186 protein-coding genes, 39 pseudogenes and 1 riboswitch (1 of these 226 running past the window's edge) are annotated in these 230,686 nt (G+C 59.6%); of the genes and pseudogenes, 115 read left to right on the forward strand and 110 right to left on the reverse strand.

Going from position 1 to position 230,686, the window contains the following annotated elements; translation table 11 throughout:
- Positions 1–2,006 carry the 5' portion of a Ti-type conjugative transfer relaxase TraA gene (gene traA, locus MAFF_RS23440; protein ID WP_010913459.1) on the reverse strand. It extends 1,042 nt beyond the left edge of the window, so the window shows 2,006 of its 3,048 coding nt (coding positions 1–2,006); it begins with the start codon at positions 2,004–2,006; the stop codon falls past the left edge of the window.
- 172 nt (positions 2,007–2,178) lie between these two features.
- Here traA and MAFF_RS23445 point away from each other — a divergent pair, with 172 nt between their 5' ends.
- The 5 genes from MAFF_RS23445 (at position 2,179) to MAFF_RS23465 (ending at position 5,353) form a co-directional block, all read left to right on the forward strand.
- Positions 2,179–2,505, forward strand: coding sequence for a conjugal transfer protein TraD (locus tag MAFF_RS23445; protein ID WP_044551190.1), 327 nt, complete (start codon positions 2,179–2,181; stop codon positions 2,503–2,505).
- Position 2,506: 1 nt separating this feature from the next.
- Complete coding sequence (locus MAFF_RS23450; protein ID WP_044548930.1) at positions 2,507–2,755, forward strand: conjugal transfer protein TraD; 249 nt, start codon at positions 2,507–2,509, stop codon at positions 2,753–2,755.
- A gap of 416 nt (positions 2,756–3,171) precedes the next feature.
- Positions 3,172–3,627, forward strand: coding sequence for a YidB family protein (locus MAFF_RS23455; protein WP_044548931.1), 456 nt, complete (start codon positions 3,172–3,174; stop codon positions 3,625–3,627).
- A 321-nt stretch (positions 3,628–3,948) separates the two neighbouring features.
- The gene (locus tag MAFF_RS23460; protein WP_010913462.1) at positions 3,949–4,161 is read left to right on the forward strand and encodes a DUF768 domain-containing protein; all 213 of its coding nucleotides are present in this window, start codon (positions 3,949–3,951) and stop codon (positions 4,159–4,161) included.
- Positions 4,162–4,735: 574 nt separating this feature from the next.
- On the forward strand, positions 4,736–5,353 hold the full coding sequence (locus MAFF_RS23465; protein ID WP_044551192.1) for a DUF2062 domain-containing protein: 618 nt from the start codon (positions 4,736–4,738) through the stop codon (positions 5,351–5,353).
- 902 nt (positions 5,354–6,255) lie between these two features.
- On the opposite strand, the pseudogene MAFF_RS23470 reads toward MAFF_RS23465, so the two are convergent.
- A pseudogene (locus MAFF_RS23470) lies at positions 6,256–7,055 on the reverse strand (class I SAM-dependent methyltransferase).
- 116 nt (positions 7,056–7,171) lie between these two features.
- Between MAFF_RS23470 and MAFF_RS23475 the strand changes: the two are divergent.
- From MAFF_RS23475 to MAFF_RS23495, 5 genes are all read left to right on the forward strand, one after another.
- The gene (locus MAFF_RS23475) at positions 7,172–8,677 is read left to right on the forward strand and encodes a sensor histidine kinase (protein WP_244420593.1); all 1,506 of its coding nucleotides are present in this window, start codon (positions 7,172–7,174) and stop codon (positions 8,675–8,677) included.
- On the forward strand, positions 8,674–9,120 hold the full coding sequence (locus MAFF_RS23480; RefSeq protein ID WP_010913467.1) for a response regulator: 447 nt from the start codon (positions 8,674–8,676) through the stop codon (positions 9,118–9,120). Before MAFF_RS23475 ends, MAFF_RS23480 begins: the two co-directional genes overlap by 4 nt.
- A gap of 6 nt (positions 9,121–9,126) precedes the next feature.
- Entirely contained in the window at positions 9,127–10,158 is a 1,032-nt protein-coding gene (locus MAFF_RS23485; RefSeq protein WP_010913468.1) for a histidine kinase dimerization/phosphoacceptor domain -containing protein, read from the forward strand.
- 83 nt (positions 10,159–10,241) lie between these two features.
- Complete coding sequence (locus MAFF_RS23490) at positions 10,242–11,384, forward strand: sugar ABC transporter substrate-binding protein (RefSeq protein ID WP_010913469.1); 1,143 nt, start codon at positions 10,242–10,244, stop codon at positions 11,382–11,384.
- A 142-nt stretch (positions 11,385–11,526) separates the two neighbouring features.
- Positions 11,527–11,706 (forward strand): hypothetical protein, encoded by a 180-nt coding sequence (locus MAFF_RS23495; protein WP_019863601.1) that lies wholly within the window; start codon positions 11,527–11,529, stop codon positions 11,704–11,706.
- 72 nt (positions 11,707–11,778) lie between these two features.
- On the opposite strand, the pseudogene MAFF_RS23500 reads toward MAFF_RS23495, so the two are convergent.
- Positions 11,779–12,311, reverse strand: a pseudogene (locus MAFF_RS23500) (PRC-barrel domain-containing protein); the annotation flags it as partial.
- 461 nt (positions 12,312–12,772) lie between these two features.
- On the opposite strand from MAFF_RS23500, the gene MAFF_RS40085 reads away from it, so the two are divergent.
- A complete protein-coding gene (locus MAFF_RS40085; protein ID WP_010913471.1) occupies positions 12,773–12,937 on the forward strand; it encodes a hypothetical protein in 165 nt (54 codons plus the stop codon).
- Between the two features lie 844 nt (positions 12,938–13,781).
- Here MAFF_RS40085 and MAFF_RS37025 read toward each other — a convergent pair.
- From MAFF_RS37025 to MAFF_RS23515, 3 genes and pseudogenes are all read right to left on the reverse strand, one after another.
- Complete coding sequence (locus MAFF_RS37025) at positions 13,782–15,431, reverse strand: alpha/beta hydrolase (RefSeq protein ID WP_063825844.1); 1,650 nt, start codon at positions 15,429–15,431, stop codon at positions 13,782–13,784.
- Positions 15,432–16,165: 734 nt separating this feature from the next.
- A pseudogene (locus tag MAFF_RS37905) lies at positions 16,166–16,386 on the reverse strand (IS110 family transposase); the annotation flags it as partial.
- Positions 16,332–16,652 (reverse strand): DUF982 domain-containing protein, encoded by a 321-nt coding sequence (locus tag MAFF_RS23515; protein WP_044548933.1) that lies wholly within the window; start codon positions 16,650–16,652, stop codon positions 16,332–16,334. The pseudogene MAFF_RS37905 and the gene MAFF_RS23515, both read right to left, overlap by 55 nt.
- Positions 16,653–16,947: 295 nt before the next feature.
- On the opposite strand from MAFF_RS23515, the gene MAFF_RS40695 reads away from it, so the two are divergent.
- The 4 genes and pseudogenes from MAFF_RS40695 (at position 16,948) to mscL (ending at position 19,011) form a co-directional block, all read left to right on the forward strand.
- A complete protein-coding gene (locus MAFF_RS40695; protein WP_244420830.1) occupies positions 16,948–17,076 on the forward strand; it encodes a 4Fe-4S binding protein in 129 nt (42 codons plus the stop codon).
- A gap of 265 nt (positions 17,077–17,341) precedes the next feature.
- Complete coding sequence (locus tag MAFF_RS40700; RefSeq protein ID WP_244420831.1) at positions 17,342–17,842, forward strand: (Fe-S)-binding protein; 501 nt, start codon at positions 17,342–17,344, stop codon at positions 17,840–17,842.
- Positions 17,843–17,863: 21 nt separating this feature from the next.
- Complete coding sequence (locus MAFF_RS40705) at positions 17,864–18,253, forward strand: hypothetical protein (protein ID WP_010913474.1); 390 nt, start codon at positions 17,864–17,866, stop codon at positions 18,251–18,253.
- Positions 18,254–18,589: 336 nt separating this feature from the next.
- Positions 18,590–19,011, forward strand: a pseudogene (mscL, locus tag MAFF_RS23525) (large conductance mechanosensitive channel protein MscL).
- 140 nt (positions 19,012–19,151) lie between these two features.
- On the opposite strand, the gene MAFF_RS23530 reads toward mscL, so the two are convergent.
- Positions 19,152–19,409 carry a GlsB/YeaQ/YmgE family stress response membrane protein gene (locus MAFF_RS23530; RefSeq protein ID WP_010913475.1) on the reverse strand — a complete coding sequence of 86 codons (258 nt, stop codon included), beginning with the start codon at positions 19,407–19,409 and terminating at the stop codon, positions 19,152–19,154.
- A 121-nt stretch (positions 19,410–19,530) separates the two neighbouring features.
- Here MAFF_RS23530 and MAFF_RS23535 point away from each other — a divergent pair, with 121 nt between their 5' ends.
- A complete protein-coding gene (locus MAFF_RS23535) occupies positions 19,531–19,980 on the forward strand; it encodes a YidB family protein (RefSeq protein ID WP_010913476.1) in 450 nt (149 codons plus the stop codon).
- A 502-nt stretch (positions 19,981–20,482) separates the two neighbouring features.
- Positions 20,483–20,998 (forward strand): lipocalin family protein, encoded by a 516-nt coding sequence (locus tag MAFF_RS23540; RefSeq protein ID WP_044551194.1) that lies wholly within the window; start codon positions 20,483–20,485, stop codon positions 20,996–20,998.
- 570 nt (positions 20,999–21,568) lie between these two features.
- Here MAFF_RS23540 and MAFF_RS39200 read toward each other — a convergent pair.
- Positions 21,569–21,724, reverse strand: coding sequence for a hypothetical protein (locus MAFF_RS39200; RefSeq protein WP_157866048.1), 156 nt, complete (start codon positions 21,722–21,724; stop codon positions 21,569–21,571).
- Positions 21,725–21,973: 249 nt separating this feature from the next.
- Between MAFF_RS39200 and MAFF_RS40090 the strand changes: the two genes are divergently transcribed.
- The gene (locus MAFF_RS40090; protein WP_167316197.1) at positions 21,974–22,138 is read left to right on the forward strand and encodes a hypothetical protein; all 165 of its coding nucleotides are present in this window, start codon (positions 21,974–21,976) and stop codon (positions 22,136–22,138) included.
- 528 nt (positions 22,139–22,666) lie between these two features.
- Here MAFF_RS40090 and MAFF_RS23545 read toward each other — a convergent pair.
- Positions 22,667–22,972 (reverse strand): hypothetical protein, encoded by a 306-nt coding sequence (locus MAFF_RS23545; RefSeq protein WP_010913479.1) that lies wholly within the window; start codon positions 22,970–22,972, stop codon positions 22,667–22,669.
- 893 nt (positions 22,973–23,865) lie between these two features.
- Here MAFF_RS23545 and MAFF_RS23550 point away from each other — a divergent pair.
- The 3 genes and pseudogenes from MAFF_RS23550 to MAFF_RS23560 all read left to right on the forward strand — a co-directional run bounded on the left by MAFF_RS23550 (position 23,866) and on the right by MAFF_RS23560 (position 25,593).
- Positions 23,866–24,624 (forward strand): class I SAM-dependent methyltransferase, encoded by a 759-nt coding sequence (locus MAFF_RS23550; protein WP_048894797.1) that lies wholly within the window; start codon positions 23,866–23,868, stop codon positions 24,622–24,624.
- 190 nt (positions 24,625–24,814) lie between these two features.
- A pseudogene (locus MAFF_RS37915) lies at positions 24,815–24,955 on the forward strand (transposase); the annotation flags it as partial.
- 416 nt (positions 24,956–25,371) lie between these two features.
- The gene (locus MAFF_RS23560; protein ID WP_044551197.1) at positions 25,372–25,593 is read left to right on the forward strand and encodes a hypothetical protein; all 222 of its coding nucleotides are present in this window, start codon (positions 25,372–25,374) and stop codon (positions 25,591–25,593) included.
- A 722-nt stretch (positions 25,594–26,315) separates the two neighbouring features.
- Here the strand turns inward: MAFF_RS23560 and MAFF_RS40710 are convergent.
- Entirely contained in the window at positions 26,316–26,483 is a 168-nt protein-coding gene (locus MAFF_RS40710; protein ID WP_244420594.1) for a hypothetical protein, read from the reverse strand.
- Positions 26,484–26,754: 271 nt separating this feature from the next.
- Between MAFF_RS40710 and MAFF_RS23570 the strand changes: the two are divergent.
- Positions 26,755–27,713 (forward strand): annotated as a pseudogene (locus MAFF_RS23570) (IS481 family transposase).
- A gap of 461 nt (positions 27,714–28,174) precedes the next feature.
- On the opposite strand, the gene MAFF_RS23575 reads toward MAFF_RS23570, so the two are convergent.
- The 14 genes from MAFF_RS23575 to MAFF_RS23640 form a co-directional block, all read right to left on the reverse strand.
- On the reverse strand, positions 28,175–28,525 hold the full coding sequence (locus tag MAFF_RS23575) for a ribbon-helix-helix protein, CopG family (protein ID WP_341872701.1): 351 nt from the start codon (positions 28,523–28,525) through the stop codon (positions 28,175–28,177).
- Between the two features lie 64 nt (positions 28,526–28,589).
- Complete coding sequence (locus MAFF_RS23580; protein ID WP_010913485.1) at positions 28,590–29,006, reverse strand: CorA family divalent cation transporter; 417 nt, start codon at positions 29,004–29,006, stop codon at positions 28,590–28,592.
- Positions 29,007–29,163: 157 nt separating this feature from the next.
- Positions 29,164–29,439 (reverse strand): hypothetical protein, encoded by a 276-nt coding sequence (locus MAFF_RS23585; RefSeq protein ID WP_044548937.1) that lies wholly within the window; start codon positions 29,437–29,439, stop codon positions 29,164–29,166.
- Positions 29,440–29,781: 342 nt separating this feature from the next.
- Complete coding sequence (locus MAFF_RS23590; protein WP_157866050.1) at positions 29,782–29,994, reverse strand: hypothetical protein; 213 nt, start codon at positions 29,992–29,994, stop codon at positions 29,782–29,784.
- Between the two features lie 152 nt (positions 29,995–30,146).
- The gene (locus MAFF_RS39205) at positions 30,147–30,533 is read right to left on the reverse strand and encodes a hypothetical protein (RefSeq protein ID WP_044548941.1); all 387 of its coding nucleotides are present in this window, start codon (positions 30,531–30,533) and stop codon (positions 30,147–30,149) included.
- Between the two features lie 584 nt (positions 30,534–31,117).
- Positions 31,118–31,336 carry a helix-turn-helix domain-containing protein gene (locus MAFF_RS23600; protein WP_044548943.1) on the reverse strand — a complete coding sequence of 73 codons (219 nt, stop codon included), beginning with the start codon at positions 31,334–31,336 and terminating at the stop codon, positions 31,118–31,120.
- A 734-nt stretch (positions 31,337–32,070) separates the two neighbouring features.
- The gene (locus MAFF_RS23605) at positions 32,071–33,258 is read right to left on the reverse strand and encodes a tyrosine-type recombinase/integrase (RefSeq protein WP_010913487.1); all 1,188 of its coding nucleotides are present in this window, start codon (positions 33,256–33,258) and stop codon (positions 32,071–32,073) included.
- A 474-nt stretch (positions 33,259–33,732) separates the two neighbouring features.
- On the reverse strand, positions 33,733–34,755 hold the full coding sequence (locus MAFF_RS23610) for a transketolase family protein (protein WP_010913488.1): 1,023 nt from the start codon (positions 34,753–34,755) through the stop codon (positions 33,733–33,735).
- Positions 34,752–35,591: a transketolase gene (locus MAFF_RS23615; RefSeq protein WP_010913489.1), complete on the reverse strand. Its 840-nt coding sequence runs from the start codon at positions 35,589–35,591 to the stop codon at positions 34,752–34,754. Before MAFF_RS23615 ends, MAFF_RS23610 begins: the two co-directional genes overlap by 4 nt.
- A 19-nt stretch (positions 35,592–35,610) precedes the next feature.
- Positions 35,611–36,363, reverse strand: coding sequence for an SDR family NAD(P)-dependent oxidoreductase (locus MAFF_RS23620; protein ID WP_010913490.1), 753 nt, complete (start codon positions 36,361–36,363; stop codon positions 35,611–35,613).
- Positions 36,364–36,403: 40 nt separating this feature from the next.
- A complete protein-coding gene (locus MAFF_RS23625) occupies positions 36,404–37,297 on the reverse strand; it encodes an amidohydrolase family protein (RefSeq protein WP_010913491.1) in 894 nt (297 codons plus the stop codon).
- A gap of 65 nt (positions 37,298–37,362) precedes the next feature.
- The gene (locus MAFF_RS23630) at positions 37,363–38,325 is read right to left on the reverse strand and encodes a substrate-binding domain-containing protein (RefSeq protein WP_010913492.1); all 963 of its coding nucleotides are present in this window, start codon (positions 38,323–38,325) and stop codon (positions 37,363–37,365) included.
- Positions 38,326–38,347: 22 nt separating this feature from the next.
- Positions 38,348–39,352, reverse strand: coding sequence for an ABC transporter permease (locus MAFF_RS23635; protein WP_010913493.1), 1,005 nt, complete (start codon positions 39,350–39,352; stop codon positions 38,348–38,350).
- Positions 39,349–40,746 carry an ATP-binding cassette domain-containing protein gene (locus MAFF_RS23640; RefSeq protein WP_244420595.1) on the reverse strand — a complete coding sequence of 466 codons (1,398 nt, stop codon included), beginning with the start codon at positions 40,744–40,746 and terminating at the stop codon, positions 39,349–39,351. The genes MAFF_RS23635 and MAFF_RS23640 overlap by 4 nt, the downstream gene beginning before the upstream one ends.
- 242 nt (positions 40,747–40,988) lie before the next feature.
- Here MAFF_RS23640 and MAFF_RS23645 point away from each other — a divergent pair, with 242 nt between their 5' ends.
- The 3 genes and pseudogenes from MAFF_RS23645 to MAFF_RS41455 form a co-directional block, all read left to right on the forward strand.
- Entirely contained in the window at positions 40,989–41,984 is a 996-nt protein-coding gene (locus MAFF_RS23645; protein ID WP_010913495.1) for a LysR substrate-binding domain-containing protein, read from the forward strand.
- 700 nt (positions 41,985–42,684) lie between these two features.
- Positions 42,685–42,975, forward strand: coding sequence for a DUF5996 family protein (locus tag MAFF_RS23650; RefSeq protein ID WP_010913496.1), 291 nt, complete (start codon positions 42,685–42,687; stop codon positions 42,973–42,975).
- A gap of 147 nt (positions 42,976–43,122) precedes the next feature.
- Positions 43,123–43,594 (forward strand): annotated as a pseudogene (locus tag MAFF_RS41455) (transposase); the annotation flags it as partial.
- Between the two features lie 215 nt (positions 43,595–43,809).
- Here MAFF_RS41455 and MAFF_RS23660 read toward each other — a convergent pair.
- Positions 43,810–44,016: pseudogene (locus MAFF_RS23660) on the reverse strand (transposase); the annotation flags it as partial.
- Positions 44,017–44,412: 396 nt separating this feature from the next.
- On the opposite strand from MAFF_RS23660, the gene trxA reads away from it, so the two are divergent.
- The gene (gene trxA, locus MAFF_RS23665; protein WP_010913498.1) at positions 44,413–44,733 is read left to right on the forward strand and encodes a thioredoxin; all 321 of its coding nucleotides are present in this window, start codon (positions 44,413–44,415) and stop codon (positions 44,731–44,733) included.
- Between the two features lie 300 nt (positions 44,734–45,033).
- Positions 45,034–45,489: a hypothetical protein gene (locus MAFF_RS23670; RefSeq protein ID WP_157866052.1), complete on the forward strand. Its 456-nt coding sequence runs from the start codon at positions 45,034–45,036 to the stop codon at positions 45,487–45,489.
- 39 nt (positions 45,490–45,528) lie between these two features.
- On the opposite strand, the gene MAFF_RS23675 is transcribed toward MAFF_RS23670, so the two are convergent.
- From MAFF_RS23675 to MAFF_RS37930, 5 genes and pseudogenes are all read right to left on the reverse strand, one after another.
- On the reverse strand, positions 45,529–46,911 hold the full coding sequence (locus MAFF_RS23675; RefSeq protein ID WP_010913500.1) for a sensor histidine kinase: 1,383 nt from the start codon (positions 46,909–46,911) through the stop codon (positions 45,529–45,531).
- Positions 46,898–47,575: a response regulator transcription factor gene (locus tag MAFF_RS23680; protein WP_010913501.1), complete on the reverse strand. Its 678-nt coding sequence runs from the start codon at positions 47,573–47,575 to the stop codon at positions 46,898–46,900. Before MAFF_RS23680 ends, MAFF_RS23675 begins: the two co-directional genes overlap by 14 nt.
- A gap of 81 nt (positions 47,576–47,656) precedes the next feature.
- Positions 47,657–50,773, reverse strand: a complete 3,117-nt coding sequence (locus MAFF_RS23685) for an efflux RND transporter permease subunit (protein WP_010913502.1) — start codon at positions 50,771–50,773, stop codon at positions 47,657–47,659.
- Complete coding sequence (locus MAFF_RS23690; RefSeq protein WP_010913503.1) at positions 50,770–52,023, reverse strand: efflux RND transporter periplasmic adaptor subunit; 1,254 nt, start codon at positions 52,021–52,023, stop codon at positions 50,770–50,772. The genes MAFF_RS23685 and MAFF_RS23690 overlap by 4 nt, the downstream gene beginning before the upstream one ends.
- Positions 52,024–52,603: 580 nt before the next feature.
- Positions 52,604–53,008 (reverse strand): annotated as a pseudogene (locus tag MAFF_RS37930) (transposase); the annotation flags it as partial.
- 203 nt (positions 53,009–53,211) lie between these two features.
- Here MAFF_RS37930 and MAFF_RS23700 point away from each other — a divergent pair.
- The 4 genes and pseudogenes from MAFF_RS23700 to MAFF_RS23715 all read left to right on the forward strand — a co-directional run bounded on the left by MAFF_RS23700 (position 53,212) and on the right by MAFF_RS23715 (position 57,047).
- Positions 53,212–53,610: a hypothetical protein gene (locus MAFF_RS23700; RefSeq protein WP_193363995.1), complete on the forward strand. Its 399-nt coding sequence runs from the start codon at positions 53,212–53,214 to the stop codon at positions 53,608–53,610.
- Positions 53,611–53,945: 335 nt separating this feature from the next.
- Positions 53,946–54,188 (forward strand): annotated as a pseudogene (locus MAFF_RS37935) (GAF domain-containing protein); the annotation flags it as partial.
- Positions 54,189–54,788: 600 nt separating this feature from the next.
- Positions 54,789–55,898, forward strand: coding sequence for a histidinol-phosphate transaminase (gene hisC, locus MAFF_RS23710; protein ID WP_010913508.1), 1,110 nt, complete (start codon positions 54,789–54,791; stop codon positions 55,896–55,898).
- A 126-nt stretch (positions 55,899–56,024) separates the two neighbouring features.
- The gene (locus MAFF_RS23715) at positions 56,025–57,047 is read left to right on the forward strand and encodes an LLM class flavin-dependent oxidoreductase (RefSeq protein WP_010913509.1); all 1,023 of its coding nucleotides are present in this window, start codon (positions 56,025–56,027) and stop codon (positions 57,045–57,047) included.
- 261 nt (positions 57,048–57,308) lie between these two features.
- Here the strand turns inward: MAFF_RS23715 and MAFF_RS23720 are convergent, their stop codons facing one another.
- The 11 genes from MAFF_RS23720 to MAFF_RS41460 all read right to left on the reverse strand — a co-directional run bounded on the left by MAFF_RS23720 (position 57,309) and on the right by MAFF_RS41460 (position 65,646).
- Positions 57,309–58,079: a hydroxymethylpyrimidine/phosphomethylpyrimidine kinase gene (locus tag MAFF_RS23720; RefSeq protein WP_010913510.1), complete on the reverse strand. Its 771-nt coding sequence runs from the start codon at positions 58,077–58,079 to the stop codon at positions 57,309–57,311.
- The gene (locus tag MAFF_RS23725) at positions 58,070–58,675 is read right to left on the reverse strand and encodes a thiamine phosphate synthase (RefSeq protein ID WP_010913511.1); all 606 of its coding nucleotides are present in this window, start codon (positions 58,673–58,675) and stop codon (positions 58,070–58,072) included. The genes MAFF_RS23720 and MAFF_RS23725 overlap by 10 nt, the downstream gene beginning before the upstream one ends.
- The gene (locus tag MAFF_RS23730) at positions 58,672–59,445 is read right to left on the reverse strand and encodes a thiazole synthase (protein WP_010913512.1); all 774 of its coding nucleotides are present in this window, start codon (positions 59,443–59,445) and stop codon (positions 58,672–58,674) included. The genes MAFF_RS23725 and MAFF_RS23730 overlap by 4 nt, the downstream gene beginning before the upstream one ends.
- Before the next feature lies 1 nt (position 59,446).
- On the reverse strand, positions 59,447–59,644 hold the full coding sequence (gene thiS, locus MAFF_RS23735; protein WP_010913513.1) for a sulfur carrier protein ThiS: 198 nt from the start codon (positions 59,642–59,644) through the stop codon (positions 59,447–59,449).
- Positions 59,613–60,614 carry a glycine oxidase ThiO gene (gene thiO, locus MAFF_RS23740; RefSeq protein ID WP_010913514.1) on the reverse strand — a complete coding sequence of 334 codons (1,002 nt, stop codon included), beginning with the start codon at positions 60,612–60,614 and terminating at the stop codon, positions 59,613–59,615. Before thiO ends, thiS begins: the two co-directional genes overlap by 32 nt.
- Positions 60,611–62,446: a phosphomethylpyrimidine synthase ThiC gene (gene thiC / locus MAFF_RS23745; RefSeq protein ID WP_044548955.1), complete on the reverse strand. Its 1,836-nt coding sequence runs from the start codon at positions 62,444–62,446 to the stop codon at positions 60,611–60,613. Before thiC ends, thiO begins: the two co-directional genes overlap by 4 nt.
- A 103-nt stretch (positions 62,447–62,549) precedes the next feature.
- Positions 62,550–62,666, reverse strand: a riboswitch (TPP riboswitch).
- A gap of 281 nt (positions 62,667–62,947) precedes the next feature.
- Positions 62,948–63,685, reverse strand: coding sequence for a 7-carboxy-7-deazaguanine synthase QueE (gene queE, locus MAFF_RS23750; RefSeq protein ID WP_010913516.1), 738 nt, complete (start codon positions 63,683–63,685; stop codon positions 62,948–62,950).
- Positions 63,682–64,038, reverse strand: coding sequence for a 6-carboxytetrahydropterin synthase QueD (gene queD, locus MAFF_RS23755; protein WP_044548957.1), 357 nt, complete (start codon positions 64,036–64,038; stop codon positions 63,682–63,684). Before queD (MAFF_RS23755) ends, queE (MAFF_RS23750) begins: the two co-directional genes overlap by 4 nt.
- Positions 64,038–64,736 (reverse strand): 7-cyano-7-deazaguanine synthase QueC, encoded by a 699-nt coding sequence (gene queC, locus MAFF_RS23760; RefSeq protein WP_010913518.1) that lies wholly within the window; start codon positions 64,734–64,736, stop codon positions 64,038–64,040. The genes queD (MAFF_RS23755) and queC (MAFF_RS23760) overlap by 1 nt, the downstream gene beginning before the upstream one ends.
- A gap of 413 nt (positions 64,737–65,149) precedes the next feature.
- Entirely contained in the window at positions 65,150–65,482 is a 333-nt protein-coding gene (locus MAFF_RS41315) for a hypothetical protein (protein WP_341872702.1), read from the reverse strand.
- On the reverse strand, positions 65,404–65,646 hold the full coding sequence (locus MAFF_RS41460; RefSeq protein ID WP_244673241.1) for a Fic family protein: 243 nt from the start codon (positions 65,644–65,646) through the stop codon (positions 65,404–65,406). The genes MAFF_RS41315 and MAFF_RS41460 overlap by 79 nt, the downstream gene beginning before the upstream one ends.
- On the opposite strand from MAFF_RS41460, the gene MAFF_RS41320 reads away from it, so the two are divergent.
- From MAFF_RS41320 to MAFF_RS23775, 3 genes are all read left to right on the forward strand, one after another.
- A complete protein-coding gene (locus MAFF_RS41320; RefSeq protein WP_052292096.1) occupies positions 65,554–65,769 on the forward strand; it encodes a hypothetical protein in 216 nt (71 codons plus the stop codon). The genes MAFF_RS41460 and MAFF_RS41320 overlap by 93 nt on opposite strands.
- Before the next feature lie 470 nt (positions 65,770–66,239).
- Positions 66,240–67,673 (forward strand): phosphomannomutase, encoded by a 1,434-nt coding sequence (locus MAFF_RS23770; RefSeq protein ID WP_010913521.1) that lies wholly within the window; start codon positions 66,240–66,242, stop codon positions 67,671–67,673.
- Complete coding sequence (locus tag MAFF_RS23775) at positions 67,673–69,088, forward strand: mannose-1-phosphate guanylyltransferase/mannose-6-phosphate isomerase (RefSeq protein ID WP_010913522.1); 1,416 nt, start codon at positions 67,673–67,675, stop codon at positions 69,086–69,088. The genes MAFF_RS23770 and MAFF_RS23775 overlap by 1 nt, the downstream gene beginning before the upstream one ends.
- A gap of 1,023 nt (positions 69,089–70,111) precedes the next feature.
- Here the strand turns inward: MAFF_RS23775 and MAFF_RS23785 are convergent.
- Positions 70,112–70,372, reverse strand: a complete 261-nt coding sequence (locus MAFF_RS23785) for a transcriptional regulator (RefSeq protein ID WP_006333988.1) — start codon at positions 70,370–70,372, stop codon at positions 70,112–70,114.
- Between the two features lie 788 nt (positions 70,373–71,160).
- On the opposite strand from MAFF_RS23785, the gene MAFF_RS23790 reads away from it, so the two are divergent.
- Positions 71,161–72,246, forward strand: a complete 1,086-nt coding sequence (locus tag MAFF_RS23790) for a cytochrome-c peroxidase (protein WP_010913525.1) — start codon at positions 71,161–71,163, stop codon at positions 72,244–72,246.
- 626 nt (positions 72,247–72,872) lie between these two features.
- Positions 72,873–73,556 carry a transposase gene (locus MAFF_RS23800; RefSeq protein ID WP_080511922.1) on the forward strand — a complete coding sequence of 228 codons (684 nt, stop codon included), beginning with the start codon at positions 72,873–72,875 and terminating at the stop codon, positions 73,554–73,556.
- A 303-nt stretch (positions 73,557–73,859) separates the two neighbouring features.
- Here the strand turns inward: MAFF_RS23800 and MAFF_RS23805 are convergent, their stop codons facing one another.
- From MAFF_RS23805 to hemN, 6 genes and pseudogenes are all read right to left on the reverse strand, one after another.
- Positions 73,860–75,353: an NAD-dependent succinate-semialdehyde dehydrogenase gene (locus MAFF_RS23805; RefSeq protein ID WP_010913527.1), complete on the reverse strand. Its 1,494-nt coding sequence runs from the start codon at positions 75,351–75,353 to the stop codon at positions 73,860–73,862.
- Positions 75,354–75,904: 551 nt separating this feature from the next.
- Complete coding sequence (groL, locus tag MAFF_RS23810) at positions 75,905–77,563, reverse strand: chaperonin GroEL (RefSeq protein WP_010913528.1); 1,659 nt, start codon at positions 77,561–77,563, stop codon at positions 75,905–75,907.
- Between the two features lie 65 nt (positions 77,564–77,628).
- Positions 77,629–77,925 carry a co-chaperone GroES gene (gene groES / locus MAFF_RS23815; RefSeq protein ID WP_010913529.1) on the reverse strand — a complete coding sequence of 99 codons (297 nt, stop codon included), beginning with the start codon at positions 77,923–77,925 and terminating at the stop codon, positions 77,629–77,631.
- Between the two features lie 364 nt (positions 77,926–78,289).
- A pseudogene (locus MAFF_RS23820) lies at positions 78,290–78,781 on the reverse strand (Tn3 family transposase); the annotation flags it as partial.
- A 268-nt stretch (positions 78,782–79,049) separates the two neighbouring features.
- The gene (locus MAFF_RS23825; RefSeq protein ID WP_010913531.1) at positions 79,050–79,862 is read right to left on the reverse strand and encodes an arylamine N-acetyltransferase family protein; all 813 of its coding nucleotides are present in this window, start codon (positions 79,860–79,862) and stop codon (positions 79,050–79,052) included.
- 325 nt (positions 79,863–80,187) lie between these two features.
- On the reverse strand, positions 80,188–81,507 hold the full coding sequence (hemN, locus tag MAFF_RS23830; protein ID WP_010913532.1) for an oxygen-independent coproporphyrinogen III oxidase: 1,320 nt from the start codon (positions 81,505–81,507) through the stop codon (positions 80,188–80,190).
- A gap of 122 nt (positions 81,508–81,629) precedes the next feature.
- Here hemN and MAFF_RS40715 point away from each other — a divergent pair, with 122 nt between their 5' ends.
- A complete protein-coding gene (locus MAFF_RS40715; RefSeq protein WP_244420596.1) occupies positions 81,630–81,785 on the forward strand; it encodes a hypothetical protein in 156 nt (51 codons plus the stop codon).
- Here MAFF_RS40715 and MAFF_RS40720 read toward each other — a convergent pair.
- On the reverse strand, positions 81,782–82,300 hold the full coding sequence (locus MAFF_RS40720) for a hypothetical protein (protein WP_341872726.1): 519 nt from the start codon (positions 82,298–82,300) through the stop codon (positions 81,782–81,784). The genes MAFF_RS40715 and MAFF_RS40720 overlap by 4 nt on opposite strands.
- Between MAFF_RS40720 and MAFF_RS40725 the strand changes: the two genes are divergently transcribed.
- Positions 82,212–82,397, forward strand: a complete 186-nt coding sequence (locus MAFF_RS40725) for a hypothetical protein (protein WP_193364021.1) — start codon at positions 82,212–82,214, stop codon at positions 82,395–82,397. The genes MAFF_RS40720 and MAFF_RS40725 overlap by 89 nt on opposite strands.
- Positions 82,398–82,516: 119 nt before the next feature.
- On the opposite strand, the pseudogene MAFF_RS37950 reads toward MAFF_RS40725, so the two are convergent.
- A pseudogene (locus MAFF_RS37950) lies at positions 82,517–82,722 on the reverse strand (MFS transporter); the annotation flags it as partial.
- A gap of 104 nt (positions 82,723–82,826) precedes the next feature.
- Here MAFF_RS37950 and MAFF_RS37955 point away from each other — a divergent pair.
- The 4 genes and pseudogenes from MAFF_RS37955 to MAFF_RS23850 all read left to right on the forward strand — a co-directional run bounded on the left by MAFF_RS37955 (position 82,827) and on the right by MAFF_RS23850 (position 86,569).
- Positions 82,827–83,216, forward strand: a complete 390-nt coding sequence (locus tag MAFF_RS37955) for a hypothetical protein (RefSeq protein WP_080511923.1) — start codon at positions 82,827–82,829, stop codon at positions 83,214–83,216.
- 41 nt (positions 83,217–83,257) lie between these two features.
- Positions 83,258–84,775, forward strand: a complete 1,518-nt coding sequence (locus MAFF_RS23840; RefSeq protein WP_010913536.1) for a radical SAM family RiPP maturation amino acid epimerase — start codon at positions 83,258–83,260, stop codon at positions 84,773–84,775.
- Positions 84,776–85,065: 290 nt separating this feature from the next.
- Positions 85,066–85,361: pseudogene (locus tag MAFF_RS23845) on the forward strand (acyl carrier protein).
- Positions 85,362–86,569: pseudogene (locus MAFF_RS23850) on the forward strand (beta-ketoacyl-[acyl-carrier-protein] synthase family protein).
- Here the strand turns inward: MAFF_RS23850 and MAFF_RS41465 are convergent.
- Positions 86,556–86,699 (reverse strand): annotated as a pseudogene (locus MAFF_RS41465) (LysR family transcriptional regulator); the annotation flags it as partial. The pseudogenes MAFF_RS23850 and MAFF_RS41465 overlap by 14 nt on opposite strands.
- A gap of 162 nt (positions 86,700–86,861) precedes the next feature.
- On the opposite strand from MAFF_RS41465, the pseudogene MAFF_RS39210 reads away from it, so the two are divergent.
- Together MAFF_RS39210 and MAFF_RS37965 are read left to right on the forward strand one after the other, a co-directional pair.
- A pseudogene (locus MAFF_RS39210) lies at positions 86,862–87,026 on the forward strand (SDR family NAD(P)-dependent oxidoreductase); the annotation flags it as partial.
- A 303-nt stretch (positions 87,027–87,329) separates the two neighbouring features.
- Positions 87,330–87,521: a hypothetical protein gene (locus tag MAFF_RS37965; protein ID WP_010913541.1), complete on the forward strand. Its 192-nt coding sequence runs from the start codon at positions 87,330–87,332 to the stop codon at positions 87,519–87,521.
- A 445-nt stretch (positions 87,522–87,966) separates the two neighbouring features.
- On the opposite strand, the gene panD is transcribed toward MAFF_RS37965, so the two are convergent.
- The 13 genes from panD to MAFF_RS23920 all read right to left on the reverse strand — a co-directional run bounded on the left by panD (position 87,967) and on the right by MAFF_RS23920 (position 104,139).
- The gene (gene panD, locus MAFF_RS23855; RefSeq protein WP_010913542.1) at positions 87,967–88,419 is read right to left on the reverse strand and encodes an aspartate 1-decarboxylase; all 453 of its coding nucleotides are present in this window, start codon (positions 88,417–88,419) and stop codon (positions 87,967–87,969) included.
- Between the two features lie 58 nt (positions 88,420–88,477).
- Positions 88,478–89,461: a beta-ketoacyl-ACP synthase III gene (locus tag MAFF_RS23860; RefSeq protein WP_010913543.1), complete on the reverse strand. Its 984-nt coding sequence runs from the start codon at positions 89,459–89,461 to the stop codon at positions 88,478–88,480.
- The gene (locus tag MAFF_RS23865) at positions 89,458–90,723 is read right to left on the reverse strand and encodes an adenosylmethionine--8-amino-7-oxononanoate transaminase (RefSeq protein WP_044551210.1); all 1,266 of its coding nucleotides are present in this window, start codon (positions 90,721–90,723) and stop codon (positions 89,458–89,460) included. The genes MAFF_RS23860 and MAFF_RS23865 overlap by 4 nt, the downstream gene beginning before the upstream one ends.
- Positions 90,723–91,358, reverse strand: a complete 636-nt coding sequence (gene bioD, locus MAFF_RS23870; RefSeq protein WP_010913545.1) for a dethiobiotin synthase — start codon at positions 91,356–91,358, stop codon at positions 90,723–90,725. Before bioD ends, MAFF_RS23865 begins: the two co-directional genes overlap by 1 nt.
- Entirely contained in the window at positions 91,355–92,494 is a 1,140-nt protein-coding gene (locus tag MAFF_RS23875) for an 8-amino-7-oxononanoate synthase (protein WP_010913546.1), read from the reverse strand. The genes bioD and MAFF_RS23875 overlap by 4 nt, the downstream gene beginning before the upstream one ends.
- Entirely contained in the window at positions 92,491–93,486 is a 996-nt protein-coding gene (gene bioB, locus MAFF_RS23880) for a biotin synthase BioB (protein WP_010913547.1), read from the reverse strand. The genes MAFF_RS23875 and bioB overlap by 4 nt, the downstream gene beginning before the upstream one ends.
- Positions 93,487–93,989: 503 nt before the next feature.
- The gene (gene nadC, locus MAFF_RS23890) at positions 93,990–94,871 is read right to left on the reverse strand and encodes a carboxylating nicotinate-nucleotide diphosphorylase (RefSeq protein ID WP_010913548.1); all 882 of its coding nucleotides are present in this window, start codon (positions 94,869–94,871) and stop codon (positions 93,990–93,992) included.
- A gap of 1 nt (position 94,872) precedes the next feature.
- Positions 94,873–96,414 (reverse strand): L-aspartate oxidase, encoded by a 1,542-nt coding sequence (locus MAFF_RS23895; RefSeq protein ID WP_010913549.1) that lies wholly within the window; start codon positions 96,412–96,414, stop codon positions 94,873–94,875.
- Positions 96,411–97,385, reverse strand: a complete 975-nt coding sequence (nadA, locus tag MAFF_RS23900; RefSeq protein ID WP_006333927.1) for a quinolinate synthase NadA — start codon at positions 97,383–97,385, stop codon at positions 96,411–96,413. Before nadA ends, MAFF_RS23895 begins: the two co-directional genes overlap by 4 nt.
- A 64-nt stretch (positions 97,386–97,449) precedes the next feature.
- Complete coding sequence (locus MAFF_RS23905) at positions 97,450–98,409, reverse strand: NUDIX hydrolase (protein WP_010913550.1); 960 nt, start codon at positions 98,407–98,409, stop codon at positions 97,450–97,452.
- A gap of 576 nt (positions 98,410–98,985) precedes the next feature.
- Positions 98,986–100,701 (reverse strand): nif-specific transcriptional activator NifA, encoded by a 1,716-nt coding sequence (gene nifA, locus MAFF_RS23910; RefSeq protein ID WP_157866184.1) that lies wholly within the window; start codon positions 100,699–100,701, stop codon positions 98,986–98,988.
- Between the two features lie 654 nt (positions 100,702–101,355).
- Positions 101,356–102,387, reverse strand: a complete 1,032-nt coding sequence (locus tag MAFF_RS23915) for a LacI family DNA-binding transcriptional regulator (RefSeq protein WP_010913552.1) — start codon at positions 102,385–102,387, stop codon at positions 101,356–101,358.
- 318 nt (positions 102,388–102,705) lie between these two features.
- Entirely contained in the window at positions 102,706–104,139 is a 1,434-nt protein-coding gene (locus tag MAFF_RS23920; RefSeq protein WP_010913554.1) for a dicarboxylate/amino acid:cation symporter, read from the reverse strand.
- A gap of 274 nt (positions 104,140–104,413) precedes the next feature.
- Between MAFF_RS23920 and MAFF_RS23925 the strand changes: the two genes are divergently transcribed.
- The 3 genes and pseudogenes from MAFF_RS23925 to MAFF_RS40325 all read left to right on the forward strand — a co-directional run bounded on the left by MAFF_RS23925 (position 104,414) and on the right by MAFF_RS40325 (position 108,230).
- Entirely contained in the window at positions 104,414–106,267 is a 1,854-nt protein-coding gene (locus MAFF_RS23925) for a sensor histidine kinase (protein WP_044551212.1), read from the forward strand.
- The gene (locus MAFF_RS23930; protein ID WP_010913556.1) at positions 106,264–107,631 is read left to right on the forward strand and encodes a sigma-54-dependent transcriptional regulator; all 1,368 of its coding nucleotides are present in this window, start codon (positions 106,264–106,266) and stop codon (positions 107,629–107,631) included. Before MAFF_RS23925 ends, MAFF_RS23930 begins: the two co-directional genes overlap by 4 nt.
- Positions 107,632–107,690: 59 nt before the next feature.
- Positions 107,691–108,230 (forward strand): annotated as a pseudogene (locus MAFF_RS40325) (IS3 family transposase).
- 223 nt (positions 108,231–108,453) lie between these two features.
- Here MAFF_RS40325 and MAFF_RS40735 read toward each other — a convergent pair.
- On the reverse strand, positions 108,454–108,723 hold the full coding sequence (locus MAFF_RS40735; protein WP_167316198.1) for a hypothetical protein: 270 nt from the start codon (positions 108,721–108,723) through the stop codon (positions 108,454–108,456).
- 67 nt (positions 108,724–108,790) lie between these two features.
- Between MAFF_RS40735 and MAFF_RS40740 the strand changes: the two genes are divergently transcribed.
- Together MAFF_RS40740 and MAFF_RS23940 are read left to right on the forward strand one after the other, a co-directional pair.
- Complete coding sequence (locus MAFF_RS40740) at positions 108,791–108,928, forward strand: methionine adenosyltransferase domain-containing protein (protein ID WP_425280318.1); 138 nt, start codon at positions 108,791–108,793, stop codon at positions 108,926–108,928.
- 127 nt (positions 108,929–109,055) lie between these two features.
- A complete protein-coding gene (locus tag MAFF_RS23940; protein WP_044551214.1) occupies positions 109,056–110,222 on the forward strand; it encodes an NAD(P)/FAD-dependent oxidoreductase in 1,167 nt (388 codons plus the stop codon).
- 73 nt (positions 110,223–110,295) lie between these two features.
- On the opposite strand, the pseudogene MAFF_RS40745 reads toward MAFF_RS23940, so the two are convergent.
- Positions 110,296–110,719, reverse strand: a pseudogene (locus MAFF_RS40745) (IS481 family transposase); the annotation flags it as partial.
- A gap of 405 nt (positions 110,720–111,124) precedes the next feature.
- Here MAFF_RS40745 and MAFF_RS23945 point away from each other — a divergent pair.
- The 4 genes from MAFF_RS23945 (at position 111,125) to MAFF_RS23960 (ending at position 115,176) form a co-directional block, all read left to right on the forward strand.
- Positions 111,125–112,114 (forward strand): nodulation protein NodZ, encoded by a 990-nt coding sequence (locus MAFF_RS23945; protein WP_010913560.1) that lies wholly within the window; start codon positions 111,125–111,127, stop codon positions 112,112–112,114.
- Between the two features lie 142 nt (positions 112,115–112,256).
- A complete protein-coding gene (gene gmd, locus MAFF_RS23950; protein WP_010913561.1) occupies positions 112,257–113,357 on the forward strand; it encodes a GDP-mannose 4,6-dehydratase in 1,101 nt (366 codons plus the stop codon).
- A gap of 71 nt (positions 113,358–113,428) precedes the next feature.
- On the forward strand, positions 113,429–114,397 hold the full coding sequence (locus MAFF_RS23955) for a GDP-L-fucose synthase family protein (protein WP_010913562.1): 969 nt from the start codon (positions 113,429–113,431) through the stop codon (positions 114,395–114,397).
- Positions 114,398–114,792: 395 nt separating this feature from the next.
- A complete protein-coding gene (locus MAFF_RS23960; RefSeq protein ID WP_044548977.1) occupies positions 114,793–115,176 on the forward strand; it encodes a hypothetical protein in 384 nt (127 codons plus the stop codon).
- Positions 115,177–115,478: 302 nt separating this feature from the next.
- On the opposite strand, the gene MAFF_RS23965 is transcribed toward MAFF_RS23960, so the two are convergent.
- The 12 genes from MAFF_RS23965 to nifS form a co-directional block, all read right to left on the reverse strand.
- Complete coding sequence (locus MAFF_RS23965; protein ID WP_044548978.1) at positions 115,479–116,390, reverse strand: SIR2 family NAD-dependent protein deacylase; 912 nt, start codon at positions 116,388–116,390, stop codon at positions 115,479–115,481.
- A 41-nt stretch (positions 116,391–116,431) separates the two neighbouring features.
- Positions 116,432–116,644 (reverse strand): putative nitrogen fixation protein NifT, encoded by a 213-nt coding sequence (gene nifT, locus MAFF_RS23970; protein WP_010913564.1) that lies wholly within the window; start codon positions 116,642–116,644, stop codon positions 116,432–116,434.
- Positions 116,641–116,967, reverse strand: a complete 327-nt coding sequence (locus tag MAFF_RS23975; RefSeq protein WP_010913565.1) for a nitrogen fixation protein NifZ — start codon at positions 116,965–116,967, stop codon at positions 116,641–116,643. Before MAFF_RS23975 ends, nifT begins: the two co-directional genes overlap by 4 nt.
- A gap of 90 nt (positions 116,968–117,057) precedes the next feature.
- Positions 117,058–117,252, reverse strand: a complete 195-nt coding sequence (locus MAFF_RS23980) for a 4Fe-4S binding protein (protein WP_010913566.1) — start codon at positions 117,250–117,252, stop codon at positions 117,058–117,060.
- Between the two features lie 32 nt (positions 117,253–117,284).
- Positions 117,285–118,766 carry a nitrogenase cofactor biosynthesis protein NifB gene (gene nifB / locus MAFF_RS23985; protein ID WP_010913567.1) on the reverse strand — a complete coding sequence of 494 codons (1,482 nt, stop codon included), beginning with the start codon at positions 118,764–118,766 and terminating at the stop codon, positions 117,285–117,287.
- A 250-nt stretch (positions 118,767–119,016) separates the two neighbouring features.
- Positions 119,017–120,777, reverse strand: a complete 1,761-nt coding sequence (gene nifA / locus MAFF_RS23990) for a nif-specific transcriptional activator NifA (RefSeq protein WP_044548983.1) — start codon at positions 120,775–120,777, stop codon at positions 119,017–119,019.
- A gap of 156 nt (positions 120,778–120,933) precedes the next feature.
- The gene (locus MAFF_RS23995) at positions 120,934–121,233 is read right to left on the reverse strand and encodes a ferredoxin family protein (RefSeq protein WP_006333856.1); all 300 of its coding nucleotides are present in this window, start codon (positions 121,231–121,233) and stop codon (positions 120,934–120,936) included.
- 12 nt (positions 121,234–121,245) lie between these two features.
- A complete protein-coding gene (locus MAFF_RS24000; RefSeq protein ID WP_010913569.1) occupies positions 121,246–122,553 on the reverse strand; it encodes an FAD-binding protein in 1,308 nt (435 codons plus the stop codon).
- 11 nt (positions 122,554–122,564) lie between these two features.
- Positions 122,565–123,671, reverse strand: a complete 1,107-nt coding sequence (locus MAFF_RS24005; RefSeq protein ID WP_010913570.1) for an electron transfer flavoprotein subunit alpha/FixB family protein — start codon at positions 123,669–123,671, stop codon at positions 122,565–122,567.
- A 20-nt stretch (positions 123,672–123,691) separates the two neighbouring features.
- Positions 123,692–124,543: an electron transfer flavoprotein subunit beta/FixA family protein gene (locus tag MAFF_RS24010; RefSeq protein ID WP_010913571.1), complete on the reverse strand. Its 852-nt coding sequence runs from the start codon at positions 124,541–124,543 to the stop codon at positions 123,692–123,694.
- A gap of 186 nt (positions 124,544–124,729) precedes the next feature.
- Complete coding sequence (gene nifW, locus MAFF_RS24015; RefSeq protein ID WP_010913572.1) at positions 124,730–125,113, reverse strand: nitrogenase stabilizing/protective protein NifW; 384 nt, start codon at positions 125,111–125,113, stop codon at positions 124,730–124,732.
- The gene (gene nifS, locus MAFF_RS24020; protein WP_010913573.1) at positions 125,094–126,350 is read right to left on the reverse strand and encodes a cysteine desulfurase NifS; all 1,257 of its coding nucleotides are present in this window, start codon (positions 126,348–126,350) and stop codon (positions 125,094–125,096) included. The genes nifW and nifS overlap by 20 nt, the downstream gene beginning before the upstream one ends.
- A 682-nt stretch (positions 126,351–127,032) precedes the next feature.
- Between nifS and MAFF_RS24030 the strand changes: the two genes are divergently transcribed.
- The 4 genes from MAFF_RS24030 (at position 127,033) to MAFF_RS24045 (ending at position 130,702) form a co-directional block, all read left to right on the forward strand.
- The gene (locus MAFF_RS24030; RefSeq protein WP_010913575.1) at positions 127,033–128,928 is read left to right on the forward strand and encodes an ABC transporter ATP-binding protein; all 1,896 of its coding nucleotides are present in this window, start codon (positions 127,033–127,035) and stop codon (positions 128,926–128,928) included.
- A gap of 612 nt (positions 128,929–129,540) precedes the next feature.
- On the forward strand, positions 129,541–129,744 hold the full coding sequence (locus tag MAFF_RS24035) for a CCE_0567 family metalloprotein (RefSeq protein WP_027033180.1): 204 nt from the start codon (positions 129,541–129,543) through the stop codon (positions 129,742–129,744).
- On the forward strand, positions 129,741–130,058 hold the full coding sequence (gene fdxB, locus MAFF_RS24040; RefSeq protein WP_010913577.1) for a ferredoxin III, nif-specific: 318 nt from the start codon (positions 129,741–129,743) through the stop codon (positions 130,056–130,058). The genes MAFF_RS24035 and fdxB (MAFF_RS24040) overlap by 4 nt, the downstream gene beginning before the upstream one ends.
- Positions 130,055–130,702, forward strand: a complete 648-nt coding sequence (locus MAFF_RS24045; RefSeq protein ID WP_010913578.1) for a nitrogen fixation protein NifQ — start codon at positions 130,055–130,057, stop codon at positions 130,700–130,702. The genes fdxB (MAFF_RS24040) and MAFF_RS24045 overlap by 4 nt, the downstream gene beginning before the upstream one ends.
- Here MAFF_RS24045 and rpoN read toward each other — a convergent pair.
- Positions 130,699–132,153, reverse strand: coding sequence for an RNA polymerase factor sigma-54 (gene rpoN / locus MAFF_RS24050; protein WP_010913579.1), 1,455 nt, complete (start codon positions 132,151–132,153; stop codon positions 130,699–130,701). The genes MAFF_RS24045 and rpoN overlap by 4 nt on opposite strands.
- 74 nt (positions 132,154–132,227) lie before the next feature.
- Positions 132,228–132,776 carry a peroxiredoxin gene (locus MAFF_RS24055; RefSeq protein ID WP_010913580.1) on the reverse strand — a complete coding sequence of 183 codons (549 nt, stop codon included), beginning with the start codon at positions 132,774–132,776 and terminating at the stop codon, positions 132,228–132,230.
- 1,003 nt (positions 132,777–133,779) lie between these two features.
- On the opposite strand from MAFF_RS24055, the gene MAFF_RS39220 reads away from it, so the two are divergent.
- The 12 genes and pseudogenes from MAFF_RS39220 (at position 133,780) to asnB (ending at position 146,563) form a co-directional block, all read left to right on the forward strand.
- Complete coding sequence (locus MAFF_RS39220) at positions 133,780–134,211, forward strand: hypothetical protein (RefSeq protein ID WP_010913581.1); 432 nt, start codon at positions 133,780–133,782, stop codon at positions 134,209–134,211.
- A gap of 17 nt (positions 134,212–134,228) precedes the next feature.
- A complete protein-coding gene (locus MAFF_RS24070; protein WP_010913582.1) occupies positions 134,229–135,446 on the forward strand; it encodes a cytochrome P450 in 1,218 nt (405 codons plus the stop codon).
- A gap of 38 nt (positions 135,447–135,484) precedes the next feature.
- Positions 135,485–135,730, forward strand: a complete 246-nt coding sequence (locus MAFF_RS24075; protein ID WP_027056547.1) for a ferredoxin — start codon at positions 135,485–135,487, stop codon at positions 135,728–135,730.
- Between the two features lie 211 nt (positions 135,731–135,941).
- A complete protein-coding gene (locus MAFF_RS24080) occupies positions 135,942–136,481 on the forward strand; it encodes a nuclear transport factor 2 family protein (RefSeq protein ID WP_010913584.1) in 540 nt (179 codons plus the stop codon).
- A gap of 183 nt (positions 136,482–136,664) precedes the next feature.
- A pseudogene (locus MAFF_RS24085) lies at positions 136,665–138,303 on the forward strand (SDR family oxidoreductase).
- A 250-nt stretch (positions 138,304–138,553) separates the two neighbouring features.
- On the forward strand, positions 138,554–139,597 hold the full coding sequence (locus MAFF_RS24090; protein ID WP_010913587.1) for an LLM class flavin-dependent oxidoreductase: 1,044 nt from the start codon (positions 138,554–138,556) through the stop codon (positions 139,595–139,597).
- 507 nt (positions 139,598–140,104) lie between these two features.
- Positions 140,105–141,013, forward strand: a complete 909-nt coding sequence (gene aepX / locus MAFF_RS24095) for a phosphoenolpyruvate mutase (protein WP_010913588.1) — start codon at positions 140,105–140,107, stop codon at positions 141,011–141,013.
- A 44-nt stretch (positions 141,014–141,057) separates the two neighbouring features.
- Complete coding sequence (locus MAFF_RS24100; protein WP_010913589.1) at positions 141,058–142,248, forward strand: aminotransferase class I/II-fold pyridoxal phosphate-dependent enzyme; 1,191 nt, start codon at positions 141,058–141,060, stop codon at positions 142,246–142,248.
- A gap of 30 nt (positions 142,249–142,278) precedes the next feature.
- Positions 142,279–143,097 (forward strand): phosphocholine cytidylyltransferase family protein, encoded by an 819-nt coding sequence (locus MAFF_RS24105; protein WP_010913590.1) that lies wholly within the window; start codon positions 142,279–142,281, stop codon positions 143,095–143,097.
- The gene (locus MAFF_RS24110; protein WP_010913591.1) at positions 143,094–143,693 is read left to right on the forward strand and encodes a phosphatidylcholine/phosphatidylserine synthase; all 600 of its coding nucleotides are present in this window, start codon (positions 143,094–143,096) and stop codon (positions 143,691–143,693) included. The genes MAFF_RS24105 and MAFF_RS24110 overlap by 4 nt, the downstream gene beginning before the upstream one ends.
- A gap of 30 nt (positions 143,694–143,723) precedes the next feature.
- Positions 143,724–144,638 (forward strand): class I SAM-dependent methyltransferase, encoded by a 915-nt coding sequence (locus tag MAFF_RS24115; protein ID WP_010913592.1) that lies wholly within the window; start codon positions 143,724–143,726, stop codon positions 144,636–144,638.
- Between the two features lie 32 nt (positions 144,639–144,670).
- Positions 144,671–146,563: an asparagine synthase (glutamine-hydrolyzing) gene (asnB, locus tag MAFF_RS24120; RefSeq protein ID WP_010913593.1), complete on the forward strand. Its 1,893-nt coding sequence runs from the start codon at positions 144,671–144,673 to the stop codon at positions 146,561–146,563.
- A 38-nt stretch (positions 146,564–146,601) separates the two neighbouring features.
- On the opposite strand, the gene MAFF_RS24125 is transcribed toward asnB, so the two are convergent.
- Positions 146,602–147,909, reverse strand: a complete 1,308-nt coding sequence (locus MAFF_RS24125; RefSeq protein ID WP_010913594.1) for an alkaline phosphatase family protein — start codon at positions 147,907–147,909, stop codon at positions 146,602–146,604.
- 166 nt (positions 147,910–148,075) lie between these two features.
- On the opposite strand from MAFF_RS24125, the gene MAFF_RS24130 reads away from it, so the two are divergent.
- The 7 genes from MAFF_RS24130 (at position 148,076) to MAFF_RS24160 (ending at position 156,172) form a co-directional block, all read left to right on the forward strand.
- Entirely contained in the window at positions 148,076–149,782 is a 1,707-nt protein-coding gene (locus MAFF_RS24130; RefSeq protein ID WP_044548997.1) for a pyridoxal phosphate-dependent aminotransferase, read from the forward strand.
- A 54-nt stretch (positions 149,783–149,836) separates the two neighbouring features.
- A complete protein-coding gene (locus MAFF_RS24135; protein WP_010913596.1) occupies positions 149,837–150,628 on the forward strand; it encodes a DeoR/GlpR family DNA-binding transcription regulator in 792 nt (263 codons plus the stop codon).
- A gap of 190 nt (positions 150,629–150,818) precedes the next feature.
- Entirely contained in the window at positions 150,819–152,381 is a 1,563-nt protein-coding gene (locus MAFF_RS24140) for an ABC transporter substrate-binding protein (RefSeq protein WP_010913597.1), read from the forward strand.
- Between the two features lie 5 nt (positions 152,382–152,386).
- Positions 152,387–153,418, forward strand: a complete 1,032-nt coding sequence (locus tag MAFF_RS24145) for an ABC transporter ATP-binding protein (RefSeq protein ID WP_010913598.1) — start codon at positions 152,387–152,389, stop codon at positions 153,416–153,418.
- A complete protein-coding gene (locus tag MAFF_RS24150) occupies positions 153,415–154,374 on the forward strand; it encodes an ABC transporter ATP-binding protein (protein WP_010913599.1) in 960 nt (319 codons plus the stop codon). The genes MAFF_RS24145 and MAFF_RS24150 overlap by 4 nt, the downstream gene beginning before the upstream one ends.
- On the forward strand, positions 154,374–155,315 hold the full coding sequence (locus tag MAFF_RS24155) for an ABC transporter permease (protein WP_010913600.1): 942 nt from the start codon (positions 154,374–154,376) through the stop codon (positions 155,313–155,315). Before MAFF_RS24150 ends, MAFF_RS24155 begins: the two co-directional genes overlap by 1 nt.
- Positions 155,312–156,172, forward strand: a complete 861-nt coding sequence (locus MAFF_RS24160; protein ID WP_010913601.1) for an ABC transporter permease — start codon at positions 155,312–155,314, stop codon at positions 156,170–156,172. Before MAFF_RS24155 ends, MAFF_RS24160 begins: the two co-directional genes overlap by 4 nt.
- A 44-nt stretch (positions 156,173–156,216) precedes the next feature.
- Here MAFF_RS24160 and MAFF_RS24165 read toward each other — a convergent pair whose 3' ends face one another.
- The 3 genes and pseudogenes from MAFF_RS24165 to MAFF_RS24175 all read right to left on the reverse strand — a co-directional run bounded on the left by MAFF_RS24165 (position 156,217) and on the right by MAFF_RS24175 (position 158,284).
- A complete protein-coding gene (locus MAFF_RS24165) occupies positions 156,217–156,603 on the reverse strand; it encodes a 3'-5' exonuclease (protein ID WP_044549000.1) in 387 nt (128 codons plus the stop codon).
- Between the two features lie 80 nt (positions 156,604–156,683).
- A pseudogene (locus MAFF_RS24170) lies at positions 156,684–157,698 on the reverse strand (nucleotidyl transferase AbiEii/AbiGii toxin family protein).
- The gene (locus MAFF_RS24175; protein ID WP_044551219.1) at positions 157,691–158,284 is read right to left on the reverse strand and encodes a DUF6088 family protein; all 594 of its coding nucleotides are present in this window, start codon (positions 158,282–158,284) and stop codon (positions 157,691–157,693) included. The pseudogene MAFF_RS24170 and the gene MAFF_RS24175 overlap by 8 nt, the downstream one beginning before the upstream one ends.
- A 464-nt stretch (positions 158,285–158,748) precedes the next feature.
- On the opposite strand from MAFF_RS24175, the gene MAFF_RS24180 reads away from it, so the two are divergent.
- Together MAFF_RS24180 and MAFF_RS24185 are read left to right on the forward strand one after the other, a co-directional pair.
- Entirely contained in the window at positions 158,749–159,048 is a 300-nt protein-coding gene (locus MAFF_RS24180; RefSeq protein ID WP_010913605.1) for a hypothetical protein, read from the forward strand.
- Positions 159,045–159,434 (forward strand): PIN domain-containing protein, encoded by a 390-nt coding sequence (locus MAFF_RS24185; protein ID WP_010913606.1) that lies wholly within the window; start codon positions 159,045–159,047, stop codon positions 159,432–159,434. The genes MAFF_RS24180 and MAFF_RS24185 overlap by 4 nt, the downstream gene beginning before the upstream one ends.
- A gap of 19 nt (positions 159,435–159,453) precedes the next feature.
- Here the strand turns inward: MAFF_RS24185 and MAFF_RS40750 are convergent.
- A pseudogene (locus MAFF_RS40750) lies at positions 159,454–160,012 on the reverse strand (IS110 family transposase); the annotation flags it as partial.
- Positions 160,013–160,380: 368 nt separating this feature from the next.
- On the opposite strand from MAFF_RS40750, the gene nifH reads away from it, so the two are divergent.
- The 10 genes and pseudogenes from nifH to MAFF_RS24240 all read left to right on the forward strand — a co-directional run.
- On the forward strand, positions 160,381–161,274 hold the full coding sequence (nifH, locus tag MAFF_RS24195; RefSeq protein ID WP_010913608.1) for a nitrogenase iron protein: 894 nt from the start codon (positions 160,381–160,383) through the stop codon (positions 161,272–161,274).
- A gap of 105 nt (positions 161,275–161,379) precedes the next feature.
- A complete protein-coding gene (gene nifD, locus MAFF_RS24200) occupies positions 161,380–162,885 on the forward strand; it encodes a nitrogenase molybdenum-iron protein alpha chain (RefSeq protein WP_010913609.1) in 1,506 nt (501 codons plus the stop codon).
- Positions 162,886–163,016: 131 nt separating this feature from the next.
- Positions 163,017–164,558 carry a nitrogenase molybdenum-iron protein subunit beta gene (gene nifK / locus MAFF_RS24205; RefSeq protein WP_010913610.1) on the forward strand — a complete coding sequence of 514 codons (1,542 nt, stop codon included), beginning with the start codon at positions 163,017–163,019 and terminating at the stop codon, positions 164,556–164,558.
- A 59-nt stretch (positions 164,559–164,617) separates the two neighbouring features.
- The gene (gene nifE / locus MAFF_RS24210) at positions 164,618–166,108 is read left to right on the forward strand and encodes a nitrogenase iron-molybdenum cofactor biosynthesis protein NifE (RefSeq protein ID WP_010913611.1); all 1,491 of its coding nucleotides are present in this window, start codon (positions 164,618–164,620) and stop codon (positions 166,106–166,108) included.
- Between the two features lie 9 nt (positions 166,109–166,117).
- Entirely contained in the window at positions 166,118–167,500 is a 1,383-nt protein-coding gene (nifN, locus tag MAFF_RS24215) for a nitrogenase iron-molybdenum cofactor biosynthesis protein NifN (RefSeq protein WP_010913612.1), read from the forward strand.
- Positions 167,466–167,963 (forward strand): nitrogen fixation protein NifX, encoded by a 498-nt coding sequence (gene nifX / locus MAFF_RS24220; protein ID WP_010913613.1) that lies wholly within the window; start codon positions 167,466–167,468, stop codon positions 167,961–167,963. Before nifN ends, nifX begins: the two co-directional genes overlap by 35 nt.
- A 16-nt stretch (positions 167,964–167,979) precedes the next feature.
- The gene (locus MAFF_RS24225) at positions 167,980–168,459 is read left to right on the forward strand and encodes a NifX-associated nitrogen fixation protein (RefSeq protein ID WP_010913614.1); all 480 of its coding nucleotides are present in this window, start codon (positions 167,980–167,982) and stop codon (positions 168,457–168,459) included.
- A gap of 24 nt (positions 168,460–168,483) precedes the next feature.
- Positions 168,484–169,269, forward strand: a complete 786-nt coding sequence (locus tag MAFF_RS24230; RefSeq protein WP_027056524.1) for a response regulator transcription factor — start codon at positions 168,484–168,486, stop codon at positions 169,267–169,269.
- A gap of 98 nt (positions 169,270–169,367) precedes the next feature.
- Positions 169,368–170,255 (forward strand): universal stress protein, encoded by an 888-nt coding sequence (locus MAFF_RS24235; protein ID WP_010913616.1) that lies wholly within the window; start codon positions 169,368–169,370, stop codon positions 170,253–170,255.
- A gap of 177 nt (positions 170,256–170,432) precedes the next feature.
- A pseudogene (locus tag MAFF_RS24240) lies at positions 170,433–171,056 on the forward strand (NAD(P)/FAD-dependent oxidoreductase); the annotation flags it as partial.
- 1,040 nt (positions 171,057–172,096) lie between these two features.
- Here the strand turns inward: MAFF_RS24240 and pyrE are convergent.
- Positions 172,097–172,693 carry an orotate phosphoribosyltransferase gene (pyrE, locus tag MAFF_RS24255; protein WP_010913618.1) on the reverse strand — a complete coding sequence of 199 codons (597 nt, stop codon included), beginning with the start codon at positions 172,691–172,693 and terminating at the stop codon, positions 172,097–172,099.
- A gap of 1,069 nt (positions 172,694–173,762) precedes the next feature.
- Positions 173,763–174,506, reverse strand: a complete 744-nt coding sequence (locus MAFF_RS24265) for an acetoacetate decarboxylase (RefSeq protein WP_010913619.1) — start codon at positions 174,504–174,506, stop codon at positions 173,763–173,765.
- A gap of 1,209 nt (positions 174,507–175,715) precedes the next feature.
- On the opposite strand from MAFF_RS24265, the gene MAFF_RS39225 reads away from it, so the two are divergent.
- Positions 175,716–176,558, forward strand: a complete 843-nt coding sequence (locus MAFF_RS39225; RefSeq protein ID WP_244420599.1) for a radical SAM/SPASM domain-containing protein — start codon at positions 175,716–175,718, stop codon at positions 176,556–176,558.
- A gap of 89 nt (positions 176,559–176,647) precedes the next feature.
- Here MAFF_RS39225 and MAFF_RS24275 read toward each other — a convergent pair.
- Positions 176,648–177,375, reverse strand: a pseudogene (locus tag MAFF_RS24275) (GDP-mannose 4,6-dehydratase); the annotation flags it as partial.
- 655 nt (positions 177,376–178,030) lie between these two features.
- Here MAFF_RS24275 and MAFF_RS24280 point away from each other — a divergent pair.
- The 7 genes from MAFF_RS24280 (at position 178,031) to MAFF_RS24310 (ending at position 187,961) form a co-directional block, all read left to right on the forward strand.
- Positions 178,031–179,335: a lysine N(6)-hydroxylase/L-ornithine N(5)-oxygenase family protein gene (locus MAFF_RS24280; RefSeq protein WP_044551223.1), complete on the forward strand. Its 1,305-nt coding sequence runs from the start codon at positions 178,031–178,033 to the stop codon at positions 179,333–179,335.
- Between the two features lie 765 nt (positions 179,336–180,100).
- Complete coding sequence (locus MAFF_RS24285) at positions 180,101–180,880, forward strand: phytanoyl-CoA dioxygenase family protein (RefSeq protein ID WP_010913624.1); 780 nt, start codon at positions 180,101–180,103, stop codon at positions 180,878–180,880.
- Positions 180,881–181,200: 320 nt separating this feature from the next.
- Positions 181,201–183,201, forward strand: coding sequence for a class I tRNA ligase family protein (locus MAFF_RS24290; RefSeq protein WP_044551225.1), 2,001 nt, complete (start codon positions 181,201–181,203; stop codon positions 183,199–183,201).
- 1,561 nt (positions 183,202–184,762) lie between these two features.
- A complete protein-coding gene (locus MAFF_RS24295; RefSeq protein ID WP_010913626.1) occupies positions 184,763–184,966 on the forward strand; it encodes a CCE_0567 family metalloprotein in 204 nt (67 codons plus the stop codon).
- Positions 184,963–185,280 carry a ferredoxin III, nif-specific gene (gene fdxB / locus MAFF_RS24300; protein WP_010913627.1) on the forward strand — a complete coding sequence of 106 codons (318 nt, stop codon included), beginning with the start codon at positions 184,963–184,965 and terminating at the stop codon, positions 185,278–185,280. Before MAFF_RS24295 ends, fdxB (MAFF_RS24300) begins: the two co-directional genes overlap by 4 nt.
- 37 nt (positions 185,281–185,317) lie before the next feature.
- Positions 185,318–185,638 (forward strand): exopolysaccharide production repressor protein, encoded by a 321-nt coding sequence (locus MAFF_RS24305; protein ID WP_044549016.1) that lies wholly within the window; start codon positions 185,318–185,320, stop codon positions 185,636–185,638.
- 1,309 nt (positions 185,639–186,947) lie between these two features.
- Positions 186,948–187,961, forward strand: a complete 1,014-nt coding sequence (locus MAFF_RS24310) for a 1-aminocyclopropane-1-carboxylate deaminase (RefSeq protein ID WP_010913628.1) — start codon at positions 186,948–186,950, stop codon at positions 187,959–187,961.
- Positions 187,962–190,017: 2,056 nt separating this feature from the next.
- Here MAFF_RS24310 and MAFF_RS24320 read toward each other — a convergent pair.
- Positions 190,018–191,045, reverse strand: a pseudogene (locus tag MAFF_RS24320) (LacI family DNA-binding transcriptional regulator).
- A gap of 110 nt (positions 191,046–191,155) precedes the next feature.
- Between MAFF_RS24320 and MAFF_RS39240 the strand changes: the two are divergent.
- The gene (locus tag MAFF_RS39240) at positions 191,156–191,611 is read left to right on the forward strand and encodes a hypothetical protein (protein ID WP_157866060.1); all 456 of its coding nucleotides are present in this window, start codon (positions 191,156–191,158) and stop codon (positions 191,609–191,611) included.
- Between the two features lie 454 nt (positions 191,612–192,065).
- Here the strand turns inward: MAFF_RS39240 and queC (MAFF_RS24330) are convergent, their stop codons facing one another.
- The 5 genes from queC (MAFF_RS24330) to MAFF_RS24355 all read right to left on the reverse strand — a co-directional run bounded on the left by queC (MAFF_RS24330) (position 192,066) and on the right by MAFF_RS24355 (position 194,838).
- Positions 192,066–192,803 (reverse strand): 7-cyano-7-deazaguanine synthase QueC, encoded by a 738-nt coding sequence (gene queC / locus MAFF_RS24330; protein WP_010913630.1) that lies wholly within the window; start codon positions 192,801–192,803, stop codon positions 192,066–192,068.
- 4 nt (positions 192,804–192,807) lie between these two features.
- Positions 192,808–193,161 (reverse strand): 6-carboxytetrahydropterin synthase QueD, encoded by a 354-nt coding sequence (queD, locus tag MAFF_RS24335; protein WP_010913631.1) that lies wholly within the window; start codon positions 193,159–193,161, stop codon positions 192,808–192,810.
- A complete protein-coding gene (gene queE, locus MAFF_RS24340) occupies positions 193,158–193,793 on the reverse strand; it encodes a 7-carboxy-7-deazaguanine synthase (protein ID WP_010913632.1) in 636 nt (211 codons plus the stop codon). Before queE (MAFF_RS24340) ends, queD (MAFF_RS24335) begins: the two co-directional genes overlap by 4 nt.
- A 236-nt stretch (positions 193,794–194,029) precedes the next feature.
- Positions 194,030–194,491 (reverse strand): iron-sulfur cluster assembly scaffold protein, encoded by a 462-nt coding sequence (locus tag MAFF_RS24350; protein ID WP_010913633.1) that lies wholly within the window; start codon positions 194,489–194,491, stop codon positions 194,030–194,032.
- 26 nt (positions 194,492–194,517) lie between these two features.
- Positions 194,518–194,838, reverse strand: coding sequence for a HesB/IscA family protein (locus tag MAFF_RS24355; protein ID WP_010913634.1), 321 nt, complete (start codon positions 194,836–194,838; stop codon positions 194,518–194,520).
- A gap of 1,005 nt (positions 194,839–195,843) precedes the next feature.
- On the opposite strand from MAFF_RS24355, the gene ectB reads away from it, so the two are divergent.
- From ectB to MAFF_RS38025, 4 genes and pseudogenes are all read left to right on the forward strand, one after another.
- Positions 195,844–197,103, forward strand: coding sequence for a diaminobutyrate--2-oxoglutarate transaminase (ectB, locus tag MAFF_RS24360; RefSeq protein ID WP_010913635.1), 1,260 nt, complete (start codon positions 195,844–195,846; stop codon positions 197,101–197,103).
- Positions 197,093–197,935 (forward strand): hypothetical protein, encoded by an 843-nt coding sequence (locus MAFF_RS24365; protein ID WP_044549029.1) that lies wholly within the window; start codon positions 197,093–197,095, stop codon positions 197,933–197,935. The genes ectB and MAFF_RS24365 overlap by 11 nt, the downstream gene beginning before the upstream one ends.
- A gap of 115 nt (positions 197,936–198,050) precedes the next feature.
- On the forward strand, positions 198,051–198,554 hold the full coding sequence (locus MAFF_RS24370; protein WP_044551228.1) for a GNAT family N-acetyltransferase: 504 nt from the start codon (positions 198,051–198,053) through the stop codon (positions 198,552–198,554).
- Between the two features lie 246 nt (positions 198,555–198,800).
- Positions 198,801–199,342, forward strand: a pseudogene (locus MAFF_RS38025) (transposase); the annotation flags it as partial.
- On the opposite strand, the gene MAFF_RS38030 reads toward MAFF_RS38025, so the two are convergent.
- Positions 199,328–200,094 (reverse strand): IS5 family transposase gene (locus MAFF_RS38030; protein ID WP_157866062.1). Its coding sequence is split into 2 segments (ribosomal slippage): positions 199,328–199,782 and positions 199,782–200,094, totalling 768 coding nucleotides; the frame shifts between segments, so codons are not numbered across the junction. The pseudogene MAFF_RS38025 and the gene MAFF_RS38030 overlap by 15 nt on opposite strands.
- A gap of 62 nt (positions 200,095–200,156) precedes the next feature.
- Positions 200,157–200,495, reverse strand: a complete 339-nt coding sequence (locus MAFF_RS24390; protein ID WP_010913642.1) for a hypothetical protein — start codon at positions 200,493–200,495, stop codon at positions 200,157–200,159.
- A gap of 19 nt (positions 200,496–200,514) precedes the next feature.
- Here MAFF_RS24390 and MAFF_RS24395 point away from each other — a divergent pair.
- Positions 200,515–201,093, forward strand: a pseudogene (locus MAFF_RS24395) (integrase core domain-containing protein); the annotation flags it as partial.
- A 157-nt stretch (positions 201,094–201,250) separates the two neighbouring features.
- Here MAFF_RS24395 and MAFF_RS24400 read toward each other — a convergent pair.
- The gene (locus MAFF_RS24400) at positions 201,251–201,997 is read right to left on the reverse strand and encodes a helix-turn-helix transcriptional regulator (protein WP_010913644.1); all 747 of its coding nucleotides are present in this window, start codon (positions 201,995–201,997) and stop codon (positions 201,251–201,253) included.
- A 1,049-nt stretch (positions 201,998–203,046) separates the two neighbouring features.
- Here MAFF_RS24400 and MAFF_RS38035 point away from each other — a divergent pair.
- Positions 203,047–203,478 (forward strand): annotated as a pseudogene (locus tag MAFF_RS38035) (tyrosine-type recombinase/integrase); the annotation flags it as partial.
- Positions 203,479–203,616: 138 nt separating this feature from the next.
- On the opposite strand, the gene MAFF_RS24405 reads toward MAFF_RS38035, so the two are convergent.
- The 9 genes and pseudogenes from MAFF_RS24405 to MAFF_RS24440 all read right to left on the reverse strand — a co-directional run bounded on the left by MAFF_RS24405 (position 203,617) and on the right by MAFF_RS24440 (position 214,092).
- Positions 203,617–204,615 carry a tyrosine-type recombinase/integrase gene (locus MAFF_RS24405; RefSeq protein WP_010913646.1) on the reverse strand — a complete coding sequence of 333 codons (999 nt, stop codon included), beginning with the start codon at positions 204,613–204,615 and terminating at the stop codon, positions 203,617–203,619.
- Positions 204,612–205,550, reverse strand: a complete 939-nt coding sequence (locus MAFF_RS24410) for a tyrosine-type recombinase/integrase (protein WP_010913647.1) — start codon at positions 205,548–205,550, stop codon at positions 204,612–204,614. The genes MAFF_RS24405 and MAFF_RS24410 overlap by 4 nt, the downstream gene beginning before the upstream one ends.
- Positions 205,547–206,770, reverse strand: coding sequence for a site-specific integrase (locus MAFF_RS24415; RefSeq protein ID WP_010913648.1), 1,224 nt, complete (start codon positions 206,768–206,770; stop codon positions 205,547–205,549). Before MAFF_RS24415 ends, MAFF_RS24410 begins: the two co-directional genes overlap by 4 nt.
- A gap of 534 nt (positions 206,771–207,304) precedes the next feature.
- Positions 207,305–207,781, reverse strand: coding sequence for a transposase (locus MAFF_RS40375; RefSeq protein WP_010913649.1), 477 nt, complete (start codon positions 207,779–207,781; stop codon positions 207,305–207,307).
- Between the two features lie 33 nt (positions 207,782–207,814).
- The gene (locus MAFF_RS41325) at positions 207,815–208,048 is read right to left on the reverse strand and encodes a helix-turn-helix domain-containing protein (RefSeq protein WP_341872703.1); all 234 of its coding nucleotides are present in this window, start codon (positions 208,046–208,048) and stop codon (positions 207,815–207,817) included.
- A gap of 262 nt (positions 208,049–208,310) precedes the next feature.
- Positions 208,311–209,876: an ISL3 family transposase gene (locus tag MAFF_RS24425; RefSeq protein WP_010913650.1), complete on the reverse strand. Its 1,566-nt coding sequence runs from the start codon at positions 209,874–209,876 to the stop codon at positions 208,311–208,313.
- Between the two features lie 325 nt (positions 209,877–210,201).
- Positions 210,202–210,631 (reverse strand): annotated as a pseudogene (locus MAFF_RS38045) (helix-turn-helix domain-containing protein); the annotation flags it as partial.
- 323 nt (positions 210,632–210,954) lie between these two features.
- Entirely contained in the window at positions 210,955–212,181 is a 1,227-nt protein-coding gene (locus MAFF_RS24435; RefSeq protein ID WP_010913652.1) for an ATP-grasp domain-containing protein, read from the reverse strand.
- Between the two features lie 744 nt (positions 212,182–212,925).
- A complete protein-coding gene (locus tag MAFF_RS24440) occupies positions 212,926–214,092 on the reverse strand; it encodes an IS110 family transposase (RefSeq protein WP_010913653.1) in 1,167 nt (388 codons plus the stop codon).
- A 319-nt stretch (positions 214,093–214,411) separates the two neighbouring features.
- Between MAFF_RS24440 and MAFF_RS24445 the strand changes: the two genes are divergently transcribed.
- Positions 214,412–215,452, forward strand: a complete 1,041-nt coding sequence (locus MAFF_RS24445; RefSeq protein ID WP_044551230.1) for an IS110-like element ISMlo2 family transposase — start codon at positions 214,412–214,414, stop codon at positions 215,450–215,452.
- Positions 215,453–215,908: 456 nt separating this feature from the next.
- Here MAFF_RS24445 and MAFF_RS24450 read toward each other — a convergent pair.
- Positions 215,909–216,953, reverse strand: a pseudogene (locus MAFF_RS24450) (IS110 family transposase).
- 200 nt (positions 216,954–217,153) lie between these two features.
- On the opposite strand from MAFF_RS24450, the pseudogene MAFF_RS24455 reads away from it, so the two are divergent.
- Positions 217,154–217,986, forward strand: a pseudogene (locus MAFF_RS24455) (IS5 family transposase).
- 35 nt (positions 217,987–218,021) lie between these two features.
- Positions 218,022–218,322, forward strand: a pseudogene (locus tag MAFF_RS38050) (transposase); the annotation flags it as partial.
- Between the two features lie 12 nt (positions 218,323–218,334).
- On the opposite strand, the gene MAFF_RS24460 reads toward MAFF_RS38050, so the two are convergent.
- Both MAFF_RS24460 and MAFF_RS40765 read right to left on the reverse strand, forming a co-directional pair.
- Entirely contained in the window at positions 218,335–219,504 is a 1,170-nt protein-coding gene (locus tag MAFF_RS24460; RefSeq protein WP_010913660.1) for a M24 family metallopeptidase, read from the reverse strand.
- A gap of 227 nt (positions 219,505–219,731) precedes the next feature.
- A pseudogene (locus MAFF_RS40765) lies at positions 219,732–219,991 on the reverse strand (IS5/IS1182 family transposase); the annotation flags it as partial.
- Positions 219,992–220,453: 462 nt separating this feature from the next.
- Here MAFF_RS40765 and MAFF_RS38060 point away from each other — a divergent pair.
- The 8 genes and pseudogenes from MAFF_RS38060 to MAFF_RS24510 form a co-directional block, all read left to right on the forward strand.
- Positions 220,454–220,648 (forward strand): annotated as a pseudogene (locus MAFF_RS38060) (ISL3 family transposase); the annotation flags it as partial.
- Between the two features lie 436 nt (positions 220,649–221,084).
- Positions 221,085–222,368 carry a KamA family radical SAM protein gene (locus tag MAFF_RS24470; protein ID WP_010913662.1) on the forward strand — a complete coding sequence of 428 codons (1,284 nt, stop codon included), beginning with the start codon at positions 221,085–221,087 and terminating at the stop codon, positions 222,366–222,368.
- Between the two features lie 279 nt (positions 222,369–222,647).
- Positions 222,648–223,297, forward strand: a pseudogene (locus tag MAFF_RS40770) (IS3 family transposase); the annotation flags it as partial.
- Positions 223,286–223,992 (forward strand): annotated as a pseudogene (locus MAFF_RS24485) (tyrosine-type recombinase/integrase); the annotation flags it as partial. The pseudogenes MAFF_RS40770 and MAFF_RS24485, both read left to right, overlap by 12 nt.
- A 12-nt stretch (positions 223,993–224,004) precedes the next feature.
- Positions 224,005–224,220: pseudogene (locus tag MAFF_RS24490) on the forward strand (transposase zinc-binding domain-containing protein); the annotation flags it as partial.
- A 76-nt stretch (positions 224,221–224,296) separates the two neighbouring features.
- Positions 224,297–225,474 (forward strand): annotated as a pseudogene (locus tag MAFF_RS24495) (IS110 family transposase).
- A 313-nt stretch (positions 225,475–225,787) separates the two neighbouring features.
- A pseudogene (locus MAFF_RS24505) lies at positions 225,788–225,937 on the forward strand (transposase zinc-binding domain-containing protein); the annotation flags it as partial.
- A gap of 232 nt (positions 225,938–226,169) precedes the next feature.
- Positions 226,170–227,517 (forward strand): annotated as a pseudogene (locus MAFF_RS24510) (IS701 family transposase).
- A gap of 427 nt (positions 227,518–227,944) precedes the next feature.
- Here MAFF_RS24510 and MAFF_RS24515 read toward each other — a convergent pair.
- Complete coding sequence (locus tag MAFF_RS24515) at positions 227,945–228,985, reverse strand: IS110 family transposase (RefSeq protein WP_010913671.1); 1,041 nt, start codon at positions 228,983–228,985, stop codon at positions 227,945–227,947.
- A gap of 217 nt (positions 228,986–229,202) precedes the next feature.
- On the opposite strand from MAFF_RS24515, the gene MAFF_RS24520 reads away from it, so the two are divergent.
- Positions 229,203–230,231: an IS110-like element ISMlo3 family transposase gene (locus tag MAFF_RS24520; protein WP_010913673.1), complete on the forward strand. Its 1,029-nt coding sequence runs from the start codon at positions 229,203–229,205 to the stop codon at positions 230,229–230,231.
- The last annotated feature ends 455 nt before the right edge of the window (positions 230,232–230,686 follow it).

Consider the following 230,686-nt stretch of genomic DNA (forward strand, 5'->3'; position numbering starts at 1 on the left):
TTGTGGATGGTGGCCGCATAGCCGTGGTCGATGTGGGCGTAATCTTTCAGATCGAACCGTACGGACCTGCCGTCGTCGGTGCGCGCCGTCATGCTTTGTGTACTGACCTCTTCGATAACGCCGAGCGTGCCGTTCTTGACGCCGAGACCGCGCTCGTTGCGCAGGAACATGATACGGTCGCCGCCTGCGAAGGTCCGTGCACCGCGCTCGACATGCACGTGAACGTCGTCGCCGAGATCGCCGGCAGCGCGCATGCGCTCACGCGCTGCCTGGTTGAGCGCGCGCACTTCGTCGTTTGTGTGGGTGAGAATGATCCGGCTTGCCTGTGGTTGTGCCTGCCTGTCGCGATCCCAGCGCTCGACGAGATCACTGCGCGCCTCGTCGCGCGTCACAGCCTGATGCACCATGCCTTGGACGTCGTAGGTGCTGATAGCGGCGCCGATCCTGCCGGTTGCAAGATCGCGCGTGGCGTCACGCTGCCAATCCTCGCGCTGCCGGCGCACCTGGCCGATTTCGACACCGCCATGTCGCTGATGGATGGAACGGAATGCAGCGCCGGCTTCGATTGCCTGCAACTGCTGCGGATCGCCGACCAGCACGACCTTCGCGCCAACGTCAGCCGCATGGGAAAGCACGCGCTCCAACTGGCGCGTGCCGACCATGCCGGCCTCATCGATCACCAGGACATCGCGCGCGGTGAGCAGATCCCTACCCTGTTCCCACCCATGCTCCATACTGGCTATGGTGCGTGACGAGATGCCTGAACCGCCTTCCAGATTCTCGGCGGCGATGCCGGAGAGTGCCGCACCTCGAACCTCATAGCCCGCTGCTGCCCATGCCTGGCGCGCAACGCCCAGCATGGCGCTCTTACCCGTTCCGGCAAAGCCGACGACGACACCAAGACCGCGGCCGTCGGTGATATGCGCAAGCGCATCGGTCTGCTCGCCCGAAAGGATAAGACCGCGTTGCGCAGCCCGGGCCAGTACTGCCTCGCGATATGCGTCACTCACCGCGTGACGCTCGTCCAAATCCATACGCTCCGCAGCGCGGTGAAGGCGCTGTTCGGTGTCGATCATCTGCCTGGTGGTGAAACGGTCTTCGCCGCGTCCGTCCTTGCCGAGTTCGACCAGATGGGGTGCGTTGCCGATGGCTGCCACGACCGCGTTGAACTGCTCCATTCCATCGCTGTGGCGATGCGAGAACTTCGCGATGTCTTTTCGGGTGAAGGTCGATTGCTGATGCGTGATGGCATCGAGTGCCACGGATGGATCGGCAATGATGCGCGCACCATTGTTGCGCGCGATCTCGCGATGCAGTTCGGCGCGATCTGCTTCACTATCGCCAGCAGCAAGGCCACTGCCCTCGATGCGTTGAGCCGGTGCACCAATCTGGGTTTGCGGCTCCAGCGCAATGCCCTGCGCTTCCAGACTGCGATGGTCTATGCGTGCGTCGATATCGAGATCGGCCAGGCGCTCATTGGCCAGCTCCGCCCACCGCTCGCGCCAGCGCTCGACCAGCTGGGTAGCATTCCAGCCTCGAACCTTCGCCCCAAAGCCATTCTCGTCGACGGCCCGCATGGTCAGCATGACATGAGCGTGCGGCTTGGGACTGCCATCCTCTGCCCTGTCCCAATGCACATTGAGATCGGCGGCCATGCCCTTGCTGACAAACTCGACTTGTACAAAGTCGCGCGCCAGTTCGATGCCTTGCGCCTGGCCGAGTTCGCGCGGCAGGGCAAACTCGACCTCGCGGGCAAGCTGCGCGTCCTTGCGTGCCTCGAACGCCTCGACATCGTTCCACAGCCTCTCGCGGTCGCGCCAGGCCTCCGGTGCATCCTCCGGCAGCATCACCTCGGAATGGACGACACCGCGCTTGGCGGAGAAGTCGTGGCTGCGTTCGATGCGCTCGTCGCGCAGCCGCGACGCTGAACGGTAGGCGGCCGACGCGACAGCGCTTGAGCCGGCCTTGCGGCCAATGACCTTGACGTGAAGATGATAGATCGCCATCGCGACCAGATCATTTGCACGGCAAAGCGGACGTCGGCACGACGTATAAGCGCGCCCTCCCTCGAAAAAATCTCGGGATGGACCAGCCCATCCCGGGTTGTCTCGGCAACGCTGAAGCCTTCCGGCACACGCTCGCCTATCATTGCCACATCGACAATCAATGGAGAAAGCCATGCGGAAACCACGGGACTTCGACGCGGAACTGAAGGCGCTGGAAGAAAAAGCGCGCGAGCTGAAAACGCGAAAGGTGCAGCAACTTGGCGAACTGGTGATCGCCACCGGCGCCGATCAGCTCAGCACCGACGAACTGGCCGGCGCACTGGTCGCAATCGCTGAGACGAAAGACGCCTCAAAGCGTGAGGCATGGGCCAAGCGTGGAGTGATGTTTTTCGAAAGCAGGTCCCGGCGAACTGCTCCGGCATCTCACCACAACAATCGCAGCGCTCCAGCACAACCGGGCAGCCCACAATCGCCGGCAGGCGGCACAGGCTCGCAATGACATGCGCACGTGGCAGGTCGAGCGCCGAAAACGCACCCGACATCTGATCGAACTCGGCGGTCTCGTCGCCAAAGCCGGCATCGTCGAGCTGACCAATGACGATCGCGCCACCATCTATGGCGCCCTGCTTTGGATCGCCGCCAAGCTCAAAAGCGAAGGTGGAGAACACGCGCGGGCGCTGTGGGTCGAAAAGGCGAAAGCGGCCCTCGCAACGGCGCGGATTGAAGAGCCAAATGGTTTACGAACATAGCGGTGTCTGCGCCCGCTGTCGCGCCTGCGGTCGATGCTAGGTTCTTAAATCTTGAAGTCTCGCAGGGAGCCGTGTCCGGGCGGTCCGGGCGCGCAGGATCGAAGAGCTTCCAAGAATCAAGTCGAGAAAGAAAAGGATCCGCTCTCGCCGTAGTCGTAAAGCTCGGCACTGTTGCCGGTCACTGTTAGCTCGAAATGGGAACTGCTCCCATAGTCGTAGCCGTCATATCGCCCGCCTTGTTGCGGCCATCATCGGCCGCGTGAAGCACTTGTGCGGCGAAGAGGATCTGCGACACGCTTCCTTGCAGGATTTCCGGCTGGAGACGGACTGAACGCATTGGGAGCTCTAGTCGACCCGAACGGGTGGAACCTTTGCCAGCACGAAACCTTCTCCTTGTGACCCTAGGAGGAAAACGAATGGCAAATCTTGGAAGAATGGCTGTCGCCATACTCGGCATTCTGGCCTATCAAAATCGCGACAAGATCGGAGACTTGATCCGCGGTGGGGGAAATACCGATCCGAACAATCCTCAAGGCGGGCTCTTGGATCAGGTATCCAAGAGTGTCTCGGGGACGGCGTTGGGGGACATCCTCGACCGCTTCAGGAATGCGGGAGCAGGGTCGAAAGTGGATTCGTGGGTCAGTCGCGGCCCGAACCAGCCGATCGACCCGAAAGATGTCGAAACAGCGATAGACGAGGACACTCTCACATCGCTTTCCATGCAAACTGGCCTGTCGCGCGACGAACTGATTGCCAGGATCACGAAAGACCTGCCGGAGGCGGTCGACAAGCTGACTCCAAATGGCGAACTGCCAGCACCCACTGATGAGATTACACTCCTCGATCAGGTGCCGCCACGCACAGGAACCTAACCTGATCGTGCGACAGAACATTGTTTGCGGGGCAACATTCAAAGGTCGGTCAGCCAACGGAGGCTTTCCATGACCCGAAGACGAGTGGACAAGGAACGATTCGAGCGCGCCGATCGTGAGGCTAAAATTGCGATTGAGGCGTAGCGTCAAAGCCGAATTGTCAAGACAGCGCTGCTCCGGGAAGAGCGGCTGTCTGTTGAGCAAGCGGTTGAGAAGCCTGCGCGGGCTAACCGTCGGCCAGCGGCCGCAAAGAAGCCAGCACGAAAGGTTATCGCGGTCGAGTGAGGCGGAACTTAAGACCGCGAGTGAGCTTTAGACTCAATGAGCACGCGCGGAATCAACTTCCTGCATCAGTGGATAGCCAACAACGTGCCCGAGACCACGAAACCGGATGCTGTCTCTATTTCCGAGATCACCCACAAGCTATTTTCCGACGCCAAAGCCCTCGGGATCAAGCGTGAGGACATCGATGAAGAGGTCGAGAGCCTTACCGCACACTGTTCGATTGGATTGTGCATTTCGACCCTGGCTTGACGGAATAGCCTTGCCACCAATCTCTTGAGCCCGCCGCCGGGGTTCGACGGCGGGCAAGCAAACGGCTGTAAATCCCTTGCGAGGATCTCGGCCGCCCACCTATATTACAACTCGCTGATGTATGCGGTTGCGTCAAGAGCCTTTCCTCATGCTTTCTGAGGACAGGGGACTCCAGTCGTAGTTGAGCGCACGCTAATATGCCTATAACGTAGGCATTGCGGGCCTATAACCCCGAGACCATACCCACTCGCAATGGACCCGACGTGCGCTTAGGTCCGCCGACCTTCATGGCGCGGGTCTATTGGAGCCAAAAATAGTAGAATAAGACAGGTACCACGCAAAAAGCAGGGGCGGATTGGCGGAATGCCGATAACCAGACGCTCTACCCATTCAACTCGGTCCAAAACTATGCCGGGTTCTCAGCCTTGGTTTTTCCAACTGTTGCCCGACTATCCGCACTTGCGCTTTCGGACAACCGGTTGATCAGCATATTCGGAACAAAGCAGCACAGGCTGCGTTTTTTCAGAGACGAGGTCCATCCGTTCAACCGACCGCGTTTGAAGTGGGCAAGAGAGTGCTCTTTAGACGCCGAAATCCTGATGGTCTCTTCGAACGATTGCGCATTTATATGTGGCCGCGCCGCTCCTTCTCGCGATCGTTTCAGTATGTTTCAAAGCGTATCCTCCGGCTGAACGCCACTCCAACGGCCGTCGCGGCGGGGGTGGCGGCTGGGGTTTTCGCGTCTTTCTTTCCACTAGGGTCCCATTTCGCCATTGCCGCCATCGTGTGCTGGCTGATTTCAGGAAACATGGTGGCGGCAGGGCTAGGAACATTTGTCTTTGGCAATCCGCTGACCCTCCCGTTTGTTGTGGGAGCGACTTGGGAGACCGGCAAGATTATGTTGCATGGCCACATGCAAAGTGACGAACGGCCGGCCCATCTGAGTGAGATGTTGCAGACCCTTTCAATTTCGCAACTGTGGGCACCGGTCTTAAAGCCCATGCTGTGCGGTGCGGTGCCACTCGGGCTGGTTTTTGGCCTGTTGTTCTATGGCATCACCCGCTGTGGCATGACAGCCTTCCGCGAAAAGAGGCGCAAGCGACTGGCCGAAAAGGGGAGCCTGCTCCAGCAGCAGGAAGACATCGTGTTATCACCCCCTCTGCCCACTCGACATCGCCGTGCTGGAGGGTGAATCGCGGCAGGGCCGCTGTAGAAATGCGTCCGCTCGTCGGAAATATCGCCGCTATAAGCGCTTCCCTACAATTGGCGGCCCGGATATCTGGAGCCTCCGTCATGGGTTCCTCGCCGCACTTTATTGATGAACGCCCCGTCTGCCGAATGGCAGCTATACGCCGTGCTCGCCCCGATAGCGGACTGGCCGTTTCCCCCCATTCGGACAAAGCAGCAAAGAAAAACCCGCCGACCGAAGCCGACGGGCTTTTTTCCTCGTACTACGCGGCTTCCCGGGATGGCCCCCGCCAACAATCCAGAAAACTCAAGCGCTGCGGTCACTCGTATCTCAGACCCTCGATCGGCGCTGTAAACCGGTGGCAACAGGCGGCCTGATTTCGCAACGTGAGGCGTGTTGGCGCCTCCTTTGTGTCGCCTTGAGTGTGTTGGTTCTAAATTGGACGCCAGAATCTTTTGATTCCGATCAAGGCGATGATTTCGCAACTACACTATTTCATCCCAAGCTCAGCACCATTTTTCTTGGTGACTTAGTGGTGAAGAAATCCCGGACCCCCTTATCAGTAAAACGGATAATCCCAATTCTCGCTTCTTTTGCCAGAAAGAGGCCAACCTGCAGTGGACCGTATGGGACCGCGTCGCCGACAGACCTGCCAGCCTCGGCGGACGTGAACTGGTCGGATGCACGTCCTATCGCGCAAGTGCGGCCGCTTCCCGGTGACGCAGATTTATTCGCATGGGCTGGAGGCAGGTGCGCACCCGCAGCGGCCCGAGCCAGAAACGCCAAAGGGCTCGGAAGTACGCGCCTCGCGGGACGAGGAAAACTCGCGCCAGTCTTCCTAGCGCCTTCCTCGGCCAGGGACTGTCACCCCCTCCCAGCCGGATGCGACAGGCTTCTTGGTGCTCTCAGGGCGCGATCCCCCGGCAAGCCCAGGCGACATTGGCAAAGGAACGCGGTCCGTCCGGCTGGCCGGCCTGATATGCTTCGCGCACCGCCGCCTCGGCTCTCGCGCGATCCGGCGCATCGAGGGACGACAAGAACTTGCCGAACGGGCCCTCGCCTGCGACCATCGGCGACCAATAGTCGTCAAAATTGCTGTAATCCATCCGGATCATCAGCTGCGTCTCGCTAACCTGCAGAAGCCCTTGCTCAATGAAGGTCGCCTTCATCTCTCCCGGCCTCATCATGGGTTGGAAGCAATAGCGCTCACGAAACTGGCGGCCGGCTTCGCTGAGCGCCGCAACCGTATCGACCATCATGCGCATGCCCGGCATGCCTCCCAGATGATCCCAGACAGAAGCGGCGACGACGCCGCCAGGCCGAACGACGCGGCGCATTTCGGCCACAGCCTTGCCGGCGTCGGTGACGAAATGCAGCACCAGAAGCGCCAGCGCGCGATCGAAGGCTCCATCGTCAAAGGCCAGCGCGCAGGCGTCGCCCTGCTCAACCTTTATTCTTGGATCAGTGCTGCGCCTGATCGTTTCAGCGACGAAAACCGGCGAATCGTCGATGGCGGTGATCTCCTTGAGGTCAGCCGCCTTCAGCAGGGCAAATGTCAGACTGCCAGTGCCGCAGCCGACGTCGAGGATCTTCTCGCCAGCCGAGATGCCCGCGAAATCTATGAAAAGCGGCGAAGCTTCTGGCTCCATCGGCCCATGAGCTTCTCATAGCCGCTGGCATCATGGACGGTAAAAGTCGAAGTCACTTGTCCCCTCCCTCAATGCAACGCGAACACAGCCTTGTTTGGGCGGCGCGTCGGTTGTGGGAAAGTATAACGCTCGCTAGAGATAACGCCACCAATGCGCACCCAGTGAGACGAATTTGTCTGAAAATCCAACCGACAAGGTCATGCTGCGTGGCTCCAGCGCTCTGCTGGCGATGGGCCTGCTGGTTCTGATGGGCATCGTCACCGCCACATACCTGCTCGCCGAGAAGTCGCGCATCAGCTTCGACGATGTGATCGCGGCGCGCGACACGCGCACCGCCGCCGTCGATGTCCGCAATTCGCTGCTCTCGGCGGAATCCAGTCAGCGGGGTTTCCTCTTAAACGGCAACGAGATCTATCTCTCGCCTTACGATACGGCAAAGTCTTCGGCTCTTCGCCGGTTCGAAAAGTTGCAGCTCCTCGTTGCCGGCGAACCCGAGACTGCGGCATCGATCGACCAGCTCAAGGCAATCATCGGCGAAAAACTTGCCGAAATGGACAAGACCGTCGCCCTGAAGCGACAGCGCAAGGACGATGCCGTGGCGGCGATCGTCGCTTCCAACCGTGGCAAGACGCTGATGGATCAGGCCAACGTCTACTTCAACGGCATCATCCTTGCGGCCGACGACCGGCTGACCGCGCGGGTGGCGGAACAACGGTCCTACTTCGCCTGGCTGCGCATGATTACCATAGCCGGCGGCATAGCGATCGTTATCGTGGTCGGCTTTGCCTGGGCGTCGCTCTTGCGCCACACGCGCGAACTCAGCGCCGCGCGGCGAAACCTCGAGGCTCTCAACAGCGGGCTGGAAACCAGGGTGCGCGAGCGCACCGCCGACCTGGTGCGGGCCAATGAAGAGGTTCAGCGCTTCGCATACATCGTCACCCATGACCTGCGCGCGCCTCTCGTCAACATCATGGGTTTCACCAGCGAGCTGGAAGCAGGCGTCGCCAGCCTGCAGACGCTCATCGAAAAGTCCGGCATCGGCGCCAACGCGTCCGACCCCCTCGTTGCCAACGCACGAGTGGCGGCGGCGGAGGACCTGCCGGAAGCCATCGGTTTCATCCGCTCGTCGACGCGCAAAATGGATGGGCTCATCAACGCCATCCTCCAGCTTTCGCGCGAGGGACGCAGGCCGTTGCGGCCCGAAACCATTCAACTTGCGTCTTTGATCGAAAGCACCGTCTCCAGCTTCCAGCATCAGGTCAAGGAAGCGGGCGGGAAGATCGACGTCGATCTCGCAGGCGTTGAGATCGAGGCCGATCGCCTGTCGCTCGAGCAGGTCTTTGCCAACCTTTTCGACAATGCGACCAAATACCGCTCGCCCGCGCGGCCACTTCGCATCAGGGTCGGAGCAAGGATTATCCCCGGTGGCCGCATCGCCATCGATTTCGAGGACAATGGCCGCGGCGTCGCCGAGCAGGACGTGGAACGCATTTTCGAGCTGTTTCGGCGATCGGGTCTACAGGACCTGCCTGGCGACGGTATCGGACTTGCGCATGTACGAGCCATCCTGCGCAGGCTAGGCGGCGATATCACGGTCAAATCAAAGCTCGACGTTGGGACAACTTTCAGGATAGAGCTGCCGCTGATCGCGGCATCAAACGAAAGAGCGTTTGCATGAGCCAAGCCGGCAAACCTGTAACGATCGTCATGATCGAGGACGATGAGGGCCATGCGCGTCTCATCGAGAAGAACATTCGCCGCGCCGGCGTCAACAACGATGTCGTGGCTTTCACCAACGGTTCCAGCGCGCTCGCCTATCTGCTCGGGCCGGATGGCTCTGGCGATGCGAGCGTCGGCCGTCATCTTCTTGTCCTTCTCGATCTCAATCTGCCTGACATGACCGGCCTCGATATTCTGCAACAAATCAAGGCCAATCAGCATCTCAAGCGGATTCCTGTCGTGGTGCTGACAACGACCGACGACAGTCGCGAGATCCAGCGCTGCTACGATCTCGGCGCCAACGTCTACATCACCAAGCCCGTGAACTACGAAGGCTTCGCCAACGCCATCAGGCAGCTCGGCCTCCTGTTCACCGTCATTCAGGTCCCGGAAACGGCCTGAAAAGCGATGCCTGAAACCAGGGTCCTCTACATCGATGACGACGACGCGCTCGCGCGCCTCGTACAGAAAAAGCTCGGCCGCCTCGGTTTCGTCGTCGAGCATGCTTCCAGCCCGGAACAGGCTCTGACCAGACTTGAGGAAGGCGGCTTCGACGTCCTGGCGCTCGACCACTATCTGGGAGCCGGGACCGGGCTTGAATTCCTGGCAAGGCTTGCAACGCGCGGCGCTGCTCCCCCCGCCGTCTATGTAACAGGCTCTTCCGAAATGAGCGTCGCGGTGGCCGCCCTGAAGGCCGGGGCTAGCGACTTCGTGCCGAAGACGATCGGTGACGACTTCATAGCCCTTCTGGCCTCCGCTCTCGATCAGGCTGTCGCCAAGGCACGCCTCGTCGCCGAGAAGGAAGCCGCCGAGGCGCAGGTGCGTGCGGCGCGCGACCGCGCCGAACTCCTGCTGGCCGAGGTCAACCACCGGGTCGCCAACAGCCTTGCAATGGTCTCATCGCTGGTCAACCTGCAGGCCAATGTGTTGACGGACAAGGGTGCCAAGGATGCGCTTGCCGAAACCCAAGCGCGCATCTTCGCCATAGCCTCGGTGCACAAGCGCCTCTACACCTCCGGCTCGGTCGGCATCGTCGAACTCGACGGCTATCTCGGCGGCCTCCTGGAAAACCTTGGCGGCTCGATGCGTGGCCAGGGGCACGGCGCCAACCTGATCAGCGATCTGGCGCCGCTGACACTCGGCATCGACGCCACGATCAATCTCGGGGTGATCGTGACCGAATTGGTCACCAATGCCTTCAAATATGCCTATCCCGACAAATCCGGCGATGTACGCGTATTGCTGCGCGAGGACGGGCCGGGTCGCGCTTTGCTGACCGTCGAGGACGACGGCGTCGGCAACGCCGGCAACGTCATCAAGGGCACCGGCTTGGGAACGCGCATCATCAAGGCAATGGCAAGAAGCATCGACGCCGATGTTGCCTATCAGGCACGCGATCCCGGGACAGCGGTGGTTCTGAGCTTTGCCCTGCCGCAGTGACGGGCTATGCGCGCTGGCAGGCTTTGCCTCCGCCATGGGTCATGCAAGGATGCGCCCGGCGTTTTCTTCAGGTGGAGAGTTCGATGTTTTGGCAGACCGGTAGATTCGCCATGCGGCAGTTGCTGCCGATCGCTGCTCTGCTGCTCGCAACCAATGTCGCCTCGATGGCCGAGGGGTCACCCGGCATTACCGTTCCGACGGTTCTACAGCCATTCGTTCCAACGGCGCCGAGCTGCTCGAAGCCAACCGACCTCAAGCCGATCCTGGCATTCGCCAAGGACAACAAGCGTGAGTTCATCGAGGGTGTCGATCATGGCCTGGCTCAGGCGGCCGAAGACAACCATCTGGAATATCGTGTCGCCCTCGCCGCCAATGACAGCGCCAAGATGATCTCGGACGTCGAGGCGCTGCGCGCCGAGCGGGTGGGCGGGATCGTTGTGTCTCCCGTAGACCCGGCGGCGCTGGCCCCCAGCCTGCAAAAGGCCATGTGGTCTGGAACCTATGTCAGCACGGTCGTCGCACCGCCGGCAACGTCGCTGCTCAACGCGCCGCAATATCTCACCGGGAAGGAACTGGGAGACGCGGCGGTCGCGTATATCAAGGACAAGTTCCACGGCCGAGCCGACGTGGTGCTGCTGACCCAGGACAGCCTGCAATTTCTCACGCCGCGTTTCGTCGCCATCCGCGATGCGCTCGACACGCTGCCAGACGTGCGCATCGTAGCCGATATCTCCCCCAATCCCGTCAGCAAGGAAGGAGGATTGGCCACGATGCGGATGGTCATCCAGGCGCATCCGCATGTGGACGTGGTGCTGGGCGCCGATGGTGTCGTCCTTGGCGCCCTGCAGGCGCTGCGGGAGGCTGGCAAGGACAGGCCGGATCAGTTCATCGGAGGGATCGACGGCGAGCCCGAGGCAATAGCCGAAATCACAAAGGGAGGTCCCTACAAGATGACGGTCAGCCTGAATTCGCCTGTCTTCGGATATGCGATGGGCCAGCATGCGGCCGACTGGCTCGAGGGAAAGCCGATCCCGCAAGCGATGGATATCCTGCCGCACGTCATCACGGCGCAAAACCTTGGCGACTATCAAAAGGATCTTGCCAATCCAGGCGCGGTCTATGCCGATCCGGCGCGAAGAGATGGCTATCTACGGATGTATGGCAACATCTGCTACGACAGCCGCGATCAATATCTCAATTTCCCCTGGTCGTCTGAATCTCGATAGTAGACGCACCATCCGGAGGCTGGCCAACAGGCCATTTGACCGGACCAACGCCATTACGACACCGACGTGTCGAATTGTTTGCATTCAAACGACTTTTGCGACGCTATCTCCGTGCCCTCACTTGGTGATCGTGGGAGGACACATGGGATCGCCCGAGCACGCAGTCGAAATCATTCGCGACAAGAAATGGACCGTCCGCGTGACAGCCTACGGCAACACGCTGACCTTCCCTTTCGAGGCCGAAAGTTACGCGCGCTCCTACGCGGACGGCCAGGCGTTCCGGCTTGGTGTCGAGGTAGCTGAACGCAAGAAGTGCGCGTGAAGGCTCGTGCGTTCGCCTAACACGTGATCGCGGTCTCGACCGCTAGGGAACGAGCTGGCTTGGCTCGATCTTTCACTTGGAGTCGGTATTGGCTTGTGGGACCGACGGGGTTCCAGAGCGAACCGGGTCCGGGATCAACTTCTGGAAGATCGCATCGTTCTTCGCTCGCCACGCTTCATCCGCAAGCCACAGATATTTCTGGTCGGGCATCAACGGCACGGCTTTGACATCGGCGCTGGAGATGCGGAGGTAGAAGCTTGTCCGCTCCTCGTTCACTTGAAGATAACGTAGCGGGACGACGATGCTGTCCTTCCCGGCGATAAAGAACCCACCTGAGGCAACGACTGCGTAGTCCCATCGGTCCTTCGTGCCAATCACGACATTTCGAACTTCGCCAACGATCTTGTCATCCGAGCTGCGGACCTCGGAGCCAACGATCTCGTCGACGCGAAGGCCAGGTCCAAGGTCGTCGAGATTGATGAGCGGGCGGGCGTCTGGGGCGTCACGATTGCCCTGGATATCCCACCTTCATGCTGCTTAGGTTCGCCTGCTGCCAATTGCTCATCGGCAAGATCCTCATCATTACCCGCGAGACGGCCCCTGCTGTACGTTCATTTGACGCTTCATTTAGCCGTCATTATTGGGATAATTGTATCCTTTTTTGAGTTATATATTAAAGAGTGACGAACGATATCACCGGCGACGATGCGCCGTTCATCCGATGGAATGGACAGGACCGGCGCTGCCGCCTACGGCGTAGGCCAACAGGCTTAATTGCGAGACTCGCTTGTGTAGGAATAAATCAATTATGCGGGGGAGGCTCCCGGGCCCCACCGCAACGGTGCGCGGGTGTCGAAGCGCCCCAATGCCCCACCCGCACCTTCCCCATTTGCAATGGCTCGGCCGCCGGCCTTTTTCAATATCAAATCGCCCAGGAACATTAGACGTCGCTAAAAGTTGATCAGCGCGGCAGGGCGGGTCCTCTGCCGAAGATCGGGGCGACGCCCTGATCGGCCCGCGCTCTCTCCGCCAAAGGAGTGCGGGCTTTCGCGTTACAGGGGCAGCGATGGTCGACAAGCCTGCAACAACTTACGTGGTCAGCGTATTCGAGAAGCCGCACTGGCGCACCGTGCTGACTACCAAGGACAAGCAGAAAGCGCTCGATACGGCCAAGGAGATCGGCGACAAGGTGCGGGTCCAGGAGATCACGTCGAAGCCGCAGAAGCGCTAATGGAAGCTGGCCGACGCCTCGTTGGGCGGGGGGCGTTGGGGTAAAAGGCGCCGGCCAGGCGGTAATAGGTCCGCCGCGCTGCACAGATGGCCGATTTATCGGGGGAACGTTATGGTGTGATCGCGGAAGGAGACGCACCCGAACTAGGCTTTCTCATGCTTTTCACCCCCAATGTCGCCAGGGAGATTGCGACGCAAACCAGCGAAACTTCGCAGATTCCGCAACCAAGCGGCTGAAGTGGCACGGTGGCTCGCCGTTCTCGGTAACCGCAATCGTTTCTTGGCCGTCGTCCATTTGATAGACGGTGAAAAAACGGTTGGGGAGTTGGCCGCGCTGATCGGTCTCTCCCTTCGGCCTCATCACAGCTCCTCGCGATTCTAGCAGAGGAGGGGATCGCGGAGTCGCGCGCGGTCTAGCCAAGGATTCGAGGCATCCCAAAGCACCGCGAAAATGAAGAAGACCTCCTAGAGCCTTCGCTGAACAAGACCAGATTTCTGCTGTTATGTCAGGTCCCACCGCATCAATCATCTGGCCGCGTCTGGGGCTGGTGCTAACGAGGAGTTCGCCGCCTTTGAGACCCACTGCCGCGCATCCGATTGTGCCAAGACGGCCGCGACTTGGATTGGCATGGCCCACGATGCTGGCTTCAGAACTGCAGACGAACTATGACGGTGCCGAACAGACTGGCACGCGTCTACCGGTTCTGTCACTAGGGCCGTGAACTCATAAGTGCGGAATGAACTGAGACGAGTGAGACAATGGCCTGTCTGTTTCTTGCGACGGAAAAAAGGCGTCTAGATCGCCGATTCCTACAAGCAGGAAAAAGACAAGCCAGCCTTGCAGCCTAGCTGGCCTTCGTCGGAAACTTCACGGCGAGATAGTGTTGAATTGTGTCGACTAGACGGTCCGAATCGGCGCCCCAGATCAGGTGGTCATCTCCCGGAAGCTCGATAAGCGTGGCGCCAGCAATGCGCTCGGACAGGTAAAGCGCTTCTTCGACCTTGACCCATCGATCGCCTTTCCTATGGAGTATCAGAGTAGGTACGTGAATCGCGTGGAGGATGTTACGGACATCGACTTCGGCGCCCCATCGCCATAATGCGATCGCGTCGGAAGGAGACGCCGAACTCCTCAGATAGGCTGCGAACCATTGTTGCTCGCGCGTATCGTTCGCCAAGCTCGGCGCTCCTCTTCCCAAATCCCAAGGCTCTCCCCACTTGCGTTCGATTTCGGCCAGTTCTTCTTCCATGTCCTCCCTAGTCTTTGCCCAAGGATAGTCGGGTGACCACAGTCCCTGGGCATAAGCACCGTGAAGAATGAGTGCCTGGGTTCGCTCGGGATAGGTCGCCGCAAAAAGCATGCAAAGGACGCCGCCTTCGGAACTGCCGAACAAGACCGCCCGTCGCGATCCGATTGCATCGAGTACCGCCCGTACATCGTCCGCCCGCTCTTGCAGCGTTGGAAAGCCCACGTTGCGATCAGAAAGCCCAGTGCCTCGCTTGTCGATGCGGACCAGCCGACAAAATGACCCCAGCCGGCGCAGCACGTGCGCCAGCCGCGGGGATTCCCAAGCATAGTCGAGGTTGGAAACCCAGCCCTGTACGTAGACGAGGTCGAACGGCCCCCCACCGGTTACCTGATAGGCAACGCTGACCCCGCCCGACTTTACATAGTGCGTTTCTGGGCGCAGCGAGGCTGGCACCGGACTATCGACAAGGCCTGCCGCGGGTTCCAACAACGTTGTTGAATTCGCTTTGGACGTTACCGAACGGCTAGCACGGAGCCTGTCGTTCAGCTCACGCGTCTCCTTCTCCGGTTCCACCTGGAGGTGCTTGCGAAGGACCTCGCGACATTGGGCATACTGCTTCAGTGCCATGTTCAGTCGGCCTTGGCGGGCATAGATTTGCATGAGGCCTCGGTGAATGTCTTCCCTGAGTGGATCCGACCCGATTAGGCGCCTCGCTGCCTCGACATAAGCGGCCAGATTGTTCTCAACCGAGTAGTGATGCAGAAGTTTTTCCAGAACGCCGATCCAAATCGTCCTCAATCTCTCTCGTTCCACCCTGAGCCAGTCGTTGAACGGGTCTTCCTTCAGGGCGAAGCCATCGAGCAAGTCACCGCGATAGACAACAACGGCTTGTTCAAGCTGCTCGTGGTCTGCACCTGACGCTAGGCGCTCGAACCGTGCCACATCGATCTCAAGATCGTCGAGCTTGAGGGTGACATTGTCGCCGTGTGCCAAAAGGCGTCGGTCGTCGACCGATGGCAACGCCTTCCTGATCGCTGACAGAGCCTGTCTAAGGTTCATCCGCGCCTGCGGCTCCCCAGTATCGCCCCATAGAAGCGCGGCGAGTTTCTCGCGCGAATGGGACTGTCCGGGATTGAGTGCGAGATAAGTCACCAAACCACGCGCTTTGCGGCTCAGCGCTGCATTGGCAAGGCTGCCTCCAGCAAGAGTGAAGCCGCCGAATAACAGAAGTTGTGTTTGCGCCACCGTTCGCAAGCCATGTTGGACACTCGATTGTTCCCCGGACCTGGTGCGACTTCAACTGCAATCAGGCTGGAAAGACGCTTTTCACGAACCAATCACGGTTCTTCGTACGCATCCCTCACGGCCATAGGAGAGGCTCTCAAATCAACACTTCTCAAGGGAAACGCTATGCTGGGCCCCAGCCTTTCCGATTGGCCCATTCAATCCGGGAGAACGTCAATCGTACGACCGCCGCCCGGCGACATTCGGGCGTCACGTTATGACCTTGCACTGGCATGCTACCTGGAACAACAAGAAGCTCATCGCGCAGCGATCATGGCATCTCGACAACAGGCGCAGACGGGTTTGGGCACCCTGGCGTTCCTGCGTCTATCGAGGCTTGGCCGGTTCTTGAAACGGAAAGTCATCACGGCGCAATCAGCCTATGACCCTTCGGACCGTCGGGTGTGAGTTGAACGACCGCTTTGTGCTGCGTCCGTCGCAAAGCAGACATTCCGCTTGTGATGCGGTTGTCTAATCGCGGCTTGGGCGTCAAGCATCTATCGCGTTGATACGGCGCTGCCGGGTGCATGGTTGTCGCGGTCGACATCGGTCGCCGCATGATGGAGCTTCGAGGACGAGCCTTCAATGTGGACAACGCACTTGCTAAGACAGCAGTGCAACCGCATCAGAGGAATGGCTCGGCTCACGTCCCGGCAGGGACGCATCAGGCGCTCAGATCCTGAACGCTATCTGGATTACGTTGAGGCTCCCGCACTCGAATTGAAGAGCTCGCCAGTCTTGAGCATCGTGTGCATGATCACCGCCAGTTTGCGTGCCACGGCCACGGCAGCTCGTTTGAAGCCAATCCTCTCCCGAACTTGAGGCCCCATGTTCGCAGGCTGCTTTCGGTGGAACAGCGTGTCAGGATGACCGCAGCAGCCTCATAGAGAAGCCCCCGCAGATGTCCTTGCTCACGTCATCCAGCAAGCTAAGCGCGGCACTCTTGCCTGTGGATTTCACCAGGCCTTGGTCGATCGCGGCGGATTTAAACGCAGCAAACGCAATGGCTGGATTGCATGCGCCGTCCTTTGCTGAAGCGATCAGCCGACACGCATCCTTGTAAGATGCCGCTTCTTTGTTCCGCCATTGACCTTTGAGAGCTATCTCCGCTTCGCAGATCGACGAAACCGTGACGATCTTGCCGTCCACCAACTTGATGGAGAGCGGTAAGAAGTTGCCCATTGCACGACCCTCCTGATCGTTGAGAGCGCGACAACGTATTGAGCGAATTTTGGTTTCCTAAAGCGGTGCATTATTTAGCGGATGCCCTCGTCATCCGCGCTGATCACGGCGATCTTGCCATTCAATGCGGCCGAAGCCCACTTGGGCGGACCTCGTCCTTCAAGATTACCGATTCTTATGTTAATTTCCGAGCTGCCAATGCGCGCACAAGGCCCATTCCTCAGACTTGGAGCCCGCGATGCCCCCAGTGAATGAGACATCCTTCGAGACGGCTCTGGGCGAACGTGTCCAGGATATGGTTGAGGCTTGCACACGATGTGGCAAGTGCGCTGAGGTTTGTCCAAGCAATAGCGCCCGCCGGCATCTCGGATGCGACGCCCGAAGACCTCATTGGCGGTGTTCTCGATCTTGTGCGAAACGGTAGCGGTCCGGAAGCGTCCCGCAAATGGGCAGCCGCTTGCATGCTCAGCGGAGAATGTATCAAGGCGTGCGATTACGGCGTCAATCCTCGCTTTCTCCTTACCATGGCGCGCCTTAGCGCTGCGAAGTCCGACAAGGAGCTTGCTGAACGACGCAGGGCAGGCGTGGAGAGATACCGGGAGGTCAGCCGCGGTGTAACGATGCTGTCGCGCTTGCAACTCGATACGGAGGTCCTGGAAAGGCTGGGTCAAAAATCAGCGTCAGTATCCATGCCCACCGAGCCGGCGGACTTTGTGTTTTACACCGGCTGCAATGTGCTGAAGACGCCGCACATTGCCTTGCTTGCGCTCGATATCATGGATGTGCTCGGTGTCAGTTACCAGGTCATGGGCGGTCCGAGCCATTGTTGCGGTATCGTGCAACTCAAGTCCGGTGACGCCGAGATGAGCGGCCGCATGGGTTCGAGCTCGATGGAGAAACTGTCGCACTCCAAGTCGGGACAGGTGATCACCTGGTGTCCGACCTGCTACGTCCAGTTCACGGAAAACATCCTGCCAACGGTGGAACGACAGCGCGGCTCCCGCCCGTTCGAGATGAACCCATTCCTAAGATTTATCGGCCAGCGGCTGGCGCAGTTAAAGCCGCATCTGCAGCGCAGGGTCGAGATGCGCGTCGCGCTGCACAAGCATCCTGGCGTCGCGGGCATCGTGGAGGCCGCCACCGAAAGCCTTAAGATGATCCCTGGCATCTCGCTTGTCGATCTGAACTAGCCCGCTGTAGGTCTGCAAAGCGTGCATGTCGGTGCGCTTCCGAAGTTCAAGCGTGAGTTGCAGTTGAGGGAACTCGAAGCGGCTAGTGCCGCGGGTGTGGACGCCTTGGTTGCGGTTTACCATTCCGATCATCGCGAACTGTGTGCACACGAGCGCGATTGGCCATTCCGCATCATCAATATCCTTGAGGTGGTTGGTGAAAGCATGGGGCTGTATCGGCACGATCGCTACAAGGAGCTCAAGGTCATGCAGGACGTCGACCAGATCGTCAACGAGTGTAGGGACCTGATAGCAAAGCACTCGCTCGATCCCCAAGATGCTCGTGACGTCGTTGTCAGAGTGCTACTGGGCGAGCAGCCGCTTCCTCTAAAGGTCAGCAAGCAAGTCGAGAATGTCGTGGTACCAGGTTGAATGTTGGCGTCCTGGCCATCGTATCATTTCGGGGCGGCGTAGCAATTTGGTCGCTTCCGGAGCGAGGCGGTGTTGTCAACATCGGAAGGGCGAGAGCGAGCGGCGCGTAAATGCCGCCGAATTTCAAACTGAGACACTACCCACGGTTGGGATATGACACCAACCCGTGGATTATAACAACTGGCCTTTAGGGCCGGTTTAAAGTTTCGGGTGATCGAGGTCACGAATCTCTGGCTGCCGTCCAGTCACATAAGGCTTCCACGTCGCGAAACCCGTAGACGTTGGGGCAATCTCAGTTCAATCTCTCGAACAGGCTGTAACCCGGAGGATACGATGATGCTCAAGGAGTTTCAGGAATTCATTTCCAAGGGCAATGTGATGGACTTGGCTGTCGGCGTCATCATCGGCGCAGCTTTCGGCAAAATCGTTGATTCACTGGTCAACGATATCATCATGCCGATTGTCGGTGCGATCTTTGGCGGGTTGGACTTCAATAACTATTTTCTCGGCCTTCCTCAGCGGTCAATGCCACTTCGCTGGCCGACGCCAAGAAGCAAGGCGCCGTCTTTTCCTACGGGAGCTTCATCACCGTGGCGTTGAATTTTGTCATTCTCGCCTTCATCATCTTCCTTATAGTCAAGGCTGTGAACAATCTGCGCAGAAGGCTCGAGCGCGAAAAACCGGCAACACCAGCGGCTCCACCGCCCGCCGACGTCGCGCTACTCACGGAAATTCGCGACCTCCTCGCCAGGAGATAGTCAAAACCTGGCTTTCTGGAGGAGTCAGGTTATTCGCAGCCGCGCAGTTGGAAATAGACGGCACCCGCCCAACGCCGGTTAGGCGTCGACCGAATCCGTGTTGCTCGGAAAACCGGCGTCTCAGCTTGAAGGATTCTGATCTAAGGTGCTCGGTTGGCAGTCATCTGGTGATACGCCCACAGCACAATAACGGCTCCAATGACCGCAACCACCAAGCTGTATATATTGAGGCCGGTAACGCCCGAAGCGCCAAACGCGCTGAAAATGAGTCCGCCGACAATGGCACCGACGACACCGAGCACGATGTCGAGGAGAATACCTTGACCGGTCTTGTTGACTATCTTGCTGCCCAGGAAGCCAGCGATAACCCCAAGGATGATCCAACTGATGATTGACATTCTTCCATCCTCCGCAGGCTCATCATTTTCATAGGATCATCAAAAGCACAAGCCAGCTTGAATATGCGCCGGGATGCGCCATGTTTGAGAAGGGCTTGCTTGGTTGAATGGAGAATTTGGTATGGGACTTTTTGACAACGCCGTTCCCGGCGGAAACATCACCAAACCACTGATGGTCGCGCTCGGTGCGCTTTTGGTCGGAAAAATGCTGACGGGTCGAAACGCGGGCCAGTCGGATCAACAGCAAAGTCCCGCTCCTTCCGGGACGACCCCTGCCGATGGAGGATTGTTGGGAGGACTCGGCGGCCTGCTCGACAGGCTGAGAGATGCCGGCCATGGCAGTGTTGCTGATTCATGGGTCGGAACCGGGCAAAACCAGCCGATCAATGCGAATGATCTAGGCAGCGCCATAGGGCCCCAAGTTATTCGCGAGATCGCTCAAAGGACAGGGATGGACGAGCAGGAACTGCTCAAGCAGCTTTCTGCCGCCTTGCCCGGCATTGTGGACAAGCTGACGCCTAACGGACAGCTACCGCAGCCACACCAGATCGAGTCGGCCTTCAACAGCTGATTGGATGTAGCCAAGCTATAATCTTGTGATTGGTTGACACCGGAGGGATTCGGACCAAGCTACGATCAACCGATTAGGCGGTTTCTAACTTCTATCTTCTGTCAAAACTTGCCCCGCTTGCTCTTAGCTAGCGGGTTTTTTGAGAAAATTGCATTCACTCGGCCTAGTTATTGATTGCCATGGCTATGCAGCGGGTCTCGGATGCCGCCGCCGTTCTCCTCGATGAAGACGGCACCAAGTTGTTCAAGGGGCAGCCCGCTGTGCCTCGATCGTCGCATCGTCCGGCTTGTCGATCTTGCGCACGAAGTCGTGGATTTCGGCTCTGCCTTTGGTTTATGCCACAGGGGTTGTCCAAGCCAAAATGCACTGACGGCAAGCGACCGCTCGGACAACTCTTAGGATCTGTCGACTTGAACGAAGAAAGGAGATTGACATCGCAAGATTTGGCCTCTGGGAACCCTAACGCGTGTTCAGGGGTTGGATCGATGGCAAGGAGAACTTCATGACAGACACGGCGGCCGTCACGGCCATTACCTCACTCAACCTCAGCCAATATCTTGGTAAATGGTATGAACTGTGCCGGCTCCCGATTAAATATGAAGACGAAACGGCGACGGACATCACGGCGAACTATTCACTGAACGACAGTGTCACGGTTCGCGTCGACAACCGCTGTTTCGACAAGCACGGCAAACCATCTCGGGCAATCGGCGAGGCCACTCCGGCCGATGACGCCCGATCCAGGTTGAAAGTAACCTTCTTGCCGAAATACATTCGGTGGATACCGTTCACCAGCGGTGACTACTGGGTCCTGAAGCTCGATCCCGAATACAAGGTGTCTCTCGTTGGTTCGCCCGACAGGCAATATCTCTGGCTGCTCGCCCGCAGCCCAGACCTGGCGCAGGATACCCGCGAACGATATCTTGCCGAAGCGAAGCGCCAGGGATTCGACCTCACGAACCTGATCGTCCCTCGCCATACTGGCCGCGAAGTCACCGATGATATGCTGGCGGGCTAAGATTGTCGTCGCCGGAAAGTTCCGCCGTTGGTCTGATCGATTTCTTGAGACAGCCGGTTAGATGATCAGCCCACGATATGATGGCAATTCTCGCCTATTTCGCCTTAGACGAAACTGCGCTTACGGTGGTACTTCCTTCACTTTCTTAGCCACTGTCGTGCAGGAAACATGATGTAGAGCAGCCTTGTCCGCGGGCGGTCGCGACTCCAGTGTGTCTGTTAGCGGTCCCAGCAATAGTCTTGACGTTCGAACTGGAACCCTACGCCTTGGCCTATGCGGAAGGCCAGCCGATGCGTCTAGGGCTGGATAAACTCATGCGCCTTGTAGCGCATGTGGACGAGAACGTAAGGTGAAAACCAGCATGGACTTTGCGGCGGGCAGCTACCCGGCGATTGCGGATAATTGCAAGGACCAGAACAAAACGGGGCCGGCGCAGTTGTTTAACCCCAACCCGTGCAACTGCACCGGCCAAAAGCGGGCCATGAGAACTCGCTCCGAGCGTATTCTACCGTATATTAGCATTGTCGCAAGTGAGACTGAGTGCCCAAGCACCCACCAAGCTGCAAACGCTCAGCCGGCCAAAGCCATTCCAATACCAACGCCAAGGCCTATAGCAAGGCCCATGAGCTTCCCGGCAAAGTCTACTGCAACGGCGCGGAGAGTCGTCCAGGCGTCCACACGGGGCGCTCTGAGCGCAGCGTTGAGATCATCGAAGATCGTATCCATGGGCGGATTCTAGATCGAAACCCGGAATCTGTGAATCCCCTGTCTCGGCGGCATTGGAACCGAATCAGGGGCTTGCGGCTTGTTAGCTTTCAACGAAGCTTGCATGAGGCGCGCCTAATAGGATTGGAGCTGAGGCCCCGGCGCTGGGGTGACATACGCCGGGGCCTTTGTGGGCATGTACGTACTACCCATCATGTCGAGTATTATCGTGGGCTAATATGGTCAACAAACCATGAAGGACCACAGCCGATGACCGACGAGATGGAAACGACCTACGTCGTGAGCGTCTACGAGGCGCCGAATTGGCGCACAGTGCTAACGACCAACGATAAGGCCAAAGCTCTCGCCTGGGCGAGAGAGATCGGCGACAACGTGCGCGTCGAGGAGATCACTCCGAAGCCGATTAAGCGCTAAAGCGCTCGGCGAAGTCGGCGACATATCCTGTGATAGATCGGCGAGCTTTGCAGGTCTCGGGCTGCGTGCGTAAACAGCAACACGACAAAGAGAACTACCACTGCTGACGCGAAGCCGGTAACGAGAGCCATCCGTGAAAACGGCCCTGATGTCGGGAGGTTCCCTTGAAAAATGACCGACACCTTGTTGGGCGGGGCGTCGGGGTAAAGGCGCCGGCCAGACGGAAATTTGTCCGCCGCGCAGCATATTTGCCCGATTTGTCAGCCTTGGGTTATGGCGTGATCGCGGAACGAGCTCACCCGAACTAGCCTTCCTCCTCCTCTTCACCCCAATGTCGCCAGTGAGTAGGCACCACATCTACTAAATGGCCGGTTATCGCGTCTTTCCATCCGTCGACAGCGCGTCTGCAAGGGAGCACTCGGTACGATAACGACGTCCACAGACGGCAACCGGGCCTTCCGGGAATGGAGATACCCGGCCCGTCAAATATGCACAAAGGCTAATGGAAGGGCAATCTGCACGTTCCGTTCAGGTCGGCTTGTCGACGAGTGACTTCATCCTCCTCGGCGGCACATAGCTTGTCACCAGCTTCACGGCTGCAATGTCGACCGTCACCGGCGGGGACAGATTCACAGTAACTGTATGCTCGTCGACCCGGAGGACATTGCCGGTGAGTTCTATCGGCTGGCCTTTCTTCAGCGTCGATGTCCGGTCCACGATCGAGTGTGGAAACCCATAGTGCGGGATTGAGACGCTGACCCGATCTTCGGTCACGCGCTTCCGCACGATCGCTGTGATCGCAACCTCGTCGCCGACCTTGATGCCCTTCGCCATGCCATGATTCTGGTGCCATGAGCGGCTTAGTCAAGCGGTCTCTAATATACGAATGGAAACTTGCTTGCAGGGTCGGCCCGCAATCGCCGTTCCAAGGCCCACGCCCAGGCCTATAGCAAGGCCCATGAGCAGCTTGCCGGCAAAGGTCTGGGGCGATGGCGCGGACAGGACCCCACGCGTCGGTACGGGGCGCTCTTAGGGCTTGGGATAGGTCATCGAAGATCGTGTCCATGGGCGGATTGCGTCCGCCGCTCAATCGAGGACGAAATTGAACGGCTAATTTCCCTGCTGGACCTGGTAGAACCTGACCCGGATCTTGAGCCGTGGTGGCCGGCGCCGTGGAAGTTGTTGGCACCGATGACAGGGAAGGGGATAACACCGACGATGAATGGTCGCTTGGTTGGACTACTAACGAAGCGCTCAGCTTGGGCGAAGACGTGGACCTGGACACTTGCGATTCGGAATATAGCCTGGGCTGGCACGAAGCATGCAGCCAAGGCTGGGACGAATGGGCGCGCAACGGTCATAGGTACGTTTAAGGCATCGACGGCGAGGCATGACCGGCTACAGTATTTTCCTAAGCCCACCGCCTCATTGTGGCGGGCTTTTTCGTGGTGAGTATGCTGTGAGAGCGTCATATGGGCGTCATGGGACGACCGGAAACGTGCGCTTTCAGCGGCTTCCCAACAATACGAATCCGTAAGTCGCGGTGGAGATGTGTCTGGCCTAAGCTTCCACTAAGCCAGGATCTTGGATCGAGTGAATGAAAAAAGGCCACGTTGGCGCAATTCCTCACGAGACCCGCCAAACGAAATACCCGCAAGCTGTGGCTTCGATTATTGAAGGCCAGTGACAGATTTTGCCGGTTGCTAACCAGAAGCAGCAAAAACCGAATGTACGATGAAATTGCCCAGGAGGCGCCCTTAACGCCAGTAGTGCCTGACTTACTCCTAGCCCCTCGCATGTCGCTCCTGCAGCCTGAGCTAATCGAGAAAACAATTGAAGGCATGGGCGCCCTAGGCCTGCATGACTTCATCTCCCAACAGTTTTCCATGCCGGAAGGCACGTTCGGACGTTTGACCGGGGCGGTAATGGGCCTGATAAATCTCTTGCCCAACAAACGAGCCATCGAACTGTTGGACATCGCGGAACACGATGACGTGCTCGAAATAGGATTTGGGCCTGGCTTAGCGCTCAGGAAAATGTCGCAGCTCGCGCGGAGCGGCAGGATTACCGGGGTAGACCGGTCGCCTACAATGTTCCGTCAGGCCCAGACGCGAAACCGAGCGGCAATTCAACGAGGAAGACTGAAGCTAATCCAGGGCACCTTCGAGTGCCTGTCACTGGAAAGCGCATCCGTTGACAAAGTTCTAGCCGTCAACGTGATCTATTTCTGTTCCCCAGACGGAACAGCACTAGCGGAAGCCCGCAGGGTCCTACGCCCCGGCGGAGCAATGTCGATCTATGCGACGGATTGCTCTTCCATGAGATGGTTGCAGTTCATTGGCCCTGAAACCCAGCAGACATTTGATCGGAAGGGACTAGAGGATTTCCTGCAACGGAGCGCATTTGGGTCAGATCATATTGATATCCAAACGGTTCGGCTGCCGTTCGGATTTCGCGGCCTCTTAGCGCGACTGCGCAAGCGATGAAGGAGGCGAAGAGCTCGGCGTTCACAGGCCACACTTTGCGCTCGATCGGCCTCAAGTTTCCGCCTGCTACCCAGTCCTAGCGCAGCACCATTTCAGCGCGCAAGGCAGTGCCGACCTCATCCAGCATAACTGGAGACATGCGCAGACGAGCCGGTCCGACGGCTCGGAAGGCCGCACCACACGATATCGGCACGCCGGCAAGCACACCAACATGGTGGAAAGCTATTTCAGTCGCCTTCGCTGCATGGTTGCCGGCCAGCACCACCAGGTCTGGCGCCGCTACCTCTACCAGTACGCCAATCATGCCGCATGGCTTGAAGATCACCGTCAAGGCTCCGGCTAAACGCGGGCATCGTGTCTGCCGATTTCACGGGGCCGGCGGCGGGGCGCCAAGAGGGGCAGCGCACGGCTTATACCGGCACGGTCACTTCACTTGCGAGGGCGTGGCTATGCGTCGAGCCGTTGCCGGTCTCGTAGCGACTGCGACCAAAACAATCGCGACTACCTTCGATGCCGAAGCGTGACGATCAGGACTAAACAAAAATCCAGCTGCCTGCCAATGTTGCGCAAGAGATGGGGGTGCTCGTTCGCCTGCATTGGTCAGGAGCCTGCCGGGCGCTCTTATCCGCCACGGCAGGCTCTGCGGCCCAGTTCCATACGGTTTTGTAAACTTATCGCCACGATGACGTCAAAGTCGTTCAGGAACTTGGGACTGGAGGGACAAGTTCGCTTAATGGAGGAATGAGGATGTTTCGCAAAGTAGCCGTTGCCGCTGCAATCGTAACCGTTTGCAGTCTGCCCGCTTTCGCTGCCACGGAATACTGGGTGGCAAAGGATGCCGCCACGAAGAAGTGTGAAGTCGTTACGAAAAAGCCGGACGGCACGAAGTTGATGGATGCCGGCAAAAAAACCTACGCGACTAAGGGCGACGCCGACAAAGCGTTGAAGCTCCTGGCTGATTGCAAATAATTCGATAGCGCTCTCTGGCGCACTTTCATACCCGTCCCGGGTCGACCTGGGACGGGCTTTTTGAAGCAGCCGGACTGAAGTGCTGGAGGTTGATTGCTCGGCGTTGATGGTCGCCCAATATCGGGAGCATAAACGATGGACCCGGCAACTGCGGCAGTGATGATTTTGCTTTCGTGCAGCTCAAGCGAGCCCTTTGTCTGCAAACCAATCGATACCCCTGTGGTTTTTTCATCGCTTGAGCAATGCCGGAGTTCTCTCAAGAACAAGCTGGCAAGCGCTCCGACGGGTCAACTTGTCGGCCGTTGCCGCAGGATCGATGCGACATTGGCACCGTCACCCGACCGGGTTTACCGGTTCCGATAGGATGGTTCTTGACTCACCGATGGCGCATCTGGTCTGCCAAGCGTTATGCGTCCGCGTCGGGAGGGTTACGCCAAACTGAGTCACAGCCGAAATCAGCGAAAACATCGCGCGCAAGCTTCGGCCCCGCAACGGCGCGCCTGACGATTCGACCCGAGGAAAAAGGCCGACGCCCTCTCTGGAGGTTGCCTGAACGGCGCCGGCCGGACGGTCCTTTTCAGGTCCGCTGCGCCGTAGGCATAGCTGAGTCGTTACGTGGCGTCATGTTTCGGCTCAGCAGGTTCCGTTGATGGCGTCTTTTGCGGTTGTTCAAAAGAAGTCAACAGGGCTTCCGGCCAGTGTCCGGCCGTCGTCTGATATGGCTATTGTAGCTTCTGATTGCCGCGGTAGCTCTGCCAAGTCTCGATCGGCGATTCGGGATCGATATATCGGCCAAGCGTTTTCAAGTGGGCAACGATTTCGGGCAGCAAGAAATCGCGATCGCCAAACTCCTCGCCTATGCGCGCGAGATCATCCGCTGCCGCGGCCATCTCCTCTACGTCACCGAGCACGTACCCTCTATTGCCGATGGCACAGATATCGCAGCCAGCCTTAATCACCCTGTCTACGCGGGGATCTCGCTTGCCTTCATGAGCCTTTTCGTTCGGGCCATTTGCAAATCATCTCCTCTGGCAAGTCTTCACAAAATGCCAGAGCACCCTGCGCATAGTCACCTAGCTGTGAGCCTTCAGGAGGTTGTCCATTCGGCCCCGACCGAGAAAGCTGAGGTAGTCGAAGCTTCAGTGATTCTCGGAGGACCGAATGAACATCCACAAGAATGCCCGTCTGACGCCGCTGCGTCGAGAGGAGATGGCCCGCGACGTTGTTGAAGGGCGTCTTTCCAAAGCCGATGCGGCGCGGACATACGGGGTGACGGCGAAGGTGGTGGCGCGCTGGGTGGAGCGCTCCGGATCGAGGGAAGCGTCGGCATGCTCGACCGTTCCTCGCGGCCCAAGACAAGCCCGAAGCGAACCGAAGCCGCGGTGGCGGATGCGATCCTGGCGCTGCGCCGGCAGCGCCTGACCGGCAAGCACATCGCTATGCAAACCGGCGTGTCCGAGGCGACGGGGAACCGAGTGCTGGCACGCGCCGGCCTGGCACGGCTGAAAGACCTGGAACCGGCCGAGCCGGTGCGCCGCTATGAGCGCGAGCATCCCGGCGAGCTCATCCATCTCGATATCAAGAAGCTCGGTCGGATCGGCTCTGTGGGACACCGCATCACCGGGCGATATCCTGGCGCGGTCAACCGCCATCTCGGCATCGGCTGGGAGTTCGTCCACGTCTGCATCGACGATGCCTCGCGCGTCGCTTTCGTCCAAGTCATGCCCGACCAGCGCAAGGAGAGCGCTGTCGCCTTCCTCGAAGCTGCCATCGCTTATTACGCCAGCCTCGGCATCAAAGTGCAGGGCGTGATGACCGACAACGGCTCCTGCTACCGGTCAAAAGCTTTCCGGGCAGCCTGCAGGCGTCTGGGTCTGCGTCAGATCTTCACCAGGCCGTACACGCCTAAGACCAATGGAAAGGCCGAGCGCTTCATTCAGACGAGCCTGCGCGAATGGGCTTACGCCCGAGCCTACAACACTTCTCATGAACGCAACGCCGAACTGCCACGGTGGCTTCATCGCTACAATTGGCATAGGCCACATGGCAGCTTACAATCAAAACCACCCATCAGCCGCCTCGGCTTCGATCGGGACAACCTGCTGAGGCACCACAGCTAGTCGCAGGGCCTGCTAGCGCCTCGCAAATGCTGAAGATGGCGCAAAGGCTAGGATCGAGACGATCACGCCGAGGGCGAAGAGAAGCGGTACCACCCGGCATGGTAGTGCGAACCTCTCAGCCGCCGCCGTCCTGCTAATCGCGGATCGGGATGTCCGATTTGCTTCGAAAGGCCGACAGGCGCTGTGGGCGTCTTCATTAGAACGGAGGGCGACGCTAGCAAGCATCGGTGGGACCATAAGTCAGAGTAGGTGCGTTTCACGGAGAGAACGCTTATGGCAGCAGTGGGCCTTTACAGATGCCCGGGAAATCCGCCGTGGGCCTGTGTGCTGGAAGGGGCGAAAGGCACCTACGTCGCTGAGCATCATTATCGCGAAGGTGGCTACCAGCCAAACTTTGACACCTTGCCATGGGAGAGCGACTATAAGGACGCTAAGGAAAAAGCGCGGGCTGCGGCTAGATCCTATCCGTTTCCAACGGTTGTAGAGCCTTCATCGATTGTAAAGACGGGCAAATAAGCGTTAGCGATCAGCCATTCGGTTACGACTGTTCGGATCAATTCCGCCTTCGAAACGCCCATCTCTGCGGCCAACCCATCCAGGATTTCCTCGATTTTCGGCTCGAGGTCCACGCCGTCGCCGGCATTCCGGAGCATCAGCGCCGCCCGGCGCAGTAGGATCTTAAGATTCGATGGCGACATCTCCGCGTTGCGATCGGCGGCACCTTCAAGCTCTTGGACAAATGATTGGCGGCTCATTGCGATCTGTTTACCACTCCCTGCAGTCACCATCGCGCGGTGCGTGGTGGAACGCAAGGCGGTTGGCAACGGATCGCTTCGCTCGATTAGCCACTCCCTCCGCATGAATGGACGACGACTCCTAGAACCAACCCCGCCATTTGAACCACGCTAGCGGAATAATTGCGCTGAGAGCGATCATCCCCAAACCATAGGGATAGCCGAAGGCCCAGTCGTATTCGGGCATGTGCTTGAAATTCATACCGTATATGCTTGCCGCCAGGGTAGGAGGAATGCCGACGATCGAGACGATGGTGAGGATTTTGAAGATGTCGTTTTGCGCAATGCCAATCAATCCAACCATGGCATCGAGGAGGAACTGCACCTTGTCGGAGAGATGAACCTCGTAATTGTCGAGCGACGCTACGTCGAGCTTAAGGCCGTTCATTCGCGACGCGAGTTCTCCATCGCCCCAGCCTGCGGTCATCCCGCATGCGAAATCGATGGCGCGTCCAAGGGCAAGCAACGCATCGCGCTTTTCCGAGAGGGCGTCACCCAACCTGCCGACATGGTGGAGCTGGGCTCGAATGACGTTGTTTGAGCGGATGGCCTTGCGGCCTTGACTATCCGGGACGTGAAAGGCGGTTGCAGAGAGGGTGCGCAGGTCAGTCGCTGCCTGCTGACAAAGGCCGGCAAAGCCGAGAAGCGAACGGTGATCAAGCGGCCGCGCGACAGCACGAAGCCGACGGGAGCAACCAGCGGCGGCCGCCTTCGACTTGAGTGACTATCGGAACGCTCATGGTAAGAACGCCATCGCGGGCTTTTAGTCGGCTGGAACTTTCGATCTCGCTGAGATTTTCCCGGCTTGGCAGCGCAACGCCGGCCAGCCCCTCGACCTCTTTAACCTCGGCCGTGTCGGGGTCGATAAAATCCAGCCAGAGCGCCCTTTTTGTCGCTTCCGGGGAGTCGGGCTGAGGATAGATGATCAACATTTTAGGGAGTGCCCTAAAAGGGCGGCTCGCGTGGACTGGTCCTTGGGCGAGTAAGCCAAATCGAACTGGAGGCCCGTGCTCTTCTAGCCATTTGCAAGCCCCTTTGCGTGCCGGCCGATTACCAATTCCGCTGGCCCCTGCCACTATTTGAACGAGCGGTTGCGGGTAATGTTCCAGATCCTCTCAGCTCGGAAGTTGTAAGTGCGGCGCAAATCGTCATTGGAACGCGTCACTTTGAGAGAAGGTCGCGTAAGATGCGGCGATCACTACGTCAACATACGCCTTTGATCGCCGCCGAAGGCGAAGAGAAGCGGTACCACCCGGCATGGCAATGCGAACCTCTCAGCCGCCGCCGTCTTGCCCACCTCGGCTGGCACCCGCTTGGCTAAAGACAACTGCCCCGTCCGGTTTGCGAACTTCAACCGCCACGACGCCGTCATTGTGCTGTCGAGTAGCAAACGACGCCTGAGCATGATCCCTGGCATCTCTCTCGGCATCGAAGGGCGTCTTTTCAACTACGCCCTGCTTACCGTACCAAATCACTGTGTAGACCATCGTTACAACGCTCCCAGTCCCTCAAGAGCGAAACAATGCGCCCTGGCGCTGGGCCGGTCTATAGCGGGCCGCTGTCGGTTGGATCTCTTTTGCTCTGCTTACTAGCGCTTCGATCTGCCCTCAAGGGAGACTTTCTATCGGCTTTTCTCGATTTAACTCGTGCCCTTGGGCACGAAGAAACACCGCCATGCGTATCTCTGGTAGGCCTCGAACTTCATGTGGGGAATGATCGTGCGATAGAACGTCATTAGATGCTCACAGAGATGGTAGCGGTCATCGGCAGAGGCCAGGGCACGCTCTCTAGGGATAAACCACTCCGGCTCCTGTGGCTCATTCATGTATGCGGGGCGAGGCAGCTTGACGTAATAGCCGTCTTTCGTCTCCCTGACATCGCGACGGTCTATCGCATGGCAATCCTTGCTGCCGCAGCAATCAGCTTGCGTAACCGGGTCCTTTTTGCCGGTGTACCAGTCGTGGGCATCCGCGTCGCCAGATAGGACTAGCCACGCCAGCGCGATCCATCTTCGTGGTTCTCCCATGACCACCCCTCGGCTTTTCGGGACAATAGTATATTAGATGAAGCTAATTGTCAGCCAAGCGCCTTATGCCATCGGGCCGACGCTGCCACCGGGTCTGTCAATATAAATCGCCGGCTATGCACAAAGAGGTCGTTGGCCGTCTTACGAGCCGGCCGAAGAAGACCGGATATGATGATGCTCCGGGGAGGACAATCCCTGCGGCGACGATCAACCATCAGCCGGGAAAGTTAGGAATGGAGTTAGGAACAGAATAAGGCGATGAATAATTTCATAGCTTAATCAACATCATAGGAAAACTTCTGGCGGAGTGAGTGGGATTCGAACCCAGTCGCCGAAAATACTCAGCTGCGCTCGGACATTTCCCAGGCAAGGTCTGCTTTTGGAGGTCGGTCAGCGTAGTTCTAACGACCTACATGAGGCGCGAAGAGTGCACCAAGCCGGTTTTCCGGATCGCACATCTCCAGTGCGACCAACCAAGATGAGTCGGAAGCGACGCATGCTGTGCCGTTCGCCACGGCGCTGCTTGGGCGCGCGCTCGCGAGCGGCCAGTCGCGGGAGATTCATAGCCGACACGCTAGACAGCGCTAGCTGTCTTCATCCGGCTTTACTAATTCGACGTGGCTGACACCCAACGCCTGGGAGAGTTCGAAAAGGGTGATGACAGTAGGATTGCGTCGACCACGTTCCAGACTGCTTAGGTATTGCTGGCTGTAGCCCGACCGGGCTTCCACCTGCTCCTGCGTCAGGCCTTTCTCCCTCCGAAGTCGGGCAAAGTTCGTTCCGACCAGTTGACGCATATCCATGCGCCACATTCGCCGTTTACATACTTTAAGTTTATCAACTATAGTATGTATTTTCGGACCAGTCGAATGACCGTGCCGGAATTGGTTAGGAGGTGTTCGATGCTACCAAAGACCACACCCACGTTCTCTGATCCCATCGCTCGGGCGGCTGCCATCCAGAAGGCAAATGATCCCGCTTTGAGCCTGTGGACCGACTGGCACCGCGCTCGGCACGTGTCGCTGGTCCTGTGTCGGGTGCAGCAGCGGTTGGAGACGCGAATGATGGTCAATCCCGGAATTCCGGTATTGACCGATGGAGAAAAGAAAACGCGTCGAACTTCGGTGGCCGCGTCGGAGGAGGGAATATGCGGTGGTTCGCGAGGCCGAGGTGTTTGCGATGACCGAGGCACTCCGACTTCAGGATGCGATTCCCAACGTCGCGGCTCAGTCTCTCGTGGGTATCGTGGCAAAACTGGAAATGATTGTTGGCGCCGACCGGGACATTGGCGACCCGACGGATTTTCCATGGCCGCACATCGCGTCCGTTCTGCGCGATCTGAAGGCGATTGCTGGCGATCTGCCGGCCTACCGGTTAAACCGGGCTGCTACCCGCGCGGATGTGGCGCGGCATCGGAAAGAAGCAACCGAGGTCGTCGCGGCCTTGGAGGCGCACGGGTTAACGGCTCAAGTACCTATATCGGCAGCGTCAACTCCAACACGGAAAACAGCGATCCGATCGTGGAATGTGTGTAAGACTAATGGTTCGCCTTTAACGCGTCTAACAGATCTCCCCACTCCTGCATTAGCGTCACCCGCTGGTTCCAATAGGTCGCGCGGTTGTAGGTCCGCCGGATGGCGTTCTTGTCCTGGTGCGCCAGCACAGCTTCAATGACGTCTGGATCGTAGTCGCGGGCGTTGAGGATGGTGCTGGCGGTCACCCGGAAACCATGTGCGGTCACTTCGTCCTTTCCGTAGCCCATACGTCGTAGCGCAGCGTTCATGGCGTTCTCGGAAAGCGGCCGTTTTGTGGAGCGGATCGAAGGAAAGACCAGGCCGCCGTCCTCTGAGAGCTGCCAGACCTCTTCCAAGACCGAAAGCGCCTGTTTGGACAGTGGCACGTCGTGCGGAGCACGCATCTTCATGCGCTCGGCCGGAATATGCCAGACGGCCTTCTTTCGGTCGAACTCGTCGCGCGTGGCGCCCCGTACTTCGCCGGGACGGACACAGGTGAGGGCAAGAAACTGAAGGGCGGCCTTGATGGTTGGCCAGCCGTCGTATTCGTCAACCGTCATCAGGAGCTTGCCGAACTTATTTTCATCGGTGATAGCGGCGCGACCGTTGACTTTCGGCGGCTGGAGAGCGCCCCGGAGGTGAAGGGTTGGGTCGGCCTCTGCCCGTAAGGTGACAATGGCCAAGCGGAAGACGCTGCCTATCACGCTGCGTAAACGCCGCGCTGTCTCTCTTCGACCACTCTTTTCGATCTTCTGGAGGAGTTGGAAAATTTCTGCTGGAGTGATCTCGTTAATGGGGCGCTTGGCGAGTGGGCCGGCCAGATCTTCCAGGAGCCATTTTGTTTTGCTGATGGTAGCCGCCGCAGCGTCCCGTTCCTCCATCCGCGTGACATACTCCTCCGCGACCAAGGCGAAGGTGGTGCGTGCTTCCGTGATGGCGGCGGTCTTCTCCTCTTTGCGTTTAGTGGAGGGGCTGATGCCGGCGATCAACAGCCTCTTAGCGTCGTCGCGCTTTCCTCTCGCGTCGAGAAGTGACACCAGCGGGTATTTTCCAAAGGAGAGGATATTTTCCTTCTCCAGGTAGCGGTACCGCAGTTGCCAGAGTTTGGAGCCGTTGTTCCGGACGAGGAGATAAAGCCCGTCGCCATCAGCAAGACGATACGGCTTGTCCTTGGGCTTAGCGTTCTTGCACGTGAAGTCGGAGAGAGACATGGGTACGGACCTCCCGGGTTGTGGGTAAGGCCTAAATCGTTACCCACAAACCGACGCGTTGCAACGGCACGCGGTAGGTCACCATGAACCGCCAAACTAGGCTAAGCCATTGATTTGTATTAATTGGTGAGACGTCGTGAGAAGCGATGGGAAAGTGAAATGGTGCCCAGAGGCGGAATCCAAGTAGAGGAAATTTGAATTCGTTTTCAATCGCCTCGGCATGGAGCAATAGCAGCGCGGACCAACAAAAATACCAACAAAAAATTTCTGTGGATTGATTCGGTTCCCGAAAATTCTTATCGCTCCGACGCCACCGTATCTAATCTTTGACGCAGTAGAGCATCGAAGCGACTTATCACCCGCTCGTCAACACGGCAGCTTTGCGCAGCATGTCGGTGATCAACACCAATTCTGGCCCGTTGCCGAAAGCGGACATGCGACCGCGAAGAATTAGCTCGAGCTCCTGCTTTGCTTTTACTCTGTCCATTTGCGGACACGACGCACGAGCTCGGACGATGAGATCCCGTAGCGATCATGAAGCGTCAGCAGTGCGCCAGCATCGAGGAACTCGTCGGGCAGGGCAATCTGGCGAAAGACTGGGGCCACGCCCTCCCGCATCAGCAACGCGGCAACGCCTTCGCCTAGGCCACCAATGATGGTGTGATTCTCCGCCACCACCACCAGCCGTCCCGGACGGCGCGCGCCATCAAGTATCGCCTGCGTGTCCAGAGGTTTGATCGTCGGCACGTGCAGCACCGCGCAGTCGATGCGGTCTGCTTCAAGCGCCTTCGCGGCCTCCAGCACTCGCATGGTCATCAGGCCGCTGGAAATGAACAGCACGTCCGCCCCATCGCGCAACAGCCGCGCCTTGCCGATCTCGAACGTGTAGTCGTATTCGTCGAGCACGACAGGAACTTTGCCGCGCAAAAGCCGCATGTAGACCGGGCCCTTGTAGTCCGCGATTGCCTCCGTGGCCTGTTCGATGTCGAGCGCGTCGCAAGGGTCGATGATCGTCAGGTTCGGCATGCCGCGGAAGATCGCGATGTCTTCTGTCGCCTGGTGGCTGGGGCCGTAGCCGGTGGTCAGCCCCGGCAGGGCGCAGACGATCTTGACGTCGAGCTTCTCCTCGGCAATCGCCATGCAGATGAAATCGTAGGCCCGTCGGGAGGCAAAGACAGCGTAGGTCGTGGCGAAGGGCGTGAAACCCTCCCGCGCCAGGCCGGCGGCGGCACTCATCAGCACCTGCTCGGCCATGCCCATTTGATAGAAGCGATCCGGATGTTCCTGTGCGAACACATGAAGGTCGGTGTATTTCGCAAGATCAGCCGTCAAACCCACGATCCCGGGCCGCTGATGGGCTAGCCTTGCAAGCGTGTGTCCGAACGGAGCACTGCGCGTCGGAACGCCATTGGGCGCGATCGAGGCGATCATCGCCGAGGTGGTCTTGCGCTCACCCGCGTTGACGGCGTGGCGCGGCGCGAATTTTGACTGCCTCACTGCGGACGTCCCTTTTCCAGAGCCTCGAGCGCCAGAGCCCACTCATAGGGCTCGACGCGGATGAAATGCGTGATGTCGCGAGCCTCCAGGAACGGCACACCCTTCGCCATGCGGGTGTCGCAGACGATGATCCGCGGGCGCGGATCCTTGAGGCCCCGGGCGTTGTCGAACGCAGCGCGGAGGGCCTCGATGTCGTTACCGTCAACGCGCTGCGCGTGCCAGCCGAAGGCCTCGAACTTGTCGGTCACCGGCTCCGAAGACAGCATGGCTGTGGAGGGGCCGTCGGCCTGCAGGTTGTTGAAGTCGACGATGGCGATGAGGTTGTCGAGCTTGTGATGGGCGGCAGACATCGCTGCTTCCCAGGTCGAACCCTCGCCAAGCTCACCGTCGGACAAGAGGTTGTAGACGAAACAATCGCTCTGCTTGCGTTTCAGTCCCAGGCACATGCCGACGGCAATACCAAGACCGTGACCAAGCGAGCCGCCGGTGATCTCCATGCCAGGTGTGTACGCCGCCATGCCGGACATCGGCATGCGGCTGTCGTCGGTACCGTAGGTCTCGAGCTCTTCCTCCGGCAGCACGCCTGCTTCGATCAATGCCGCGTAGAGTGCGATCGCATAGTGTCCGATGGATAGGAGGAAGCGATCGCGTCCCTCCCACAGCGTGTCGTCCGGCCGGTAGCGAAGTGCATGGAAATAGGCGACCGCAAGCACATCGGCGACGCCGAGCGCCTGCCCGACATAGCCCTGGCCCTGGACTTCGCCCATGCGCACGGCATGTCGACGGATGCGATAGGCGCGTTCGGCAAGGCTGACATTGCTGCCCGCGCGTGGCATCTCGAATTCCGTTGTCCCGTCAGCCATGGATCAGCATCCCCCCATTGACGTCGATCACGGCACCGGTGATGTAGCTGGCCAGATCGGAGGCGAGGAAGAGGTAGGCGCCCGCCACGTCACGCGCATCGCCCAGGCGACTGAGCGGGATACCCTTGATGATGTCAGCGCGCATGGCATCGGTCAGTTTGCCGCCGGTTATGTCGGTCTGGATCAGGCCAGGCGTGACGCAGTTGATGCGAATGCCGTCAGGCCCGAATTCGCGTGCCATGGCCTTGGCGAGGCCGAGCACACCCGCCTTGGCGGCTGAGTAATGCGGGCCACCGAAGATGCCGCCGCCGCGTTGCGCTGAAACCGACGACATGCAGATGATCGAGCCGCCGCCATTTTCACGCATATGCGGGATGAAGGCCTGGCTGAGATAGAGCACGCCGCGCAGATTGACATCGAGGATGCGGTCCCAGTCGGCCGGACCGATGTCCAGTGTCTTTACGGGCTGCGTGATCCCGGCAATGTTGCATAACACCTCGACCCTTCCGAACGCTTCGGTCACTTCTGCCGCAGCCCTCTTGCAGGAATCGAGGTCGGCGACATTGCAGGCGAGGCCGATGTGCTCGGGTCCAAGCGACGCGGCGGCGTCACGGGCTTGTTCCTCATCAAGGTCAAGAATAGCTATGCGCGCGCCTTGCTCCGCCATCAGCGTTGCCGTGGAGCGGCCAATTCCCCGGGGGCTCGCGGCACCCGAAATCACCACGGCCTTGCCCTTCAGCAACATGTCAAAGTCTCCTGCTGTTTCAATTGTTTCGGCGGATGATCTAGAGCCGGTAGTGCCGGGCTGCGTTGTCATGGAACAACGCAAGCCGCTCCTCGTGCGGGTAGTATCGTGTGATCTCCTTGAAGGCGTTCACGACCGCGTCGAAGCTCGAGAAAAGCTTGTCGACCGGGAAGTTAGTCGCGAACATGCTGCGGCCGACACCAAAGGCCGCGATCGCCTCCTCTACATAGGGGCGGATCGACGCCGTGGTCCAGGACCAGTCGCCCATGCCGAGACCGGAGATCTTGCAGGCGACGTTCGGCGCTTGGGCCAATCGGTGCATGCCCTTTTTCCAGGCGTTGAAATGCTTAGGGCCGTCGACCTGCATGCCGGTGTGGTTGAGAATGATCTGGACGTCGGGAAAGTCATGCGCGAGCTGGAGAAACTCTTCCATCTGCGGATAATAGAGCTGCAAGTCGAAGCTTAGCCGGCGCTTTGCCAGTTCCCGGAAGCCGCGCCGCCATTCTGGCGTCCGGCTGACCTCTGGCCGCGCCTGATAGGTCTTGGCGGGGTCTGCATGATAGTTCATCGACTGCCTGATACCCCGGAAGTTCGGATACTCCATGTGCCGGTCGAGGAGTTCGCCGACATCGGGTTTGGACAGGTCGGCATAGCCGACGATGCCATGCGGAAAGCCTCGCTTGTTGGCGATCTCCTGCAGCCAGCGCGTCTCCCCGACCGGATCGCTGGGATCGAACCCAACGTCCAGATGCACCGATTTAACGAGGTTCTGGTTCCTGGCGTCCTCAAGATAGTCGTCGAGACGATAGTTCGTGCGGATCGCTTCGTAGTCGCCGAAGGCCGATGGCTTAACCCCGTCGGTCAGCCACGGATAGTAATTAACTTCCAGGTCCCAGAGATGATGGTGCGGATCGATGAACGGCAGCTCGGCCACGGTCAGGATTCCTCGCTCGGGATCTGGACCCGCCGGCCTCTGCCGGCGGGTCCATTGGGTGGCGGTCAGTTGCTCGGGGGAAAGACGCGGGCGATGACCTTCTTGGCCTCGGGACTGTCGACCTTGTCGGCGGTAACGAGCGGCATGACCAGGGCCAGGTCCTGGGTCACCGGCGCGCCCGTCAAGGCGTTGTAGACCTGTTGGGTGCCGTCGATGCCTTGGCCGACCGCCTCCTGAAAGAAGATGCCCTGGATCGCTCCCTTCTTGAGCAGCGCGATCGTCGTGGGCGAGCCGTCTGCAACGGTAATGCCGATCTTGCCGGTCAGGCCGCGGGTCTCGGCAACCTTGGCGGCGCCGGTGCCGGCTTCGTCATACATACCGTAAATGGCCTTGACGTCGGGATTGGCGGTTAAGAGGTCGTTTGCCTGGGTAACGGCTTCGTTGATGGTGAGGCCGCGTGTTTCCAGTATCTGGACGAGGTCGCACCCGTTGGCGGCGAAGGCTTCCTTGGCGCCCTTGAGATATTTCTGCGCATTCTCCCGATCCTGCGGCAGCGACAGCATGCCAACCTTGTTGCCGCCACGCTCCTTGGCGAGCTCGCAGGTGAATTTGCCTTGCGCCTTGCCGGTCTCATAGTTGTTGGCGGTGACCGAGCATGTGTAGTTGGTGAGGCCTGGCTGCGGCCCGATGCCGGCGAATGCGATCGGCACTTTCTGCTTCGCCAGATAGTCGAGCAGCGGCGGTGTCGATGTCGAGCTGACGGGGCCGATCACGATGGCCGAGACGCCTTTGGTCACCGCGGTCCTGGCATTGTCCATCTGCTTGGCGGGTGAGTTTTCCGACGTGTACTCGACATAGTCCATGCCGAGTTCCTTGGCCTTCTCCTTCACGCCGTAGCCGACCCATTGCCAATAGGAAATGTCGAGCGATGGGGCGATGTAGGCGACGGTCTTCTTGTCTTCGGCGTACGACGCGCTTGACAAGGCGGCCGTCGCCAAAGCTGCAATCAGGATGCTCTTCAACTTCATCTTGGTTCCTCCCGTTGATGATCTAGATGCGGTTCTTGTTGCTGAAGCGGTCGATCAAAACCGCGAGCAGGATTGCGGCGCCTGTGACGGAGCCTTGCCAGAAGCTGTTCACGCCAATGAGGTTCACACCGTTCTGGATGCAGGTGATCATCAGCGCGCCCAGCACGGCGCCGATCGCGCTGCCGGTTCCGCCAAAAAGGCTGGCCCCGCCAATGACCACAGCGGCAATCGCCTGCAGCATCAGGCTCGCCCCTGCCGTGGCTTCGGCGTTGAGGATGTAGCTGACCGTCAGCAGCCCCGCCAAAGAGGCAAGCAGGCCCGAAGCGACATAGGCCGCGAACTTGATGCGCAGAACCGGGATGCCAAGCAGCCGGGCCGCAATTGCCGACGAGCCGACGGCATAGAACCAGCGTCCGACCACGACCTTGCGCAGCACATATTCCAGCGCGACCATCAGTACGATGCAGACCACGAGATGGTTGGGCATGCCGGGGACGATCTCGCCGGAATTCAGGAGCCAGAAATCCGGTGCGCCGATCGGCATCGAACGGCCGTTGGTGACGATGAAGGCCAGGCTGCCCGCCACCGCGTAGGTGATGAGCGTGACGACGAAAGGCGCGAGCCCGACGACTGTGACCAGAAGACCATTGATCGCGCCGAACCCCAAGCCGACCGCCAGGCCGGCGGCGCTGGCGGTCAGTCCGTCAGCGCCATTGGCCATCGCCAGCGCGGTCACCATCCCGGTCAGGGAAAAGACTGAACCGACCGAAAGATCGATGCCGCCGGTGACCACGACCAGCAAAACACCGAGCGACATGATGATGAGAGGCGCGGCGGCCTGGACGATGTTTTGCAAATTACCCATGCTGAGTGCGGCGGGCACGAACATGCCAACGGCCAGCAGCAGGACCACGATTGCCGCTGCAATCGCGGCTTCCGTGCGGTAGGACAAAAGAACTGCTGGGACGCGTGACGTGGCGCTCCGGAGTTTGCTGGTGGTCGTGTTGCCGTTGGTCGCGTCGGTCATGCCGCCATCCCCGTCAGTTCGGCGAGCCCGTCTTCGGTGTAGTGCTCCTCGGGCAGGAATCCCTTTGGCTGCCCATTGGTGTCGAAGGCGAAAATGGCATCGCAAAGCTCGAGCAGTTCGACATTCTCGGTCGACCACCAGATGATGATCGCGCCGGCGTCGGCCATCTCCCGGATCAAGCCGTAAATGTCATGCTTGGTGCCGATGTCGACGCCCCGCGTCGGCTCTTCCAGCACCACCATCCTGAGCGGCAACCCAAGCCAGCGTGCGACGAGAAGCTTTTGCTGGTTGCCGCCGGACAGCGAAGCCGGCAGGTCCCAGATCGAGGCGGCTTTCAACTTCAGCGCCGAAACGAGATCGCGACATTCCTGCCTCTCGGCCGCGGCAACGATCCGCCGCCTCTCGCGAACCCTGCGTGCTGCAAGCACGTTGTCGACGATGGGAAGCTGAGAAAGGATGCCCTTGGTTGCCCGGTCGCCCGAGACGAAGCCAATGCCTGCGCGCGCCGCTGCCGCTGGAGACGAGAACCGGTCGGCAAAACCCTCTCCGGAAAGGCGCCAGCCAGCTCCAAGCCCGGCGCCCACAAGGGGAGCTATGAGACCGGTCGGACCCGCGGGTGCGCCGGCCAGTCCCAGGATGGTGCCAGACGAAATCGCGATCCTGACGTCTCCAGGGCCAAGGAGTTCGACGGGGGCGCCCTGTCGGCGGCGTTTTTGCGGGTTGCGGTGCATTGCCGGACCCTGTGCGGGTTGTCCCATCTGCTGGACGATCTCGGCGTCGCTAAGCAGGGCAAGTGAAGTGGCATTGGCGATCGTGACGCCATCGCGCAAAATCGTGCAGACATCGCAGAGCGCGCGGATTTCCCGCATGCGGTGAGAAACAAAGACGATGCCAATGCCCTCCTCGTGCACCAACCGCTTGAGCACCCAGAAAAGTTTGGCTGTCTCGCCGGCGGTGAGGTTGGCCGTGGGCTCGTCGAGAAGCAGGACTTCTGCTCCAGTGGAAAGGGCACGAGCGATCTCGACGATCTGGCCTTCATGAAGCGACAATTTGCGTGCTGGCAGATCGATGATCTCTTCGCCGATCGCCGGGTCGATCAGCTGGAGCGCTCTAAGGGCAATTTCACGCATGCGGCGACGGCTGATCTGCGACCAGCCCGACCTTGCATGTACGATGCCGATGTTCTCCGCGACCGACAGCTCGGGCAACAGCGCCAGCTCCTGATGCACCACCGCGATGATCGGGCTGGTGCGGCCGGCCTTCGACGAGGCGACGTTAATTTCGCCGGCATCGCGTGATGTCAGCCCCGTAATGATGCGGATGAGAGTGCTTTTGCCGGCGCCGTTACCTCCCAGGAGCGCGTGGATTTCGCCAGCCCGGACCTGAAAGCTCACACCTCGTAGGACACGGGTTGCGCCATAACTTTTTTCGACATTGGCAGCTTCGATCAGGGGCTTCCTGGTCGATACCTGTCCAACTCCCGGCACGTTGCCGGCGCTACCCAAGCTTTGGGTTGAACCCGGTTCCATCCTGTATCTCCTCCCGAGACGACAGGATCATGCGACTGATTGACATTCGGCTCAATTCTCGTTTCTTAACATTCTGTGTAGCTGAACTTAACTAACTGACCAGAAAGATGTCGGATATCAAGTTCAATTCGATGACCCATTTCGAGGCCGTCGCCCGGCTCGGCGGCGTGGCAAAGGCTGCGCAGGAGTTGCAGGTGACACCTTCAGCGGTCAGCCAGCAACTGCGGTTGCTCGAACACCAACTCGGCGTGCGGCTTTTCCAGCGAGAAAAGCGCCATCTCTCGCTGACCATCGACGGCGAACGACTTTTCCAGACCACGACCCAGGCCTTCGAATCCATTCGTGAGGTGCGAAATGCCATTGTTCGCCAGCGCGAAAGCTTCCAGCTCAGCCTTCGCGTCAGTCCTTCTTTCGGCGAGAAGTGGTTGGCGCCCCGGTTGGCTGAGTTCAGCAAGGACTATCCGAGCTGGAACCTGCGGGTGGACGCCACGCCCAATTTCTCGGACTTCGAAACCGAGGTCATCGATCTCGATCTACGCTATGGCGACGGTGGCTGGGCTGGCCTTTACTCCGATTGCGTCGTCAACGACCTCATCCTTCCGATGTGCTCGCCATCCTATCTGGCGGAGCTGCGCGGACTGTCAGTCGATCCGCGCGAGCAGCTTGGCCATGCGAGACTGATCGACAGCGTGAAGGCCTATTTCCGGTGGGACTATTGGCTGCCGCGCAACGGTATCCAGGGCGCCCGCATGACGTATCCCTACCGTTTCGACCGTTCGTCAATGTCGGTTCAATTGGCCAAGGACGGAGCAGGCGTGGTCCTGGAAAGCACGACAATCGCGTTCGAGGATCTCGTGTCGGGTTCCCTGGTGCCGGTATCGACCGAGTTCGACGTCATTGAGTTTCCCGGCTATTGGCTGGTCTGTCCTTCCAGGCACATGAACCGGCGCGCGGTCCGCCTGTTTTCCGATTGGGTATCTCGGGTTGGCCAGCGCGACACCGATCGCGCACGTCAGTTTTTGTCGGAGAGCGGGCTGCATATATCGTTCGAACGACGCCCTCATTTTGGCACGCCGGATGACAGAGCGGCAACGATGTTGTGATCAGGATTTCAGAAGAGAACTGGTGGTCTTTCGCTTGCATCGTTCGGAATAATCGAGGCAGCTCTCGGCCCCCCCGCGAAATTTCAGATCAGGCGTACTGGCACAGCCTTGCGCTTGTGGCCTCCGGTCGCACGTTGCAGTTCGCAGCGAAGGTCGACCGGATTTTCGCAGCCTCATCGACACCGTGGCAGGGTCTAGGCCACAGCGAAGCAATCTTTTGAAATGCGACGCTTGAACTCGGTCAATATGCGCATTGGGCTCACCCGCCCAGGCGGAATCCAAGCGGGGGAAATCTGGACTTAGTTCTAAGCGGTTAGCGCTGGCCGACGGCCGCTCAAGCCAACAGAAATACCAACAAAATTCTTCAGTGGATTGGTTCTGTTCCCGAATATTGCCGTTCCCCCAGCCCCATCGCTCCTGAACCTTATCTCTGGGGCCGATCCGACTATTTCTGAGTTTGGCTCGGATTGTCTCCTCGATTGCTTTCACAAATCGGGAGAGCCTCGAACGATCGCCGTCACCGAAGTGTTTGCCGGTCCGACTGCGCAGGAGCTCGCGGCCTCGTTCATCGTCAGTCCGATCATGTACCATTTGGGCGTATCCAGGTGCCTAAGAACGCAGGCTGCGGTCAGGTCGGGACCTGTCAATCGGGCGCAAAATGGATCGATTCTCTATTCACGGCGGAGACATGGAGTGAGACATGGATGAGAGGTGGCCGGATATCCCATATCTGCCGTGGCGCGATACAGCCGCTGCGCTGCAGCTCTACGCACAGATCGTTGGCAAATATCGGCTCGCGCGAACACCGTGGGTGAACCACTCATGGCATGCGATGTTCTACCCGAACGCCCGTGGGTTCACCACCGGCCTGGTGCCGGATAGCGTGGGTGAGATCGAGTTGAGCTTCGACCTTGTCGATCACCAGCTTGTCGGTACATCCACCGATGGACGGACAGCACGCGTCGCATGCGCTGATCGAGCGGCCCTATGACAGCGAGGCTGTCGCGCGGTCTTTAGGGCGTTCATATCAGTGTCGGTAGTGGTCCAAAGGTTCCGGGCCTCATATTTGGGCAAAGTCAGCCCCGTTCATCTCTTCTGGGGTAGCTTCGGGTATGCGTCGCATTCTTGCATCTACACGTTCGACGAGCTGCGGCAGATGGAGCTGCGGATTGCTGAAGTCAACCGCGAGGCGATTGCCTTTCAAAGCGATACCGCACGTCGATTAATGACTATCCCGGGCATTGGTCCACTCGCGGCGAGGGCGCTTTTGGCAGCAGCTGGATCTGCCCGACAGTTCAAAGAGGCCCGCGATATGGCAGCTTGGGTCTTGTTCCCAGAGAATACTCTACGGGAGAGAAACGAAGCTGTTGGGAATAAGCAAGCGCGGCAACCGATATCTGCGCCGGATGATCATCCATGGCGCCCGCTCCTGCGTGACACACCTTGATCGCTCGCGATATCACCTTGGCGCCTGGCTCGATGGACTTCAGGCACGCATGCACACTAACAAGGTCACCGTCGCCTTGGCGGCCAAGATTGGGCGGATCGCATGGGTAGTGATGACTAAGCCCGGCGCAAGCTACGAACGGCGGGATCCGGCCTCTAGCTGATCCCATTTGTTCCAGACTGCGAGGCTCGTGAAAGTGAGGACGAGACAGTCGATCGGCGCGCCATAAGCCCTGTGCAAAAAAGCGGGTTGTGAGCCCGACCACCATTTATTTGGGAACCGCACGGGCGGATCTCATCATGGCCTGGCCGCGACAGCGGCCCACTTGCAAGAGGCCGGATACATTTGTGCAGACTGCATCGTCCTGATCGAAACGACCCTTACACGGGGCGGGTCAACATTTTTTGAAAGCAGCTCGCGAAGGGCGGCCGCGTCGAGCATCTGCTCAGCCAGAAGCTTCTTCAGCTTCGCGTTCTCCTTTTCCAAGGCCCTCAGCCGCTTCGCCTCGGAAACGTCCATGCCGCCGAATTTGGCCTTCCAATTGTAGATCGTCGCTTCGGAGATCCCATGCTTGCGAGCCAAGTCCAGCATGTCCGATCTATCCATATTACGAGTGTAACCCGTTTCGACGTTGACGCTTCAGAATTTTGGATCTTCATTAAAGGACACGCTCAAATCGGCGCATTCGATATTGAACGGAGGTCCACTTGCCGCTCGGAAAACTTACATCATCTCACCCGAGGCTCAGTCAAAGTGGAAACAGCGTTCGGCTATCACGTGGATTGAGTACGCTTCTTGATAATGGCGGGTATTTTGCCGCTTGTGAAGCAGATACTTCCCCCCGGATCCCATTGCTCTCGGTCACGGCGAGAAATATCTCGATCTTGCCGATCAGGATCAGTGTCGGGTCCAACATGAAGCCGGAACTTCAGCTCCGGTAGAGGAAGCGCAAACTGGAGCGGCCGATGAGAAGGAGCAGCCATGGCTACCGTGAAAGTCGATATAAATAACTTCCAGTCGGAAGTTCTGGAATCCGCAGCACCCGTCGTCGTCGATTTCTGGGCCGAATGGTGCGATCCCTGCAAGATGATTGCTCCGAGCCTCGAGGAAATCTCCGTCGAGATGGAAAGCAAGATCAAGGTCGCCAAGCTCAACATCGATGAAAACCCGGAACTCGCCGCCCAATTGGGCGTGCGCTCCATTCCGGCGCTCGCGATCTTCAAGGGCGGCGAAGTGGCCGATTTCTCGGTCGGCGCCAAACCGAAGACTGCTCTTTTGAACTGGATTTCGAACGCTGCCTGATCGATATCGCTCAATCTGTACCGCAATGAAAAAACCGTAGATTCTCCCCGCAAAGCGGTACGGTTCACAGTGATTTAGGGGCCTTTGTATAGGGCTCAGCCCTTTGAGCTTCAGCCTGATGTCGAAGCGATCGAGTGGCGAAGAAGCTTTTCATTGCGGCGTTGTCGAGGCAGTTGCCGCTGCGTGAATGCTGCGGCTTTTAAGCATGCCGTTGCAGTCTCGCGTGACCGCCCTCAAACCAATGATGCCCTGTTGTTCACAGGCTTTAGGCGATGCGTTTTGCTGGATCGGAGAGGGAATATGGGCAGCACCGGAGAGTTGGTCGGACAAGCAGGGCGTCCTGATAGCGAAGGAGGCCCGCATCGCATCTCCGACGCAATGTCGGACCAGCAGAAGGCGCGCGAAGAGACGCTTGCCATCGCCGGCGCGGTGGTTGCCCGCGACGGCAATCTCGACGGATTTTCGGATTCAGAGTTGGCCGATTTGGTGAACGGCTTCAGCAGATGGCCGGACGAGCAGAAGACGCGTGAAGCGCGTTTGATCCCCTCAGACAACAGAGCGATTCCCTACGGCTGGGGAGCGCCGTCGTTGGCGGAGGGCGCGATTGTCGCATGCGCATTGGTGGTGCGAGAGCCCAATGAAGCGGATGGTAAACGCACCCTTCGTGCCGACCGAAATTCACGTCAACACGGTCCCAGGAGACGCCGGGATGTCCATGGCCGCACTACGCCGACTCTGCCGAAAGTGAGGCTCTAAAAGCCCGGACTTGACGTCGCCATCACATCGCCCTTTTTATCAAAGCCTATTACTCACTCGGGCCGCCGGACAGGATAGTTCAGCACTCAGTCCGCCGCCCTCGTGATCGCGAAGGCTTAATGAAAATTGATGCAGCCGCGCTATGGCTGCGACAAGGCTCAATCCGAGCCCATATCCCGGATCATGGCGGCTGCGGTCGAGGCGATAGAAGCGCCGGAGCACGTTGCCCCGCTCCTCGAAGGGAATGCCGGGTCCCGTATCCCAAACCCGCACGACCGCTGCTGTCGGCGTGCCAACAAGCTCTAGCCCGACCCGCCCGCCCGGCGGGGTGAATTTTATTGCGTTGTCGACGAGATTAGCTAACGCCTCGAACAGCAAGTCGCCATCAGCGTCTATCGGCACCGCCGGCTGGCAAACGACTGCGAAATCGAGGCCGCCTTCTTCTGCGATCGGCCCATAGAATTCAGCCAACGCGGTCACGATGTCGCCGAGATCGACACGTGAAAAATTCTCACGGCGGCGGCTCTGCTCCACCTCGGCAATCCGCATCAGGGCAGCGATCGTCGCCAGCAGCTGGTCGATGTCCGCCAAGGACTTCTGCATCGCAGCCCTGACAGGTGCATCACCCGAAATTGCACGCAAACTGCGCTCAAGGCGTGCGCGCAAGCGCGTCAGCGGCGTTCGGAGGTCATGGGCAATGGAATCGCCGACCCCTTTCACTTCCGCTATGAGCCGCTCGATCTCGTCCAGCATCGTGTTGACGATCACCGACAGCTTGTCGAATTCGTCTTGGCGCTTATGAACCGGCAATCTTCGGTCGAAATGGCCCTCCATGATGGAACTACAGGCTCGGCGCACAGCCTCGACGCGCCGTAACATCGCCCGGCTCATCACCAGCCCGCCGATCAACGAAAGCGCGATCGCAGGGATGATTGCGAGCGCCATGGCCCTAGCGACGATTTCTTTTATTTCGTCCAGCGATGCCGTTGCACGCCCCAGTATAAGTATGCTGCCATTGGTGAGGATGGTCGCGACGCCGCGTACGCTCTCCGATCGCTTCTCCGCACCGTTGTCCAGGGATAGCACCAGAGTTGTCGGGATATCGAGCTCCGGCAATGTTGATGGCAGTATTGCGATGTTACCGGCGAGCCGCGTGCGATCGGCTGAGAAGATGCCGAAGGCCTTTTCCTGCCGCTTGTCGATAGCCAATGCTTTCTCGATGCGGGCTGGAAGGGATGCCGGATCATCCCGTGCGAAAGAACGCGCATCGCCGATCAGCGAATCGTCGATCTGTTTGGTGAGATAGCCAACTGTCTCCCTGTAGAAAAACCCAGCCATCAGCAGAAGCGCGAGGGCAAGGATCCCCGCCGCGCCGATCGTGCGGCGGAAGCTGGCCGTTTGGAAGATCCTAGTCCTGTGCACGAAGGACAAACCCCCGACCACGAATCGTATGGATCAGCGGCAACTCATCTGCCAGATCGATCTTACGGCGCAACCGGCCGATATGAACGTCGACGAGGTTCGTTCCTGGATCGAAGCGATAGTGCCAGACATGCTCGAAAAGCATCCCTCGCGTGACGACTTGCTCGGCATGCCGAAGCAGATATTCGAGCAGGGTGATCTCGCGCGGTACGAGTTCGACGATGCGGGTACCGCGTCGTACCGTGCGGGTCAAAAGGTCAAGTTCCAGGTCGGCGAGCCGCAGGACCGTGGCTCGCTGATCGGGAGTGCGGCGCGCCAGCACCTCGATGCGCGTCCGCAGTTCAGCCAGCGAGAACGGTTTCACGAGGTAGTCGTCCCCGCCCGCCCGCAATCCTCTTATGCGCTCGTCAACACTGGACAGTGCACTGAGGACCATAACCGGCGTATCCACGCCGCCTCCGCGCAAGTTTTCGAGAAGGCTCAGACCGTCTAGGCCAGGCAGTAGGCGATCGAGCGTGATCACGTCAAAGGCCTGGGTTTTGGCTTTAGTCAACCCGTCCGGCCCGGTCGCGGCGCGCTCGACTTCGAACCCCGCCGCACAGAATTCGTCGACGATCTCATCGGCCGTATCTGCATCGTCTTCGACGACCAGGACCTTAATCACAGCGTGTTGTCCTCTCCCATTGGCCACGTTGTTGCTGCACCCCGGCGGGCGTCAGCGGGCCAAGCACGGCCGCTCCCCAACCTATTCTGCCGGGACTGCGGGGAGCGCGGGCCGACGCCCGATGATCCGATACTTGACGCCCATCATCAAGCCTGCAAACTGCTGCATGTAGAGGTAGATGACCGGCGTGGTGTACAGCGTCAGCAGCTGCGACACGCAGAGTCCGCCCACGATCGCGATGCCGAGCGGGCGTCTGAGTTCCGAACCGACGCCAGTACCTAAAGCGAGCGGCAGCGCGCCCAACAGCGCACAGAGCGTGGTCATTGTGATGGGCCGGAACCGCAAGATGCAGGCTTGGATAATGGCTTCCTTTGGCGGCAAGCCGCGGTCCCGCTCGGCTGACAATGCAAAGTCGATCATCATAATCGCATTCTTCTTCACGATGCCGATGAGCAGGATGATGCCGACAAGCCCCATGACATCAAGCTGACCACCAACAAGCATAAGCGTCGCGAGGGCGCCCACTCCCGCTGAAGGCAAGGTCGACAGAATGGTTATCGGGTGGATCACGCTCTCGTAAAGCATGCCGAGAACGATGTACACGGCGATCAGGGCTGCCACGATTAGCATCGGCTGCGTGCTGAGCGAGGCCTGGAAGGCCTGTGCGGTGCCCTGGAACCCGGTCTGCACCGTCGCGGACATGCGAATCCGTGCCTGCATGGCTTCGACCGCCGTAACCGCGTCCCCGAGGGCGACGTTGGGCGCGAGATTGAAACTCAGCGTTACGGAAGGGAACAAGCCCTGATGGTTGATCGTCAGCGGCGCCACGGAGCTACTGACCTTGGCGAAAGCGCTGAGCGGAACCTGCTTGCCCGAATTGCTTCCGACATAGATCGCATCAAGCGCGCCTGCATCGACTCGGTATTTCGGATCGATCTCCATGACGATTTTGTGCTGGTCGGCTTGGGTGAAGATCGTCGTGACCTGCCGCTGACCGAATGCGTCGTAGAGTGTGTCGTCGATCGCCTGCGGCGTGATGCCGAGGCGTGATGCCGTGTCCCTGTCGACAGCGATGCTGGCATGCGGCGCCACGGCTTGCAGGTCATTCGCAACGTCTCGGACCTGAGGAAGCTTGCGCAATTCGGCGGTCATCGTGTCGGCCCATCTGTACAGTTCGGGCAGGTTGGGGTCCTGCAAGGTGTACTGGAACTGCGTCTGGGAGCCGCGTGCGCCCACGTTGATGCCCTGTACAGCCTGCATGCCCACGCTGACGCCGGACACACCGGCCGTTTCCTTGCGGAGGCGTGCAATCACCTGATCCGCGGACACGGATCGTTCCGACAGCGGCTTGAGGACGATCTGCAAGTTGCCGGAGTTCATGCGCCCGGAGCCGCCGAGGGTGGACCGGACCGTGTCGACCGCCGGATCTTTCAGGATGAGATCGACAACGGCCTGCTGCTTGGCTGCCATCGCTTGGAAGGAGATATCCTGCGCGGCCTGCGTGGACCCGGAAATCAGCCCGAGGTCCTGTTGTGGGAAGAAGCCCTTCGGGATCGCTAGGAACAACTCCGCCGTTACAGCCAGCGTTGCGAAAAAGCAGAGGAGAACAAGCCTTGGATGTCCGACCACGACGCGGAGCGAACGGCTATAACCCCGCTGGATGAAGTCGAAGCCGCGCTCGAGCAGGCTGGATAAGCGGTTGGGCTTGGCTTCGTGACCATGGCCTTTGATCATCAGGGCGCACATCATAGGCGTAAGGGTGAGCGAAACGAGCGCCGAAATGATGAGCGCTACCGCTATGGTGACGGAGAACTCCCGGAACAGCCGGCCGACCATGCTGCTCATCAGAAGCAGCGGGATAAAGACCGCGATCAGCGATGCGGTCATGGAAACGACCGTAAAGCCGATCTCGCTCGCCCCCTTCAAGGTGGCCTCAAGAGGGGATTCGCCGCCCTCGATGTGCCGGACGATGTTCTCGATCACGACGATCGCATCGTCGACGACAAACCCTACGGCGATCGTGAGTCCCATCAGCGAAATGTTGTCCAGCGAGTAACCCAACAAATACATCACGCCAAATGTGCCGATCAGGGAAACGGGAATCGTGACGGCCGGAATGATGGTCGCGCTCATGCTCTTGAGGAATAGGAAGATCGTGAGGACAACCAACCCGATCGTAATCATGAGTGTGAACTGGACGTCGGCCACGGCTGCGCGAACGGCAACCGTAGAGTCACCCGCCGTCATGATCTGGACGGAGGGAGGGAGGCGCAACCGCAGTCCTGGCAGGGCGGCCTTGACGCCATTCACGACGTCAACCGCGTTAGCGCCCGACTGCAGATGAACGTCTATGAGGACAGCCTTCCGATTATTGTACCATGCACCCAACGTCGTGTTTTCGACGCTGTCGATCGCGCGTCCGATATCGCTGATCCTTATCGGAGATCCGTTGCGGTAGGCGATGATTGCCGCGCTCGCGTCCGCCGAGGTGAGGAGTTGGTTATTGGCGTCGAGCGTGACCGAGCGCTGCGCGCCTTCGAGAGTGCCCTTGGGTCCGTTGGTCGTCCCCACTACCAGCGCGGACCGAACGTCTTCGAGGCTCATCCCGAGGCTGGCCAGCTTCATGGGATCGAGCTGGATTCGGATGGCCGATTTCGAAGAACCGGGCATGTCCACGAAGCCGGCTCCCGGAATCTGGGACAAGGTCTGGGCAACCATATTAGACGCCGCATCCATGACCAGCGGGAGGGGGATCGTGTCCGACTGCAGCACGATGGAGATCACGGTGAACAGTGCCGGATTGACCTTGTGGTAGGTGGGCGGACTTTGCATTGCCTTTGGCAATGAGCCGCTCGCCGCGTTGATCGCCGCCTGAACGTCCTGGGCCGCGCTGTCGATATTGCGGCTGAGATCGAACTGCAGCGTCATGTCGGTTTTGCCGAGCGTACTCGTCGACGTCATCTGGGCTAGGCCGGGTATGGTCGAGAATTGCTGTTCGAGCGGGCTCGCTACCGTGCTCGCCATCGTTTCCGCTTTGGCGCCGGGCAACGTGGACTCTACAGCGATGGTCGGAAAATCGACCTGAGGCAGCGACGAGATCGGCAGAAGCATGTACGCAACCATGCCCACGAGCACGATGCCGAGCGTCAGCAGCCCGGTCGCAATTGGACGCTGGACGAATATGTTGGAGACGCTCACACTCGATCCCTTCGATGGCCCAAAGCTTCGCCTGCCGCGTCCTGCGATCCGGCGCTCTGCGTCGACACTTTCATCCCGGGCTTCAGGCTGTATTGCCCCTCGGTGACGACCGTATCGCCGGCATTCAAGCCCGAAGCAATCACGGTGACGTCGCCGGCTACGCGTTTGACCGTCACCTTGCGCTGGACCAGCGTCGAGTCCTCCGGCTTGACCAGATAGACGTAAGTGCCGTTGGCCGACTGCTGAACGGCACTTGATGGAACCGAAGTCGCCTCGGACAGGAGCACGCTCTGGAACAGGGCACTGACGAACTGCCCCGGCTTCAGTTGATGGTCCTTGTTCGGGAAAGTCGCCTTCAATTTGATGGTAGCCGTCGCGGGATCGATATGATTGTCGACGAGGCTCAAAGTTCCCGTGTCGAGCATCCTGCTATCGTTGGCCGCTAGGGCGGTGACGGAAATCGCGGACGCTGGCGTTCCGACCGGCCAGTCAGCGACGGCGTCCGCCGGCACGGTAAACACGACCGAAATCGGCTCGAGCTGATTGATTGTCACAATCCCCAGATCGGTCGAAGTGATCATGTTGCCCGCATCGATCATCCGTATGCCCGCCACGCCGTCGATCGGCGAGGTGATGGTGGTGTAGTCTATCTGGGTCTGCGCGTTCTCGATGGCGGCTTTGTCCGCCAAAATCGTCGCCTCCGTCTGGGCGATCTGCGCCTTTTGCGTATCGAGGACCTGGCCCGTGGCAAAGCCTTTCTGGGCAAGGCTCGAAACGCGTTGCAGATCAGCTTGAGCATTGGTGAGTTGTGCCTGATCCTTGGCCAGCGTCGCTTCGGCCTGATGCAGAGGTCCAAGGAAGGGTTTCGGGTCCAGGCGGGCGAGCACATCGTGCGCATGCACCATCTGGCCTTCAGTGAAGACGATATCGTTGATCTGCCCATTGGCGCGAGGCTTGACTGTCACGCTGTTGAAGGGTTGCACGGTTCCGAGCCCTGTGACCCAGATCGGAACGTTCCCAAGTTGCGCCTGCGCTGCCTTGACCACAATGGGAGGCGCCGGTGCGACAGTTGCGAGCGCGACGGCGTCCGAAGGGCGAGCGCTGCTGTAGGCATAGATGGCAAAAGAGCTACCGCCCAAGAGGACGATCGCGAACATTAATCGCAGCGACCGCGACTTGCGGAACTTCTCAGCGGGAAGGGTCTGTTGCGCCAAAGGCTCGTGCGGTTTGTCTGGGGTCTGTTCGAGCATTCGGATCTCCTGGTGACAGTGCATAAACGGCACGCTCAAAGACCGTTCTGTTGCACTGCAGCATTACGTCGGAAATCCTTTTGCGCTATTAAAATCGGTGTTAAGAAACGTTGCGTAAGCAGCCATGAGTAATTCTCCGTGGAATATAGGAGCACGACCGAGGCCTTGCGCATAGCAACCGAACCGTTATGGAGCGTGATCAGCTTCAGCGGCAGTCCGGCCTTGAAGAAAACGCCCAAAACTGAGATCTGTGCCAGCGATCTGCGCCTGCTCGGGGAAGATCAGTCTGGCGACCTAGCCGAGCAGCGTAAAGTTGTCGACCAGCGTGGAACTCATGGCGACAATCAGGCCAGGCACATCCGGGTTTCCAGACCGGTATGAAGGGCCTGGGCGCCAGCACGGCCGGCGCATTGCTCATGATATTGGAGAGGACCGCGGAGAAGCCCGACAGGCGCCGTCGCGCGCCGGCGCAGACCCCTTCCTAGACTAGCGACAAGGTATTCGCCCTCGACTTAGAGGTCTCTTCCAAAAACGAGCCTGTCTACATTGCTGCGTTCATTCATCCTTACCCCGGCCTTTATCAACCAAAGACAGCTACGGCCGATTTGATAGTGATGCCACCATCGGGGCTTCGCCGCATCTGACGTCCCGTGGCGGCGCAAAAGACAGTCGGCAGTTGCAGCGCTGGCGGCACCCGTGACCAGAGCCTTCGCATGATTTCCCGGCCATGCCGAGTTTTCCGAATGGCGCTTCCAGACACGACGCGCTGAGACCAGCGGAAGCCGATTTCATGGAAATACAGGTCGGCATGTTGCGGGCTGATATGGTGAAAGACGCCGGCGATCGTCCGCCGCACGCGGGAATTGAAACCCTCCACCTAATTGACGTGGACCGTGTCGCGAAGATATTCGTGGCTGGAATGCTTCACGGTCTCATGCTTGGCAAAACTCTCGCCTATGGCCATGAATGCCTTCGCCTCATCCGAGGCGGAATCCAAGTAGAGAAAATTTGAGTTCGTTTTCAATCGCCTCGGCATGGAGCAATAGGAGCGCGGACCAACAAAAATACCAACAAAATATTTCTGTGGATTGGTTCGGTCCCCGAATAATGCCCCATCCATCCATGACACTGCATCAAGGTCGCGGTGCCGTTTCCTCCTATGGCGGGACGAGGTCGGGGGGCCGCCGCTTGGATGTTTTCCACGGTCGCAAAACGGCCCGGCAAGGGGCGGTCTTCGTCGGCAGCCACCGCTTGCAGGGGCACGAGCTCCGCGAAATCGGCTTTCGCTCCTATTTCCGTGACAACGCGCCGAGTTTGGAGGTGCTCGATACGCTCGTGACCCTCGAGAAGCGGCAGATCACATACGAGACCACGCTGGATCTCATGCACGGCAACCTGAGCTCGTCGGCTTCTGTATGGTCGGCGGGGGCAGGGGGCCATCAGGAGCTCCGCGAGGTGCGCAAAGCTCAAGACGCTGTCGCGATTGTGAATGAAATCACGCCGGAGTCGCAGTCGGCCCTCGTAGATGGCATCGTCGCGATGGCGGTCGCCACGCCACTGCGCCCAGCTTTGCCAGGAGCTGATTAGGCTGATGGCCCGGGCCATCAGCACCGGCACCGCGGCGACGCCGGGGCAGACATTCTGCCGTTCGATATCATCTACCGGAGCTATATGAAACTGATGGAATTCTATCATGAGCGCAGAGTTTCCTTTCGCGAATGAAAGAAAGCTCGATTGACTCTCCCGCCCCATTCCCGTCTCGTGAATCAACGTGCGGTTGCGGCGTGCAGAAGCCAGTCGACGGTCGCGATTCATGAAAGGAAACTCCATGGCAAGGCATCGCACCGCTGTGCACTCGACCACGTTGCAGCGTCCCGACTTACGGCTAAGGCGTTTTTCGCGCTTGCCCGTGACCAGTCAAAATCCGCAACCAAGCGGTGGACCCGGCTTTCAACGCCGCCGACAAGGACGTGCTCGGGGCGTCCGACAGCATGAAAGTCTCGTTCATCGGCGTACCCGTTCGCGTCGATGCGAACGTCGTGGGCACGCCGACCATCGACCGCATCTTGGACAACAAATCAAGTTCCCTCCTCGATTACGACCTGCGCCTCCTCACCACAATCGCCAATCTGGTTGGGCAGACCGTGAAGCTGCATCGCATGTTCCTGGCAGCGGGAGCGTCAATCGGCAGAATGCCACGGACAGTGTTTTTTCGCGGCGCCGTGGAAGAGCGGACCGGGCAACAAGGTGCCGCAACTGGGCCGATGATGCCAGACAGGCCGGCCACGCGGCCGACTGAGGCTGCTCCTTGGGCCGCCGCTACGGTCCCGTCCGTCGTCAGCGACCAGGCACCGCTGGCGCCTCCCAGCGCAGCCTCTTTAAAGGTACGAGTATGTCAAATCGCGAGCGTGTCATCGCGGCCGTGAAGAGATGGTTCGGTGCAGACAAAGGCGGCGCCTCCTTGGACTGACGCCGCGCCAGATTGGATACACGCTGAGGAAATACGGCATCAGATCAAGCGTCCTTGAAAGGCTGACCGAGGCAAATATCAGGGACAAATCAAGCGTTGGTGGTTGGCGGAGCCTTGGCCCGATGACGAGTGGATGCGGACTGAGCGTCGGGCCAATCCGACCCGGGAGGACAGCCCGCCCGACCTCGCGGGGTCAATGTGCTGACAACGGCGGTGTGAATGCACTGTTGGTCGGCCATGTGCTCAGACCATCAGTTCATCCCGGATTCCCTCTGCGACTGAAACGGAGAAAAACATGTCCGATGCAAAACTTCAGAGTGTGCTGTCGTCTCTTTCGCAAGTGGCGAGACAGTTAGATGCTCTGCCATCCGATACACCAGCGCCGGATTCAAGTTGGGTAAAACTAAACACGAATGAGAACCCCTTCCCGCTTCCGGAAATCATAATGCAAAGTGCGATTGCAGCTCTCGAACGGCAGTATCTATATCCAGAAGACGATAACATCAGCTTGAGAGAAGCAGCCGCGAATGCCTACAGCGTCTCCATGGATCAGGTGATCGCCGGCAACGGATCGTCTGAACTGCTTGGACTTGTCTACAGAGCATTCCTTACCCCGGGGGATAGCGTGGCGATGATGTCGCCAGGTTTTTCGTTCAACCGCAAACTTGCAACGTTGCAGGGTGCTCAATTTGTCGAAATCGAATTTAGCAAAGATCATTCCTTGCCGATGGAGCAATTGCTCTTCGGTCCTGCAAAGGACGCCAAGTTCATTCTGCTAGCCAATCCGAACAATCCGACTGGAACGTTCGTTCCGGTGGCCGATATCGAACGCCTGGTAGCGAAATCGGACCGCTTGATCGTGCTGGATGAGGCCTACGTCGACTTTGCACCCGAGAATGGTCTACGCCTCATCAATCGCTATTCGAACCTTCTGGTCTTAAGGACATTTTCGAAAAGCTATGCTGCCGCCGGCGTTCGCGTCGGTTTCGGTTTCGGTCATCCTGAAATTATCGGCAGGCTACGCAACATCCAGAACGTCTTCAACATGAATGTGATCGGGCAGGCGGTTGGTATCAGCGTCCTTGCGCACCGCGCCGCCTATGCAGACAACCACAGACACATCAGGCATGAACGACGGCGAGTGACGCTCGCGCTGTCGCAACTTGGATTTTCCGTAATCCCTTCCCACGCAAACTTCTTGCTTGCCCGCGTGCCAACGGCACAGGACGGCTCATGGTGGCAATCAGCCTTCGCAAGGCAAAAAATACTTGTTGCCGTCTTTCCAGATAAAGGTTTGGAAAATTACATCCGCGTCAGCATCGGTACAAAAGAGCAAATGGATGCGTTTCTTCGTGCCGCTAGTCGTATTAGCAGAATATTGAATATGTCAACACCCCCGCGTTAGGCTGCTAAGGCTCTGCTTTAGCATTTCGCAGCCAATAATCCGAGCGATTACACGAGCGAGAAATCTTTAAATTGCTTGGAATACGCAAGCAACCGTACTTTCTGCGTCAAAAATGGAGACAATATCATGGATAAGGCCTTTCCTTCAGGCCTAGCTGTCGGCATCTTCGATCATCTGGACGAGGACGGCCCCGATATCGCCCGACAGTACGAAGATCGCCTGATGTTAGCGGAGGCGTGCGATCACCTTGGGTTCTATGCATATCATCTCGCAGAGCACCATTGTACCCCACATGGGAGAGGTCCCTCACCGAATCTGTTCTTGTCGAGCGTAGCCCAGCGAACCCGGCGCCTTCGTGTCGGCCCGTTGGTAATGCTGCTTGCCCTCTATCATCCGCTACGTGCGTTCGAAGAGATCTGTATGCTGGACCAATTGAGCGGTGGCAGGCTCGAACTTGGGATAGGGCGCGGCTCGCTCCCGATCGAATTGGGTTACTTCGGGATTGGCTCGGACGCGGCGCCAAACCACTATGCGGAAGCCAGCGAAATTCTTATCAATGCGCTGAAGGGCGGCACGCTATCCTATCAAGGTCGCCATTTTGAGTTGAACAGCGTTCCGCTGACGCTAAGAACTCATCAGCGTCCACATCCGCCGACTTGGATCGCCACCAATCGACCGGAATCGGCAGTCTGGGCCGCTGCGAATGGCGTGAACATCGCGTGCGTGGGACCTTCCTCTTCCGTTCGAAGAATCACTGATGCCTTCCGTCGAGAGCACACCAGTGAGGCGGACGACCAAACGCCATTTCTTGGATTGCTCCGAATGGTCGTGATTGGGCGTTCTGAAACAGATGCACGTTCACTCGCCGCACCTGCTTACGAACGGTGGCTCAAGAGCTTTAAATTCCTTTATGATCTTAATGGCATGCCGACTCCACCAAACCTGCCGCTGACCTTCGATGCAGCAATCGAGAAGGAATTGTGCGTAGTAGGAACGGCAGCTTCTGCGGGACACGCTCTTCTTGAACAGCTGGAAGCGGCAGGTGCAAACTACCTCCTTTGTCAACCGGCGTTTGGGAATCTGTCGTTAGATGCTTCCCTATATACCGCAACGGCGATTCAATCCGCAATTATGGCTCGAGTTGGCTAACCCCGGTTCGAACGTTCGCTCACCCAACAACGTGCCAAGCGGCATGCGGTCGCTAGCGACGACTAGATGCGGGTTTCGGATGACCCATCAACCGGTTGGCACAGAGACATGCGGCTTCCTCCTCAAAGCGGCGTGTTGTTGATAGGCGAAAGCGACCGTGTATGCCGCATTCTCACCCCTCGGATAGGGCCTTCATGTCCTAGGAGTAGACCCACGATCGCCTGCCAGACTTGATCGGAGCGTTGGATACGTTCGGCCCGATCAGCTTTTCGGCCCGAGGTCCTTCGATCCGGCAAGCGCATCGAAAACATATTGCTTGCCTTGGCGCACGCTCGCTTCCAGCGACGCTCCAAGAGCAAGCGAGGCGGCGACTGCGCTGGCCATCATGCAACCCGTTCCGCGCATCCCTCGCGGCAAGCGGGGCGCCTCGAACCGAACTGCCGGTTGGTTCGGCTGCAAAAGCACGTCGACGCAACGGGTTCCTTGTGCATGGCCGCCCTTGACGAGTACAGCGGTCCTCACCGTCCTCGATAGCTCTTCAGCCTGACGACAAGCCCCTTCTTCGTCCGCGGCCGGTGACGAGCCGGTAAACGCAGCCAGCTCGACCAGGTTAGGCGTTACAAGCCGGCAGATCGGCATCAGATCGTGGCGCAGCATATTAATGGCATCGTCCGCCAGCAGATTGCGTCCCGAGGTAGAGGCCAGGACCGGGTCGAGTACCACAGGCACTTGGCGGTTGACCAAAACAGCGCCGACTGCCTCAACAGCCGCCGATGTCCCAATCATGCCTATCTTGACGGCCGCGACAGCGTTGGCAGCGAACGCGGCGCGCATCTGAGCGGCGACAAGCTCCGACGGCACAAGCTTGACGTGCTCGACAGCCGAGTGCGTCTGGACTGTCACGGCGGTGATGGCAAGACAACTTCGCACCCCGAAGGCGGAAACCGTTTCTATATCGCGGGCAATTCCAGCTCCACCGCTGGAGTCCGACCCGCCAACGACAAGCACATGCGGTTCTCGCCTCAGCGCCATCGCTCCGTCTTTTCGATCCATTCTCGTGTGCGCGCTTCGGGATCGGCATTCAGCGTGATGTCGGTCACGACGGCCGCGCTGTCCACGCCAGCCGCAAAGACACCGTCGAGCCGGTCAGGATTGAGGCCTCCAATGGCGACCAATGGGACAGGTGCGACCCGGCGCTTCCACTCGCGGATTCGTTTGAGCCCTTGCGGCGCCCATTTCATCTTCTTCAGGATGGTTGGGTAGATGGGACCGAGCGCGATGTAATCGGGCTCGGCAAACAAGGCCGTCTCCAGTTCGACATGATCATGCGTGCTCAGCCCGAGCCTGACGCCGGCTGCCCGTATCCGCGCGCGGTCGGCGGTCTGCAAATCCTCCTGGCCGAGATGGACGAAGTTGCAGCCTTCCTCGATTGCCAGGCGCCAATGGTCATTGACGATGAGCTGGCTTTGGTGCTCGGCGCACAAGGCCGTTGCCTTCCGGATTTCCGCGCGCAACCCGGCCTCATCCTTGGTCTTGATACGCAGCTGCACCAGCTTGACGCCGAGCGGCAGCAGCCGTTCGATCCAGGCTGCGCTGTCGACGATTAGGTAGAACGGATCGAGCTTCATGAGAAAACCGCCCTGCCGAATATCGGCGTCGACGGCACGGCGACCTCGCGTGGCTCGAGCAATCCTGAACTGAAGGCTTCGCGACCGGCATCGACCGCCTTGCCGAACGCACGCGCCATGCCGACCGGATCGGCCGCCCTGGCGACCGCCGTGTTCAGGAGCACGGCGTCGAAACCGAGCTCCATGACCGTTGCGGCGTGTGACGGTCGCCCGAGGCCTGCATCCACGATCAGCGGGACGTCAGGGAAATGTCCGCGCATCGAGCGCAGTGCCGTCATGTTGACCGGTCCGAGGGCGGAACCGATCGGCGCGCACCACGGCATCAAGACCCTGCAGCCCGCCTCCAGCAGCCGTTCGGCCACGACAAGGTCGTCGGTGGTATAGGGGAATACCGAAAAGCCATCTTCGCACAGGATGCGGGCGCCTTCGACCAGGCCGAACACGTCTGGCTGCAGCGTGTCGTGGCTGCCGATCACTTCGAGCTTGATCCAGCTCGTACCGAAGACGTCGCGCGCCATTTTCGCAGTGGTGACCGCTTCCTTGACGGAGTGACAGCCAGCAGTGTTGGGGAGGATTCTGACGCCCAGCGAGCGGATCAACGACCAGAATTTCTCGCCGGCCCTGCCACCTGCCATCTCACGGCGCAGCGAGACGGTCACCACCGACGTGCCCGATGCCTTGACCGCATCGGCAAGGATGGCCGGCGAAGGATATTGCGCGGTGCCGAGAAGCAGGCGGGAAGGAAGCGTCGTCCCGAGAAGCTCGAACATGCTAGCCTCCCTGCATGGGCGAGAGGATTTCGATCCGATCGCCGTCGCTCAACCGGAATTCCGCCCGGCTGGCTTTGTGCACGAGGTCGCTGTTGACGGCGGTCGCCAGCCAATCGCCCTCATAGTCGAGCGCTGCAAGCAGCTCGGCCAGGGTGGTGGCGGCAACCTCATGCGCTTTGCCGTTGACCAACAGTTTCATGAGCAAGCTCCTTGGTTCCGTCTTGATTGAAAACCAGGTCGGCCGCCCGGCGCGCCATGGCGGGCGCGAGAAGAAAGCCATGGCGATAAAGCCCGTTGATCGCGACGGCGCTTCCGCATGCCTCGACACGCGGCAGATTGTCGGGAAAGGCTGGGCGGATGCCGACACCGGTTTCAACGATCTCGGCCTCGCCAAAGGCCGGATGGAGGGCATAGGCGGCGCCCAGAAGCTCCATCATCGAACGCGCCGTGACCGGTCCCCCGGATTGGCTTTCGATCATCGTCGCCCCAACCATGAAATGGTGGTCGGCACGCGGCACCACATAGAGCGGAAAGCGCGGATGAAGCAGACGGACCGGGCGCGACAGCGAGACATCAGGCGTACGCAGGATCAGCATTTCGCCGCGAACGCCGCGCAACCCATCGTCTTCTGCCGCCATCCCCGTGCAGTCGATCCGGCGATCGAATCCGGAAATGTGCCGGGCATCGGCACCGAAGCGGAATTCGACGCCCATCGCCGCCAGCCTGTTATGCAGTGCAGCCATCGCCCGGCGCGGGTCGAGATGGGCTTCGTCGGGGAAGAACAGCGCACGGCGGAAACGACCGGAGAGGTCCGGCTCGAGCTGTGCGATTTCGTTTTCATCGAAAGGCCTGTACCCCGACGTGCGACTGGCAAACCGGTCGAGCTCGCCCGCATCGCGCGGCGCGGCCACGACCAGTGTTCCGGCCCGCGTCACCTGCCCGGGCGTTGCCGTATCCCACCAGTCGGCGGCGTCGCGTCCGAGATCGAGCACCGGCTGCTCGGCGCTTTCACGCTCGCACCATGGCGCCAACATGCCGCCCGCGAACCACGACGCATTGCCGCCGAGGCTAAGTCTCGTCTCGGCAACCGTCACCGCCGCGCCGCGGATGGCGAGTTCGAAGGCCGCGGTGAGGCCGGCGACGCCGGCCCCTTTGATCAACACCTTCATGACAGCTCATGCGCCTCCGGCATGAGCGGTGCGCCGCTCTCTTCCGCGGGCACGTAGAGATCGCCGCCCTCGCGGTATTTCGCCGCCATCGCCGCCATGCCCTCTTTCTGTGCCTCGGCGCGGATGTCGTGGGATATTCGCATGGAGCAGAATTTCGGCCCGCACATCGAGCAGAAATGCGCCAGCTTGTGCGCCTCCTTGGGCAAGGTCTGGTCGTGGAAGGACCGCGCGGTTTCAGGGTCGAGCGACAGGTTGAACTGGTCCTCCCAGCGGAACTCGAAGCGCGCGCGGGAAAGGGCGTCATCCCTGACTTTCGCCGCCGGATGCCCCTTCGCCAGGTCGGCGGCGTGTGCTGCGATCTTGTAGGTGATCACGCCAATCTTGACGTCGTTGCGATCGGGAAGGCCGAGATGTTCCTTGGGTGTGACGTAGCAGAGCATGGCGGTGCCGAACCAGCCGATCATGGCGGCGCCGATACCTGAGGTGATGTGGTCGTAACCCGGCGCGATGTCGGTCGTCAGCGGTCCAAGCGTATAGAACGGCGCCTCGCCGCAGACGGCGAGCTGCTTGTCCATGTTCGCCTTGATCTTATGCATCGGCACGTGACCAGGCCCCTCGATCATCACCTGGCAATCCTTCGCCCAGGCGATCTTTGTCAGCTCGCCGAGGGTTTCCAGCTCGGCGAATTGCGCAGCGTCGTTGGCGTCGGCAATCGAGCCGGGACGAAGGCCGTCGCCGAGCGAAAAGGACACGTCATAGGCGCGGCAGATATCACAGACTTCCGCGAAATGCTCATAAAGGAAGCTTTCCCGGTGATGGTGAAGACACCATTTGGCCATGATCGAGCCACCGCGCGAGACGATGCCCGTGACCCGGTCGACGGTCAGCGGGATGTAGTGCAGCCGCACGCCGGCGTGGATGGTGAAATAGTCGACACCCTGTTCGGCCTGTTCGATCAGGGTGTCGCGGTAGACCTCCCAGGTCAGATCCTCGGCGATGCCGCCGACCTTTTCCAGCGCCTGATAGAGCGGCACCGTGCCGATCGGCACCGGCGCATTGCGCACGATCCAGTCGCGGATATTGTGGATGTTGCGACCGGTCGACAGGTCCATCACCGTATCGGCGCCCCAGCGGATCGCCCAGACCATCTTTTCGACCTCCTCGGCCATCGAGGAGGTGACCGCCGAGTTGCCGATATTGGCGTTGATCTTGACCAGGAAATTGCGGCCGATGATCATCGGCTCGCTCTCGGGATGATTGATGTTGGCGGGAATGATTGCGCGCCCGTGAGCCACCTCGTCACGCACGAATTCCGGCGTGACGAGGTCGGGGATCGATGCGCCGAAGGCTTCGCCGTCGCGTTGCAGCGTGCCGCGCAGCATCTCGCGGCCGAGGTTCTCGCGGATGGCGACGAACTCCATTTCAGGCGTGATGATGCCGGCGCGGGCATAGGCAAGCTGCGTCACCGCCTTACCTGACCTGGCCCTGAGCGGCCGATTGCGAACGGGAAATTCCGGCGTCAGGCGCTCACCCACCGCGAATCCATTGTCTTCCGGCCGGACATGGCGGCCGTCATAGGCTTCGACATCGCCGCGCGCGGTAATCCATTCATGGCGAAGCCGGGCGAGGCCCTTTTCAATGCTGGTTTCGACTGTCGGGTCGGTATAGGGGCCTGATGGATCGTAGACGATGACGGGCGGCTCGCCGGCCGTTGGATGAACGGAGATTTCACGCATCGGCACCCTGATCTGCGGGTGGAGGACGCCGGATTTGTGGATTTTCCGCGAGGCGGGCAGTGGTCCCGTCGACACGGCGGGGGTGAGGGCATTCATCGTGAGGCTCCTTTGCTCATGCATTGGAGACCCAGTTCTGTGCCGGAAGGATGAAAAGACGCTTTGGTCGGCCTGCCGAAACAGGACCTCGGGCGTAAACTCCCGCAAAGCGCTTGCACCGTCCCTACGCCAGTATGAACTGGATCAGGTTCAACGGGTCACTGCGCCGCGAAAGCCAGCAGTATCTCAGCCCCTTGCCGGGACTCCCCTGGTGAATGCATCGAATTGAACGGCCCGTCGCTATTTTGTCAAGCGCATTCGTCCCGCAGCGGTGATCGGCAACCAAACAAACCCAGCGGAAAAGCATGGTAGTATCGAGAGCAAGTCACGCTCCAGAGGAGCGGTGAAGCGCCCCCAATAAGGCGAGCCCTCATGCGGATTTCGGTGCCTTTTCCAGCACGGTGTTTTCGGGGCTTTCCGGAACGACGCTGCTGCCGCCCAGTTGGGTGAGATTGCTATAGAGGTCTGTCTTGCTCGTCGTCGGCAATCCTTCCCCTTCGGCTAGACGCCCCGTTTGTTTCCCCAGAGCAGAACATGAAGCTGCGGCAGTACACGCGCCTCGAACCACCTGTCACGGGTCACTTTTTCAACCAGCCATTCCATGCGCCTCATCACACCGGCCATGTCGATGAACCCGTCTTCGTTGCCGGGACGCGGCGGCGTGTGATTGCCGGGCTGCAGATAGACGGGTAATTGCGGGTAGCGCGCCGCGGCGTCTTTGGCATAGGCATAGTCATCTTCGTCGAAGACGACGAGCTTGAGCGCCGTCTGCGGCTTATCCTGCGCCGCCTCTAAGCAGGCGTCGAACGCGGCCCAATCTGTCGTCATTTCACTTGAGGGCGGCTTGGGGCTGAGTACCAGCACGTCGAGATCCGCGAACCATTGCTTAGACACCGAACCTTGGGTTTCCAATGCAAAACGGTAGCCCTCACCATGCCCGCGGTCGATCAACTGGCCAAGCGGCTGGATGGCCGGATTGCCGCCCGACAGCGATACCATCACGGGCTGACCGCTGGAAAGTGCAATGACCTTTTGCCAAACCGCGTCGGAAGACATCATCTCCCAATCATGGCGGAAGCGACGGTCCACCGCATGCAGGCTGTCGCACCAGGAACAGCGATAATCGCACCCGCCGGTTCTTACGAACACCGTCGGCAAGCCGATCAGCACGCCTTCGCCCTGAATGGTCGGCCCAAAAATCTCGCTCACCCGGATTCCGGGATGCAACGCGCAAGTCATGGTCGGTATTCCGCCCAGGTTTTCGGCGTCTCGCTCACCCGCACGGCGGAGGTTTCGGGTAGCCGCACCTTGCACCAGTCGTAGAAGTGCCTGGCCAGACATTCCGCTGTGGCATGGTCATGCCCCAGCACGTCGTTAAGATGCCGATGGTCGAACGTCCCATCGATGTAGTGCTTGAACGCCGCCAGATCTTGGTAGTCGCGCACAAAGCCGTGTTCGTCCAGTTCGCCACCTGAAAGCTCCACTACGACGATGTAGTTGTGGCCGTGCAGACGTGCGCACTGATGATCTGGTGGCAAGGAGGTGAGCTGATGCGAGGCCGAGAAGTGGAACTCTTTGGTAATGCGGAACATCACGCGCTCCTTGTCTGGATAGCGTGGAGCCAGAAGTCTGCGTCCTCATAATCTGTCGGGTCGGTGATGCCGGCCAGATCGAATGCTTCGCGCCGTTCGACGCATGTCCCGCAGCGACCGCAATGACGTGCACCGCCCTTGTAGCAGGACCACGTCGCCTCGAACGGTGTGGCGTACTTTGCCCCCTCGCTGACGATGTCGGCCTTCGACATATTCACATACGGAGCGTACAGGCGGATATCGGCGTAGCCTGCGAGGGCATGGTTCTGCATCGTCTGAAAGGCGTCGATAAAAGCGGGCCGGCAATCGGGATAGATGAAATGATCTCCGCCGTGGACGGCAGTGGCCACCGCATCGGCCTTCTTCGCGGCGGCAACCCCGAAGGCGATGGCCAGCATGATGGCGTTCCTATTCGGCACCACCGTGATCCTCATGGAGTCTTCGGCATAGTGCCCGTCGGGCACGTCCACATTATCAGTCAGCGCCGAGCCGCTCAGGTTCCGGCCAACATCGCGGATATCGACGATCTGGTGCGGAACAGCCAGCCGCTTGGCGCAGATAGCGGCAAAGCCGAGTTCCTTTTTGTGCCTCTGGCCGTAATCGAACGAAAGCAGGCCAATGAGTTTCTGCTCGGTCGCCACCTTGTGAGCGAGCGAAACAGAGTCCAATCCGCCGGAGCAGATGACGAGGGCATTCATGGTTTGAATCCTTGTTTTGACCGGGTAAGGCTGCGACCGGAGATTTCTCTGCGTTCCCACTACTCCACGGAGCCGGTTTTGTGAATGGGGTGGACGCGATTGAGCGCACGTACCTTGTTGTCAGCGTCCCCAAGATGACTTGCACGCGACTTGTCGCGTATCTTCGACCGCTGGGGTGCTGACGCCGGCACTGCGTATATAGGCGTATAGATAATGCAGAAATCACTGCCGTGGCGCAGCAGCATTCCCGACACACCTTCGGCTTGTCCGGTTTGCCCCAGAACTTGACGTCCCGAGTTTCGGCGCTAACGCAAGGGTCGACCGGCAGTCCCAGGGAAAGGCTTCTGCCGCGTGCTTTGCCGTTTTCTGGTCTGCGCATAGATCGCCTCGAGCCGCCCGCGCTTCGTCATTGGTCAGAGCCGGGAATTCCTTTCCGAGGGCGCGGCTCGATAGGGGCCACCATTCTGGTTAAGGAAACGGAAGAGCAGATCGATCAGCCGCTTGGGCGTGTCGATAAAGGCATTCACCTGTTGCCGGAATTGATCGTAGCGCTGCAGAAAAGCTGTTTCGTAAGGAAGGTGCCGTTCGATCGTCCGCCGAAGGCAGGCATAAAGAAATTCGGCGTGCGGGGTTGCATCGAAGTATCGGTAGAAATCCCCGGTGTCATTCAGCACCCGGACGTTGAATTGCGGCGTCGGTTCCCATTCGACCAATGGCAGAAGGCGCTTCGAATTGCTCTCCAGCACGCGCCTGTACTCGTCGATCTGGTCCAGGATCGCGGCCGAGACGGGAAACACCACTCCCGGCGATTGAAGCTGTGCATGGCAAGGACGTGGTGGATCAGGTAGCGGTGAATGCGGCCGTTTCCGTCCTCGAACGGATGGATGTAGACAAAGCCGAAGGCGAAGATTGCGACGGCGACGACTGCATCAAGGTTTTGCGCTGGGCCTTGATCGAACGCAATTCCAGAAACAACTTTCTGAAGGGCGTCGCAAGGCAAGACATTGTCGGCGCTGATCGTCGCCCCAACTGATCCAAGCATCGGTTCCTGCTTGGGTCCAGCGCCCTAGGCGACGCCATGGTCGGCGAGCGCTCTGGCTGACCTTAATCCATTACCCAAGAATCACAGGGTTCCATTGCGCTGATCGAGACGGCTTTCTAGCCCTATCCATGCCATGGATGCGTTCCATCCAAACAACCAAGTTTACGGACCTGTCATGATGCTGCATAGCGAAATACCGGCAGGCACCGATCGATCACTCCACTTCCTTGATCATTAGATGAGCCCGCCAAAAGATTCCATTAGAAGGAGAACTGTGGATGCCCCTGTGCCAGTGGATGCCCTGCTGTTCGGCGGAACTCTGAGGGGTCCTTACGCCACACCGTGTTGTAGAGACCGCATACCTGAACAGCAGGTGCCTGAGAACGATGGCGCTTGCAGTAGAAAGTACTAGCCCATTGCAACATTACCCCACCCTGCCTGTCCACTAGCAAAGCGAAATCATGAAATTCGGGTCAAGCGGCGTTCGAGGTTTGGCTTCGGAATTGGTCGGCAAGGCCAGCGGACTTTATACCGAAGCTTTCGCTTGGCGTTTGATTTCCAGCCGGGTTCAGCCGAATAGTTCAGTCTTCATAGGCCGCGACCTACGTGACAGCAGTCAGGCGATAGCCAACAATTGCATGGCGGCGTTGGCCGCAAATGGTTTCCAGCCGATCGATTGCGGCACCATACCCACGCCTGCCCTGGCACTATATGCATGCAAACACGGCGCGGCGGCTCTTATGGTCACCGGGTCGCACATTCCAGCCGATCGCAATGGCATCAAATTCTATGGCCCGAATGGTGAAATCAGCAAGGCGGATGAGGCCGCGATTACGCGCTTTGTAGCCGAAAGATCAATTGCGTATTGCTTACCAACGGCTTGTCTGGGAACGACGTGGCCTATGCACTGTGAAGAAGCGATCGCCTCTTATCGAGAGCGCGCCCATGACATGCTGGAGCCGGGCTCACTTTCCGGCATGAGACTTGGTGTCTATCAGCACAGTTCGGTCGCGGCGGAACTGTTGGTACAGGTTCTTCGATCGCTCGGTGCCAGCGTGGTCGCCGTCGGGAAAACCGCGACTTTCGTACCTGTCGATACCGAAGCCGTGGACGCAGCAACAATCGCAAAATTGAAGAAGTGGGTCCGCGAATTCGGTCTCGATGCCATCGTGTCGACCGATGCGGACGCTGATCGGCCACTCATCGCTGATGAAAATGGCGATCTTCTTCGCGGCGACCTGGTTGGGCTTGCAACGGCTCTTTTCCTGAAGGCAGACACGATCGTGACGCCAGTGACCTCCAATTCGGGAATTTCGAAGGCCTTGGGTTTCGCGGTCCAGAGGACGAAAGTCGGGTCTCCATTTGTCATTGAAGCAATGGAAGCATTACACGGCGCCGGCGGCGTCATCGTCGGCTTTGAGGCCAATGGTGGTGTTCTGCTGGGCTCGGATTGTGTCGTGAATGGGAAGACATTGACTGCACTGCCGACGCGGGACTCATTCCTCCCGATTTTGGCCGTGCTCAGTACCATGGCGTCGACAAAAAAGAAGCTGTCGCGACTGCGCGGGCTTTGGAATCTTCCTGTGTGCGCCAGTGACCGGCTTCAGAACTTCCCCGCGGAAAGTTCGCGCAGATTGATGGATCATCTCGCAAGCCGGAACGCACTGCAGCACTTTCTTGCCTCGTTCGGGACCGTCGCCGAAATTGACGAAACCGATGGCCTCAGGGCGCGGATGCTTTCAGGTGAGATCATACATCTGCGGCCTTCCGGCAATGCCCCGGAACTGCGCTGCTACTCGGAAGCTTCGACCGAGAGCAGGGCCATGGCGATCGTCGCCTCGACGCTGCAAGGGGCACATGCGTTCGCGCTTACAGACGAGATAGAGGACCTTTGATGAAAGTGGTTCCGGTCATCATCAGCGGTGGAGCTGGTTCGCGGCTCTGGCCCGCCTCAAGGCAATCGCACCCCAAACCTTTTCTCAAGGTGGCGGATGGACTTTCGCTCATCCAGCACACCGTGTTGCGCGCCGCTTCGATGCAGCATGTCGTGGAGCTTGTTACCGTGACGTCCACGGGGCACCTCTTCCTTACGAAAGACGTTTTCGACGAGCTGGATTCCGTTGTTTTGCCACGCACCTTTCTGCTTGAGCCTGAGGGTCGGGATACCGCCGCCGCCGTCGCTGCGGCAACCGTCCATGCCAAGGCAACACAGGGTCCCGATGCTGTTCTGTGTGTTTTTCCCGCCGACCATATGATTGGTGATCTGCCCGCATTTCAAACCGCCATGAACCGGGCAATCGAACAGGCGCTGCAGGGGCGTATCGCAACCTTGGGGATAACCCCGGATAGGCCAGACACCGCATTCGGCTACATCGAGGCCGACGGTGAGAAAGTTGTCCGGTTCGTCGAGAAACCGAACGCCGAGACTGCCAAATCTTATGTCGCGTCCAAACGTTTCTTCTGGAACGCCGGCATCTTCTGCTTCAAGGCGCAGGTCATGCTCGACGAAATGGCTGCGCATTGCCCGCAGGTGATCGATGCCGTTCTCGATAGCTATGATAATGCTCGCGTCAGCCACGGCGAACATGTTGCCAGCGTCGAACTCTCATCTGAGCACTTCGCCATGGCGCCGCGTATTTCACTCGACCATGCGGTGATGGAAAAAACCCACAATCTCGCTGTCGTTCCCTGCGAAATGGGGTGGAACGACATTGGATCTTGGAACGCAATGGCCGAACTGGTCGCCGCTGACGGGAGCGGCAACAGGATTCGCGGCGATGTCCATGTGGTCGACACCGTGGGCAGTTACATAAGCTCGGACAAACGCGTCATCGGCACCGTCGGCATCAGCGACCTGGTGATCGTGGATTCCCCCGATGCATTGCTGGTTGCATCCCGCGATCGCGTCCAGGACGTCAAGAAACTCTTCGAGGGACTCAAGGCTGCGGGACATGAAGCGCACTTGCTTCACAGTACCGTGCACCGGCCCTGGGGCACCTACACGGTTCTGGAGGAAAGCGAGCGCTTCAAGATCAAGCGCATCGAGGTGAAGCCGGGCGGACGCTTGAGCCTGCAGATGCACCATCACCGCTCCGAGCACTGGGTCGTGGTCAGCGGCACTGCGAAAATAGTCAACGGCGACCAGGAGCTACTCCTGACCACTAATCAATCCACCTATATCCCTTGCGGCCACAAACACCGGCTCGAAAACCCCGGCAATATCGGACTGGTGATGATCGAGGTCCAAAGCGGCGAGTATCTCGGCGAAGATGACATCGTGCGGCTTGAGGACGTATACGGTCGAACGTGACAGTCCAACGTCACATGCCCTACGGTGGCTGGCAGACCGAACCTGCGTCGGCATGTGGGCTGTCAGGCGACCGGCGGCTAGGCAAGGCGAGGCAAACCAGAACAGGTTTTATGAGTATGGCTAGTGAGCGATGTCGAAACGACAGGCTGGCCGAATTGTTGAGACGGCAGTTTTCCGGCGAGATTGTCAGACGACACTTGCGCATCCGATGTAACGGCATGCGCTGCTACAGCCGCTCGAGTTGCGGAAGGTGATCGGCAATATCAGTCGATCAGATGCGCGATAAGGTTCGTTGCCATGTACGGCAGGCGCGACATGAGCGGCCTGGCACTCTGACGGGGGTAGGCCAGCATGCGCCGGGCCTGACTGGCGGGGGCTCGCAAGAGAAACGCGGCACCGGCTGACGAAGATAATACGCTCCTGCGCGCCGGTGACGGACCGGGGCCATTAGGCGTAGGCGCATCGCTATCGCCATGCCACGTGGACAATCCTATTCGGGCTGGGCAGATGGACGGTAATTCCAGCTTTCGACGGCGTTGACTTCGTCGATGCAGACCGGCCCCGATGCACCGCAGTCCTCGCGTTTCATCACAACGCGCGCCTCGTCCGTTTCATATGGCCTAACCTCGCAGCTTGTGCAGAACGGGCAAGGGATCGCTTTCATCGTGACGAATCTTCCTGATGGCCTCGGGTGGTTCCGCCGAAATCTTTCGCCTAAGCGCTCGACTTCGCAAGCGCTGATCGTTGTGCCGTAGTTCGGCGCCACCATCGGGTAGGGATATTTTGTCCACATGCCCTCGTACCATCAACGCGGCTAGCCGGTTCTCTCTATCCACAGATCTGGCCTCTCGTGCGGGCCAAGGTTACATCCGTGTCGCCCAGCATGAGGCCGATCTCCCGCAGAGCGAATCGATTCCGTAGAAATAAGAATTCTGCCACCGCCCCGCCGCCGTAAGGGTATTGATATACCCTTGGGATTTTGATCCGACCTGGCAGGCGGCGGGTAATCTTCAGAGGCCGACGTCAGGCAGCGTTCGGGATACCCGAGATTTCATCGAAGATACTCTCAGCCAAGCCAAGCGCCCGAGCGATCCGATCGCGATAGCCCTTGTCGAAACAATGGCCAGATTCGATCAGCCCGACCTCCTCGACTGTCAGACCGCTGGTCACGGCAATGTCCTCGGTCGAATAGCCAAGATGTTCCCGATATGCCTGAATTACGGGTTTTCCGTTTGAGATTGCGGTAAGCACTGCCTCGGGCAGCGCGAAAGGCGTTGCGGTCATTTTGCCTCCAAATGCAGAGAACGGCCATTCGATGACTCGAAACAAGCGGCGGCCGATGTTGAAATAGGATGCCGAAACGGCCCGAGCCGGCGGCATCCAAAAATGCGATCACTCTCGAACGTGTGAGAGGCGCTACGTTAATATGGCGGCCGCCGCCGTTTAGATCAAGAACCTTGGCTCGCTTTACGAGGATTGCTCCAGTGGCCACAATTCGACGACACAGTGCGCAGCGCCGTCATCACGCTCACATCGATGATTGCGCGGCCGCTTTAACGCGCCGTCGGCTTGCGGCGCGATTGAGGAGCCGCGATCTGGCGGTCGGGCACTAGGCGCACCAGCTCGCGGACCAGCGTCAAAGTATCTGCGGGGACTGTCTAGCGATGCTTGCCGGCGGCGTTCATCTTGAGCTTTAATACCGTGTGGTCCCCTCCCGCCCATGCAGGAGGCCGGGTGCCCATCGGACAAGACGCTGAGGGACCAACATCTCTCTGTTTCAGCCCGACTGTTGGCTGTCAGATCCGCGACACCGGAGTAGGGCTGCGCTTTGCTGCGAATTCCTTCAACCTATTGAATGATGACCAGAAAATCCCCGGAGGTTCCTTCTGCTCAGTTGGCACGACTTTTGATGCTTCTCGAGAGGCGACAGGAGATACCGACTGGCGTTCATCGTGGGTGATATCGCGCAATGCAACGAAGGAAGACAATATGTCAGGTCCGCGTCAGAATCGATTTTATTCAAAGAGGATTGCCGCCTTTAGCGCAAGGCGTTCACGAACCGCATATCAACAATGGCTTCCGTGCAAAACGCAGGGAGATCACTTGTGAAAATCCTATTCACTACGGTGGCTGTCGCGTTGCCGGCCATCGCTTTTGCTGCGCAAACGATCCCCGTATACCTCAGAGAAACAGCACGGGCCACCTTCAAGCCTCTACCATCCATCACGCCGACAGTCGCCAACAACCCGATCACACCGGAGAAGATAGCCCTAGGCAAGGCAATGTTCTTCGATCCACGCGTCTCGGCGTCAGGCGTCTTGTCGTGCAATTCGTGCCACAACTTGGCCACCGGGGGCGACGACAATCAAGAAAGCTCGATCGGCCATGGTTGGCAGAAGGGACCGCGCAACGCGCCGACGGTACTGAACGCTGTCTTCAACATAGCGCAGTTCTGGGATGGTCGTGCTGAAGACCTGAAGGTTCAGGCCAAGGCACCGATCCAAGCCGTTGTCGAAATGGCCAACACACCAGGTCAACTCATCGCCACGCTCAAGTCGATGCCGCAATATGTCGAGTGGTTCAATTCAGCTTTCCCGGGCGAAGCCGATCGCGTCACCTTCGAAAACGTCGCCAAGGCAATCGAAGCCTTTGAGGCGACACTGGTCACACCGGCGCCCTTCGATGCCTTCCTCAACGGCGATGACGCCGCTATGACTTCCGAACAGAAACAGGGCCTGACGCTTTTCATGGACAAAGGCTGCTCGTCCTGCCACGGCGGTATCAACGTGGGTGGGGAGGGCTATTCCCCATTCGGCCTCGTTGAAAAGCCCAACACCGATGTCCTGCCGGAAAACGACAAAGGCCGATTTGCCGTGACCCATGAAGCCGACGATTCCTATGTTTTCCGCGTGGCGCCGTTGCGCAACGTAGCACTCACCGCGCCATACTTTCATTCGGGCAAGGTTTGGGATCTGAAACAGGCCGTCGCCATTATGGGGACCACCCAGCTCGGCCAAGAATTGACGGAAAAAGAAGTCGACCTGCTCGTTGCCTTCCTTAATTCGCTGACCGGAAAAGTACCGGAGGTCGCCTATCCCGTCTTACCCGCCGAAACGCCGACAACGCCTCGACCTGTATTGCATATCCTCCCGCAATGATTGGCCGGAGCTGGCTAGCGAAGGTCGCAATCACGAATGATTGCGACCTTCACTGGGACGAGACGATCATGACTTCCGGCGAGGCCTATCCAACTGGAAAGCTAGGGGGACTTTCATTTCCGAATTCAATTGAAACGCTAAATGAAAACCTGACCCGTCGACGCCCACTTGCGTCACGACAGCATGACCCGCCTTGCCGGCCACGTCGATCAGACGCTCCGACTAGCCGACTGTGTCGTGATGTGTCGTTACATGTACCCCCTACCCCCGCTTTAGATCCGCTGACAAGCTCGCAACCACCTGATCGAGCCATCGCGGACAATATTCCGCGAGCCGCTGGCGTGCGCCCAGCAGAAACCGGATGCCTTCAGATCCACCCCTTCAAAACGTGCTCGATGGCGTTGCGACGCGCGAGCCGCTGTTCCAGCTCTGCAAACGCATCGATATGAAAACAAAGCTGCGGCCAGCCAGCGACGTGGCCCGAGCATTTGTCAATGCACACCGCAAGTGCCGCTTGCTCTCGGGCTATCTCATCCATATAGCTCGGCGCAACAGAGGAAGCGCCAGTTGTTCAGTCATCGTCAGCCGCGACCTCCTGTGCAATTCGTTCTAACAAGGAAGAAACTATGAGGCGGCAGACCCGACCGTTCACTGTGGAGGTCAAACAAAAGCGCAATTATCAAAAACGGGGCCATTCCATCTGGAGCGATGTCGATCTCTCCGCGGCTATAGCCGACACAACAAGGGAGCTCAAAGATATGGATCTGCCAAATCGTCGGCTGATTGACTCTAATGTCATAGCCCTTGATGCTGAACACGCCCACAAACCGCGAGCGGAGTATCTCATGGCAAATCCCCTAGAAGCTGAATCAGTAGAAGCTGCAACCGAACACGCTCCCAAAGGAAGGACGCCGGAAACGAAGAAGAAAACCCAACCTTCGCGGAAGGCCAAGACTGATCCTGGTCGCAAGAATGGCGCCAATGCGGCGTCCCCGGCGGAAGCAACAGCAACAGCAGCGGCCGTGCGGAGCGCCCGGAAGGTCTACTCCGGAAAAGAGCGCGCCCAAATGCTCGCTCAGGTCGAGACGTCGATCAGCGGCGGCACCACTCTCAAGAGCGCCGTAAAGCAGGCGGGTATATCGGAACAGACCTATTATCACTGGAAGAAGGCCGCGGCGCCTAGATCCGATGGCGACGATCTGAAGGACCTGGTCGCCCTCGAGAAAGAAAACAAGCGATTGAAGAGCCTGCTCGCGGAACGCCTACGCACAGAGAACGCGGAACTGAAGAGGAAGCTAGGACTGCAATAAGGCTTAAGATGCCGCCATTCGACCAGACGGTAGAACTGTGATCGAAGGCTCGCCGGCTGTCGGATGGACGGAGATTTTGCGCACCAGCACCCTGATCTGTCGCGGCCGAGACAGGACAAACCACTCCCGGCGGATTGAAGCGGCACATGGCAAGCAAGTGTCAATCAGGGATCGGTGAACGCGGCCGAAGGCAAGGATGACAGCATCAAGGTTTTACGCTGGGCCTTGATCGAAGGCCACCATTCCATCGATGGCCGCGGCGGATTATCAGGGCGAAGTCAATGGGACGCGGATGCTGTGGGATTATAGCCCACCCATGCACAGGTACTTCATTTCGAGATAATCCTCGAGGCCGTGGCGCGACCCCTCACGACCGATCCCTGATTGCTTCATTCCGCCAAAGGGTGCGGCCTCGGATGACATGCGTCCCGTATTGATGCCGACCATTCCGTATTCGAGGGCTTCAGCCACGCGCCACACGCGCTTTAGATTGGAAGCGTAGAAGTAGGCTGCAAGACCGTAAATCGTGTCATTCGCCTCGCGCACCACCTGGTCGGGATCGTTGAAGCGGATTATGGGAGCCAGCGGTCCGAAGGTTTCTTCCTGAGCGACCCGCATTGTCCTTTCGACGTCGGTGATCACCGTGGGCTCGAAGAAGGTTCCCGATTCGCCGATACGGTTGCCACCGCAACGGATCTTCCCACCCTGCCGCACAGCATCGCGAATATGATCTTCAATCTTTGCAAGCGCGCACTTATCGATCAGGGGACCGATCGCAACTTCTGGCTCGAAACCGTCACCGACGCGCAATGCACTGACGCGCTTGGTGAATTTGTCGCAGAATTCATTATACACGCTGGACTGTACGTAAAGCCGATTGGCTGAAACGCAGGTCTGGCCTGCATTCCGAAACTTTGCCTGTAGCGCACCATCGACGGCAGCGTCGACGTCTGCATCATCAAAAACAATGAAAGGAGCGTTACCACCAAGTTCGAAGCTGGTTCTTTTGATCTGATCCGAACACTCCCTCATGAGTAGCCGCCCGACCTCGGTCGACCCAGTGAAGCTGATCTTGCGGACCTTCGGGTTCGAGCAAAGTTCACGCCCAACCGCATCGCCTTCCGATGCGTAGATCAAGTTTAGAACGCCATCGGGAAAACCTGCCATCCGGGCAAGCGTGAACATAGCACCCGCGACAAGCGGTGTTTGCTCCGCGGGTTTCAGAACAATCGCGCAGCCGGCGGCAAGCGCAGGCGAAATCTTGCGAGCCACCATCGAGGCGGGAAAATTCCAAGGAGTAATGGCGCCGACAACACCGATCGGCTGTTTGATTACCAGCATACGCCTGTCGTTAGAAGGCGGCGAAATCGTCTCGCCATAGATGCGATTGGCCTCCTCGGCATACCATTGGAGGTAGGCTGCGGCATGGGCGATTTCAGACTTCGCCTCTGCAAGCGGCTTACCCATTTCAGCCGTCAAAATGGCTGCAAGATCCTCGCTGTGGTCGAGGATCAGTTGGTGCCATTCCCATAAGATGTCGGAGCGCTCGCGCGCGGTGAGCGCCGCCCAATGTTCCTGCGCAGCTTCAGCCTTATCGATTGCCTTGGAAACGTCCCGGACATCCATATCTGGAAGCTCAGCCAACAGCTCGCCCGTTGAGGGATTGAACACCGAAAAACGCCTCGTGGATTGCTCCGCCTTCCGACCAGGCACACCGGCCAGATCGTCAAATAGCTCGGGATTTTTGAGACGTCTCGTCAGCGACTGTGTCACGGTCAAACCGTCGTCCCCCTTCATGGTTAAGTTACTAGCTTCGCAACGTACTAATAAGCACAACTTGTGCCAGATGATCGGACGAAATCGTTCCGGCCCTCCGTCATTGCAAGCGCAGCTTCCCGACTGATTAGCCCATAGCAATGACAGCCTCAATCACGAGTCGCGCTAAGGCTTTCGCTCCATAACAGGCAAGCGCGGATAGAGCTCGTGAAGAGCTGGCATAGGCGGAGTCGATCATCGAAACCGCCGACGTTGGCAACAGCACTGCGGTATCATTCTTTGAGCGGCTTCCACGGCCGCTCATATCAGGCATATCGAAAACCGACCGCCATGGTCGAACGTGCCATCGATGTAGTGGCTTAAGCGCTGCTAAGTCTTGATGGTCGCGCAAAAAGCCATGTTTGTTCAGTTCGCCACCCGAAAGCTCCACTGCGACGATGTAGTGTGGCCGTGTAGGCGCGCGCACGACAATATCACGCGAGCCCAAACCTTTTCCGACCGGCTCCGTCCCAAAAAAAAGGGGGCGGCGTCGGTGCCGCCCTCTCGGTATCCGAAAGCTGATAGAGGCTAGATTAGAAATCCATGCCGCCCATGCCGCCCATGCCGCCGCCGCCCATGCCGCCAGGCATGCCGCCGCCGCCAGCCGACTCCTTCTTCGGAGCCTCCGCGATCATGGCTTCGGTGGTGACCAGCAGGCCGGCGACCGAGGCCGCGTCCTGGAGAGCCGTGCGCACGACCTTGACCGGATCGACGATGCCCATGGCGATCATGTCGCCATATTCGCCGGTCTGGGCGTTGAAACCGAAGGTCGCGCCCTTGTTCTCAAGGATCTTGCCGGCAACGATCGAGGCTTCCGCACCGGCGTTGGCCGCGATCTGGCGGGCCGGAGCCTGCAGCGCACGACGCACGATGCTGATGCCAGCGGTCTGGTCGGAGTTTGCGCCGACAGCGTTGATGCTCAGCGAAGCGCGCAGCAGGGCAACGCCGCCGCCGGGAACGATGCCTTCTTCGACGGCTGCGCGTGTCGCGTTCAGCGCATCGTCAACGCGGTCCTTCTTTTCCTTGACTTCGACTTCCGTCGCACCGCCGACGCGGATCACCGCAACGCCGCCCGCGAGCTTGGCGAGACGCTCCTGCAGCTTCTCCTTGTCGTAGTCCGAGGTGGTCTCCTCGATCTGCTGCTTGATCTGGGCGACGCGGCCCTGGATCTCTTCCTTCTTGCCGGCACCGTCTACGATGGTGGTGTTCTCCTTGGAGATCGACACCTTCTTGGCGCGGCCGAGCATGTCAAGGCCGACGTTCTCGAGCTTGATGCCGAGGTCTTCCGAGATGACCTGGCCACCGGTGAGGATGGCGATGTCTTCCAGCATGGCCTTGCGGCGATCACCGAAGCCCGGCGCCTTGACGGCGGCGATCTTCAGACCGCCACGCAGCTTGTTGACGACCAGCGTGGCCAGGGCCTCGCCTTCGACGTCTTCCGAGATGATGAGCAGCGGCTTCGAGGTCTGCACGACGGCTTCGAGAACCGGCAGCATCGCCTGCAGGTTCGAGAGCTTCTTCTCGTGCAGCAGGATGTAGGCGTCCTCGAGATCGGCAACCATCTTGTCGGCGTTGGTGACGAAGTAGGGCGAGAGATAGCCGCGGTCGAACTGCATGCCTTCGACGACTTCGAGTTCCGTCTCGGCGGTCTTGGCTTCCTCAACCGTGATGACGCCTTCGTTGCCGACCTTCTGCATCGCTTCCGCGATCATCTTGCCGACCGACTCGTCGCCATTGCCGGCGATTGTGCCGACCTGGGCAACCTCTTCCGAGGTCTTGATCTTCGTGGCGTTCTTGATCAGCGTCCAGACGACGTCGCTAACCGCGAGGTCGATGCCGCGCTTCAGGTCCATCGGGTTCATGCCGGCAGCAACCGCCTTGTGGCCTTCCTGGACGATCGACTGCGCCAGAACGGTTGCGGTCGTGGTGCCGTCACCGGCGATGTCGTTGGTCTTCGAAGCAACTTCGCGGACCATCTGAGCGCCCATGTTTTCGAACTTGTCTTCAAGCTCGATTTCCTTGGCGACGGTGACGCCGTCCTTGGTGATGCGCGGGGCGCCGAACGACTTGTCGATAACGACGTTGCGGCCCTTGGGGCCGAGCGTCACCTTCACCGCGTCGGCGAGGATGTTGACACCGCGCAGCATGCGCTCGCGGGCATCACGAGAGAATTTCACGTCTTTGGCAGCCATTTTGTACTCCTGGGCATTTCGCCCGAAATTCAGATTGGATGGTACGGATGAAAGGCAGCGGCGTGTTAGCCGATGATGCCCATGATGTCGGCTTCCTTCATGATCAGAAGGTCTTCGCCATTGAGCTTGACTTCGGTGCCCGACCACTTGCCGAACAGGATGCGGTCGCCGGCCTTGACGTCCAGCGGAACGAGCTTGCCGGCTTCGTCGCGGGCGCCGGAACCGACGGCGATGATCTCGCCTTCCTGCGGCTTTTCCTTTGCCGTGTCGGGTATGATGATCCCGCCGGCGGTCTTGGATTCGGATTCGACTCGGCGAACGACCACGCGGTCATGAAGCGGCCGCAAATTCGACTGTGCCATTTTTACTATCCCTGGTGCGCAGGTTGAAAGGTTCTCCGTTGCCGGAGGGTGGTTAGCACTCGCTATTGGGGAGTGCTAAGATGATCGTGAGATAGGCTGTAGGTTCGTACTTAGTCAAGACGGGCGGGGGGACGGACCGGAGGGCAAAAGATGTGGAATCGGCGCGGAAGCCGGACCCCCATTTACGGCGCAATCCCACTGCCTACGCGCGTTTCGGCCGTAAGCTTTGGGCCGACTTTTGTGTCTTATTTGGAATGTGAAATTATGTGAAATTAACGGCCGAGCAGTCGGCCGGAATCGACGGCAAGCCGAACAGTCTTGAGCCTTTTGCAATTCATCCCTAACCTCGGGTTGCATCGCCAAAAGGAGCGCTCATCGCTTCGGAGAACGTGCGGAACTTCCGGTCCTTGAGGTTGCGTAGTCGCGGCGCGAAGCGTTTGCCGATCAGGGCAAACAGCCCGAAGACGTGATCGCTCGCGCCGCCCGTATCGGTGAAGTGTTCCTGGATGTCGAGGATCGTGTCCTGGTCGAACAGCCCACCGAGCACATAGGCTGCCTCGCTTTCGGTCGGGCTGATCGGCAGGATGCTGAAGTAGCCGTACTGATCTGACAGATGGCTATAGAACTTCGAGCCCGGCTCGCTGCCATAGTGCAGATTGACGTCGCCGCGCTTCGCCGCTCGGTCGCTCGCGCGAAAGAACTGCCCATCGGATGACGCGGTCGTTCCATTGCCCCAAAATCGAGAATGTGGATGCCGGGTGTGCGCATCGGTGATGCATGCTTGCGCCGCGCGATAGGTCTCCGACCGGGCATGGAAGGTTCTCATCCAGCCGATCTGGTGAGCGCTAGTAGCGCGCGGTGGACACGGCAGCGCAGCCTGATGCTGGGTCGACTGGTATGCTTGATCGCTTGTGGCGACACCGTAACCGACGCTCACCTTTCCAATTCGGAGATCATGGTTAGAGCTGCCGATTGGCTGCCACCGCTGACGGCTGGTGAGCGGTCTTAAGCGAGCAGGGTCATTTACGTATGGGGCTTCGAGTGATGCCACACACGGTGCCTGCAAAAAGGGCAAATCCGACTGCTGAAAACCGCCGCAGTGCAAGGCTTGACGGCCTTCTTTCCTATACCCGTCCACGCGACCCAAGCTTTTCCCACAACGAATCAATCGTGGACCGAGGAAGGTGCAGCCGAAAAACATCGGACAAGACTCGCTGCAGTTCGCTCTTCGTTTTGAGGGTTTCTGTTTCCTCAATTTGGTTCCGAATCAAGCTGAAATCCTTGTTGAACAAGTTCGCAGGCCCTTCGGCTGTCAGCACGCTCATCATGAGGCTGGATGGAAACGGCGAACGGTCCCAGCGAGCGCAGATGAAGTTGGCGCCCTCAAAATCTGAGGGCAAGGCGGTGGCTCGATCGAAACCATAAAGAGGGAACCATTCATTCCCGTTCTTGCGTTCAACGACGAGTTCTCCGCTGGCGGAGTCAGCTCGCAGGCGAAACACGTCACGGCCAGCTGTTTGCAGTTCCTCTGTATCGATCCGTAGCGGTGCAATCGGTGCTGGACCACCGAAGCCAGCGTCGGCGAGCCAGTCGACGCCCTCGATGGTTAAGATGAATGCCTGGTGTGTGCGTGGCCCACCCTCCGCAGCACCCATACGCACTCTGCAAAGGATGGGCTGGATCGTGAAACCGAGTGCTTCGAGCGCCAAGCCAAACAACTTGTTCAATTCGAAGCAATACCCCCCTCGCCGGGCATTGATCAGTTTGGCCCAGATCGAATTCTCAGTCAGATTGGGTATATCACCCAACAGCACATCGATGTTTTCAAAGGGAATCGCGCGCATTTGAGCCTGCTGAAGGGCAACAAGACCGTCGACCGTTGTCGGCACTCGAGCAAGGCCGATACGATTCAGATAGATCGCAATATTGAATGCCATGGGATGTCCTTAACACCTAGGATTCGTATTCGTTGAACGCCTGCCGAAAGCGCGATGACGTCCCAGGGTTCACGGAGCAGAGTAAGGTGGCCATCTCCCCCTATAGAAGTGAACATGCCGACCATTCCTCGTGTTCGCACTGAACCAAAGCGGCGTTTCGAGCGCTGCAAATACCCCTCGTGATCCGGAAACGCGGGCATTGCTCGTACAGGGCACTGAACATCACGGTGCTGCAAAAACGGGTACACAAAGGACTTCCGATCCACAGCGGATTGCAACAGTCGACCTTCTCAGGCCTCCGCTCATGGTGACTCGCTGTGGCTCACTACGATTGGTCGAGATAAGCGTCGAACGCGGCAGCAACAGAGCGAAGCAAAATGCGATGGCCATGCCGCACGCGGATGAAGCCATTCTCGACGTCCACTATCCCGTCGTCGGCCAGCATCGCCAAGCGCTCAGCTGAATCGAGAAAATGGGTCCAATCAAATCCGTGGGCGGCACAGATTGCCGGTACGTCGGCCTCGAGATCACACATCAGTCGCTCGATGATTGCGCCTCGGACGCGGTCTTCGCCGATGAGACGGTAGCCCTTCGACGTTGCCAAGCGACCAGCTGCGATATGCTGACTATAGGCCTCCAGCGCGCCTGCGTTCTCGACGTAACCCTCTCCAACACGCCCGATAGCCGACGCACCAAAGGCGATCAGGGTTTTGCAGGTGTCGGCAGAGTAACCTTGGGAGTTGCGCCGCAGGCGACCGGTTTTCTGAGCCAATGCGAGCTCGTCGTCCGGCAAGGCGAAGTGGTCGACCCCAATCTCTCGGTAGCCGGCAGCAACCAGCGTCTCGGCGACGGCCGCAGCTTGTTCGGCGCGGGCAGCGCTGTCCGGTAGTCCTGCCTTTTCGATGAGGCGCTGATGTTTATTAGAAGACGGCGTGTGAGCGTATCCGAACACGGCAATCCGCTGCGGGCGCATCGCCACCGCCACCGTGGCGGTCTGGACGCAGGACTGCATCGTCTGATTGGGAAGACCGTAGATGAGATCGATGTTAATGCGGTTTATTCCCTGCTGGCGCAGGTTTTCGACGGCAGTCGCCGTCTGCTCTACACTCTGGATACGATTGATCGCTTTTTGAACACTGGGGTCGAAACTTTGCACGCCGAGGCTCGCGCGGTTCACCCCGGCTGCACTTAAGGCTTCGGCCATCTCCGCGGTGAACGTGCGCGGATCGATCTCGACGGCGATGGCGGTCTTTTGCCTGAACGCGAAGCGGCGGCGTAGAAGCTCCGTCAAGGCGAGGAATTCCGTTGGCTCAAGGAGCGTGGGCGTTCCGCCGCCAAAGTGCACGTCGCTCACGGGCAGCGCCTGCGGCGTTAGCTCTGAGACCAAATGGATCTCGCCGCGCAGCGCCGCCACGTAATTTTGGTTCGGCGGGTCCCGCTGGGTGATGGTAGTAGGGCAGCCGCAATACCAGCACATCGACCGGCAGAACGGAATATGGATATAGAGCGATACGGGATCGTTAGCCGATAGGCCGCCGAGCCATTCCCCATAGGCCTCCGCGCCGATCGCTGCGGAGAACTGCGGTGCAGTTGGATAATTGAAATACCAAGGCAGGCACGCCTCGCTATGTTTTGTCTGTAGCATAGCCGTTTCTCATCTTGATGTTAGCTCCATACCTGCCGCGCTCTCCTATGTCTCTGATCTTCAACTGTCGCGGCGCAACTTGTATTTCCGTCGTGCCAATTAGCCTGTGTAGAATAGTCTCCATGGAAGCGCGCACGGGTGCGCTTTATTGGGGCGCTGTTGGCGAAGGGCGGATTTGGTCGGCGCATCTGGTGCAGGTGTTCGATTCCACCCGTAGTGCGCGCCACGTCTCCGCCCTCGCCGCCGGCTTCATCTCGCTTCAATCCACACGGTCCTAAGGCTTGCGCACTATTGTCCATGAGTTTTTGAGACATGTGGGTGTATTCGAGGGCGTAACGGCGGGCGTATCCCTGCAGGTTGCCCTCGGCCTTGGACAGTGCATCGACATCGAGGATGGTGCGCCATTGCGGCTTGCCTGACCTGTAGGATTCCCAGTTCGCACGCCGCCACAAGGCTTGCACGTGCGTCCCGTCCTGCCAGAGTTGTCGATCATGTCGCCTTGCGCAAGGCCGGGCGAAGCAATACGATCGGTGGCCTGTAGGATCTTCAGAATGTCGGCTTGGTATTGTCTGTAGCGCGGATCTTTCGACAGCTTATTGACGGTCGATAGGTTATGCGCCCTGACCCAGGTCATCGCCTCGTCGTCGTCGACCTCGTTCAGATAGGCGCGGGGGTCGGTGGCATCGTTAGGAGCCTCGTTGGGGTTGGAACGGATCGCCTTGGCGATGGTGGTCATCTGGGGCTGGGCGGAAGCCGTCATGGCGGTCGCCGTAGCTAAGGCCGTCGCCGTCATTAAGCTGTTCATAGATGTACTGCTGATGGTTAGCTCTTTCGAAAGCCTCGAAAAACGTAGCCGAAGCGATGGAAATGAACCGCTTCGCCTCTTCTAGGCAAGAGCTGTGCCAGTAAGACACGCTTGAATTCAATGGATTATTCTGGGGCGGTGGGCGGCCGTCTAGGATAAGTCGCACCGTAATTGTCGCAAGCGCGACACGCTTGTCGCTTGGGAGCATGCTGCCCAAGCGACAGAGGCGAACGCCACCAGCTTGTTTTGAGGCGTGATTCGCCTCAGGTAGCCGTTGCTCATGCCCGCGATGAAAGCACCGGTGCCGAAGCCGCCAATAAAATGCCGTAGACGATCCGTCCGCTCTTCAATTGATTCCGGACGACGAGAGGGAGCAGCGCCAGTATGGAAATGCTGGCCAAGCCGAAAATCAGAGATGTGAGGTTGGTACGGAGCTTGCTGGTACATCAGCCGATCGCTTGTGAGAGCGAGATGGCTGGATAGCTCGGACACTGAGCAGAGGCGGGAATTAGCTATGGCGCGAGCTGACGTAGAGCGATTCATCAACGAGTTGGGAAAAAAAGGCAGTCCGCTTGAAAACCTCAAACGGCGTGCTGGAGGGCTTGCATCGATTGTAGAATTTGCAAAGGACCTCGACTACAACATCACACTCGACGAGGTTAAAGGTTTTATCCGATCGAACAGCCGAGAAAAACCAAATAGCAAGAAGCTTCGCGCGACTGCGGGCCGCAAGGGTGGTTCGAGTGTTTCGACCTTGACCAGCCTTGTACACACCAATGCGTTGGCTAATTGCGCTCCGTGTACGTCCATGAGCCCTGTTAAAGTCGATGGAAAAACTGCAGCGGTCGCGGTCGCGGTCGCGGTCGTTGTCGTTGTTGTGATAGTTGTAGCTGTCGCGAGCTAGCTCTGATCGCATTGGCTCGAAGGAGCCGGTCTGAAGAGAACATGATCGCAAAGCTTGTCAACGAGATAATGCCATCAGGCGGACAAGGGACCGCTGCAAGGGCTCATCTCTACCCCCGGAGCGAACGCTGGCGGCAGATTTTTGATCGGCGCACGCCTAAGGAACGGCGCAGTTTGTCACATATCAAGCGCTTCATGGAGCGGCTGGCCGGTGATGGGAAATTCCGTACGGCGCTTTCCGAGAACCTCGACAACCCTCGGATAGTGACCGCGCGATACGGCATCGAAGTTGACCCAATGGAGATGCTGCCGCTCTGGTGCGGTGACTACCTGAAGTATCGCTTCAAGCCGGAGTCTGCCCCGTGGCCGCTGGCTATGATGTGGGATGAGTATACGCGGGAGATGTTGCGCCATCGCGACCTCCTGCGCGGCCAAGGCGAAATGTCGACTATCAATCCTCGCTTTCATGCCTGGCGCGAGCGCCAAATCCGGCGCTGTAACGACGAAATGGGCGAATTGGCGCCGTCAATCGCGCACTCTGTCATCGCTTTCGAGCTGAGCGAAGGCTGCACCGTCGGTTGCTGGTTCTGTGGCCTCTCGGCGGGTACCTTCAAAGGTTACTATGAATACACTGAGGAGCATGCAGAGGTTTGGCGCGGCGTGCTCCGTGCGGCGAGCGAAATGTTTGGTTCGGCAGTCCGCACTGGCTTCTGTTACTGGGCCACAGACCCGATCGACAACCCGGAGTACGACCGTTTTCTGTTCGACTACCATCAGATCACGGGCGAATTGCCACAAACGACGACGGCGGCCCCGCTCAAGGATCAGGCACTCACCAACCGCGTGCTCGAACTGTTCGAACGCTACGGTCGCGTGACCAATCGTTTCTCAGTGCTAAGCACGGACCATCTTAATCAGATACACGCGGCGTTTTCGCCCGAGGACCTGATGGGGGTCGAACTCATCCTGCAGGGCAAGGACGGGCCGACCGCAAAGGCTTTCACCGGGCGCGCACGAGCGCGGAAGGAGAAACTCAGGGCAGCCGGCAAAGACGCCGCAATCGCCGTGCCGGAGGGCTGTCCCACGACAATCGCCTGTGTTTCTGGCTTTCTCGTGAACATGCGGCAGGGACGTTTACAACTGGTGACGCCGGTACCGGGTAGCGAACGCTGGCCTCTCGGGTACCGAATCGTGGCTCAACGTTTCTTCAGCACGCCCGACGAGTTCCGGGAAGGTCTCGATAGCATCATCGACGAGAATATGCTCGAAAGCCCCCCTCCCAACCGGCCAATTCGCTTCCGCGGAGACCTGCAATACGAGGCAGGGGACCACTGCTTCCATCTCCGCTCACGCAACAGTGAGCATCGAGTGCTCGACGGGGTGGTTCCGATTCCCATTGGCCATCTAATCGCGAGCGGGAACTGTACAGCCTCGGAGCTGATTATGCGGGCCACGGACGGAGCGAGCGTCCTTGCAGTCGCCGACTTGCTCGATCAGCTATACGCGGCTGGGGTGATCGAAGAGGACCTCGACGACATTTCGCTTGGCAAAACGGGATGACGGGCGCGGGCCGCGGGCTTTTTTGTCCGCAACGCCACTGCCCTGCGTCCCGCTCGGGTGAAGCGGGCTATCGCGGCCGGCCTCGACGAAATCGAGGTGCTCGCCGAAGGCTTCGCCAATGACAATGGCGCCAAGCTTACCGGACCGCTCTATGCCGACGGTTGGCATTGAAGTCATTGGCGAGCCAGGCCGGCGTGGCGTTCCCCTCACGGATCATCTGGTCCCACCTCCAGGTCATCGAACGCGATGTTGCCCGCTCGGCTCTCGCGGATGAAGGCGTGAAGCGGCTGATGACCATTCCCGGCGGGGCTGCGAAGCCCCTGAGCCACGCGACCGAAAGCGGCGCAACAGGGAACCGCGTCGAATCGGAGAGCGGCGAGAGTGTGTCCACCATCGGCGAAATAACGACTGCCACGGAACTGACCTCGCTCGGAGTCGATTCGCTGGGTCTGGCGGATCTCCTCTGGGATGTGGAGCAGGCCTACGACATCAAGATCGACATGACGCGGCTGACGCCTGGTCGAATCTCAAGAATGTCGGCGACATGGTGGAAGCCGTCCGCGGTTTGCTCGCGAAGGAGGTCTGATTGGACAGGCGAGTCGTCATTACTGGGATAGGGGGGCTTTGCGGCTAGGCAACAACGCCGCCTCTATCTGGAAAGAGATGCGCGAAGGTCGCTCCGCCATCCGCCTGATGGTCACTTCCGCGCTTCATGAGATGAAGGGGACTGTCGGTACCGAGATCAAGGAGCTGCCCCAGCACGACATCGGCCGCAACCAGCTCGTCTCCATGGACCGCCACAGCTTGCTCGCTGTGCTTGCAGCGCGTGAAGCCATGCAGCACGCCGGACTTTCCTGCGATAAGGGAAATCCGTATCGCTTCGGCGCGACAGTGGGCGTCTGCGGCTGGGGCTGGGGAACGGTCGAAGAAACCTACCGTGACCTCCTTTTGGGCGGCGCGACGCGTGCTGGCATTTACACTGCACCAAGGGGGTTGCCGAGCGCCGCTGCCAGCCAGGTCAGCATGAGTCTCGGCCTGCGCGGCCCGGTCTTTGCCATCGCCTCCGCATGCGCATCAGCCAACCATGCGATCGCTTCGGCCGCGGATCAGATCAAGCTCGGCCGGGCCGACGTGATGCTTGCCGGAGGCGCCGAAGCGCCGCTCGTATGCCTTCAGATGAAGGCATGGGAAGCAATGCGCGCGCTCGCTCCAGATACGTGCCGGCCCTTCTCCGCCGACAGGAAGGGAGTGGTGATAGGCGAGGGTGCGGGCATGGCCGTGCTGGAAAGCTATGAGCATGCCGCCGTGCGCGGTGCCACAATCCTTGCCGAGATCGCAGGCATCGGCCTTTCCGGCGACGCCTTCCACATCGTCGCGCCGTCTGTCGAGGGGCCGGAGGCCGCGATCCGCGCTTGCCTTGCCGACGCCGGGCTGAATGCGGAGGACGTGGACTACCTAAACGCCCACGGCACCGGCACCAAGGCCAACGATCAGACTGAGACGGCGGCGATCAAGCGCGTCTTCGGAGACTATGCCTATTCGATGTCTGTCTCGTCCACCAAGTCCATGTACGCGCATTGCCTGGGCGCAGCGAGCGCACTTGAAATGATCGCCTCCGTGATGGCGATCCAGGAGGGCATTGTGCCGCCGACCGCGAACTATCGCGAGCCAGACCCCGATTGCGATCTCGACGTCACGCCCAATGTGGCGCGCGAGCGCAAGGTGCGCGTGGCACTGAGCAACGCTTTCGCCATGGGCGGCATGAACGCAGTTCTGGCGTTCAAGCAAGTGTAGAAGGCATGCGAGATGCCTCCAGTAACTCTATCTCTCGTTTCCAAATGCTTGCCGGATCACGATTGTGAAGGACGTGCCCTTGGACCGCCTCGGTGAATGCGCCAAGTGGCAGCGGAAGCTGGACAAGCCGGGGCCCCATCCTTTGCAAAATTCTCAACTGTTGAAGCGACGTCGACGTACCGCTACCCGGAAGGTTAAGCGAGCCCTTCGAGTTCGGCTCGATGGCCTGTCCAAAGCTGTATCCGATAATATCTGAAAGGCGCATGGCCGCCAGTGACCGCTTCCGTGGAAGACCGGCCGCAACGCGCTCGTCACCGGAGCAAATGGTGGAATCGGCGAGGCCGTGGCGCGGACGCTGCACGCGCAGTGCGCAACCGTCGGCCTGCACGGCACGCGTGTCGAAAAGCTCGAGATGTTGGCTGCCGAGCTTGGCGGGCGGACAAGACTGTTTCCGGCGATTGCCGGGTGATCGCGCTGAGGCACCAGAGCGGCAGATTTTTTGCAGAGGTACTCGGACTGAATACGCGTTCCCATTCACGTTAGCTGTGGATAACAAGGCTGAATTAACATGCAAATCTGCGCATCTAAATCGATTTGAGCACTCACGGACGTTGCGGACCAGAATCGCCGTCACCCTGAAATCGACAAGGCATCGGCTATCCCAAAATCGGGGCTTGACGTTACGTAAGGTCCTATGTTTTCCGATGTGCAGGAACGACTTCCAGTCTCAGCCCAAGGGCGACGAAAATGAGGGGCAGCAATGGTGGCTGGCGAACCTAATGACGTGCGCGTCAAGCGTTGTGGTGGGGGATGGGTTGTTCATATTGTCGAGGACGGCAAACTGACAGTTCTTCGGTTCAAGACACAGTTTCCCGCCGAAAATTACGCCGATGGCCAACGAGCCAGGCTCGGTCTTGCTGCCAAGCCACCGATCGACGAACCTGATATGTAACCGGATCAGGCGTCGGATGGCTGGTGAGCCTTGGCGCCGGCGGGAAACACTTGCCGAAGGCCCACCTCAATGCTGCTTGCGGCCGTTCGGCTAGCCATATTCGCGATGATGGTTGGCACCGCTGCCGATGCGGAAGACGGTAGCCTGCTTGATCGACACGGCGGCAAAGATCATGAAAAGCCAGGTCGTCAAGGACCCGGCCGCGGCGCTTGAGAAAGCAGCAAGAATTTGCAAGCCGCCACCGCAAGTAACCTGAGACAAGGGTCAGACATGCAAACCGCTGTTCGCGGATCAGCAGCTGCGAGACATTGCGCCATCCCACGAAGGCCCACGGTGCCCAAGGCGTGGTGGGCATCAGCCTTTCGAAGCTGAGCATCAGCAACTTCGTCGAGTCTTGGACCAGACGCTCTTCAGTGCCGAGGCTCGCACATCTGTGGAGCGCGGCTCACGCCCCGGAGACCAGGGCAGGAATGACCAAAGGCTCATCCGCCTCGTCAAGAATGGCGAAACTGTAACGGCCGTCTGTGTCAATATCGACGGAGTAGCTCAGGCGGTCGAGTATGTGGTTATCCTGGTCGAACGTGACGATGCGCGGCTTCAGCGAAGTGATATGCGCTTCGTCCAGGTAGATGGAGTTGCAGACGATAATCGGGTCGTCGGGCTGACAGGTGCGAGCCGCCGCTCCGTTGAGGATGCAGCACCGTGAGCCGCGCTCGCCGAGGATGACATAGGTCGAAATCCGCGCACCGGAATTCTTGTTCCATATCTCCACGAATTCCATCGGCAGGATCCCGGCTGCCTCGCAGTGGTCGGGGTCGAGCGTTATCGAACCATGGTAGTTGAGGTTCGCTTCTGTGACGTGGATGCCGTGCAGCTTGCCGGCGACTAGTTTTCGCATTGGTCGTTGTCCCTGTATTCATCGTTCAAGGTCAGTCTTGGCAGTTCGGTTCGCGCGGCTAAATTCCAACGACGAGCGCACCGCCGCTAAGACCCGCACCCGCGGCCGCCAGAAGAACCTTCTCCCCCGGCCGGAACGGCGCCGCCCGATGGGCGAGCGACAGCGAGAGCGGGATCGTCGCGGCGGAAGAGTTGCCATACTCGGCGATCGTCTTGACGATCGCTTCATCGGCGATGCCGAGGTTTCGCCCGACCGCATCGAAAATGCGGGCATTGGCCTGGTGCGGTACGAACCGATCGATGTCCTGCGGCCGCATCCGGGCCGCCGCGAGTGCGTCCTGCGAGCAGGCAGTCATCATCTCAACCGCCTTGGCGAACACTTCGCGGCCGTCGGTGATCGTCATGCGGGTCTGCTCGAGATCGAGCTCGCCATGGAACGGGGTGTTGCTTCCGCCTGCCGGGATCTGGATCAGCCCGTAGCGCGAGCCGTCGGAATCCACCGAAGCGCCGAGAATACCCTGATAGGGATCCTCGCAAGGACCGATCACCAGGGCGCCGGCGGCATCGGCGAAAAGGACTGAGCTCGCGCGCTCGGCTGGATTGATGCGGCGGCTGAGGATGTTGGCGGCGATGACCAGCGCTGGTTTGCCGTGCAGGCGGGTGAACCCGTCCGCGAACATCAGCGCATAGACGAAGCCGGCGCAGGCGCCGGTCAGATCGACCGCGCCTGCGCGGCCAAGGCCGAGCTTGTGCGCGACCAAGGGTGCACTGGGCGGCAGAAGGTGGTCGGGTGTCGAGGTGGCAAGCAACAGCAGCCCGATGTCGCTGCGGTCAATACCGGCGTTCGCCAGCGCGATGTCGCCAGCCTGCGTGGCAAGACCAGACAGCGTGTCTCCGTCCGTTGCCCAGAAGCGCGAACGGATTCCGGTACGCCTTTCGATCCAGCCCGGCTCGAGGCCGAGATTGTTCTCGATCTCGGCATTCGCCACCTTGCGCCCAGGCGTATGATGACCGAACCCGAGAATGCGCGACGACTTGCTCATGGCCTAGACCCGAAGCGTTCGGCGGCCTCCTCGATCGCGTCGTAGAGTGCGTCCAACTCGCCGCCGGTGATGCAATAGGGCGGGAGAAGATAGAGGACATTGCCGAGCGGACGAACAAGCAGGCCGCGCTCGAGGAAGAACGCGCGCAGTTTCGGACCAATCTCGGCGAGATAGCCGGCGGAACCGGTGCGCAGGTCGAGGGCAGCGATCGTGCCAGTGGCTCGGCAGTCGGTGAAATATGGGTTGTCCCGGAAGCGTTGCAGCCCGGCGGCCTGCTTCGCGCTCAAAGCCGCGACCCGCTCGGCCACCGGCTCGTCGCGCCAGATCTCGACATTGGCGAGTGCTGCCGCGCAGGCAATCGGATTGGCGGTGTATGAGCTCGAATGAAAGAAGGTTTTCTTACGGTCTTCGGAATAATGGGCCTGGAAGATGGCATCGGTGGCGAGCGTGGCCGCCAAAGGGATCGCGCCACCGGTCAAGCCCTTCGACGTGCATAGGATGTCCGGAGAAATGGACGCCTGCTCGCAGGCGAACATGGTTCCGGTCCGCCCCCAGCCGGTCATTACTTCATCGGCGATCAGCAACGTGCCGGAGGTTTCTGCGATCTTCTTCAATTCGGCCAGAACCCAGGCCGGATACATCAGCATGCCGCCGGCGCCTAGCACGAGCGGTTCGACGATCAGCGCGGCCGTGCGCCGGTCGCGGGCAACTGCCTCGAACCGATCCAGCGTCTCTTGTTCGCGTCCCGCGGCCGGGAAGGGGATGGTGTCGACCTCGAACAGCAAAGGTTCGTAGGCGGCGTTAAACGCGCCACGGGCACCGACGCTCATCGTCCCGATGGTGTCGCCATGATAGCTGTGCTCCATGACGACGATGCGCGAGCGCGGCGCGTCGATGTTGCGGAAATAGCCGAGCGCCATCTTCAGCGCGACCTCGACGGAGGTCGAGCCGCTGTCGGAATAGAACACCCAGTCGAGTCCGGCGGGAGCGAGGCCGACAAGTGCCTTGGCCAGGCGCTCTGCCGGCTCGTGGGTGAAGCCAGCGAAGATGATCTGGACGAGGCTAGACGCGGTCGTCTCGATAGCCTTGATGATGCGGGGATGGCGGTGGCCGTGCGTGACGACCCACCAGGAGGAAATGGCATCCAGGATGCGCGTGCCGTCGGCCTTGTAGAGGTAGGCGCCTTCCGTCCGGGCGATTTCAGGGATGGCGGGCTCGAGCGCGTGCTGGGTGAAGGGATGCCACACACGGGACTGCGGCATCATTCGCCTCCTGCGATCGCTGTGAGGTCGAAGCCGGCAACCATCGCATCCCGCAGCGTCTCACTCGTCAGCGGATCGATGTGTGGCAGCCTGCCAAGCTGGCGCACGCCGCTGAATTCCACGATTGTTCTCTGCGTATCGGCCACCTCATCGCCGATGAAGGCAATGCCGATGAGCGGGATGGAACGGGCTCTGAGCGCCTCGATCGACAGCAGCGTGTGGTTGATCGTGCCGAGCCTGGTACGGGCGCATAGGATGACCGGCACCCGCCACTGAGCGAATATGTCGATGAACTTGGTGCGCCGGTTGAGCGGCACCATCAGTCCCCCAGCACCTTCGATGACGATCGGGCCCGGCAAGTCCGGAAGCGAGAGCTTTGCCACGTCTATCGCGACGCCGTCGAGTTCGGCTGAACGATGCGGCGACAGCGGCTCCTTCAGGCGATACACTTCGGGCAGCACCCGCCCCGTCGGCAGGCCGGCGAGCCGTTCCACGACCTGGCTGTCAGTCTCCTCGTCGAGCCCCGATTGCACCGGCTTCCAGTAGAAGCCGTCGAGCAGGCCGGTGAGCCCGGCCGAAAACACCGTCTTGCCGATGCCGGTATCCGTTCCGGTGATAACGATGCGCTTGGTCATGCCGAGGCCAGCACCTCGACGAGTGCCCCGACCATGGCCGAAATGTCGGCTTCGTCGACGTTGAGCGTCAGCGAAATGCGCAGTCGCGATGTGCCCTCGGGTACGGTCGGCGGACGAATGCCGCGTATGTCGAAGCCGCGCGTCTGCAGCGCCGCCGCCACCGCCATGGTGCGCCTGTTGTCGCCGATGACAAAGGACTGGATCTGCGAGCCGCTGGGCTTCACGCCGCAGCGCTCGGCCAATTGGCGGCCCGCGAAGGCTACGCGCTCCTGCAGCTGGACACGGCGTTGGGGCTCGTCGGACAGCATGGCCAGCGCTTCGCGCACTGCCACCGCCATCAGAGGCGACGGCGCGGTGGCGTAGATGAATGGCCGGCAGCGGTTGACGAGATAGTCGCATAGCGTTCCCGGCCCGGTGACGAGTGCGCCGGACGCGCCGAGCGCCTTGCCGCATGTGTGAAGTGCGACAGTGTTGTCGCGGCCCTCGAAAGCGGCGGCCAGCCCGCGGCCGTTCGGTCCCCAGATGCCGGTGGCATGCGCCTCGTCGACGACGAGGAATGCCTCGTGCCGATCGGCAAGCGCGATAAGGCGGGCCATCGGGGCGCGGTCGCCATCCATGCTGTAGAGGCTTTCGACCGCGATCCAGATGCGGCCCATGCCGCCTTCGGCGCGCCAGCGGGTGATCGCATCCTCGACAGCATCGATGTCGTTATGCGCGGCGAGCTTGAACTCGGCGCGGCCAGCGCGGGCCCCCTCATGCATACTGGCATGAGCAAGGTCGTCGAGGATCAAGAGGTCGCCCTTTTGCGGCAGCGTCGTCAGCAGAGCGAAGTTGGCGATATAGCCGCTGCCGAAGAACAGCGCGCGTTCGGCGCCGAAGAACGCCGCGGCGTCTGCCTCCAGAGCCTCGTGCTCCGGTGAGTTGCCCCTTAACAACCGCGATCCGGTCGCGCCGACCGGCGTCCCCCGCGCAATCGCCGCCGCCACCGCTTCGCCAAGTCTTTTGGAGGCGGCAAGCCCGAGATAGTCGTTCGACGAGAAGTCGAGCCCGGCGCGCGGTGCAAGTGTGCGCAGCCGGTCCTTGCGCGCCAGTCCGCGCAAGGACGCGTCATACCGGACAAGAAGTGCCTCGTTCATTGCGTGCCGATTTCCATCGGCTCGATGCCGAGACGCTGGAACAGCAGAGTATCCTTGTCTTCGCCGGGATTGTCCGCCGTCAGCAGTGTGTCGCCGACGAAGATCGAGTTGGCGCCGGCAAAAAAGCACAGCGCCTGCATTTCATCGGTCATGGCGGTGCGGCCGGCGGAAAGACGCACGTGCGACTTCGGCATCATGATGCGGGCCAGCGCGATCACGCGCACGAATTCGATCGGCTCGATGGGTTTGGCCTCGGCCAGCGGGGTGCCCTCGATCGGGATCAGCATGTTGATCGGAACGCTTTCGGGATGCTCCGGCAGGTTGGCCAGCGTCACCAGCATGTCGATCCGGTCCACCGGCTCTTCGCCCATGCCGACAATGCCGCCGCAACAGACCTTAATGCCGCTGTCGCGGACATTGGCGAGCGTATCCAGCCGGTCGGCAAACGTGCGGGTCGAGATGATCTCTGAGTAATAGCGCTCGGAGGTGTCGATGTTGTGGTTGTAGTAGTCGAGACCGGCCTGTTTCAGACGAGCGGCCTGCTCAAGATCGAGCATGCCGAGCGTCATGCAGGTCTCCATGCCGAGTGCCTTGACACCCTCGACCATCGCCACCACCGCGTCCATGTCGCGCGCCTTCGGGTTTCGCCAGGCCGCGCCCATGCAATAGCGGGTGGCGCCGGCATCGCGTGCCTTGGTCGCCTCGGCGATGACGCGCCGGACCTCCATCAGCTTTGACGCCTTCAACCCGCTTTCGTGATGTGCCGATTGGCTGCAATAGCCGCAATCCTCCGGGCATCCGCCGGTCTTGATGCTGAGAAGCCGGCTCAGCTGGACCTTGTTGGGATCGAAGTTCTGCCGGTGAACGGTCTGCGCCTGAAACAAAAGGTCGTTGAATGGCGCGTCGTGGAGCGCTTGGGCTTCCGCTCGCGTCCAAGGGGGAAGCGCCCAACCGATTGGATCCGAGGTCAGGTCTGGGCTGAGTTCGTTCATAAAATCTTGTTCTCCATAATCTTCCGTCCTTGACCTGGAGCGTTGCAGTGGATGCTGAAGACCAGGCGCATGCCAGCGGGAAGTCTTCTATCGAAACGCGACTGGTGGCGCTCTTGAGCGGACTCTCCAACTGCTGCCCGCAGGCTCAACTCACGTCATCCGTGGGGATTACGGTTTCCGTTATATTACTCTGAGCACAGGAATGCTCCTTTCTGATCGCGTCGCAGGATTCGGTGAAGGCGACGTCCAGCAGATAACCCAGAAGTTCCAGCCCGTGAGAGGCCGCCAACTGGCGCATCTCGTCGAGTCGGCAGATGATGACGCCAAGGGCTGCGACGCGGCTTTCTGTGCCTTGCTGGTCCGTCCCTCCCGCCTCCGTTGTTGAAGCGTGTCGCCTGGCGCCGAGAAGGCTTGCGTCGGCTGTTGGTGGAACCTGGGACGTGCTGACGCAGGTTAGCCTGCGACCAAAGGAGTTCCTGCGATCCCGGTTCATGTCCTCTCCATCAGTTCAGATGCCTGTTGCAATTTCGGTCGGCCGGCATGTCGAGACCAATGTCGAGGATGGGCGCGCTGTGGGTAAGCCAGCCGACCGATATGAGGTCGACGCCGGTCGCCGCAATTGCCGGGGCGCTCGCCCGCGTCACCCGGCCCGAAGCCTCGGTGATCGCGCGGCCACCGACCATAGCCACAGCCTGCGCAAGGTCCTCGACCGACATGTTGTCGAGGAGCACGGCGTCGACGCCCGCTGTAAGCGCGATCTCCAACTGGTCCAGCCTGTCGACCTCGACCTCGATCTTGACCATGTGACCGATGGCGCGGCGCGCCCGCTCGATTGCGGTGCGGATATCGCCGGCAATGGCGATGTGGTTGTCCTTGATCAGCACGGCGTCGTCGAGCGCGAAGCGGTGATTGGCACCGCCGCCCGCTCGTACCGCATACTTTTCCAGGACACGCAGGCCGGGCGTCGTTTTGCGTGTGCACACGATTTTTGCGTTATGGCCCCTCACCGCGTTTACGAGCGTAGCCGTTGCCGTCGCGATGCCGCTGAGTTTGCATAAGAAATTGAGCGCCGTCCGCTCCGCCGTCAGCAGGCTGCGCGCCGGCCCGTTTACGATCGCGATGGTCTGGCCGGCCGAAACCTTGCCGCCCTCAGGACACCGCAGCTGGATGCTGATCCCGGGATCGACCAGCAGGAAGGCAAACATGACCAAGTCGAGCCCGGCAACAACGCCTGCCTGCCGGGCATTCAACGCCAGCGTCGCTTTGCAATCGGCGGGGATGATCGCATCGCTCGTGATGTCGCCGGCTCTGCCCAGGTCTTCAAGCAGGGCAGAACGCACGATGGGCTCCATGATGATCTGGGGAAGTGGTGCAAGTGAAGTCATGTCAACGGCTCCGTTCGGATGCTTGCCATCTGAGCGTGACGGCATTCTCAAAAGCTGTGCAGAGCGTCAATCGTGAGGGGAGGGCGGCGGCATCGCGCCCGGGGAAATCGGATCGAAAGTGGGAGCCGCGGCTCTCCTCGCGCCGAAGGGCGGCGATCGCCATCAACAATGCCACCAGGGCCGGATCGGCCGCGGCCGTCTCGCAAACAGAGATCGGCAGCAGTGTCGCGACCGTGTCGCACAATGATTTCCCATTCCGAACAATGCCAAGCGCATTGGACACAATCGTGCGAATAGGTGAAGGGTCGGGCCGGATGGGAACAGTTGCCGGAAGCCTAGGCCACTGCCAACCCGCAGAGGTACCCGCGACGCTTTCAGCCACCCAGGCGGCGGTTGCAACCGCTTCGGTCAGCGAGTTGCTGGCAAGCCGGTTGGCGCCATGCAGTCCTGTGCATGCGACTTCGCCACAGGCCCACAGGCCGCTAACGGAAGTTCGCCCCTCGGCGTCAACGGCCACGCCGCCCATGTGATAGTGAGCAGCGGGCCGTACGGGAATGGGTTCCACCGCCGGATCGATGCCGGCATGCTTGCAAATAGCGTCGATTGCCGGAAAGCGTCTTGCGAATTTCTGCCCGAGACAATGTCGGGCATCGAGATAGACGCCATGCCCGGCTGCGAGCTGATCGGAGATCGCCCGCGCGACCACATCGCGCGATGCGAGTTCTGCCCCGGGCGTGTCTGCCAGGAGGCGATGGCCGTGCTCATCGATCAGCACCGCGCCTTCGCCACGCACTGCTTCGCTGACAAGCGGCATTGGCCGGCGCGCAATGTCGAGGGCCGTCGGGTGGAATTGCACGAATTCGAGATCGGCTAGTTCCGCTCCAGCACAGGCTGCAAGCGCCAGGCCGTGCCCGAATGAGGAGAGCGGATTGGTTGTATCGCAAAACAGGCCGCCTATACCACCGGTCGCCAGCACCACGCGGCGTGTGGGCAATGCGAACACGGCGCCATGCAGGACAGTCAGCAAGCCAACAATGCTGCCCTCTGCGACAACCAAGCGAAGCGCTGTCATGCCTTCCATGATCGTGATCGAACGGGTTCGCCGCGCCACGCCGAGTAGCGCCCGAAACAACTCGCGGCCGGTTGCGTCGCCGGCGGCGTGCACGATGCGGCGACGCGAATGCGCAGCTTCCAGGCCCAGCTGCAGCCTCCCGTCTAGCGAGCGGTCGAAAGGAGTACCAAGACGAATGAGATTCTCGACGGCTTGAGGTGCGGCCTCTACCACCCGCCTGGCCATTTGTTCGTCACAAAGCCCTTCGCCGGCAGCAAGCGTATCGGCGAGGTGCAGGTCGGGGCTGTCGTCCTCCCCCAGACTCGCTGCGAGCCCGCCCTGGGCTAGAATGCTCGAGGCTTCGGTTCCGAGCGAGGTCCTTGACAGAAGGACGACTGGTTGCGGCGCCAAGTGTAGCGCCGTCATGAGCCCGGCGATACCAGCGCCGATAATGACCGGCGCTCCGCCAATGTGATGGATGTCCGCCGTCATACAAAGAGCATGCGTTCCACAGCCCAGCGGGCCCGTTCAGCGACATGAGGATCGATCGTGACGACGTGGCGGTTCTCCTCGAGCGCGGTCCGGATGTTGGCGAGCGTGATGCGCTTCATATGCGGGCACAGATTGCATGGGCGCACGAAATCTACTTCCGGATGCTCGACCGCGACGTTGTCGCTCATGGAACATTCCGTCATCAGCACCACACGCGCCGGCCTATGCCGCGCGACATAGTCGGACATCGCCGCCGTCGAGCCGGCGAAGTCGGCTTCCGCGACCACTTCAGGCGGACATTCGGGATGGGCAAGTACACTGATGCCGGGATGGGCCTCACGCAGCTCGCGGATGTCGGCCGCGGTGAAGCGTTCGTGCACCTCGCAGCGCCCCTTCCAGGCAATGATCTCGACCTTGGTCTGCGCCGCGATGTTCTTCGCCAGATATTCATCGGGCAGCATGATCACACGCGGCGCACCGAGCGATTTCACCACCGCGAGCGCATTGCCCGAGGTGCAGCAGATGTCGGATTCAGCCTTCACCGCGGCGGAGGTGTTGACGTAGGTCACCACTGGAACGCTCGGATAACGCTGCCGCATCAGGCGCACGTCTTCGGCGGTGATCGACTCGGCCAGCGAACAGCCGGCGCCGAGATCCGGGATGAGCACGGTCTTGTCCGGATTGAGGAGCTTGGCGGTCTCGGCCATAAAATGCACGCCCGCGAGCACGATGATTTCGGCATCGACTGTCATCGCCTTGCGGGCCAGCGCCAGGCTGTCGCCGACGATGTCAGCCACGCAGTGAAAAATCTCCGGCGTCTGGTAGTTATGCGCCAGGATGACCGCATTGCGCTGTCGCTTCAGATTCAGGATTGCGTCGATATCCTCGACGAAGACCGACCACTCGATCGGTGGGATAACGCGCCGAACGCGGTCGTACAGTGAGGCGCTCGAAGGCAGGACGGCACTCATCGAGCCTCCAGTTATAGTCCATCTGATTATAAGATATATATAATCGTTGTGACTATAAGGGGTGTCAAGCCCGTGCGAGCGGTAATTTTGTGCCGGCCACAGGCCTCTCGTCGAGAATAGTATGGTGGAAGCGGTAGAGCTGCGCAGGCCGGCCGCCGGTCTCGGCGGTCGTCGCCCCGGTCTTCTCAACCAGTTCCTGCTGCTCTATGAGCCGGCGAAAGTTCGGCTTGTTGATGAGCCTGCCGGAGAGCGCCTCCACAGTTCGCTGTAGCTGCAAAAGCGTGAAGAGCGGCGGCATCAGTTCGAACACAACAGGCCGGTATTTAATTTTGGAGCGCAGTCGTGCAATAGCCGTTGCCAGAATGCGGCGGTGATCGGCGATCATCGATCTGCCCGGCACCGAAGGGAGGATGGCCGAAACTCCGCCGCGCTTTGCTTCCTCCACCAGGGCGGCTTCGTAGAGCAGCTCGTAGCGCTGCAGCGCGAGTTCTTCGTTCCATGCCCGGCCGTCCAAGGCAAAGGCAACCGCCGCTCGCCGTCGGCGATCGAAGCGCGTCGCGCCGTCGTCCGCGCCGTCCGCCCATTCGATAAGGCGCGGCCGCAATTCTTCCAGCACTATCGGGGGCCTGCCGGACCGATGATCCTCCCACGGGAAATAGTCGTACCAGCTGGCCCAACTGCGCCTGCCCGAGGCGCCCGCATCTTCTTCGCGGGTGAGTGCGAGATAGCTGATCGAGATCACGCGCTGGTTGGCGCCGACCCGATCGCGATCGGCAAAGGTGTAGAGCTGCTCGATATAACCGAGAGGCTGACCGGTCTGCAGTTCCACCCATGCCCTAAGCCCCGACTGGAGCGAACGATGAGCGAGCTCAAACGGGCCCGAGGGAAGAGCGGCCCCCTGTTCGATGGTCAGAACACATGGTCCAGCGTCGTTCACGGCGACCACGACTGCGATCAGGTCGGCGTTGACATTGTTGGTCTTGCCTATGGTTCTGCCTTTCCTTGGTCCTTTGGCCTGATCCATGGTTCCTGAGCCACTTGGGTTAGACCTCCGCGCGAACTGTCTAAACCGATTTAGTTCTGTTCTTTATCATACCAATCGTCGCGTCAACACCACGCGCTGTGGCGACTTTACCTCTTCGAACCTGCACAAAAATATGCCAAACGCGACACTGGCCGTGGGTGACGCTGGGTGAGGAGAGACGTCGATTGAGCGTCGGAGGTATCGTAAAAGGCGATCACGCCGCCGGATATGCGTGCGCGAAAGGCAGCACGGCGCTTATCTGCCTGACGACCTACACCACTCCGGTAAGGTTGGTTGACGGCGTACTGTTCTCCGTTTCAATGGCGAGACATCCGGCACGGGGCCGGCGGAGCGACATGGCCATCGGACCGACCATGACGGCGCTGCGTTTGCGCCAACTTGACTGGGATACCAAGCGCCGTGCGGTCGAGCGGGCCGTGGATTGCGGCCGGCGCCAACAGGAGGGCTGCAACGCCTCACCGACGGAGGTCCGAGCCGTACCAATCAACGCTAATTTGTCCCAGCTATTCGCCTCGCGCGCTATCTCGTGGCCCCGCTTGAAATCCGACAGCAGGTTCAGAGATTCTTGATCTCGATACCGTATTTCCTCAGCGCGTAACCAATCTGGCGCGGCGTCAGTCCAAGCAGGCGCGCTGCCTTTGCCTGTACCCAGCCGGATCTTTCCATGGCCGCGATGAGACGCTCGCGATCGGTCATCTTCGCGTCGCTTACGAGGCCTAGCCGAACAGGCGCTGGCAGTGCCTGCTCGCTGTCGTCATGCGGGACCCCAATGGCGGCCGAAGCAAAAGCACCAGACGATTGCATGGCCGGGTTCAGTGGCGATGGTGCGATCGGCTCCGATTTCGGCGCAGTCTCCTTCGATGCGTGCTTCCATAGCATCGCGGAAAGGCATCGGCCATGGCAGCAGTCAAAGTCGTTTCTGCCGATTGACGCTCCCGCTGCCAGGGTCGCTGTCCGCTGCACGCAATTTTCAAGCTCGCGGACATTTCCGGGAAAAGCACAGTTCATCAGCACTTCAGTCGCACTCGCATCGAAGACCATCGTACGGCCGTTCTCGCTGTTGAAATTCTTGAGAAACTCAGCAGCAAGGAGCGGAATATCACCGCGCCTTTCGCGCAATGGCGGCACCAGCAAGGGAACAACGCTGATGCGATAATAAAGGTCGGCGCGAAACTCGTTCCTTGCAACCGCGTCTTCCAGGTTCCTGTTCGTGGCGGCAATCACGCGAACGTCGACCTTAATCGTCTGGTTGCTGCCGACGCGCTCGAACTCCTGCTCCTGCAGCACGCGCAGCAGCTTTGCCTGGAACGAGGCCGAAATCTCACCGATCTCGTCCAGAAACAACGTTCCCTTGTCGGCGAGCTCAAAGCGCCCCTTGCGCGAGTTGAATGCACTGGTAAAGGCACCCTTTTCGTGACCGAACAGTTCGGATTCCAGGACTGTCTCAGGGAGCGCTGCGCAATTGAGCTTGATGAACGGCCGCTTGGCGCGTCCCGACATCTCGTGAACGGCCTTGGCGACCAGCTCCTTGCCGGTCCCCGATTCCCCGCGCAGCAAAACGGTGCTGTTGGACCTGGCTACTAACGCGACCTTCTCAAGCAGCCCGCGCAGCGCCGGGCTGTCGCCAATGATCCCCTTGACATGAGCCCTTTTGCCCTCATGCCCAGGCTGCTTGAGTTCGCCGAATTGCTTTTGCATCCGGATTTTTTCGGCCATCAGTCGCTCGCGGTCGGACGCGAACAGGCGATGCAGCTTCACTGTCTGTCCAACCAGATTAGCGATTGTGGTAAGGAGGCGCAGGTCGTAATCGAGGAGGGAGCCTGATTTGTTGTCCAGGATGCGGTCGATGGTCAGCGTGCCCACGACGTTCGCATCGACGCGAATGGGTACGCCGATGAACGACACTTTCATGTTGTCGGACGCCCCGAGCACCTCCTTGTCGGCGGCGTTGAAAGCCGGATCCAACGCTATGTTCTCGGCGACGAGCGCCATGCCCGTCGTTATGATCTGGTCGATCGCCGCCCGTGGCAGATGCTTGCGGTAGCGCTCATCGCTGCCTTCGCTCCAGCCGGCGCCGACGGTCATGTCCGGTATGCCGGCACCGTCGCAGAGCGAGATGATGCCGTGCCGCACCTGCACCAACGATGGCAGGAGGTCGACGACGTTGGCCAACGTGGCTTCCAGCCCAGAGGGAGCGGTGAGCGCTATCGACGTTTCAAAGATGTCCGGCGCCCTCTCGTGCAACGGCACAATAGGGACCACGTTATTCATCTCGGACTTTGAATTAGGGCTTTTCATTTTTGGAAGCGATATGCAGCGTGACGAGATCTGCCTGGCACTTTGCTCGGAGTTGCGAGTATCGTGCATGTGATCATCCATCTCGCGCCATGAAATCGATGCCCGAGGCAAGTGCGCCTATTGTCCAGCGCGTGGATGTCCTTGGCGAATCGCATTCGTCGGCGTCTTCGCTCCGCAGGCCGCTGCACAATCGACGAGTTTGCTCGCCTCGCCCTTGCACGCGGGGATTCATTGAAACACGAAAAGGCGTTGATGAAGATAGTCGTGACGATTGATCCGTCAGCAAGACGGACGTCTGCAGCCGGCTTTTCGCGCGCAATGAAATTGCCATTGAGATGATAGCTAATGTCGATGCCAGTCAGGCCCCGGCCGCGAGCAAGTGCGGCCCTGGCAAGATGGGGCGGCGTCATGCGGTCGATAGCAAAGCGGAGCGATGCTTGACGCATGGCTTTCCTCTCTCTTCATGAAGTGCGGGTCGTCGTTCTCGGCTGACTGGCTTCCGCCGCGCAGCAATCATTCGTTGTTAAACGAGACCGGAATGAGGCAGGTGAGTCAATCAAACTCCCGCTGCTTTTCTTTCATGAATGAAAGGAAATTAGGCTCTCATGATAGTATTTTATCAGTTTTTCAGATGTTTTCCGGCAGATAGATCTCAAACGGCAGAAAAGTCTGCCCAAGCGTCTCCGAAGTGCCGACCTTGATGGCCTGGGCCATCAGCGTCATCAGTTCCTGGCAAAGCAGGCGCTGGGGCGTGGCGACCGACATCGTGATCATGCCATCTGCGAGTGCAGCCCGTGACTCCGGCGTGATCTCGTTAACGATCGCGACGAGACCCCGGCTTTCGCCTTCTTCACGGAGCGCGGAGATCGCTCCCTCCATACCTCCGCCGGCCACATAGAAGCCGGTGAGCTCGGGTTCCCGTTGCATGAGATCCAGCGTGGCCTCGTAGGTGATCTGCCGTGCCTCAAGGTTCACGAGCGGATCGAGCAGCTCGAATGCCGGTGCATTCTCACGGAAATAGGAGCGAAAGCCGACCTCCCGCAGCTCCTGCCCCTGAAAACGGTGGCTGCCGACAAAAACCGCCACCTTGCCCGGCCGTCTTGCGACCTTTGAAAGCATCCACGCTGTCGTCCGCCCGACCTTGCGGTTGTCGAGGCCGATATAACCCTCACGAACACCTTCGGCGAAATCGGAAAGCAGCGAGAAAACGGGGATGCCTTTTGCCTTGAGTTCTTGGACGGCTGCCGTGATCGCCGGATGGTCCGGCGCCACCATGGCGATCGCGTGGCAGCGCGCTCCGAATTCCTTGAGCAATGGAATAAGGTCGCATGGCATGTGCGACGGCGCGAATTCGATGAGCGAAGTGCCATGGAAGCACTTCGCCGCGTTGACCGCCGCTTCGACCTCACGCGCGAAGCCCTGGTAGAAGTGGTGAGTCGGTTTTCTCAAGATGAAGCCAAGCCGATATTGCGGCAGGTCCGGCTGCAGGCGCTGCTTGATAAGACCTGCGGCGTGATATCCGATGGCCTGTGCCGCCGCTAAGACCCGCTGCGCAGTCTCCTTCCGCACCGGATGACGGGCATTCAGAACTCGGTCAACGGTGGCAACACTAACCCCGGCTTCCCGGGCGATATCAGCAATTATGGGTCGCTTCGCCATTGTTCGAGTCTGATTAAACGACATCAAGAAGAAATCCGGCAAAGGTCGATTCAGTAAAATCTGTCATTCCTGCATTGATCCTGTTCGCTACCGAATTCTGGTCGTGGCATGGTGCGAGGTAGAAGCCGAAATGTAGAGCCTGGGCGAATTGTTCAGCCGTGCCGACGGCTCCGACCCAGCTCCGCGCCCGGTTCCACGAACCGTCGCAAACTTCGGAGGCATTAAGCGCATCATCGAGGGCTTGTGTGTCGTGACCGGTGCAAGACCTTCGCAAGGCGCAGATGATTTTGCACCCACTGCATTTCGGGATTGTTGATTTCATCGGCCCGCGAGAGTTTGTTTGGAACCCGCGGCCCGATCGTCCGGCGTTTGGGACCAGCCAGGCGATTCAACCGGCAGCGATGCTGCCGAGTTGCTCGGCGCGGGCGTTATCAGTGGCTGGCCGGCTGATGTCTCGGCAGGCTGGTGGCCGCAGAATGCAGCTTTCAATTGCGCCTGATCCAGTTCGCCTTCCCAGCGGGCGACGACGAGCGATGCCACCGCGTTACCGACCAAATTCGTCAGTGCCCTGCATTCCGACATGAAGCGATCGACGCCAAGGATCAGCGCCATTCCAGCAACGGGAACTGCCGGCACTACGGAGAGCGTAGCAGCCAACGTGACGAAGCCGGCACCTGTGACACCTGCTGCACCCTTGGAGGAAAGCATCGCGACGAGCAGCAGCAGGACCTGATCGCCAACTGACAAATCCGTATTCGTCGCCTGCGCGATGAAAAGGGCCGCGAGGGTCATGTAGATATTGGTGCCATCCAGATTGAAGGAATATCCGGTCGGGATAACCAGGCCCACGACCGAGCGCTTGGCGCCGGCCTTTTCCATTTTCTCCATGAGAGAGGGCAGCGCAGCCTCGGAGGAGGACGTTCCGAGGACCAGCAGCAGCTCTTCCTTTATGTAGCGGATAAGAGAAAAGATCGAGAAGCCATTGTAGCGACAGACTGCACCGAGAACCCCGAATACGAAGAGGAAGGCCGTGAGATAGAAGGTCCCGACCAGCATCGCAAGGTTGGCTACCGAACCGATGCCATATTTGCCAATCGTGAAGGCCATTGCTCCGAAAGCACCGATCGGCGCGGCTTTCATCAGGATGCCGACCAATTTGAAAACGGGTGCAGTGAGGTCCTGAAGGAAGGAAAGAACCGATTTGCCCGATTCTCCGACCATCGCCAGCGCGATGCCGAAGAGGACGGAGAAGAACAACACCTGTAGAATGTCGCCTTCCACAAAGGCGCCGACAATCGTGGTCGGGATCATGTTCATGAGGAAGCCGGTCACGGACTGCTCATGGGCCTTTGAGGCATAGCCATTGACGGCTTGGACGTCGAGCGAGGTCAGATCGATGTTGAGGCCGGCGCCAGGCTGAATGACATTGCCGACGATGAGGCCGACGATAAGCGCGAGCGTCGAGAAGGTGACGAAATAGACCATCGCCTTGCCGGCAACACGGCCGACCTTCTGAAGATCGCTCATGCCGGCAATTCCAGTCGACACGGTCAGAAAGATAACGGGCGCGATGATCATCTTGACGAGCTTGATGAAGGCATCGCCGAGCGGCTTCAGGTTTTCTCCGATTTGCGGATAAAAATGGCCAACCGCAACTCCGAGCAGGATTGCGACAAGCACCTGCACGTAAGGCTTGGCAAAAAGGGTCTTGCGGGGTGCGCGCTTTACGCTTGGAGCCAGTGGGGTCAACATGTAAGTTTTCTCTCCCTGACCGGTTTGGGGCGGGCTGTTCCTCCCCGCGGCTTCTCCCATCGCGGCGCCCCGGTCGAACGCTGCTGCGTTGTTGACCGCAATAGCCGTGCCAAGCCAAGAGAGCGCGGAAATCGCCGGAGCCTCAGGTATCTTCAACAAATCGCGCAGCAAGATTGTGCGGTTTTCCGCACGGATCGCCTTCCCTTCTGGCGGAACCCCGCACTATGGTTCGTCAATGATCGGTTTTAAGAATACGATGGCAGAAGAAGAAGACATGGGTAATGGCGCCTTCCAGCGCGCCCCATCGGTCTTCCCTGGTAGATCCGGCGGTCGATCTCTCTGGCTTGTGATTTTGCTTGCAATTCTTGGTGCGGCGCTCTGTTTCGTCGTCTTTGCAACGGGACGCATCGCCGGCACCAGAGCAGAGTATGCCCTACGCGACCGTGCTCTTGCCGCGTTCCCGCTTGCAGCCGACAGTTTGAAAGGAGAGATCGAGAAGCAGCGAATGATTCCGCTGGTTCTGGCACGCGACGGTGCCGTTCAGGAGATGCTTCGCAGTCCGAGCACTGCCAACGAAGCCGCGCTTGATGAGAAGCTTCGCGCCATCGCGCGCGACGCCGGCTCTTCTATACTCTACATCATTAATCCTGAGGGCGTAGCGGTTGCTGCGAGCAACGCCGGCGAGCCGACCAGTTTCGTCGGCAGCGATTACCGCTTTCGCCACTACTTCACCGAGGCGATGGCGGATGGGGCGGCTATGCAATATGCGCTCGGCACGGTTAGCGCTCGCCCTGGTCTCTATCTGTCGAGCCGGGTCGATGGGCCGGAGGGGCCGCTCGGTGTGGTTGTGGTGAAGGTGGAGCTCGACCGCGTCGAGTCGCGTTGGCTGGAGAGCGGCTTCGTGGTCTTCACGACCGATGAGCGAGGCGTGGTTCTTGCCACGAGCGTGCCCCAATGGCGTTTTGACGCTCTCTCACCGCTTTCCGCAAAGGAGAAGCAAACCGCTCGCGATCGTCTGCAGCTACCGGGCGTGACTTTCGAGCCGGTGCCGCTTTCCCGCCGCGGCGACAACCTGGTCACCGCAACTCCTGAGAGTCGATCAGCCGGTTTCGTTGCGGTTTCGCAGGATCTCGGCAAAGCAGTTCCGGGCTGGCGCATGTCGTTGCTCATCCCCGCCGACACCGAGATCTCCTCGGCGGTCATGACAGCCCGCGTGACAACGCTGCTTGCCCTCGTTCTCGTTGGATTCGTCATTTTCATCATTGTTCGACGGCGGCGGGCGGCCCGGCAGCGGCAAGAAGTGCTTGTGTTGCTGAATGCGGAACTGGAGCATCGCGTCGAACTGCGCACGGCGGAGCTCCAGAGCTCGAACGCAGCGCTCGCCGGTGAGATCGCCGAGCGAGAGAACGCTGAAGCAAGAGTGCGTCGCCTGCGCGACGAACTCGCCCAGGCGAACCGCTTGTCAATCCTGGGACAGATAACGGCCGGGGTCGCCCACGAGATCAACCAGCCGGTCGCCGCAATCCGCACCTATGCTGAAAATGCCGCGCGTCTTCTAGGGATCGGCCGGTCGCAAGAAACCGCCGAGAATCTGACCTCGATCGTCGCCATGACCGGCAGGATCGGCACGATCACTGAAACGCTAAGGTCCTTTTCCCGCCGCGCCAGCGGATCGATGGGACCGATACTGGCGGACGACGCGATCGACGGCGCTCTGTCGCTTCTTTCAGGCCGAATTCGCGATTCCGGGGTGACGATTGAACGGAAGCGGATCGATCCGTCTCCAATTGTCATGGCAAGCCGCATGCGACTGGAGCAGATACTCGTCAACCTTCTCCAGAACGCGCTTGACGCTCTGAAGGATCAACCGGAGCCCCGCGTCGAGATAGCGCTCGCCGAAAACGGGGAAATGGTCGCTATTTCCCTTCGGGACAACGGCCCCGGCCTTGCCCCCGACATTCGCAGGAGCCTCTTCATGCCCTTCGTTACCAACAAGGAAAAGGGTCTCGGTCTTGGCCTGGTCATTTCGCAAGAGATCGCACGTGAGCTCGGCGGCTCGTTGCGGCATGATGATGCCGGCCACGGGAGAGGGACTTCCTTCACGGTCGAGCTGAGGCGAGCGGCATGAGTGCTGAATCAGGACCGGTCATTTTTATCGACGATGACGAGGATGTGCTTCGCGCAGCCACGCAGATGCTGAAGCTTGCCTCGTTCTCACCGAGCGTGTTCGGTTCGGCCGAGGCCGCACTCGCCAGAATCGACGGGAACTTCGATGGCCCTGTCGTGAGTGACATCCGTATGCCCGGGCTGAACGGACTTCAGCTCTTCGAGCGAGTGAAGGCGATCGACCCGGAAATTCCGGTTGTCCTGATCACCGGGCATGCCGACGTCGAGCTGGCCGTTGCCGCCATCCAGGATGGCGCCTACGATTTCATCTCGAAGCCATATGCGAACGACCGGCTTCTCGTGACGCTGCATCGCGCTTCGGAAAAACGGCGCCTGGTCCTGGAAAACAGACGTCTTAGGGATGCGGTTGTCCGATCTGCGGGCGATATCCCGCTGATCGGGGAGGCACCGACCATGATTCGATTGCGCGAAACTCTCCGCCAGATCGCCGATACCGATGTGGATGTCCTTGTGGAAGGCGAGACGGGCACGGGCAAGGAGGTGGTCGCGGATCTGCTTCACCGCTGGAGCAGACGACGCACGAAGCCCTTCGTTGCCCTGAATTGTGGAGCGCTGCCCGAAAGCGTCATCGATAGCGAACTTTTCGGGCACGAGGCAGGCGCCTTTACTGGCGCGCAGAGGCGCAGGACCGGTCGCATCGAGCATTCGAACGGAGGGACGCTCTTCCTCGACGAAATCGAGTCGATGCCGCCAGCACTCCAGGTGAAGCTTCTGAGGGTGCTTGAGACCCGGCAGATCACGCCGCTTGGCACGAACGAAACCCGCAGCATCGACCTTCGTGTCGTGTCGGCTACCAAGGCCGATCTCGGCGATCCGGCCGCCCGCGGAGATTTCCGGGAAGACCTTTATTTCCGGCTGAATGTGGTGACGCTCCGCATCCCGCCGCTTCGCGAAAGGCGCGAAGACATCCCGATGCTCTTTGGGCATTTCCTGGAACGCGCCTCCAAACGCTTCAGCAGGCCAGTTCCGGACATCAGCGCTGGCGTGCGCGATCGCCTCGTGAGCCACAATTGGCCCGGCAATGTCCGTGAACTCGTGCATTTCGCCGATCGCGTTGCATTGGGACTTGAAAGGCTGGGCACGCCCATTGCATCAGGTCGAAAGGAACAAGCGGTATCAAGCCTCCACTTGTCCGAGAAGGTCAGCCTTTATGAGGCGACTATCATCCGCGATGCCTTGCAGGAATGCGGCGGCGACGTGAGGCGCACGATCGAAGTCCTGGGAGTTCCCCGCAAGACCTTCTACGACAAGCTGAAACGACATGGGATAGACACGGCCGATTATCGAAAAACCGCCATTGGCTGAAGCCTTCTTGCTTGCATGTCGCGGAAAAGAAATTTCGCCATTCTCGTCCGACTCAAAGGATGCACTATGGGCTAGGTGAAGCGAGCCTGAGGTCGCTTTCGGAGCGCTATGGCATCAACCCCAAGACGGTCGCGAAGTGGAGAAGCGGAATTCGACCGCGATCTGTCCACCGGCTCCAGGGAGTCGACAGTTCTGTCTGTCGAGGAAAACCGTTGTTGTGGCCTTCCGCCGCAACAAGGCTGCTGCCGCTCGACGATTGCCTCTACGCGTTGCAGCCGACGTCGCGCATCTGACGCGCTCCCACCGCTGCCTGCAGGCAAGCATCGGCCGATTGCCAGATGTCGACGGCGACAGGCCGGCGAGAAGAGTCGAGAGAATGAACCGGACCATCAAGACGCAACCGTCAAGCGCTTCCACTACGACGATCGCGACCAACTGCGTCGGCATCTTGCCGACTTCGTCGCGGCCTACAATTTCGGCCGCAAGCTGAAGACCCTCAAGGGCCTCACGCCCTGCGAGTTCATCTGGAAGGCATGGGCTTCCCAGCCCGAGCGTTCACTTTCAATCCGCTCCAGCAAATGCCGGGACTAAACATTTAGCAAATGGCGGATGAGGTGCACGATGCAAGTTAGCACGTCGCCTGGGGAAAGGTGCGCCGATCGCCTCCCTCTTGGCCAACCAGTTCCAGCTTGCCGTCTTACCAGGCCCCCGCCAATCTCGTTGCGTTGTTGTTTAGCGTTGCAACAGATCCTTCAAAGAAATTCATGGAATCGTTGCGAGCGCAAATCGCTGTCAATGGTACGCTCATCACAACTTTCGAGATCAGTGGCGGCAGAAATCTGGTGTCGTTTTATGTTCCGCCGCCAAACAGCATTTGCGAAGAGCGCGAAATGACAAAGCCAGCAGGACGAGGGTACCAGCCATGCGCACATCGATTACACCCAAGTCGCCCGCGATACGATACTCGATATTGGCTACGACGATGCCATCGGCTTTGATGGTCGAAATTGCGCCGTCGTTCTGGCTCTCACCGGGCAGTCGCCCGGCATCAGCCAGGGCGTTGATGAAGGACGATGGCAGGATCTCGAGCAAGGGCGGGATCAGGGCCTCATGTTTGGATTCGCATGTTTTCGATCTCCGACCGAAAGGCATCATCAAGATGCTTGATCTCGTACGCCCGATATACCGCAACACGGCGACATACGGACACTTCGGCCGTGAAGAGCCTGAGTTCACCTGGGAGAAGACGGACAGAGCCGACGACTTGCTGCGTGAGGCAGGACCGGCAGCTGCGTGAACGCCGCTGGATCAAGCGCATGCGGCCTTTCAACTCGCTAGGCCCGCGCCCGCCGCGGCACGCGCTTCGACATCATGCTGACGGCTGTGTGATCGACACGGGCGGTTACCGGAAAGGCGACAAAAAAGTGCGTTACGACATCGTTATCATCGGAGGAGCCATCGTCGGCTCCTCGATCGCCTACTATCTGCGCGAGGAAGGGTTTTCCGGCTCGATCGCGCTGATCGAGCGCGATCCGCAGTTCGCGCACGCGGCAACGACGTTGTCCTGCGCCTCCATTCGCCAGCAGTTTTCGATTCCTGAAAACATCCGCCTGTCGCAATTCGCGCTGAAGCTGTTCCGGCGGCTGAAGGAAGAATTCGGCACGGATGCCGATATCGGGTTCCGCGAGAGCGGCTATCTGATCCTCGCCGGAGAAGCCGGGCTACCGATCCTCAAGGCCAATCACGAGGCGCAGATCGCCGAGGGCGCCGACATCGTGCTCGAGGATGCCGAGCAGTTGACGCAGCGCTTCGCCTGGCTGTCGACCGAAGGCATTTCTGCCGGCGCCTATGGTCGGACCGGCGAAGGCTGGTTCGACGCGCATGCGATGCTGACGCTGTTCCGCAAGGCGCTGCGCGGCAAGAACGTGGACTTTATGACCGCCTCGGTCATCGGCATCGAGCGGCAGGGCCACCGTGTCACCGGCGTCAGGCTCGACAATGGCGAGACGATCGAAGCCGGCACCGTCCTCAATGCCGCCGGGCCGAATGCCGGCAAGGTCGCCGCTCTCGCCGGGCTGGCGCTGCCGGTCGAGCCGCGCAAGCGCAATGTCTTCGTCTTCGAGGCGCGCGAAAAATATGCCGACATGCCGCTGCTGGTCGATCCCTCCGGCATCTATGTCAGGCCGGAAGGCCCGGTCTATCTCACCGGCGGCGCCGAGCCGGAAGAGGGCGACGGCCCGGCCGATCCCCAGGATTTCGAGGTCGACTGGCCGCTGTTCGAAGAGGTGATTTGGCCGGTGCTGGCGACCCGCATTCCAGCCTTCGAGGCCATCAAGCCTACCCGCGCCTGGGCCGGGCACTACGATTACAACACGCTCGACCAGAACGCGGTGATCGGGCCGCACCCCAAGGTGAAAAATTTCCTCTTCGCCAACGGATTTTCAGGCCACGGTCTGCAGCAGGCCCCGGCGGTCGGCAAGGCGCTGGCCGAGCTTCTCGTGCATGGCGGCTACCGCACGGTCGATTGCTCCGCGTTTGGGTACATCCGTGTCGCCGAAGGGCGGGCGTTTAGGGAATTGAATGTGATCTAGCAACAATGGCGCCGCGACGGTCTCCTTTGGTGCCGGCGGGACAGAGGGGCGCGAAGGTTCGCGACAGGCGGTGCCGCGGTACAAAGGCCTTGATGTTTAGCTTGCCCTGTTCGGTTGGGATCTCCGCAATATCAATGTGGAAGAAGCCGATGCTTGCGCTGCAGACATCGGTGCAATGAAGAGCGCGTCAGATGCGGGATCGTCGGCTGCAAGGCCGTAGACCAATCGTCCAGCGCAGCAGTGTGTTGCGGCGGAAGGCCACAACAACGGTCCTCTCCTACGGCAGACAGAACCTTCGATCTCGGCTCCCTGGGGCCGGTGGGCAGATCGGCGGTCGAACTCCGCTCCTCCACTTCGCGACCGTCTTGGGGTTGATGGCATAGCGCTTCGAAAGCGAGCTCAGGCTCGCTTACAGCTCGACGCATCGCCTCTTTCTTTGTGGCGCTCCCATGCAGACCTGGCCCAGTCGAAGCTTCGTGGCCGCGGCCCGCGCTCATGGCCGGCTCACTTAGGTCGATGCTGCGTGCTGTCACCGTGAGGTTCCGCTGGGGTTAGCGGTGCGTCGAGCACAGCGAGCGGGTTCACAGCCAACGCTCTGGAACCCATGTCGCTAGCCATCCATGGCGTGGATGCGTTTCATCGAAACAGACGATTTTACCGATGTTACGGCACGAGGCATAGAAAGAATTCAAGAATGTAGCAGCCTTAAGGAAAGTGGTTGATGTTTGCGTTGGCTCCGAAGAGCATTTTCTGGTCTGCGCGGAAGACCAGCCCAGGCGCGCGTCCATCGCGGCCAGGCACTTCCGCGATAGACGCGAGCTACATCCCGAATTGTGCAAGCGCTTGCCTCAAAGGCAGCAGCAAAGCTGAGGCTTGTGGTGTTCTGGAGAGAGGCAATTTAGATGCTTGTTGATCGCTCAAGGAACGATCGGTTCGTTGTTTCTCGACGGCGCACGGGTCTCGGTGATTGCCTGTGGTCTCTCGCGTCGGCTTGGGACTACGCACATCGGACGGGACGAGCTTTAGCAATAGATTGGCGCGGCTCTTGTTACCTTGACAACCCGTTTGCGAATGCCTTTCCAGCTTTCTTCAAGCCAATTGAGGATATCGGTGGTGTACGGGTCATTTGCGATGACCAGATCAACCACGTCTCATTCCCTGGTCCCTTCTTCCCGTCGTGGTGGAACAAGCCATCCATCGACTGCGTGTACCGTCCGGATGAACAGATTTTCCAAGAACGTGACGAGCTTAACGATCTTTTCCAGGCCCAAGATGATTGCGAAGCCAACACGGTAGTGTGTGATGCTTGCTTGATGTGGCGCTGCGATGAAAAGGCCGAGCGAACCATATTTAGGAGCATCACACCGAGGGTCGAAATTGAGGATCGCATTGAAGCGCTCTACCAGGAACATTTTGACGGGCACAGCATAATTGGAGTCCATGTCCGCCACGGCAACGGCGAAGATATTATGGATCACGCACCTTACTGGGCTGATCCGAAGGTTGCCTTAGAGCAGGTATGCACTGCCATTCGTATGGCCAAGGCGCAACCGCATTCAAGACCTGTAAGGGTGTTCTTGTGTACAGACAGCGCCAAGGTTGTTGATCACCTGTCGGGCGTATTTCCCGAACTTTTCACCGTCCCAAAACGCTTCCAGGCGGATCAGGCCGGCCCCTTACACAGTGCAGCACTGGGCACCGACGGGGGGGGTTCCGCGCTCGTTGAGATGTATCTCCTCGGTCGATGCGACACTGTTATTCGCTTTCCTCCGACTAGCGCCTTCACCCGCTACGCCCGCCTCTTCGTGCCACGAATTGTCGAATTCGATTTGAATGACCCGCGTCGTTTGATCTTGATCGACAACACTTTCGAACGTTCCCCGGCTCCATGAAAGGCTGGCATCCCGATCGAACTCTCCCTTGCCTTCGCGCAGAGGCCCCCGTTCGCCCTGCCCAATACGCCCCTTTCTCGCCACGCAATCCCGCCGCAGGCGAGCGTTTTCATGGGCGCGTCAAAATCAAAAGGATTCAAGCTTGTCAAAGAGAAAAGTAGCTTTAATCACCGGGGTTACGGGACAAGACGGTTCCTACCTCGCAGAATTGCTTTTAGAAAAGGGCTATTCTGTGCATGGGATAAAGAGACGATCGTCTCTTTTTAATACTGGCCGTATAGACCATCTCTATCATGACCCTCATGAAAGTGGCGTTGATCTTACACTTCACCACGGGGACTTGACAGACTCGTCGAGCCTTACGCGCGTCATCCAACTGGTTCAGCCGGACGAAATTTACAATTTGGCAGCTCAGAGCCACGTTGCAGTCTCCTTTGAAGAACCAGAATACACCGCGAACTCCGATGCCTTGGGTGCGCTGCGTATCCTCGAGGCAATTCGGATCCTGGGGCTCGTCAAGCATACGCGCTACTACCAAGCCTCGACGTCTGAGCTCTACGGGCTGGTGCGGGAAACGCCACAGACCGAGACGACACCGTTCTACCCCCGGTCCCCCTACGCTGTTGCCAAATTGTATGCTCACTGGATCACCGTAAATTATCGAGAATCTTACAATTTGTATGCTTGTAACGGCATTTTATTTAATCATGAGTCACCTGCGCGCGGAGAAACATTTGTAACTCGCAAAATCACGCGCGCCTTGACTCGGATTAAGCTTGGAATGCAACGCACTCTATTCCTCGGCAACCTTAATGCGCGTCGCGATTGGGGGCACGCTCGAGACTACGTCCAGATGCAGTGGTTGATGCTGCAGCAGCAGCAACCTGAAGACTTTGTGATCGCTAGCGGTGAGCAACATTCGGTGCGCGAATTCGTCACCGTCGCGGCCGCTGAACTCGGCATCGATGTTCGTTGGGTGGGGGAAGGGGTCGACGAAGAGGGGTACGATGCAAAGACGGGAGCTCTGATCGTAAAAGTAGATCCCCGCTATTTTCGTCCTGCAGAAGTCGAGACACTTCTCGGCGATGCCCGCAAGGCGAAAGAAAAGCTTGGGTGGGAGCCCAAAATCTCCTTCATCGAATTGGTTAGGGAGATGGTTCGGGAAGATTTGCGCATGGCGGAGCGTGAAGCAGTGCTGATGAATCAGGGTTATTATTCACACAGTCCACGAGAGTTATGCTGACAACGGCGGCGCCATGCGGGGTTGTTGTCAGTGCTATGTGGCCTTCTTGAGGAGCGCCCAGAGCGTTAACAATGGAAAACAAAAAGATGAAGAAAGTCTATGTGGCAGGCCATCGCGGCCTTGTTGGATCGGCCACGATGAGAGCCCTCGAGGCGTTAGGATCCTATGAGATAATAACACGTACTCACGACGAACTGGATCTATTTGACCGGAGCGAGACGCGCAGGTTCTTCATGTCGCAGCGGCCAGATTACGTCGTTATGTGCGCCGCGAAGGTTGGTGGTATACTGGCGAACGCCAGCTCCCCTGTCGATTTCCTTCATAACAACCTCGCGATTCAAGTCAGTGTTTTTGATGCCGCTTACGCTTCCGGCGTCGAACGGATGATTTTTCTTGGCTCCTCGTGTATCTATCCACGCGACTGTCCGCAGCCGATACGGGAGGAATACCTTCTCACTGGTCCGCTTGAAGCGACGAATCGTCCCTACGCTTTGGCAAAAATCGCAGGTGTCGAATCGTGCTGGTCTTTCAACCGGCAGTACAAGGCGCGCTATCTCGCGTTGATGCCGACCAATTTATATGGTCCCGGCGATAATTATCACCCCGAAAATTGTCACGTTCTGCCTGCTCTGATACGCCGCTTTCATCAAGCTAAAATGAACGGCGACTCCTCTGTGGGGGTCTGGGGATCCGGAAATCCTCGGCGAGAGTTTATGTATTCGTCGGATGTAGGCGATGCCATTGCGTTCCTGCTTGGCCTGCCAGATTCGGATTTTGACGCCTTGACAGCCCCCGACACTGCGCCCCTGATTAATGTTGGCGTTGGTGAGGACGTCACAATTCGCGAGGTGGCGGAACTCGTCAAGGCGGCGGTCGGCTGGGAGGGCAATTTGGTGTTCGACACGACGAAGCCAGACGGTACTCCGCGCAAGCTACTGGACGTAACGCGCTTGCGTAACCTTGGCTGGAAAGCCAAAACGTCTCTTGGTGCCGGGTTGCAAGCGACGTATGAGGATTTTCTTCGCCTTCATGCGGCTTGATGTGGAAGCGCGCATCCAGGTTGGACTGCATGTCCGACCGGGTGCAAGCTCGCCCAGTCCGGCCAAACAGATGAGAGGGACGCATACATCTCGAGGCGGCCGCAATAGTGGCCTGTGCTGACTTTGCAGACCGGACCTCTCTGCGACCTGCGATGCAGAGGATCACCCAGAAGCTTGCCCAAGCCAAATGGGAAGGGGAAGGCCGCATAACTGGCCGCATCTGGAACGGCTGTGCGTGAGCGCCGTCAACTCAAGCCGCCAGTTAGAACTGCTCGACCTCGCGGGAGCCGCTGCTTACGAAGCTGGCATCGACAGGAAAGCCAACCAGGCCCGCATCATGCCTCGAGGCAGGCCTTATCCAAGGCGGTGCATGCGGAAATGGCGGGCGTCGACGTATGCTTTTCAACTCGCGCTTAGCCGCAGGCGGGATCATGTCCCCCTGCGTGGTGGAGCTGGCGGCATTGGTCGCCGTGCTCTCCGGCATGGGCCGGGCTGATCGGATTGGTTCAGTCTGCGTTGTTAGCGCCGAACTCACTCGCCTCAAGGTCATGGCGCCACAAGCGCGGATTCGCGGCGCCGTGGTGCGGGCGTTACAACTCATGCAGCAGCGGGTCTCGTTGATGGCGAAGCGGGCTGCCCTGAACCAATCGCTCGCGTCTGCGGCGCGCCAAGCTGTCGCGCAACGCGATCATCCTGACGCTCTGGGATGGCAGTGGCAGGTGACCGCCTATATGGCAGTGGCAGGTGACCGCCTATGCGGTGAGCACGCTTGGCCTTAGCTCGATTGGCATCGACCCCAACCGGCCCTGGTCATCGCGCCGTGCCACAGCTTTTACCGCCAAGTGAAGCCGATCAGCTGCGACCGCTCGCCGCGACAACCCTGGCGCCAGGCTATGCTCTGCTCGGCTGGTTCGAGCCCGTCGCCGCTGTGTTCATCCGCAGCATCGAATGCCATATCCGCTGCAGCCTCGAATGCAATAACCGTCGTAGCTTTTCAGAGTGCCTCTCGGAGTTGTTGAAAAACCCGGAAGTCAATTGCCCGTTTTACCTTTTCGGCAATGTTGAGGTGTCTGAGAATGGCTCAAACGATACCCCGTTTGGCTTCATGCAATGTCTCGCCCAGTCCGACGAGACGGGCTGCGGCCTGACCCGTCGGCATGTCAATGACCGTGATTGCGCTTGCCGCAAGGAAACGACGCTCGTTCTTGGTCAGCGTCGCTGTATCGATTGCCGCAAAATGTGGGCCATTGGAGCGCTTCATGATCTGCCGGGCATAGGTGCGCAGCATCTGATCGTTGAAGCGGCAGCCGATGAAGAAAAGACCACGACTAGCTCGCCGTTCCTTCACCAGGTCAGGGATCGGCGTCTGGATGTCGATTTCGCTCAGCACTTCAACGTAGTCGGAATCTGCGACGAGGAAGTTTGCGGCCGGCCTGGCACCGCCGTGAGGGGCGTAGAGAACCGTCTTCGCCGCTGGTGCGGATTCGAGTAATATCCCGGACAAATCGTAGGCTTTCGTCCAAATGTCACCGATCTCGTGCGCCCGTGTTACGCCCTGTATTTCGACGACGTCCGTTCGGCGGGTCTGTATTAGAGCCGCGCGCATGGCACCGTCGTACCAGCTGTCGACGATCACGGAGAGCGGCAGCGTTGCAAGCCAGGCATGCAAGATGGTCGGCACCACCGGGGCCGCGAATATTTCGGCCATCCAAACTTGAAGCGTCCGGCGGTGCCGGCGCTGTTCGATATACTGCGCTACCGACCACATGTTGGTGCGAATCTTCGAAGGGGCTGGCGCGCGCTTGTTGAGCGCTGCGGCAACGGCTTCGGGGGTATGCGGTACGGGCGGTCCCGCGGAGCGGATCTCAAGCAGACCCGGGCCGAGATAGGGAATGACCTGATCGGCCGCGAGCCCTTTCTTCAAAAGGTCAAGCTGCCTTTCGGCAAAACTGTCCCGAATGACGACGAGATGGCCCGAGGTCATTGTGTTCATGCTCGTATCCCTTTGCCGCTCTCTTTGTGTCAACCCGAAGGTCAGTCCTCGTCGGAAATCTTCCTTGCTTCCACGGTAATCGGCAAAGGCGTATCGCGCGGAAGGTCGGGCAGGACTAGCCGCCAGCCGTTCTTCAGCGTCACGGCGCCACCCCATAAGTGTTCGTTGTCGACCTTGATGATCGGCTCTTCGAGATCCTTTTTGGGAATATATGCCGACAAGCCAGCACGGGTCCTGCGGATCATTACCCTCATCGGGCCGTTCCTTCGTCAAACCCAGCACCGATTTCGGCACTGGAAGGAGTCCGGGCCGTCTCAAGGCTCATGAGTTCACGCGCACGCATGCCGACGACGGTGCCGCGATCGACCCATTCGACCGCATAGATGTAGAACTGCTGGAGAAAGGTGCCGATGTCGCGCACATAGCCCTCGTCGCCTTTGAGCACCAGATTTTCACCGATCTCCTTGCCCGGATAGGTGCCGTCATTTTTTATGTGGCGTGTGGCGCGGACCCGCTCACCCGGCATGAATCGCGGGGGTGTACGGATTTCGATGTCCTGTTCGCGTCCGAGGCTCATGGCCGTTCCTTTCTCTCGGCTGCAGCTTTCCAACAGGAGGTCGATGGTCCTGCGGAGGCGCCTCGACCGTGTCAGTAGCCGAAATGGAGGTCAGGCAGGGACGCAAGTCTTCGACACCGGACATACCGAGGCGCATTGCTGCGTTTCGAAGGTCCCCTCGCATTCGGTGCACTTTTTCGGATCGATCACGTAGGTCTCGCCCTTGAACTTAATCGCGCCCGAAGGGCATTCAAACTCACAGGCACCGCACTGGGTGCATTGGGAAGCGATGATCTTAAAGGCCATTTTCAACTCCGGTTCGGTTAGAATGAGGCGGCTCAGGCCGTCGCAGCCAGTGGCTCACTCCCAAACTCGGCGGCGTAAAGCGCGCCGATCGCGGTCTCGATGTAGTCATACCCGTAAGCCTCCGTTGCTCGGATCCCACCTTCCTTGAGACGATCCTCGGGGCAATTTCCAATTCTCGCGCACAGCACGATGTCTACGCCTTCGAGCGTAGAGATGACGCCGTCGAGGCTCTTGTCCTCGGCCCGGCCGCCGAGGCAATACTGTTCGACCTTGCGATGACCGACGAAACTGATCCCTTTCGGAGAGGCCTCATAAACCTGGAATTCCTTCGCATGGCCGAAATGCTCGTTGATGCGGCCGCCACCCTTGGTCGCCACCGCTACCAGAAGCGATTTGCCGGAGCCTGCGGTCTTGACCATCCCGAGCGCCTCGCTCTTGGCCGCCAGGCGATCGCCCCGCTCGCGCGCGACCACTGCCCGATATGTCTCGCGCTTGCTGGCGTCGTACGTGACCTTGTCGGGAAGCCGGTCGAGCGTGAATTCCTGGCCACGATCCTCGCCGAGCAGGCCGACAGCATCGGCCCGGCACTGCCGGCAGTGGCGCATCAACTTGGCGCCGCCTTCGAGACGATCCTGAAGGGCCTTCAGCTCCATTGCCTTGGGGCCGCGCTGCCCACTCAGGCCGTAATGCGTACCGTGCGCCGGGTCGGAAATCAGCGGCATGACATTGTGCAGGAACGCGCCGCGCTCCTTGACCCATTTATTCACCTCGATCAGGTGCTCATCGTTTACGCCGGGGATCATTACCGAATTGATCTTGGTGAGGATGCCGCGCGCCGTCAGCATCTCCAGCCCCGACATCTGTCGTTCGTGCAGGATCGTGGCGGCCTCAACGCCGGTATAACGGCGGTTGCCATAGAAGATCCACGGATAGATCTTGGCACCGATCCGCGGGTCGACCATGTTGATGGTGATCGTCACGTGATCGACATTCATTTCGGCAAGCTCGGCGACGCGGTCTGGCAGCGCGAGCCCGTTGGTTGAGATGCACAGCTTGATGTCGCCGATTTCCTTGGCGACCCGTTGGAATGTCGCCTTTGTGTTCTTCCAGTCGTAACAGGCATCGCCCGGTCCGGCGATGCCAAGCACGGAAAGCTGCGGCACTTCGTTGGCAACCCCGATCACCTTGCGCAGCGCCTGGTCGGGCGTCAGCCTTTCCGAAACGATCCCAGGCCGGCTTTCGTTGGCGCAGTCATATTTGCGATTGCAGTAGTTGCATTGAATATTGCAGGCTGGGGCGACCGCCACATGCATGCGCGCGAAATAGTGGTGCGCTTCCTCTGAAAAGCAGGGATGATCCTTGATCTTCTCCCAGACGGCCGAGTCCATCTCGTGCGGCTTCGCGGAGGAGCCGCAGGATGAAGATGCGCAGCCACCGGATTTCGCTCTCGCCGGCGACTGATCGAAGACTGTCGTGCCGGAAAGGCCCTGTAGCGAAATCATCGGTGCGGACATGGAGCGGCTCCGTGCGTGGTGTGAACATCGCACTTCAGAGCGCAAGAGATATGCCAACCCCAAAAGCGGTCTTATCCGTCATGTTGGCTTTTACGTCGGCCTTTTGTGTCCAATTGTGTCCGTTTCCTGCGACACGGTTTTGTCAGGTCGCCGACAACGGTCAAAAGCAACGCGAAAAGTGACGTCTTGTCTCAGTTACGCCCGGTGCGGGCAGCAACCGCGCCCCCACGTTTGATGTCATCAGGGACGTTTAGAACTTCTTCACTTCGATATGATGCCGGCGCAGAGCATAGCCGACCTGCCGCGGCGTGAGACCGAGGAAACGAGCCGCCTTGGCCTGAACCCAGCCGGCTTTCTCCATCGCATCGATCAGTCGGTCGCGTTCCGTCAGACGCTGGTTGATTGCTGGGCAAGCTGGATGGTTGGGGTCGCAGGTCTCGCCGGGCGATGCCTCATTCTGGGAGGGGCCGACTCGCATGGCAGGCAGCGGCGATCCAACCGGCATCATATTGCCACGTGCGAACTCGTCGACGGCATAGGCGCCGTGCGAACGGCCGACTCCTTTCCACAGAAGCGAAGAAAGGCACTGGCTGTTCTGGCAGGCGAAATCCGACGGAGTGATTGTCATTGAACGCGCAAGTGTGGCCGTCCGTCGCACACAATTCTCCAACTCACGCACGTTGCCAGGGAAATAGCATTGCGAGATCAGGTCAAGCGCCGACGGCGTGAAGGCAAGATCGCGATGGTTCTCCTTGTTGAATCTATCGAGGAGAGCTTTGGCAAGGCGTGGAATATCGCCCGGCCGCTCTCTGAGGGGAGGCAAGACTATTGGCACCACATTGATGCGGTAATAAAGGTCGGCCCTGAACTCTCCATTCCGGACAGCCATCTCGAGGTCCTTGTTGGTGGCGCATATGAGCCGCACGTCAACCTTTAGGGTCCTGGTGCCGCCCACTCGCTCAAGTTCTCCTTCCTGCAAGACGCGCAACAGCTTGGCTTGAAAGGCAGGCGAAATCTCGCCGATTTCATCAAGCAGCAGGGTTCCGCCATTCGCCAATTCGAACCGGCCGGCGCGCTGCAGGATAGCCCCGGTGAAGGCGCCCTTCTCGTGGCCAAAGAGCTCCGATTCCAAGACGCTTTCGGGCAATGCGGCGCAGTTCAATTTGACGAAGGATTTCTCCCTCCGATGCGAAAGCTTATGGATGGCCTGTGCAAAGAACTCCTTGCCGGTACCGCTTTCGCCTCGCAGAAGCACGGTGGAATTGGTCCTGGCCACGACCGAGACGATCTCCAGCACTTGCTTGAGTGCGGGACTTTCTCCGATGATTCCGTCGATCTTGACATGCGGATGTCGGGCCGGATGGGTCCTGTCCTCGTCGAGCGATTGCTCTGGTCTCGGTTGCTTCTCGATAAGTCGCTGACCAGCCGTGCTCAAAGTGCGATGCAGGCGGATGGTCCGGCCGACCAGATTGGCGACCATGGCCAGGAAACGTAAGTCCTCCTCGTAACGGAACTTGGTGGTACCGTTCCTGACCCGGTCGATCGACAGCGTCCCGAAGATCTTTTCCTCAGCCTTTAGCGGGACACCGATAAACGCAGTTGCGATCGTGCCGCTGGTCGATTGAGGATCGGCCTGAAACAGCTCCGACGTGCTTGTGTCTTGTATGACGATCGGCACTCCAGTAGCGACGATTTTGTCTATTACGGCCTGGGGTATGACACTGCCGATGGCTGACTGAGGCACAGCGCCGCCGGTAGTTGCGCTAATCTGCGGCTCTCCTTCAGCGTCCAGGACGACAATTGCGCCATGACGCATTTGCACAAACGAGGAGAGGATATTCGCGACATTGGCAAGCGTAATCTCCAGCCGGGTCGGGGCAGTCAGAATCTTCGATATCTCGTAGATTCCCCCGAGCAAGCTGTCCGCATTGCGCGCCGCTTCGACCGCAGGTTCAGGCGGGGTGTTCCGAGATACAATTTCACCGACCTGATCTGGAAGCATGTGAGCCATGCAAACACCTCAAGGGTTGTCCAAGGTGCTCCTCCCAGGCCCTTTTTTGTATTTTGAGTTCCAGAAACATAGTATTTTCAGCCTTTCGGCAATTGTGAACAATATTGGCGGTCTTGACCGCATTCCGAGCCTCTCGTTTCCCGCTCTTTGCGCCAGTCATCCGAACTTGAAGAGAACGCCGAAGCCGCCGCGCGGGTAATTCCACACGATCTCACCGCTGGCCTCGCACAGCACGCGACAGGTGCCGCATTCCATGCAGCCGTCGGAAGTGGTCTCCACCTGTCCCTTGTCGTTCAACTCATAGCATTTGGCCGGGCAGATGTGTGTCAGCGCGAGCAGGTTCGCGCTCGGCCTCTCGTGCGGTCGCACTTTGATATGCGGGCGGCCCGGATCGACCAGATAGCGGTTCTGATAAAGCTTCTCCTCGACACGTAACTTCGTCACGGCCATCGTCATCCTGTTTCTCCTTCAGCGCCAGGCGAGTGCCAGGCGGACCACATCGCTGATCAGCCCCCAGCGCGAACGCGCCTTGATGAAGGCAGCAGTGGTCGCCTTTTCCTTCTCGATTTTCGGGGTTCCGTCGACCCGCATGAAGTTCTGCGCGGCCTGCGACATCAACTGCGGGTAAGTCATGAAGAAATTGCGGGAATTGGTGTGTATCAGGGCCGGCATGTCCTTATATTTCATCAGGTCTTTGACTACGAAGGACTTGTCCAGCATGGTCTTGTAGAGGGCGAGGTTCCTCCTGATCATCGGCTGGTTGCGGCCCTTGATCTCAATGATTGCCTCGCCCGCGATGCGACCGGAAGTCATGGCAAGGTTCGAACCCTCGCGGTGAATAGCGTTGTTCAGTTGGGCGGCATCACCGACCGCCACCCAACCGTCGCCGAAGAGCTGCGGAATTGCCTTGTAGCCACCTTCGGGAATGAGATGCGCGGAATACTCCTTGACTTCCGAGCCCGCGATCAGCGGCCGGATCGAAGGATGGTTTTTGAAGTTGTCGAGGAGGACGTAAGGGCTCTCCATTGTCTGGGCGAAATCGGAGACGAGGCAGCCGATGCCGAGAGAGATCGACTCCTTGTTGGTGTAGAGGAAGGCCAGTCCGGCCATGCTGCGGGAAATCGTGCCCGCCGCTTCGATCACGCAGCCTTCGTCGCCCTGGAGGCCGAACCGCTGCTCAATGACCTCATCGGGTAGGAAATGCATTTCCTTGACAGCGAGCGCCACGCTTTCTGGCTTCGGCATCTTGCGCAGGCCGGCCCGTGTACCGAGCAGTCCGTTGACACCTTCTGCGAGCACGACGACGTCCGCGTAGATCGGCCCGCCAGCCCGGTCGGTGCGCACGCCGATCACCTTGCCGCTGGCATTGCGGATAAGTTCGGTCACCGTCGTCTCGCACAGCACCGTCGCGCCGGCCTGGCGCACCTTGCGCGAAAACCACTTGTCGAATTGGGCGCGGATGATCGTGTAGCGATTGGGCTTCGCCTCGTTGAAATCGTCCGATCGATACTGCATCCCGGTGTGGGAGGTGTCGTCCATCACCCAGAATCGCTGCTCGACCAGATGCCGCTCGAGAGGCGCATCATCCCGGAAATCCGGAATGATTTGCTCCAACATGTCGGCGTACATGATGGCGCCCTGGACATTCTTGGAGCCCGGATACTCGCCGCGCTCCAACTGCAGCACCGTCAGGCCCTGGCTTGCCATGGTGTAGGCGGCCGCGTTTCCGGACATACCGGCCCCGACGACGATGGCGTCGAATTCTTCCTCGATCATGGCCCTCTCCCTTAGCTCGCAAGCTTGTCGTGGCTGTGCGGCGACAGCCGCCGGGTGAAAGCTTCCGTCAATGCCGGCAGGAAACGGATTGCGTCGGTGACGATGCCGAGATGGGCAAATTCGAAGATCGGGGCGTTCGGGTCGGTGTTGATGGCTACGATCAAATCAGCCCCCTCCACGCCAACCCGATGCTGAATGGCGCCGGAAATCCCGGCCGCTATGTAAAGCTTTGGCCGGATGGTCTTGCCCGTTTGGCCAACCTGCCGATCGGCAGGCATCCAGCCCTTCTGGACCAACGGGCGCGAACAGCCATATTCGGCGCCGATTGCCCGCGCTAGATTCTTCACAAGCTGCAAATTCTCCGCTGAGCCGAGACCGAGGCCTCCGGCAACCACGATGTCGGCGTAGGCGAGATTTGCCTTTGCCGATTGGCGATCGAGGTTGAAGCCAAGGACTTTGGTGATGATCTCTTCCTCGGTCATTGACAGCTTGTGCCGGATGACACGCCCGACCGGCTTGTCCGTCCGCGGTGGCATGGCCATAACCCTCGGTCGTACCGTGGCCATCTGCGGCCGGTAGTTGAGCGTATAGATCGTGCACAGCAAGGAACCCCCGAAAGTCGGACGGGTCGCGGCGAGCGAACCGTCGACATCTACATCGAGTTCGGTACAGTCGGCAGTGAGCCCTGTCAGCAAGGTCGTCGCTACTGAGCCAGCGAGATCCCTGCCGAGCGTGGTCGCACCGAGAAGCAGGATTTCCGGCTTGTGGGTATTGACCAGATCCGTCATCGCCTTAGTGAAAGGCTCGTTGCGATAGTCGGCAAGCAACGGTGCCTCGACGAGGTAGACAAGGTCGGCGCCGTAAGCGAAGGCCTCGGCAACGGCATGCTGCGTCGCGTCACCCGGCGGTCCAAGCACGATCCCCGCAAGCTGGATGCCTAGCTTGTCGGCGAGCTTGCGGCCTTCGCCAAGCAGTTCGAAGGACACGGGATGGACCTCGCTGCGTTCCAGTTCGATGAAAACCCAGACGTGCCGATAGTCCCTAAAGTGCTCAGGCAATTCCCTCTTGATGCCGGCACGGCCGGCGGAAGGAGGGGCTTCGCGGTTAGCGTTCGACATCATCTCTCCTTGCCGTCCCGTCACTGGCCGCCGTCGAAGGCGAGTTCGTGTTCCAGCGCTGGCTGGCGGGTAAAGATTGAGGCGATCAGTTCGTCAGCGAGGTCGTGCTGCGTCTTGTCGGTCATGTCGATCTGCGTCGCCTTTTCCGCCCGCGTGGTAGGGGCGAAAACGCGCTTGACGACCGTCGGCGAGCCGCGCAGGCCGCATTTGTTGAGGTCCTCAATGCCAGCTTCGGCCGCGCTCCATTTCACGATCTGGCTGCGCGCGGCGCGCATGGCGTCCTCGAGCGAGCCTCTGCGGATTTCGTTGGTGCCTTCCAGCATTGTGATGAGGCAAGGCAGCCTGCTTTTCAGCATCTGCGTACCGCCTTCCGAACGGCGCTTGACGGTGATCTCGCGAGCATCGACATCGATAGAGTCGATCTTCGCCACATAGGTGAACTGCAGGAGGCCGAGGCGCTTGGCGATGCCGGGCCCGACCTGGGCGGTATCGCCGTCAATCGTCTGCTTGCCGGCGAAGACGATGTCCGGCGCGCCGAAGGTCTCGCCAATTCTCACGATTGCCCGAGAAAGCGCGAAGGAGGTCGCCAGCGTGTCGGAGCCGGCAAAACAGCGGTCGGTCAAGAGTACCGCGCGGTCGGCGCCATAGGTGAGCGCCTTGCGCAGCGCATCTTCTGCCATCGGCGGACCCATCGTAAGCACGGTGACCTCGCCGCCATGGGCGTCGCGCAATCTCAGTGCCTCTTCGAGGGCGAACAGGTCGTAAGGGTTGATGATGGTCGGCACGCCCTGGCGCATGATCGTGTTCGTCACCGGGTGGACACGTATCTGCGCGGAGTCCGGCACCTGCTTGATACAGATTACAATGTGCATTGCGTCCTTCTCGGCTCCAATCCGCAAGCGGCCCTGGCGTTCATCTCCTTCGCAGCATCATTCGTGCCAACCGCTTTGCGTTGCTCTGTTTCCTTTTGACATGGGGTTGTTTTCTTCCGAACGGTACCGTCGTGATGACCGAGTTTGTCGGCTTTTCGACATTGTCGCGTCGCACTCGTGTCGCGTTCATTCTGTCCCGAACCGCCTCAGGATCGACTCGAACGGGACAAAGGTGTGGTCCCGAGTGGCCGGTTTGTCGGGATCGTGCTCTTTGAGCACCTTGAAGACCCGGTGGGTGAGTGGCGAGGATGTCGCGAAATCCTCATAGGCGCGTTCCAACGTCGCACGCGCCCGCGCGGCGATCACCCCGTCGGGAAGACCGGCGAAATCCTCTTCAGCGAGATATTGGCCCATGCGCTTCAGGATATGCAGCCGTGAGACATTGAGCACCCTCGGATCATAAGAGATGCCAAGGACTGCGAAGAACTCCTCCGCAGCCGACAGGCTCTTCAGCCGGGCGAGGATGTCGGTGACATCGATGGCGCGGCTTTCAGCGAAACAACTGCGCATTGCATTCTCCTGGGCCGGAAACGGTTGTCGGGTTTGCCTTGTCGCCCAGGCCTGGAGTTGATTGAAGTTCTCTCGCCTGGCTGGCAGATGGGGAAAGCTCACGCAGCTTCTTCACGATCCCGGGCATGACCTCGAGCACCCGGTCGACGTCCTCCTCGCCGTTGTTGCGCGAAAAGGAGAAACGGATTGCACCGTGTGCCGCGTTATTGGGGATATTCATCGCCACCAAGACGTGGCTCGGCTCCAGCGAGCCGCAGGCGCAAGCAGAGCCGGAGGAGCAGGCAATGCCCTCGCGATTGAGGAAATGCAGTATGCCCTCACCTTCGATATCTCCAAAGGCGATGTTTGCGGTATTCGGCAACCGCTTTAGCAAATCGCCGGCGACGAAGGCGTCTGGGATGCTTTGGAGAAGTTCCTTCTCCAGGCGGTCGCGCAACGCCTTTACCCGTGTGTTCGCGTCGTCCATGAAGTTCAAGGCAAGATCGGCTGCCACGCCGAGGCCGACGATGCCTGGCGTATTCTCCGTGCCGGCGCGGCGGTTGCCCTCCTGGCCTCCCCCCTTGATCAGCGGACAGAAGCGCACGCCGCGCTTTATATAAAGTGCGCCGATCCCTTTCGGTCCGTGTAATTTGTGACCGGAGAGAGACAGCATATCGATTGCCGTCGATTTCAGGTCGATCGCAAGCTTGCCGACCGCTTGCACCGCGTCGGTATGGAAAAGGGCGCCGACTTCTTTGGCCAACTCAGCAAGCTCGACCACCGGGAAGATCGTTCCGGTCTCGTTGTTCGCCGACATGATCGAGACGATCGCCACGCGCGGGGTGAGGGCGGCCTTATAAGTGTCGAGGTCGAGCCGGCCGTGGCGATCCACCGGGATCCTATGCACCTTGATGGCGCGCGTCTTCTCCAGGTGGGCGCAAAGCGTCAGCACGGCCGAATGCTCGACTGCGGAAGTCACGATCTCTGTGCGCTCAGGCATCACCTCGAGCGCTGAAAGGATCGCCGCGTTGTCGCTTTCCGTCCCGCCCGAGGTGAAGGTGATCTCGTCGTCGAACTCCGCGCCGATGAGCGTTTGCACCTGCAGGCGCGTCTTTCTCACCGCCGCCCCGGCGGAAGCGCCAAAATCGTGGCTCGACGAAGGGTTGCCGAATTGGTCGGTAAAAAGCGGCAGCATCGCTTGAACGACTTCAGGATCGACCCGTGTCGTTGCGTTGTTATCCAGATAAACAGGCCTCATTGATGTGATCCTTCTCCTGAGCGCAATCACGCAAAGCGCACTTCCGGTCTGTCATGATGATGGCTAGCCGAAGGAGTTGCCGCGCGCTTCTTGGAGCCGGCGCGGCCGCTCGCCTCGACTTGATGCGCCAGGCTTGCGCCGGCTCGGGAAAACGCCGTCTTTAGGCCAGGGCGTTTCGGTGTGCTGGATCATGGACTGTTTCTCCTTCAGGCCGGGACGCGTTCTCGAACAGCTACGCATGGACCGTGCCAAAGGAGGGGATCATTTCAAAACAACATGATGGCTCCAACACTGCTATGTCGCATGTCCGACATCGGAGGGAATTGTTCAACGCGGAACGCCGTTAAATCGGCGTGAATTCCGCTTCGCGTGAGGAGCAATCCTGTCGGGCCGTTCGCCAAGGATGCCGGCGCGACCGAGGCGTCCTGTCGGGTTTGTCGAGTGCGCGACACGGCACTGTTACGCCCCCGTTGCCCTGCTGAGATCTCGTTTGTCATTGTAGAATATGCAGAAAATTCTTCTGAGCTTCTTTCTGAGCTTTGGCGCGGCTTTTGCGGTTCTCTCCTCGTAGGGCAGCGCGTGCCCGCGGCCGATATTCATCTCGCGGGTGACATCGCGATCGATGGAACGAAGGAAAGAAACCAACATGTCAGGTCCAGATCAGTCACCCGCATTCCGAGCGATGTTTTCGTCCTCACGCAGACCTTCCATTTCGGCTTTCTTGAGACCGAGCGGCCTGCTGCGCTCGTACAAAGCCACGCGGCGTTTTCACATCGATCTGCGCGGCGCCGCCTTTCGCGACGTTTTCGCCTTCACCATGCGCCACTGGAGCAAGCAGCCGGTCCGGCTCGCGATCATTATGATCGCGATGCTTGTCGCCACGCTCCTTGACGTCCTGACTCCGTTTTATTCCGGACGGCTCGTGGACGCGGTCGCCCAGGCAGCGACAGCCGACGCCGTCGTGTGGGATGCGGCACTTGCGGCCTTTTCAATGTTGATTGCGCTCGCACTCGGCGCCGTCGTCCTGCGCAACATCGCCTTCGTTGCCTACAATGACTTCATTCTGAAGATGATGTCGGACATCGCCAGCGACGCGTTCCATCGCGTCCAGCGCTTTTCGACCGATTGGCATGCGAAAACCTTCGCCGGCTCTACGGTGCGCAAGATCACGCGCGGCATGTGGGCGCTCTGCCTCCTCAACGACACGATCCTTTTCGCGTTGTTCCCGTCGCTCATCATGCTCGTCGGGTCGAGCGTTCTGCTCGGCTGGTATTGGCCGATGATGGGGCTGATCATCGCCTGCGGCTCGGTTGGCTATGTGGCGCTGATCATTATCCTGTCGCTCGGCTATGTGGCGCCAGCGGCAAGCCTTGCCAACAACTGGGATACGAGGCTTGGCGGCTCGCTTGCGGACGCGATCAGCTGTAACGCTGTGGTCAAAGGCTTCGGCGCCGAGGCGCGGGAAGATCATCGCCTGGCGAAAGTTATCTCCAAGTGGCGGCACCGCACCCGCCGGACCTGGGTGCGCGGGACGGTCAGTGCTGCATTCCAGGGGATCATGCTTCTTGCGCTGAGAGCGGCTTTGATCGGCTATGCCTTATTTTTGTGGTCGCGCGGCCAGGCTACCCCAGGTGACATCGCCTTGGTGCTCGGGTCTTTCACCGTCCTGTATGGGTACTTGCGTGATGTTTCCATACACGTGCGCAACATCCAGCGCTCTGCAAATGAGATGGAGGAACTGGTCGAAACCTACAGCCAGCCGCCCGACGTGGCCGATGTTCCGGGCGCCAAGCCGATCCGGATCACGAAGGGTCACATCGATTTTGAGAGCGTCCATTTCCACTACGGCAATCATTGGTCGCCCTTCTACAGCGACTTGTCGATTTCGATTGAGGCCGGCGCGCGGGTCGGTCTGGTCGGCCCCTCTGGCTCCGGCAAGACCACCTTCGTCAAGCTCATCCAGCGGCTTTACGACCTGGATGCTGGACGAATCTTGATCGATGGGCAGGACATTTCGCGGGTGACGCAGGGTTCGCTGCGCTCGCAGATCGCGATCGTACAGCAGGAGCCCCTCCTGTTCCACCGCTCGCTGGCCGAGAACATAGCCTATGGGCGGCCGGGTGCTTCTCGGTCCGACATTGAGCAGGCGGCGCGGCTCGCCAGCGCGCATGACTTCATTGCACGCCTGCCGAACGGCTACGGTACGCTGGTCGGCGAACGCGGCGTGAAGCTCTCAGGCGGCGAGCGCCAGCGTGTGGCGATAGCGCGCGCCTTCCTCGCCGATGCCCCGATCCTGATTCTGGACGAGGCGACATCGAGCCTCGACTCGGAATCGGAGGTGCTGATCCAGAAGGCGATGGAGCGGCTCATGGTCGGGCGCACCACGCTCGTCATTGCGCACCGGCTCTCGACGGTGCGCGAACTCGACCGGCTGCTTGTCTTCGACCGTGGTTGCATCACCGAGCAGGGCGACCATGCCGCGCTGATCCGTCGCGACGGCATCTACCGCCGCCTGTTCGAGCGGCAGGCCTTGGAACTGACAAAGGGGTGCGATGAGACCAATGTGCAACACGGTTGAACGCGGCGTGAATTCAGCTTGCCTCCCCAGCAATCCTGTCGGGCCGTTCCTGAAAAGGCGGCCGCAACCTGTCGTCGGGCTTGTCCAATTCACGACACGCCTGGTGCCGGCCTGTCTTCCTGCCGCGCTGTTGAGCAAACCCATGAATGGGATGAAGACAACTTTTTATGAGCTGCGTCCTGCGTTCCCGGCACGGCGCTTGAGGCTTCCTCCTGAGGTGGCAGCCGCCTCGCGATTATTTAGATCCTGGTTGATGCGATCAATGGAGCGAAGGAAAGCAACGCGCCGGATCCACGCGAGATCCGCCTTCTCTGGCATAGGGGCGTCGCCAAATCGACACCCTCACAATATGCGCTCACCGCCCGCGTCGGGAACAAGATCTTGATTGTCGTCTGCGCTCAACCGCTCTTATGCCGAACTCGAAGGATACGGACCTGCGTCTCGCCGCGCGGGATTGCATAAGCTGGCTGCAGCGTCCATCGGCATCACCGGTTCGGCTTCGAGACGTTCCGGAAACCCGCCGAGGCCGGCGCGCCGGCGATGCGCTCGTGGCCATCGAAGCGCGTCCCGACATGGCGCGGGCGTAACGACCGGCTTGCGAGGAAGGGGATCATGTCAGACCTTGCGCTGTTACAGAAGAAGGTCCGCAAGCTGCAGTCGCGCGCGGGAGCCGCCAAGATGGAATTGCACGACCTTGCCGAGGACCTTCCGGTCAACTGGACCGAGATCGAGGCGGTCGCCTGGAAAGCCTTCGAGGTTTTTGCCGAGTTGGATGCGGCAAAGGAAGAACTCGCAGCGTTGGAGAATTCACAATGACGGGCGCTTTCGTCACCCGCGACGGCTCTCCCTGGACGCCGCACTATCTGACGGCGATCGATGGCGCGACCTGCATCGGCTGCGGCCGCTGCTTCAAGGTCTGCTCGCGCGAGGTCATGCACCTTCATGGCGTCGATGACGCAGGCGAAATCCTCGGCATCTGCGCGGGCGAGGACGACGACTTCGACGGCGAGCCCAACCGCATGGTCATGATCGTCGACCATGCCGGCCGCTGCATCGGCTGCGGCGCCTGCGGCCGCGTCTGCCCGAAGAACTGCCAGACCCACCTTGCGGCCGACCAGCTTGCTGCATGAGCTGGGAACAAGACCAGCAGAACGGCGCCACATTCGCCCATCACCGTGGCTGTTTCAGCACCAGCCAATGGCCGCCGACAGACCAGGCGGCGGCGTTCGACCGGCATGTGCTTGCCTGTGTTTTCTACCTCGCGTTCGAGGAGGTCGAGGCCGGCAAGGCGACCGCGACCGAAGCAACCGGCCTTTCGCGTGCCGACCTGCGAGATGTCATGACACGCTATTTCCCGGCTGTTCCCGTCAACGCCTTCGCGCTGGAAAAGCTGACCGATCCCGAGCCAGATATGGAGGAAGGGCTTCTGCGCGGCTTGCTTATTGGGCATGCCAGGCCAGGCGATCCGGCGAGCACCCTCTTCGCCAAGATCATCGCCAGGCGCAGTTTGCGCAATGACCATCTGTGGCAGGACCTTGGCCTTTTCAATCGGGCCGAACTCAGCCGCTTAATGGCCAGGCATTTCCCGGCGCTGGCGGCCGGCAACACCAAAAACATGAAATGGAAGAAGTATTTCTATCGTAAGCTCTGCGAGGCTGAAGGCTTTTCGCTATGCACCGCGCCCAGTTGTCAGGAATGCGGCGATTTCGAAAGCTGTTTTGGCCCGGAGGAAGGCGAAAGCCACTTGGCACGGATCAAGAACGGGCTCGCTTAAGAGCCGCTTTCGTCGCCGCCGCCGACCGGGCTTGATTGGCATCGAAGACGCACGCGCTTTTCCCGGCGACGTCGCGCGGAGGACGGGATGTTCAGCGCCTCACGATATTTCGCAACGGTGCGGCGAGCAATGTCGATCCCGGTTTCCTTGAGCCGGGTGGCAATGTCGTCGTCTGAAAGCACTTCGTTGGGCGATTCCACGGCAACCATCGCCTTGATTTGATGGCGGACAGCTTCGGCGGAGTACGCGTCGCCGCCTTCGGAGGAGCCGATCGCGACAGTGAAAAAATACTTCAGTTCGAACACGCCGCGCGGGGTCAGCATGTACTTGTTCGACGTTACCCGGCTTACCGTCGACTGGTGCACGTTGATCGCATCCGCGACAGTCCTGAGATTGAGAGGCCGCAGGTGGGCGACCCCATGTTCAAAAAAGGCGTCCTGCTGGCGGATGATTTCAGCCGCTACCTTGAGGATCGTCTTGGCGCGCTGATCAAGGCTGCGGATTAGCCAGTTCGCGTTTTGGAGGCATTCGTTGAGAAATGACTGATCTTTCGAATTTTGAGCGCTTAGGCGGGAGACCTGGGCAAAATAGTTTTGGTTCATCAGCAGCCTAGGCAGCGTGTCTGGATTGAGTTCGATTTGCCACCCACCTCCGGGAGAGGGCTGGACCAAGACGTCGGGAATGATCGATTCAGGCCCTCCGGATTGGAATCGGTTTCCGGGCTTGGGATCGAGCGCGCGGATTTCGTGCAACATGTCGAGAAGGTCGTCTTCATCGACACCGCAATGGCGCTTCAATGTTTGAAAATCGCGTCGCGCCAGCGCTTCAAGATTGGCGACCAGCGCTGCCATTGCCGGGTCGAACCTGTCTAGCTGCCGCAATTGTATCTCAAGGCATTCGCTGAGAGTTCGCGCAAAAATACCCGGTGGATCGAACTGCTGCAAGGTTCCGAGAACCCGTTCCACAACAGCCTCCCGGACATTCAGGCTGCGGGCCAGTTCCGAAAGGTTCACCGGAAGGTATCCGGTGTCTTCCAGATGACCGGCAAGCTCGCCAGCTATTCGCCGCTCCAGCGGCGCGAATGCGCTGAGAGCGATCTGACGAGCGACATGGTCGTGCAATGTTTCGATGGACGTCCAGGAATCTTCGAACGCATGGTTTCCCCCCGGTTGGACATTGTTTTTGCCGCGGATTGATTTCCACTGCGAGGCCCGATCCGATATTCCGCCCGTGGTCGGCCCGATGCGCGGGTTCCCGGCCGAAATCGACGGAATGTCCTTCGGCGCCCGGTTTGAGGCCCGTTCCAGAAAGGGGTTCTTCTCGATTTCCTGCTCGACGAACTGATGCAGTTCGGGATGCGCCAGTTGCAACAGGCGAATGGATTCCATCATTTGCGGCGTCAAAACCAACGATTGCTTCTGACGCTGAAGCAGGCTTGCTGAGGACTCCATGGCTAGCGTGAAACTCCTACCGAGCGACCCTTCGCCTTGTGCAAGGGGATTTTCGAGACGTTGACTCGTCTAGATCATGCAGCCGTCACGGCTTTGGCGGCTCTCAACGTTTCAAGGACGTTCTGCGGCGACGATACGCCATAGGGATCGGCCTCGCAGTTGTCGCAGAAACCGTCCTCCTCGAACCACTGCTCCACTACGCCATTGTTGATCACGGCAGCGTAGCGCCAGGAGCGCATGCCGAAGCCGAGATTGTCCTTGGCAACCAGCATGCCCATCTTGCGGGTGAACTCGCCCGAGCCGTCTGGGATGAGCTGGACTTTCTGCAGCCCCAGGGCCTTGCCCCAGGCATTCATGACGAAGGCATCGTTGACGGAAACGCAGTAGATCGCGTCAATTCCCTCCTTCTCGAACTCGTCGTAGAGCATTTCGAAATCGGGCAACTGCAAGGTCGAGCAGGTCGGGGTGAAGGCACCGGGCAGCGAGAACAGGATGATGCGCTTGCCGCGGAAATAGTCGTCGGATGTCTTGTCTTCCCAGCGGTACGGGTTTGGCCCCTCGATGGAGTCATCGCGAACACGCGTGCGAAAGGTGACGAAAGGAACCTTTTTTTTGACGGTCATCAATGTGCTCCTGGAGGAAAACTGGTGCGCTGCTTTTTCGGTTGAAACTGACACGGCATCGACCTCGGCCGGCAATTCGGCCGGGCGCCGCGCGTTTTGTGTCGGCCTTGGATCAGCCATGGCAAAACCGCTCGCAAGCACGGGCGTCTGAAGAAACGAGCTCTCGATTTGCCGCGGCAACGAGAACGGTACGCGCTTGTACGGGGCGTCGCGATGTCAGCAATGGTCTTACTCCTGGCCACCTTGTGATGGGTTCTGCCGAGTACGACGCAAGCGCCATGCCATTTGATTTTAGGCTTGGGTTCACACTGTTTTTTGCAGCGACCCTCTTTGCCTTGAGCGGCCAGAACCATGCCTTCGCCGAGACCGAGCGCGCCCATAATCACCAGATCGTGGGCTCTGGGCGGAGGGGATCCCCTTTATGGGTATCAAGCCGCGACCCTCTTTGTCCGAAGCTGGACAAAAATGTCGGAAGTCGGACCGGAGGGTCGCCGGGTCGCCGGGTCGCCGGCGCGGCGAACACGTGGCTCGTATTCGAAGCGAAAATCTGGGCTCAAACTCGGAACGAGGGACAGGAGTCGATCGGGGTTAACCTGACGAGGGTCCCTATGGCCTCCGTTCTCAGGATTGAGACGGCTGACAGGCCCACGCGCTTCGCCCTATCGACGCTCGCGAGACCGCTTCGAAATCGACAACGGGTACAAAAAAGCCAGCACGTCCATTAGCAAGCTGGCCATGTGATCTTTCTGAACCGCGCTTGCGTGAGGCGGGCACGGTCCCAAGGTGATGGAAAAAGCCGCCTTGTGCTCTCGGAGCATTTTGAAGCTGCCGCGACTTTGCTGTCGGGTTTGTCATGTCCGGGACAGCCAGGCTTGCGGCTGCGCATTCGTTCAAGCTGTTGAATGATATGTAGAAAATCTCCTGCAGGGCTCTTTCCGCGCCGTTGGCACGACTTTTGAAGCTCTCATGTGAGACGGCAGGAGATACCGACTGGCGTCCATTCGTGAGTGATATCGCGCTCAATGCAATGAAGGAAGACGACATGTCAGGTCAGCGTCAGTTCAGATTCTATCCGAAACGGGCATTGCCCGCGGAATGCAATATCGACCGGCGTGACTGGCGTCACCGTCACAACCGCCCGGCACCGGCCAATGGCCACCGATCGATCTGCAGATACGGTTCGACCAGAATGTGCTTGCTCCTGCCCTCTCGCCGGCGCTTGAGGAGACCGGCGAGCACTTCGGCGGCCAACCGGTCTTTCGCGTGCCGCGCTGCGGATATCCTCGCAGAGATGATCGACCCCGAACCGCTGTGGAGCAAGAGCTTCATTCCGGTTCGCCGTTCGAAGCTGGAAAACGCCGGGTCTCCGACGATTTCGCTCGTCGGCTCTCTAGATGACCAAGATGCCATGGTGCGCGGCCTGGTTAGTGGTTAGACGGCAGGAGAAATGCAATGGCGATCAACCCGGTCCCAGATCATGTCCCGCCCGAAATGGTGAGAGACTTCAGCCTGTTCACATCGCCAGGCATGCCACCAACGCCCAACGGGGATCCACACGCAGCCGTCGCTTGCGCCCATGACGGGCCTCCGATCTTCTATTCCCCCTACAACACGCAAGATGGCCGGGGCACCTGGGTCATCACCCGCGCCGCAGATCAGCGTAAGGTGCTGCAGGACACTGAAACTTTTTCCAGCCATCGCAGCATCTTCTCCTCCATACTGGGCGAAACCTGGCCGACGATCCCGCTTGAGCTCGATCCACCGGCCCATGGCGCATTTCGCTCACTGCTCAGTCCGCTGCTTTCGCCCAAGCGGGTGACGGCACTGGAACCGGCTGTCCGTGAGCGAGCGATAGCCCTGATCGACCGGATCACCGCATCGGCCACGAGCTGCGACGTCATGAAGGATTTTGCCTTTCCGTTCACTGTCAGCATCTTCCTTCGGTTTCTGGGGTTGCCGGATCAGGGACTCGATACATTTGTCGGCTGGGCGAAAGATCTGCTCCACGGCGACGATGTGGAACGACCTGTGGCTGCCCGCAAGATTGTGGCTTTCATCGATGAACTTGCAACCAATCGCCGCAAGGATCCGGTCGACGATCTCATGACCTTCATCGTGCAGGCACAGATCGAGGGCCGCCGGCTAACCGACGGGGAGATCCGTGGCATCGGCGTGCTTGTGTTCGTCGCGGGACTTGACACTGTCGCAGCAGCTATTGGCTTTGACCTGGCTTATCTAGCGCGCAACCTCAAGGATCAGGAACTGCTGCGCAGCGAACCGGCCCGCATCCTGCTCGCAACCGAAGAGTTGCTGCGGGCCTATCCGCCCATTCAGTTGATCCGCGTGGCTACGAAAGATATCGACTTCGAAGGCGCGCCGATCCGAAAGGGGGACTATGTTTCGTGCGCCACGATGATTGCAAATCGCGACCCGGAGGAATTCGAATCCCCCAACACGGTCGATCTGGCGCGAGATCACAACCGCCACGCCGCCTTTGGCTATGGTCCCCACCGTTGCCTTGGCTCACACCTTGCCCGGCGCGAGATTGTCATTGGCCTGGAGGAATGGCTGGCGCGCATACCGACCTTCCGGATCAAGGAGGGTACAGCGCCCATCACCTGTGGCGGCCATGTGTTCGGGATCGAAAATCTGATCCTGGACTGGTCATGACCATCGCCGAGCCATGCCAAGACAATGGAGGCAGCGCTATGCGCATTATCGTCCACAATGCCAAATGCCAGGGTCACGCGCGATGCTGGGCGCAAGCGCCGGACATCTTCAAGCTTGATGACGATGGCTACATCCTGCCCGGTGACATTCAGGTTGCGGAGGGGGAGCAACTGCTTGCGTCACAAGGCGCGCGATCCTGCCCCGAACGTGCGCTGGAAGTCGATCGCACCTCGGCAGCGCGGTTCGAACCAGCCGCCATGCAACCAAGAACTGGGGAAGCTTAGGTGGAATCGACGAGACGTGGCCCCACACCGCAAAGCAAGATGTCCGGCCGCTTCCCTGCCAACCTCCTCTCCGGCATCGAGACCTCAATGACACGCACGCGACACGTGAAGTTCGTCTCCGTTCTGGCTTCTTCAGTTGCCGATCGGTTCGACCTTGCACGCACCTAGAGGCACGAAACGCCTCTTCCAATCTCAAATTTGCGACAGAGCGATGGGCCAGGCAAAAATCACCGAACTGCGCGACCGCGAGGCGATCCGCGACTGCCTTTATCGGTACTGCCGCGGCATAGACCGCGCGGATGAGGCTGCGCTGCGCAGTGCATATTGGCCCGATGCGCATGACAATCACGGTGCCTATCGCGGCTCAGCCGAGGGCTTCTTTGAGTTTGCGCTTGGTCTCTTCAAAACCGGACCGCGCTTAATCCACCAGATCACGAACGTCTTGATCGAATTCATCGACCCGTCGGAGGCCGTGGTCGAAAGCTATTTCACCGCGCTGCAACGCGGACCAGACAATGACGGAGAAGCACGCCAGGTGCTTCTCTGCGGCCGTTACTGCGATCTTTTTCAGAAGAGGGAAGGGGCGTGGCGCATTGCCGAACGGACCGTCGTTTACGATTGGCTCGAAGAGCAGACCCCACCAGCGGTCCCCGAGGCAGAACGGTTCGGCTTGCGGCAACCGATCGGAGCAGCGCATCCCAATGACCCGGTTTACGCGCTCAGGAAGCGCCGCAGCTCGTCATCAAAATGAAAATGCCATGCATGTCACCACAATGCTTTCCAAGGCTCCCAATTGCGGAGCCGCGTCGCGGGAGCGGTCGCGGAACGCAACACGTCTACCCGGTATGGAAACTCGCCGTCACCAGGACGTCCGCGACCGGTCTTGCGGCTGACTCGCGTCGATATCTCTGACGCTGGCTGCGGAGAGGTTCATATGAAGCAGGCAGGACGGGTCGTCATCATAACGGGAGCGGCAGGCGGAATCGGCCGTGCGCTGGTCGAGATCGTTGCCGCCGATGGAGACATCGTCGTTGCGGTGGACCTTCCTGGCAGCGGCGTTCTTGAACTGGCCGGCGGTCTCGGCCATCCGCATCTGGGCCTCGAATGCGATGTCTCACGAGAAGAGGACATTGTCGCCCTATACGGCCGCATCGAAGCGCAGTTCGCGAAAATCGATGTTCTCGTCAACAACGCGGCGATAGGACCCGCCATGGCTGCGACTATCGACACCGGTTTCGAGGCCTTCCGACGCGTGCTGGCAACAAATCTGATCGGGCCTTTCATCATGGCCGGCGAAGCGGCGAGGCGCATGCAGCCCGGCGCTGCCATTGTCAACGTCGCTTCGCTGGCGGGCGTGCTCGGCAATCCCAAGCGCAACGCCTATGCCAGCTCGAAGGCAGGCTTGATCGCTCTCACGAGATCGCTTGCATGCGAGTGGGCCTCGCGCGGCATCCGCGTAACGGCGGTAGCGCCAGGATACGTGCGCACGCCGATGGTGGCGGAACTGGAACGTGCGGGCAAGATGGACCTCGCGGCCGTGCGCCGCCGCGTGCCCATGGGGCGAATGGCGCGCCCCGACGAGATCGCTCGGGCCGTGCGTTTTTTGGCCAGCGCACAGACGGGCTACATCACAGGATCGGTGCTGACGGTCGACGGCGGTTGGATGTCGTTCAACCAGCCGGGCGACGCGCACCCGCCGGTCGACGAGACGCCTCGAGCCGAACTCTTCCGGCCGGCCGAACGAACTGGCGCGCGCACAGTGGTCGTGACGGGCGGCGCGAACGGTATAGGCGCCGCCGTCGTTCGCCGCTTTGCCGCGAACTCCGACACAGTCGTGATTGCTGATAAAGATGGTGCTGGGGCGGCAGAACTCGCTGATTTGCTGGGCGGCAGGCACGTGGCGAAATCCGTCGACTTGGCGGTCGAGAGCGACGTGGTGGCGCTGTTCGAGGAAATACGGGGGCGCTTCGGTCGCATCGAGGTCCTCGTCAACTGTGCTGCTATTGCCGATACGTTTGTGCGAGGGATCGAAATCCCGCAACAGATTGAGCGGGTGCTGGACGTCAATCTCACCGGCACCTTCACCTGCGCGCGAGGCGATCAAGTCGATGGACGCCGGCGGCGTAATCCTCAATCTTGGATCGATCAATAGTTTCCTGCCCTTCGTGCCGCGCCATGCCTATGGGGCGTCCACGGCGGGTATGAACATTCTGACCCGGTGCATGGCGGCCGAACTCGGGTCGGTCGGCATCCGAACGGCCACCGTCGCTCTTGGCTATATCCGTACGCCTGACATTGCTCAGTTGGTCGAGTCCGGCTGCATCGATTCCGTAGCGATCAAACGGCGCATCCCGATGGGGCGGATGGGAGAGCCCGAAGACGTCGCCGAGGCAGTGTTCTTTCTGGCCTCGCCTGATGCCTCATACGTAAACGGCTCGACCCTCTACGTGGACGGCGGCTTGACCTCGTTGGCTGACGCGCGAAACGCCCAGCCAACCGATCAAGAAAATCCAACGGAATGTTCGCCGGCGACGGGTTGCGGTTCGTCGAAGCCGACGAGGTTCGAGGATTGAGACTGCGGCTGCATGGAACGTGCCAAGCGCGGCTTGCCAAGTGATCGTCTTCATCGGTGACGGAAAACTCGTCATCAGGGTCGAATGACTAGCCAGGTTTTGGCGCTTGCCTGCGGCCGCCGAACGATAAGCGGCTTTGCGCAAGATCGTCGACTACGTCGTCGCCAGGCCGCATCGATACCGCGACCCACCCGCAATCGGCACAAGTCGAAGGCTTGATTGGCCACTTTGTGTAAACGAGGGACACGCCATGGAATTCGCGACGTTCATCTTGGCGGCCCAGCGAGGCTATCATCAATCGTGCGACAGCGTCATCGGTAACTCCATTGAACAGACAATCGCTTCGGAGCAGGCTGGCTTCAACACCGCTTGGTTCGCCGAGCACCACTTCAACAATTACAGCCTGGTTCCCTCGCCCTTGATGATGGTGGCGCACTGTGCTGGCCTTACGAGCACCATTCGCCTTGGCACCGGTGTGTGTGTGCTGCCGCTATATCAACCGCAGCGCCTGCTCTCCGAGATCGGCTTTGCCGAGATCGTTTCGAACGGCCGCCTCGAACTCGGCGTCGGCTCGGGATACCAGCAGTTCGAGTTCGAGCGCTTCGGCGTCGATGTCGATCAGGCGCCGGCCGTGTTTGCGGAATACCTGGATATCCTTCTCAAGGGCCTTAACCAGAAGGTCTTCGAGCACAATGGCCAGTATGAGAAGATACCTTTAACAGCGATTTCGCTGCGCACCATCCAAAGGCCAGCCCCACCGATCTGGATCGCCTGCGGGTCCGCGCGAAGCATGTGCCGGGCCTATCGTGAGGGCCACAATCTTTTCGTCACGGCGTTCCACAACGGCTTGGAAAACTTAAGAACGCTGCGTGAGACCATCGAGGCAGCAGCGGCCTCGCGGGGTAAGGATGTCACCGCCGCCAAGATAGGGCTTCTGCGCTGCTGCTATGCCAGCGACGATCAGGCGGAGATCGACAGCTATCTCGACAACGCCCGCTTCCAGCGCCGGCTATCTGAAGCACTTCATCAGCGCCGCCAGCAGAGCCGGGACGGCTATCTGCTGCAGGAAACACCGACGCAGCAGGATCTGTCGTTCGAGACCATGCGCCAGAACCTGCCGATCGGCAGCGTAAGTCGCGTCATCGATCGCCTGCTGGAAGAGATAAGTATCCTGAAGCCGGACCAGATCGCAATTCAGACCCAATTGGGAGATTTCGACCAAAAGACGATGCTACGCCAGATTGAGCTCTGGGGAGACAAGATCATCCCATCGATCAACAAGTCGCTTGGTTAGGTCAAGGCTTGAAGTTCGGAACGGCCACTGGGGGAGCTGAAATCTCGCATGCCGATGCTCGACACTTCGTCCATGAGGCATGGATAAATAATCAAGCCGACCGGCGATCACCGGGATCGAAGACCAACGTCGTCCGTCCTTGCCTGCACGGACCGCCGGTCTTCCGCTCCCTGTCCATCTCGCTTGAGACCGTTGATCGGCAGCCTCGGAACGGCCGCCATGGCGTAGACGAATAGCCACTCCCGCTACCCCTCTTGTGTCCGAAGTTGGACGAGGATGTCGGAAGCCCGACAAATGTCGAGAGGGGACCTGGCCCGCCGGTATGGAGAACTGGTGCGGCGCAGGTGGTTCGCCAATTCGGCACGCGCCTTGCTTCATTGATTCTGTATGTGTGCACGACAGTGGCAGATCGCCGATCGGTGGGCAGAGCGGTTCGCCTCTGAAAGTACTTCGTCGGCAGCGATGACAGGCTTGTCGGCTGGACAGCGTCGGTGGAGGTGAGACCGTATGGTGGAGAGGCAGTCTGGTGCGCAGACGCGAGAGAGCTTGCGCCGAATGATCGCGTCCAGTGAACTCGCCTTCGCAATGGAGGCTCATGACGGCCTTTCGGCGGCGATTGCCGAGCGCGCTGGCTTCAAGGCGCTCTGGGCGTCCGGCCTCTCGATTTCATCCAGTCTCGGATATCGAGATGCGAACGAAGCTTCCTGGTCCCAACTCGTCGATGTCGTTGAGCGAATTTCCGACACGGTGGACATTCCAGTCCTCGTCGACGGGGACAGCGGGTTCGGGAACTTCAACAATGCCCGTTTGGTCGCCCGCAAGCTGCGCCAACATGGCGCGAGCGGCATATGTATCGAGGACACGGCGTTCCCGAAAATGAACTCGTTCATCGGTGATCGGCACCCGTTGGCCGATATTCCCGAGTTCTGCGGCCGGCTTAAGGCGGTGAAGGACCAAGTGCCGGATGCGGAGTTCGTTCTGGTCGCCCGGATCGAGGCGCTCATCGCCGGCCGCGGAGAGGATGAGGCGCTGGCGCGAGCACAAGCCTACGCTGAGGCCGGCGCCGATGCTATTCTGATTCATTCCCGCAAGTCCAACGCTGAGCAGATTTTCGCCTTCACGCGCGCCTGGCAGAACCGCCTTCCGGTCGTGATCGTGCCTACGAAATATTACCGCACACCGGTCTCCGCGTATCGGGCGGCCGGAATCTCCACGGTCATATGGGCGAACCACAACATGCGCGCGGCGATCTCGGCCATGCGCCAGGTCTGCGACCGCATCCTCCGCGAAGAAAGTACCGCCGGTATCGAGGACGAGGTGGCGACGCTCGACGAACTCTTCGATCTGCTCAATTACCAGGAACTCTCAGCGGCGGAAGAGAAATATCTGCCGCAGACGGCGACCGGCGTGCGGTAGCAGGCCCAGCCCGTCTTTGAAAGCAAACGAAAACGGGAGCGCACATGCTTGCGCATCGGACAAACCTGTTCGGTACATCGGGTACCGCCGCGGCGCGCGCTGCCGCAAAAGCGGCGGCCGATGCTGGCAAGGAGATCATCGATCTGACCGCCGGCGAGATCTGGAGCGAGCTTGCTCCCACGATTCGCGACGGCGCGATCGACGCCATCAATAAGGGCGTCAATCGCTATACCGATACGGTTGGCATGGTGGAGCTGCGCGAGGCACTGGCGCGGAAGATCTCCCTCGATACCGGACAGATCTGGAAGGCCGAGGAAGTTGCCGTGACGTCCGGAGCGAAGCAGGCCTTGTTCAATGCCGCAATGGTGCTGCTGAACCCGGGCGACGAGGTCATCATCCCGGCGCCTTACTGGACAACGTTTCCGGCCCAGGTGCTAATCGCCGGCGGCACACCGGTCTTCGTCGACACCAGATCCAACGGGTACGTCCCGCGCCCCGAGCACATCAAGGAGGCGGTCACCGAACGAACGCGGGCGATCGTCGTCAACACGCCCAGCAATCCGGCCGGTGCGGTCTACGATGTTGAGACCCTGATGGCCATCGCTCAACTGGCGGTCAGCCACAACCTGTGGATCATTTTCGACGAGTGCTATGGCGACTTCGTGCATGAGGATCATACCCACCATCCGATCGTCTCGGTCGCCCCGGAAATTCGAGCACGCGCGCTGATCGTCAGCTCCTTCAGCAAATCGCTGGCATTGACCGGCTGGCGCATCGGCTATCTGGCGGGTCCAAAAGAGGTGATCAATGCCGTCAACGCGCTGCAATCGCACACCACTTCGAATCCAAACGTAATTGCCCAGCACGCGGTGCTCGCCCATTTGCAAAGGGGTGGCTCGGACTATGAAGGCAAGCTGCGTTCACGCCTCACAAGCGCCAGACGGATCGGTCTTGACGTGCTTGCTTGGTTGACGCGTGTACCGGTCCCCAGGGCGCAAGGCGGCTTCTATTTCTATCTCGACCTTTCCCATCTGCTGCGATCGGCATCGGAAGACGGCGCCTCAACGACAGCCGACGATATCGTGACGGCACTGCTTGCCGAAACTGGCGTCGCAGCTGTGTCGGGCGCCGCGTTCGGTGACCCCGCCGGCCTGCGCCTGTCCTATGGAATTCCATCTGAAAAACTCGCGACCGGCCTGGCCCGGCTCGTCGAATTCCTCAACTCCTGGAAATGACACCGCAACACAACGAAAGAGGTGAATGAGATGCCTCCCGCTGCTCCCAGGAAAGCCGTCATTCTCGCCGCCGGCTTCGGCTCCCGCCTGCGTCCGCTGACCGATCTGTGTCCCAAGCCCCTCGTCGAAGTCAACGGCACACCGATACTTTACAATGCACTGTGGAACCTTCAGACGGTGGGAGTTGAAGAGGTGACGATTGTTGTCGGCTATCGCAAGGATGCCATTCGCCATGCCTGTGGCGAACGCTTCGGTAGACTTGAAATCAACTATGTCGAGTCCTCGGTCTTCGACAAGACAGGGAGCGCCTACTCGCTCTGGCTGGCACGCGACACGCTTCTTTCCGGCGACTGTTATCTCCTCGAAGGTGACGTCTTCTTCGAAGAAGATGCGCTGCGCCACCTGATCAGGGTGGAGGCGGCCAATGCCGCCGCGGTCGCGCCCTTCGATCCATCCATGGAAGGGTCCGCGGTCGTCCTTTCCAGCAACGGCTTCATATCCGAAGTCCGGTTGAAGCAGACGGCGGCAAATCTGGTATCAGGCACCCCGGTGCTCTTCAAGATGATGAACCTCATCCGGTTCTCTGGCGCCGAACTCCAAACGGCGATCGTCCCGGTCCTCCACGACCTGATCGGCTCGGGCGCAATCAAAGCCTATACCGAGGAGCTACTCGCGCATCTCATCGAGCAGCGCGGACTGCAACTCGCCGCGGCGCGATGTGACGATTTGCGATGGTACGAGATCGACAGTGAACAGGACCTGCGGGTAGCGGAAAGGATTTTCGCCTTCGAGCGACCTCACAGACATAGTGCCGACGCGCCGGCCGCCGTGGCGGGGGTAGGAGGATGATCCGCTATCTGTTCGACGCTGCAAATGCCATTACGGCCCTTGGGCTGATCTTGGCCACCACGGCGATCTACTTTGCTTTGATCGGGCGCTTCGAGATTGGCATCTGTTTCGGCTTGTGGGCTCTTTTGGCAGATGATGCCGACGGCATGGTCGCGAAGAGTTCCCCGAACCGGTCCGCTTTGATGGCACAGCTGGGTGGCGCGTTGGACGGGCTGCTTGATTTGGTCTACGCAGCCGTCTTTCCAGCGGTTCTGATTTTGTCCTTCAACGCGTTCTCCGTTCCCGCATTGTTGGCTGCCAACTGCCTCATCCTGTCAGGGGCTCTGCGCCTCAGCTATTTTTCGACGTTCGGACTGGACGCTGACGGATTCGGCAGAGGATTGCCGTTGAACAATAATCTCTTCGTGTTGGCGTTCCTCTTCGTCGCCGACCATCACTTGCCGGTGCAAGGCCTGGGCAACCTATTGATCGGTGCAGGGTTTGTGCTGTCGGTCCTGCATCTTTCAAACTTCAAATTTCCGGGTACCGGCAGTGCATTGCGCTTGGGCAACCTTACACTCGCCGCAGCCGGATCTGTCGCCTTGCTCACAGCGTGAATCAGTTTGTAGCCATAGGGAAGAGAATACATGGAAAGCTCTTTCGAGGTCGAAACTCGCACCGTCTTTGATCGCTACCAGCGCCAGCAGGAGAATGATGACCACATATTCGACAGGTTGGTCTCTCTAATCGAGGAGGAATATTTCGGCCTGCCAACCGGTAGCTTCCGCGGCCTTGATGTCCTGGATGCGGGCTGCGGCTCCAACGCGAATGCGTCCTGGGCGTTTCTCGACAAGGGGGCACGAAACGTTGTTTCGCTTGAATTGAGCAATGATTGGATGGATTGCGCGCGCAAACGGCTCAGCCGATTTGGGCTGCGCTCGGAACTGGTCGCTGGCAGTGTGCTCGATCTGCCGTTTGACGACTTCAGTTTCGATTTTGTCCATTGCGCAGGGGTTTTGCCGCACACAAGCAATCCGAAAAAAGGCTTTGAAGAGCTTGCCCGTGTAACCCGCCCCGGCGGCAGCTTCTTTTTGACGATTATGGGTACCGCCAACGGCGTCATTTACCGATGCATCAATCACTTGCGAGAACTCTACCAAAGCGACGAACAATTCCGCAGTTCCATTGACAATCTGGATGCATCCACCGCACGCGAAGCCATCAACTGGCTGTTGCGAATAAAGGACGGCGAAGAGAAAGAATATATACCCGGCGAAAACGAATTCTTTCGGAGTCTTTTTGATGATGATTTGTTCGTGACGATCCGGGATCGCTTCCAGGCGCCGACCTATCACGAGTTCGCCTTCACAGAGGCTCAAATCCGAGGTTGGTATGGCGAGTGCGGCTTCGAGAAAATCCGCAGGATCTCAAGGTATACAAAAAATTTCCATAACCTTCGGCGTTTTCTCGCTCCGATGTACCGTCATTATGACCACCCGCTGGCCCGCTTCTGGTTCGGCGATGGCTGCATCCAGATGATCGGCGAAAAGCCGAGCACGTAGTCGGCGTTATTCGTGCCAAGAGAGCGACCCCAATGTGCGGAATCTTTGGGATAGTCCTCAAAAACGAGGGAACACCCGTTTGTGCTGCGGCCGTTGAGCGTTGCGCTGACGCTCTCGCTCATCGCGGACCTGATGCCAGCGGCCTATACATTAATCAATCGGTAGCATTCGCGCATCGACGGCTATCGATTGTCGACGCTCATTCTCGAGCCAATCAGCCCTATCGCGATGCCAATACCGGAGTGGTGGTAACGTACAACGGCGAGATATTCAACTATCGGGAAATTAGAACTGAATTGAGGGATATGGGTTTTTTCTTCTCGACGGTGTCCGACACCGAGGTTCTAATTCTTAGCTATATTGCTTGGGGAAAGTCATTCTTAAATCGTCTTGACGGGATATTTGCCTTCGCGCTTTTCGACCCGCGGAACTCGCTTGTTCTCATCGCCCGAGATCGTTTGGGGGTAAAACCCCTTTACTACACGATCTGCGACGTTGGGCTTCTGTTTGCGTCGCAGCCGAACGCTCTCATTCGCTGGCCGGGCGTCATGCGCGGACCCGACATGATCGGCGCGCTCAGCTTTCTATCCTATCGCGCGGTTGTCGGCGCCAGAACGCTGTTCGCCGGGATTTCCAAGTTAGAGCCCGGCCATCTCCTCGAAATAAGAAATGGGCGACACACGTCCGAACGTTGGTGGAATCTGTCAGAGCGCATTTCGCGATGTAAGCCCGACTACTCCGACATACGCAGACTACTCGGAAGCGCCGTCGAACGTCAGCTGGTGGCTGACGTACCGGTCGCCGCATTGTTGTCCGGTGGACTTGACTCGAGCATCCTCGCCTATGAGGCGTCCGCCCGCTCCCAAATCCGTCCGATCTGCTATACCGGCAAGGTCGAGACCGCCGATTATGACGAGACGGCTTATGCGATGGAGGTCGCCGCAGAATTCGGGCTCACTCACCGGGTCGTCCCAATTGGAGAACCTTCCGATATCTACGCTGTGTCAGAGCTGGTTCGCCTGCGCGGACATCCGCTTGGGATGCATAACGAAATCGCAATGTTTACGCTCGCAAAGGCGATTTCGAAGGAGCATAAGGTCGTCCTCACCGGCGAGGGGGCCGATGAGATTTTTGCTGGCTACAGCCGATTGTTCCGTACGCCGTATGATTACAATCGAAGCAAGATCATCGCCGCATTACCACGTGCTCTTGCCCAGGTCGCACGCCGGCGCCTCGGACTCGACGTCCATGGCAGTCAATTGCAGTTCTTCCTGGCGCGTTACAGCTACTTCCCGACCGATGAAATCCGCTCGCTTGTCATCGATGGGCGGGTACGAAGGGAGCACGAGATGGCTCTGTTCGATCACTTCTCGACTCAATTTGCAGAGGCCGGCGGAGATTTCTTTAGCAAGATCTCATATGTTCTCGTCTCTACGCATTTGCCCGCATTGCTGGAAATGGTTGACAACACCACAATGGCAGCTGGGCTTGAAGCTCGCGTTCCTTATACCGATCACCAGCTCGTTACCGCCGCAATGGCGATGCCCGGCTCACAGCGGTTGAGGTGGAGGTCTCCAATCGCTTCGGTCCAGGCACTGTGGCATCCGGTTGCTTCCTTCAGCGAACGTCTCGATGTCTCAAAATTCCCCTTAAGAAGGGAATACCGGAGCGTCTTGCCCAGATCTGTTCTATCTCGCAAAAAGATGGGATTTCCGCTGCCACTGGGTCAGTGGGCCGTTGGCGAGGGAGCAACGGAATATCGAAGGCTGCTGTTTGATAAGGACTCTCCACTGGGAGATTTGTTCGATCCTGCTGCTTTGCGGCGTTGGTTCGAGGCCGGACGACGAAATCCTTCAGACTCGTTTGGTCGGAAGTTCTGGCTGTTGGCCAACCTTGGGATATTCTTCAAAGAGGTATTCTCATGACGAATATGCGAGCCCGCAGGCGGTCGCTTGCGGGCATGTTACAGAAGACCCCTTGCCGAAAACGGGGCGTCGGACAATCCCAAGATCTGAGCAATGGTTGGCGTGAACTCTTCAGCGGAGCCCCAGGCAATATTGCAAGGTTGCATTCCAGGGATGCTCAACAGGCATATCCGATCGTCCTCCGCGCTGCCGGGTCGAAAACCGTGGGTGGACCTGTATCGAGGTCTGCCCGTCGGGCCAGCTTCTTGCGTGTCTCCAACGGTCTCCTCGAAGGAGTGTCCAGGAGGTGCGACATAGGTCGCTATGCAATCGCGTTCATTTACCGGAACATGGTCGCTCGACCACGGCTCCACTTGGAAGCGCGCCAACAGTCCGTCTGCGATTCTGCGGTCATGAGCTCCGTCAACCAGGACATGGAGCGTCGCTCCTTCACTTTCCCAAAGCAAGTCAGGGATGATCGCATCCGGATAAATGGTTGTGTGGACGGCGCTATGTCCATGGTCACTTGCGACTACGATCGCGTAATCGTCTTTCCGCCCGACTCGCCTCAGTCCTTCGATGAGAGCGCCAATCATCATGTCGGCCGCGGCGATAGACCAATGTGCCGCCTCGCTTTCGTATCCGAACTGATGCTGAATCGAATCCGTCATGTCGATCTCGGTCAAAATGAGATCAGGCGGGTTCTCCGAGCAAGCCAGCGCTCCTGCAGCCCCGATCATGAGATGATCCGCGGCCAGGCCCGCAACGAGAGCAGTGCTCGCAACGGTGTCGCTACTGGACGGGAAGCCGAAGAGATCGAGCACGCCGGCGGCTCGCAACCGCCCATTTGGATCTTTGATCATGCGCGAGCGAGCGATGCGGTTTTCGGGCAGGCTCTTAAATGACCGGCTTCCCTGGAGAAACCCTCGTTCCCACCAGGCCGGCACGAAGACATCGCAATCGGCTGGGTCGATCAACCCAGCGCCGATGGACGCGACATCAAGCCCGCTATTTTTGGCAAGCTTTGCAATGGTCGGAACCCGCAGATCAGACGCGTCGGCGCAGACAAACGAGCCATCTCGCACAATGTGGTTTCCGTAGATCCCGTTCGCTTGAGGCGCCGCGCCGGTTAGCATGCTTGCGCGCCCCGGCATCGACGTTCCCGGCACCGTTGAGCGCAGGCGAGTGATGGACAGACCGTCTCCTGCCAAACGAAGAAGCGTCGGCAACCGATGTTTGTGCTTTTCGAAATAGTCCGCGCTTACGCCGTCCATGAGGATCAGAATCGCTTTCGTAGGAGCGCGCGGCTTTATCGAGGCAGGCGTCTGAAAACGAGCGGTAGGCCTGGATGGATTGGTGTGGGTCATGTTGCACCTGGAAGAGACCGATCGAAACCAAAGCCCCCTATAGGCTTCGGATGACGCCGGTATGAACGCATCACGGGATACTTCGAGCGCCAGTGGGTCGTTTTGATTTTGGGAATGGGCGCTTCTACGCGCTCTTTTTGCTTCCTTCAGAAGAAAGGAGTCCGAGATGGCCGATACGACCCGTGCTATTTTTATCCTCGATTTCGCAGGGCCAAAAATACATCTGTGGAGTGGCAGCTACGATGCACCGTTGGTTCCTATCAACGGTCAGCCGCTCTTGGACCGTCTCGTCAACGCCTGTGTCGAAAACGGCATTGAAGATGTCACTCTCGTTGAAAACTTGAGTAGCGGCACATTCGATGGGTTCCGCCTGCAGGACAGCACAAATACGCTTTCGTGGCACGACGCGCATGACGGCGATCTCATTGAGAAGTTCCGCCAACATGATGGCGATACTCTCCTGATATGGGGAACACCGCTTTTCGACAGTGAGGTTCTTGACGGTATCAATACCAACAAGGGTTTGCGCGGCTCCGCTTGGCGGCCCGACGCGCCGACCGGGATTTATCGATTGAGTGCTGATGTTCTACGCAATCTTCTGGCCGAAAGCCGCGCCGCGGCATCTCTGCATCAGGCCTTCAGCAGGTTAGTCGCGGGCCTGTCCCAGCTGGACGTAGCGTTGCCTGGCAATGTGCTGACTGCCGGCTCCAAGCTGCTCGATATTTGCGACGGTGTCGACGCATCCATCGCGGAATTTCGGTGTGACAAGGAGAACGTGCTGCGGCGTCTGGAAACGAGCGTCGGAGGTTATTGGCGCAAGCCAATCGCCGAGTACATGCTTCTTTGCAATACCCGCTTCCCTCCCAAGACTTTTTACGATCGGCTGGCGGCGAGGCTCGAAGGCGTGTTGACATGCTATCCTTCTCAGCAGATCGATATCGCTTCAGTTGTTGGCACGATGACCTCGCAGCAGCCGGACTTTATTGCAGTCGGAAACGGGGTGACCGACCTCATCCAGGCGCTCTATTCAACGCTGAACCCAACAATCGCGATTCCCGTGCCGACGTTCGCCGGCTTTCAAACACCTCTCGATGACGAACAAAAGAACAACTTCGTCCTCACCCCGCCCTATTTCGATCTCGACGTTCGAGCTTTCCTGGAATTCGTACTGGCGACAGGCGCGGATACGGCAATCGTTGTAAATCCAAACAATCCGACCGGTCGACTTGTTGATCATGCTGACGTGGCATGGCTGGCGGAGGCCCTAGGATCTCGAGGGCGACGGCTGATCGTGGATGAATCGTTCATTGATTTTCCCGCTGATGGCCGACCAAACAGCGTTGAGAATCTGGTTCCGTCCTGTGCCAATTTGATCGTGGTGAAGAGCCTTGGAAAGGTCTTCGGACTTGGCGGAATCCGGCTCGCCTACCTCATGGCTGGCGATCCCACCCTCGTTGCCGCCGTGCGCCGGAAACTGCCGCTGTGGAACATTAACGGCATTGCGGAATACACACTGTTCCTGCTTCCCGAATTCGCAGAGGAATTGGAACACAGTCTAGACATGTTGCGAGAAGATAGAGAGCTGTTCATCGAGGAGCTGCGGACGGTACCGGGCCTCGACGTCGTACCTTCGCAAACGAATTTCATCTTGTGCCGGCTGCCTGAAAATTCGGTATCCGCTGCCGAGCTCAAGCGCCGCCTCGTTCTGTTCGAATCCGTCCTCGTAAGAGAATGCGGCTATCAAGCCATGAACGACGCAGATCGATATCTGCGCCTGACGGTTCGAAGTCGGACGGAAAACGAAAGGCTGGCAAAAGCTCTGCGGCGCACCTTAAGCCGCTCAACGGCCTCTGAGAGTGACGCCCTGACGTGACATTTGCGCAGCGAACTGAATAGTCTTTTTTCGAATGCCGCGAGAGAGAGAAGCATGTCGCTTAGTTACAATCGTCATAAAAGGCTCGTTGAAATCATCCAGGCGAATGGCGAAGTGCGCATCCGAGATTTGATGCAGCGGTTCAATATTTCAGAAGAGACTGCGCGGCGGGATATCAAACGGCTCGAGCAGGATGGCTTGGTCGCACGGGTCCATGGTGGCGCGGTCGCAACGCAACAGCCAAAGCTGCTGGCCATCTCATCGCGAGCTGTTTCCGAGCGCGCGGAAAAAAGCACCATCGCTGAGATCGCCCTGGGTCTTCTGAAGCCCGGCCAGAATCTCTTTTTCGGGGGCGGCAGCACCATTCTGTCGTTGGCCAGCCGCATATCGGCCCTCCCGGAAATGCGCGTCGTCACCAACATGGTCGATACTGCCATCGCCGCGGCCGAAGGCCATCGGCATCGCGTTGTCATGCTGGGGGGCGATTTCAATGTCGATTTCCGGACCGTAAGCGGATTCACCGCCTTGCGTACACTCCGCGAACAGCAGATCGACGTCGCATTTATCGGCGTCAATGCGGTGCATCCGAATGGCGTCTTCGACCATGAACAGGTCGGACAGGAGCTTGCTGCGACGCTCTGCGAGCAAGCACGGAAAATTGTCATTCTCGCCGATCACAGCAAATTCGGCTTGTCGGCGCGCTACCGCATCCTGCCCCATTCGGCGATTACCGCGATCATCACCGACCGGAGGCCTGCATCGGACATGCTGGACAAGATCGAAGCCGCCGGTGTTGAAGTTCTATATCCGCAAAACCGTCACAACCCCGCACTTGTCTCTACTTGATCCTCTTCTTTCAGCCCGCACGGCTGCCCCAATCGTGAAACATTTTTTTCCATTTGATTTCAATAACCAACACAATCCGTCTCAAACATGCAAAAAACCGTCACATAACCGCGCTATGTCTCATCCCGTCTCGGGAGCGGATTTCATTCGCTCCGATTGTCATCCCGACTGAAAGAGAGGGGATTTTGATATGCAAACGACACGTCGCAGATTTCTCGGCATGAGCGCCATGGCGGCTGGCGCAATAGCATTGCCGAACACGATCATGGCGGCAGCCGGCCGGCGGCCGAACCTCAATATTGCCGTTCAGGACCTGCGCACAATTCTGGAACCGGTGGACGGCTCCTCCATCGCCAACGTTTCCTGGCGGGTGCAATACAGCGTTTTCGATCAGCTTTTACGGACCGACTACAACGACAATTTTCGCCTGAATTTCGCGCTCGCGACATCATTGAAGCAAATCGACGCCACGATCCATGAGATCAGGTTGCGCGACAATGTGAAGTTTCATGACGGGTCCACAATGACGGCGGATGACGTTGTCTTCTCGCTCGGGCCGGATCGACTGCGCGGCGAAAAAGCGCCGGGCGCGGCCGTGTTTGCCAACTTCCTCTCCTCGCTTGCCGATGTGCAGAAGATCAATGATCGCACTGTCCGTTTGATCACCAGGACAGAGGATCCGGTCTTCGCCCAGCGGCTCGGCGCCTGGGGCACGCAGATCATCAGCGCCAGGGCACGGGCTGGCGCCAGCAGCTATGACGCCTGGGCGGCGAAGCCGATCGGCACCGGCCCTTACAAGATCGGCGAGGTCCGCAATGGCGACGAGATCACGCTGGTGGCGCACGACGAATATTGGGGAGGCCAGCCGCCATTTGCCTCGATCCGCTTCAAGCGGCTGCCGGAAATCGCCGCGCGCATCGCCGGACTGAAGTCGGGCGATTACGATATCGTCACAGACATCACTCCGGACCACATTGCCGAAATTGAGGGTGTCAACGGCCTCTCGATTGTTGGTGGCGAAGCCATGTGGTTCCGCTTTCTCACATTTGCTCCGCTCAGGACTCCCATCCTGAAAGATGTCGATCTGCGTCGCGCGCTCGCTCTCGCTATCGATCGCGGTGCGCTGGCGGACGGCCTCTGGGACGGCCGGGCGAAAGCGCTGACCAGCTGGCAGCTACCGATCTTCGGCGAGATCAACGACCCCAACCGCAAGGGAGTGTCCTATGATCCGGCGCAGGTCAAGGAACTGCTCGCCAAGTCATCCTACAGGGGCGAGGAAATCCCTTACCCTTCCGTCGGCACCTATTATCCGATGCAGCTCGCCGAGAACCAGGCGCTTGTCGAGATGTGGAAGGCTGCCGGGATCAACGTCAAGCTGATCATGTGTGAGAACTGGACGCAGGTCGGCGACATTGGCGGCATCAATGACACGTCCGGCGGCGCCTTCTACGCCGATCCCGTTTCCATGCTGTGGCAGATTATCGGTCCGACCAATGACCTCCAGTCGACAGGTGGCTGGACCAATGCCGAGTTCAACCGGCTCGGTCACGAGCTTGAAACGACGACCGATCTCGCCAAGCGCCAGGCGGCCTTCAAACGGATGCAGGACATTGTCGAGATCGAGGACCCTTGCATCACGCCGCTGCATTCCATGCCCTTCATCTATGGGCAGAAGGCGGATGTCAGCTGGCAGCCCAACCCGTTACCGCAAATGTATCTCGGCCCGAAGATGCCGCCTGAGCCGGTGGCCTGAGTTCCATGCTGCACAAGTCCTTCCAGAACAGCGCGGGCGCCGCGCTGTTGCCGGCCCATGACATCGGGGCTTCCGCCACCAAACCTGCCATAAGCATTGCTGGCTTGAGGGTGGCGTTCGGCGATGTGCCTGTGCTGCACGGTGTCGATCTCGCTGTGAACAAAGGCGAGGCCTTGGGTATCGTTGGCGAATCCGGCTGCGGCAAGTCCGTGACTTGGCGGGCGGTTCTTGGCCTGCTGCCGAAATCCGCCGAGATCGGGGGCGAGGCCAGGATTGGTGATCTCGATCTTGTGGGCGCACGACAATCCGTTTTGGATCGGGTGCGCGGCGGACGCATCGCCATGATCTTCCAGGATCCGGCCAGCGCGCTGAACCCGGTGCATCGCATCGGCGCGCAGATCACCGAAGCGCTTCGCCTGCACCGTGGCCTCAGCGGTGCCGCCGCCCGTGCCCAGGCCTGCCGCCTGCTCGACCAGGTCGGGATAGCCGCTGCGGCAAGCAGGCTCAACGCGTACCCCCACGAACTGTCGGGCGGCCAGAACCAGCGGGTGATGATTGCCATCGCGCTCGCCGGCCGGCCCGAACTGCTGATCGCCGATGAGCCAACGACCGCGCTCGACGCTACCGTGCAGGCGCAGATCCTGCTGCTGCTCAAAGATATTCAACGCGACACAGGCATGGCGCTGGTCATGATCAGCCATGATCTCGCCGCGGTGGCTGCCGTCTGTGACCGGGCATGCGTCATGTATGCGGGCCAGATCGTCGAAACGGCACCGAAACACACGCTTCTGACCGCGCCGGAGCACCCCTATACACGCGACCTGATCGGTGCCATTCCGCCCTCGCACGGTCCGCGCATGCGGTTGACCGCCATTGCCGGCGCGCCGCCACAACGCAATCTGCCGCCGGGATGCGCCTATGCGCCACGCTGCCGGCACGCGATCGCGGTATGTCGCACGAGCCGACCGGAACCGCGGCAGGTCGCCGCGCGGCATTCGGTGCGTTGCCTTCGTTTGGACGCCGGCACGTATCAATGACCCTGCTGCGTCTCAACAACCTCACCCGTCGCTTTCCGCTCGGCTCGCCACTCTACGGACCGCGGAAATATCTTGTAGCAGTCGATGGCGTGTCGCTGGATGTCGAGATGGGCCGGACGACCGGCATTGTCGGCGAATCCGGATGCGGCAAGTCCACCACCGGCCGTATTGCGCTCGGTCTGGAGCCGCCGGACAGCGGAGGTGTGCTGTTTCAGGGTTTGCCGCTGCCGCGCATCGACAGCAACAGGTGGCGCGCGCAGCGGCGCCAGATGCAGCTGGTCTTTCAGGACACCTTGGCAGCGCTTGATCGCCGAATGACTGTCAGCGCTCTCATCGCCGAGCCGCTGGCGATTCACGGGATTGGCGATCCGGCAAGCCGCAAGCAACGTGTGGCCGAGCTTCTCCACGGCGTCGGCCTCGGCGAAGACCATGGCGTGCTCTATCCGCATCAGCTTTCCGGCGGCCAGCGCCAACGCGTCGTGCTTGCCCGGGCGCTCGCGCCAAAACCCTCGCTTCTGGTTTGCGATGAGCCGGTCTCGGCGCTCGACGTGTCCGTCCAGGCGCAAATCGTCAATCTGCTCATGGATCTTCAGCAGGAGCTCGGGCTCGGCCTCTTGTTCATCAGCCATGACTTGCGGGTCGTTCGCCATGTCAGCGACCGGATCGTCGTCATGTATCTTGGCCGCGTCGTCGAGCAGGGGCGCGCCGACGCCATTATCGATCAACCCGCCCATCCCTATACGCAGGCGCTCGTCTCGGCCATGCCGAGGCTTCCGGGCGGATTCGATCATTATGTGGCGTTGCCAGGCGAACCGCCAAGCCCCACCGATCGGCCGAGCGGATGCCCGTTTCATCCACGCTGTCCACTTGCGCGCGATGTCTGCCGCCAGAGCCTGCCCGAACTCCTGCCGCTAGGATCGGAACGGCAGGTCGCCTGCCATTTGGTGAGGCATTGATGAGTGCTGTGTTTCGTTTCGCCGGCCCCAAGATCCTGCGTGCCGGCCTGTCGATCCTGGTCGTGGTGACCTTTACATTCGTGGTGCTGCGGGCCTCTGGAGACCCGGCGCTGCAGATACTCGGTCCCAGCGCCCGCGCCCCGGATCTTGAGGCGTTTCGCCGGCATTGGGGGCTCGATCAGCCTCTGTATGTGCAATATGTTCGCTATGTCCTGGCGGCACTTCACTGCGATTTCGGGAATTCCATGCTAGCTGGAAAACCGGCCCTGCAGCTTGTGTTCGAGCGCGCGCCCCTGACATTGGCGCTGATGCTGCCGGCACTGGCGCTCACGATGCTGATCGGCATTCCGGTCGGCGCCTACGCCGCCATGCATCGCGACACCTGGGTCGACCGATCGGTGATGATGGTGACCGTGTTCGGCTTCACCGTGCCAAGCTTCGTGCTCGGGCTATTGCTGATCCTGATCTTTTCCGTGACGCTCGGCCTGTTCCCGTCCGGCGGCGCGGATCGGCCGGAAAGCTTCGTACTGCCGGTGCTCACCCTTGGTTTGGGCGGGGCGGCCATTATCGCGCGCTTCACGCGTAGCGCCATGATCGAAGTTCTGTCGCAGCTCTACATCGTGGCGGCCAGCGCCAAGGGCGTGACGTGGCGGCAGGTGGTTCGCCACCATGCCTTTCCGAATGCGATCATTCCTGTGCTGACGCTGTTCGGCCTGATGCTCGGCGGCCAGGTCGCGGGCGCCGTACTGGTGGAAAGCGTCTTCGGCTGGCCCGGCATCGGCCAATTGCTGGTGGTTTCGGTTGCGAACCGTGATCTCGCCGTGGTGCAGGTCATCCTCCTTCTCGTGGCGCTGACCATGACGTCGGCCAACCTGCTGATGGACCTGCTTTATGGCGTGTTCGATCCGCGCTTGCGTGGAACAAACTCAGGATCGCAATGAAAACGGCAACTGTAAAAACCAACCGTCCGCCGCCTCGCTCGGTGGACCTGCCGACACTCCTTGCTGTGGGCTGGGTTCTCCTCATGCTCCTCACGGCGCTCGCCGCGCCGCTGATGGCTCCCCATGAGATCACTTCCATCGACCTGCGCCATCGCCTGGCGCCGCCCGTCGGCTTTGGCGGAACGATGCTACACGTCCTGGGAACCGACGATCTGGGCCGTGACGTGGCCTCGCGTCTTTTCTACTCGATCCGCACCAGCTTGCTGGTCGCCTTCGGCGCCACTGCGATCAGCGTGTTGGTCGGTACCGGGATTGGCTTCATCGCCGCGTATTTCCGCGGGCTCGTCGAGCATGCCCTGCTGCTAATGATCGACGTACAGGCTTCGCTACCATTTCTAATCGTGGCGCTGGCAATGCTCGCCTGTTTCGGTAATTCGCTGACGCTGTTCGTCGCCCTGATGGGACTTTATGGCTGGGAGCGGAATGCGCGGTTGGCACGAGGACTGGCAATCACCGCCAGCGCGCAGGGCTATGCGAGCGCAACGCGCCAACTCGGCGCCCATCCGCTGCGTGTCTATCTGCGGCATATCCTGCCCAACAGCGCGGCGACGCTTCTCGTGGCGGCGACGGTGACCTTTCCGGAAATCGTCCTGGTGGAAAGCGGACTCTCCTTCCTCGGCCTCGGCGTCCAGCCGCCGATGACCAGCCTGGGTGTCATGGTCGCGGCCGGCCGCGAGTATATCACCCGCGCCTCCTGGATGCTGCTCGCTCCAAGCCTCGTCATTGTCATCACGGCCGTTGCCGTTAGCGTCCTCGGCGACTGGTTGCGCGATAAGCTCGACCCGACCCTCAAATAACGGTTTCCCAATGCAAAGGAGCTGATCTCCACACTTGTCGACGGCTACGCTCTTGCACGGGACGGGGTGCCGAACCTTCGCCCGCGGCCGGTATCGACGTAACCGGAATACAGCATATGGATCTCGTCGCGGGCCCGCGTCAGGCCAACATAGAACAGCCGTCGGCTTTCGCGTCGCGCCGCCGGCTGCTCGTTGCGCCAGGGCAAACCGCCCAGATCGAGTCCCGCCATGATCACGACATCATATTCGCAGCCCTTTGCCGAGTGCGGCGTCAACAGATTAAGATGGAGAGGCGACGCGTCGCGTCCACCGAGGCTCGCCAGATCCAGGTCGGCGAGCGGCCCGCCGACAGCGAGCGCCGCCGACATGCGCACCACCTGTTCGCGTTGATCGGCGAGGCTTGGCTCTGCCGCCATCAGCGCATCGAGCATTCCCGGCCGCAGCGCGCCGATTGGCGAAGTTTGTAATTTTGATCCGCGAAATTCGCACGGCGCCGTCCCCCCAGTTTTTTCTATTCGCGGATGTAATTGGCTCGCTCGGCGATATCGGCACATCGCGCCATCAGCGCTTCGAAAGGCTCCGCGTCTTCCAGAAGAAGCCCGTCGTCGACCATGCGGGCGTAGTCCTCTTCAAGCGCCTTCAGACCATCGCCTGCGGGCACAAGCCGCAGACCGCCGTTGACAGCCGCCGCGTAATCGATGGGCGTTCGATCGGGCGCTTTCTCGGCGAAGAACATGGTCTTGTGGCGCGCCACTGCGTTCGCCAGATCGCGATCAGCAAAGGCGGACGGGGTAAAACCGGTTTCGTCCAACCGCGCGACATCGTGCCAGTGACGAGCAAAGCGATCGCCGCGCAGGCGCTCCTGCAGGCAGAAGACATGGATGGCCGTCGCCTTCTCCCAGAAGGTTCGCTCCGCATGCATCACGCGTGGACGAGCCGTGGGAAAGGTCACGCCCTCGATCAGGCCAGACGCGTCGCAGGCGATGTCGCGCAAGCTCGCGGGCTCGCCCGTCGATCGTGCTCCGAATTCGAGGATCACGCTCGGCGCCACATAGCCGGAGCCAGCCGTCGCGGCTGCGTAATCGATGAACAGCTTCTCGCCCTCGACGCGGATGGCGGCCGCCAAAGCTTCAGCCGCGAGCGCATCTGCGATGATCGGCTGAACGCTTCCTTCAACCCAATTGGGCAGGCGCTTGCGCACCTCGCTGGACCAGCGTTTTTCCTCGCTACGGGTCTCCGGCAACGCTTCGCCGTCGTCGCCCACCAAGTCGGGTGCAATCGCCCGGATGTCGTATGTTAGGTCGACGTCCTCGGAAAACCGCTGGATAACCTGATAGGCTTTGGACAGCGACGTGCCGCCCTTGAACACCAGATGTTCGCCGAGCGCCGAGCCGTAAAGGTGGCGAGCGCCCAGACCACCCACACGTCCTTCTCGAGGAGATGCGCCGGCCGGCCGGACCGATCGGCCGCGCGCCGAGCGCCTCCCGCCGATCCTCGATCGGGAGGTGGAGAAAGGGATCAGCCATGTGCGGCCTTGCCCACGCTGCGCGCCATCCAGGTAGGAAGCTGCGGCGCTACCGCGACCAATTCGCTGAAGGCGCCCGGCGGGAGTTTCCGCTTCAGTGTCTGGAGGGCGGCCTCAGCCTTCTCCGGCCCAAGCCAAGCCAACGCTCGCACCGCCTCGCCAGCGGGCCGATGCGCCATGGCGAGCTGCCAACGAGGCGCGTGGCGAAGCTCGACGACCTGCTTGCCGAGGCTCATCTTCCGGGTGCGGCCGGAAGTCAGATAGACCGACCGGACCGGCACCTGTGTCGTGAGACCGAGGGTGTTGGCGGCAACGGCCCCACTCGTGACGATGATCTCCCCGCGCTGGCTGGCAAGCGCCTCGACCGCTTGCTCCACGGAGGGAGCCCGGGTGCCGAACCTGCTCGTGACCGGAAGGAGATAGACGCCGCGACCCGCCCGGATCAACTGCGTGCGCTCGGCTAGACGCGACAATGCCTGATCCACCGCGGCGCGATTCCCGAGGTGAAGCAAGCTCTTAGCTGCGACCGGCGTGCCCTCTGGCAGCCCTTTCGCGTGCGCAAGAATCTGTTCGGTCAACCGTTGCATGGCCATGCTCCTGTCAGAAATGTATGCGATTTTCTGACAGTTTTTCAAGGCGGGCAGCGACGGGCACCTGCAAGCGGAACCCGTCCAGCAGGCGTTGTGGTCAATCATCGCCGCGCGAATCGACCAATCCCTGTTTCGCGCCGTTCTCCGAACGAGCCTCGCCCGTCCTGGGGCCGACGCCCTCTGGTTGGCGCCGAGATATTTCTCTTGTCAGCGCAAGAACTCGACGCTGGTCAAAAAGTACCGTCGCGTAACATATATCGCGCGTCCCCCACCGATGCCATTCAACCGAAAGAGAGCACTGCCCGGACTGCCTGCACCTTGATCAAACCAAGTATTCTGGTTATATTACTGGAAATGAGAAATGAAGACTGTCTTTCTATTTAGATCTGTATGTTCCTTCTTGTTGTGGTTATGATGTATGTCGAATGTATTATGTATGTGTGTTGTAGTCGGAGGCAGCTATGAGCAGCTCGCAAAAACGCGCCATTCAAAACTATCGATCTCGCCTCAGCGAGCGCGGCTTGGCGCGCTTCGAGGTGCTTGGCCGCGATGCCGATCGCGACCTCATTCGATCTTTGGCTCGCCGCCTGGCCGAAGATGGACCGGATGCCTCTAGCCTGCGCGCTGCTGTCAGCCAGACCATCGCCGGCGAGCCACCCAAGCTTGTCGGGATTCTCGCCGCATTGCGTCGTTCGCCGCTCGTGGGAGCTGACCTCGATCTTTCCAGCCCCCATGAAGAGGGGCGGAAGATCGACCTGTGACACGCTACCTCCTCGATACCAACATCATCAGCGATGTCGTCAAATCGCAGCCTTCGGAATCGCTCCTGGCATGGATGTCGAGACAGCGTGACGAGGATTTGTTCATCGCTTCGCTGACCGTTGCGGAAATTCTTCGCAGGGTTCTGGAGAAGCCGCGCGGGAAAAAACGCGACGCACTCGACAACTGGTTCTCTGGGCCTGAGGGGCCGCAGGCGCTGTTTGCGGGCCGCATCCTCTCGTTCGACGACAAGGCAGGGCTGATCTGGGCGCGGCTGATGGCAGGAGGAAAACTGGCCGGCAAGCCGCGCAGCGGGCTCGAAGGCAAGATGGCTGAAACTCAGATAGAGTGGAGCGCGCCAAATCCAGCGGGACGAGCTCCCAGATGATCTACAGCCAAGGGAGGGTCTTCTCGAGCTCGGCGATCTTCTCGCTGTAGATGGCGATCTGCTGGAGGTAGAGACGACCAACGTCGCGGACGATCGGCTGGATGAGGCCTTCCTCGTCTTCGATTGCATCCGCACGGCGCTTCACGTGGGCCGGGCCGTGTGGGGCGACGACCCCGTGCTTCGGCGAGGTGGCCGCGCAGGGCGTTTATCAGCTGCGTGCGCTGGCGCACCAAGAGGTCGCGCGTGCGGAAGATCATCGACCGCGCCTCTTGCTCCTCGGTTTTGACAGCCACGAAGCGCATTGTCGGCCTGAGGGCCGCTTCCGCGTGCCGCTTTACAAAGGACTTCACATAGACCGGCGGCAGGAGCCGGACGGCATGCCCGAGCCCGCCGATCGTACGCCCCCAGTCGTGGGCGGTCGCGCTTCCATCGCCACCGTGCACCGGGGCTGTCCGGCGAGAAACGGCAGCAACTGCGCGCGACAGCTTCTTGCGAAAGACAACCTTCCCGTCACTCGCCGCGCCGTGAACCTGGAAGACCCGCTTTGCGAGATCGATTCCAATGATGGTAACTTCCATGGATGCCGTCTCTGTCTTGGTCGATTCTGGCAATCACCAAACTGGCACATTGCGATGGCGTCGGAGGGGGCATCTACTCCATCAGATTTTGACAACTAGCTTCTTTCCGGGCTCCGCGGCCGACGTCTCACTCAACGCCATCCGACATTTCCTGTCGCCTTTGTCAGGGCCGCTACACAAGTTTATTTAGCCAATTTAATATTTTTGCCAAATGTTAAACAGCTGAAAAGCAATCATAAAATTTCTTCTTCGATCCAGCCGGCCAAATTGGCACGAGTTTTGAAACGATCGGTGCGAGGCGGCGGGATCTGCCGACCGGCATTGAAGTCGCGGTAACCGCTATGGATGGAAAGAAGGAAGGAAGCAACATGTCAGGTCTGCGTCAGATCGCATTCTACGGAAAGGGAGGCATCGGCAAGTCCACCACCTCTCAAAATACGCTAGCCGCCCTGGTCGACCTCGGACAGAAAATCCTGATCGTCGGCTGCGACCCGAAAGCCGACTCCACCCGCCTGATCCTGAACGCAAAGGCGCAGGATACGGTTCTGCATCTCGCCGCCCAGGAAGGTTCTGTGGAAGACCTCGAACTCCAGGACGTGCTCAAGATCGGCTACAAAGACATCAAGTGTGTGGAGTCCGGCGGCCCCGAGCCGGGTGTCGGCTGCGCCGGCCGCGGCGTCATCACCTCGATCAACTTCCTCGAGGAGAACGGCGCCTATGACAATGTCGACTATGTCTCCTACGACGTGCTGGGCGACGTGGTGTGCGGCGGCTTCGCGATGCCGATCCGCGAAAACAAGGCCCAGGAAATCTACATCGTCATGTCCGGCGAGATGATGGCGCTCTATGCCGCCAACAACATCGCCAAGGGTATCCTGAAATACGCCCATTCGGGCGGCGTGAGGCTCGGGGGGCTGATCTGCAACGAGCGCCAGACCGACCGCGAGCTCGACCTCTCCGAGGCGCTGGCCGCCAGACTCAATTCCAAGCTCATCCACTTCGTGCCGCGCGACAACATCGTCCAGCACGCCGAACTGAGGAAGATGACGGTAATCCAGTATGCGCCGGACTCCAAACAGGCAGGGGAGTACCGCGCGTTGGCCGAGAAGATCCATGGCAATTCGGGCCAGGGCACCATCCCGACCCCAATCACCATGGAGGAGCTCGAGGACATGCTGCTCGACTTCGGCATCATGAAGACGGACGAGCAAATGCTTGCCGAGCTTCAGGCCAAGGAAGCGAAATTGGCCGTCGCTCAGTAACCGCCGCTACCGACAGGGAGGCGCCGACCGTGACCTGGCGCCCCTTTCTACGAAACAAGGCCTCGTTGGCGAGGCGTTACCCGAACCTTGAAAGGGGCAGGTCCCATGGGCCTCGACTATGAGAATGACGGCGCTTTGCATGCGAAGCTTATCGAAGACGTGCTGTCCCAATATCCAGACAAGGCGGCGAAGCGTCGCAAGAAGCACCTCAGTGTCGCAACGAGCAAGGACGAGGCCGGCGGGGAGGACAAGGGCCTTTCCGAATGCGACGTCAAATCGAACATCAAATCCATTCCGGGCGTGATGACAATCCGCGGCTGCGCCTATGCCGGCTCCAAGGGCGTGGTGTGGGGTCCAGTCAAGGATATGGTCCACATCTCGCACGGGCCGGTCGGCTGTGGGCAATATTCCTGGTCGCAACGCCGCAACTATTACGTCGGCACGACGGGCATCGACACGTTCGTGACAATGCAGTTCACCTCCGACTTCCAGGAGAAGGACATCGTTTTCGGCGGCGACAAGAAGCTGGAAAAGATCATCGACGAGATCGAGGACCTGTTTCCGCTCAGTGGCGGCATCTCGGTGCAGTCCGAATGCCCGATCGGCCTGATCGGGGACGATATCGAGGCCGTGTCGCGCAAGAAAGCCAAGGAGCACGAAAAGACGATTGTACCGGTGCGCTGCGAAGGTTTCCGCGGCGTTTCACAATCGCTCGGCCACCACATTGCCAATGATGCGATCCGCGATTGGGTCTTCGACAAGGACGACGTCGCGTTCGAGTCCGGCCCATACGACGTCAACGTCGTCGGCGACTACAACATTGGCGGCGATGCCTGGGCCTCGCGAATCCTGCTCGAGGAGATTGGGCTTCGGGTGGTCGGCAACTGGTCGGGCGACGCCACACTCGCCGAGATAGAGCGCGCGCCCAAGGCCAAGCTCAACCTGATCCACTGCTACCGGTCGATGAACTACATCTGCCGGCACATGGAGGAAAAGTACGGCATCGCCTGGATGGAATACAATTTCTTCGGCCCCTCCCAGATCGAGGCCTCTCTGCGCAACATCGCCAAGCATTTCGGCCCGGAAATCGAGGAGAAGACCGAAAAGGTCATCGCCAAATACCGGCCCTTGGTCGATGCCGTCATCGCCAAGTACCAACCGCGCCTCGAAGGCAGGACGGTGATGCTCTATGTCGGCGGGCTACGTCCTCGTCACGTCATCACTGCTTACGAGGACCTCGCTATGGTGATCGTCGGCACCGGCTATGAGTTCGCCCACAACGACGACTATCAGCGCACCGGCCATTACGTGAAGAATGGCACGCTCCTCTATGACGACGTCACCGGTTATGAGCTGGAGAAGTTCATCGAAGGCATCCGCCCGGATCTCGTTGGCTCCGGTATCAAGGAGAAGTACCCGGTGCAGAAGATGGGCATCCCGTTCCGCCAGATGCACTCTTGGGACTACTCCGGCCCGTATCACGGTTATGACGGCTTCGCCATTTTCGCCCGCGACATGGATCTGGCCATCAACAACCCGGTCTGGGGTCTCTACCGCGCGCCGTGGAAGAAGATGAAGGACGCGCCGCCGACGGCGGTCGCCGCCGAATGAGGACTGGCCTCCCTGGCAGGCAGGGAGGCCGATAAATGCTTGGGGCGTGCTCGATCCACGCTGGATGCCCTTCAAAGTTTCGATGTCCCTGTGCTGCCGCTTGCCGCGGCCAGATGGAAAAGGTGACCACCATGCCGCAATCGGCCGAAAAAGTTCTCGACCATGCTCCCCTGTTCCGCGAGCCGGAATACAGACAAATGCTTGCGGAGAAGAAGCTCAATTTCGAATGTCCGCACCCTGATCAGATCGTCACCGACCAACGCGAATTGACCAAGACTTGGGAATACCGCGAAAAGAACCTCGCTCGCGAGGCGCTTGTCATAAATCCCGCCAAGGCCTGCCAGCCGCTCGGCGCGGTGTTCGCGGCCGCGGGCTTCGAGCGCACCATGTCTTTCGTCCACGGTAGCCAGGGCTGCGTCGCCTACTACCGCTCGCATCTGTCGCGACATTTCAAGGAGCCTTCGTCAGCGGTTTCCTCCTCGATGACCGAGGACGCGGCAGTGTTTGGCGGCCTGAAGAACATGGTCGACGGACTCGCCAATACCTACAAGCTCTACGACCCCAAGATGATCGCCGTCTCGACCACCTGCATGGCTGAAGTCATTGGCGACGACCTGCGGAGCTTCATCGAGAACGCCAAGAACGAAGGCTCGGTCCCGAGCGACTTCGACGTGCCTTTCGCGCATACGCCTGCCTTCGTCGGCAGCCATATCGATGGCTATGACGGCATGGTGAAGGGCGTGCTGGAGCATTTCTGGAAGGGCAGCGAGCGCTCGCAAGCCGCTGGGACCATCAACATCATTCCAGGCTTCGACGGATTCTGCGTCGGAAACAACCGAGAACTCAAGCGCCTCCTCGACCTGATGGGTGTCACTTATACCGTCATTCAAGACGCCTCAGACCAGTTCGACACGCCGTCTGACGGCGAATACCGCATGTATGACGGTGGCACGAAGATCGAAGACTTGAAAGGCGCACTCAACGCGGAGGCGACACTGTCGCTGCAGCATTACAACACCCGCAAGACGCTGGAATATTGCGACGAGGTCGGGCAAGCGACGGCATCCTTCCACTATCCGCTGGGTGTCCAGGCGACCGACGAATTCCTGATGAAGGTCTCGGCGATTTCCGGCCAGGAGATCCCCGAGGCAATCCGGATGGAGCGCGGCCGACTGGTTGACGCCATGGCGGACAGCCAGTCATGGCTGCACGGCAAGAAGTACGCAATCTATGGGGATCCGGACTTCGTCTACGCCACGGCCCGCTTCGTCATGGAGACCGGTGGCGAGCCGACACATTGCCTCGCGACCAACGGGACATCGGCCTGGGAGGCCGAGATGAAGGAATTGCTTGCATCCTCGTCCTTCGGCCAGGATGCCCAGATCTGGGCGGGCAAGGATCTCTGGGCGATGCGTTCGCTGCTGTTTACAGAGCCGGTGGACCTGCTGATCGGCAATTCCTATGGCAAGTATCTGGAGCGCGACACCGGCACGCCGCTGATCCGGCTGATGTTTCCAATCTTCGACCGGCACCATCACCATCGCTTTCCCCTCATGGGCTACCAGGGTGGATTACGCGTGCTGACGACGATCCTCGACAAGATATTCGACAAGCTCGATCGCGAGACGAGCGAAACAGGCGTGACGGACTATTCCTATGACCTCACCCGCTAAGCCCGTGCCGGCCTTTCGCCGAGGCCGCCCATGCCCAATGGACTTCGGAGACTGACGCAATGACCTCGCTCAGTGCCAAGATCCAGGACGTTTTCGACGAGCCCGCCTGCGATACCAACCGCGGCAAGGATGCCAAGGCGCGCAAGGAGGGCTGCTCGAAGCCGCTGACCCCCGGGGCGTCAGCCGGCGGCTGCGCCTTTGACGGCGCCAAGATCGTCCTGCAGCCGATCACCGACGTTGCGCACCTGGTCCATGCGCCGCTCGCCTGCGAGGGCAATTCCTGGGACAACAGAGGCGCAGCTTCGTCCGGGCCAACCCTGTGGCGGACAAGCTTCACAACAGACCTCACCGAACTCGACATCGTGATGGGGCAGGGCGAGCGGAAGCTATTCAAGGCGATCCGCGAGATCAAGGAAACATATGCGCCGCCGGCAGTCTTCGTCTATTCGACCTGCGTGACGGCGCTGATCGGCGACGACATCGAGGCCGTGTGCAAACGCGCGGCCGAAAAATTCGGACTGGCCGTGGTGCCGATCAATGCGCCGGGCCTGGCCGGCTCCAAGAACCTCGGCAACAAACTCGCCGCCGAAGCGTTGCTCGATCATGTCATCGGCACGGTGGAACCCGACGACGCCGGGCCCTACGACATCAACATCCTTGGCGAATTCAACCTCTCCGGCGAATTCTGGCTGGTCAAGCCGCTGCTTGATCGGCTTGGCATCCGGGTGCGCGCCTGCATACCGGGCGATGCGCGTTACATCGACGTTGCATCCGCGCACCGCGCCCGGGCGGCTATGATGGTGTGCTCGAGCGCACTGATCAATCTGGCCCGCAAGATGGAGGAGCGCTGGGACATCCCGTACTTCGAGGGCTCTTTCTACGGCATAACCGATACCTCGGAAGCACTTCGCAACATTGCTGAGCTGCTGGTGAGGAAGGGCGCCGATGCGGAGATCCTCGATCGCACGGAGACGCTGATTGCTGAGCAGGAGGCGATTGCGTGGAAGAAGCTCGAGGCCTACCGCCGGCGGCTTCAAGGCAAGCGCGTGCTGCTCAACACGGGCGGTGTGAAGTCCTGGTCGGTCGTCCACGCGCTGATGGAGATCGGCATGGAGATCGTCGGCACCTCGGTCAAGAAATCCACAGTCGAAGACAAGGAGCGGATCAAACGGATCCTCAAGGACGAAAACCACATGTTCGAGCAGATGGCAGCGCGCGATCTCTACGCCATGCTTTCAAAACACAAGGCCGACATCATGCTGTCGGGCGGGCGTACGCAATTCGTCGCCCTGAAGGCCAAGACACCCTGGCTCGATATCAACCAGGAGCGCCAACATCCTTATGCCGGCTATGACGGCATGGTGGAACTTGTCCGGCAGATTGACCTCGCCATTCATAACCCGATCTGGGGTCAGGTGCGGGAGCCGGCGCCATGGGATTGCCAGCCTGCCAGGGAGGACGATCTGGCGAGCGCGAAGAACGGGACAGCGACTGTGAACGCTTTCAATGAATTCGCCGGCGCGATGGCTCACCGCTTCGGCGACCGATGAGGAAATTCGATGGTCCGCATCCTTCGCAAAATCAAATCAGCGGCGGTCAACCCGCTGAAGTCGTCGCAGCCGCTGGGTGCCGCCTTCGCTTTTCTTGGAGTCGAGGGTGCGATGCCCCTGTTCCACGGCAGCCAAGGCTGCACCAGCTTCGCGCTCGTGCTCTTCGTGCGGCATTTCAAGGAAGCGATCCCCTTGCAGACAACGGCGATGGATGAGGTGGCAACCATACTCGGCGGAGCGGACCATCTGGAAGAGGCGATCCTCAACCTCAAAACCCGCACGAAGCCAAAGCTGATAGGAGTGTGCACTACCGCGCTGGTGGAGACCCGTGGCGAAGACTGCGCGAGTGATATCGCCAACGTCAAACTGAAGCACGTGGAAGAGCTCGCGGGTACGGAGGTCGTGCTGGCCAACACGCCTGATTTTGACGGCGCGATCGAAGAAGGCTGGGCCAAGGCCGTCGCGGCGATGATCGAAGGGATTACACGGTCGGGTGAACGGACGCGGCAGCCGAAGAAGATCGCGATCCTGCCCGGATGCAACCTCACTGTCGCTGACGTCGAGCATTTGCGTGACATGGTTGAAAGTTTTGGGCTCAAGCCGGTTATCCTGCCGGACGTCTCCGGCTCACTCGACGGCACTGTTCCTGACCGCTGGGTAACCACTACCTATGGCGGCACCAGCGTCGAGGAAATCCGCGAGCTTGGCACGGCCGCGCAATGCATCGTCATCGGCGAGCACATGCGCCACCCGGCGAAAACGCTGCACGGGTTGACCGGCGTGCCTTACGCGGTGTTCCAGTCGCTGACCGGATTAAAGGCCGTCGACCGGTTCGTCTCGCTGCTATCGGCGGTTTCGGGCGCGGCGGTGCCGGACCGGGTTCGCCGTCACCGGGCGCAATTGGAGGATGCATTGCTCGACGGACATTTCCATTTCGGAGGCAAGAAAATTGCGATCGCTGCTGAACCAGACCAACTCTATCAACTCGCAACCTTCTTCACCGGCATGGGCTGTGACATCGCGGCGGCGGTCACGACGACCGATATGTCGAAGATTCTGCAAAAAGTACCGGCGGAGTGGGTTCAGATCGGCGATCTCGGCGATTTGGAAGCTCTTGCAGCGGGCGCGGATCTTCTCGTAACACATTCCCACGGTCGCCAGGCGTCGCGACGCCTTGAAATTCCGCTCATGCGCGTCGGCTTCCCGATCTTCGACCGGCTCGGCAGCCAGCACAAGCTCACAATCCTCTATCGGGGGACCCGCGACCTGATCTTCGATGTTGCCAATATCTTTCAGGCCAACCAGCACGCGCCGACGCCTGAGGCGCTTGATCCATTCCGGAAACGAGAAATGCCAGATGAGCTCCGTTCGTCGCCTCTCACTCGTCACTGACGAGGTTCACGCACCGATGACGGACCGACGGGCAGGCGCATTGCGCGTAGCCATCGCCACGCAAGACATGACGAATCTCAATGCCCATTTCGGGTCGGCCAAGCGCTTTGCTGTCTACGACGTGACGCGCGAGGAGTGGCATCTCGTGGAAGCCGTGGCCTTCGATGACGTTTCCGATGAGAGCGGGAAGCGTCGGACCGAGGGCGATGACCGCGTCACGCCGAAGGTGGAGGCGCTGAAGGGCTGCCATCTGCTGTTTTGTCTGGCCATCGGCGGGCCTTCGGCAGCCAAGGTTATTTCGGCAAAAATCCATCCAATCAAGGTGCCGCAGCCACAAACCATCCAAGAGGTGCTGTTGCGCACGCAGATGATGCTGAGAACGTGTCCTCCGCCCTGGCTGCGCAAGGTGCTGGCCGAAGCTGGTGTCGCCGAAAAGAAACCCTCCTTCGAGGACGAGGACTAAAACGAGGAAGTGCAAAATGTTTGAAGTCGCGATCAGCCCTGCTGTCAACGATGACGAGGCCGCCCTTGCCAGCCCATTCGTCAAATGCCTCGTGCGGCTGATCCGTGCTCAGGATACCCACGGGTCATGGGACGGCACAGCGGATGCCGAGTTGCTGGCCGACTTCATCGTCAGCAAGGAACGGCGTCGTACGATCCCAATCATCGGCGATCCCGATCCGGACGTGCTGTGGAGGCTCGACAAGTTTTACACTGCCGTCGCCCTTGCGATCGAGGAGCGCTCCGGCCTGATGGCATCGCCGATGATCGAAATGAGCCATGAGGGGTTCGGGCGCGTGCTTTTCACCGCCGGGCGGCTGGTCGTTTTGTCCAAGACCGTGCGCGACGTCCATCGGTTCGGCTTCGAGACGTTCTGCAAACTCGCCGCGGCCGGTACGAAACTGGTCGACGATGCCATCGCAGCCATCGACGCCTATCCCGAGGTGGCACGGGCATGAAACCGATTTTCGAGCAAGAGGGTCATGTCAGGCCTTGAGGAGCCGCGATGGCCAGCCCACGCGGCCGACGCGGTCGAGGCCAATTTGGTTCTCGGGGTAGCGCTGATGAAGCCACGCGTCCTGATCTGTTCGCAAGATGCGGAGTTCTATCTGTTCCTCAGCCACATACTGGAGGTGGACGGGTTCGTCAGTGAGCCGGCAGGCGGTGCGAAGGAAGCACTTGCAATGGCCGACGATCGCGACTTCCAGGCCGTGGTGCTGGACTGCGGTTCAACGAGCCTTACCGGGTCCGCAATCTGCGCCCGGCTCAAGCGGGAGCCCCGAACCGGCGGCCTGCCCATCATTGCCCTGATCGCGCCCGGCGCCGAGAACCAGCACCTCGATCTGTTGAAGGCCGGCATTGACGAGAGCTTTGTGCGGCCTGTGGCGCCGGCCAAGCTGCTCGATTGTCTGCGGACGAGGCTGGCGCTGCCGAAGCCGGGTTCAAACGCGATTGAAAACAACAGCTGGCTTTCCTATGGCAGCCTTGAGATGAAGCTCGATGCCCACCGGGTTTGCGGCAATGGCCATGACATCCATCTCGGACCGATCGAGTTCAACGTGCTGCGGCATTTGCTCGAGGCGCCCGGCAAGGTCTTCAGTAGGGACGAGCTGATCGGCGGGGCCTGGCCGGCCAATATCCATGTCGGTGTACGCACAGTCGACGTCCACATCAGTCGGCTCAGAAGGGCTCTGGAGGCGGCCTCGACGGGTATCGTCATCCGTACCGTCAGGTCGGCCGGCTACTCGCTCGAGAAGCTGGACGGCTGAATTGAGTGCCGAGTGTGGTTCCACTCCCTTTCCTCGCGCTGTGAGCCGGTCTTGCGGCCTGAAACGCCCTCAACGGATACTCAGGAAGAAACAGGAAAATGGGCTTTAAAACGGTACTCTGTTTGACCGGCGCTGACCATTCCGATCAGGACGTCAGAACTGCTGCCGGCTTGTGTGCGGAAATCGGCGCACACCTTTCCGTACTGATTATACCCGCTCCGATGCTCCTTATGTCGCATCGGCGGATCGGAGATGGTGTCTCCGAGTGGCCGGCAGGACGTGGACAGGCAATTGCCAGATTGAACGATCGGTTTCGGCAAATCGATCGATTTACACAGGACGCGGTCAGACTGGAAAGACACTCCAGAGATATCCAGAAACTGCTGGAATCTATGTCGCTCGCCTATGACGTTGACACCGACTATTACGATCCGGCCAGCCTCGGTGAAGTGGCACGACAGCGGGCGCTCTGCGCCGACCTCACGATTGTCGGACCAGGGCTCCTCAACGACGAGAATCTCGGACCTCCTGTGGTCAACGGCTGCTTGTTCGATACGGGAAAGCCGGTGCTCGTTGTGCCGAAGGGGGCTGAGGCGACGCTGTGGCCACGGCGCGTCCTGGTCGGTTGGGATTCGCGAGTCGAGGCGTCCCGTGCGGTTCGAGAAGCGCTGGGCCTCCTATGCGTTGCTGAGGAAGTTCGTGTCGCCCTGGTCGATCCGAAGGCCAACTACAACGGGAACGGCGCGGAGCCTGGAGCCGACATCGCTGCCTATCTCACTCGGCACGGTGCTCGGGTGTCGGTTGACCTCCTGCCAAGTGCCGGCAAATCGGCGGCCACGGTCCTTGCGCAGCACGCAATCGACATTTCTGCGGACATGATCGTCATGGGCGCCTATGGCAGCCGTCGGCTGCGTGAGCGGCTCTTTGGCGGTGTGACCAGATGGATCTTTGAAAAGCCGACATTGCCGCTGTTTTTGGCTCGATGACGGTTCCGGACCCGCACCGATGCTGTTCAAAGCTCTACTGTGACGCCTGCATTCATACGTAGAGGGGGCTCCATCGAAATAATCGATCTTACGAAGAGTAACGAACATGAAAAGCATTGCTCGGGAGGCGACGCCCGCCGGAAATCTCTCCAGTCATGCGCAAGGCGGAGGTGGGACGGCCAGAGCGTGACCAGTGTCAGCCTCGACAATGGCGACAGGCTGGAAGTCGGCATCGTCGTCAACTCAGCCGGGCCGAATGCCGGCACGGTGGCTGCCATGGCGGGGCTGGTGTTGCCGGTCGAGCCGCGCAAGCGCAACGTCTTCGTCTTCGAGGCGCGCGACAAATATTCTGATATGCCGCTGCTGGTCGATCCGTCCGGCATCTATGTCCGGCCGGAAGGTTCGGTCTATCTCACTGGCGGCGCCGAACCGGAAGAAGGCGACGGCCCGGCCGACCCCACCGATTTCGAGGTCGACTGGCCGCTGTTCGAAGAGGTGATCTGGCCGGTGCTGGCGACCCGCATTCCCGCCTTCGAGGCGATCAAGCCGACACGCGCCTGGGCCGGCCATTACGACTACAACACGCTCGACCAGAACGCGGTGATCGGCCCGCATCCGCAGGTTAAGAATTTCTTCTTCGCCAATGGTTTTTCCGGCCACGGCCTGCAGCAGGCGCCGGCGGTCGGCAAGGCGCTGGCCGAGCTGATCGTGCACGGCGGCTACCGCACGGTGGACTGCTCGGCGTTTGGGTACAGCCGTGTCGCTGAAGGGCGGGCGTTCAGGGAATTGAATGTGATCTAACGCTGGCGGGACAGCCCCCTCTCTGGCCTGCCGGCCATCTCCCCCGCAAGGGGGGAGACCGGCAGCTTCCCTGGCGGCTCCAAACTTCTAGCCTTGGAGATTGGCGAAGGCAGCGATGACGGCCAATCTCCCCCCTTGCGGGCGCGGTCAGCGGGGTCCTTGCCTTTGGCGATGCATGTCGTGGCTGGACCGGGTGAGGTGAGTTCGGCCCGTCTACCCAGCCTCTGCGCCCGCCCCGAAGCCGCTCGCCCGCTCGGCGCTATGAGGGCGCGCTCGCGAGCGGCTTCGCTAAAGCTACGTTACAGCACGTGCAGGGACGCGACCCCAGTGAAGGCATACTCCAGCGTGGCTTCGCCAATTCCGTTCGTTGGCCCGCCTCAAGCCGGTCTTCCAACCGAAGGCCGAACGCGCCAATTCGCCAGCCAACTCCACCAACGATTGTCGAAATCCGCAACCCGGGGCGGTTCGCTCGAGCTCGCTTGCTTGAGAACGGCACAGACGGGATCGCGAGCATGATGCCGCGGAATGGGAACGCACCCATGCTTGGGTACGAGGGCCCCGAGCCAACGCGCATCGCGCCAATCGGCGTCGTCACGTTCGAGATTCATCACCGGCAGCTCGGCGCTTTTCGCTCGCATATGCGCCGGCACGCCGCTGGCGATCGATGACGCATTTGCCGACGAGCTGCTCGTTCCACGAAAAAGCAATAAGCGCGAGATCAATGGGCAACCTCGTCGGGACCGAAAAGAGCGCTAAACCGGGTTGCTAGATCAATCCAGGGTACCGCGTCGCCGCTCTCTGAAGCTATTCGAACGACCGCCGCCAGATAATCGGTAAAAGCCTTCAGTCTTATGGCGCCTTGCTCTGAGAGGTAGTCAATGGCGTCAAGCCGCTGGTGAACGGCAGCGAGCATATGTTGCACCAAAAGCAGGGAGGATGGGCAGGGGCAATCGCTCTTACTCGCGAGGCGCCTGCACTCACTGCAAAGCGGCGGAATGTCCTCTAAGGCTAGGTCGCCGGAAAGACGTTGTATGAGATTGTCAGTGGCGTTCCACAAATTCGCTCGCATGCAGTACGGAGTGCAGCGTGACGCCATGTTGGGCTAGCAGCGCCGTAGCTCCCTCGTCACGGTCCACGAGGCAAGCAGCGTCACCCACAATGCCGCCGACGCGGCGAACCTCTTCAATCGCCTTCAATATCGACTTGCCGCTTGTGGCAACGTCGTCAACGATCAGGACCACTTTTCCCTCGAGATCTTCTTTAGGCCCAAGTCCTTCAATCACGTCCCTTGTGCCATGGGCCTTTGGAACTTTGCGAACGAAGATCGTGTTTATGGGTTTGTTCATCATCGAGCTGACAGCCGCCATCGATCCGATTACGGGGACCGCTCCCATTTCAAGACCGCCGACGTACTCTGCTTTCACTTGCTCAACTATTTTTAGGAATTCAAGAGCGGCAAGTTGCGCGCCTCGCGCCACCATCATGGTAGGCTTCATATTGAAATAGATGTCGCTCTCTATGCCCGACGAGAGCGTGTAGCGTCCGAATCGAAAAGAGCGCTCACGGACAATCTCGCGGAGTTCGTCCTTGTCGTGTTGGCCGGAATCAACTGGTCTGAATTTCGCCAGTGCCGCCATAGATCAGACCTCGCCCGTAGGGAAAAAATTGGCTGCGGCATGCACCTAGTCACTACCGCTATGTGGCTTATGCAAGTGTTCGCGGGGTGTGTCAATTAATGTCAATACCGGTGCGACCGTTTCGCGCAGATTTTTCCATTATCGTTATTGGGTGCCTAAGCGTGATCACGGGCTTCGCTACGGCTGGGTAGCCTTGGCTCCTGGCCCTTGCCCAATCTCGGCTAGGCACGGGTTTTTTCGACGCGGGCCGTCTCTTTGAGGATTTGGGCGTTTCATCCTCGTCCCCTCGAGTTCCGCCACGCTCGGCCCCGTTTGCGCCAGCTTCTTAACCAGGTTGCGCATGAGGTGAGCGTTTCGGCCGCCATGTCGGCCCCGTGTCACTCTTGTGGTACGAGTGGGCAAGGCCGCGCTTTTCGTGCAACCTCCTCGTAAAGGCGAGGTAAAGGTCGAGTCGCCGAGAATTTCGTTCATCAGCACGCGGCGCAACATTCGGCTCGCTTCGTCTGACCGACGGTAAAAGCCAGCAGCAAAGTCCAAGGTAGGCCGTAGTCCACCTCCCCTGCAGGCCGAGTCTCGACGCGATATCGGCGACAGGGCGAGCGTCTGCCTCTGAGGCAGACGCCGAACAGCAGACCAAGCCTTACACTGATTTTGGTGGCCTTGAGTTCGCCGACACCGTGACATGGAGCCTATCACGGGCGGGAAGTGCCTGGTGGCAGAACTCGACAAGCGGCGCTAAGTTCTGGACGCCGGCGTTGCTGACCAGGACATCGAGGCGCCCGAAGGTTTCGATCGCCTGCATCAGCTGCTTTCCACCTGCCCCTCTCGCTGGCAACCATTTTCTGTCAACCGATCGATCCCGGACGCCGTTGTTGGACTTCGCTGTGATCAAGATCCGCGGACCACTCTTGCTCCCTCGCGGGCGAACCGCGCTATCCTTGCCGACCCCGCTCGCGGCTTCGGTGATCAGCGCCACCTTGTCGAGAAGCCGGCCACCGGCTCCCCATCGCGTTGGTTCAATGAGATATCACTGTAAAAGTTCATGGTTTCTTCCTTTCCGATGGCGAGGCTAGGCTTTCGCGAGATAGTCGTGGACGACCTTCCCGAGCGCGAGCGTGAGATCTGCGACGAGGTGTACTGCCGAGACTACTTCCAGCACCGGCAGTTCGGCGACGGGGGCAAGCGCATGCGACCAGAGGTTCAGGGCTGCCGGGCCGGTCCAGGCGCCCCTCAAATGGACGTCCTCTAGATGATATTCCACGAGCTCACAGATGCGCGGCGTGCCGTCGACATGCGGGATAATTTTGAGGAGGAAATTCGGTTCAGCGAGCGAGGCCCTCACGCTCGCGAGGTCGGCGGCTCGGTGCTTGTAGCCCATGGTACCCGTCGCGACGCGGACCGGCCCGTAGTCCAGCGTGCCAACAAGGGTATCCGTCTCCGTTCGGAGCGTTGGGCTAGCGAGCTTCTTGGGAAAGCCCCACAACTCGCGTCCGCCCGCTATCGGCGGATGGTCGTCGAGAAACATGCAGTGGGTATAGCTCCCCCTGCGGCCATAGAAGGAGACAGGGATGACCTGTCCGCCTTCCGTGTAGTCGCCGAAGCCCGTCGAGTCCGGCATGCGAATGAACTCGAACTTGACCATAGGCTCGCACACCTGAAGCGGCTCCGGCACAAGGTCGCGCAGTTTCTGCGGATCGGTGCGATATGTGATGATCAGATACTCCCGGTTGCGGAAGCGATATGGGCCGGCCGGGTAGGCCGGGCTGATCAGGGGCATGGCGAAAGCTTTCCCACGGACGGTATCTTGGTGCATGTTCGAAATTCCTTTGTGCTGGATCAGGTGGGGCTTAGATCGGTCTGCATGATGGCGGCGAGGCTCTCCGAAGTGCTGTCGCAGCCTCGTAAGGGATGCATGGCGTAATCGCGCGTAGCCATTTGCGCTGGGCAATTGCCTTGGGGCGCGAGGCGATGGTCGCGGACGCGGTTCCATGGTTCCGGTTGTGATCGAGAGGCAAGATTCGAGGTAAAGTGATTTTGTTCCTCATTTGAAGGCGCTGCTTCCCGTCTGCCCTCGTGGTAGGAGGAGGTGGAGTGGCGGCCAGGTCCGATTTCTCCTCGACGGGGTTTGCGGATCGACGCGCATGCGCCATGCCAAATGAGAAATCGTTGGTGCCCGCAGGACAGACGGCCTCGGCGAGCCAGTCGAGAGAGAAGGTCTTCGCCTCACGCGGATCAGATACGAATTCCCGAGCACTGCGGTGATGTAGCAGGAAGGGCTGCGACGCCACCAAACCTCTGTCGCGAAAATATGGAGGTGACGCGGTATCCGCCGTCTAACCAGACAGCATACGCAGCATCCGGCAACACGCACTCGACAGCCTGGCCCATCGCCGGCTTCAGGAGAAAAGATCAGCTATGAGCCGGCAGGCAGTCGCTGCACGCGGCGGTCAGGTCGTGTAGATCTTCCGCGCACACAGCCGGCGCCGAAATGATGCTAGATGATGAGCCGACGCCAACATTACCGCAGGGGAGACAGCCAAGTCTGTCCTCAAGCGTCTGAAATGCATGTCCAAAAGCTGACAGCGACAAAAAACATGTCTGGTCCAAAACAACCGGCCGCCTTGGGCGTGAGGTTTCTCGAAGCCTACTCGTGCAGTTGCTGCGGCTAAGCGCGCTGGCACGGCCTTTGCTGGAGATGCGGCAATGTTGAGTGGGGGCTGACCGCATAAGAACGGGAGACGATTGATTTTCTGCTGCGCCATCTCGGCGGCGCGCCCGCTCAACGGTCACGGCTACACCTTGGCAATGGCTGACGCGCGACTTTGCGGTTGCGCCGCCCTGCCGCGCCGATGCGCCCAAAGTTCGTTGATAGTCCGCTCGGCCGATTGAGGAAACCGGCTGTTGACTGCTGCAAGGCGGAGATGGCTGGGCTCATTCGGACTGTCTTGACCGTCGGTGTCATGAAGCCAAAGACACCATACTGGACGTTATGCATGACCAAGACGAGTGGGAGTCACAACGAATGATTTTACCGGAACTGCGCTCTGCTATCCCAGCCGGCAGAGTTTTGGAGATAACGACGACCACAGGGTGCATCGTGGGATGTTCATATTGTCCGCAGGACAAGTTCGCTGACCGGCAAAGAAAGGTATCTGATACGAAGCATCTTAGTCTTGGAGATTTCAAGCGCTGTCTGGCGCGCGTACCAGCCTCCGTCGACATTAGTTTTGCCGGGTATTCTGAGCCATGGCTCAATCCGGATTGCACCGAAATGGTCGAGCACGCTTCCGCCAAAGGCCACGGCATCAGGATTTTCACGACGCTTGTGGGAATGAAGGGGCAGGATCTACAACGCTTGCAGGCGCTGCGGTTGGGGGTATTCGTGGTTCATGTTTTTGATGATGGCGCCCACATGAATAGCCGCCTTGTCGGAGCCAAGTATCGCGATTTGGTTGGTCAACTCGTCGACGCCGACATCCCTTCGATCCGATTCGTGGTTTTGGGTGAGCCCCATCCCGATATCGCCGACATTATCCCTGCCCAAGCCCTAGTTCGCGCGCGACCGGTGAGCAGCAGGGGTGGAAGCGTAGACCCTAAGATTGTAGAACCACGGCAGCCAGTCGTCGGAGCGCTGATATGCGTGGACGAACGGCAGTATCGGAATGTACTCCTTCCAAACGGCGAGGTCACTCTCTGCTCCATGGATTTTGAGCGGCGTCACGTATTGGGCAACCTTCTATGCGACGAATATGGCGATCTCTTTAAAAGCCCAGTTTTTTGCGAAATCGTCGATCGCATGAATGGAGCGGCTGGTTTTCTGCTTTGCAGGATGTGTGAATTTGCCGATCCAAACGATAGGAACTGATTGATGCCGGCTGACCGCGCCGGGCCTGAAATGCCGACGGCCCTGAAACGGCAAGATACACATGCCCGCGAAGTCATCGTGTTTTCACGTCACGCTAACACGATCCCGTAGGCGCGGCAGTCGGCCTCGACCATTTTCGAGATGAGCTCATCGAAAGTGGTCCTTGGCTTCCAACCGAGTTTGGTCGGCTGCCTTGGAGGCATCGCCGATCAGCAGGTCAACCTCAATTGGCCCGACACAGCGTTTGTCGATCCGGATCAGCGCTTGATTACTCATGCGTTCACGGCCCACCTCGTCAACGCCTTCGCCCTCCCAGACGATCTCCTTTTCGACTCGCCTGAAGGCAGCCCCGACAAAGGTGCGGACCGTGTGTGTCTCGCCGGTTGCCAGCACGAAATCGTCAGGTTGATGCTGCAAGATGCGCCACATGCCCTCGACATAGGCGCGCGCCGAGCCCCAGTCGCGCTTTGCTTCCAGGTTTCCGAGATAGAGACAGTCCTGTTTGCCGGTCCATGATCGAGCCACCGCACGCGTCACCTTGCGCGTGATGAAAGTTTCGCCGCGCGTAGGCCCTTCGTGATTGAACAGGATGCCGTTGCTTGCATAGAGCCCGTATACCTCGCGGTAGTTCATGGTGGTCCAGTAGGCGTAGAGCTTCGCCACCGCATAGGTCGAGCGTGGATAAAACGGAGTGCTCTCCTGCTGCGGGAATTTCGTCGGGCTGCGTTTCTTGCCGGAGACGTATCAGGTTTGCCGCATCCGTCGTGTCGCCGTAATGCAGGACCATGTCGGGATAGTCCTCATGAGGACCTTGATAACGGAAATTCCTTTTCAGGGATCGACACTCGGCGCCGAGGCCATTCCTCGATGACGTCCGTGTGGAAAGTGTCAAGAGCGCCTAAAACGCTATGAAGTCGAAAGTACGATTACGTGCAAAATCGGCGCCTGTGCAAGGTTTCGGCCTCAATGTCGGATACTCGACAGGATTGCAAACCTGCCTTCCGTTGCTTTTGCTGATGTTTTGCTGTGGCACGTTCGATGCAGGTGACCTCCCGAAAGCAGCAGCGGATGTCTTCTATGATCAAACCCACGGAAAAATGCTGTCGCCGTACTCATGACCGCGCCCTCCCTAGTCGCCAAGCAGGCCGAAGGTCGGCTGGTCACGGTCGACGCGGGCAACTAAGCCCAATTGCAATGAGGGATAGGCAGCGAGAGCATGTCACTGACCACGCGGGGGTCATCGAGGCGGGATTCTCGATGCCAGCCACGCGCAACACATCACCGGCATGAGTGCCGATCTCATCAGGGAGCCGGCATCCGCGGGCGTCACACCCGATACTACGAACGCGCGGACAAGCTGCCACAAGTCCGGCGGTGTCGACGATGCCTGCGGGGAGGGCAAGCCCAACGGCCATGGCCGACATTCGCTGCGCACAGCGTCTGTTTGGGAAAGGTCAGTAGGAGCAAGACAACTGGATCTCTCTTGCATTGGGATCGGTGCTGGCCCGTCCAATTTGAGCCTTGCGTGTCAGATACACGAGCAAATCGGGCACGGGGCACTATTCTTGGATCGGCAAGTCGACTTCCGCTGGCATCCAGGCAGCGCATTCGAGTCCTCAGAACTCCAGGTCAGCCACATCAAGGATCTGGTCACGCTGGTGAATCCGCAGTCAGCCTACACTTTCATAAACTACCTGCACGAGAACGGGCGTCTGTATCACTTCCTGAATGCACAGTTCGATGCTGTGCTCAGGGCTGAGTTCGAGCAATACCTGAACTGGGCGTTCCGCAGAAACCCACTTGTGCGCGGCGGCGAGACCGTGCGCGAAATACGCTATGATGGCGAGTTTCGGGTGCGGACGGACGACGCGGTGCTTAGTGCCAGAGACCTGGTGGTCGGCATCGGCAAGCAAGCATGGATTCCACCTCAATTTCAGGGCTGGATCGGACGCAACCTGTTCCATTCATCCGATTTGCTGCACATCCATCCTGAGGTGCGGCAAAAACATGTTTGCGTCGTTGGTGGAGGCCAGTCGGGAGCCGAGGTATTGTTGCATTTGGTCGGTGGGCCAAGAGAACGGCGGCCTGCCTCGATCACCTGGGTCTCGCAGCGCGAAAACTACCTGCCCCTCGACAACAGCCCGTTCACAAACGAGTTGTTCATGCCTTGTTTTTCGGATCGTTTCGCGGCAATGAGCGAGCCGCAGCGCAAGCTGTTCCTGCGGCGTTTCGTGCTCGCCTCGGATGGTATTTCGGATCGCACTTTGCGCGCCGTCTACCAGGCGCTATATCGCCACGAATTTCTTGAGCCAGACCTATGTGACATCGCACTTCGGCCGGGTTGCAACGTTTCGCGCTGCATCAACGCCGGCGCGGGTCACAACTTGACGCTGCAGCGCGGCTTGGGCGACGTCGAAGAAGTCACGGCCGACATCGTCATCCTGGCCACCGGTTACGAGAACGCCGTGCCAAGCTTTTTGGAACCGATGGCGGATCGGCTGCAACAGACCGACAATGAGTTGGTCATCAACGCGGATTTTTCGGTGTGCTGGGACGGACCGCGTGACAGACGCATCTTCGTACAGAACGCCAATCCCGGGCAGCGCGGGCTGGCCGATCCGAACCTAAGCCTGCTGGCCTGGCGAGCTCGCCGCATTCTTGACAGCCTTCTACAGCGCGCGCCGTGCGCGAACCCTGAGCATCCTGGCTTTATCAGCCGTACCACCGTCGAGAGCTGGCCCGACCCGGTAGCCGAAGAAATGGGCAGCGGGATATGACTCAGCGACTACTGATCATCGGCGGTGGCATCCAAGGAATGATGTCCGCCTCCGCTGCGGCGCAGTCCGGAGCCCGCTCCGAACTCATCGTGACTGAACATGCCCTTGGACCTATGGGCGCATCGCTTAATTCTGCGGGCGAGAATTTGCCCCACGGTCGTCGAAACCGTACAAGGTCGCTCACTCGAAAGTGCCCAGTGGCCCTAGCGGCCATGGCTGCGTCGGCCGTTAGCGGAGGCCTCCCGCCCGTAGCGATGCGTGTGGTGGCTGGACCGGGTGAGGTAAGTGATCGGGACCAGCTTAGGGAACCCGAGGACCCGGCTTGGCCTCGGATGGGTCAGTCTAGCGCCGAACTTGTGCGGACAATACTCGTTTTTGGAGCATCGATGGACCCGATGCCAGCGACGTGCCTCCCTGATCGCCCGACCGGAACGGGAACTTGTCGCAAAAATTTTCGCGGCGCACGACTTGCGTTGCGTCAGGCTGCACGAAAGGTCGTCTTATCGGGCAGTCGTACCATCAACAGCATGCTCGGCCGTGACTACCATGCAGACGTACCGGATCGATAGATCTTTACGGGCCTGGGCGATCTCTCCATTGAGGAGGGACAACAAAGCCTTGCAATCCACCCGGAGCGGAACGCACTTTGCGTCGCCGTCTGCATGCCGTGGAGTATCGTCTCCGTGGGCCCACACCCTGACGGCGCCCGACTGCCTCTAACCGGAATGTTTGACCAACCACTCTTTCCAACAGGAGGCTTTTCGCATGTTGACCGATGCACAAAGAGAAAAGTGGAAGAAAGACGGATACGTCAGGCTCGAGAGGTTCTTCGATCCCGCGACTCTGGAAGGTATTTCCAGATCTGTTGAAGACATATCACGCTGGGATGTCAGCGACGATAAATGGCTCATGTGGTTCGAGAAAACGACGGACAATCGGAAGATCATCTCCAAGGTCGAGAATTTTCTGGACTTCCATGACCCATTGCGTCTGCTCCTCCTAGAAGATCAGCGCATAAACTCTGCGGTCGAGGATTTGCTTGGCGAAGATTCGCGCAGACTCAAGGAGTTGCTGATCTTCCACTATCCCGATAGCGGCGGTTATCGCCCGCATCAGGACATTTATCACATTCCACACAGGCTGCCCGACCGGATGGTCCATGCGATCGTTGCCATAGGCATTGACGATTCCGACCCGGACAATGGTGGCCTTTTCTTCAGCCCCGGCAACCACAAGAAGGGGGTATTTCCCATGGATGCCGGCGGGGTGATTGATCCTGAGGTCGCCGAAACATTCTCCTGGGAACCCGTAGTATGGAAGGCTGGCGACATCTTCATCTTCGACGATTATGCACCGCATTACTCGAAGCCGAATAAAAGCAATCGTTCGCGGCGGACGCTCTACTTGGTGTTCCAGCGTGCTTCAACCGGTGGACCGACCCGCGCTGAATATAACGTGCTTAAGCGCGCCCTTAATCCGCCAGAGGGCAAAGTGGCTGATCTCGACAACCTCAAGCCCCCAAACGGCATTTTCTATCGCGATTGAGCTCACGGAACCAGGCGAGGCTTGCACACGAAACTGATCGGCCGCCAAAAAAATGCGCGGAGAGCATGGTTTTGATTGCCGGCTACTGGAGCATCGCCTGCAGTCCGTCACGACGCTTCGGTATGTCGATGTGAAGGTGTCGCCGGGCGCTCTTCTGTGACGCCTAAAGCCCTCCTGGCGCCCGTAGTTTCGCCCGCCTGGGGCCCAGAGCCGGACTATTCTGACGGGGGGCCAACGTGTCGGGCTGCCTTCGCAACTTGCAGCAGATGCTGTTGCGTCGGCAGCCGAAGAGACCACTGTTTCGACAGCTGAGGTTCGTCATGCGGAAATCCAGGTTTTCTCGAACGCAGCTGTCGCGGGTGTTCGGTATCGACATGGCTGCGCTTGGGACGGGAAGCGCGGGCACCGGGTTTTCATTTGGCAAGGTGGCACCAGGCGTCACATCCGAGCCCCATCGGCACGACGAAATCGAGGCCTTCGTGGTCCTGTCTGGAGCGGGCAAGGTCAGGACCGACCTTGGGGAAATCTCGGTCGCAGCCGGCGATGTCGTTCTGTTCCATCCTTTTGAAGCGCATGTGCTGCACAACGATGGGCTCGAAAACCTAAACTTCGTCGATGTCTACTGGTGCGACGGCAAGGCGGCCCTCGAAGCTGCTGCACAGGTCGCGATTCCCCGCGGGCCGATCTTCGTCTTCTCCACGCCGCCGACGCCTAATGGCGATCTGCATCTGGGGCATCTTTCTGGCCCTTATCTTGGCGCCGACGTCTACACGCGTTTCCTGCGCATGAAAGGGGTCGAAGCCTATCACCTGACTGGAAGCGACGATTACCAGAGCTACGTCGCCACGCGTGCCGATGCCGAGCAATCGACGCCCGGAAAGGTGGCGCGCCACTACGCCGACGAGATTCGAGCCACGCTTGCGCTTCTCGACTGTGAGGTCCACAGCTTCCTCCCCACCTTGGGCGATAGCGCTTATGCAGAGTTTCAAGCCGCGTGTTTCCGCAGTCTTCTGAGCAGCACGGCGGTAGATCTGCGCCAGAGCCCTGCGCTTTTCGATGCTGTGACAGGCGACTACCTTTACGAACCGGATGTAAGTGGCCTCTGCCCCGATTGCGGCGGCTCCGCTGGTGGCAACATCTGCGAGGAATGCGGCGCGCCGAACCTATGCCACGACCTAGATGCAGTCCGGTCGCGGCACTCGGCTGAGGCGCCGGTGGTAGGCTTCATGCGCCGCCCCGAACTTGCGCTGGAACGGTGCTACGTCAATATCGACCGGCATTTAAGGGCTTCGGGCGCCCCCGTTCGGATCATGGACCTCTTCGCGCGTCTACGCCAACGTGGCGACTTTTCCGTGCCCATCATCCACCCGTCGGACTGGGGGCTACCGGCCGAGGGGTTCCCGGGGCAGGTGACCTGGGTCTGGCCAGAGATGGCGTTTGGCTTTCTTTACAACATCCAGACGCTAGCTACATCGCTCGGTCGACACTGGAATGCGGCCCTGCCCAGCAAGGACTGGCAAATTGTCCATTTCTTCGGCTTCGATAATTCCTTCTACCACGCTCTGCTTTATCCGGCGCTTTATGCTGAGGTCTTCTCCCACTGGACGCCGCGCATCCGGTATCATGTGAACGAGTTCTACCTGCTCGACGGTCAGAAGTTCTCGACAAGCCGCAGCCATGCGGTCTGGGGCAAAGAGGTTCTGGGCCAAAAGACAGTCGATGTCGTCCGTCTTCATTTGGGCCTGACACGCCCGGAAGGTGAGCGGACGAACTTCACGCTGGACGCGCTACGCCGCACGGAGAACGAGGTGTTCCAAGGAATCTGGCTGAATTGGCTTGATGCGCTGCACGGGGAAATCAAACAGGACTTTGGCGGCTGTGTGCCCGACGCAGGCGACTGGGCTCCCGCCGATCGCGCTTTCTTTGGTCGGATAGAGATCCATCGCGCGGCGATGGAACGCGCCTATTCGGACGATGGCTTCTCCGTCCGCCGCGCGGCCGCGCAGGCCTGCGATTTCGTCAGCGATTGCGTAGTCTACCGACGGGCGCAAGACTATGAGGCGGCGCGACGTCTCTATCCCGCCCGCACCCGCACGTCGCTCGCCCTTCAGACGACGGCCGCTGCAATCCTGGCACAGACACTCGCGCCGCTGATGCCCCGATTTGCCAGCACGCTGGCGCGAGGTATCGATGGCGTCTCGACCGAAACATGGCCCACGTCCGTCCGGCGCCTTGCGCCAGGAACAACCTTTGATCTCGGACCCGTGCTGGGCTTCTACGCCAGAGCAGACATTCCTGCTCTCAATGAAGAGGAGGCATAATAGCCCATCGTAGTTTCGACCAGATTTGGGCCGCAATCAAAGCCGATGATGCCGAAGCTTTACTCGCGGCCACTGGCTGCCGAAGGCCACTCCCAGACCATAGACACAAACACTGGCCGGCCTTAACCAACAAATCGTCGAGACGCTGGCCCGCGCCTTGGAGGATCGCTCGGTTGACAGGCGCTTGCCATTCGTGCGGCAAATGCCGAGCGGGCTGCACTGCGCTGACCAACTTTCTCGGAATCGCGGAATTTCCGACCTATAGCCAGCCGGTCAAGAAGGTCATGCGGTTCGGGACGCTGGGTCGGCCTAGCTGTGCGCGCCCGCGCATCGCCGGCGGCGAATGATGCTAGATGAGCCGACGCCAACATTACCGCAGGGCAGACAGCCAAGCCGTTCTCGCCCTCAAGCGTCTGACGCATGATGCGTGTCCAAAAGCTGACAGCAGCAGAAAACATGTCGGGTTCAAAACAACCGGCCGTCTTGGGCTTGTAAGGTTTCGAGGCAGAATCATGCATTTACTGCGGGCAAAGCGCTGGCATGACGTTTGCTGGTTGAGATCGGCAATACTGAGTGAGGGCTGATCGCATGAGAACACGCAAGACTTTGAGGGTCTCCTAACCGGTGTGTTCCGTTCTGAGAGAAGAACCAGCTCGCGCATAAACGTCAGGAAAGGTGTGGGAATGGAGAACAACATGTTGCGTAGAGAGTCCCCGGCTCCTCTGATCAAAGTGGACGACTGGCTGCGTGGCTAACCTCTCACGAACTTTCAGCTCGGCAAGGTGTCGGGATGACAAGTGGAATGGAACCCTGATCAATTCGCCCATTTTCTGCGGCGCGCCCGCAGTAACTGTGTTCATGGAGCACAGGGTCGACGGTTTGCTCCAGGTCAGGGCTCGGACCTTAGACTTCCAACCGAATAGCCGCGGCGGCGATATTCGACGCGAATTTGGCCCGTCGTTGAAGATGTCACAGTCCAGGACCTGTTCAAGGTCGGCCACAGGGGCAGCATTTACGTGGAATCGGCCTGGCGAGGCCGGACGTCGGCTGCGTAAGCGAGCCCGAAGTCAGCGTAACCGAAAGCAGAAATCCTCCGTCGAGGACGAGACCTGAAATTGAGGAAACGAAATGTCTCACGCAGCGCTTGGCCCTGCCGTCAACAAGGATGGCGAGGCCCTTGCCCGCCCGTTCGTCAAATGCCTCCTGCGGCTGATCCGTGCTCAGGATTCTCACGGCTCATGCCAACGGAAATCGGACACCGGGCTGCTGGCCGATTTCATTATCATCGAGGAACTGCGCCGGAATATCCACTCATTGGCAATCGGGATCCGGACGTGCTGTGGAGGCTCGACATGTCGGAGCTGGCGATCGAGGAGCGCTCAGGCGTGATGACATTGTCAACAACAGAAATCAAACGTCTGTCGAGACGTCTACCGGTCCGGCTTCGAGACTCTCCGGAAACTCACGGATACCGGCGCGAAACTGGTCGGCGATGTGACTGCAGCTATTGCCTATCCCGACGTGGCGCGGGCGTGAAGAAACCCATTTTCGAGGAAGGATCATGTCAAACCTGGATGAGATGGCGAAGAAAGTCCGAAAGCTTCAACTGCGCGCGGCAATTGCCAAGACGAACTTGCGCGATCTTGCCGAGGGTCTCCCGGTCAAATGGATTGAGATAGAGGAAGTCGCCGAGAAAACGCATGCCGCTTATGCCGAGTTGGATGGTGCCAGGAGAGAGCTTGCCAAAATGAAGACTTTGCGATGAGGAGCAAATTCATCAGCCGCGACGGCTCCATATGGGTGCCGGAATATCTGATCGCTATAGATGGCAAGATCTGCATCGGCTGCGGCCGCTGTTTCAAAGTCTGCTCGCGCGAGGTCATGCATCTTTACGGCGTCGATGACGCGGGTGAGATCCTCGGCGCCTGCGACGGCGGTGACGACGATTTCGATGGTGAGCTCAATCGCATGATCATGGTTGTCGACCATGCCGGCCGCTGCATTGGCTGCGGAGCCTGCGGCCGCGTCTGCCCAAAGAACTGCCAGTCCCATCTCGCGGCCGACCAGATCGCAGCATGAGCTGCATGATTTGACGAGACAAAATCAGGAGAACGGCATGCGCTTCATCATCTTTTGTCGGCTCCTCGGGCTGGTCATGTGCGGCAATGCTGTGGCGGTTTACTTCGCCTCGCATTCGTTCCGTCTAGCAGTCGTCACGACGCTGGGCTGTTCGCTACTTCTTCAGCTGGGCTATTTCGCAAGTTTGCTCTTTCTGATTTGGCGATCCAGCTGCGCTGGCAAAGCCGGGCAAGAAGCTGAGCTTGTCGATAGGTCCCAGGAAGTTCGGTACCAGTCGAGCGACGATGAGCATTGGAATGAAACTCAAGATGTGCCCCAGCGCAATCAAACGCTCGGCATATCGCTGCTCCTCCCTTGAGGCGCCGTAACAAGATCAGAGCGCAGATTCATCCCTTTGTTCAAGTTTTATTATTCAGGCCATGGTTCCCTGGTAAGGTCGAAGGCGACGGCATTCTCATCGTTCTACCGCCCAGGGGAATGCAGTTTCGGTTCTCCGGGCGGATTCGCCGATGACGGTCCTGTGTTTCGGCGTGCGATTTTGAGACCTGAGGCGGGGAATCGGCGTCCAATTTTGACCCCCTGTTGGAGAGCGCCCTAGGGGTGGACACTGATCAGGCTGCGGTTTTGCCCGTCTGCCGGATGTGTTGATCCTCGCGATCATCTGCGCGACCGCATTCGCCGCGCCGTCTCTCGTGGCCGCGCCCTCTTGAATTGAAGGTACAGACAGTTCCTCTTTTAAAAGCGACATCCGCCCTGTCCGTCAGCGGAGAACAGTCGGAGCTAAAACCCGGTGACCACCAGGTCGAAATGGCAGCGAACGACCTTGCGGGGGCGCTTTGGTTCAGGCGCAGGTCGATGCCGAGAGGCACGTTCGGCATTGTCCGATAACCGACAATGTCGGGTATGCAACGTGGAGGAAGCTGACTCTTGGGTGTTTTTTAAATGCTTTTTGGCTTGGCACGGTACATGCTCGTTATTGCGCAAAACGCACGGATTGAGTGGTCCCACCGCCACGAAAGTCGCTAGCTTACGCCACCTCCCAAGGCGAACCCGGCCCGGCAGGGAGCTCCGTCTCTGCCGGGCATGCCTTTCAGACGACTCGCGTTCAGAACAGCAGCAAGTTCACGTCAGCAACACCGACACAGATTACTAATCAGTTGCTGGATACCGCTAGGACCGACACGCTCGTCAACTACAATCCGACGACTTACGGCCGCGGCGAGGCCAGCCTTTCGAGGGCATTGGCACCCGTTTCGATCAGGTAGACGAGCACTTCGATCGAGCAGCTGAAACCTCTGTGAGGCGTTGAGCGCCACAAAAATCGCCTCGCGGAATTCGGCTCGGCAACCGTGCAGTTCCTGCCGGTCGAATCGCAAACAAGAGCCACTGCGTTTTTATCGAAGTCTGTTGGTTTGGCGGTCTGGCTGCACTTGCAAAGCTGGCAAAAACGCAGATGCCGACCGCGTGTCGTCGTAGGTTTCCTAGGCGATGGTCGCCTCATCGCAGCATGGCGACATGTGGATCGCTTCGTCACAATCGCAAGGAGAGCGCTGGAAATCCCCAAAGCTCTGATGGGTGGTCGGAGAGCGCGGCCGACAATCCAAGCAGCGCTTATGGAACGAGTTTTGCGTGGCTATTTCAGCTGAATGATCATCGCCGGAGAGAATATGCTGGAAAAATTCGAGCGTTACCCGCTCACCTTTGGACTCACACCCATCGAGAAGCTCGACCGGCTCGGCAAGCATCTGGGTGGCAAGGTCGAAATCTACGCCAAACGCGAGGACTGCAACTCCGGTCTGGCGTTCGGCGGCAACAAGCTGCGCAAGCTCGAATACGTCATCCCCGACGCGATCGCGTCAGATGCCGATACCCTGGTCACCGTCGGCGGCGTGCAGTCCAACCACACGCGCATGGTCGCCGCCGTCGCCGCCAAGATCGGCATGAAGTGTCTCCTGGTTCACGAGAGCTGGGTTCCACATGAGGATGTCGTCTACGACCGGGTCGGCAACATTCTCTTGAGCCGCATCTTGGGCGCAGAGGTGCGTCTGGTCGACGATGGCTTTGACATCGGTATCCGCCGCAGCTGGGAAAAAGCGCTCTATGAGGTCAAGGCAAGGGGCGGCAGGCCCTATGCGATACCGGCCGGGGCGTCTGTTCACCCGAATGGAGGCCTCGGCTATGTGGGGTTCGCGGAGGAAGTGCGCGCCCAGGAGGAACAGCTTGGGTTTGCCTTCGACTACATGGTCGTTTGCACGGTCACCGGTTCAACGCATGCCGGCATGCTCGTCGGATTCGCCAAGGACGGTCGGCAGCGCAACGTGATCGGTATCGATGCCTCTGCTACCCCGGCCAAGACCAAGGCGCAGGTGCTTAGCATTGCCCGACATACGGCGACCCTCGTCGAGCTCGGATCGGAACTTGCCGAGGATGACGTGGTGTTGCTCGAGGACTACGCGCACCCGCGGTACGGCATTCCATCCGAGGAAACCAAGGAGGCGATCCGTCTGTGTGCGCGGCTCGAGGGTATGATTACCGATCCCGTCTATGAGGGCAAATCGATGCAAGGGATGATTGACCTCGTTCAAAAAGGTTTTTTTCCAGCGGGCTCGAGGATACTTTACGCGCATCTCGGCGGCGCGCCGGCCATCAACGGTTATGGCTACACCTTTCGCAATGGCTGATGCTCGACAGATCTCCACGTGCCGTGCCTGCCGTAACAGCGCTGCGCCAAGTTTGACCGACGGCCTGTTGGCAAACTTCAGCGGGCAGTTGTTAACTGCCGCCACGACGTGGGGTCGTGGTGCTGGCATGCTTGGCAGCATTTGCCTGTGCTCAATGTGTCCTGAAGCCGCATAAGAAGGGAGAAGACATGGCCGGTTGACTTTTTTGTCATTTTGCGGTGCGGCGATAATCGCCGTAAATTTCATAAAGTGTAAGCCACCGAAGATATCCGCAGGCGCGTGGTATCTACTTAAGCAGGTGCCAATCGTGCTCGAGCGGGTCGTCGTCAGCGAGCACATCGCCGGACACCCCCAGCGCGGCGGTGAACTGGGCCAGCATGGGGGAGGGAAGAGGCGTCCCCCGCGACGTGACAGCGGGCAGTCGGTATCCGGCTTAACGAGGGCTTGCTCATACCTATTGCGAGCGTCGACGAGACTTGATCTTGAGGGTCGTGGCAATCTCTGCCTGGCCTTGCCAGCCGCATGGCGCAGCTCGCCGAGGCTCTCGACCTCTGTCCTTTTAACTCTTCGAAACGTGCGTCGACACGCTCCCGACGCTCCTCAGGGAGGGCTGCGATCACGTCATCAAGCCTGCGTTCCATCACTTCCTCTCCTTCTTGTTCGCCGCCGCCCGGCGGTGAGATGCCCTTAATGGCATTTGTCCAATGGCGTGTTGATTGGTGGCCCGCAACGGGAAGTCGCATCTGGCCATTGCCATCGCCCGGGCGCTCATCCGCGACAGCGGGCGCGGCCGCTAATTCGACGGAACAACGGACCGCACTGCTCGAGCCTCTCACGCATCATTGCGAGATCATGGAAATCGGACATGAATCCTGGCGCTTCAAGAACCGCGCCTGATCAACACATCGCCCAAGACGATCCGCGCTCGCCGGGCTTCGCAACCCGGACCAGCTCCGCCCGGCGAGCGCTAAACGCGATACGCTGCCGCCAATTTTTACCGGGATATTCGCTGCGGCCAAGCAAGAGGGACATCTTCTCAAAAAAAGCAAAACTGGGCTCATTATCGATGTAGCACCGCCAAAGTGCTCTGTGCATTTGCAGAGCGCGATTGACGAGTATCTGGGAGGGTTTTGCGCCGAGCTGGAACGGTCCGTGCAGTCCAAAATGCGTTCATAGGAAATATGATCACTTGGCGAAAACGGCTGTTTGACCCGAATCTTTCTTTCAGTGGCTGAGCGGAGTCAGATTGGTCGATGTCTGCATCGTCATGGGTGTTGCAATCAACGATGCCCAAAATGGCGAGCAGCATCTTGGGGGTCAAAGCCCTCAAGCGATTTGGCGGCCGAATCCTTGCGGTGGTCGACGACTTAGACAGGATACTTATCGCCCGTCCATGCCGTCGCTTCGCTGGTGTGATCTGCATCTTTGCTTCCAGAAGAAGGGCAGGGACACGCCCAAGTGCGAAGTCGATCTCGTTACAGCGATTGAAGGTGGCTGGGACGCACGATCGCGAAAACTATGGCAAAGGACATGACTGAAGAATCACCGGCGAAATGACCAGCGGCAACGTGTTTGCGGATTTGGGCTTTGATAATTCCGAAGAGGAATTGTCGAAAGCCAAGCTCGCCGTGAGATCCGCGCCATCATTGTGCGTGGGCGCCTCACTCAAGCGAAATCGGCTCAATTGCTTGCTATGAAACAGCTCGACATATCTGCCATAGTCACGGGCGAACAGGCAAGTTCTCTATAGATCGCCGGGTGCGCTGCCTCGATCGACTCGATTATAAGGCGGACGTTGTGGCGCGCCACAAGTAGCGCAAATCGGCACGAACTGCCGCACAAGCAGCCTAATCATTGGCGGAAGCATGGGGTCCAGCTCTCGACAAGATCGTCTTCCTCGGGGATTTCTATCTCCTCGCCCTCCTGGCCTATTTCGGTGCATACGAGGATCATGAGTGCCGAACTGCCCTTTGCGCTCCAGTTTTCCTCCGGAAGCGGGTCGTCGTTTCGCAGCGGCACGGATGACCTTATCCGGACGACGTTGGCTCTTCCGTTCTTAAGTCCAAATGCTCTCTGGCGTGAGGATCTCGAACGGAACAAGCCGCTGTTCGACTAACCGTGTGTCTGTGCGTTCGATCATGCGCAGCATCACATCGATGAGTTCTTCAGGCATTCTGTCGACGGGATGGCACAAGGAAGCAGTAATCAAGCCTTCGCTCAATCCCTTGCGTGTCTCGGGCCCGATGTCGCGGCAGACGACCCGGATTTTGCACTGCTGCTCCGCAGCGAGCTCGCACATAGCACGCAGGACGCCGGAAATGCCGCCGCCATTGACGAAGATGCCCCTGAGCTCCGGCTCCTCCGCTATCAGCCTGCGAACGACTGCATAGGCGTTATTCGGCATCTCATGGGTCAGGAGGGTTTCGCTGACGTGGAACTCGGGCCGTGCTCGCGCATGTATGAGCGAAAGCTCGCATCCGAGATGTAACGATTGCTGCCGATGAGAGGAAAGACCTTGCCGGGCCGACCGGACGTCTGGCTGACAAACCATGCGGCGGTGCGGCCGGCCTTCCAGTTGTCGGTTCCCACAAAGCCGGCCCGGCTGGCGGCAGACAGGTCGGTGACATAGGCGATCACCGGAACGCCCTTGACGCGCAACTCGTCAATCGCCTGGCCGACGAGCGGGTGATCGGCCGAGATCACCGCGATTGCATCGGCGCTTCCGCCCATCTTGAGCAGATTGGCAGCGACCGCTTCTGGGGAAGGTTCGTCCTGGAAGAGCACGTCGGGCTCAATAACCACATCTGTGCGTCGCGCGCAGGCACCGAGAAGCGCCTCGGCCCGAATCCGACAGAGCGGCCGGTGCGATTGCTGCATGAGAAAGCTCAAGTGCCGATGCGGGAGATTATCCCGCCTGCGTTCGTGCAGCGGCCCCGAACTGTGGAAGCCGATCTGCTGCGCTGCGTTCAAGATGAGGTCGGCCGTCTGCGGTCGCAGTGTGCCAGTTCCGTGCAAGAGCCTATTGACAGTGGAAACACTTACGCCCGCGGCTTTCGCCAGATCGGCGATCGTTGGCCTGTTCATCAGCCGCCACCCATATGTAGTTCGTGAATGACGCCTTCCAAGTGCAAATGCCATGTCAGCGTCAAAAGAGGCGTAGCTCTCCGGATCCTTCGAGGAGAGGCCTAACATGTTTGACGAAATCTTCGCGCCGCCTGACGCCAATCGGCAAGATTGTTCGCCCGCAGCCGCCCGTTTTCCTCGAGCCACGCGCGCAGCGGCTGTGCGATCCGAAGCCGCTCGGCGCGCGGCAACGCGAACGCGCCAATCTGGCTGACCTCAACGGACAGCGCTTTCGGGACCTCAACAACACTTTCGCCATCCTGATGCATAGGGATGGCTTTACCCCGGCGCTTGATGCGGCGCGCATCCTTCATGACGGCAACCGCCTTTTGGATTCGACAGCACATGAGATCGACCTTGCTGAACTATCTGCTCGATTGTCTTCCGGCGGTCGAGCAGATCAATCTCGTCAAACATCGACACTGAGCTGTGACGATCGCCATCAAGGCGGCGCGCGCATTCACTGGACGCACGGGCATGCCAGATCGAACGCGCTTAGCAGGAATCCTTTGATTGGGCCGAGGTAGGCCAGGGGAGGGATATCCGCAACATCGCGTCGCCGCAGGCGCCAGCGCCCGTGCCGGCTTACGCAGGCGCCGGTATCGATTGCCGATGAGGTCGTCATTCGTCCCTTCAATGATGCCAATGGTGCGGCCATGCTGGTGATGGACTGCATGGACGACCCTCCACATAAGGGCGGGCCGGGCATCAACTGCCTCTCGTCGAAACCACAAGCTCTTCTTTTTCTTGGCAGTACGCTCCACGATCAATCCGACCGGGATTTAGGACCGCAGCCTGCTTGCCAAGGTGCTGAACTCCCCTTCCAAACAGCACCACGCGAACGGCAAAGATCATCAAGGTCGATGGTATGGAACAGCCTTTCGAAACGGCATCGAAGACGCCTACCCTCGTCGTGCTGATCACAAAGAGAAGGAAACGATCTATGGAACAGATTGCCACCGCCGGCCTGGATCTTGGCGCTTACGTCATTTCATGGGCGGTCACGGGTGCCTCTTTGCAGGATCGGAATTGCTCCCATCCCGCTGCCCGAAGATTACACTCGATGCAGGTCCCGCAACCGAAACCCCAGCTGTGTCTATGCTCGCGGTCTCCGCTATAGCAGGTGTGGCTTCCCTCGCAGATGAGCTTCACCAGCGCCTCTCCGCCCAGCCAATCCGCCAGCGCCCAGGTCTGCGCCTTGTCACGGTGCATGAGGGGTGTGTGAATGATGAACCGCTTCTCCATTCCAAGGTTCAGGGCAAGTTGAATCGCCTTAACCGCGTCATCTCGACAATCTGGGTAGCTGAAACGATCCGTCTCGGCCACGCCGATTACGAGGTGTTTCGCGCTCAGCCGGTAAGCTAACGCGGCCGCAAAGCCGAGGAACAGAAGGTTGCGGCCAGGCACGAAGGTATTTGGTAGACCGTTCGCGTTCAGTGCGACCTCGACGCCGCGCGTGAGCGCGGTATCACTGATTTGGCCGAGCACGGCCATGTCAATCATGTGGTCCCCGCCTAGTCGCCCGCGCCAGGCCGGAAAGTCTGTTCGAATGCGCTCGAGCAGGTAAGGCCGCACATCGAGCTCGATCCGATGCCGCTGCCCATAGTCGAAGCCGATTGTCTCGACGCGCTCGAAGTTCTCGAGCGCCCAAGCCAGGCAGGTTGTCGAATCCTGGCCGCCGGAGAAAAGGACGAGTGCGGTTCCCGGATCTCGTTGCATCGGGTCAACCCTCGTATTCAGCCCAGCACAGCGGTGTCTCATAGACTGTTACCGAGCACATTTGGCCAAGAAGCGGCTTGGTTTGGTTCCAGATCCAGACCGCAATGTTTTCCGCGGTCGGATTGTCGAGACCTTCAATCTCATTCAGATACTGATGGTCGAGACGTTGCAGAAGCGGTCCGAACACAGCCTCGACATCGAAGAAATCGATGACAAAGCCCGTATCTGGATCGACGGGCCCTTCCAGACGCAGTTCCACACGGTAGGAATGGCCATGTATGCGGTGACAGCGGTGGGTTGCTGGCACCCGCGGAAGACAGTGCGCCGCCTCGAAGGTGAAAGCTTGCGTAATCTTCATGGGATTCCGAGAAATTTGTGGGTTTGAAGGCTCAAGCGCCAACGTGGGTTGGCAAGACAATAGGCCACTGCGGCGGCCGTATTCGCCTCGCGCTCGGGCCCATCCATCGGCTGAAGCAAAAGGTGCTCAAACGCGAGAACTTCGAAATGTTCGGGCTCCGCGCCAATCTGAGGATATACAAGCTTTAGCTCGTCCCCTGCCATGACCACGAGGCGTGCATTGCATTTCGGACTGACGCACAGCCAGTCGATGCCGGCGGGTGTGGGGATGGTACCATTGGTCTCCACGGCAATTTCAAACGCCAAGCAATGCAGCGCTTCCAAGAGTTCTTCATCGATCTGGAGGAGGGGTTCCCCTCCGGTGAGCACGACAAAACGCTGCCCAGCTCCCTGCCCGCGCCAGGCTTGCTCGACCGCCAACGCAAGCTGCCGTGCGGTGTCAAAATGTCGGCCACCGGGGCCATCTACGCCAACGAAATCGGTGTCGCAAAATCCGCAGAATGCTTTTGCCCGGTCGCCTTCACGTCCCGACCAAAGGTTACAGCCGGCGAAACGACAAAACACGGCGGCCCGCCCGGCATTTCGTCCTTCACCTTGAAGGGTGTAGAAAATTTCCTTGACCGCATATGACATTGCTTAAGCGGCCTTCGAGTGAGCAAGGCAGCATCTCTGCTGGCTTACGAGACGCGGCAAAAGGTGGGAAATGTCCCACTGCAGGTTTTGCAGCTCGTTCCACCGCCGAGGCTCGTTGCCGAAACCCCACTCGCTCGAAGTGCACGCAGAATTGGGTTTCAGCGGGGGAAGGCTGCGGGGAAGGGCCTCTCGCTCATCGAAGCCTATCACCTCGAGAAACGCCCCTATCACCTCACTCATGGCGATGATGCCTTGACGAGGACGAGGCGTGAGAATCCTGGCGTCTCCTCGAAAGCCTGCCTCACAGCATGGAAGAACTCGCTCATCAGCCGCAAACCGCGCTCCAAAATGAGGCGGTCGAGCGATGAGTATATCGTGTGCGGCGGCAGGGCGCCGAGAAAATCTGCCATTTCCTGATCGGTGATCTGAAGGGCTTCATCGATGGTCTTGCCGACGATGAATTGGGTAATTGTCGAGGAAGCGGTTATGGCCGAGCCGCGGCCGAAGGTCTGGAACGTTGCGGCAGTAATCGTCTCGGTCTTGGGGTCGAAACCCATCATCAATTTAAGCCCGTCGCCGCAGGCGACGGCGCCGACCTCGCCGGCTGCATTGGGGATGTCCAAAACGCCGACATTGTGCGGATTGATGAAATAGAGCTTGTCGCTGAAGAGGTAGACGTTGTCGGTATTATCCCGCACGGTGCCGATCCTTGTCGTGATGGCGGCTAGCCGAAGGACTTGCCGCAGGCACATTTGTCCCGCGCATTGGGATTGTCGAAGACAAAGCCCGAGGACTCCAGGTCCGTGACGAAGTCAACGGTCATGCCGGCGAGATGGGGCTGGGAGTTTGCGTCGACGAACACCTTGAACCCGTCCGTCTCCATGATGGCATCGCCCTCGCGCGAGACGCTTTCCAGACCCATCAGGTATTTGAGGCCGGCGCAGCCGCCCGCCTCGACCATGATGCGAAAGCCTTCCGCCGGCTCGTCGGCGCGGGAAAGCGCGGCCTTGACGGCGGCGACGGCGTTTTCAGTGAGTGTGATCATGGGACTATTTTCTTGCTGATGCATTCGCAAGTCGCGCTGCACAGGACGTGCCAGAGAGGAAGATTGGATTAAAACACCGGGTTAGCGGATTTGACTCCCTGTCTCACATCCAACAATTGTCGGATGTCGGACAGAGTGAAACTTGCATAGAAAAAGCGGCATCGGACAAATCGCCAGTGTCGTCGCCTGAGCCAGCGTTTTCGATCATATGAATGTTGACCAGTGTAGGGGTGGGAACTCTTAGTCGTGCTGCGCTCCAAAAGCCGCGCCGTCGTCACCACACGGTAAGGTGGCGAACACCGGGTGGTCGATAACCGCATCGATCGCGCCTTCTCGAAGCAGGCGCGGTCGATTCTGCGTCAGCTCGTGGATGCCGAACACCACCCGCGTGCTCGGCCCGTGGCTTGCAGTGCGGCCGTCACCTCGGGAGGGCCGACTGAGGCATTGTAGACGCCGCGAAGCCAGGGGTGCGCCAACGCGCCGCCCAGCGAACGGCGCCATCACCGCCGGCGGCCACGGCCGCGATTAGAGGCCGCGGTCACTTCCAGTTCTGTCGCCAGTTCGCGGTCTGGCTCGTCCGCGTTCCAAAACGAAACTCGAGCGAGCCCCGGTCTCGCCGTCACATCGAAGGAGAGAAATTGCTATGTGTCACAGCTACTCGTCGGCAAGGATCCCGTCGCGGCCGACGTAGAGAAATACCAAAGCATCGCGGTTGCACTCATGCTGGAAAAACCGGTGCGGTTATGTCAGTCGCCCTCGCCAACAACGCCGCCGATAGCGTTGCCGCAAAGGCGGGTACTGACTGCCACGCTATCGCTAGCCAAAGCGCTGCAACAGATTCGTCAAACAACTTTACAGACTCTTTGCGAATGCAAGCCGCTGACCATGATACGTTCGCTTTAAGTCCGATATTGGCCGAAGACAATCGTCGAAATCAATGGTTTGGAATACGTGAACATAGAACCTGCAGCGTTGACCGCATGCCGCATACAGAGAGGCCCTTGAATGGATATCGACATTTTCGCAGCCTACGAGTCTAACGTTCGTCGCTATGGACGATCGTTTCCAACAGTCTTTAAAAAGTCGCTTGGGGCGACAATCTGGGACGAGTCCGGAAAGCCATATATTGATTTCCTTGTAGGGTCAGGCGCGCTCAACTACGGTCATAACAACCCGGATATTATTGAACCGGCAATTCAATATCTCGCCGATCAAAATATCGTCTTGTCGCTTGATATGTATACAGCTGCAAAGCGTGATTTCATCGAAGTGTTTGTCGAGTCGATCCTGAAGCCCCGGGGCCTTTCTTACAAGATACAGTTTCCTGGGCCGACCGGGACGAACGCTAACGAAGCGGCGTTGGCGCTGGCGCGAAAATATACCGGCCGCTCGAGTGTCATGGCCTTCACAAATTCGTACCATGGCATGTCGCTCGGCTCCTTGGCGGTGTCGGGTTCAGCGTCAACCAGACAGCTTGGCGGCGTTGCTCGCCACGATGTGATCCGAGTGCCTTACGAGAACTATCCGAACCAAACTTTCGATTCCGCGAGTTACATTGATCACGTGTTGGGCGACCCAGGCAGCGGGATCGAAAAGCCGGCCGCAATCATCCTGGAGCCCATCCAGGCAGAAGGCGGCATGAACACCGCATCCGCACCATGGCTCTCAGAAATTCAGCGCATTTGCCGTAAGCACGACGTTGTTTTCATCGTCGATGACATTCAGGCAGGTTCGGGACGAACGGGCGATTTCTTCTCATTCGAGTTCGCGAAAATCGAGCCCGACATCGTGTGTCTTTCGAAATCGCTAAGCGGTTCAGGTAATCCGTTGTCCATAGTTCTGATTCGCCCCGACATGGACATATGGAATCCGGGGGAACATAGCGGGACCTTCAGAGGCAATAATCTCGCCTTTGTGACTTCCGCGGCCATGTGCAAAATGTGGTCCGATAGGCAGTTTACTACCGCCGTCGAGCGGACTGCCGTCAAACTGCAAGAACACCTTGATCGCCTCGTTGCGAAATACCCCAAGTGCATCGAACAAAAGCGCGGCCGTGGTCTGATGGCCGGCCTCAAGTGCCGTTCACAGGCCGTTGTTGGCCGTGTGCACGATGTCGCGTTCGAAAACGGCCTGCTGATCGAATCCTCGGGGCCAAATCGCGACGTCATCAAAGTCCTTCCGCCGATAACCATCTCAGATGACGAACTCGATCATGGCATTGCCATCCTCGATCAGGCACTACAGGAGAAAACAAATGGCGATTAATCAAGTAGCTCAAACGCCGGCCATCTCGCCTCTTACGATCAAGGAACGAACCGGCTCGATCAGCACTGCGGAGATGATCTCGGTCCTGAAAGGAGAGACCACGGCCCTGCACATCAAGCAAGCTTTCAGTACCGAAGTAGCCGAGGAGATCACCACGAATTTTCTTGGCAGTCCCGGTCTCAAGGAGCGTAAGGATGGGGTACCCGGACAATATGTCGGCGCTTCCCATTACAGGAAAGATGCAGCGACGTATTTCGCAGAGTCGGAAACGGCGCGGCCGCACGTCGACGCCCTTTTTGAGAATTTGGTTGATCCGGTGCGCGGATCGTTCGACGCGTTGAAGCGCGAGCTTCACAAACAGGGCATTGAATTGCGGCTGGCCCGTTCGGAGCACGGTCACGCTAATGTTTGTCGCGCTCTCAGCTGGTCTGGCAGCGGCACGTTTTCCTTGGACCCCCACGACGATGTCGCTCAAGTGTTAAGTGCTGGGAACGATTACGAGCTTTCTGCGGTGGCGCACAACACCGTCGCAGCACTCAACTTTTATCCCAGCATGCCTGAGGAAGGTGGAAACTTGAGGCTCTGGAGTCACAAGCCGACAGTCGCGGATCGAAAGTCGCAGGGTGTGGAGACCACGGGATATCCCTACTCCTCAGCTTATCTCGAGGCCGTTCCTTGTCGCGAGTTCCAGCTCAAGCCCGGGGATATCGCCCTAATTGATGGCGGGTTCGTTCACGGGGTTACCGGTCAATCAGGCAACGGAAAGCGTCGCCTGGTGCTGAACAGCTTTTTCGGATTTGCGCGGCCGGACCTTGTTCTCTGGTGGACCTGACCTCCGATATCATAGCGACTGACCGGCTCCCGCCAGCAGTTCTCCCTAGGGCGCATTCGGGACCTTCATCTATGGCATGCTCCCTGGCGTCATATCAAGTGTTCAAGGCGCAAGTATGATCCCGATGCTTGAAAGCGAACGCCTGGTGCTGCGTGGCTGGCGGAAGGAGGACTACCTCGCCCATGCCGCCTTCTACGCGGACGAGGAGCGTATGCGATACATGGGCGGGCCGAAAAGCGAGTGGGAGGCCTGGACGGCTTTCGCCGCGATGCTCGGTCAATGGGTGCTGAGCGGTTACGGTCTGTTTGCTGTCCAACTGAAGGAAACCCGGTCCGTTGTTGGCCGTGTAGGCTTGTGGCACCCCTCCTATATAGACGAGCCGGAGCTCGCTTGGAGCCTCTACGCCGGTTTTGAGGGCCGCGGCTATGCGGTAGAAGCCGCACGGCGCGTGCAGGTCTGGACCGCGCGCGATCTCGGCCTGCCGGCGCTTATGAGCTTCATTCATCCCGAAAATTTGCCGTCCCAGGCGGTAGCGAGAAGGCTGGGTGCGACACTGCTGCCTGCGACCACCCTGAGCGGCGAGCTGCACTTGCGTTTCCGGCATCAATTGCCCACCTGAAGAGCCACAATCTAGATGTTTGGATCCCAGGCTCACATGACGATGCTGCGGTCAAGAGGTGTGTTAGGGCGGAATCGGGTTGCTCCCAATTGGGGGCGGAATTAAGAGCTGGGCCCGATTGCGTGACACTCCTCGGTCAATCTGATCCGATACCATTCTTTGGACTGATCTGAACCCCGGAAACTGGACCGTTCAGAATTGGAGTTTTCCGCTGTAATTTCCCGGTTGGGAGAGGAGCGGAGAGCGATGAAGGCATCGAAGTTTTCGGACGCCCAGAAGGCGTTCATTTTGAAGCAGGGAGCGGACGGCATTCCGGTGGCGGAGATCTGCCGCCGCGCGGGGATCAGCCAGGCGACCTACTTCAACTGGAAAAAGAAATATGACGGGCTGCTGCCGACGGAGATGAAGCGACTGAAGCAGCTTGAGGATGAGAACGGCAAGCTCAGGAAGCTGGTCGCCGACCTGTCGCTGGACAAGGAGATGCTGCAGGACGTGATCCGCCGAAAACTGTGAGGCCTGGTCGCAAACGCGAGCTGGTGGCGGATACCTGTACTGAGTGGAACGTGTCGATCCGGCGTGCCTGCCGGGTTCTGGAGTTCGACACATCGACCTATCACTACAAGTCCCGTCGCCGCGATCAGGCCGGCATCGAAGCTCGGATCAAAGACATTTGTGCAACGCGGGTTCGTTATGGCTACCGGCGCGTGCACGTGATGCTCACGCGCGAGGGCTGGGACATCAACATGAAGCGGACCTATCGGATTTACAGGGACTTAGGACGTAGACTCATTACCGCGTAGCCAGATGCGGATTGCGACGAGTTTGAGGGCGGCAAGATAGTTCTCAGCCAGCTTGTCGTATCGGGTTGCGATACGACGGAATTGCTTGGCCTTGTTGAAGAAGCGTTCGACGAGGTTGCGCGCCTTGTAGAGGAAGGGACTGAAGCAGATCGCGTCCTTGCGGTTGGCCTTGGGCGGAATGTTGGCCCATGCCTTTCGCTCGGTGACAGCATTGCGCAAGGCGTTGGCATCATAGCCCTTGTCGGCGAGTAGCATGGCACCCTCCGGCAATTCCTTGATCAAGTCCGCTGCGGAGGCGATGTCGCTCTTCTGGCCTGCCGTGAGCGTCAGCTTAATCGGCCTGCCTTGGGCGTCGACAAGAGCATGGATTTTGGTTGTCAGCCCGCCTCGGGAACGACCGAGACAATGATCTCGATCCCCCTTTTTGCCGTCGCGCCCTGCTGATGGACGCGAACAATGGAGGTGTCGATCATCTGCACCGTGCCGTCATGGGCTTTGGTGATGGCATCCATGAGGCGGTCCCACACACCTGCTTTCCGCCATCGGACGAAGCGATTGTAGCAGGTGGTGCGCGGGCCGTATCGCTCCGGCAGATCGCGCCATGGCGCACCCGATCGCAGCACCCAGAAGATGCCGTTCAGCACCCTGCGGTCGTCAACGCGCGGCACTCCTCGCGGCTTGTTGGGCAACAGCGGCTCGATCGCGCGCCATTCGAAGTCAGTCAGGTCATATCGGCTCATGTGGAGCCTGAATCAGAAAACGGCGTGGTATGGAAGCCTAAATTGCGGGCGGTCAACGACTCTTACAGCCGGACCTCTTCGACGGGATCGCCGCGCTCGAATTCCCACGCCCTAGCCATGTTCAACACATCCTCAAATGGCTCATCGGGGTGAGAAGTCGTGGATATAAAGCGTGTCTCGTCGCTTCCGTCACCGACGACGATCTCGTCGATAATGTCTTCAACCCTCGCGCAGCCTGGTCCGACCACGGCCACGAGCGATACACCGTCATTCAGACATTGCTCAACAAAGCCATCGAGCAAGGTCTCATCCGATACCGGAACGTGAAGAATTAATTTGCGGGCAAACGGCATAGTCAGACTGTAAGCCGACGGGTGATTGCTTTCCAGCGTCTCAATCATCCAGCGTTTATGAGTTCACGACCTAGGGCTTCAACTGCGGAACAAGACGCCGAAACGGCGCGTGAAGGCGAAGCTACGAGATGATCGTCAGCCGGCCGTCGAGCCCAACGACGTGTGGGCGCTGGACTTCGTTCACGACCAGCTCGCGACCGGCAAGAAGATCCGCGTGCTGACGGTCGTCGATACGTTCTCGCGCTACGTGCCGGTGCTCGACCCGCGCTTCAGTTACCGAGCAGAGGACGGGGTCAGGACGCTGGAACAAGTCTGTCCTCGGATCGGCTATCCGAAGACGATCAGGGTCGATCAGGGCACGGAGTTCGTGTCCCGCGACCTCGATCTGTGGGCCTACACCAAGGGCGTTACGCTCGACTTCTCGCGCCCGGGAAAGCCAACCGACAACGCCTACATCGAAGCTTTCAACGGCCGCTTCAGGGCGGAGTGCCTGAATGCCCACTGGTTCCTGACGCTTGCCGACGCGGCCAAAAAGTTGGAGGATTGGCGCAGATACTACAACGAGGTGCGCCCACATGGTGCAATCGGACACAAGGTCCCGATCTCGTTGATCAATCCCGATGGCGCCACCAGCCCGCCATCGTGAAGCAGCCGGGAAACTCCACCTTCCGGCGGTCCAAAGAACGGTATCGGATCAGAAACGGCCAAGGCTCTAATCGCCGCTGGATGAATGTTCAGTGGCAGGTCACAATTTCTGTTTGAGGAATTTCAAGAACTCGTGCTCACGCCTTCTAGGGCAATATTCATACTTCGACAATTCCGAGACTTGTTGCTTTAATAGCAGCGACGGTTCTGCTGGCCGTATCCAACTTCCGCATCGCGTTTTTTAAATGGAAATTTACGGTGTTTCCGGATATCCCTAGAATCTTCCCTATTTCCCATGAAGATTTACCTCTCGCTATCCACAGAATGCACTCTTTCTCTCTAAGAGATAGGTCCTGAACTTGCTTCAATGCGTTCGAACTGGTGCCTTTCGTAACCCTCACATGAAAATGTAACGCAGCCAGTTGCAAGTAAGTGACTGTTCTATTTTGGAATTCGCGGTCCCAAGGTTGCGCAAAGCTCATGATGGTAAAGCTGCCAGCGGGGCCGTGCAATGGAACAGTAACGCCTGACTTTAAGCCAAACGTCGCTGCTTCGTCTAAAACGCGCCGTTCATTGTCAGTCGTGCTTGCATCCTTATACACCTCGCTCCATCGAATGGCGCCTACCCCCTTTCGACTTTTCTTGATGATCGGGTCTATTTTGTCATAACCCATTTTGAAGTAGCGTTCCTTCCATTCATTAGGGTAATTCAACATGATCGCCGAATCCGCTTGGGCTGGCTTCAAAACCTTTTGCGCGGGTGCAAGAGGACCGTACGCGATCCAGGGGCAATCAAAATTCAGCGCAAAAGCAGACAACAGGTCGAACAACTGTTCGGATTGAGCGATACCATCAGTCTGGTCGAGGAACCGGCCTAACTCGACCCCAATCCGAGGGAGTCCCATCGTGTCCCCTTCCCTGCGTTGTCACCGGTGCACAAAGCAGACGGCTGTAAGAGCCTGTGGCTCTATAGGCCGCCGCCGGCAGGCCAGCATCGCAAAATGCGCCTGTGATTACGGTCTGACGCAGACCGAATGTGCCATCGGATCGGGTCTCCTGTCGGCACCGACGAGGAACCTTCAAAATTCGTGCCAGCTTGGCAGCAAAGATTTTATTCCGGTTTATCAATCATTGGCTAAGCTTGCCGAACAGCCCTGTGTCGCAGACTGGACAAACCCTGCATGGATTGCGGATGTCCGCCCGATGGGGCGGATCCGCTTCGTTTGCCAAATCAGCATTTCTGCGGGACGGCGCGGATCGCGGTCGAGTAGCTCAGCCATTCGGCTTTCGCCCTCACAGATCCGGGCGGGCGGATTTCCCGCATTAAATGTGTTCGAGCACATTTGGTGCGTAATGTGGCTTCGGTAGAGATGTAGCGTCGGCCGCTGCGGGCCAGAGGCGGCAGGCCGGTGAGGATGCCGAGCGCCTCATAACAAACTGGATATAGGTGATCGGATTTCGCACCTCACTGGAGATCCGAGGCATGTTCGAGGACTTATTCGCCTCCGAAGGTCGTAGCGTGTCACCATGACGGGCCTGAGGCCTCGAAGCGGCTGCGCTATCTCAAGCATCTCGCCGATCTGCGTGCGCCTCGTGAGACTTTGCTGCGCACGGCCACGCGAGCTGCTAGTCATTGCGGAGCGGCTGGACCTGTCCGGCGGCAGGTGCGTTAGGCAGGCCGAGATCGACGCGGCCGCTCAATCTTGGACCCGATACCAGCACGCGCGAAACAGAGCCTGGCTGCGTGTTTCGGTAATTCCCGGACACCCTTTTCGCTAAATCCCTGTCCGGCTTTTGCGAAATGCACAGCCTGGCTGTGAGAAGGGGTCACGGCGTTTGTTCCGTGACGTCGCCGCAGCGTGGCTTTGCTTTCTTGGCCAGCTTGACGAACCGGCTCCCAACGAGCCGAAGGCCCATTGTGAGAAGGTCGACGACTTCATCGCCTATCAACATGATGAGCGTAGCTTGTCGGCGAGCACCCTATCAGCGCACGCCATTTATCTTCGACACAGACGCAGCCACTCGGTTGCTCGCTCTTGCCAAGGCGCTTCCAAGTCATGGCAGTACGATCGAGCGTGGCAACACATATTTCGTACTGTTGCTTTACGGACTGGGATTGCGTGTCGGCGAGGCCTGCCGGCTATGCCTCAAAGACGTCGATCTGGAACGGCGGCTGCTCGTTATCCGGGAGACCAAGTTCTACAAGAGCCGCCTCGTCCCATTTGGGCCGAAGCTCGGAGCACTTCTGGGCCAGCATCTGCATCAACGCCAGACTACGGCGCTCGCAACTAATACTGCGGACGATCAGCCGCTGTTTTGCTTGCGCAGAGGTCGTTCGATCAATCCTGGGACCATCAGCCAGACCTTTCACGCTATGGTCCCGAGCCTAAATCTGCGGATCCCACCCGGCATTTCGCCTCCACGCCTGCACGATCTGAGACATAACTCCGAGTGCCGGATTATTCCGAGTGACGGCCGGGAGGCCAACGGATACGGGGGATCTCTGGCTGTTGGGTCGGCATTATCAGAGGCTCTTCAGGAATGCGAGGAGATGGTCGTCGGGCTTGTAGCGGCCCAACCGGATGTCGGCCGTGTCGGTCCTTGCCAGAGCTTGCTCCTTGAGCTTCATGTCGGCCTGAAGATAGATGGCGGTGGTTTCGACCGACTCGTGGCCCAGCCACAGAGCGATGACCGAGCGGTCGACGCCGTGCTGGAGCAGGTCCATTGCCAGGGTATGCCTCAGGACATGCGGCGTTACGTGCTTGCTGGCCAGCGATGGGCAGTCGCGACGTGCGACGGCGAGGTGCTTGTTCAGCAGGTATTGAAGTGCGTCGTGACTCAATGACGTGCCGCTTATCGTCGGGAAGGCAGGATCGGCGCTCCGCCCGCGTCGCTCGGCAAGCCAGGCACGCAGCACCGTGACCGTATCCTTGCGAAGCGGTGTGTTGCGGAGTTTTCGGCCCTTTCCCTGGCATTGCACATAGGCGGCCGGGCCGAGGACAATGTCCTCGCAGCGAAGGCCGACGATTTCGGCAGCACGCAGGCCGGTCTGCACGGCCAGCAACAGAAGCGCCCGGTCACGGCGCCCGATCCAGCTGCCGAGGTCGGGAGCGGCGAGCAAGGCGGCCACTTCGATGCTGGTGAGGAAGGCGACCGGCCGGCGAACATAACGCTTGCTCGGGATGGCGAGCACACGCTGCGCCAATGCGCTGTGTTCCGGCGCATGCAACGCCACATAGCGGAAGAAGGAATGGATGGCGGCAAGACGGACATTGCGGCTGCGGGCGCTGTTGTCGCGGTCGCGTTCGAGATGATCGAGGAAGGCGCCGAGGAACGCGGTGTCGAGATCCGGCAAGGTGACGTGCGAGGCCCCCTTGCGTAGCTGCCGCTGGGCATAGGCCAGCAGCAGGCAGAAGGTATCGCGGTAGCTCGCAAGCGTATGCGGGCTTGCCTGTCGTTGTCTGATGAGGCGATCGGTGAAGAAGGCCTCAAGAAGAGCGGGGAACGTTGGGGCGGCGCTCATGGGCGGGATTCCGGCTGAGATTGTTCTGCCCGCAGCAGCGCTTGCTGCAGCAGCTCCGGCGTTGCCGTCAAATACCAATAGGTGTCGGTGATGTGGGCATGGCCGAGATAGGTCGCCAACTCGGGCAGGTGGCGTTCGACATCGACGCCGTTGCGATACCAGCGCAGCAATGTTGTCACGGCCAGTCGGTGGCGAAGGTCGTGCAGGCGTGGCCCGCGGGAGTCATTGGCGCCGCGGAGGCCGACCTCGCGCGACAGCTTGACGAACGTCCACCGCACGGCCCATTCGGTCAAACGCGTCCCGCGCTCGGAAAGGAAGAAGCTGGAGCTCACCGGATTCGGGCATGACCGGTCTCGGCTGGCCGCATAGATTTTGAGGGCGTCTTGCGTCGAGGGGTGAAGCGGCACATAGCGCGACTTGCCGAACTTCGTGTCGCGAACCGTCAGGATGCCATCAACGAGATCGGTGTCGCCGCGATCGAGACGCAGCGGTTCGTTACAGCGCAGACCGGTCGCCGCGTACAAGCCGAAGAGCGTGGCATAAGTCTGCGGGCGAAGGCCGACTGTCGACGGCAAGAGCTTTGCCGCGTCGATCAGTCGGGTGATCTCTTCGTCGCGATAAATATAGGGGGACGATGGTCGACGATACCGGTGAGGAAGAAGGTCGGTCGGCGGGACGACGGTCCGCGGGTCAATGGCGCTGCAATAGCGCGCGAACCGGCGAACCATCGCCAACCGGTTGGCCCACTGGGCGGGCTGTGCCTCTGCCGGCTGCATGGCCCAGGCCAGGGCAATCTCGGTGGTGATGAAGGTGGCGCCGGAAGATTCGGCAAAGACAACGAAGCGCTGCAGCAACCGTCCGGAAAGACGCAGCTTATGGGCGAGGGCGCGGCGCGCGGCCAGGTACTCTTCGAGCGCCGCTTGCAACGCGCTCATGATGCGACTCCTGGCCAGGGTAGCGCAATGGCACGCAACGCCGCGATGTCGACTTTGGCATAGATCTGTGTCGTGTTCGGCTGGCTGTGGCGGAGAAGTTGACCGATTTCAACGAGCGAGGCGCCGCGGCGCAGCAGATCGGTGGCGAGTGAGTGACGCAACAGGTGCGCACCCTTGAACGCCGGCGTCAGACCGGCGCGCTTGAGCGCACGACGGACGATGCAGCAAATAGTCGACTGGCTGACAAAGCCGCGTCTGGGAGCCCGCGTGCGAATGAAGACACGGCGTGTTGAGCAAGCAGGCCGATCCTGCCGCAGATAGTCGACCAAGGCGGCACCGACATCCGCCGGCAGTGGCAGCCGCGCCAGCCGTTGACCCTTGCCATGCACGACGATCTCGCCGCAATCCCAGTCGAGATCGTCCAGGGTCAGGGCCGAGACTTCGCCACCCCGTAAGCCGAGGCGCGCGAGCAGCATCAGAACCGCGTAGTCCCTGCGGCCGGCCGGTGTTCTCCTGTCGCAAGACGCAAGGAGCCGTTCGACCTGTTCTGCACGCAGCGCCTTCGGCAAGTGTGCCAAGCGCCAGCCGGCGATCCCAGGCACCGCGACAGCGAGATCGGTCGCAAGCAAACCGCGTTGCTGCAGGAAGCGCAGAAACGAACGCAGCGCCGTGACCGCCAACTTGGCGCGGCCGAGCGACCCGGCCTGGGCTCGCCGCACGATGAACCGATGAACGTCGCCCACTCGCAGGTGGTCGAAACCCGGATCCTTGCCGCCAAACTGTTCGTCCAGGAACCCACGAATAATCGGCAGATAATTCGTCAATGTCGATGCCGAGAGACCACGCTCCTTGCGCAGGAATTCCCCAAATGCGTCGATCAGCTTACCCTTGGCGCTCGTATCGACCTCTGGCAGCAGCACCGGCACGCCGCCCGTGTCGCGCAGATATCGTACCAACTGCCGAATGGTCCAAGCATCGCCACGCCTCGGGCGCAGACCAAGTTCCGTCAGAAATAGATCTGCGTCCTCTTCCCCGAGCAAGCTCAGCGGAACATCCTGCCTCTCCACCCAAGCACTGAAACCGGCCAGGAGCTTAATCTTCTGCTGAACAGTCGTTTTGGCGTATCCCTGGCCATCGAGCAAAGCCTCGAAACCATCCAGGTGGCTAGCCAATCGGCCTATCCAGCGATCTTTGGCTAGCGCCTCATTCAGATCAATCATCGTCTGTCTCTCCCTATAGCGTGGGAAAGTCCACGCTCAGAAAGAGCAGCCGAATAATGTCGAGCAATCAACGGCCGACGCTGATCCAATTACTTGCAATCATGAGAAAATTACGCCGCGGCGATGGCGTCACTCGGAATAATCCGGCACCCGGAATTATGCCTCTAATTCCGCATGCGGAATTAGCGGCACTCGTTTGCCGTTGGCACACTCACGCGCTGGTACAGGCTCGATCCTCAGACGAAGCTTCTTGCGCTCTCGACTTTCATGGGGCACGGCGACATCAGTTCCACTGCGGTGTATCTGACGCCGACCCCGGAGCTTCTCGAACACGCCAACCGACGCTTCCGTGCCTTTGCCGCGGCAACGCTCGCGGAGGATCGGTCATGACCCTCTCCCTCGGTACACTGGTCCAATTATTTTTTGCTGATCATCTTCCGGTTCAGAAGGGGCTGCGGCTCGGTTCGATCCGCAGTTATCGTGACATGATCCGCCCGTTCCCGTGCTTCGTGTCCGAGCAGCGTGGCCGCAGAATTACTGCACTGGCCCTTGATGACCTGACGTTCGACCCGCGGCCCATCTTCGAAATACCGGCTCAAACCGTAGCCAGCCACATAATGGCGTCGGACACAAAAGTGCGATTTTGTTCCCGGGAACAAAATCGCAGACAATTAGGCGCGGGACGCCGCCAAAAAAGCGGAACATGCGCACATGCGAGCCAATCCAGTCCGGCAGGGTCTGGCTCCAGGTCGCCTCGGCGGAGGTGTAGCTCGACGCGCCGAGCACCCTGAGAAAGATCTCGGCCTCGCGGATCTCCCCGGTCTTGCGGTCCGCGATAGGCAGCTTCTTGCCGGAGTAGTCGACGAACACCTTGTCACCGGCGACATGCTCCTGGCGCATCGTTGGCGACAGCCGCCGCTCGAAGCCTCTAAAGAGATCACAAAAACGACTGTACGCGTAGCCTTCAGGATGAACCGCCCCATACTCTTCCCACAGGATCGGCAGCGTCACGCCCGGCTTCTTCAGTTCGACGGCCAGCGCCCCCTAGTCAGGCTCGGTGCGTCGGCGTATCCCTTGTTTGACGCCCTGACGGGAGAAGAGCCGATGTTCGAGAACATCGTCAGTCAGCTCCGCCGGCAACGGCCAGGAAAGGCCAGCGGCAGTCGCTCGCTCTATGTTGTCCTGCACCGTACCGCGGGCAATCCCAAGCATGGTGCCAACGTCGCGAACGCTTATGCCGTCCGCGTTTAGGCGAAGCAGTTGTCTCAATTGTCTCATGGTCAGCCCTTCTTCTCTTCGGCATGCGTCTCCTCAACCGTCGAGGAAATGCATGCTAAGGTTGCTGACCCAAAGGCACTATCCAGGCTTCAAAACTGTCCGGTATTTAATCGGAATCGCGTCCGGTGCGGCGCGACAATGAAGCTGCGAGCGCGCTCTCATCAGAATTGGGATCTTCCGCATATTTGGTGCAGAGGCGGCGTTCCCTTGGTTGCCCCGTCTGTTTCGCACGGTCGTTAGGCGGCTGCCAGTAGCCTGTTTCTCAGCAGCGGATACCCGGAGCGCCCATACATCTGGCGCTTGATGGTCTTGAGACGGTTGATCTGTCCCTCGATGGGGTGCTCCAGGGCTGGGTGATTGCGGCCCGAACAGCCGCAATGTCACGGCCGATGCCTGCTGCAAGAGAAGCCAGTTCGCTGTCCGTGGCGTCCTCGATCCATTGCTCGAGGCCGGCTTCATCGTCGCCGCGTATCAGTGCAGCGAAACGTCGAGCCAGGTCACCCGCCTGCAAGAGCTCCGGCGCGCAGTCATAGAGATGGCCCAAGAATTGCTCGGTCTGCTCATCGAGCAAAGTCGGGTCTTCGCTCAGCAGCCATGCACAGTTTCGGCGCGACGGCGGCCGCCATCGCGCATTTGACGGAGCGGTCGATGAGCACTGCTGGCGGGCGGCGGTCCACCTGTAGACGGTCGCCCTGCTGCCTGCAAAGCCGCGGCCCTTGATTTCGCTCCACAGGTGCAACCCGTTGCGTTGGCCTTCCTGCCAGCGTCCTTCGAGATACTCCTGGAAAGGATCCATGAGAACCGAGCGCGCGGGCGGCCGCCGGTGCTCGGGCTCCCCGCCCGCTGCAAGCCCGCGCTCGACCGTTCTCACGCTCATGCCGGTCCGGGGCGCGATCTGTCGCGGCGACATGCCGGTCGTCCGCAAATCAAGGACTTCAGCATAGAGTTCACTGCGCTGGTTGCGGCGCGACCGGCGCAGGCAATCAAGCTTCGGGGAAGTCTCCACTGATGGTTCCGGATTGGCGTCGTCATCGCCACTCATCTCGGCCATCATCGCCTTTCCGGCGGCACTGACCGCTTTGCGATGGCGGCCGAGGGCCAGACGCAACGCTTCGCCCAAATTCTGGAGAAGATGCCAGCGGTCGGCGACCTGCGTTGCATCGGGAGCACCGCGACGGGCGCCGTCAGCATAAACGCCGGCGCGATCGCGAGCGATGACTTCGATGCCCGGATGACGTTTCAGCCATGACGCGACAGTGTTGGCATTTCGGTCCGGCAACAGATCGAGGACGCGGTTGCGCTCCAGATCGCAGATGATCGTTCCGTAGCGCTGTCCCTTGCGCCAGGCCCAGTCGTCGATGCCGACCACCCGCGGCGCGTCCGGGGGCTCGAACCCGGCTGAGCGGATCATCCGCAGCAGCGTATCGCCGCTTACCGGCATGGCGAGTTTGCGCGACAGGCGCGAGCCGGATTCACCGCCGACCGCGAAACCGATCACCAACTGGCTCTCACCGAGGCGGGCGGTGCGTCTCGCTTTCGGCTGCACCGTTTCCGGCAATCGTTCCGTAAAGATCCGCTGACGGCATTGCGGATTGGCGCAACGGAACCGCCTGGCGTGAAGCCGGATTTCGACAACCCGTCCCTGCCACGGCAGATCAGCCACCCGGCGCATGTAGTGGCTGTGGACGCGGCCGGTTCCGCAGCCGCAGGAGGGACAGCACGATTCTGTCGCCTTCGGCCGGGCTACAAGCACCATTTTGTCGGCCTGTGGGAGAATTTGGACAATCGAAAGCTCGGGCGAGACCAGCGAACGGAAGGCATGGAGCACGGGCGAATCACCGGCGTCGACTGCGATTCCGACTCTATGGACTCATTCGCACCGCCCGTGAATCCCGGCCCCTGCACCAAATATGCGGAAGATCCCCAGATTGTCGCGCCACAGTCCGGCTAATTCTCGGAATCGTGTCCGGTTTTTGATCGGATTTCCGTCCGGTAAACCGTCGGAATCCGCAATCTCGCGCCTCAGGCATGTCAGGATAAGGCCCTATGCGCCAAAGACCACTGATGTGATCGACAAGAGCCTTTTGATAGATCTGCGCTATTCTCCTGTCGCGCACGGACGAGCGCGTGGCGAAGAGCAGGGCCCGATGGCTGAAGCGGCCGAGTTTCTTGATGTCGATATGGATCATCTCGCCTGGGTTATCGCGCTCATAGCGTCGGATAGGTTCGGCCGGCTGATATCGCTCAGCCGCGACAGTCCGGCACGCTTGAGAACCCGGCTGACAGTGGCGGGCGAGACGCCAACCTCCATGGCGATGTGCTTGCCGGTCAACCGCTGGCGGCGCAAGGCGATGCGCTCGGCCACGGCCTGGCTGGTCAGGCTTGGGATGACGTCGGGCCGCGACGAACGGTCGGCCATGTGCTGACTTCGGTCGTATAACGCTGGAACCACCGCGCCACGATCTTGGGTGATACCCCATAAATCCGCGCCGCATGGGCTATGGAGAGGCTGCCTTTTACTACCGATAGCGCCATCTCCTCTCGACGCAGAGGCGTGAGACGGGTATTCTTGTGAATGTTCATTCAGACCCTCCGGTGAGTGCTGAAGCGTGGTAACTCTAATCTCCTCGGTTCGGTCCGAATGGACAACCTCCCGAAAGCTCACAGCTAGGCCGAGTCCATGTACATGACGTCGGGTTTTTCATGCGTCGCGATAGTCGCGAGCACACCGGCGCGTGGTCAAATGCTCAGCCTTGTCGTCGCTCATACACCCCCCAGAAGGAAGTCTACCTACGGCAAGTCACATCGGCCCGTCACCTGCAAAGGGGACACGTCATGAGACCACACGACAAGATCAATGAATGCCACCTGCGCCGGTGCGTGCATGTGAAGGCTTCCGATTGTTCCTACTCGTCCCGGCTGGGTGTGATCGACCAAGCGAGCATGTCGACGGCATCCTGCAGTATCGCCTCGGTCTGGGCACGAGTAGGTGAGGCGGCGATGACGTGTCCGATCGGGTCTCGGTAGTCGCCTTTTCTCACGATAGGCGTCTTGGGCCCAACATAGAATTTAACCTCCGCGACACCTGGTACAGCAGCCGCCCGACTCTCGCCATCGATACAATCAAGAATGCCGTCGGCATCAGGAAGTAGGAACCGCGTAGCGGCAGCGTTTGAATGCCCTCTGCGCAAATCGCATTCGTCGCCGATCACAAGCTTGATGTGCTCGGCGACGAGATCGACACCGTAAGCCAGCCGCACCAATTTAGGACAGGTCGCACCCGAAAGACGCGGATTGACCTCAATGATGACAGGGCCATGCTTCGTCCACCGGAGTTCGATGTTGGCCGGCCCCCAGCCAAGTCCGAGAGCGGGCAAGCAGCTCAGCGAAACGTCGGCGATGCGCTCATACTCCTCATCTGTCAGTGGGGCCGGATGGGTAGCCCCGCGAATGACGAAATGCGGTGGTGGTCCGAAATCGGTGGCTTCAATTCCCACGACCTCATTTCCCATTATCTCAGCGCTGTAGAATGGGCCCTGGGCGAATTCTTCGACCAGTATTCGCGGCGAGGACCATAGGTGCTTCTCGCCCAACAGATAGGTTGTATGTTCGGCCAACTCATCCACGTTTCGGCACAATCGGACACCGCTACTACCGCTGCCTGCGGCTGGCTTAAGTATCACCGGCAGGCCGATCTCGGCGGCAGCGCTTTCTACCTCCGCCTCATTCACTGCCAGGCGATAAACCGGTATTGGGACGCCGGCCGCGGCGAGGAACTGACGTTGAGTGAACTTGTCGCAACATTGTTCGATAGACTCGGGGTTTGGTCCCGGTAAACTAAAGTATTGACATAGTTTTCCAATTCTCGAATAGAGCGACTCGTCGAGAGCAGTAAATCCAGTAATGCCGGCAATGTCATACGACCCTCGAAGACCGGAACATTCGTGGATCAGCGCTTCGATACTGTCAGTATCAACTCGGATTGCTTCAAGCTTTCTCGCCTTCAGATAGTCATACTGAGCCGGGTCGGTCGACAGAGTAATCGGCCGTAGGCCAAGATTCTGTATCGCTTGCATGTATAGCGGACCATTGCTCCTGTGACCTTCAACCAGAATCAGCGCGCGTCTTGCCATTGTATCAATCCTCATTTCGGCCGCCGAGGCGATCCGACTATAAATCGTCATCGGCTTTTATGTGTGCCTGCTAAATGGACTTGCGTGGAACGTACCACTGTTTGGCGAGTTGCGATTGCAAAGACTATATAAAGTTGTTTGACGAATTTGTTTCAACGCTTGGTTAGACGGCTAGCGTCGGAATAAATGGCAATGGGTGCATTGCGGGCGAGGGGCCGACTTTCACGCAATCTTCGACACCGGGGGGTGGCTCACATGTTTCGCGGTGCTGGGGCGGCGCGCTCCCGTCGAGGGTGCTCTCCTTCAATGCCGACCCGGCAGCTGTCTGTCGTGTGAGGAGGCGCTGAAAGCGTCGAGCAAAGCTCGTTTTCAAGGCGGCTTCCCGGCCCTGCACACCTGCACACAGAATGCACGCTGAACCTTGGCGATTATATCCACGGACTTGAGCCCACACGATCCGCTCGCCAAGAAACTGATGGTCGCAAAATCAAAAGGTAGTGTGCTGAGAGTTCTGCAAATCGCTGAGAGAGGGCGGCCATGGCAGGCTCACATGGGGAAGCGCCGGTCAAGTGGGATTAGCTTGTCATATCGATGCCCTTTCAAATTATGGGATCCAGGTTGAGCCCGACTTGCATGACTCGCTCGTTAACCGAGCAGATCAACCTCACATTCGGTCGCCGCTCTTTCACGGCTGCACCAATATCCCGCTTACGGCGGCTGGGCTCAGGCGACGAGACCATTCTGCTATGCGGCTTTCATCAAGGCGCCCTCGATGATGACGCCGGATGTCGCGTATTTCCAGAGAGCAATCAGGAGCTTTCGCGCGAGCGCGACGATTGTGGTCTTCTTCAAGCGACCTCCGTTACGTCTCAGCCTGGATTGGAACCACAGTGTAAGGTTCGACCGCGGCTGGTGGCGTATCCAAAGCCAAGCGAGCTGGACCATGGTGCTTCGCAACCGTGGATTGCCAGCTTTGGACACACCTTGTTCGCGGTCGACTTGGCCACTTTGCCACGGCGTTGGCGCTAGGCCTGCGTAGGCGGCCACCTGCCTGCGATTATCAAAATGTCGAAAGAGGCCTTCATGACAGAGGACAGCAGCAAACTCCGGGCCAATCCCTTTGATGTCTATTAGGAGCTTGGCGGGACTGTGGATTACCTTTTCTTCCGCATGCAGAAGTTTGTCACGCTCGATCTCTATCTCTTTAACCTGTGCGAGCAATAGCTCGAGGCGGTCGAGCTCGCGGCTGATCTGGGCTTTAAGATGAGGCGGCAGCGATCTCCCATCTCCGGTTACGAGTTCCTCAAGTCGATCCCTGCGATCTCGATTGAGCGGTTCGTAATCCGTGATCCCCTGTGCGAAGAGCAGCCCCTTTATCCGGTTGACGTGACATACCCGTTCGGTCGTAAGTACCTTGCGTTCGCGACAGATACGCCGGCGGTCCTCCTGCTCCGGTGTTGGCTCTTTGACCATTGCACATATGCGCGGTTCGCCTCGCTTGAAGGCAAGAAGAGAGCGAACGAGTGTTTCACCATCGATCTTGTCGGTCTTGGCTCGGCGACTGCGACGAGACACTGCGATAGAAGCGGGATCAACGACGTAGCTCTCGATCCCCGCCTTGCTCAGAACCCGATGGATCCAGAAGCCATCGAGCCCGGCTTCCTGGATAGTGACGACGGGGAAGTCTCGCCCCATGCGTGCTCTTGCCTTCTCTCGCACGCTATCGAAGCGACGGAACAAGGCGGATAAATCACCACTGGGGACACTGTGTTTCGACAACTTCTCGCCGCCACCTGGCGACAACGACGTGATCAGCCAGGTTGAACGGCTGAGCTCCAGCGACACGAAGATTGCGCCCAGATCAGTCCGGATAGCAGTCAGAGTTTCGGATCGGTCGGCCACTACATGCATGGTATTCCTCCACGGGGTGTTTGTTAGCAGCGTCACTCTGCCAGAGCACTCGCCGCTATCCATCCGTCCCCATGGGATCTGGTGATGCTTAACGTCACCGATTCCCTGGCAGGAACGCGACGATTACTAAGAGCCTTCTCTGATTGGGGTCGTTTTGGTCAAGATGCTCCTGCACCTTTTTCTGGACCGTTCCATGGGTCACTCGCTTCTCTTCGCGGTCGACGTTAGGCCGCCGCATGATGTTGGGGTGGACGGCCCCCGCACGGCATCGATGTGCCAGAATGAGGTCGTTGCAGATCTCAAGCAAAGGAGACCGTCCGTGGAACAAATTATTCGAATTGGCATCGACACGTCAAAGCACGTCTTCCAACTCCATGGTGTGAACGCGGCTGAGGAGCCGGTGCTGCGCAAGAAGCTGAGGCGCAAGGAGGTGGTAGCGTTGTTCGAGAAGCTGTCGCCGACGGTGGTAGCGATCGAAGCGTGCGGGGGCTCGCACCACTGGGCGCGCCTGCTGCAGTCGTTCGGGCACGAGGTGAAGCTGATCCCTCCGCAATATGTCAAACCGTACGTCAAGCGCGGCAAGAACGATACGGCCGATGCCGAAGCGCTGTGCGAGGCGATGAGCCGGCCGACGATGCGGTTTGTGCCGGTCAAGACCGCTAAACAACAGGCGGCATTGATGCTGGTTGGCCTGCGCGACCGGCTGATCCGCAATCGCACGCAGCTCGCCAATGCGATCCGCGGCTATGCGGCAGAATACGGGCTGATCGCTGCCAGGGGGATGTGCAAGATCGAACCGCTGCTCGAGCGTATCGCGGCAGATAAGATGCTACCGGATTTGGCGCGGGAGCTGTTCGCGCTCCATGCCAAGGAATATGCGCAGCTGCAAACACAACTGAAAGACGTCGACGCCAAATTGATGGCTTGGCATCGGGCCGAGGCGTGCAGCCAGCGCCTGGCGCAAATCCCCGGTGTCGGCCCGATCGGTGCGTCGCTACTGGTGATGAAGACGCCGGCACCTGAGACCTTTCGATCGGCCCGACACTTTGCCGCCTGGCTTGGCCTAACGCCGAAGGATCATTCAACTGCCGGCAGGGTCAGGCTCGGTGTGATCACGCGCGCCGGCGACGAAGCCTTGCGCAGCGTGCTGGTGGCCGGGGCTACTGCTGTCATCCGGCATGTCCGACGCGGCCGAGGCGCCGTCTCCCCCTGGCTCGTCGACCTACTCAAGCGCAAGCCGCCGAAACTCGCTGCCGTGGCGCTAGCGAACAAGATCGCGCGCATCGCCTGGAAGCTAATGGTAAGCGGCGAGATCTACGGAGCGAAGCCTATGCCGCCAGCCTCGGCGCGCGCCGCATAGAGATCGGCCAGACACGGGGAACATCTCTACTGTTACCGTGCTGAGCTGGTGCCGGAACTTGCAAGAGAATGAGCAGTTGGTGTGATCGATCGATCCGAGACGCGAGACACTCCGTTGACCCCATTGGTCGTTGTAGACCGCCATGATGTTGGGAACTCGCGTCGCGGAAACCATCTTGGCCAGCGGTTATGTGCGACCGTACACAAAGGCCGGACATATGAGCGCAAGCGATCCGATCAAATCATTGCTCAACAATCTTGCGAGAAGGGTGCCGTCCACATATGGGGTCAGGAGAGCGAGGCGTCTCAATCTGTTTGCCGACCTTGCCGCGCTTGGGCCGGCAGGTTCGGGACTCTCAACGAGATCGCCTCACCCATCGTCCCCAAGGAACGATCCGGGCATCGCCCTTTCGGCGAAGCCTTTGTTCGTGTTGCTAGTTCCTCGATCTGTCTCAGTTCACGCGGCCAGGTGAACAGGCTCCTTTCCAAAGCGGAACCCGGTCGCGTCGGCCCACATGCGATGCAGAATGACGGCCAGTTTGCGGGCGACCGCGGCCCGGGCTCGTGCCATGCCGCGCCGCCCGGCGATGTTCATGCCCCATGCTCTGAGGCTCGACCACTTCGTCGATCGCACCAGCAGTGTGTGGGCCGCCTCATAAAGCGCGGTGCGTACAAGTTCGTCGCAGCATCGGCTGACCTTTCCCTGGATGTCGGTTTCGCCGGACTGTAGCGTGCCGGCGTCAGTCCCAGATGCGCCCCCACCGCCTGCGACGAGCCGAACCGCTCAGGCCGGTCGATCGTGGCGCGGAAGGCGAGCGCGGTGATCGGCCCAACGCCCGGCGCGCTCATCAACCGCCGGCAGACTTTCTCATTGCGCACGATATCGAGAACCTGCTTCGTCAGGCGGGCGAACTCTCTCAGCATGACACCGAGGATCGCAAGCAGCGGCTCGACCATCGCCATCACCTCGGCGTCGGCGCCCGTCAGCTCACGCACGCGGTTGGCAAAAGTGGTGCGCGACGGCAGGCCCAGCTTGACGCCGGCCTCCCGCAGGATCGCCTGCACCACGTTCTCGATCGAACGCATCTCGTTCAGCACCGTGCGGCGGGCAACCAAGCAGCGAACGCCACAGCCGGCACTGCCTGCTGCTCTTGACATGCACCAGGCGATACCAGGTGTGCGCATGATCTGCGCCAGCGCGCGGGCGTCATTGCGGTCGGTCTTGTTCGGCATCGTCTTCATCGCTGCGTTGGCCTGCCGCATCTCGATGCAGGTCGCCGGCAAGCCTTCGGCGTGCAGTACATCGTGAAGCCAGGCCCTCAGCGAGCACGCTTCCAGGCCGATCCGCTCAAGCGGCAAGCCGGTTCCCCTCAGCGCTCGCTTCACACAACGCCTGCGGATCGCTCAACGCTCTCGCCTCCTTCACGATCCGGCCAATCTCGTCGACAATGCAAAATAGAGGTCTCTTCCAAAGACACGTCCAGTCCGGCAAAGTATTTCATGGCTGCTCCTTCCAAATGTTTGTGGCGACTCATATCGACCACGATTTCACATTTCGACAGGAGCAGCTGCCATCATCTGGCTCGGTCGAGACCCCAATCACCCCATCTGACCCGAAACTCGGGATTGGGCGTGGAATCGGTTGAGTGGCCCCGTCCGTTGTGATTCGCTTGAGTTGTCTAGACTTGAGCGGGATCACGACATGGGTTGGACTGAGGCCACCCGCCGGCAATATTGCCGCGCGGGGCAGCGGGATGCAAACGCGTTGACGGACAGGGAATGGGCGGCGATCGAGCCGTCCATGCCCGTGGCAAAGGCGACGGGACGACCGCGCACGACAGAGTTGCGGGCGGTCATGGACGCGCTCCTCTACATCGCCTGGACAGGCTGCCAGTGGCGGGCATTGCCGGACCGCTTTCCACCTGTTTCGACGGTTAAACGCTATTTCTATGCCTGGCGAGACAATGGGCTGTGGAAGAGCATCAACTTCCATCTGGTGGCCGCGGCACGTCTGGCGCTTGGGCGCGAGGCAAGCCCGAGCGCCGGCATCATCGACAGCCAATCGGCAAAGGCCACGGACGTTGCCGGTTTGCGTGGCTACGACGCCGGCAAGAAGATCAAAGGCCGCAACGCCATATCATCACCGACACCGAGGGCACCTGGTCGGGCTGCCGGTGCATACGGCCGACATCCAGGAGAGGGATGGGGCAGGCGGCGTCATCGCCTCCATTCGACAGCTTTGCCCGTGGTTGCCGCCATCTGTTCGCCGACGGTGGTTATGGCGGAGAAAAACTGACACACGCCCTGGCTGATCCCGGCACATGGACCATCGAAATCATCAAGCGCTCCGACACTGCCAAAGGCTTTGAGGTACTGCCGCGACGATGGGTCGTCGAGCGAACTTTCGCCTGGCTGGGACGTTGTCGCCGGCTCGCCAAGGACTTCGAGGCGACCATCGCCAGCGCCGAGGCGTGGATCTTCATCGCGTCGATCCGCCTCGTGCTTCGCCGCATGGCAGCTCCGCGTCGTGCGTAACCGAGTTTAAATCGACCAGCGCTGCCGTCAAAGATATTCTGCTTTCGAACCCGCATGGACTGCACGAGGGTCGTGCGGTGATGCAGGAGATGCTCGAGGCTGAGACGACGAGGCGTTGGGTGCCTCGAAAGGCGAGCGCACACCGGAGCGGCTCGGCTATCTCTCAGGCTACTATGGCCGCACGCTTGTCACCCGTCGGCAAGCTTGAGCTCCGGGTTCCGCAAGACACGGCCTGCCGCTACTCCACCGAACTGTTCGAGTGCCACCCTTGGTGGCGATCTTGCGGAGATGTATGTGGAAGGGGTATCGACCCGGAAGGTCAAGTCGATCACCGAACCACGCTTGCAATCAGATTTCGAAGATTTCACGCGGCAGGCATGAGAAGGTTTCGGCGCCCCGCTCGGTAACCCGAAACGTTTCGCTGATCACGTACCCGAAATCCTCGTCGATCCAATTTCCGAGCATCAGGTGAAAGGTCATGTTCGTTTGCAGCACAGTCTCGTCATTCTCCTTTAGGCTGGCTGTTGGTTCCAGCCAATCGATCCCAATAGCGTAGCCGCATCGGGTTTCTTTGTCGAAGCCATGCCTTCTTAGCGTCTTGTTGAAGGCCGTAGCAATGTCTCCGCACGTGACACCAAGCTTAACAGCGGCAAGCGCGGATTCCAACCCGGCAACTTCAGCTTCATGAACTCGACGCAGGCGATCCGAGGGCTCGCCGATTGAGAACGTGCGCATAAGGCCAGAAACATACCCGTGACGAACACCGCCAAACTCTAGATTGATCTGGGACCCGTCCCGGAAAACATCTTCGCTCCAATGAACGTGAGCCGTAGCCGAACGAGGTGAGGCACATAGGTAGAAGCCAGCTAAATCGGTACCTGGCTTACCATCGGCACCGCGGATCAACGTCGAAATGATCTCTGCGGCAGCATCAGCCTCTCTTACTCCCGGTCGGATCACTTCCTTCGCCCGTAGCATTCCTGCATCAGTGATGGCCGCCGCCTCCCGCATTACCGCAATTTCGAGATCGGACTTAGCCAACCGAATCCAAGCGATTGTGTTGCTAAAATCCACAATCGCGACAGCAGACATTCTAGCCTTGAATTTTTCGACAGTTTCAGAACGAAGGGACTTGGTCTCGAGCCCTATCCTGCCTTTCGCAAGGCCGTTTTGACGCAGGAAGTCGATCATCGCATCAAAGCCATCGGCTCTTGGGTTAGCAATAAGTGCCTCTGGATAGCCAATGACCCGGCCGCTGTCGATAAACATCTGATGCATTGCCGCCGGCGCATCACAGCGCCGCGCCACGAACGTTGGCTCTTCCTCCGCCAAGGAAATTATCAGGCCCTGCGGCACGTATCCTGATTTGCAGGTGTATCCTGAAAGATAGGTAATGTCGGCCGAAGTGGTGACGATTAACGTGTTGGTCTCGCGTCGGCCCATTTCCGCCTTAACTGCGGAGAGCCGTCGTAGGTATTCAGCCCGTGGGAACGCCTGGAGGCCTTTGGGTATTGGCATGTAATTTTAATTCCTTTTTTGTTTTTTGTCGAATGCGGTTTCGGTTGGAGCGTGAGGCGATGCTGGGCAACGACGCGCGCCCCAGCATCTGCGAGGCTGGAAGGAATGTCGGATCAGCGCTGATATCGTTGAAAAAATCAGCAGTGTCTCGGCGGTGATATCAACCAATCTTAGAGCCTGAGCAGACGTCTTCCGCCTCACGCCGGGATCGGCTCTTGGCATCGGGATCAACTTGCAAGTTTCCGGAGGTTCTGGCGGCGGCTGCCGGGTGGAACTCGTCTCGGGCACAGTTTGGTCTTCGTAGTTTTGGCCGATCCAGCTTCAGAATACGCTTGAGGTGCTCCTTCCGCTCGCGACGCGAGGTGACGTAGGCTTCGGTGGCAGCGAGATGGCAGGCCATGTCGCGCGCACCCTCGCGGACGTGGCGCAAGATCTAGCGGGCTGAAGTGTTCGGACAGCATCGAGGCTCGGGAGCGCAGGCGTCGCACCAGCTTGCTGGTTCGGTAGCCAGCATCTTGCCCGAAATTGTAGAGGCCCGCGATCAGGGGCATCCCTATCCGCAATCCATAGATAGTCATCGTCGGAGCACTCCGCGTTCGGTGAGATCGATTGGGGGCATGTCAGGACACGCAAAGCCTTCGGTCGGTTCGCTCGGCTTTCGCTAAGGCGACCGGATCTTCGGGCACGTGATCATGGGGTGATTTCTCCTCGGTCCACGTCGCAGCGCGTTTGCAGATAGCCTTGCATGTGTCGTGCCAAACGAGAAAACTTCAGAACAATGCGTTCCCCCTGATCGCGCTGCGTCTCATGTCCGACATCGTCAGAGATTCGACAAAGAGTGCAACGTAGGGGCGGGGGTCATGCCGGGCAACCAGCAGCGCGCCGGTATCGGTTGGGCTCTTCTAGTGGCCAAGCGGCACGCCGGCCCGACAGCGCTCGCCGGAAGCGGGCCAGATCAAGTCTGGTCGCCTCTTTCGCCAACGGCGTTCTCAAAGACCGTTTGGCCGTCAGCGCGGCGATCACCTTGCCATGGTCCAACGGTCAGACCGAGGGCCAGATCACTAAGCTCAAGCTCGTGAAACGCCAAATGTATGGCCGAGGAAAGCTCGACCTGCTTCAGGCGCGTGTCATCGGCGCTGGTTAAGTCAATCATCACCAAAAGTGCGTCCGAGCCAATTTTGCACGCCGATTTACACGCATTCGCCGCGCCGTCGCTCGTGGCCGCGCCCTCATGAATGGCGGATACAAGGATTCCCCACAACGGCAAATATGGCCCTCCGGGGCGACTGCGACTCGTATTTGTCAAACGTATTTCTCATTGTCGCATGTCCGACCAAGTCGGACATGCGAATAGCAATATTAGGATTATCCAGTTGTTTTAAAAAGATTTTCTCTTTGGCACGGTTCATGCTCCGCTATCAGCAAATGCGTGACCAACCCGGAGAATCGCCCATGACCGCGCTCACCGACTATGCTGCTGCCGCCGTGAAGTCGGAGGTCCTCGCGAAAAGCTGCCGATTGAGTGCGGCGCCATCGACGAGGTCATCATCTTTCCACTTTTCAGCTCGAGCGAAGTTCTGATGAGCCGCATCGCGCATGAGACGATGAGACACGAGTTCGCTGACGCTGCATGGCAAGATCATCATGCCGTTACTCGCGTTGACCAGTTACGCGAATGGATGGGGGCCGACGCCGACGGCAACCTGATCCGTGACGTTGAGCGCGGGCTAGCGCGTGCGCCAATGGCATTGCGTATCACGCCTTATCTGCTGAACTTGATTGACTGGTCGAACTTCCTCGAAGACCCAATTCGCAAGCAATTTATTCCCGTTGGAAGCGAACTTCTTCCCTCTCACCCGTTACTGAAAATGGACTCGTTGCATGAACGAAAAAGTTCACCTGTAGATGGACTGGTGCACCGCTATAAGGACAAAGTACTTTTACTCGCAACGGATCGTTGCCCCGTCTATTGTCGTTTCTGCACCCGCAGTTACAGCGTGGGCCTAGACACGCAATCGGTGTTGAAGAAAAAAGTGTCGCCATTTCAGAGTCGATGGGACACTATATTGGCATATCTTCGCGTGACCCCCGTCATCGCCGATGTTGTGGTGTCGGGAGGAGATTGCTTTCGCCTCAAACCTTCCCGACTATTGGCAATAGGCATGGGCCTTCTGTCTATTCCATCAATTCGCCGCATCCGATTCGCGACGAAAGGCCTCGCTGTACTGCCTATGAAAATCACAAGCGATCATAAATGGACCGATGCTCTTGTTAACATTAGCGATGCTGGCCGGGATCAGGGCGTAGAGATTTCATTTCACACCCACTTCAACCATCCTAGAGAAATCACCGATTACACGATTGCGGCTGCAGAGCTTCTCTTCAAGCGGGGAATAAGGATGCGCAATCAGTCGGTTCTGATGGCTGGCGTCAATGACGATCCTGAGGTTATGAAACAGCTCGTAAAAAAACTCTCAGACCTTCATATCCAGCCGTACTACGTGTACACTTGTGATCTTGTCGACGGAATCGAGCATATGCGGTGCTCGGTAAGGCTAGCATGTCAGATAGAAAAGGCTGTACGCGGGATCACAGCTGGGTACAACACTCCGTTGTTCGTTGTCGACACTCCGGGAGGCGGTGGAAAGCGTGACGTCCACAGCTTCGAGCATTATAATACACAAACAGGGCTTGCTGTGTACCGGGCTCTATCTGTCCGACCGGACCAGCTATTCACATATCCGGATCCTTTGCAGTCTCTCTCTCCAGATGCGCAGGCAGCATGGGTCGATCCCTGGCGCGCCAAAGGCATGCTGAGGGAGGCGGTTAGGGCCGCTCGAGTAAAATTGATGGGGTTGGAATGAGCGACTCGCCGGAATGCGTAGAGCTATGGCGGAAATTTGTGATGAGGATTTGAAGAGAGCGGCGTACCAAAGCGGGCGCGGCAAAGCCTAGCAAAACTTAACCTAATGAAGAGCAATATGACTGAGGGTGTTACCTTCTTATCCGCTGTATTGACGTCAAGCCTTTCGCAGGTCGCGCTCCTCTGCGGGTTGTATTGTATTGATGGGATTGGGATTACTGGCCTGCTGCCGGTTTCGTGGACACCGAGATAAGGTGTTTGACGGAACTGGAGAGTGGGAATGCAAAGAAGGAAGTTCAGCCGCGAGTTCAAGCTTGAGGCGGTGAGATTGATCAAGGATCGGGGCGTTGCGGTGGCCCAGGCTGCCCGCGACCTCGATGTCCACGAGAACGTGCTGCGCAAATGGGTGCGCGATCTGTCGACGGATCCTCAGCATGCGTTTCCCGGCCACGGGCAGATGAAGCCGGAGCAGCTCGAGATTGACCGGCTGCGCAAGGAAGTGGCGAAGCTGAAGGCGGAGCGCGACATCCTAAAAAAGGCCGCAGCCTACTTCGCGAGGGAAGTGACATGAGGTTCGCTTTCATCGCGAGGCACCGGAACATCTGGCCGGTGGCGTGGCTGTGCGACGCGCTGGACGTATCCCGCTCAGGCTTCCATGCCTGGCTCAACCGCAGCCCCAGCGCTCGCTCCCGGCACGACGAGGTGCTCGTCGCCCAGATCGACCGAAGCTTCAAGAGCAGCGACCGCACCTATGGCGCCCGCCGCGTCTGGCACGACTTATTGGCGGAAGGCCTATCTTGCGGTCTGCATCGCATCGAACGGCTGATGCGGGAGAACGGCCTGCGTGCACGTCCACGCCGACGTGGGCTGCCGAAGGATACGGGCGAGCGAGCGGCAGTGTCGGACAACCTCCTCGACCGCGCCTTCCAGGTGCATCTGGTCTCGACCGGAATCTCGTGGCCGGCGCTGAACCAGACGGTGTGCGCACTGCGGTTCTTTTGCGGCGTGACGTTGGGTCATGCCGAGATCCCTGAGCGGATCGCCTATGCCCGCGCTCCACGCACGCTGCCGGTGGTTCTCAGCGCCGACGAGGTTGTCCGCTTTCTCGAGGCGGTGCCGAGCCTGAAGACGCGCACCGCCTTGACGACGGCCTATGCCGCCGGCCTTCGCGCTTCGGAGACCGTCGGGCTGAAGGTCAGCGACATCGATAGCGAACGCGGCGTCATCCGGGTCGAGCACGGCAAGGGCGGCAAGGACCGCACCGTGATGCTGTCGGCGCAGCTTCTGCGCATCCTGCGCGTCTACTGGCGGCTGGCGAAGCCAAAGGGCTGGCTGTTTCCGGGCCGGATGCAAATCGCCCCATCGACGTTCAGGTATTGTACTCGGCCTGCCGCTCGGCGCGTGCAGCCGCCGGCATCGACAAGCGCGTGACAGTCCACACGCTCAGGCACAGCTTCGCCACGCATTTGCTGGAGAACGGCACCGACATCCGCATCATCCAGGTGCTGCTTGGCCACAACAATCTGTCCTCGACGGCGCGCTACACCAAGGTCTCGAACGGCCTCATCCGGCGCACGACAAGCCCGCTCGATCGGCTGAACATCGAAGTCGTGCCGCCGGGCTGATCGGTTCCGCCCATGTCGGCGAGACTGGAGGTGGCGGATATCTTCCGCCGCCATGGCGAGGCGTATCGGCAGGCTCATGACGGTCATCTCGGACGCGTCGAGCGCCGTACGATGAGCGCCATCGAGTTGTGCCGGACCGCCGAACTGGGCGGCCATGTCGAGGGCTGCCGGTCCTGCGGGGCGATCCGCGTGGCCTACAATTCCTGTCGCAACCGGCATTGCCCCAAGATCCTATGGGCTGGTGGATAGCGACCTGCCGTCAGGCAGAATGGCGTTGCTAAACCCACTCATTCTGGAGACGACAATGCAACAGGTTGCAAATCGGCCGGAACAGGCCGCTATCCGCATCGATCTTGGCGCGATCTTTGTTTCGATGGAACTGTCTCGATCAAGTTGGCTGATCACTTCACTGTCGCCGGGTGGCGGGGAGAAGATGTCCAAGCATTCTCTGCGGGGCGGGGACGTTGCGGGACTCCTGGAGCTGTTTGCGACACTCCAGGAAAAGGCTCGGGCACGAACCGGCGAGCGCTTCCGGATTATTGTCATCCAGGAGGCTGGACTAGTCGGCTTCTGGATCCATCGGGTGCTTCAGGGCGAAGCGATCGAGAGCCACGTGGTCGACGCCGCCTCGATCCTGGTGTCTCGGCGACGCCGGCGGGCGAAGACCGATAAGATCGACGGCGAGACCCTGGTACGGACCTTGCTGGCTTACAAGCGCGGCGAGCCGCGGGTCTGCTCCATGGTCAAACCGCCGAGCCCCGAGGAAGAGGATCGCCGCCGAATCTGCCGGGAGCGCAAGACGCTGATCGCCGAGCGGGTGGAGCACGTCAACCGGATCAAGGGGCTGCTGTTCGCCCAGGGTGTCGGTGACTATGAGCCGCTGCGTCGCGACCGGCGCGCCAGGCTCGAGGGTCTGCAAACGGGTGATGGTCGCGCCTTACCTTTCCACCTGAAGGCACAGATTGTGCGTGAGCTCGACCGGCTTGAGCTGATCCTGGAGCAGTTGCAAAAGGTCGAGGCGGCGCGCGACGATCTGCTGTTGGATCGGGCCAAGGCGAACGACCCGGCGCCGGTGGTGAGACTGCTGCAGCTGAAGGGGGTGGGCACTGAGTTCGCCAACGTACTCTGGTCTGAAGGTCTTTATCGTCACTTCGACAATCGAAGGCAACTTGCGGCCTACGCCGGGCTTGCGCCAACGCCCTGGCAGAGCGGTTCTGTCGATCACGAGCAGGGCGTCTCAAAAGCGGGCAATCCGCGGCTGCGGCGCGGCTGAGAGGAACGATGGTGCAGATGGCCTGGCTGTGGCTGCGACACCAACCAAACTCGGCCCTCAGCCAGTGGTTCAAACAGCGGGTCGAGCGCAACGGCGGGCGGCTGCGTAAGCCGCTGATCGTCGCCTTGGCGCGTAAACTGCTGGTCGCACTGTGGCAGTATGCGACCGCCGGTGTGGTGATGGAGGGCGCCATCATAAAGCCGGCCTGAACTGAAGCCAACCAAACCTCTTTCGCCATCTGACGGGGCCTGATCAGCCCCGGCGGATCCAGGTGGACGAACCGGCTTGGCATATGGTCTCAACAACCGCCCCTAAGAATGGTCACGTCCCCCTGAGCCTAGCCGCCGTATGCGGGATAAGGGTGCAGCCGCCGCGAGGCGGCGACCGTATGTGAGTTTCAACGGAGCCAGAAATGCTCGAATTGGAAACAGGCTCAACCTCGGATCCGTAACAACACGAGGAGATAATCCATGAAGCCGTAAGCCGTACACAATCCGGTTGACCCGAGTTCGCCCATGTGTGTGCCAGGGAAAGGCCTGCCGGGAATGGCTCGCCGCGCGGCAGGACGAGCTCCTGCCGGTTCCCTATTTCCACGTGGTGCTCACGCTGCCGGCCGAGATCGCCGCGATCGCCTTCCAGAACAAGGCGGCGGTGTACACGATCCTGTTCAAGGCCCGCATCGTGAACGCCCTTCACCAGCCTGGCACCGACGATCCCGACCGCTCCTCCAGGCTACAATCCCCATAGCGCCAGACCGTCCCGCGGCTTCGTTCAATCCGGCTTGCAATGAGGTCCGACAATCAGCCGGCCCGCTTCGTCGAGCATGCGGACCTCACAGAAGCCTCCAGATTCCCAAGAGCGGTTTTGCGTGATTCATGAGAGGTCGGCTGTTGGAGGGCCGGCCATGAACAGGGACTGGCAACTCGATCTGGAGCGGTGGCTTGAGCCGTTCGTCTCGGCGTTGAGGCACAAGACGCGTGCGCGGATGTGTCCGGCCTATATTGCTGGGCTGATTGGCCTTGGGGATCGCAAGAGCGTCCAACCGATGGCGGCGCGACGCAGGCGTCAACTATGACCAGCTGCACCACTTCATCGCGAGCGGCGTGTGGGATGCTGCGCCGCTGGAGAAGGTGCTGCTCGCGGAGGCCGACAGACAAGTTGGCGGGAACGATGCGTGGCTGATCGTGGACGACACCGCGCTGCCCAAGAAGGGGCGCCACTCGGTCGGCGTCGCGCCGCAATATGCCTCGGCGCTTGGCAAGAACGCCAACTGCCAGACGCTGGTGTCGCTGACGCTGGCCTCTGGCGAAGTGCCGGTCATGGTGGGGCTGCGGCTGTTTGTGCCCGAGAGCTGGACTTCCGATCCCGCCCGGCTCGACCGTGCCGGTGTGCCCGAGGACCATCGTGCCTACAGGACCAAGCCCGAGATCGCACTGGCCGAGATCGACCGGGCTCGCGCAGCCGGCTTACGCTTTGGCTGCGTGCTCGCCGATGCCGGATATGGCTTCAGCGCCCCCTTCCGGCAGGCGCTCACCGAGCGCGGCCCAAGGCTTGCAGCCACCCATGTTCCTGAAGCTATAGCCTTCGCTACCAAGCCAGGCTTGGCTGTCGATATGATACGGCGTGCGTTGGCAGCCGATGTGCCGTTTTCATGGGTGGCCGCAGATGCGGTGTATGGCGTCGGGGACGTCGAAGGAACCGTGCGCCGAGCCTGCAAAGGCTACGTTCTTGGGGTTAAATCGGACCATCATTTCGGCTCCTGGTCGGGCAAGCCTCCGGTCGCCGGCACGGCTCAGGAGATCGCCCGTGATCTCGATCCAAGTGCATGGCAGCGTCTTTCCGCCGGAGAGGGCACCAAAGGTGCGCGGCTTCATGACTGGGCCTACTGCGAACTCGCCGATCTCGATGCCGACGAATATAACGAGACGAAATCGGGACTTTGGACCCGTGGCCTCCTGATCCGGCGCAATATCAGCGACGGTGATCTCGCATTCTTCACGACATGGTGCCCGGCCGGGACGGGCATCCAGACGCTCGTTTCCGTTGAAGGCCATCGCTGGGCGATCGAAGACAGCTTCGAGGCCGCCAAGAACGAGCTCGGACTCGATCACAACGAAACCCGGTCATGGCATGGCTGGCATCGCCACGTCTCCCTCGTCATGCTCGCCTTCGCCATGATGGCGGCGATCCGGTACCGCGCCAATGACGCGACGCCCCAAAAAAGACCGCGGATGCCGACCATCAGGATCTGATCCGCTGGTCTATCCAGGAAGTCCGGCGCATGCCACCAGGCTTGCCCAGCGCCGCATAAAGCCCGCCGACGTCATTGCGTGGTCATGCTGGAGGCGCGCCCATCAGGCGGCCGCTCGACGAGCTCACCTGAAAACTAAAATGCAACTGTAATGCTAGATCCCTCTGTCTCGTCCTGCAACCAGAATACCCAAACCAGATGGGGTTGTCTAATCGCCGCTGGGACGTCAAGCATGTAATTGCGTCGAGACGACGCTGCCGGGTGCATGGTTGTCTTCGCGGTCGACATCAGTCGCCGCATGATGGAGCTCCGCGGACGAGCCTTCAATGTGGACGACGCACTTTGCTGAGACAGCGGTGCAACCCCATCAGCGGAATGGCTCGGCTAACGTCCCGGCAGGGACGTCTTAGGCGCTCAGATCCTGAACGCTATTCGCAAGATTTCATTGCTGTGGCGCCTGCATTTCGATCAAAGAACTCACCGGTTTTGAGCATCGAATGCATTATCACCGCCAGTTTGCGCGCCACAGCCACGGCAGCTCGTTTGAAGCCAACCCTCTCCCGGAGCTTGAGGCCCCACGTGCGCAGGCTGCTGTCGATCGAGCTGCGTGTCAGGATGACCGCCGCAGCCTCATAGAGAAGTCCCCGCAAATGTCGATCGCCGCGTCGGGATATATGGCCGTCATAATCGACTTCTCCCGATTGGTAGCGGCGCGTTGTCAGGCCGATCCAAGCGGCAACAGAGCGGGACTTCTTGAAGTTGCCCGGATCTTCAATGGCAGTGGCGAAAGAGGTTGCGGTAATGGCGCCGATGCCGGGGATCGACATGAGTATGCGGCATGCTTGGCTTTGACGTGCGTCTGCGACAAGCTGGCGCCCAAGCTCGGCGGCACGGATGCGAATGCCGCGCCAGGCTTCCAACATCGGTAGCACGACAGGAGCAAGCTCGCTCTGATCGATAAGAAGGCTCCGGACATTCTTTTCGAATGTAGTTCCCTTACCGGCGGGAACGAGCAAGCCGAACGTTTTCATGATCCCTCGGATCTGGTTGGAAAGCTCGACGGTGATACGGACCAGCCGGGTGCGAGCCGCCACGAGCGTGCGGGTCAACATACTGTCGAAGCCTTTCACGCGCACCTCGCGAAAGAACCCTGCTTCAGCAAGACGCGCCAAACCATCGGCGTCATTCGCATCCGTCTTGTTCGCCGCCATATCGAGAGCGGCTTTGGCATGGCGCGCATCGATGCAGATTGCCGGCAATCCCTTGGCGCGTAGCGCATGATAGAACCATACGGAGAGAGGCCCCGTTTCGAACACCACTCGCTTTACAGCTGGCGCCCGCTTGCGGACAAGCTCGGCAATGATGTTGGGATCAGATGCGCACTTCCCGCGCCAGATCCGTTCGCCTTCACGGCGGATCGAAACTGCCGTCTCTTTCATCGACACGTCGAGTCCGATATATTCTTCCATGGCTGTTCTCCATTCGATGTTTGGGCCTCGGCGTCAGGTCCTGAGCCCGTATTTCCATCCTATCGGGGAACAGCCACACTCCAAGACTACGATCGATTTCTAGGGCGACTCGCTCCCGCGATTACCCCATGTGGATGGCTCCCCCACCCGTTGACGGCATTGTGACGGTTGGAAGTGGTGCTGTCGCAGCGACCACACGATAGAGGAGCCATCCGCCATGCAAATCACCACGATCGGCCTCGATCTGGCCAAGAGCGTATTTCAGTTCTATGCTGTCGACGCTGAAGGACACGTTGTTGTCCGCAAAGCGTTGCGGCGGGCGCAGATTCTGTCGTTCTTTGCCAAGCTTCCCTGCTGCCTCGTCGGCATGGAAGCTTGCGGCACCTCGCATCATTGGGCGCGCGAGTTGACAAAGCTTGGCCACGAGGTGCGGCTGATGCCGCCAGCCTACGTGAAGCCCTATGTGAAGCGGGGCAAGACGGATGCGGGGGATGCCGAGGCGATCTGTGAGGCAGTGACGCGTCCAACCATGCGCTTCGTGCCGGTGAAGTCGGCCGACCAGCAGGCAGCGCTGGCGCTGCATCGGACGCGCGATCTGCTGGTGAGGCAGCGTACGCAACTTGTGAACATGCTGCGTGGTCTCTTGGCTGAGTTCGGGATCGAGATAGCACGTGGCCTGCACCATGCATTGCGACTGGCGGGTCGGCTCTCCAACGGCGAAGCTCCCGAGGTGCCGCCACTGGCTCGGCTGGTGGTGAAGGTATTGGCGGATCAGATCGGCACTATCCAGCTCCAACTCGCCCGTCTGGAGAAGGAGCTCTTGGCCTGGCACCGCTCCAACGAGTTGTCGCAGCGTTTGGCCACGATCCCGGGCATCGGTGTGATCTCGGCAACCGCACTGGCTGCTTCTGTTATCGAGCCTGAGCGCTTCCGCTCCGGCCGCCAGTTCGCCGCCTCGCTCGGTCTCACGCCACTCCAGAACTGCTCGGGGGGCCGGGAGCGGATGGGTCGGATCTCGCGAATGGGAGACCGCTACCTGCGCCGGCTGTTGGTGGTCGGCATGACCTCGCTCGTCCGACGGGCCAGGATACAGCCGGCATCGGTTGATCCGCGCCTATCTGCCATGCTGGCGCGCAAACCGGCGCGTCTCGTCACGGTGGCTGCCGCCAACAGGACGGCGCGCGTGGCCTGGGCGATCATGACGCGCGGAGGAACCTTCAGGGCGCCGATCAGCGCCGCAGCCTGATCTGCTTCGGCGCCAAGCAAACAGATACGAAGAAGCTGGAAGTTTACCAGTTGCAAGGGCGAAGAGATGTGATGGCGAACCGGTCATATCGGGAGTCGGGACAACCCGTGCGAATGTCGTGGGCGTCATTGCCCGCAAAGCAGAGTGGGACCTGACTCGCGGATACCATCAAGGCCAGCGGTCAACATGAACGACTGCATCAACAGGCCGGACAGAAGACTGCACCTGACCCAATCGTCAAAATATCAAATCACCCCTTGCACCGCGGGAGCCATCCACAGAAGACATACAGGCGACGACGACGCTCTCGGCCTTCGTTCTGTGCATGCTGATCGGCTTTCCATTGAGCTTCGGTGGGGCCAATGGTCATTTGTGGGTTGAGCACCTGCTGACGAGCGTACTGGGTGGCGAGACAGAGTTTCCTGATCATGCCTGCTGCTGACTGGTTGCCGAGA

The organism is Mesorhizobium japonicum MAFF 303099 (genome assembly GCF_000009625.1).
GTDB lineage: Bacteria > Pseudomonadota > Alphaproteobacteria > Rhizobiales > Rhizobiaceae > Mesorhizobium > Mesorhizobium japonicum.

Excerpts from the sequence above, each read along its gene's own strand:
- MAFF_RS23445 (WP_044551190.1), top strand. The coding sequence starts at position 2,179 with ATGCGGAAACCACGGGACTTCGACGCGGAACTGAAGGCGCTGGAAGAA.
- MAFF_RS23450 (WP_044548930.1), top strand. The coding sequence starts at position 2,507 with ATGCGCACGTGGCAGGTCGAGCGCCGAAAACGCACCCGACATCTGATC.
- MAFF_RS23455 (WP_044548931.1), top strand. The coding sequence starts at position 3,172 with ATGGCAAATCTTGGAAGAATGGCTGTCGCCATACTCGGCATTCTGGCC.
- MAFF_RS23460 (WP_010913462.1), top strand. The coding sequence starts at position 3,949 with ATGAGCACGCGCGGAATCAACTTCCTGCATCAGTGGATAGCCAACAAC.
- MAFF_RS23480 (WP_010913467.1), top strand. The coding sequence starts at position 8,674 with ATGAGCCAAGCCGGCAAACCTGTAACGATCGTCATGATCGAGGACGAT.
- MAFF_RS23485 (WP_010913468.1), top strand. The coding sequence starts at position 9,127 with ATGCCTGAAACCAGGGTCCTCTACATCGATGACGACGACGCGCTCGCG.
- MAFF_RS23490 (WP_010913469.1), top strand. The coding sequence starts at position 10,242 with ATGTTTTGGCAGACCGGTAGATTCGCCATGCGGCAGTTGCTGCCGATC.
- MAFF_RS23495 (WP_019863601.1), top strand. The coding sequence starts at position 11,527 with ATGGGATCGCCCGAGCACGCAGTCGAAATCATTCGCGACAAGAAATGG.
- MAFF_RS40085 (WP_010913471.1), top strand. The coding sequence starts at position 12,773 with ATGGTCGACAAGCCTGCAACAACTTACGTGGTCAGCGTATTCGAGAAG.
- MAFF_RS23515 (WP_044548933.1), bottom strand. The coding sequence starts at position 16,652 with ATGGGCAACTTCTTACCGCTCTCCATCAAGTTGGTGGACGGCAAGATC.
- MAFF_RS40695 (WP_244420830.1), top strand. The coding sequence starts at position 16,948 with ATGGTTGAGGCTTGCACACGATGTGGCAAGTGCGCTGAGGTTTGTCCA.
- MAFF_RS40700 (WP_244420831.1), top strand. The coding sequence starts at position 17,342 with ATGCCCACCGAGCCGGCGGACTTTGTGTTTTACACCGGCTGCAATGTG.
- MAFF_RS23530 (WP_010913475.1), bottom strand. The coding sequence starts at position 19,409 with ATGTCAATCATCAGTTGGATCATCCTTGGGGTTATCGCTGGCTTCCTG.
- MAFF_RS23535 (WP_010913476.1), top strand. The coding sequence starts at position 19,531 with ATGGGACTTTTTGACAACGCCGTTCCCGGCGGAAACATCACCAAACCA.
- MAFF_RS23540 (WP_044551194.1), top strand. The coding sequence starts at position 20,483 with ATGACAGACACGGCGGCCGTCACGGCCATTACCTCACTCAACCTCAGC.
- MAFF_RS39200 (WP_157866048.1), bottom strand. The coding sequence starts at position 21,724 with ATGGATACGATCTTCGATGATCTCAACGCTGCGCTCAGAGCGCCCCGT.
- MAFF_RS40090 (WP_167316197.1), top strand. The coding sequence starts at position 21,974 with ATGACCGACGAGATGGAAACGACCTACGTCGTGAGCGTCTACGAGGCG.
- MAFF_RS23545 (WP_010913479.1), bottom strand. The coding sequence starts at position 22,972 with ATGGCGAAGGGCATCAAGGTCGGCGACGAGGTTGCGATCACAGCGATC.
- MAFF_RS23550 (WP_048894797.1), top strand. The coding sequence starts at position 23,866 with ATGTACGATGAAATTGCCCAGGAGGCGCCCTTAACGCCAGTAGTGCCT.
- MAFF_RS23560 (WP_044551197.1), top strand. The coding sequence starts at position 25,372 with ATGTTTCGCAAAGTAGCCGTTGCCGCTGCAATCGTAACCGTTTGCAGT.
- MAFF_RS40710 (WP_244420594.1), bottom strand. The coding sequence starts at position 26,483 with ATGGCCGCGGCAGCGGATGATCTCGCGCGCATAGGCGAGGAGTTTGGC.
- MAFF_RS23585 (WP_044548937.1), bottom strand. The coding sequence starts at position 29,439 with ATGTTGATCATCTATCCTCAGCCCGACTCCCCGGAAGCGACAAAAAGG.
- MAFF_RS23590 (WP_157866050.1), bottom strand. The coding sequence starts at position 29,994 with ATGGTCTACACAGTGATTTGGTACGGTAAGCAGGGCGTAGTTGAAAAG.
- MAFF_RS39205 (WP_044548941.1), bottom strand. The coding sequence starts at position 30,533 with ATGGGAGAACCACGAAGATGGATCGCGCTGGCGTGGCTAGTCCTATCT.
- MAFF_RS23600 (WP_044548943.1), bottom strand. The coding sequence starts at position 31,336 with ATGGATATGCGTCAACTGGTCGGAACGAACTTTGCCCGACTTCGGAGG.
- MAFF_RS23605 (WP_010913487.1), bottom strand. The coding sequence starts at position 33,258 with ATGTCTCTCTCCGACTTCACGTGCAAGAACGCTAAGCCCAAGGACAAG.
- MAFF_RS23615 (WP_010913489.1), bottom strand. The coding sequence starts at position 35,591 with ATGCCACGCGCGGGCAGCAATGTCAGCCTTGCCGAACGCGCCTATCGC.
- MAFF_RS23620 (WP_010913490.1), bottom strand. The coding sequence starts at position 36,363 with ATGTTGCTGAAGGGCAAGGCCGTGGTGATTTCGGGTGCCGCGAGCCCC.
- MAFF_RS23630 (WP_010913492.1), bottom strand. The coding sequence starts at position 38,325 with ATGAAGTTGAAGAGCATCCTGATTGCAGCTTTGGCGACGGCCGCCTTG.
- MAFF_RS23635 (WP_010913493.1), bottom strand. The coding sequence starts at position 39,352 with ATGACCGACGCGACCAACGGCAACACGACCACCAGCAAACTCCGGAGC.
- MAFF_RS23645 (WP_010913495.1), top strand. The coding sequence starts at position 40,989 with ATGTCGGATATCAAGTTCAATTCGATGACCCATTTCGAGGCCGTCGCC.
- MAFF_RS23650 (WP_010913496.1), top strand. The coding sequence starts at position 42,685 with ATGGATGAGAGGTGGCCGGATATCCCATATCTGCCGTGGCGCGATACA.
- trxA (WP_010913498.1), top strand. The coding sequence starts at position 44,413 with ATGGCTACCGTGAAAGTCGATATAAATAACTTCCAGTCGGAAGTTCTG.
- MAFF_RS23670 (WP_157866052.1), top strand. The coding sequence starts at position 45,034 with ATGGGCAGCACCGGAGAGTTGGTCGGACAAGCAGGGCGTCCTGATAGC.
- MAFF_RS23690 (WP_010913503.1), bottom strand. The coding sequence starts at position 52,023 with ATGCTCGAACAGACCCCAGACAAACCGCACGAGCCTTTGGCGCAACAG.
- hisC (WP_010913508.1), top strand. The coding sequence starts at position 54,789 with ATGTCCGATGCAAAACTTCAGAGTGTGCTGTCGTCTCTTTCGCAAGTG.
- MAFF_RS23715 (WP_010913509.1), top strand. The coding sequence starts at position 56,025 with ATGGATAAGGCCTTTCCTTCAGGCCTAGCTGTCGGCATCTTCGATCAT.
- MAFF_RS23720 (WP_010913510.1), bottom strand. The coding sequence starts at position 58,079 with ATGGCGCTGAGGCGAGAACCGCATGTGCTTGTCGTTGGCGGGTCGGAC.
- MAFF_RS23725 (WP_010913511.1), bottom strand. The coding sequence starts at position 58,675 with ATGAAGCTCGATCCGTTCTACCTAATCGTCGACAGCGCAGCCTGGATC.
- MAFF_RS23730 (WP_010913512.1), bottom strand. The coding sequence starts at position 59,445 with ATGTTCGAGCTTCTCGGGACGACGCTTCCTTCCCGCCTGCTTCTCGGC.
- thiS (WP_010913513.1), bottom strand. The coding sequence starts at position 59,644 with ATGAAACTGTTGGTCAACGGCAAAGCGCATGAGGTTGCCGCCACCACC.
- thiO (WP_010913514.1), bottom strand. The coding sequence starts at position 60,614 with ATGAAGGTGTTGATCAAAGGGGCCGGCGTCGCCGGCCTCACCGCGGCC.
- thiC (WP_044548955.1), bottom strand. The coding sequence starts at position 62,446 with ATGAATGCCCTCACCCCCGCCGTGTCGACGGGACCACTGCCCGCCTCG.
- queE (WP_010913516.1), bottom strand. The coding sequence starts at position 63,685 with ATGACTTGCGCGTTGCATCCCGGAATCCGGGTGAGCGAGATTTTTGGG.
- queD (WP_044548957.1), bottom strand. The coding sequence starts at position 64,038 with ATGTTCCGCATTACCAAAGAGTTCCACTTCTCGGCCTCGCATCAGCTC.
- queC (WP_010913518.1), bottom strand. The coding sequence starts at position 64,736 with ATGAATGCCCTCGTCATCTGCTCCGGCGGATTGGACTCTGTTTCGCTC.
- MAFF_RS23770 (WP_010913521.1), top strand. The coding sequence starts at position 66,240 with ATGAAATTCGGGTCAAGCGGCGTTCGAGGTTTGGCTTCGGAATTGGTC.
- MAFF_RS23775 (WP_010913522.1), top strand. The coding sequence starts at position 67,673 with ATGAAAGTGGTTCCGGTCATCATCAGCGGTGGAGCTGGTTCGCGGCTC.
- MAFF_RS23785 (WP_006333988.1), bottom strand. The coding sequence starts at position 70,372 with ATGACCGCAACGCCTTTCGCGCTGCCCGAGGCAGTGCTTACCGCAATC.
- MAFF_RS23790 (WP_010913525.1), top strand. The coding sequence starts at position 71,161 with ATGGCTTCCGTGCAAAACGCAGGGAGATCACTTGTGAAAATCCTATTC.
- MAFF_RS23800 (WP_080511922.1), top strand. The coding sequence starts at position 72,873 with ATGAGGCGGCAGACCCGACCGTTCACTGTGGAGGTCAAACAAAAGCGC.
- MAFF_RS23805 (WP_010913527.1), bottom strand. The coding sequence starts at position 75,353 with ATGAAGGGGGACGACGGTTTGACCGTGACACAGTCGCTGACGAGACGT.
- groL (WP_010913528.1), bottom strand. The coding sequence starts at position 77,563 with ATGGCTGCCAAAGACGTGAAATTCTCTCGTGATGCCCGCGAGCGCATG.
- groES (WP_010913529.1), bottom strand. The coding sequence starts at position 77,925 with ATGGCACAGTCGAATTTGCGGCCGCTTCATGACCGCGTGGTCGTTCGC.
- MAFF_RS23825 (WP_010913531.1), bottom strand. The coding sequence starts at position 79,862 with ATGGCATTCAATATTGCGATCTATCTGAATCGTATCGGCCTTGCTCGA.
- hemN (WP_010913532.1), bottom strand. The coding sequence starts at position 81,507 with ATGCTACAGACAAAACATAGCGAGGCGTGCCTGCCTTGGTATTTCAAT.
- MAFF_RS40715 (WP_244420596.1), top strand. The coding sequence starts at position 81,630 with ATGGAAGCGCGCACGGGTGCGCTTTATTGGGGCGCTGTTGGCGAAGGG.
- MAFF_RS40720 (WP_341872726.1), bottom strand. The coding sequence starts at position 82,300 with ATGACGGCGACGGCCTTAGCTACGGCGACCGCCATGACGGCTTCCGCC.
- MAFF_RS37955 (WP_080511923.1), top strand. The coding sequence starts at position 82,827 with ATGGCGCGAGCTGACGTAGAGCGATTCATCAACGAGTTGGGAAAAAAA.
- MAFF_RS23840 (WP_010913536.1), top strand. The coding sequence starts at position 83,258 with ATGATCGCAAAGCTTGTCAACGAGATAATGCCATCAGGCGGACAAGGG.
- MAFF_RS37965 (WP_010913541.1), top strand. The coding sequence starts at position 87,330 with ATGGTGGCTGGCGAACCTAATGACGTGCGCGTCAAGCGTTGTGGTGGG.
- panD (WP_010913542.1), bottom strand. The coding sequence starts at position 88,419 with ATGCGAAAACTAGTCGCCGGCAAGCTGCACGGCATCCACGTCACAGAA.
- MAFF_RS23860 (WP_010913543.1), bottom strand. The coding sequence starts at position 89,461 with ATGAGCAAGTCGTCGCGCATTCTCGGGTTCGGTCATCATACGCCTGGG.
- MAFF_RS23865 (WP_044551210.1), bottom strand. The coding sequence starts at position 90,723 with ATGCCGCAGTCCCGTGTGTGGCATCCCTTCACCCAGCACGCGCTCGAG.
- bioD (WP_010913545.1), bottom strand. The coding sequence starts at position 91,358 with ATGACCAAGCGCATCGTTATCACCGGAACGGATACCGGCATCGGCAAG.
- MAFF_RS23875 (WP_010913546.1), bottom strand. The coding sequence starts at position 92,494 with ATGAACGAGGCACTTCTTGTCCGGTATGACGCGTCCTTGCGCGGACTG.
- bioB (WP_010913547.1), bottom strand. The coding sequence starts at position 93,486 with ATGAACGAACTCAGCCCAGACCTGACCTCGGATCCAATCGGTTGGGCG.
- nadC (WP_010913548.1), bottom strand. The coding sequence starts at position 94,871 with ATGACTTCACTTGCACCACTTCCCCAGATCATCATGGAGCCCATCGTG.
- MAFF_RS23895 (WP_010913549.1), bottom strand. The coding sequence starts at position 96,414 with ATGACGGCGGACATCCATCACATTGGCGGAGCGCCGGTCATTATCGGC.
- nadA (WP_006333927.1), bottom strand. The coding sequence starts at position 97,385 with ATGAGTGCCGTCCTGCCTTCGAGCGCCTCACTGTACGACCGCGTTCGG.
- MAFF_RS23905 (WP_010913550.1), bottom strand. The coding sequence starts at position 98,409 with ATGGATCAGGCCAAAGGACCAAGGAAAGGCAGAACCATAGGCAAGACC.
- nifA (WP_157866184.1), bottom strand. The coding sequence starts at position 100,701 with ATGAATAACGTGGTCCCTATTGTGCCGTTGCACGAGAGGGCGCCGGAC.
- MAFF_RS23915 (WP_010913552.1), bottom strand. The coding sequence starts at position 102,387 with ATGGCGAAGCGACCCATAATTGCTGATATCGCCCGGGAAGCCGGGGTT.
- MAFF_RS23920 (WP_010913554.1), bottom strand. The coding sequence starts at position 104,139 with ATGTTGACCCCACTGGCTCCAAGCGTAAAGCGCGCACCCCGCAAGACC.
- MAFF_RS23925 (WP_044551212.1), top strand. The coding sequence starts at position 104,414 with ATGGGTAATGGCGCCTTCCAGCGCGCCCCATCGGTCTTCCCTGGTAGA.
- MAFF_RS23930 (WP_010913556.1), top strand. The coding sequence starts at position 106,264 with ATGAGTGCTGAATCAGGACCGGTCATTTTTATCGACGATGACGAGGAT.
- MAFF_RS40740 (WP_425280318.1), top strand. The coding sequence starts at position 108,791 with ATGCTTGATCTCGTACGCCCGATATACCGCAACACGGCGACATACGGA.
- MAFF_RS23945 (WP_010913560.1), top strand. The coding sequence starts at position 111,125 with ATGCTTGTTGATCGCTCAAGGAACGATCGGTTCGTTGTTTCTCGACGG.
- MAFF_RS23955 (WP_010913562.1), top strand. The coding sequence starts at position 113,429 with ATGGAAAACAAAAAGATGAAGAAAGTCTATGTGGCAGGCCATCGCGGC.
- MAFF_RS23960 (WP_044548977.1), top strand. The coding sequence starts at position 114,793 with ATGCTTTTCAACTCGCGCTTAGCCGCAGGCGGGATCATGTCCCCCTGC.
- MAFF_RS23965 (WP_044548978.1), bottom strand. The coding sequence starts at position 116,390 with ATGAACACAATGACCTCGGGCCATCTCGTCGTCATTCGGGACAGTTTT.
- nifT (WP_010913564.1), bottom strand. The coding sequence starts at position 116,644 with ATGAGGGTAATGATCCGCAGGACCCGTGCTGGCTTGTCGGCATATATT.
- MAFF_RS23975 (WP_010913565.1), bottom strand. The coding sequence starts at position 116,967 with ATGAGCCTCGGACGCGAACAGGACATCGAAATCCGTACACCCCCGCGA.
- MAFF_RS23980 (WP_010913566.1), bottom strand. The coding sequence starts at position 117,252 with ATGGCCTTTAAGATCATCGCTTCCCAATGCACCCAGTGCGGTGCCTGT.
- nifB (WP_010913567.1), bottom strand. The coding sequence starts at position 118,766 with ATGTCCGCACCGATGATTTCGCTACAGGGCCTTTCCGGCACGACAGTC.
- nifA (WP_044548983.1), bottom strand. The coding sequence starts at position 120,777 with ATGGCTCACATGCTTCCAGATCAGGTCGGTGAAATTGTATCTCGGAAC.
- MAFF_RS23995 (WP_006333856.1), bottom strand. The coding sequence starts at position 121,233 with ATGACGATGGCCGTGACGAAGTTACGTGTCGAGGAGAAGCTTTATCAG.
- MAFF_RS24000 (WP_010913569.1), bottom strand. The coding sequence starts at position 122,553 with ATGATCGAGGAAGAATTCGACGCCATCGTCGTCGGGGCCGGTATGTCC.
- MAFF_RS24005 (WP_010913570.1), bottom strand. The coding sequence starts at position 123,671 with ATGTCGAACGCTAACCGCGAAGCCCCTCCTTCCGCCGGCCGTGCCGGC.
- MAFF_RS24010 (WP_010913571.1), bottom strand. The coding sequence starts at position 124,543 with ATGCACATTGTAATCTGTATCAAGCAGGTGCCGGACTCCGCGCAGATA.
- nifW (WP_010913572.1), bottom strand. The coding sequence starts at position 125,113 with ATGCGCAGTTGTTTCGCTGAAAGCCGCGCCATCGATGTCACCGACATC.
- nifS (WP_010913573.1), bottom strand. The coding sequence starts at position 126,350 with ATGAGGCCTGTTTATCTGGATAACAACGCAACGACACGGGTCGATCCT.
- MAFF_RS24030 (WP_010913575.1), top strand. The coding sequence starts at position 127,033 with ATGTTTTCGTCCTCACGCAGACCTTCCATTTCGGCTTTCTTGAGACCG.
- MAFF_RS24035 (WP_027033180.1), top strand. The coding sequence starts at position 129,541 with ATGTCAGACCTTGCGCTGTTACAGAAGAAGGTCCGCAAGCTGCAGTCG.
- fdxB (WP_010913577.1), top strand. The coding sequence starts at position 129,741 with ATGACGGGCGCTTTCGTCACCCGCGACGGCTCTCCCTGGACGCCGCAC.
- MAFF_RS24045 (WP_010913578.1), top strand. The coding sequence starts at position 130,055 with ATGAGCTGGGAACAAGACCAGCAGAACGGCGCCACATTCGCCCATCAC.
- rpoN (WP_010913579.1), bottom strand. The coding sequence starts at position 132,153 with ATGGAGTCCTCAGCAAGCCTGCTTCAGCGTCAGAAGCAATCGTTGGTT.
- MAFF_RS24055 (WP_010913580.1), bottom strand. The coding sequence starts at position 132,776 with ATGACCGTCAAAAAAAAGGTTCCTTTCGTCACCTTTCGCACGCGTGTT.
- MAFF_RS24070 (WP_010913582.1), top strand. The coding sequence starts at position 134,229 with ATGGCGATCAACCCGGTCCCAGATCATGTCCCGCCCGAAATGGTGAGA.
- MAFF_RS24075 (WP_027056547.1), top strand. The coding sequence starts at position 135,485 with ATGCGCATTATCGTCCACAATGCCAAATGCCAGGGTCACGCGCGATGC.
- MAFF_RS24080 (WP_010913584.1), top strand. The coding sequence starts at position 135,942 with ATGGGCCAGGCAAAAATCACCGAACTGCGCGACCGCGAGGCGATCCGC.
- MAFF_RS24090 (WP_010913587.1), top strand. The coding sequence starts at position 138,554 with ATGGAATTCGCGACGTTCATCTTGGCGGCCCAGCGAGGCTATCATCAA.
- aepX (WP_010913588.1), top strand. The coding sequence starts at position 140,105 with ATGGTGGAGAGGCAGTCTGGTGCGCAGACGCGAGAGAGCTTGCGCCGA.
- MAFF_RS24100 (WP_010913589.1), top strand. The coding sequence starts at position 141,058 with ATGCTTGCGCATCGGACAAACCTGTTCGGTACATCGGGTACCGCCGCG.
- MAFF_RS24105 (WP_010913590.1), top strand. The coding sequence starts at position 142,279 with ATGCCTCCCGCTGCTCCCAGGAAAGCCGTCATTCTCGCCGCCGGCTTC.
- MAFF_RS24110 (WP_010913591.1), top strand. The coding sequence starts at position 143,094 with ATGATCCGCTATCTGTTCGACGCTGCAAATGCCATTACGGCCCTTGGG.
- MAFF_RS24115 (WP_010913592.1), top strand. The coding sequence starts at position 143,724 with ATGGAAAGCTCTTTCGAGGTCGAAACTCGCACCGTCTTTGATCGCTAC.
- asnB (WP_010913593.1), top strand. The coding sequence starts at position 144,671 with ATGTGCGGAATCTTTGGGATAGTCCTCAAAAACGAGGGAACACCCGTT.
- MAFF_RS24125 (WP_010913594.1), bottom strand. The coding sequence starts at position 147,909 with ATGACCCACACCAATCCATCCAGGCCTACCGCTCGTTTTCAGACGCCT.
- MAFF_RS24130 (WP_044548997.1), top strand. The coding sequence starts at position 148,076 with ATGGCCGATACGACCCGTGCTATTTTTATCCTCGATTTCGCAGGGCCA.
- MAFF_RS24135 (WP_010913596.1), top strand. The coding sequence starts at position 149,837 with ATGTCGCTTAGTTACAATCGTCATAAAAGGCTCGTTGAAATCATCCAG.
- MAFF_RS24140 (WP_010913597.1), top strand. The coding sequence starts at position 150,819 with ATGCAAACGACACGTCGCAGATTTCTCGGCATGAGCGCCATGGCGGCT.
- MAFF_RS24145 (WP_010913598.1), top strand. The coding sequence starts at position 152,387 with ATGCTGCACAAGTCCTTCCAGAACAGCGCGGGCGCCGCGCTGTTGCCG.
- MAFF_RS24150 (WP_010913599.1), top strand. The coding sequence starts at position 153,415 with ATGACCCTGCTGCGTCTCAACAACCTCACCCGTCGCTTTCCGCTCGGC.
- MAFF_RS24155 (WP_010913600.1), top strand. The coding sequence starts at position 154,374 with ATGAGTGCTGTGTTTCGTTTCGCCGGCCCCAAGATCCTGCGTGCCGGC.
- MAFF_RS24160 (WP_010913601.1), top strand. The coding sequence starts at position 155,312 with ATGAAAACGGCAACTGTAAAAACCAACCGTCCGCCGCCTCGCTCGGTG.
- MAFF_RS24165 (WP_044549000.1), bottom strand. The coding sequence starts at position 156,603 with ATGCTCGATGCGCTGATGGCGGCAGAGCCAAGCCTCGCCGATCAACGC.
- MAFF_RS24175 (WP_044551219.1), bottom strand. The coding sequence starts at position 158,284 with ATGCAACGGTTGACCGAACAGATTCTTGCGCACGCGAAAGGGCTGCCA.
- MAFF_RS24180 (WP_010913605.1), top strand. The coding sequence starts at position 158,749 with ATGAGCAGCTCGCAAAAACGCGCCATTCAAAACTATCGATCTCGCCTC.
- nifH (WP_010913608.1), top strand. The coding sequence starts at position 160,381 with ATGTCAGGTCTGCGTCAGATCGCATTCTACGGAAAGGGAGGCATCGGC.
- nifD (WP_010913609.1), top strand. The coding sequence starts at position 161,380 with ATGGGCCTCGACTATGAGAATGACGGCGCTTTGCATGCGAAGCTTATC.
- nifK (WP_010913610.1), top strand. The coding sequence starts at position 163,017 with ATGCCGCAATCGGCCGAAAAAGTTCTCGACCATGCTCCCCTGTTCCGC.
- nifE (WP_010913611.1), top strand. The coding sequence starts at position 164,618 with ATGACCTCGCTCAGTGCCAAGATCCAGGACGTTTTCGACGAGCCCGCC.
- nifN (WP_010913612.1), top strand. The coding sequence starts at position 166,118 with ATGGTCCGCATCCTTCGCAAAATCAAATCAGCGGCGGTCAACCCGCTG.
- nifX (WP_010913613.1), top strand. The coding sequence starts at position 167,466 with ATGAGCTCCGTTCGTCGCCTCTCACTCGTCACTGACGAGGTTCACGCA.
- MAFF_RS24225 (WP_010913614.1), top strand. The coding sequence starts at position 167,980 with ATGTTTGAAGTCGCGATCAGCCCTGCTGTCAACGATGACGAGGCCGCC.
- MAFF_RS24230 (WP_027056524.1), top strand. The coding sequence starts at position 168,484 with ATGTCAGGCCTTGAGGAGCCGCGATGGCCAGCCCACGCGGCCGACGCG.
- MAFF_RS24235 (WP_010913616.1), top strand. The coding sequence starts at position 169,368 with ATGGGCTTTAAAACGGTACTCTGTTTGACCGGCGCTGACCATTCCGAT.
- pyrE (WP_010913618.1), bottom strand. The coding sequence starts at position 172,693 with ATGGCGGCACTGGCGAAATTCAGACCAGTTGATTCCGGCCAACACGAC.
- MAFF_RS24265 (WP_010913619.1), bottom strand. The coding sequence starts at position 174,506 with ATGCACCAAGATACCGTCCGTGGGAAAGCTTTCGCCATGCCCCTGATC.
- MAFF_RS39225 (WP_244420599.1), top strand. The coding sequence starts at position 175,716 with ATGATTTTACCGGAACTGCGCTCTGCTATCCCAGCCGGCAGAGTTTTG.
- MAFF_RS24285 (WP_010913624.1), top strand. The coding sequence starts at position 180,101 with ATGTTGACCGATGCACAAAGAGAAAAGTGGAAGAAAGACGGATACGTC.
- MAFF_RS24290 (WP_044551225.1), top strand. The coding sequence starts at position 181,201 with ATGCGGAAATCCAGGTTTTCTCGAACGCAGCTGTCGCGGGTGTTCGGT.
- MAFF_RS24295 (WP_010913626.1), top strand. The coding sequence starts at position 184,763 with ATGTCAAACCTGGATGAGATGGCGAAGAAAGTCCGAAAGCTTCAACTG.
- fdxB (WP_010913627.1), top strand. The coding sequence starts at position 184,963 with ATGAGGAGCAAATTCATCAGCCGCGACGGCTCCATATGGGTGCCGGAA.
- MAFF_RS24305 (WP_044549016.1), top strand. The coding sequence starts at position 185,318 with ATGCGCTTCATCATCTTTTGTCGGCTCCTCGGGCTGGTCATGTGCGGC.
- MAFF_RS24310 (WP_010913628.1), top strand. The coding sequence starts at position 186,948 with ATGCTGGAAAAATTCGAGCGTTACCCGCTCACCTTTGGACTCACACCC.
- queC (WP_010913630.1), bottom strand. The coding sequence starts at position 192,803 with ATGCAACGAGATCCGGGAACCGCACTCGTCCTTTTCTCCGGCGGCCAG.
- queD (WP_010913631.1), bottom strand. The coding sequence starts at position 193,161 with ATGAAGATTACGCAAGCTTTCACCTTCGAGGCGGCGCACTGTCTTCCG.
- queE (WP_010913632.1), bottom strand. The coding sequence starts at position 193,793 with ATGTCATATGCGGTCAAGGAAATTTTCTACACCCTTCAAGGTGAAGGA.
- MAFF_RS24355 (WP_010913634.1), bottom strand. The coding sequence starts at position 194,838 with ATGATCACACTCACTGAAAACGCCGTCGCCGCCGTCAAGGCCGCGCTT.
- ectB (WP_010913635.1), top strand. The coding sequence starts at position 195,844 with ATGGATATCGACATTTTCGCAGCCTACGAGTCTAACGTTCGTCGCTAT.
- MAFF_RS24365 (WP_044549029.1), top strand. The coding sequence starts at position 197,093 with ATGGCGATTAATCAAGTAGCTCAAACGCCGGCCATCTCGCCTCTTACG.
- MAFF_RS24370 (WP_044551228.1), top strand. The coding sequence starts at position 198,051 with ATGATCCCGATGCTTGAAAGCGAACGCCTGGTGCTGCGTGGCTGGCGG.
- MAFF_RS24390 (WP_010913642.1), bottom strand. The coding sequence starts at position 200,495 with ATGATTGAGACGCTGGAAAGCAATCACCCGTCGGCTTACAGTCTGACT.
- MAFF_RS24400 (WP_010913644.1), bottom strand. The coding sequence starts at position 201,997 with ATGGGACTCCCTCGGATTGGGGTCGAGTTAGGCCGGTTCCTCGACCAG.
- MAFF_RS24405 (WP_010913646.1), bottom strand. The coding sequence starts at position 204,615 with ATGAGCGCCGCCCCAACGTTCCCCGCTCTTCTTGAGGCCTTCTTCACC.
- MAFF_RS24410 (WP_010913647.1), bottom strand. The coding sequence starts at position 205,550 with ATGAGCGCGTTGCAAGCGGCGCTCGAAGAGTACCTGGCCGCGCGCCGC.
- MAFF_RS24415 (WP_010913648.1), bottom strand. The coding sequence starts at position 206,770 with ATGATTGATCTGAATGAGGCGCTAGCCAAAGATCGCTGGATAGGCCGA.
- MAFF_RS41325 (WP_341872703.1), bottom strand. The coding sequence starts at position 208,048 with ATGAGACAATTGAGACAACTGCTTCGCCTAAACGCGGACGGCATAAGC.
- MAFF_RS24435 (WP_010913652.1), bottom strand. The coding sequence starts at position 212,181 with ATGGCAAGACGCGCGCTGATTCTGGTTGAAGGTCACAGGAGCAATGGT.
- MAFF_RS24440 (WP_010913653.1), bottom strand. The coding sequence starts at position 214,092 with ATGCATGTAGTGGCCGACCGATCCGAAACTCTGACTGCTATCCGGACT.
- MAFF_RS24460 (WP_010913660.1), bottom strand. The coding sequence starts at position 219,504 with ATGCCAATACCCAAAGGCCTCCAGGCGTTCCCACGGGCTGAATACCTA.
- MAFF_RS24470 (WP_010913662.1), top strand. The coding sequence starts at position 221,085 with ATGAGCCGCATCGCGCATGAGACGATGAGACACGAGTTCGCTGACGCT.
- MAFF_RS24515 (WP_010913671.1), bottom strand. The coding sequence starts at position 228,985 with ATGGAAGAATATATCGGACTCGACGTGTCGATGAAAGAGACGGCAGTT.
- MAFF_RS24520 (WP_010913673.1), top strand. The coding sequence starts at position 229,203 with ATGCAAATCACCACGATCGGCCTCGATCTGGCCAAGAGCGTATTTCAG.